206 protein-coding genes, 9 tRNA genes, 6 pseudogenes and 2 riboswitches (1 of these 223 only partly in view) are annotated in these 230,686 nt (G+C 27.1%); of the genes and pseudogenes, 201 read left to right on the top strand and 20 right to left on the bottom strand.

Annotated elements, in window-relative coordinates; all coding sequences use genetic code 11:
* Positions 1–194 precede the first annotated feature (194 nt).
* Together BGI42_RS02075 and BGI42_RS02080 are read left to right on the top strand one after the other, a co-directional pair.
* On the top strand, positions 195–602 hold the full coding sequence (locus BGI42_RS02075) for a carboxypeptidase-like regulatory domain-containing protein (RefSeq protein WP_069678728.1): 408 nt from the start codon (positions 195–197) through the stop codon (positions 600–602).
* A 218-nt stretch (positions 603–820) separates the two neighbouring features.
* Positions 821–1,957: an extracellular solute-binding protein gene (locus tag BGI42_RS02080; RefSeq protein WP_069678729.1), complete on the top strand. Its 1,137-nt coding sequence runs from the start codon at positions 821–823 to the stop codon at positions 1,955–1,957.
* Positions 1,958–1,959: 2 nt separating this feature from the next.
* Here the strand turns inward: BGI42_RS02080 and BGI42_RS02085 are convergent, their stop codons facing one another.
* A complete protein-coding gene (locus BGI42_RS02085) occupies positions 1,960–3,081 on the bottom strand; it encodes a glycosyltransferase family 4 protein (protein ID WP_069678730.1) in 1,122 nt (373 codons plus the stop codon).
* Between the two features lie 146 nt (positions 3,082–3,227).
* Here BGI42_RS02085 and BGI42_RS02090 point away from each other — a divergent pair, with 146 nt between their 5' ends.
* The 3 genes from BGI42_RS02090 (at position 3,228) to BGI42_RS02100 (ending at position 6,123) form a co-directional block, all read left to right on the top strand.
* Complete coding sequence (locus tag BGI42_RS02090) at positions 3,228–4,244, top strand: CotS family spore coat protein (RefSeq protein ID WP_069678731.1); 1,017 nt, start codon at positions 3,228–3,230, stop codon at positions 4,242–4,244.
* Complete coding sequence (locus BGI42_RS02095) at positions 4,219–4,989, top strand: spore coat protein (RefSeq protein WP_069678732.1); 771 nt, start codon at positions 4,219–4,221, stop codon at positions 4,987–4,989. The genes BGI42_RS02090 and BGI42_RS02095 overlap by 26 nt, the downstream gene beginning before the upstream one ends.
* A gap of 90 nt (positions 4,990–5,079) precedes the next feature.
* A complete protein-coding gene (locus tag BGI42_RS02100; protein ID WP_069678733.1) occupies positions 5,080–6,123 on the top strand; it encodes a CotS family spore coat protein in 1,044 nt (347 codons plus the stop codon).
* Positions 6,124–6,310: 187 nt separating this feature from the next.
* Here the strand turns inward: BGI42_RS02100 and BGI42_RS02105 are convergent, their stop codons facing one another.
* Entirely contained in the window at positions 6,311–7,453 is a 1,143-nt protein-coding gene (locus BGI42_RS02105) for a glycosyltransferase family 4 protein (RefSeq protein ID WP_069678734.1), read from the bottom strand.
* A gap of 109 nt (positions 7,454–7,562) precedes the next feature.
* Here BGI42_RS02105 and BGI42_RS02110 point away from each other — a divergent pair, with 109 nt between their 5' ends.
* The 13 genes from BGI42_RS02110 (at position 7,563) to rho (ending at position 23,052) form a co-directional block, all read left to right on the top strand.
* Positions 7,563–8,564 carry a CotS family spore coat protein gene (locus BGI42_RS02110; protein WP_069678735.1) on the top strand — a complete coding sequence of 334 codons (1,002 nt, stop codon included), beginning with the start codon at positions 7,563–7,565 and terminating at the stop codon, positions 8,562–8,564.
* Between the two features lie 417 nt (positions 8,565–8,981).
* Positions 8,982–9,845 (top strand): sporulation peptidase YabG, encoded by an 864-nt coding sequence (gene yabG, locus BGI42_RS02115; RefSeq protein ID WP_069678736.1) that lies wholly within the window; start codon positions 8,982–8,984, stop codon positions 9,843–9,845.
* 188 nt (positions 9,846–10,033) lie between these two features.
* Positions 10,034–10,276, top strand: coding sequence for a Veg family protein (locus tag BGI42_RS02120; RefSeq protein ID WP_069678737.1), 243 nt, complete (start codon positions 10,034–10,036; stop codon positions 10,274–10,276).
* Between the two features lie 411 nt (positions 10,277–10,687).
* Entirely contained in the window at positions 10,688–12,250 is a 1,563-nt protein-coding gene (locus tag BGI42_RS02125; protein ID WP_069678738.1) for a DUF3794 and LysM peptidoglycan-binding domain-containing protein, read from the top strand.
* A 127-nt stretch (positions 12,251–12,377) separates the two neighbouring features.
* Positions 12,378–13,223, top strand: a complete 846-nt coding sequence (locus BGI42_RS02130; protein WP_069678739.1) for a cyanophycinase — start codon at positions 12,378–12,380, stop codon at positions 13,221–13,223.
* Positions 13,195–15,813: a cyanophycin synthetase gene (cphA, locus tag BGI42_RS02135; protein ID WP_069678740.1), complete on the top strand. Its 2,619-nt coding sequence runs from the start codon at positions 13,195–13,197 to the stop codon at positions 15,811–15,813. Before BGI42_RS02130 ends, cphA begins: the two co-directional genes overlap by 29 nt.
* Positions 15,814–15,976: 163 nt before the next feature.
* Entirely contained in the window at positions 15,977–16,819 is an 843-nt protein-coding gene (gene ispE, locus BGI42_RS02140; RefSeq protein ID WP_069678741.1) for a 4-(cytidine 5'-diphospho)-2-C-methyl-D-erythritol kinase, read from the top strand.
* Between the two features lie 62 nt (positions 16,820–16,881).
* Positions 16,882–17,517, top strand: coding sequence for a stage II sporulation protein R (gene spoIIR / locus BGI42_RS02145; protein ID WP_069678742.1), 636 nt, complete (start codon positions 16,882–16,884; stop codon positions 17,515–17,517).
* Positions 17,518–17,552: 35 nt separating this feature from the next.
* Positions 17,553–18,545 (top strand): DUF814 domain-containing protein, encoded by a 993-nt coding sequence (locus BGI42_RS02150; protein WP_069678743.1) that lies wholly within the window; start codon positions 17,553–17,555, stop codon positions 18,543–18,545.
* Positions 18,546–18,605: 60 nt separating this feature from the next.
* Positions 18,606–19,025: a YwiB family protein gene (locus BGI42_RS02155; RefSeq protein ID WP_069678744.1), complete on the top strand. Its 420-nt coding sequence runs from the start codon at positions 18,606–18,608 to the stop codon at positions 19,023–19,025.
* Positions 19,026–19,132: 107 nt separating this feature from the next.
* On the top strand, positions 19,133–19,432 hold the full coding sequence (locus tag BGI42_RS02160) for a hypothetical protein (RefSeq protein WP_069678745.1): 300 nt from the start codon (positions 19,133–19,135) through the stop codon (positions 19,430–19,432).
* 190 nt (positions 19,433–19,622) lie between these two features.
* Positions 19,623–21,218, top strand: a complete 1,596-nt coding sequence (locus tag BGI42_RS02165; protein WP_069678746.1) for a CTP synthase — start codon at positions 19,623–19,625, stop codon at positions 21,216–21,218.
* Between the two features lie 370 nt (positions 21,219–21,588).
* Positions 21,589–23,052 carry a transcription termination factor Rho gene (gene rho, locus BGI42_RS02170; RefSeq protein WP_069678747.1) on the top strand — a complete coding sequence of 488 codons (1,464 nt, stop codon included), beginning with the start codon at positions 21,589–21,591 and terminating at the stop codon, positions 23,050–23,052.
* Positions 23,053–23,099: 47 nt separating this feature from the next.
* On the opposite strand, the gene BGI42_RS02175 is transcribed toward rho, so the two are convergent.
* Positions 23,100–24,203 (bottom strand): MGDG synthase family glycosyltransferase, encoded by a 1,104-nt coding sequence (locus BGI42_RS02175; RefSeq protein WP_069678748.1) that lies wholly within the window; start codon positions 24,201–24,203, stop codon positions 23,100–23,102.
* Positions 24,204–24,348: 145 nt separating this feature from the next.
* A complete protein-coding gene (rpmE, locus tag BGI42_RS02180; RefSeq protein ID WP_069678749.1) occupies positions 24,349–24,558 on the bottom strand; it encodes a 50S ribosomal protein L31 in 210 nt (69 codons plus the stop codon).
* A 212-nt stretch (positions 24,559–24,770) separates the two neighbouring features.
* On the opposite strand from rpmE, the gene BGI42_RS02185 reads away from it, so the two are divergent.
* The 25 genes and pseudogenes from BGI42_RS02185 to mreB all read left to right on the top strand — a co-directional run bounded on the left by BGI42_RS02185 (position 24,771) and on the right by mreB (position 48,000).
* Positions 24,771–25,358, top strand: a complete 588-nt coding sequence (locus BGI42_RS02185) for a thymidine kinase (RefSeq protein WP_069678750.1) — start codon at positions 24,771–24,773, stop codon at positions 25,356–25,358.
* A 29-nt stretch (positions 25,359–25,387) separates the two neighbouring features.
* Positions 25,388–27,149: pseudogene (gene prmC, locus BGI42_RS02190) on the top strand (peptide chain release factor N(5)-glutamine methyltransferase).
* A gap of 243 nt (positions 27,150–27,392) precedes the next feature.
* Positions 27,393–28,475, top strand: coding sequence for a peptide chain release factor 1 (gene prfA / locus BGI42_RS02195; RefSeq protein ID WP_069678753.1), 1,083 nt, complete (start codon positions 27,393–27,395; stop codon positions 28,473–28,475).
* 78 nt (positions 28,476–28,553) lie between these two features.
* Positions 28,554–29,141 (top strand): hypothetical protein, encoded by a 588-nt coding sequence (locus BGI42_RS02200; protein WP_069678754.1) that lies wholly within the window; start codon positions 28,554–28,556, stop codon positions 29,139–29,141.
* Between the two features lie 18 nt (positions 29,142–29,159).
* On the top strand, positions 29,160–30,209 hold the full coding sequence (locus BGI42_RS02205) for an L-threonylcarbamoyladenylate synthase (protein ID WP_069678755.1): 1,050 nt from the start codon (positions 29,160–29,162) through the stop codon (positions 30,207–30,209).
* A 121-nt stretch (positions 30,210–30,330) separates the two neighbouring features.
* On the top strand, positions 30,331–30,780 hold the full coding sequence (rpiB, locus tag BGI42_RS02210) for a ribose 5-phosphate isomerase B (protein WP_069678756.1): 450 nt from the start codon (positions 30,331–30,333) through the stop codon (positions 30,778–30,780).
* 45 nt (positions 30,781–30,825) lie between these two features.
* Complete coding sequence (gene upp, locus BGI42_RS02215) at positions 30,826–31,455, top strand: uracil phosphoribosyltransferase (RefSeq protein WP_069678757.1); 630 nt, start codon at positions 30,826–30,828, stop codon at positions 31,453–31,455.
* Positions 31,456–31,566: 111 nt separating this feature from the next.
* Entirely contained in the window at positions 31,567–32,061 is a 495-nt protein-coding gene (locus BGI42_RS02220; protein WP_069678758.1) for a deoxycytidylate deaminase, read from the top strand.
* 284 nt (positions 32,062–32,345) lie between these two features.
* Positions 32,346–33,494 carry a non-hydrolyzing UDP-N-acetylglucosamine 2-epimerase gene (gene wecB, locus BGI42_RS02225; RefSeq protein WP_069678759.1) on the top strand — a complete coding sequence of 383 codons (1,149 nt, stop codon included), beginning with the start codon at positions 32,346–32,348 and terminating at the stop codon, positions 33,492–33,494.
* A gap of 121 nt (positions 33,495–33,615) precedes the next feature.
* Entirely contained in the window at positions 33,616–34,797 is a 1,182-nt protein-coding gene (locus tag BGI42_RS02230) for an acetyl-CoA C-acetyltransferase (protein ID WP_069678760.1), read from the top strand.
* A gap of 848 nt (positions 34,798–35,645) precedes the next feature.
* On the top strand, positions 35,646–36,023 hold the full coding sequence (locus BGI42_RS02235; protein ID WP_069678761.1) for a hypothetical protein: 378 nt from the start codon (positions 35,646–35,648) through the stop codon (positions 36,021–36,023).
* A gap of 2 nt (positions 36,024–36,025) precedes the next feature.
* Positions 36,026–36,706: a F0F1 ATP synthase subunit A gene (locus BGI42_RS02240; RefSeq protein ID WP_069678762.1), complete on the top strand. Its 681-nt coding sequence runs from the start codon at positions 36,026–36,028 to the stop codon at positions 36,704–36,706.
* A gap of 28 nt (positions 36,707–36,734) precedes the next feature.
* The gene (gene atpE / locus BGI42_RS02245) at positions 36,735–36,950 is read left to right on the top strand and encodes an ATP synthase F0 subunit C (RefSeq protein ID WP_069678763.1); all 216 of its coding nucleotides are present in this window, start codon (positions 36,735–36,737) and stop codon (positions 36,948–36,950) included.
* Positions 36,951–37,002: 52 nt separating this feature from the next.
* Positions 37,003–37,482, top strand: a complete 480-nt coding sequence (locus tag BGI42_RS02250; RefSeq protein WP_069678764.1) for a F0F1 ATP synthase subunit B — start codon at positions 37,003–37,005, stop codon at positions 37,480–37,482.
* Positions 37,483–37,484: 2 nt separating this feature from the next.
* A pseudogene (locus BGI42_RS02255) lies at positions 37,485–38,023 on the top strand (F0F1 ATP synthase subunit delta).
* A gap of 10 nt (positions 38,024–38,033) precedes the next feature.
* A complete protein-coding gene (gene atpA / locus BGI42_RS02260) occupies positions 38,034–39,548 on the top strand; it encodes a F0F1 ATP synthase subunit alpha (RefSeq protein ID WP_069678766.1) in 1,515 nt (504 codons plus the stop codon).
* A gap of 40 nt (positions 39,549–39,588) precedes the next feature.
* Entirely contained in the window at positions 39,589–40,440 is an 852-nt protein-coding gene (gene atpG / locus BGI42_RS02265) for an ATP synthase F1 subunit gamma (protein ID WP_069678767.1), read from the top strand.
* A 14-nt stretch (positions 40,441–40,454) separates the two neighbouring features.
* Positions 40,455–41,846 carry a F0F1 ATP synthase subunit beta gene (gene atpD / locus BGI42_RS02270; protein ID WP_069678768.1) on the top strand — a complete coding sequence of 464 codons (1,392 nt, stop codon included), beginning with the start codon at positions 40,455–40,457 and terminating at the stop codon, positions 41,844–41,846.
* A 12-nt stretch (positions 41,847–41,858) separates the two neighbouring features.
* A complete protein-coding gene (gene atpC / locus BGI42_RS02275; protein WP_069678769.1) occupies positions 41,859–42,263 on the top strand; it encodes an ATP synthase F1 subunit epsilon in 405 nt (134 codons plus the stop codon).
* A gap of 156 nt (positions 42,264–42,419) precedes the next feature.
* Positions 42,420–43,058: a hypothetical protein gene (locus BGI42_RS02280; RefSeq protein WP_069678770.1), complete on the top strand. Its 639-nt coding sequence runs from the start codon at positions 42,420–42,422 to the stop codon at positions 43,056–43,058.
* A 58-nt stretch (positions 43,059–43,116) separates the two neighbouring features.
* Entirely contained in the window at positions 43,117–44,379 is a 1,263-nt protein-coding gene (gene murA, locus BGI42_RS02285) for a UDP-N-acetylglucosamine 1-carboxyvinyltransferase (RefSeq protein ID WP_069678771.1), read from the top strand.
* 235 nt (positions 44,380–44,614) lie between these two features.
* Complete coding sequence (spoIID, locus tag BGI42_RS02290) at positions 44,615–45,652, top strand: stage II sporulation protein D (protein WP_069678772.1); 1,038 nt, start codon at positions 44,615–44,617, stop codon at positions 45,650–45,652.
* 163 nt (positions 45,653–45,815) lie between these two features.
* Entirely contained in the window at positions 45,816–46,541 is a 726-nt protein-coding gene (locus BGI42_RS02295; RefSeq protein WP_069678773.1) for a M23 family metallopeptidase, read from the top strand.
* A 90-nt stretch (positions 46,542–46,631) separates the two neighbouring features.
* Entirely contained in the window at positions 46,632–46,886 is a 255-nt protein-coding gene (spoIIID, locus tag BGI42_RS02300; RefSeq protein ID WP_069678774.1) for a sporulation transcriptional regulator SpoIIID, read from the top strand.
* A 79-nt stretch (positions 46,887–46,965) separates the two neighbouring features.
* Entirely contained in the window at positions 46,966–48,000 is a 1,035-nt protein-coding gene (mreB, locus tag BGI42_RS02305) for a rod shape-determining protein (RefSeq protein ID WP_069678775.1), read from the top strand.
* Between the two features lie 47 nt (positions 48,001–48,047).
* Here the strand turns inward: mreB and yyaC are convergent, their stop codons facing one another.
* Positions 48,048–48,569: a spore protease YyaC gene (gene yyaC, locus BGI42_RS02310; RefSeq protein ID WP_069678776.1), complete on the bottom strand. Its 522-nt coding sequence runs from the start codon at positions 48,567–48,569 to the stop codon at positions 48,048–48,050.
* A 114-nt stretch (positions 48,570–48,683) separates the two neighbouring features.
* Here yyaC and BGI42_RS02315 point away from each other — a divergent pair, with 114 nt between their 5' ends.
* The 15 genes and pseudogenes from BGI42_RS02315 (at position 48,684) to prfB (ending at position 61,380) form a co-directional block, all read left to right on the top strand.
* Positions 48,684–49,091: a hypothetical protein gene (locus tag BGI42_RS02315; RefSeq protein ID WP_069678777.1), complete on the top strand. Its 408-nt coding sequence runs from the start codon at positions 48,684–48,686 to the stop codon at positions 49,089–49,091.
* Positions 49,092–49,255: 164 nt separating this feature from the next.
* A tRNA-Tyr gene (locus BGI42_RS02320) sits at positions 49,256–49,340 on the top strand.
* Between the two features lie 6 nt (positions 49,341–49,346).
* Positions 49,347–49,422: transfer RNA gene (locus BGI42_RS02325), tRNA-Val, on the top strand.
* A gap of 24 nt (positions 49,423–49,446) precedes the next feature.
* Positions 49,447–49,518, top strand: a tRNA-Thr gene (locus tag BGI42_RS02330).
* 10 nt (positions 49,519–49,528) lie between these two features.
* Positions 49,529–49,613: transfer RNA gene (locus tag BGI42_RS02335), tRNA-Tyr, on the top strand.
* A 6-nt stretch (positions 49,614–49,619) separates the two neighbouring features.
* Positions 49,620–49,695: transfer RNA gene (locus BGI42_RS02340), tRNA-Val, on the top strand.
* A 25-nt stretch (positions 49,696–49,720) separates the two neighbouring features.
* Positions 49,721–49,795 (top strand) — tRNA-Thr (locus BGI42_RS02345).
* A 5-nt stretch (positions 49,796–49,800) separates the two neighbouring features.
* Positions 49,801–49,885 (top strand) — tRNA-Tyr (locus tag BGI42_RS02350).
* 183 nt (positions 49,886–50,068) lie between these two features.
* Positions 50,069–50,175: riboswitch (SAM riboswitch) on the top strand.
* Positions 50,176–50,481: 306 nt separating this feature from the next.
* A complete protein-coding gene (gene metK, locus BGI42_RS02355; protein ID WP_069678778.1) occupies positions 50,482–51,657 on the top strand; it encodes a methionine adenosyltransferase in 1,176 nt (391 codons plus the stop codon).
* A 473-nt stretch (positions 51,658–52,130) separates the two neighbouring features.
* Positions 52,131–54,350 (top strand): SF1B family DNA helicase RecD2, encoded by a 2,220-nt coding sequence (gene recD2 / locus BGI42_RS02360; RefSeq protein WP_069678779.1) that lies wholly within the window; start codon positions 52,131–52,133, stop codon positions 54,348–54,350.
* 35 nt (positions 54,351–54,385) lie between these two features.
* Positions 54,386–55,399 (top strand): hypothetical protein, encoded by a 1,014-nt coding sequence (locus BGI42_RS02365; protein ID WP_105165894.1) that lies wholly within the window; start codon positions 54,386–54,388, stop codon positions 55,397–55,399.
* Positions 55,375–56,026: pseudogene (locus BGI42_RS02370) on the top strand (ComF family protein). Before BGI42_RS02365 ends, BGI42_RS02370 begins: the two are co-directional and overlap by 25 nt.
* 407 nt (positions 56,027–56,433) lie before the next feature.
* Positions 56,434–56,967, top strand: coding sequence for a ribosome hibernation-promoting factor, HPF/YfiA family (hpf, locus tag BGI42_RS02375; protein WP_069678781.1), 534 nt, complete (start codon positions 56,434–56,436; stop codon positions 56,965–56,967).
* A 439-nt stretch (positions 56,968–57,406) separates the two neighbouring features.
* Positions 57,407–59,917, top strand: a complete 2,511-nt coding sequence (gene secA / locus BGI42_RS02380; RefSeq protein WP_069678782.1) for a preprotein translocase subunit SecA — start codon at positions 57,407–57,409, stop codon at positions 59,915–59,917.
* Between the two features lie 361 nt (positions 59,918–60,278).
* Positions 60,279–61,380, top strand: a protein-coding gene (gene prfB, locus BGI42_RS02385; RefSeq protein ID WP_420825927.1) for a peptide chain release factor 2 whose coding sequence is annotated in 2 segments (ribosomal slippage) — positions 60,279–60,347 and positions 60,349–61,380 — 1,101 coding nt in all. Because the reading frame shifts where the segments join, the coding sequence is not laid out codon by codon here.
* A 197-nt stretch (positions 61,381–61,577) separates the two neighbouring features.
* On the opposite strand, the gene BGI42_RS02390 is transcribed toward prfB, so the two are convergent.
* The gene (locus BGI42_RS02390) at positions 61,578–62,945 is read right to left on the bottom strand and encodes a M28 family metallopeptidase (protein ID WP_069678784.1); all 1,368 of its coding nucleotides are present in this window, start codon (positions 62,943–62,945) and stop codon (positions 61,578–61,580) included.
* Positions 62,946–63,133: 188 nt separating this feature from the next.
* On the opposite strand from BGI42_RS02390, the gene BGI42_RS02395 reads away from it, so the two are divergent.
* From BGI42_RS02395 to BGI42_RS02430, 7 genes are all read left to right on the top strand, one after another.
* Entirely contained in the window at positions 63,134–63,478 is a 345-nt protein-coding gene (locus BGI42_RS02395) for a ribonuclease G (RefSeq protein WP_069678785.1), read from the top strand.
* Between the two features lie 620 nt (positions 63,479–64,098).
* Positions 64,099–65,301, top strand: coding sequence for an IS701 family transposase (locus tag BGI42_RS02405; protein WP_069678787.1), 1,203 nt, complete (start codon positions 64,099–64,101; stop codon positions 65,299–65,301).
* Between the two features lie 270 nt (positions 65,302–65,571).
* Positions 65,572–67,749 carry a Tex family protein gene (locus BGI42_RS02410; protein WP_069678788.1) on the top strand — a complete coding sequence of 726 codons (2,178 nt, stop codon included), beginning with the start codon at positions 65,572–65,574 and terminating at the stop codon, positions 67,747–67,749.
* 160 nt (positions 67,750–67,909) lie between these two features.
* A complete protein-coding gene (locus BGI42_RS02415) occupies positions 67,910–68,881 on the top strand; it encodes a DMT family transporter (RefSeq protein WP_069678789.1) in 972 nt (323 codons plus the stop codon).
* Positions 68,882–69,031: 150 nt separating this feature from the next.
* A complete protein-coding gene (locus tag BGI42_RS02420; RefSeq protein WP_069678790.1) occupies positions 69,032–69,715 on the top strand; it encodes an early set domain-containing protein in 684 nt (227 codons plus the stop codon).
* Positions 69,716–69,742: 27 nt separating this feature from the next.
* On the top strand, positions 69,743–70,816 hold the full coding sequence (locus tag BGI42_RS02425; RefSeq protein WP_069678791.1) for a hypothetical protein: 1,074 nt from the start codon (positions 69,743–69,745) through the stop codon (positions 70,814–70,816).
* Positions 70,817–71,105: 289 nt separating this feature from the next.
* A riboswitch (FMN riboswitch) is annotated at positions 71,106–71,223 on the top strand.
* 264 nt (positions 71,224–71,487) lie between these two features.
* Positions 71,488–72,078, top strand: a complete 591-nt coding sequence (locus BGI42_RS02430) for an ECF transporter S component (protein WP_069678792.1) — start codon at positions 71,488–71,490, stop codon at positions 72,076–72,078.
* 38 nt (positions 72,079–72,116) lie between these two features.
* Here BGI42_RS02430 and rimI read toward each other — a convergent pair whose 3' ends face one another.
* The 3 genes from rimI to tsaE are packed head-to-tail and all read right to left on the bottom strand — an operon-like array spanning position 72,117 to position 73,730.
* A complete protein-coding gene (rimI, locus tag BGI42_RS02435; RefSeq protein ID WP_069678793.1) occupies positions 72,117–72,572 on the bottom strand; it encodes a ribosomal protein S18-alanine N-acetyltransferase in 456 nt (151 codons plus the stop codon).
* Entirely contained in the window at positions 72,562–73,272 is a 711-nt protein-coding gene (tsaB, locus tag BGI42_RS02440; RefSeq protein ID WP_069678794.1) for a tRNA (adenosine(37)-N6)-threonylcarbamoyltransferase complex dimerization subunit type 1 TsaB, read from the bottom strand. The genes rimI and tsaB overlap by 11 nt, the downstream gene beginning before the upstream one ends.
* Positions 73,269–73,730, bottom strand: a complete 462-nt coding sequence (tsaE, locus tag BGI42_RS02445; RefSeq protein WP_069678795.1) for a tRNA (adenosine(37)-N6)-threonylcarbamoyltransferase complex ATPase subunit type 1 TsaE — start codon at positions 73,728–73,730, stop codon at positions 73,269–73,271. The genes tsaB and tsaE overlap by 4 nt, the downstream gene beginning before the upstream one ends.
* 483 nt (positions 73,731–74,213) lie before the next feature.
* Here tsaE and BGI42_RS02450 point away from each other — a divergent pair, with 483 nt between their 5' ends.
* Complete coding sequence (locus BGI42_RS02450; protein ID WP_069678796.1) at positions 74,214–75,080, top strand: metal ABC transporter substrate-binding protein; 867 nt, start codon at positions 74,214–74,216, stop codon at positions 75,078–75,080.
* A gap of 147 nt (positions 75,081–75,227) precedes the next feature.
* Here BGI42_RS02450 and BGI42_RS02455 read toward each other — a convergent pair whose 3' ends face one another.
* The gene (locus BGI42_RS02455) at positions 75,228–75,668 is read right to left on the bottom strand and encodes a hypothetical protein (protein ID WP_069678797.1); all 441 of its coding nucleotides are present in this window, start codon (positions 75,666–75,668) and stop codon (positions 75,228–75,230) included.
* Between the two features lie 201 nt (positions 75,669–75,869).
* Between BGI42_RS02455 and BGI42_RS02460 the strand changes: the two genes are divergently transcribed.
* The 7 genes from BGI42_RS02460 (at position 75,870) to BGI42_RS02490 (ending at position 82,622) form a co-directional block, all read left to right on the top strand.
* Positions 75,870–75,944, top strand: a tRNA-Trp gene (locus BGI42_RS02460).
* Positions 75,945–76,288: 344 nt separating this feature from the next.
* Complete coding sequence (locus tag BGI42_RS02465) at positions 76,289–76,759, top strand: DUF3990 domain-containing protein (RefSeq protein WP_069678798.1); 471 nt, start codon at positions 76,289–76,291, stop codon at positions 76,757–76,759.
* Complete coding sequence (locus tag BGI42_RS02470; RefSeq protein WP_069678799.1) at positions 76,752–77,198, top strand: hypothetical protein; 447 nt, start codon at positions 76,752–76,754, stop codon at positions 77,196–77,198. The genes BGI42_RS02465 and BGI42_RS02470 overlap by 8 nt, the downstream gene beginning before the upstream one ends.
* 187 nt (positions 77,199–77,385) lie before the next feature.
* Positions 77,386–78,609 (top strand): Y-family DNA polymerase, encoded by a 1,224-nt coding sequence (locus tag BGI42_RS02475; protein ID WP_069678800.1) that lies wholly within the window; start codon positions 77,386–77,388, stop codon positions 78,607–78,609.
* 430 nt (positions 78,610–79,039) lie between these two features.
* Positions 79,040–80,416, top strand: coding sequence for an NCS2 family permease (locus BGI42_RS02480; protein WP_420825928.1), 1,377 nt, complete (start codon positions 79,040–79,042; stop codon positions 80,414–80,416).
* A 200-nt stretch (positions 80,417–80,616) separates the two neighbouring features.
* Complete coding sequence (ade, locus tag BGI42_RS02485; protein WP_069678801.1) at positions 80,617–82,314, top strand: adenine deaminase; 1,698 nt, start codon at positions 80,617–80,619, stop codon at positions 82,312–82,314.
* Positions 82,315–82,547: 233 nt separating this feature from the next.
* Positions 82,548–82,622: transfer RNA gene (locus BGI42_RS02490), tRNA-Trp, on the top strand.
* 515 nt (positions 82,623–83,137) lie between these two features.
* Here the strand turns inward: BGI42_RS02490 and BGI42_RS02495 are convergent.
* The gene (locus BGI42_RS02495) at positions 83,138–84,205 is read right to left on the bottom strand and encodes an NAD(P)H-dependent flavin oxidoreductase (RefSeq protein WP_069678802.1); all 1,068 of its coding nucleotides are present in this window, start codon (positions 84,203–84,205) and stop codon (positions 83,138–83,140) included.
* A gap of 301 nt (positions 84,206–84,506) precedes the next feature.
* Between BGI42_RS02495 and BGI42_RS02500 the strand changes: the two genes are divergently transcribed.
* The 19 genes and pseudogenes from BGI42_RS02500 to BGI42_RS02565 all read left to right on the top strand — a co-directional run bounded on the left by BGI42_RS02500 (position 84,507) and on the right by BGI42_RS02565 (position 103,113).
* Positions 84,507–84,692: an alpha/beta-type small acid-soluble spore protein gene (locus tag BGI42_RS02500; RefSeq protein ID WP_069678803.1), complete on the top strand. Its 186-nt coding sequence runs from the start codon at positions 84,507–84,509 to the stop codon at positions 84,690–84,692.
* 229 nt (positions 84,693–84,921) lie between these two features.
* Positions 84,922–85,059, top strand: coding sequence for a hypothetical protein (locus BGI42_RS16015; protein WP_158523385.1), 138 nt, complete (start codon positions 84,922–84,924; stop codon positions 85,057–85,059).
* Positions 85,060–85,171: 112 nt separating this feature from the next.
* A complete protein-coding gene (locus BGI42_RS16020; protein WP_158523386.1) occupies positions 85,172–85,318 on the top strand; it encodes a hypothetical protein in 147 nt (48 codons plus the stop codon).
* Between the two features lie 674 nt (positions 85,319–85,992).
* Entirely contained in the window at positions 85,993–86,118 is a 126-nt protein-coding gene (locus BGI42_RS16500; RefSeq protein WP_275542697.1) for a hypothetical protein, read from the top strand.
* Positions 86,119–86,203: 85 nt separating this feature from the next.
* Positions 86,204–87,784 (top strand): B12-binding domain-containing radical SAM protein, encoded by a 1,581-nt coding sequence (locus BGI42_RS02505; RefSeq protein WP_069678804.1) that lies wholly within the window; start codon positions 86,204–86,206, stop codon positions 87,782–87,784.
* Between the two features lie 26 nt (positions 87,785–87,810).
* Positions 87,811–89,022, top strand: coding sequence for a radical SAM protein (locus tag BGI42_RS02510; protein ID WP_069678805.1), 1,212 nt, complete (start codon positions 87,811–87,813; stop codon positions 89,020–89,022).
* A gap of 57 nt (positions 89,023–89,079) precedes the next feature.
* Positions 89,080–90,294 (top strand): MFS transporter, encoded by a 1,215-nt coding sequence (locus tag BGI42_RS02515; RefSeq protein ID WP_158523387.1) that lies wholly within the window; start codon positions 89,080–89,082, stop codon positions 90,292–90,294.
* A gap of 1 nt (position 90,295) precedes the next feature.
* Positions 90,296–90,991, top strand: coding sequence for a hypothetical protein (locus BGI42_RS02520; RefSeq protein ID WP_069678807.1), 696 nt, complete (start codon positions 90,296–90,298; stop codon positions 90,989–90,991).
* Positions 90,992–91,026: 35 nt separating this feature from the next.
* Positions 91,027–92,151 (top strand): chorismate mutase, encoded by a 1,125-nt coding sequence (locus tag BGI42_RS02525; protein ID WP_069678808.1) that lies wholly within the window; start codon positions 91,027–91,029, stop codon positions 92,149–92,151.
* A 31-nt stretch (positions 92,152–92,182) separates the two neighbouring features.
* Positions 92,183–93,112 carry a hypothetical protein gene (locus tag BGI42_RS02530; protein WP_069678809.1) on the top strand — a complete coding sequence of 310 codons (930 nt, stop codon included), beginning with the start codon at positions 92,183–92,185 and terminating at the stop codon, positions 93,110–93,112.
* Positions 93,113–93,128: 16 nt separating this feature from the next.
* The gene (locus BGI42_RS02535; RefSeq protein WP_069678810.1) at positions 93,129–93,728 is read left to right on the top strand and encodes an anthranilate synthase component II; all 600 of its coding nucleotides are present in this window, start codon (positions 93,129–93,131) and stop codon (positions 93,726–93,728) included.
* The gene (gene pabB, locus BGI42_RS02540) at positions 93,722–95,092 is read left to right on the top strand and encodes an aminodeoxychorismate synthase component I (RefSeq protein ID WP_069678811.1); all 1,371 of its coding nucleotides are present in this window, start codon (positions 93,722–93,724) and stop codon (positions 95,090–95,092) included. The genes BGI42_RS02535 and pabB overlap by 7 nt, the downstream gene beginning before the upstream one ends.
* A gap of 1,041 nt (positions 95,093–96,133) precedes the next feature.
* A pseudogene (locus tag BGI42_RS02545) lies at positions 96,134–96,523 on the top strand (IS701 family transposase); the annotation flags it as partial.
* 3 nt (positions 96,524–96,526) lie between these two features.
* A pseudogene (locus BGI42_RS16595) lies at positions 96,527–96,664 on the top strand (IS701 family transposase); the annotation flags it as partial.
* Positions 96,665–96,870: 206 nt separating this feature from the next.
* Positions 96,871–98,004, top strand: coding sequence for a metallophosphoesterase family protein (locus BGI42_RS02550; RefSeq protein WP_069678813.1), 1,134 nt, complete (start codon positions 96,871–96,873; stop codon positions 98,002–98,004).
* A 43-nt stretch (positions 98,005–98,047) separates the two neighbouring features.
* A complete protein-coding gene (locus BGI42_RS16355; RefSeq protein ID WP_242984757.1) occupies positions 98,048–98,761 on the top strand; it encodes an AAA family ATPase in 714 nt (237 codons plus the stop codon).
* Positions 98,743–100,731 (top strand): ATP-binding protein, encoded by a 1,989-nt coding sequence (locus BGI42_RS02555; RefSeq protein ID WP_242984739.1) that lies wholly within the window; start codon positions 98,743–98,745, stop codon positions 100,729–100,731. The genes BGI42_RS16355 and BGI42_RS02555 overlap by 19 nt, the downstream gene beginning before the upstream one ends.
* Positions 100,732–101,131: 400 nt before the next feature.
* Positions 101,132–101,875: a LytR/AlgR family response regulator transcription factor gene (locus tag BGI42_RS02560; protein WP_084023830.1), complete on the top strand. Its 744-nt coding sequence runs from the start codon at positions 101,132–101,134 to the stop codon at positions 101,873–101,875.
* 80 nt (positions 101,876–101,955) lie between these two features.
* On the top strand, positions 101,956–103,113 hold the full coding sequence (locus BGI42_RS02565) for a GHKL domain-containing protein (RefSeq protein WP_338028395.1): 1,158 nt from the start codon (positions 101,956–101,958) through the stop codon (positions 103,111–103,113).
* Positions 103,114–103,507: 394 nt separating this feature from the next.
* Here BGI42_RS02565 and BGI42_RS02570 read toward each other — a convergent pair whose 3' ends face one another.
* Positions 103,508–104,242, bottom strand: coding sequence for a CPBP family intramembrane glutamic endopeptidase (locus tag BGI42_RS02570; protein ID WP_158523388.1), 735 nt, complete (start codon positions 104,240–104,242; stop codon positions 103,508–103,510).
* 1,042 nt (positions 104,243–105,284) lie between these two features.
* On the opposite strand from BGI42_RS02570, the gene BGI42_RS02575 reads away from it, so the two are divergent.
* The 4 genes from BGI42_RS02575 to BGI42_RS02590 all read left to right on the top strand — a co-directional run bounded on the left by BGI42_RS02575 (position 105,285) and on the right by BGI42_RS02590 (position 109,751).
* Positions 105,285–106,187 carry a metal ABC transporter solute-binding protein, Zn/Mn family gene (locus tag BGI42_RS02575; protein WP_069678817.1) on the top strand — a complete coding sequence of 301 codons (903 nt, stop codon included), beginning with the start codon at positions 105,285–105,287 and terminating at the stop codon, positions 106,185–106,187.
* A gap of 318 nt (positions 106,188–106,505) precedes the next feature.
* The gene (locus BGI42_RS02580; RefSeq protein ID WP_069678818.1) at positions 106,506–108,299 is read left to right on the top strand and encodes a MutS-related protein; all 1,794 of its coding nucleotides are present in this window, start codon (positions 106,506–106,508) and stop codon (positions 108,297–108,299) included.
* 15 nt (positions 108,300–108,314) lie between these two features.
* Positions 108,315–109,217, top strand: coding sequence for a 3'-5' exonuclease (locus BGI42_RS02585; RefSeq protein WP_069678819.1), 903 nt, complete (start codon positions 108,315–108,317; stop codon positions 109,215–109,217).
* A gap of 96 nt (positions 109,218–109,313) precedes the next feature.
* On the top strand, positions 109,314–109,751 hold the full coding sequence (locus BGI42_RS02590; RefSeq protein WP_069678820.1) for a CBS domain-containing protein: 438 nt from the start codon (positions 109,314–109,316) through the stop codon (positions 109,749–109,751).
* A gap of 48 nt (positions 109,752–109,799) precedes the next feature.
* Here the strand turns inward: BGI42_RS02590 and BGI42_RS02595 are convergent, their stop codons facing one another.
* Together BGI42_RS02595 and BGI42_RS02600 are read right to left on the bottom strand one after the other, a co-directional pair.
* Positions 109,800–110,456, bottom strand: a complete 657-nt coding sequence (locus BGI42_RS02595) for a DUF1292 domain-containing protein (RefSeq protein WP_069678821.1) — start codon at positions 110,454–110,456, stop codon at positions 109,800–109,802.
* 10 nt (positions 110,457–110,466) lie between these two features.
* Positions 110,467–111,120 (bottom strand): PspA/IM30 family protein, encoded by a 654-nt coding sequence (locus BGI42_RS02600; RefSeq protein ID WP_069678822.1) that lies wholly within the window; start codon positions 111,118–111,120, stop codon positions 110,467–110,469.
* Between the two features lie 375 nt (positions 111,121–111,495).
* On the opposite strand from BGI42_RS02600, the gene BGI42_RS16025 reads away from it, so the two are divergent.
* Positions 111,496–111,801, top strand: coding sequence for a hypothetical protein (locus tag BGI42_RS16025; protein ID WP_158523389.1), 306 nt, complete (start codon positions 111,496–111,498; stop codon positions 111,799–111,801).
* A 658-nt stretch (positions 111,802–112,459) separates the two neighbouring features.
* A complete protein-coding gene (gene rpsA / locus BGI42_RS02610) occupies positions 112,460–113,596 on the top strand; it encodes a 30S ribosomal protein S1 (RefSeq protein ID WP_069678825.1) in 1,137 nt (378 codons plus the stop codon).
* Between the two features lie 106 nt (positions 113,597–113,702).
* Here rpsA and pyk read toward each other — a convergent pair whose 3' ends face one another.
* On the bottom strand, positions 113,703–115,121 hold the full coding sequence (gene pyk, locus BGI42_RS02615) for a pyruvate kinase (protein WP_069678826.1): 1,419 nt from the start codon (positions 115,119–115,121) through the stop codon (positions 113,703–113,705).
* A gap of 197 nt (positions 115,122–115,318) precedes the next feature.
* Here pyk and BGI42_RS02620 point away from each other — a divergent pair, with 197 nt between their 5' ends.
* From BGI42_RS02620 to BGI42_RS02760, 29 genes and pseudogenes are all read left to right on the top strand, one after another.
* The gene (locus BGI42_RS02620; RefSeq protein ID WP_069678827.1) at positions 115,319–116,773 is read left to right on the top strand and encodes an aminoacyl-histidine dipeptidase; all 1,455 of its coding nucleotides are present in this window, start codon (positions 115,319–115,321) and stop codon (positions 116,771–116,773) included.
* 546 nt (positions 116,774–117,319) lie between these two features.
* Positions 117,320–117,832 (top strand): GNAT family N-acetyltransferase, encoded by a 513-nt coding sequence (locus BGI42_RS02625; RefSeq protein WP_069678828.1) that lies wholly within the window; start codon positions 117,320–117,322, stop codon positions 117,830–117,832.
* Between the two features lie 121 nt (positions 117,833–117,953).
* Positions 117,954–118,625 (top strand): SPOR domain-containing protein, encoded by a 672-nt coding sequence (locus tag BGI42_RS02630; protein ID WP_069678829.1) that lies wholly within the window; start codon positions 117,954–117,956, stop codon positions 118,623–118,625.
* Positions 118,626–118,855: 230 nt separating this feature from the next.
* The gene (locus BGI42_RS02635) at positions 118,856–119,422 is read left to right on the top strand and encodes a Maf-like protein (RefSeq protein ID WP_069678830.1); all 567 of its coding nucleotides are present in this window, start codon (positions 118,856–118,858) and stop codon (positions 119,420–119,422) included.
* 45 nt (positions 119,423–119,467) lie between these two features.
* Positions 119,468–120,157 carry a RadC family protein gene (gene radC, locus BGI42_RS02640; RefSeq protein ID WP_069678831.1) on the top strand — a complete coding sequence of 230 codons (690 nt, stop codon included), beginning with the start codon at positions 119,468–119,470 and terminating at the stop codon, positions 120,155–120,157.
* Positions 120,158–120,188: 31 nt separating this feature from the next.
* Positions 120,189–121,301, top strand: coding sequence for a rod shape-determining protein (locus tag BGI42_RS02645; protein ID WP_069678832.1), 1,113 nt, complete (start codon positions 120,189–120,191; stop codon positions 121,299–121,301).
* Positions 121,302–121,304: 3 nt separating this feature from the next.
* Positions 121,305–122,150, top strand: a complete 846-nt coding sequence (gene mreC, locus BGI42_RS02650) for a rod shape-determining protein MreC (RefSeq protein ID WP_069678833.1) — start codon at positions 121,305–121,307, stop codon at positions 122,148–122,150.
* 9 nt (positions 122,151–122,159) lie between these two features.
* Complete coding sequence (gene mreD / locus BGI42_RS02655) at positions 122,160–122,651, top strand: rod shape-determining protein MreD (RefSeq protein ID WP_069678834.1); 492 nt, start codon at positions 122,160–122,162, stop codon at positions 122,649–122,651.
* Positions 122,648–125,572, top strand: coding sequence for a penicillin-binding transpeptidase domain-containing protein (locus tag BGI42_RS02660; RefSeq protein ID WP_069678835.1), 2,925 nt, complete (start codon positions 122,648–122,650; stop codon positions 125,570–125,572). Before mreD ends, BGI42_RS02660 begins: the two co-directional genes overlap by 4 nt.
* Before the next feature lie 370 nt (positions 125,573–125,942).
* Positions 125,943–126,584 (top strand): septum site-determining protein MinC, encoded by a 642-nt coding sequence (minC, locus tag BGI42_RS02665; RefSeq protein WP_069678836.1) that lies wholly within the window; start codon positions 125,943–125,945, stop codon positions 126,582–126,584.
* Between the two features lie 18 nt (positions 126,585–126,602).
* Positions 126,603–127,400, top strand: a complete 798-nt coding sequence (gene minD / locus BGI42_RS02670; RefSeq protein WP_069678837.1) for a septum site-determining protein MinD — start codon at positions 126,603–126,605, stop codon at positions 127,398–127,400.
* Positions 127,401–127,412: 12 nt separating this feature from the next.
* Positions 127,413–127,679 carry a cell division topological specificity factor MinE gene (gene minE / locus BGI42_RS02675; RefSeq protein WP_069678838.1) on the top strand — a complete coding sequence of 89 codons (267 nt, stop codon included), beginning with the start codon at positions 127,413–127,415 and terminating at the stop codon, positions 127,677–127,679.
* A 115-nt stretch (positions 127,680–127,794) separates the two neighbouring features.
* Positions 127,795–128,928, top strand: a complete 1,134-nt coding sequence (gene rodA, locus BGI42_RS02680) for a rod shape-determining protein RodA (RefSeq protein ID WP_069678839.1) — start codon at positions 127,795–127,797, stop codon at positions 128,926–128,928.
* 36 nt (positions 128,929–128,964) lie between these two features.
* Positions 128,965–129,327: a methylglyoxal synthase gene (mgsA, locus tag BGI42_RS02685; RefSeq protein ID WP_069678840.1), complete on the top strand. Its 363-nt coding sequence runs from the start codon at positions 128,965–128,967 to the stop codon at positions 129,325–129,327.
* A 413-nt stretch (positions 129,328–129,740) separates the two neighbouring features.
* On the top strand, positions 129,741–130,538 hold the full coding sequence (locus BGI42_RS02690) for a M23 family metallopeptidase (protein ID WP_069678841.1): 798 nt from the start codon (positions 129,741–129,743) through the stop codon (positions 130,536–130,538).
* A gap of 28 nt (positions 130,539–130,566) precedes the next feature.
* Positions 130,567–131,424: a site-2 protease family protein gene (locus BGI42_RS02695; protein ID WP_069678842.1), complete on the top strand. Its 858-nt coding sequence runs from the start codon at positions 130,567–130,569 to the stop codon at positions 131,422–131,424.
* A 384-nt stretch (positions 131,425–131,808) separates the two neighbouring features.
* Positions 131,809–133,595 (top strand): annotated as a pseudogene (locus BGI42_RS02700) (HD domain-containing phosphohydrolase).
* Between the two features lie 296 nt (positions 133,596–133,891).
* Positions 133,892–135,745, top strand: a complete 1,854-nt coding sequence (locus BGI42_RS02705) for a TIGR03960 family B12-binding radical SAM protein (protein WP_069678843.1) — start codon at positions 133,892–133,894, stop codon at positions 135,743–135,745.
* Positions 135,729–136,442, top strand: a complete 714-nt coding sequence (locus BGI42_RS02710; protein ID WP_069678844.1) for a TIGR03936 family radical SAM-associated protein — start codon at positions 135,729–135,731, stop codon at positions 136,440–136,442. Before BGI42_RS02705 ends, BGI42_RS02710 begins: the two co-directional genes overlap by 17 nt.
* Positions 136,443–136,631: 189 nt before the next feature.
* The gene (locus BGI42_RS02715; RefSeq protein WP_069678845.1) at positions 136,632–138,080 is read left to right on the top strand and encodes an Rne/Rng family ribonuclease; all 1,449 of its coding nucleotides are present in this window, start codon (positions 136,632–136,634) and stop codon (positions 138,078–138,080) included.
* Between the two features lie 349 nt (positions 138,081–138,429).
* Complete coding sequence (rplU, locus tag BGI42_RS02720) at positions 138,430–138,741, top strand: 50S ribosomal protein L21 (protein ID WP_069678846.1); 312 nt, start codon at positions 138,430–138,432, stop codon at positions 138,739–138,741.
* A 4-nt stretch (positions 138,742–138,745) separates the two neighbouring features.
* Positions 138,746–139,132 (top strand): ribosomal-processing cysteine protease Prp, encoded by a 387-nt coding sequence (locus BGI42_RS02725; RefSeq protein ID WP_069678847.1) that lies wholly within the window; start codon positions 138,746–138,748, stop codon positions 139,130–139,132.
* Between the two features lie 4 nt (positions 139,133–139,136).
* On the top strand, positions 139,137–139,436 hold the full coding sequence (gene rpmA / locus BGI42_RS02730; protein WP_069678848.1) for a 50S ribosomal protein L27: 300 nt from the start codon (positions 139,137–139,139) through the stop codon (positions 139,434–139,436).
* 260 nt (positions 139,437–139,696) lie between these two features.
* Positions 139,697–140,983, top strand: coding sequence for a GTPase ObgE (gene obgE, locus BGI42_RS02735; protein ID WP_069678849.1), 1,287 nt, complete (start codon positions 139,697–139,699; stop codon positions 140,981–140,983).
* 20 nt (positions 140,984–141,003) lie between these two features.
* Entirely contained in the window at positions 141,004–141,300 is a 297-nt protein-coding gene (gene yhbY / locus BGI42_RS02740; protein WP_069678850.1) for a ribosome assembly RNA-binding protein YhbY, read from the top strand.
* A 362-nt stretch (positions 141,301–141,662) separates the two neighbouring features.
* Positions 141,663–142,265: a nicotinate-nucleotide adenylyltransferase gene (nadD, locus tag BGI42_RS02745; protein ID WP_069678851.1), complete on the top strand. Its 603-nt coding sequence runs from the start codon at positions 141,663–141,665 to the stop codon at positions 142,263–142,265.
* 4 nt (positions 142,266–142,269) lie between these two features.
* Entirely contained in the window at positions 142,270–142,836 is a 567-nt protein-coding gene (gene yqeK / locus BGI42_RS02750) for a bis(5'-nucleosyl)-tetraphosphatase (symmetrical) YqeK (RefSeq protein ID WP_069678852.1), read from the top strand.
* 234 nt (positions 142,837–143,070) lie between these two features.
* Complete coding sequence (locus BGI42_RS02755) at positions 143,071–144,345, top strand: LCP family protein (protein ID WP_069678853.1); 1,275 nt, start codon at positions 143,071–143,073, stop codon at positions 144,343–144,345.
* Positions 144,346–144,437: 92 nt separating this feature from the next.
* Positions 144,438–145,334 carry an RluA family pseudouridine synthase gene (locus BGI42_RS02760; RefSeq protein ID WP_069678854.1) on the top strand — a complete coding sequence of 299 codons (897 nt, stop codon included), beginning with the start codon at positions 144,438–144,440 and terminating at the stop codon, positions 145,332–145,334.
* Between the two features lie 13 nt (positions 145,335–145,347).
* Here the strand turns inward: BGI42_RS02760 and BGI42_RS02765 are convergent, their stop codons facing one another.
* Positions 145,348–146,670, bottom strand: a complete 1,323-nt coding sequence (locus BGI42_RS02765; protein WP_069678855.1) for a D-alanyl-D-alanine carboxypeptidase family protein — start codon at positions 146,668–146,670, stop codon at positions 145,348–145,350.
* A 227-nt stretch (positions 146,671–146,897) separates the two neighbouring features.
* Between BGI42_RS02765 and BGI42_RS02770 the strand changes: the two genes are divergently transcribed.
* From BGI42_RS02770 to BGI42_RS02800, 7 genes are all read left to right on the top strand, one after another.
* Positions 146,898–147,515: a helix-hairpin-helix domain-containing protein gene (locus tag BGI42_RS02770; RefSeq protein ID WP_069678856.1), complete on the top strand. Its 618-nt coding sequence runs from the start codon at positions 146,898–146,900 to the stop codon at positions 147,513–147,515.
* A 201-nt stretch (positions 147,516–147,716) separates the two neighbouring features.
* On the top strand, positions 147,717–148,418 hold the full coding sequence (locus BGI42_RS02775) for a hypothetical protein (RefSeq protein ID WP_069678857.1): 702 nt from the start codon (positions 147,717–147,719) through the stop codon (positions 148,416–148,418).
* Positions 148,419–148,435: 17 nt separating this feature from the next.
* Positions 148,436–148,816 (top strand): RDD family protein, encoded by a 381-nt coding sequence (locus tag BGI42_RS02780; protein ID WP_069678858.1) that lies wholly within the window; start codon positions 148,436–148,438, stop codon positions 148,814–148,816.
* A 16-nt stretch (positions 148,817–148,832) separates the two neighbouring features.
* Positions 148,833–150,188, top strand: a complete 1,356-nt coding sequence (gene rlmD / locus BGI42_RS02785; protein WP_069678859.1) for a 23S rRNA (uracil(1939)-C(5))-methyltransferase RlmD — start codon at positions 148,833–148,835, stop codon at positions 150,186–150,188.
* Positions 150,189–150,469: 281 nt separating this feature from the next.
* The gene (locus BGI42_RS02790; protein ID WP_069678860.1) at positions 150,470–152,464 is read left to right on the top strand and encodes a type I restriction-modification system subunit M; all 1,995 of its coding nucleotides are present in this window, start codon (positions 150,470–150,472) and stop codon (positions 152,462–152,464) included.
* A 44-nt stretch (positions 152,465–152,508) separates the two neighbouring features.
* Positions 152,509–153,900 carry a restriction endonuclease subunit S domain-containing protein gene (locus tag BGI42_RS02795; RefSeq protein ID WP_069678861.1) on the top strand — a complete coding sequence of 464 codons (1,392 nt, stop codon included), beginning with the start codon at positions 152,509–152,511 and terminating at the stop codon, positions 153,898–153,900.
* Positions 153,901–154,161: 261 nt separating this feature from the next.
* Positions 154,162–156,552, top strand: coding sequence for a hypothetical protein (locus BGI42_RS02800; protein ID WP_069678862.1), 2,391 nt, complete (start codon positions 154,162–154,164; stop codon positions 156,550–156,552).
* Positions 156,553–156,600: 48 nt separating this feature from the next.
* On the opposite strand, the gene BGI42_RS02805 is transcribed toward BGI42_RS02800, so the two are convergent.
* Positions 156,601–157,332 (bottom strand): hypothetical protein, encoded by a 732-nt coding sequence (locus BGI42_RS02805; RefSeq protein WP_069678863.1) that lies wholly within the window; start codon positions 157,330–157,332, stop codon positions 156,601–156,603.
* Positions 157,333–157,744: 412 nt separating this feature from the next.
* Between BGI42_RS02805 and BGI42_RS02810 the strand changes: the two genes are divergently transcribed.
* From BGI42_RS02810 to BGI42_RS02910, 21 genes are all read left to right on the top strand, one after another.
* Positions 157,745–157,945: a hypothetical protein gene (locus BGI42_RS02810; RefSeq protein ID WP_069678864.1), complete on the top strand. Its 201-nt coding sequence runs from the start codon at positions 157,745–157,747 to the stop codon at positions 157,943–157,945.
* 256 nt (positions 157,946–158,201) lie between these two features.
* On the top strand, positions 158,202–158,525 hold the full coding sequence (locus tag BGI42_RS02815; protein ID WP_069678865.1) for an HTH domain-containing protein: 324 nt from the start codon (positions 158,202–158,204) through the stop codon (positions 158,523–158,525).
* A 19-nt stretch (positions 158,526–158,544) separates the two neighbouring features.
* Complete coding sequence (locus BGI42_RS02820) at positions 158,545–158,796, top strand: hypothetical protein (protein WP_069678866.1); 252 nt, start codon at positions 158,545–158,547, stop codon at positions 158,794–158,796.
* A gap of 28 nt (positions 158,797–158,824) precedes the next feature.
* Positions 158,825–159,169 carry a hypothetical protein gene (locus BGI42_RS02825; RefSeq protein ID WP_069678867.1) on the top strand — a complete coding sequence of 115 codons (345 nt, stop codon included), beginning with the start codon at positions 158,825–158,827 and terminating at the stop codon, positions 159,167–159,169.
* Positions 159,166–160,302 (top strand): DUF2800 domain-containing protein, encoded by a 1,137-nt coding sequence (locus BGI42_RS02830; RefSeq protein WP_069678868.1) that lies wholly within the window; start codon positions 159,166–159,168, stop codon positions 160,300–160,302. The genes BGI42_RS02825 and BGI42_RS02830 overlap by 4 nt, the downstream gene beginning before the upstream one ends.
* Positions 160,303–160,349: 47 nt before the next feature.
* Positions 160,350–160,889 carry a DUF2815 family protein gene (locus BGI42_RS02835; RefSeq protein ID WP_069678869.1) on the top strand — a complete coding sequence of 180 codons (540 nt, stop codon included), beginning with the start codon at positions 160,350–160,352 and terminating at the stop codon, positions 160,887–160,889.
* 69 nt (positions 160,890–160,958) lie between these two features.
* On the top strand, positions 160,959–162,914 hold the full coding sequence (locus tag BGI42_RS02840; RefSeq protein WP_069678870.1) for a DNA polymerase: 1,956 nt from the start codon (positions 160,959–160,961) through the stop codon (positions 162,912–162,914).
* A 68-nt stretch (positions 162,915–162,982) separates the two neighbouring features.
* Positions 162,983–165,352 carry a virulence-associated E family protein gene (locus BGI42_RS02845; protein WP_069678871.1) on the top strand — a complete coding sequence of 790 codons (2,370 nt, stop codon included), beginning with the start codon at positions 162,983–162,985 and terminating at the stop codon, positions 165,350–165,352.
* Positions 165,353–165,648: 296 nt separating this feature from the next.
* A complete protein-coding gene (locus tag BGI42_RS02850; RefSeq protein WP_069678872.1) occupies positions 165,649–165,936 on the top strand; it encodes a VRR-NUC domain-containing protein in 288 nt (95 codons plus the stop codon).
* Positions 165,911–167,290 carry an SNF2-related protein gene (locus tag BGI42_RS02855; protein WP_069678873.1) on the top strand — a complete coding sequence of 460 codons (1,380 nt, stop codon included), beginning with the start codon at positions 165,911–165,913 and terminating at the stop codon, positions 167,288–167,290. Before BGI42_RS02850 ends, BGI42_RS02855 begins: the two co-directional genes overlap by 26 nt.
* A 1-nt stretch (position 167,291) precedes the next feature.
* Positions 167,292–167,714 carry a DUF1492 domain-containing protein gene (locus tag BGI42_RS02860; RefSeq protein WP_069678874.1) on the top strand — a complete coding sequence of 141 codons (423 nt, stop codon included), beginning with the start codon at positions 167,292–167,294 and terminating at the stop codon, positions 167,712–167,714.
* Between the two features lie 210 nt (positions 167,715–167,924).
* The gene (locus BGI42_RS02865) at positions 167,925–168,287 is read left to right on the top strand and encodes an HNH endonuclease (protein WP_069678875.1); all 363 of its coding nucleotides are present in this window, start codon (positions 167,925–167,927) and stop codon (positions 168,285–168,287) included.
* Positions 168,288–168,346: 59 nt separating this feature from the next.
* Positions 168,347–168,589: a type II toxin-antitoxin system Phd/YefM family antitoxin gene (locus tag BGI42_RS02870; RefSeq protein ID WP_035109252.1), complete on the top strand. Its 243-nt coding sequence runs from the start codon at positions 168,347–168,349 to the stop codon at positions 168,587–168,589.
* A complete protein-coding gene (locus tag BGI42_RS02875; RefSeq protein ID WP_069678876.1) occupies positions 168,586–168,966 on the top strand; it encodes a type II toxin-antitoxin system death-on-curing family toxin in 381 nt (126 codons plus the stop codon). The genes BGI42_RS02870 and BGI42_RS02875 overlap by 4 nt, the downstream gene beginning before the upstream one ends.
* 219 nt (positions 168,967–169,185) lie before the next feature.
* Entirely contained in the window at positions 169,186–169,626 is a 441-nt protein-coding gene (locus BGI42_RS02880; RefSeq protein ID WP_069678877.1) for an RNA polymerase subunit sigma-70, read from the top strand.
* On the top strand, positions 169,616–170,839 hold the full coding sequence (locus BGI42_RS02885) for a site-specific DNA-methyltransferase (protein WP_069678878.1): 1,224 nt from the start codon (positions 169,616–169,618) through the stop codon (positions 170,837–170,839). Before BGI42_RS02880 ends, BGI42_RS02885 begins: the two co-directional genes overlap by 11 nt.
* Positions 170,840–170,907: 68 nt before the next feature.
* The gene (locus BGI42_RS02890) at positions 170,908–171,219 is read left to right on the top strand and encodes a DUF6329 domain-containing protein (protein WP_069678879.1); all 312 of its coding nucleotides are present in this window, start codon (positions 170,908–170,910) and stop codon (positions 171,217–171,219) included.
* 178 nt (positions 171,220–171,397) lie between these two features.
* Complete coding sequence (locus tag BGI42_RS02895) at positions 171,398–172,303, top strand: amidoligase family protein (RefSeq protein WP_069678880.1); 906 nt, start codon at positions 171,398–171,400, stop codon at positions 172,301–172,303.
* A 68-nt stretch (positions 172,304–172,371) separates the two neighbouring features.
* Complete coding sequence (locus BGI42_RS02900) at positions 172,372–172,581, top strand: gamma-glutamylcyclotransferase (RefSeq protein WP_069678881.1); 210 nt, start codon at positions 172,372–172,374, stop codon at positions 172,579–172,581.
* Between the two features lie 81 nt (positions 172,582–172,662).
* Positions 172,663–173,145, top strand: a complete 483-nt coding sequence (locus tag BGI42_RS02905) for a phage terminase small subunit P27 family (RefSeq protein ID WP_069678882.1) — start codon at positions 172,663–172,665, stop codon at positions 173,143–173,145.
* Positions 173,138–174,685, top strand: a complete 1,548-nt coding sequence (locus BGI42_RS02910) for a terminase large subunit (RefSeq protein WP_069678883.1) — start codon at positions 173,138–173,140, stop codon at positions 174,683–174,685. Before BGI42_RS02905 ends, BGI42_RS02910 begins: the two co-directional genes overlap by 8 nt.
* Positions 174,686–174,690: 5 nt before the next feature.
* On the opposite strand, the gene BGI42_RS02915 is transcribed toward BGI42_RS02910, so the two are convergent.
* On the bottom strand, positions 174,691–175,329 hold the full coding sequence (locus tag BGI42_RS02915) for a hypothetical protein (protein ID WP_069678884.1): 639 nt from the start codon (positions 175,327–175,329) through the stop codon (positions 174,691–174,693).
* A 206-nt stretch (positions 175,330–175,535) separates the two neighbouring features.
* Here BGI42_RS02915 and BGI42_RS02920 point away from each other — a divergent pair, with 206 nt between their 5' ends.
* The 14 genes from BGI42_RS02920 (at position 175,536) to BGI42_RS02985 (ending at position 187,852) form a co-directional block, all read left to right on the top strand.
* Positions 175,536–175,985, top strand: coding sequence for a hypothetical protein (locus BGI42_RS02920; protein WP_069678885.1), 450 nt, complete (start codon positions 175,536–175,538; stop codon positions 175,983–175,985).
* Positions 175,986–176,122: 137 nt separating this feature from the next.
* On the top strand, positions 176,123–177,376 hold the full coding sequence (locus tag BGI42_RS02925) for a phage portal protein (protein ID WP_420825929.1): 1,254 nt from the start codon (positions 176,123–176,125) through the stop codon (positions 177,374–177,376).
* Entirely contained in the window at positions 177,373–178,059 is a 687-nt protein-coding gene (locus tag BGI42_RS02930) for a head maturation protease, ClpP-related (protein ID WP_069678886.1), read from the top strand. Before BGI42_RS02925 ends, BGI42_RS02930 begins: the two co-directional genes overlap by 4 nt.
* Positions 178,060–178,072: 13 nt before the next feature.
* The gene (locus tag BGI42_RS02935) at positions 178,073–179,275 is read left to right on the top strand and encodes a phage major capsid protein (protein ID WP_069678887.1); all 1,203 of its coding nucleotides are present in this window, start codon (positions 178,073–178,075) and stop codon (positions 179,273–179,275) included.
* Positions 179,276–179,298: 23 nt separating this feature from the next.
* A complete protein-coding gene (locus BGI42_RS02940) occupies positions 179,299–179,574 on the top strand; it encodes a head-tail connector protein (protein ID WP_069678888.1) in 276 nt (91 codons plus the stop codon).
* Positions 179,575–179,580: 6 nt separating this feature from the next.
* Positions 179,581–179,907 carry a phage head closure protein gene (locus tag BGI42_RS02945; protein WP_069678889.1) on the top strand — a complete coding sequence of 109 codons (327 nt, stop codon included), beginning with the start codon at positions 179,581–179,583 and terminating at the stop codon, positions 179,905–179,907.
* Between the two features lies 1 nt (position 179,908).
* Entirely contained in the window at positions 179,909–180,286 is a 378-nt protein-coding gene (locus BGI42_RS02950; RefSeq protein ID WP_420825937.1) for an HK97-gp10 family putative phage morphogenesis protein, read from the top strand.
* A complete protein-coding gene (locus BGI42_RS02955) occupies positions 180,283–180,615 on the top strand; it encodes a hypothetical protein (protein WP_069678891.1) in 333 nt (110 codons plus the stop codon). Before BGI42_RS02950 ends, BGI42_RS02955 begins: the two co-directional genes overlap by 4 nt.
* Before the next feature lie 3 nt (positions 180,616–180,618).
* Entirely contained in the window at positions 180,619–181,188 is a 570-nt protein-coding gene (locus BGI42_RS02960) for a major tail protein (RefSeq protein WP_069678892.1), read from the top strand.
* Positions 181,189–181,211: 23 nt separating this feature from the next.
* Positions 181,212–181,496, top strand: coding sequence for a phage tail assembly chaperone G (gene gpG, locus BGI42_RS02965; protein WP_069678893.1), 285 nt, complete (start codon positions 181,212–181,214; stop codon positions 181,494–181,496).
* A 217-nt stretch (positions 181,497–181,713) separates the two neighbouring features.
* The gene (locus BGI42_RS02970) at positions 181,714–184,158 is read left to right on the top strand and encodes a phage tail tape measure protein (RefSeq protein WP_069678894.1); all 2,445 of its coding nucleotides are present in this window, start codon (positions 181,714–181,716) and stop codon (positions 184,156–184,158) included.
* A 1-nt stretch (position 184,159) separates the two neighbouring features.
* Positions 184,160–184,867, top strand: a complete 708-nt coding sequence (locus BGI42_RS02975; protein WP_069678895.1) for a distal tail protein Dit — start codon at positions 184,160–184,162, stop codon at positions 184,865–184,867.
* On the top strand, positions 184,867–186,723 hold the full coding sequence (locus BGI42_RS02980; RefSeq protein ID WP_069678896.1) for a phage tail spike protein: 1,857 nt from the start codon (positions 184,867–184,869) through the stop codon (positions 186,721–186,723). Before BGI42_RS02975 ends, BGI42_RS02980 begins: the two co-directional genes overlap by 1 nt.
* A 1-nt stretch (position 186,724) precedes the next feature.
* Entirely contained in the window at positions 186,725–187,852 is a 1,128-nt protein-coding gene (locus tag BGI42_RS02985; protein ID WP_084023833.1) for a hypothetical protein, read from the top strand.
* Positions 187,853–187,887: 35 nt separating this feature from the next.
* Here BGI42_RS02985 and BGI42_RS02990 read toward each other — a convergent pair whose 3' ends face one another.
* Positions 187,888–188,100: a hypothetical protein gene (locus tag BGI42_RS02990; RefSeq protein ID WP_069678897.1), complete on the bottom strand. Its 213-nt coding sequence runs from the start codon at positions 188,098–188,100 to the stop codon at positions 187,888–187,890.
* 132 nt (positions 188,101–188,232) lie between these two features.
* On the opposite strand from BGI42_RS02990, the gene BGI42_RS02995 reads away from it, so the two are divergent.
* The 22 genes from BGI42_RS02995 (at position 188,233) to xdh (ending at position 218,805) form a co-directional block, all read left to right on the top strand.
* Complete coding sequence (locus BGI42_RS02995) at positions 188,233–189,585, top strand: hypothetical protein (protein ID WP_242984740.1); 1,353 nt, start codon at positions 188,233–188,235, stop codon at positions 189,583–189,585.
* A 40-nt stretch (positions 189,586–189,625) separates the two neighbouring features.
* Positions 189,626–190,033: a phage holin family protein gene (locus BGI42_RS03000; protein WP_069678899.1), complete on the top strand. Its 408-nt coding sequence runs from the start codon at positions 189,626–189,628 to the stop codon at positions 190,031–190,033.
* Positions 190,026–190,730 carry an N-acetylmuramoyl-L-alanine amidase gene (locus BGI42_RS03005; protein ID WP_069678900.1) on the top strand — a complete coding sequence of 235 codons (705 nt, stop codon included), beginning with the start codon at positions 190,026–190,028 and terminating at the stop codon, positions 190,728–190,730. The genes BGI42_RS03000 and BGI42_RS03005 overlap by 8 nt, the downstream gene beginning before the upstream one ends.
* A gap of 85 nt (positions 190,731–190,815) precedes the next feature.
* Positions 190,816–192,105, top strand: a complete 1,290-nt coding sequence (locus BGI42_RS03010) for a recombinase family protein (RefSeq protein WP_069678901.1) — start codon at positions 190,816–190,818, stop codon at positions 192,103–192,105.
* On the top strand, positions 192,050–193,099 hold the full coding sequence (locus BGI42_RS03015) for a recombinase family protein (RefSeq protein WP_420825930.1): 1,050 nt from the start codon (positions 192,050–192,052) through the stop codon (positions 193,097–193,099). Before BGI42_RS03010 ends, BGI42_RS03015 begins: the two co-directional genes overlap by 56 nt.
* A 44-nt stretch (positions 193,100–193,143) precedes the next feature.
* The gene (locus BGI42_RS16600; protein WP_420825931.1) at positions 193,144–193,380 is read left to right on the top strand and encodes a hypothetical protein; all 237 of its coding nucleotides are present in this window, start codon (positions 193,144–193,146) and stop codon (positions 193,378–193,380) included.
* A gap of 207 nt (positions 193,381–193,587) precedes the next feature.
* On the top strand, positions 193,588–194,829 hold the full coding sequence (locus BGI42_RS03020; protein WP_069678902.1) for a hypothetical protein: 1,242 nt from the start codon (positions 193,588–193,590) through the stop codon (positions 194,827–194,829).
* Positions 194,830–194,925: 96 nt separating this feature from the next.
* Entirely contained in the window at positions 194,926–195,258 is a 333-nt protein-coding gene (locus tag BGI42_RS03025; protein ID WP_069678903.1) for a hypothetical protein, read from the top strand.
* 406 nt (positions 195,259–195,664) lie between these two features.
* Positions 195,665–199,354 (top strand): NACHT domain-containing protein, encoded by a 3,690-nt coding sequence (locus BGI42_RS03030; RefSeq protein WP_069678904.1) that lies wholly within the window; start codon positions 195,665–195,667, stop codon positions 199,352–199,354.
* 83 nt (positions 199,355–199,437) lie between these two features.
* A complete protein-coding gene (locus BGI42_RS03035; protein WP_069678905.1) occupies positions 199,438–199,947 on the top strand; it encodes a terminase gpP N-terminus-related DNA-binding protein in 510 nt (169 codons plus the stop codon).
* A 949-nt stretch (positions 199,948–200,896) separates the two neighbouring features.
* Positions 200,897–202,930: a penicillin-binding transpeptidase domain-containing protein gene (locus BGI42_RS03040; protein ID WP_069678906.1), complete on the top strand. Its 2,034-nt coding sequence runs from the start codon at positions 200,897–200,899 to the stop codon at positions 202,928–202,930.
* Between the two features lie 308 nt (positions 202,931–203,238).
* A complete protein-coding gene (locus BGI42_RS03045; protein WP_069678907.1) occupies positions 203,239–204,981 on the top strand; it encodes a sigma-54-dependent Fis family transcriptional regulator in 1,743 nt (580 codons plus the stop codon).
* A 376-nt stretch (positions 204,982–205,357) separates the two neighbouring features.
* A complete protein-coding gene (locus tag BGI42_RS03050) occupies positions 205,358–206,557 on the top strand; it encodes a YgeY family selenium metabolism-linked hydrolase (RefSeq protein WP_069678908.1) in 1,200 nt (399 codons plus the stop codon).
* Positions 206,558–206,613: 56 nt separating this feature from the next.
* Positions 206,614–207,807, top strand: coding sequence for a knotted carbamoyltransferase YgeW (ygeW, locus tag BGI42_RS03055; protein ID WP_069678909.1), 1,194 nt, complete (start codon positions 206,614–206,616; stop codon positions 207,805–207,807).
* Positions 207,808–208,039: 232 nt separating this feature from the next.
* The gene (arcC, locus tag BGI42_RS03060; protein WP_069678910.1) at positions 208,040–208,972 is read left to right on the top strand and encodes a carbamate kinase; all 933 of its coding nucleotides are present in this window, start codon (positions 208,040–208,042) and stop codon (positions 208,970–208,972) included.
* A 102-nt stretch (positions 208,973–209,074) separates the two neighbouring features.
* Entirely contained in the window at positions 209,075–210,283 is a 1,209-nt protein-coding gene (gene dpaL / locus BGI42_RS03065) for a diaminopropionate ammonia-lyase (protein ID WP_069678911.1), read from the top strand.
* Between the two features lie 24 nt (positions 210,284–210,307).
* Positions 210,308–211,639 (top strand): putative aminohydrolase SsnA, encoded by a 1,332-nt coding sequence (ssnA, locus tag BGI42_RS03070; RefSeq protein ID WP_069678912.1) that lies wholly within the window; start codon positions 210,308–210,310, stop codon positions 211,637–211,639.
* A gap of 220 nt (positions 211,640–211,859) precedes the next feature.
* Positions 211,860–212,948: a 4Fe-4S binding protein gene (locus BGI42_RS03075; RefSeq protein ID WP_069678913.1), complete on the top strand. Its 1,089-nt coding sequence runs from the start codon at positions 211,860–211,862 to the stop codon at positions 212,946–212,948.
* Between the two features lie 60 nt (positions 212,949–213,008).
* On the top strand, positions 213,009–213,383 hold the full coding sequence (locus BGI42_RS03080; protein ID WP_069678914.1) for a RidA family protein: 375 nt from the start codon (positions 213,009–213,011) through the stop codon (positions 213,381–213,383).
* Between the two features lie 59 nt (positions 213,384–213,442).
* Positions 213,443–214,006, top strand: coding sequence for a nucleoside-triphosphatase (locus BGI42_RS03085; RefSeq protein WP_069678915.1), 564 nt, complete (start codon positions 213,443–213,445; stop codon positions 214,004–214,006).
* A gap of 53 nt (positions 214,007–214,059) precedes the next feature.
* Positions 214,060–215,451, top strand: a complete 1,392-nt coding sequence (hydA, locus tag BGI42_RS03090; RefSeq protein ID WP_069678916.1) for a dihydropyrimidinase — start codon at positions 214,060–214,062, stop codon at positions 215,449–215,451.
* A gap of 792 nt (positions 215,452–216,243) precedes the next feature.
* A complete protein-coding gene (gene xdh / locus BGI42_RS03095; protein WP_069678917.1) occupies positions 216,244–218,805 on the top strand; it encodes a selenium-dependent xanthine dehydrogenase in 2,562 nt (853 codons plus the stop codon).
* Between the two features lie 94 nt (positions 218,806–218,899).
* Here xdh and BGI42_RS03100 read toward each other — a convergent pair whose 3' ends face one another.
* On the bottom strand, positions 218,900–219,373 hold the full coding sequence (locus BGI42_RS03100) for a nucleoside deaminase (RefSeq protein WP_069678918.1): 474 nt from the start codon (positions 219,371–219,373) through the stop codon (positions 218,900–218,902).
* Between the two features lie 608 nt (positions 219,374–219,981).
* Here BGI42_RS03100 and xdhA point away from each other — a divergent pair.
* From xdhA to yedF, 10 genes are all read left to right on the top strand, one after another.
* Positions 219,982–222,282 (top strand): xanthine dehydrogenase molybdenum-binding subunit XdhA, encoded by a 2,301-nt coding sequence (gene xdhA / locus BGI42_RS03105; RefSeq protein ID WP_069678919.1) that lies wholly within the window; start codon positions 219,982–219,984, stop codon positions 222,280–222,282.
* A 17-nt stretch (positions 222,283–222,299) separates the two neighbouring features.
* Positions 222,300–223,178 (top strand): xanthine dehydrogenase FAD-binding subunit XdhB, encoded by an 879-nt coding sequence (gene xdhB / locus BGI42_RS03110; RefSeq protein ID WP_069678920.1) that lies wholly within the window; start codon positions 222,300–222,302, stop codon positions 223,176–223,178.
* Positions 223,171–223,647: a xanthine dehydrogenase subunit XdhC gene (gene xdhC / locus BGI42_RS03115; RefSeq protein ID WP_069678921.1), complete on the top strand. Its 477-nt coding sequence runs from the start codon at positions 223,171–223,173 to the stop codon at positions 223,645–223,647. Before xdhB ends, xdhC begins: the two co-directional genes overlap by 8 nt.
* A gap of 54 nt (positions 223,648–223,701) precedes the next feature.
* On the top strand, positions 223,702–225,051 hold the full coding sequence (locus tag BGI42_RS03120) for a nucleobase:cation symporter-2 family protein (protein ID WP_069678922.1): 1,350 nt from the start codon (positions 223,702–223,704) through the stop codon (positions 225,049–225,051).
* Positions 225,052–225,298: 247 nt separating this feature from the next.
* The gene (locus BGI42_RS03125; RefSeq protein ID WP_069678923.1) at positions 225,299–226,330 is read left to right on the top strand and encodes an ABC transporter substrate-binding protein; all 1,032 of its coding nucleotides are present in this window, start codon (positions 225,299–225,301) and stop codon (positions 226,328–226,330) included.
* The gene (locus BGI42_RS03130) at positions 226,327–227,316 is read left to right on the top strand and encodes a FecCD family ABC transporter permease (protein WP_069678924.1); all 990 of its coding nucleotides are present in this window, start codon (positions 226,327–226,329) and stop codon (positions 227,314–227,316) included. Before BGI42_RS03125 ends, BGI42_RS03130 begins: the two co-directional genes overlap by 4 nt.
* Entirely contained in the window at positions 227,313–227,897 is a 585-nt protein-coding gene (locus BGI42_RS03135) for an ABC transporter ATP-binding protein (RefSeq protein WP_242984741.1), read from the top strand. The genes BGI42_RS03130 and BGI42_RS03135 overlap by 4 nt, the downstream gene beginning before the upstream one ends.
* A gap of 278 nt (positions 227,898–228,175) precedes the next feature.
* Positions 228,176–228,991, top strand: a complete 816-nt coding sequence (yqeC, locus tag BGI42_RS03140) for a selenium cofactor biosynthesis protein YqeC (RefSeq protein WP_069678925.1) — start codon at positions 228,176–228,178, stop codon at positions 228,989–228,991.
* Between the two features lie 141 nt (positions 228,992–229,132).
* Positions 229,133–229,921 (top strand): selenium-dependent molybdenum cofactor biosynthesis protein YqeB, encoded by a 789-nt coding sequence (gene yqeB, locus BGI42_RS03145; protein ID WP_069678926.1) that lies wholly within the window; start codon positions 229,133–229,135, stop codon positions 229,919–229,921.
* 311 nt (positions 229,922–230,232) lie between these two features.
* Positions 230,233–230,686: the 5' portion of a sulfurtransferase-like selenium metabolism protein YedF gene (gene yedF, locus BGI42_RS03150; protein WP_069678927.1), read on the top strand. It continues 167 nt past the right edge of the window; 454 of the gene's 621 nt are visible here — the first part of the coding sequence; its start codon is at positions 230,233–230,235; its stop codon lies off the right edge, out of view.

The raw sequence follows: 230,686 nt of genomic DNA on the forward strand, positions 1-230,686 counted from the left end.
GAAAATATATTAGCTTGCTAGATTTTCCTCACATACGTTTAAAAAGGCAGATGTATAAAAAAATCTACGGTTCCACAGTTGCCTTAGATATTTTTTATGGATTTATTTAAGTAGTAAATCATTTATAAAAGATTCACAAAATAGAAGTTTAATTCATATTTTATATCATAAATAAACTTTTGGAGGTAAAAATAATGAGCGGAAGAATAAGTGTATGTTCTATTTGTCCTAGAGAAAATGAACAAATTGATGCGGTAATTAGATTGTCAAAAGACAGAAGAAGTTGCATTTATGGAACAGTAATAGATGAAAATGGAGCTGCTGTACCTGATGCAGTGGTTAAATTATTACAAATCACTGGTTGTAGAGGAAAAACTCCAGTTCCATTAACTCATACTTTCACTGATAAATATGGCCAATTTTTACTTGGACCTTTATGTCCGGGTAAAAGGTATATGTTAAAAGTATATAAAGATAATGTTTCAATTAGATATGCACCATTAGATGTTGATTGTTATGAGGGCAGTTGTATATCAGCAGATGAAACAAGTCCTGATTCAGATGAAGATCTAATTTATTGTGGAGGAAAGCCTCATAGATAAAAAATAATTATAACTCTAGAAAATAGAATTATATAGTTGAGTTTTGTTTATAAAAAGTCTCCTTTATAAAAAGGAGGCTTTTTATGTTATACTTATATTGAATGTATATATTTTTATAAAATTATTTTGTGGAATATTAGCAATAACTTTTGCATTAATTTATTTGGAATATGAAACTAAATACAAAAAAATAAAGTTAAATACTTGAGGTGTAGATAATGAAAAAGATACTTAAATATTGCTTAACTTTTCTTGTTACTATAGTAATTATAATATCGTGTATAATTTATATTCAAGATGATAATACACCAAAAGTTAAGGGAGATATAAATGTTTTTGTGAAAGAAGATTCTTATGAATATTTAAAATATTATAGTGAAAAATTTATGGAATACAATAATAAGGCACATATAAAAGTAAAGATTATTGATGATTATAATGAAGTAGTTAATAAAGATAAGAATGATGAATATAAAGCAAGTGATATATTATTATTAAATAGATTAGAATTTGATAATTTAAATAAAAATAATGATATTAAATATAAAGATATGAGAAAAATTTTAGATACATATTCTAAAAATTTCTCTAAATCAAGATTAAATCAAGTTAAGTTAGAAGATAAATCAATAGGTGTTCCATTAACTTCTAAACCAATAGCATTATATATAAGAAATGATATGTTAAGTCAATATGGATATAGTAGTGATGATATTAATACTTGGTCTGATTTCGTAAAATTAGGTATTGATATATATAATAAAAGTAATGGAACTGTACACATTTTAAATGCTACAGGTAGTGATTATGAAGACTTAGTAAGTTTACTTATTATGCAATATTTGGATGAAGATAGGACAGAAGAACAGATACAAAAACAAGTTAAAGAAAAAATAGATATGTTTAAGAGTAATAATATATTAAATTTAGATGAAGGTGAAAAATTTATAGCTAGAATTTCATCTATTGATGCAATGAGAGAACTTAAGGCACTAGATGTAAAATGTGAATGGACTGTAATAAATCCACCTAGTATAGGTTTAGGATCTAATAGATTTTATTGTGAAGAAGGAGATAATCTAATAGTATTAGGAGAAGGACAAGAAAATGATGAATTAACAGAAAGATTTGTAACATACTTAATAGCAAATACAAAAAATTCAATTGATTTTATTCAAAAAGGTAAGTTTTTTTCTAGTTTTCTTTATACTTATAAAAATGTAAAAATAGAAGAACAAATTAAAAATTTTAATGGAAAAAGCCCTCTCGTTGTAATGAGCAATATAGAAGAGAAGGCCCCAATTATAAAAGAATATAGTAAATATATTAATATAAAAAATAAATTTTTTAATTGATTTTAAGATTGTAAAATTTTCTTATAAGCATCTAGTGTTTTTTTAGCTGTTTGCCTCCAAGTAAATTGGAGGCTTCTGTTATATCCTCTCTTAGATAAATCAGCTTTTAAATTGTCATTGTTAAGAACTTTAATTAATGAATTTTTTAATGAATCTTCATCATAAGGATTTATAAGTACAGCATCAGTTGACGTTACTTCTGGGATAGATGAAATATTAGATGAAATCACAGGAGCACCACAACTCATAGCTTCTAATGGAGGTAAACCAAAACCTTCATAAAAGGAAGGATATACAAATACTTCACATGCATTATAGAATATAGGTAATAAATTATCACTTACATATCCGGGAAAAATAATATTATCTTCCAAATTATTGTTTTTCACAAAATTTAACAATTTTTCACCTTCATCTTTTAATCCACCTACTAAAACTAGTTTACATTGATTTTTTAAATCTTTATAAATTTCCATATAAGCTTTAATTAGTCCAAAAACATTTTTTCTTGAACTAAATCCACCTATATATAAAGCAAATTCGCTATTTATGTTAAATTTGGATTTAAGATAATTTTTACATCTTTTTTTATTTAAGATTTTAAATTTAGAGTTAGCAGCAAGTGGAGTAACAAATATTTTATCTTCAGGATAACCATTAAAAAATTTTAAAATATCTTTTTTTGAATACTCGGATACTGTAAGTATACCATCTGAGTTAAATATGATTCTAGGCATATCTCTAAGAAAACGTTCTAAATATCCCTTACCTACTGTTTCAGGCATTACATAAGGAATTAAATCATGTATAGTAACTACTTTTTTATAAGAATTAGAGTATTCTAGACCAATTCCGTTCTGTGGAATATGATAAAGATCAACTTTCTTTTCTTTTAATATATTTGGAATATAATATTTTTCATAAAAACCTGAATGCTTTCCAGAAGAATATATAATATTTGTATTATCATTAATGAAGTTCTTATTAAATTTTCCAGAGCAAAATAAAGTAAAGTTATCTTTAGAATTTAAAGATAACATATTAGATATAACATTGTTAGTATAAGTACCTATACCAGTACCTTGATGTAATGTAGAACTACGAGCATCTATAGCAATTTCCATAAAACACCTCTTAATATACATATATAACTAGCATATTAAATTGATTAGATTTTTGTGAATGTAAAATAATTTATTCTATATATCTAAAATCACAATAAATTATTAAATAACATAGAATAAAAAGAATAATATTTTTGGGGAATTTTATGAAAGACAATAATAGTATATTAAAAATAAAGAATTATATTGAAGAAAATTATGAAATAGAAGTTGATAGGTTAGAGAAAGTTAAAAATAGCTATAGAATAATAAGTAAAAATAAAGGTTATTCTATGAAATTAATAAGATATAATTTTAAACACTTCTATTTTATTATGTCTGCAATTAAACATCTACAAAGAAATAAATTTAGTAAGATTCCTGAATTTATTAAAACTATAAATGGTGAAGATTATATTAACTTAGATGGAGGTTATGCGTATTTAACGCCATGGGTTCCGTCAAGGGTAAGTAACTATGATAATCCATTAGAATTAGCTAGGGTATCTAATAAATTAGCAGAGTTACATGAATGTAGTAAAAATTTTATGATAAATGATAAAATGCAACCTAGAATAGGATGGTTTTCTTGGGAAAAAGTATTTGAAACAAGATCTAATGAAATATTAGATTTTAAGAATAGAATAAGCCAGAAAGCTCATAAATCAGAGTTTGATTTACTTTATTTAAACAACATAGAAAGGGAACTTAATAGAGCTAAAGAAAGCATTAATGGTTTAAAACACAATAATTATATTGAAATGATGGAGGCTGAAATTTTTAAATCAGGATTTTGTCATCATGATTATGCAAATCATAATATTTTAATTGATAATAATAATGAAATTAATATAATTGACTTTGATTATTGTATTTTAGATTCTCATTTACATGATTTAGCTTCATTACTTATACGAAGTATGAAATATGGAAAATGGGAAAATAAAAAGGCGGATTTAATATTAAAGAATTATGAAGATATTATGGAATTAAAAAAAGAAGAAATTCCATTAATAAGAGAATTTATTAGATTTCCTCAATGTTTTTGGCAATTAGGAATACAAGTATATTGGGAACAACAAGATTGGGGATTGGAGTTTTTTATAAATAAACTAAATAAGTACTTAGATGATTGTTATGAAAGAGAAGCTTTTATAGATGATTACTTTAAGGGAGGAGATTAAAATAGAAGAATTAGATATAATATCTTATTTAAATAATAAGGGAGTAGATATTGTAGGAAAGTATTTTGATTATGACAAAAAGATAACAACTAAGAAGGCTGCAGAACAAGTTAAAATAATGGTTAATCTCCACAAAATTTTATTAGGTTATAATAATGAATCCCTAGTTAGAATTAAAAGTACAATAGGAAAAGAAATAGAAAATTATAAAGTTCAAATAAGAAAATTGCAAAAGCAATATAATAATATGATGAATTTAGGAATAGAAAATGATTTTGAAAAATTAATTATTTCAGATGGTAAAATATTATTAGATCAAGCTAAACATGTAATAGATTATATATATTCTCATAATTATTTTGGAATTATAGAAAGAAGTATGAATAGAGAAGAATTATGTATTGGAAGATGTGATGGATCAAATTTGAAGCTTGATAAAAATATTCAAATAGGTACTTTAAAATATCTATCGTATAATCTTGTAGAAGAAGATTTATATAAATATATAAAGAAAATAAAAAGAAGAAATAATTATATAGATGAGGAAGAACTGATAAAAGTTTTTGCATATGAATCACATCTATCTAAGTATAGTATAAATTATTTAAAGGCTTTATGTAGTTTTCCAAAGGACACTTTAAAAGTATGGGAAAAATATAAAAATAATAAAAAATTAAAAACATATGAAGAATTTTCAAAACAGTTTAAAAATAGTATGAATTATGAAACTAAGATATTAATTTAATAATACTTTAGGAATATGAATTTTAGCATTTAAATAATAATGCTAGAAGATACAATAATTGCATTGTTTCTTTATGAGGGGAGGATGTAAATGAATAAAATTAGATATGCTGAGAGAAATTCTCTATGCGATTATGATTTAAGTTTAGAATTTTTTAATGAATTAGGAATTAACATAAACGATATAAGTCCAGTTAGAAATGTATTTATGATATATACAGATGATGGAAATAAAATTTTAAAAAAAGTAGACTGTGATGAAAAAAAACTAAAGCTAATTGATGAATCGTTGAATTATATAAAAGATAAGTACAATAATGTAATAAGCTATACTAAATTTAACAATAATTCAATATATAAGAAATGGAAAGGCAAAACTTATGTTGTAATGGATTTATTAGATGGTAGAGAAGCATGTTTTACAAATCCATTAGAAATAAAATTATGTGCTAAAAATATAGCATTAATGCACAAGGCATCTAAGGGAATTAGGGAAGAATTAATAAAAAAATTAAATAAAGATTTTTTAGATGAATCACTAGATAAAAAATTTAAAAAGGCATATGACCAGTTAGCTTTTCTAAAAGATTTAGTTAATGAATATAAATATAAAAATGAATTCGATGATTTATTTATTAGTAATGTGAATAAATATTTACAAGATATTACAAAAGTTCAAGATTTACTTTCAAAAAGTAAATATTTAGATTTAAGAAAAGATAGGGAAACTATATGCTTATGTCATAATGATTTAGCATATCATAATTTTTTAATAAAAAAAGAAAACGTAAGTATAATAGATTTTGATTTTTTGACTATAGATTTAAGAATAATAGATATAGCCAATTTTATATTAAAAGCTATAAAAAATTCTGCATTTGATATTGATAAGATGTTAATGGCATTAAATTCTTATGAAAAAGTTTTACCTCTAATGAAGGAAGAAAAAGAGTTGCTTTATATATTATTATATTTTCCAAGGGATTTTTATAGTATATCAAGAGATTATTATTATAAAAGGAAAAAATGGGATTATAATGTTTATTTAAATAGATTTAAATCTAAATTAAATAATGAACAATTTAGAAGAGACTTCATGCAAGAATATAAAAATTATATATTAACAGAGTGTTAATATACACAAGAATAATATTGGGATTATGGATAGCTAAAAGCTGCTTCAAAAGTGTTTGAAGCAGCTTTTTAGGCATTATGTTTAAAAATAACATTGATATTGTAAAAAAGTTTTTATGTAATATGAATTAAAAAATAAATATTACATTAGCTCAATTACAATATCAATATTTATTGGATATGCCAATTTATTTTACTAAAGTTTTATTTTCACTTAATATTGAGTTATAGGCATTTATAGTTCCATAAGCAGTTTTATTCCATGAGAATTTAGAACTTCGTTTTAAACTTTTATTAACCATAGTTAATTTTAAAACACTACTCTCTAATACTCGTTTAATATCATAGGATAGTTGATCAATATTGTAAGGATCTATTAGTAACGCAGATTCATAACATACTTCTGGAAGTGACGTAACATTAGATACTATTACAGGGGTACCACATGCCATACATTCTAATGGAGGGAGTCCAAATCCTTCATAGAATGATGGATAAACTAAAACTTCAGTTGCATTATAAAATATAGGCATATCTTCAAGAGGAATGAAACCAGTAAATATTACATTAGATGAAACTCCTAGTTTTTCGGCACGGTCTTTATAAATTTGATATGATTTACCTTTTTTACCTACAATAATAAGTTTTGTTTTTTCAATTGTACTATAAGGAAGTTTAGAATAAGCATCAATTAATCCTAATATGTTTTTTCTTGGACTAAATCCGCCTACATAAAGAATAAAATCATCATTAATTCCGTATTTTTCGTTAATAATTTTTTTACAATTACATTTACTTAATGGTTTATAAATTTCTTCTGCAGCAAGAGGAGTAACATATATATTTTCTTTAGGAAAATTAAATTCAGATGCTATATCGTTTTTCGAAAATTCGGAGACAGTAATTATACCTTCACAATTATCTAATATACTAGGTAATTCATCATTAAAAATTCTTAGATATCTATCACTTACAGTTTCAGGCATTCTTAATGGAATAATATCATGAAGTGTAATTACTTTTTTACAATTAATATTTTTAGAAATACCAATTCCATTTTGAGGTACATGATAAATTTCCATATCTGAATTATTTAAGATATTAGGAACCTTAATTTCATCCCAAAAATTATCATAATCATCACTAGATTCCACATTTTGTATGGAAAAGTTATTTTTAAAATTATTTAAAGAATCACATTTAGGCATAAAAATTAAATAATCATTGTTATTATCAATATTATTTAAGCTTCTAATTAATTCGTGGGTATATGTTCCAATACCAGTACCTCTATACCATTTTGCAGCTCTACCATCTATTCCTATTCGCATTATCTAGTCCTTTCAAACAATTTATATTAATTTATTATATTAAAAGAATATAAAAAATGTTAATAAAACAAGTAATGTGCACATATAAATTATAAAGGAGGTGAGCAATATGATGAGGGAATTTGAAATAGAAAGACAGTTTGATATTAAGATAGAAATAATAAAAGCTAATAAAGGTGTTTACTATCTTAAAACTAATAATGGAGAAAGATGTTTAAAGAGAATAAATTATGGACCCCAAAAATTATTATTTGTATATGGTGCAAAAGAGCATTTGATAAAGAATGGTTTTAGTACTTTAGATAGATATTATTTAAACACTAATGGTGAACCATATGCATTAGTAAATGAGGATTTATATACGTTGTCAGAATGGTTAGAAGGTAGAGAGTGTGATTTTAGGAATATTGATGAGGTGAAATTAGCTGCAAAGACTCTTGCATATATGCATGAAGCATCTAAAGGATATGACCCACCGGAAAATTCAAAATTAAAGAGTGATTTAGGAAGATGGCCTCATTTGATGGAAAAAAGAACAAAATCTTTTTACAAGATGAAAGACATTATAAGAAAGAAGAATATAAAAAATGATTTTGATATGATATATTTAAAATCAGTAGAATTTTATAGAGAATTAGGTAAACAAGCATTAGAAGTATTAAATGAATCAAACTATTATGAGTTATGTATGATTGCAGAACAAGAAAAGACATTCTGTCATCACGATTTTACTTATCACAATATTATTATAGACAAGAATGAAAAACCTCATGTAATAGATTTTGATTATTGTAAAAGAGAAGTTAGAACATTTGATATAAGTAACTTTATGACAAAGGTTCTAAAAAGAGTAGATTGGAATATGGATTTTGCTAAAGCAATTATTGAATCTTACAATTCAGTATCTAAGCTTAGAGATGATGAATACAAAGTTCTATATGCATATCTACAATTTCCACAAAGGTATTGGAGACTAGCTAATAGATATTATTATAATGAGGTTAATTGGGGTCAAAATACATTTACTAATAAGTTAAGCTCAATAATAGATGAAAAAGACAAATTTTTATCATTCTTAATTGAATTTAAAAAAGAATATAATATTGAGTAATGAATATGATTAGGAAGTGGTCCTATTAATATAATGTTTTTGTATTAATAGGACTTATTTTACTTTTTTAGAAAATTATATCGTTGGAAGATTTATGGATACATTATAAAATACTGTATTTTAAAGATATTATAAGTACTCTTAAAGAATAAAAAATAATAATATGCCACACCATGATTCTAAATATTAGTTGAGAATTGAAAATGGACAGTTTATAGTTAATATTAAAATTATAATATAGAATTTTAAAATATATATTTTAAGAAGGTATTAAGACTTTCAACCCAAACTTTTAATTTTTAATTATCAACTCTAAACTAAAAAAGCGTTGGTTGGTCACTTTGTTATTTGTATATTAAGAAACTTTTAATTTTAATATCATAATATGAAGTATACTAATATATTTAGGAGAAAAAAATGGATATAGGAGATATAGTAGTAAGAAAGTCTTATGATAAAGATGTTACATTTAAAATAATTGATATTAAGAACGAGAATGGTAAAAATGTTTATATTTTAAAAGGAATTAGCATAAGAATTATAGCTGATTCTTTAGAAGAAGATTTAGAAGAAGTTAATGATAAATTTGTGGCTTCAAAGGATAAGATTTTAAATACTAGAGTAAATGATGCAATAAAAAAAGCTCTATCCGTAAGACAAGACTTTAGAAAAAAAACTAGCAGAGCACCGAAAATAAAACATGATAATGAATTAATGTTTGGAAGACCAGGAAAGATACTTCATGTAGATGGAGACAGTGAGTATATGGAAACATGCTTAAAAGTTTACAAGCAATTATCATTAGATGCAATTGGAAAATGTATTTCAGAGAGTAAGCAACCAGAACGTATAGTTGATTTAGTAAAAGAAATAAAGCCAGATATAGTAGTTTTAACAGGTCATGACGGTGTTTTGAAAGATTCAAGAAATTATTTAGATTTAGACAATTATAGAAATTCTAAGTATTATTTAGAATCTATAAGAGCATTAAGAAATTATAATTCTAGCTATGATGAATTAGTTATATTTGCTGGTGCATGTCAAAGTTGTTATGAGTGTATGCTTGATGCAGGGGCTAATTTTGCATCATCCCCTAGTAGAGTTTTAATTCATTGTTTGGATCCAGTTTTTGTTTGCGAAAAAATAGCATATACGAGAATAGATGAAATAGTATCAATAAAAGATGTTATAGAAAATACAATAACAGGAATAAAGGGGGTTGGAGGATTACAAACAAGAGGAAAATATAGAGAAGGATATCCTAAATCGCCATTTATTTAGAAATAATTTATAAGAAATGAATAAAATAAGACTTAATCTTAAATAATAAGACTAAGAGGAGAAAATTTTAAGGTAGAATTCGATATATTTATATTGACAAAACCTATATTTAAGTGATAAAATATAAATTTCACTTGACAAAAACCTCTTTTAAGTGTATAATTTTGAATTAGAAAGAGGGTGTTTAAATGGAAAAAATAAAAACAATTTCCTCAATAAAAAAAGACATAGAAAAGCACGTAGGTGATAAAGTAACCTTAAGAGCTAATGGAGGAAGAAAAAAGATTCTAGTTAATGATGGAGTAATTGACAGTGTATATGATAGCATATTTGTAATAAAATTAAAAACTGACACCCCAAGAACCGTGACATATAGTTACTCTGATGTATTAACAAAGACTGTACAATTGGTATTTCCGCAATCAATATAAACTTCGATTAAATCGAAGTTTTTTTTGATTCTAAAATTACAGAATCTATAAAAAGTGAAATTATATATAAAAATAAAATTTACATATAATTGCATGTGAAATTAATAAAAATATTTCTTAATATAAAAAAAGAAAGATGGTGGGTTTCCATCTTTCAACTATGGTATAAAAGGGTATTGAGAATTTATGAGAGGTTATATGGTCAATAACCACTTACAATATTACGACAAAATATAATATATGTCAACATATTTATCGATAAAAAACATAAAAAAATTTTTTACGACAAATAAATTAATTAATCTGAAATTAATTGGAAAATATAATTTGATAAAAAATAAAACATTTATTCATAAAACCTACAGAATAATTATATAAATAGTAATAGAAATTCTATAGGAGGGATATGTTATGTCACAAATAGATGCAATAAAAGAAAGTATAGGCTTTGAGCAATTAATAAAAGAAAGTAATACAGATTGTGTTCTAAAAGAAGAATATTTAATTCCAGATACTCATCCAGATGTTGAAAAAATATTAACAGTTGAAGCTAGACCAGTAATAATTAGTAAGGAATTTGTTGGTGATAAAATTGTTGTAGAAGGAAAAGTTGAATATACAGTATTATATTTAGCTAGAGAAGAAGGGATGGTTGTAAATTCTGTTAATTATATGGAAAAATTCAGTAGCAATATTGATTTGAACCAAGAAGAACATAGAATAGTTTGTGAAATAGAATGTAAAGTGGAACATATTGAAGCTGCTATAATGAATGAAAGAAAAATATCTATTCAGGGTGCATTTGAATTATATTGGGAGATGTATAAAAGTAGCGAAGTTGAATTTGTTAAGGATATAGAAGGAACAGATGATATAGAAGTTTTGAAAAAAACTGAAAAAATTAACAGAATTAGTGCAAACGAAGAAATTGAGTTAGTTGGAAAATCTAATATTAGAGTCGGAATGGACAAACCTCAAATAAGTAAAATTTTAAATTGTTCTTTATGGCTTCACAAGAAAGAGATAAAAATATTAGAAGATAAGATTTATTTAAGCTGTTATTGTAAATTAAATATACTGTACAAAGGTGATGAATCTAAAGAAATAATATGTATTGAAGATGATGTCTATTTATCAAAAGAAGAAGAAGTAAAAGGTGTTAATCCAGATATGATGTATTCTGTATCTTATAATATTCAAAATAATGATTTAATGTTAGAAGAAGATGATCTGGGAGAAGTTAGAATAATAAATAATGAATTTATAGTAAAAGCAAATGTGAAAGTATTTTCAAGAGAAAATGTAGACGTAATAAAAGACGCATATTGTCCTAATTTTCCAATAGAATTAAAAAAAGAAGAATATGAGTTAGGAGCTATTCAAGGAACTGGTAATACAGAAATAGTTATCAAAGATAATATACCACTAAATGAAAATAATTTAATACCAGAAGAAATAATATCTTGTACTGGAACATTATTAATATCTGATAAACAGGTTGAAAATGATAAAATTATTATAGAAGGTGTATTAAAAGTAGATGTATTGTATAAGACAAATGATTCTGATAAGTACTTAGCAAATGTAAAATCAGATATTCCATTTAATACAATAATGGATATGCAAGGTGCTGAAAATGGTATGAAGGCAATAATAAAATGTAATATTGAAAATTTAGAAGCAACAATAGAGGCTAATACTATAGCAATAAAATGTTCTGCAATATTATGTGCTAAAGTATGTTATGAAGTTAAAAAACAGTTTATATGTGATGTTGCAGAACAAGAAGGTGAAATGCCGGAGAAGAAATCTAGTGTAACTATATATGTTGTAGGGGAAGAGGATACATTATGGGATCTTGCTAAAAAGTACAATACTACAGTAAATGATTTAATAAAAATAAATAATATAGAAGATCAAGATGATATAGAATGTGGTAGAAAATTAATAATACCTGGAAGAGCCATATTTTAAAAAATAATATTATTCAATATAAAAAAGCTTCATTATCAAGCATAATGAAGCTTTTTTATATTATTTTTGAATAATTATTTTTTTCATGGAAACAATATCTAATGCACATGATACGAGGTGATAGAGCTTGAATGAAAATTTAAATGGAAATTTAATAATAATTGGAGGAGGAGAAGACAAAGAAGGGAAGAAAGAAATTTTAAAAAGAGTATGTGCCTCAATAGATAAAAACAGTGATATGTTATTAATTGCAACTATTGCAACTGAATATCCTAAAGAGGCAGCTAATAAATATAAGAAAGCTTTTGGAGAATTAAAAGTTAAAAATATAAGAGTATTAGATATCAACGAAAGGATAGATTCTTTTGATGAAGAAAATGTAGAACTTATAAAAAATGCTTCTTTAATATTTTTTACAGGTGGGGACCAATTAAGAATAACAAGTCTGATTGGGGGAAGTCCTATATATTCAGCTTTAAAAGAAGCATGTGCAAAAGGAATATTTATTGTGGGAACATCAGCTGGAGCATCAGTTATGAGTGACACAATGATAGTTGATGGATCTGATGAACAATCTCCGAGAAAATGTACTCTAAAAATGGCTCCCGGTTTAGGTCTTATAAAAGATGTTATAATTGATCAACATTTTGCTCAAAGAGGAAGAATTGGAAGACTATTAACTGGTATTGCAGAGAATCCTGAAGTATTAGGTATAGGAATAGATGAAAATACAGCAATAATAGTTAATCAAGAAGGGAAAGTCGAAGTTATAGGTGAAGGTGCTGTATATTTTATAGATGGAAGTGAAATTACATATACAAATGTATCGGAACTTTATGGTGAAGATATTTTAAGCATGTATAATGTTAAATTACATATTTTGACTAGTAGTAAAAAATTTGATCTTAGAAAAAAGATACCTTTTGAGGAGGATAAATTAAGTAATGAAAGTAGTACAGGAAAGGATATATGAAGGTAAAAATATATATTCGCATAAAAAATGTATAAGAATAGATGTGGACTTAGAAGGATATTGTGAAACTCCAAGTAAAGATATACCTAATTTTAATTTTAATTTATTAAAAATTTTACCAGAATTATACATACATAGGTGTGGAATAGATGAAGAGGGTGGATTTGTTACAAGATTAAAAGAAGGAACATATCTAGCACACATATGTGAACATATAACAATTGCTTTACAAAATAAATTAGGTATAGATGTAGCTTATGGAAAAGCAAGAGAAATACAAGGAGATAGGTATTATATAATATTTCAATATGAATATGCTAAAACTGCTATGGAGTGCTTTAGATTAGCCATTGATTTAATAAATTCTCTTATATCACAATCTCCAATAAATTTTGTGGATAGAATAAATGCAATAAATGAAGTACTAAATTTAGAAGAGATAGGACCTAGTACGAATGCTATTTGTAAAGCTGCAAGAGAATATAATATGCCTATAACTAAGCTCGGAGATAGTGGCTTTTATCAAATTGGTTATGGAAAACAAGGGAAAATAATAGAGGCTACAATATCTGAAAAAACAAGTTGTGTTGCGGTAGATATTTCCTGTGATAAGTTTTTGACAAAACAATTATTAGAAAATCAAAATATTCCTGTGGCATTAGGTGGGAAAGTCTATAATATAATTAATTTATTAAGATTAGCTGAGAATATTGGATATCCAGTAGTTCTAAAACCTCAATATGGTAGTAAAGGAAAAGGAATATATTTAAACATTAAAAATGAAAATGAATTAATTAAATCATACGATAAATTAAAAGATAAATTTAAAGATATATTAATTGAAGAGTATATTGAAGGTAATGACTATAGGGTTTGCATAGTTGATTATAAAGTTGTAGCAGTTTCATTAAGGATTCCTCCTTTTGTAGTTGGAAATGGAAAAGAAACTTTAAAAGAATTAATAGAAGATATAAATACTGATCCTTTGAGAGGAGATGACCATGAAAAACCTTTGACTAAAATAAAAATAGATGAACAATTAATCTCATATATAAATAAAAATAAACTTAAGCTTAGTTATGTTCCTAAAAGTGGAGAGAAAGTATTTTTGAGAGAGAATGCTAATATTTCTACAGGGGGTATAGCTATTGATTATACTGATAAGATTTGTGAAGAAAATATAGATTATTGTGTAAATGCAGCTAAAGCGTTAGGTCTTGATATATGTGGCATAGATTTATGCACAAAGGATATATCAGAAGATATGAAAAAAACAAATGGAGTTGTTATGGAAGTTAATGCAGCTCCAGGAATAAGGATGCATCATTTTCCATCTAAAGGAATAGAAAGAAATGTTGGTAAGTCTATATTAAAGATGATGTATGGAGAAAAGCCTAAAAATATACCTATAATTTCTGTAACTGGTACTAATGGAAAAACAACAACTACTAGATTAATAAATCATGTATTAAGTCAAATGGGCTATAGTGTAGGAATGACATCCACAGATGGAATATATGTTAATAATAAATGTATTCATAAAGGAGATGACTCTGGCTTTAATAGTGCTAAAACTATACTTTTAAATAGAGATGTAGATGTAGCTGTTTTAGAAACAGCTAGAGGCGGGTTAATTAGAAAAGGATTAGCTTATGATATAGCAGATGTAGCTGTGATAACAAATATAACCAATGATCATTTGGGGTTAGATGGAATTAATTCTATGGAAGAATTGAGTTTTGTTAAATCATTAGTAGGAGAAGCTGTAAAAGAAAATGGATTTACTATATTAAATGCTGATGATAAATGGAGTAAATCAATAGTTAATAGAATTAAGGTTAACAAAATATTTTTTTCTAAGTATGCTAATAATGAATTAATACAAAAAAATATAAATGAAGGTGGAATATCTGTATTTATTGAAGATGACAATATTATTGTTGAAAATAATCATAAAAGATATTCAATATGCTCTATAAAAGATGTACCTCTTTCTTATAATGGTTTATTAAAATATAACTTAGAAAATATAATGGCTGCATGTGGTGCGTTAGTAGGCTTAAATGTAGACTATTGTATGATTTCAAAAGGGATAATGAGCTTTAATTTAGATAGAAATAAAGGAAGATTTAATATTTATGAAGTAGATGGTAGAAAAATAATATTAGACTATGGACATAATATAGAAGGATATAATGCAGTGTTATCATCATTATCTAAAATTAATGGTGAAAATGATTTGATTGGTGTAGTAGGAATACCAGGTGATAGATGTGATGATATAGCAATAAAAATAGGAGAAATATGTTCTAATATATTGGATAAAATAATAATAAAAGAAGATAAGGATAGAAGAGGAAGGAACAAGGGAGAAATTGCATCATTAATAAAAGATGGAATATTAAGAAAAAATAAAAATGCTAAATTAAATATTTGTTTAGATGAAATAAAGGCTTTAGAAAAAGCATTAAGCTTGAGTAAAAAAGGAGATACTATTATTGTATTTTTTGAAGATTTAGAATCAATAGTAGAATTTATTAATAATAAAAAAACAAGTAACTCTTTAAATTTAAGGTTGTCTAATTTGTAAAAAATATTTTATCTTAGTTAGACAGGATTTTTCCCCTATGATAGAATGTTATTTAGGCATTTATAAAGAAGATTTATGTTTAAAATTTTAAATCATAATAAAACAGTTAAATGTAAATTATTTTCTTTAAAATGCCTAAAGTACTTAGAAAGGGCAAGGAAAAATGAATATTAAGGCTTATGCAAAAATAAATATTTCCTTAGATGTAATTGGGAAAAGAGAAGATGGATATCATTTATTAAAAATGATAATGCAAAGTATAGATTTATATGATATAGTTCAAGTTGAAAAAATTCCTAGTGGAATAAGCCTAAAATGCAATAAATCTTATGTTCCTACAGATGAAAGAAATATAGCATATAAAGCAGCTGAATTATTTAAAGAAACTTATAATATAGAAAGTGGAATTTACATAAATATAGAAAAAAATATACCTGTTTCAGCAGGTTTAGCAGGTGGAAGTACAGATGCAGCAGCAGTACTAAAGGTAATGAACAAGATTTTTAATATAAATGCATCTCAACAAGAATTAATGAATTTAGGTTTAAAATTAGGAGCGGATGTACCTTATTGTATTTGTGGGGGAACTGCTTTATGCGAAGGAATAGGTGAAAAGGTTACAAAACTAAAACCGTTTAGAAATAAAATTTTAGTTGTGGTAAAACCACCATTTGGAGTATCTACTAAGGATGTTTACAAAGCTTTTGATTTATCAAAAGTTATTTTTCATCCTAAGACAGATGATTTAATCTTAAATATTAAGAAAAATAATCTTGATTTTATAGCAAATAATATGAAAAATTTACTTGAAAATATTACTTTAGGAAGATATAAAGTAATATCTGCAATAAAAGAAGAAATTAATGTATGTGGTGCATTAGGTAGCATGATGAGTGGAAGTGGTCCAACAGTATTTGGTTTCTTTGATGATATGTTAAAAGCTCAAAGATGTTATGAAAAAATGAAAGAAAAATATATAGATGTATTTATAACAAGAACAATTTAAAAAGAAAATGAATAAAACTCTCTATATTTGGAAAAGATTTCAGGTATAGGAGGGTGAAAACAATGAAGAAAGTTTTTAAGTTTTTAATAGTTATATTTATTTTTTCTACAGTAATTATTGGGTGTACAAGTTATAGTATGGTTAAGCTAGATAATAATTCAGAAATATTAAATTATGAGGAAGTAAAAAATTCATTAATAAGATTTCATGTTATAGCTAATAGTGATACTGATGAGGATCAAAATTTAAAATTAAAAGTTAGAGATGAAGTTATAAATTATTTATATCCTTATTTAAACAAATCAGAATCTCTTGAAGAGTCTAGAACAATAATAAAAAATAATATGGATAAAGTGAAATCTATTGCTAAAAAGGTTATAAGAGAAAATAATTATGATTATGATGTAAATATCCAATTATCTAGAGAAAATTTTCCAGTGAAATCTTATGGTGATATAGTGTTACCACAAGGTAATTATGAAGCTTTTAGAATAATAATAGGAAGTGGCCAAGGACGAAATTGGTGGTGTGTTATGTTCCCACCTTTATGTTTTGTAGATGAATCAAAAGCTAAAATAGAGTATGAAAAGACTGAGAATAGAATAAATAAAGAAGTAAATAAAAAAGATTCAAATTCTAATAATGATATAAAAATTAAATTTAAAATAGTAGAAGTAATAGATAATTTATTTAAATAGAAAATATTTTGATTTATAAGTAGGAGGATTAATGTATGGCAAAAGCATTAGCTATGATATCAGGAGGTCTTGATAGCATATTAGCAGCAAAATTAATAAAAGATCAAGGAATAGAAGTAATTGGTATATGTTTTAAATCGTATTTTTTTAATGAAGAAAATGCAAAAAGAATGACCAAGCAAATAGGAATAAAATTAGAAGTTATAGATTTTTCAGAAGAACATTTTGAATTAGTTAGAAATCCTAAACATGGATGGGGGAAAAACATGAATCCATGTATTGATTGTCATTCAATGATGATGAACTACTCTGGGAAATTACTGGAACAATTTAATGCTGATTTTATAATTACTGGTGAAGTTTTAAATCAACGTCCAATGTCACAAAATAGACAAGCTCTTAATATAGTAAAGAAAGAATCAGGATACTCAGATAAAATATTACGTCCTTTATGTGCTAAAAACTTAAATCCTACTCAGATGGAAATTGATGGATTAGTAGATAGAGAAAAATTATTAAAAATATCAGGTAGAAGCAGAACTGTTCAAATGGAATTGGCTGAGACGTGGGGAATAAAAGATTATCCATCACCAGCTGGTGGTTGTAAATTAACAGAACCTAATTATTCAATTAGACTTAGAGAATTAGTTAATAGAAAATCTAATGTTACTCAAAGAGATATTGATTTTCTTAAGTATGGGAGACATTTCATTACTCCAAATAATGTTAAAATAATAGTATCTAGGACAGCAGAAGAAGGAGAAGAATTAAAGAAGATATTAACAAAAGAAGATTTGGTATTTTTAACCTCTAAATTTAATGGGGCTATGGTTATAATTCCATCTGGAAATAATTCAGGAGAAGAAGATATAATTTTAGCATGTAGATTTGCTGTTAGATATAGTAAAGGAAAAGATAAAGAATCAGTAGAAGTTAAGTTTGGAAATTCAGGGACTGAATTTAAAAATTTTAGAAATGTAGATTCTGTAACTCAAAAAGAAATGGAAGAGTATAATTTAAATAAATAAGTATATATAAATTTTTACATAATAGTATAATAAATATTATAACTAATATGGGAGGAAAATATGAAAAAAAAAGCTATAATAACGGTTAAAAGTAATGCTTCTATGGAAGAGGGTAATTTAATAGAAGTTGTATCACCGGGTGAGTTTTACATAAATGAGGATGGCTTTAGAGTTGAGTATGATGAGACAGAAATATCTGGAATGGAAGGTACAAGAACAAAGCTTATTATTAGAGATAGTTCATTTACTTTAGAGAGAGAAGGATCTACTACAACTAAAATGGATTTTAAAAAGAGAATGCGAACAACATCTTTATATCAAACTCCTTATGGAATTCTTAAGTTAAACGTAGATACAAAAAACTTAGATATAAATATGAATGAGGATGGTGGAATTATAGACGTAAGGTATTCTATGGGAATAGAAGGACATGAGTCTATGAACACTAGTTTATCAGTTAAGGTAAAAGTTAATAATTAAATAAATATGTAAAGAAGATAATCTTATGGGTTATCTTTTTTATTTTAGATTATAAAATGAATTTATTATAAAATTATGGAAATAATGTAAATAAAGAGGTGGTATACGTGATAAATAATATTAAATATATAAAAATATTAGAAGGTATTTGTAAATATTATGGTATTGGACAACATGAATTAATAGAACTATTAAAACAAAGAGAAAATAAATATTTATTATTATTGCTTTTAAAAAATTACAGTTGTTTTGAAAAAGAAAATGTTAAAGAAATATTAAGAGTAAAATCTTCTAAAAGTGTTAATAGCAATTTAAAATCAGCTCAAGAAAAGTTATTAATTAACAGAGAATTTAGAAAAAAGTATTTTGAAATACAAGATAGTATAGATAGGATAGAAAAAGTATAAAATAAATAAAAAAAGTCTAGTCATAAAATTAATTATGTGTTATTATAATATCTATGTTGTTACAGAAAAAATCATTACAGCACTAATAACCCCATTATATAATTAGTGGGGTAATTTCAATTATATCATTAATAGTATATATAATCAATATAAAAAATCAAAAATTAAATTTCTCACAGGGAGGATAAATATGAGCACTAAATACGTTTTTGTCACAGGTGGAGTTGTATCGGCATTAGGTAAAGGAATAACAGCTGCATCATTAGGTAGATTATTAAAAAATAGAGGTCTAAATATATCGATTCAAAAATTTGATCCATATTTAAATGTAGACCCAGGAACAATGAGTCCTTACCAACATGGAGAAGTTTTCGTAACAGATGATGGAGCAGAAACAGACTTAGATTTAGGTCATTATGAAAGATTTGTTGATGAGAGTTTAACTCAAAATTCTAATGTCACAACTGGTAAGATATATAGTTCTGTTATAGAAAAAGAAAGAAGAGGAGAATACTTAGGTGGAACAGTTCAAGTTATTCCTCATATAACCAATGCTATAAAAGATAAAGTATATCAAGTGGCAAAAGAAAGAGATGTAGATGTAGTAATTACAGAAATTGGTGGAACAGTTGGAGATATCGAATCTCAACCATTTTTAGAATCTATTAGACAAATAAAAAATGAAGTAGGATCAGAAAATGTTTGTTATATACATGTTACATTAATCCCATACTTAGGTAAAGCAGGAGAATTAAAAACAAAACCTACGCAACATTCAGTAAAGGAATTAAGAACTATAGGTATACAGCCAGATATCATAGTTTGTAGAACAGAAAAAGAACTTAGTGATGATGTAAAAGCTAAGATAGGTTTATTTTGTAATATAGATGGAAAATCAGTAATTCAAAATTTAGATGCGGATAATCTTTATGAAGTACCTTTAATGTTACATGAAGAAGGATTAGATAATTTAGTTTGTGAAAAACTTCATTTAGGTTGCAAAGATATAGATAATTATGAATGGACTAAAATGGTTCAAAAAATTAAGAGAATTAAAAATAAAGTAGAGATTGCTTTAGTAGGTAAATATGTAGAATTACATGATGCATACATATCAGTAGTTGAAGCATTAAACCATGGTGGATATGCTAATGATACAAAAGTAGAAATTAGATGGGTTAATGCAGAGGAATTAGAACAAAAAGATGTAAATGAAGTTTTAGCAGGAGTTGATGGAATATTAGTTCCAGGTGGATTTGGTGATAGAGGAATAGAAGGAAAAATATTAGCTATAAAATATGCTAGAGAAAATAATATACCATTCCTTGGAATATGCTTAGGAATGCAATGCTCTGTAATAGAATATGCTAGAAACGTATTAGGATTTGATGGAGCAAATAGTTCAGAAATAAATCCAAGCACTAAATATCCAGTTATAGATATTATGAATGATCAAAAAGATATTGAAAATCTTGGGGGAACTATGAGATTAGGTCAATATCCATGTAAATTAGATGTAGAGAGCAATTCATATGAAGTTTATAATTCTGAACTTATAAGTGAAAGACATAGACATAGATATGAATTTAATAATAAATTTAAACAACAAATCGAGGATGCAGGAATGAAAATAGCAGGAACTAGTCCAGATGGAAGATTAGTTGAGATTGTTGAAGTTGTAGATCATCCATGGTATGTAGCTGTACAATTCCATCCAGAATTAAAATCTAGACCTAATAGACCACACCCATTATTTGTAGGATTTATAGAAGCTAGTAAAAAATAAAAATAATACATATGAAAAGAGTTTTCTTTTGAGGTTAAGAGAACTCTTTTCATTTATTAAAGTAATTACATATTTACTAATATATTAAAAATGATTATAATATTAACTAACAGTTATAAATATATAAAAACATATGCTGTTATGTTTAATTAAGTATTTATTTGGATAAAATAAGTTATAAGAGAATTTAAAAGTTTTATTATACATACCTTAATTTAGAATCTTAAAAAATTCCCTAAGCTAATTATACAATATGATTAATAAAATTTTAACTATATATTTTTGTAAGAGATTAAAATTAGTTTTAATAAAGTAACAAATAGAGTTGTTATAATAACCTATTTGTCAATTCAAAATTGGAGGTGCTGGCTTGACCAAGCAAGTATATGAAAGCATGACTTTAGTTGAATTAAAGGATATTGCAAAAAAATTAGAAATAAAAAATATATCAAAATATAAAAAAAATGAATTAATAGATGAAATTTTAAAAAAATCTCCTAATACAATACAAAAAGAAGGTGTTGTATTAAGAGAAAAGATATCTTCAAAAGTAAGATCTAATGGTAGCTTTAATAATAATTCTAATGGTAGTTTTAATAATAGTTCTAATAATAGTTCTAATAATAAAGGTAATTTTAGAAATAATGAAGAAAAGTTAAAACAAGAAAAATTAAATAACATGATAAATGAGTCTAATACAGCTAAAGGGATTTTAGAAATACTAGAAAATAATAATTTTGGATTTTTGAGATGTAAAAATTATTTAACTAGCAGTGAAGATATTTATGTTTCACCTTCTCAAATTAGAAGATTTAATTTAAGAACAGGTGATGAGGTACAAGGAAAAGTAAGGGAAGCAAAAGAAGGAGAAAAATTCAAGGCTCTTTTATTTGTTGAAGGAGTAAATGGTGAACAACCTGAAAAAGCTATAGGTAGGAAATATTTTGAAACATTAACGCCTATATATCCAAAAGAAAGGCTAAGATTAGAGACTTCTGATGAAAAGGATTTATCATCAAGGCTTATGGATATAGTTTGTCCTATTGGTAAAGGACAAAGGGGAATTATAGTTGCTCCACCTAAAGCTGGTAAAACTACATTATTAAAAAAAGTTGCTCAAAATATATCAAAAAACTATCCAGATATAAAATTAATAGTACTTCTTATTGATGAAAGACCAGAAGAAGTTACTGATATGAAAAGATCAATAAATGGGGAAGTGATATATTCTACATTTGATGAAGAACCTCAAAATCATGCAAAAGTATCTAGAATAGTTTTAGAAAGAGCTAAAAGAATGGTTGAACAAGGAAAAGATGTTGTGATTCTTATGGATAGTTTAACTAGATTATCAAGAGCTTATAATTTAACAATAACACCAACAGGAAGAACTTTATCAGGTGGATTAGACCCAGGTGCTTTAATAATGCCTAAGAAATTTTTTGGAGCAGCAAGAAATGTTGAAGAAGGTGGAAGTTTAACTATTTTAGCCACAGCACTTGTAGAAACAGGATCAAGAATGGATGATATGATATTTGAAGAATTTAAAGGAACAGGAAATATGGAAGTTCATCTTGATAGAAAACTACAAGAAAGAAGAATATTCCCAGCTATTGATATATATAAATCAGGAACTAGGAAAGAAGATTTAATATTCTCTAAAGAAGAACAAGAAGTAGCATATACAATAAGAAGAGTTATGTACAGGGATGGAAATGTAGAAGATGTAACAGAAAATCTTATAGGAATGTTATCTAAAACTTCAAGTAATGAAGAATTTATAAATGTATTTAAAAAAGCTGAATTTGAAAAAAGAAAACGCAACAATAAGTAAAAATATAGTAATTTAACAAATAAAAAATAAGTAGAATAATCTTCTACTTATTTTTTATTTGTTAAATTCTCAGCTACATTTACAATTTCATCAAGATTGTATTTAGAAGCTTGCAACACTAACTTATCCTTTAAACTTTTTAACTTATGAGGATTATTTATTAAGTAATCTACAGTACTATTTATTTTAGTTAAGTCTTTAACATATATAGAATAACCTGATTGAACTAAAAAATCTGTATTTTCCATTTCTTGTCCAGGAATTGCAAATGGTATTATTAAAGGAATGTTTTTTATAATAGATTCCGTTACTGTTAATCCACCAGGTTTTGAAATTATCACATCGCAATAATCCATTAATGTAGGAATATCATTTGTAAAGCCTAAAATATGTAATTTTTTATTTTTATAAGAGTGATTATTACAATAATCACTTAATGATTTTTCTAATTTTTTATTCTTTCCACAAACTACTGTTATTCTCAATTTATTACGATTTTTTAATAATTCTTTTAGAACTAATGAAATTGTATTTAATCCAAGACTTCCACTCATTAATAATAAATTAAAATATTCATCATTTAAATTTTTAACAGAATTATTTTTATTATAAAAAATTTCTTTAACAGGGATACCAATAGGATATATTATATCTGGATTTATACCTTTATCTATCAATGATTTTTTTGTATAATCACTTCCTGTAATATAAGCATCTACATATTTATTTATATAGGTGTAGTGTGCTTTAAAATCTGTAACAATCAGAATATATGGTATATTTAAACCTTGTTTTTTAAATGATGTTACTATATTAATAGATAAAGCATGAGTAGCAACTATTATATCTGGTTTAGTATCATTTATTAATTTAAATAACTTCTTTTTAGTAAAGAAAAAAATAATTTTTAAAAAACTGTTAGTAAACTTGTTGTTTGTTATTTTATAAAATAATCCATAAAAATATGGAAATTTAGACGCTAGAATTTCATAACTTGTTACAATTAAATCATTTAAAAATTTACTACCTTTATATAAGAAGTCATATTTAACTGCTTCATATCCAGAATTTTTAAAAGAATCAGATATTGAATCTGCAGCTTGATTATGACCTTGCCCTGTAGAAGTTGTTAAGATTAAAACTTTTTTCATTAAATTCCACTCATTTCTACTAAAATACATACAAGTAGTTTATCATGTTTAAGATAATTTTTAAATATAATAATTTATTTATAGAACTTTTAATGAGATATGTATAAAAAGAAAAAGGGAAAGACTTAGTCTTTCCCTTAATTTTCTATTTAGTATTAAGATTGAATCTTTTATTGAATTTTTCAACTCTACCGCCAACGTCAATGATCTTTTGCTTACCAGTGAAGAATGGGTGGCATTTAGAGCATATTTCAACTTTAAGTTCTTCTTTAACAGAACCAGTTGTAAAAGTGTTTCCACATGCACACTTAACCACTGCGTCTGTGTGGTATTCTGGATGTATGCCTTGTTTCATATTTTTCACCTCTTCCAATAAGTTAACTTATTATTACTATTTAAATAGCTCTTAAATTATATCATAGCGAAATATTGTCGTCAATGCAAAGTTACGACAGAAAAATGACCTTTTTTACATAGATATTTATGGAAGCAAAAATACCTTTTTTACATAGATATTAAATGTTATAATCGATTAAGATATTATTTAAAGAAGAGGAGTATTTGATAATGAGCAAGTTATATTTTAGATATGGGGCAATGAATTCAGGTAAATCTACACATTTAATGCAAGTGGCTCATAATTATGAGGAGAGAGGAATGAATGTGGTTATTATAAAACCATCTATTGATAAAAAAGGTGGAGATAAGGTAGTATCAAGACTTGGAGTTGAAAAAAAAGTAGATATTATGATTTCAGAAAATGATAATATTTTTGAGTTGCTTTCAGAATATTCAGAAGAAAAATTTAAAATTGACTGTGTATTAGTCGATGAGGTTCAATTTATGAAGTCTAATCAAATAGATGAACTTTTTAAAATTGCTGTAACTTTAGATATTCCTATAATATGTTATGGCTTAAGAACGGATTTTAAAATGAATGGTTTTGAAGGAAGCAATAGATTATTATTATTAGCACATAGTATAGAAGAAATGAAAACAATATGTGCTTGTGGAAAAAAAGCTATATTAAATGGAAGAAAAATTAATGGGAAATTTGTTTTTGAAGGTAAGCAAGTAGCAATTGATGAACAAGATGACATTCGTTATGAATCATTGTGCGGAGAATGCTATTATAAATATAAAAAACTTAACTAAAAATATAAGGTAATTAGGGAGAAGAAATTATGAAAAGATGTGATGTTGGGGGTCAAGCAGTTATTGAGGGTGTTATGATGAGAGGTAGCAAGGGATTAGCTACGGCTGTTAGAACTTCACAAGGGAATATAGAAATAAAAATGGATGCTGGAGAATCAATAATAAAAAAATATAAATTTTTAAATATACCTTTTTTAAGAGGTTTTTTTATATTAATTGATTCATTAAAAGTTGGAATGAATTCATTAAATTATTCTGCTTCATTTTTTGATGAAGATGAAGAACCTTCAAAATTTGAAAAATGGTTTAATGAAAAATTAGGGGATAAAGCTAATGATTTAATTATGGGAATAACTCTTCTGTTTTCATTTATTATATCAATAGCTCTTTTTATATTATTACCTACTACAGTAGCTTCACTATTTAAAAATTTAGTAAAATCGGATATATTATTAAATCTTATAGAAGCATTTATAAGAATAATTATATTGATAGGATATATGTTTATTATAAGTAAATTAGATGATATTTATAGAGTTTTAGAATATCATGGAGCTGAACATAAAACTATATTTTGTTATGAAAAAATGGATGAGTTAACAGTAGAAAATGTTAAAAAATATAGTAGATTTCATCCAAGGTGTGGAACAAATTTTCTGTTTTTAGTAATGTTTGTTAGTATAATTGTATTTTCTTTTACAGGATGGGGAAGCATTATTGAAAGATTAGTATTAAGAATTATATTAATACCATTAATTACAGGAATTACTTATGAGTTAATAAAATGGTTAGGAAAGAATAACAATTTTTTAGCAAAAGCAATTGCATGGCCAGGTTTAAAGCTTCAATATTTAACTACAAAAGAGCCAGATGATTTACAAATTGAAGTTGCAATTGCATCACTTAAAGCAGCGGAAGGTATTAAAGATGATGAATAAAAATATAGGTGATCTATTAAACATAGGAACTACTATTTTAAAAGAAAACAAAATTAGTACTTCAAGGTTAGATGCACAATTATTATTAGGAAAAGTTTTAAATAAAGATAAGATGTATTTACTAACTCATAGAGAAGAATTAATTGATGAAATAAATGAGAATATATATATGGAACTTATAAATAAAAGAAAAGAAAAAATGCCAGTAAAATATATATTGAATGAATGTGAATTTATGAATATGAATTTTTATGTAGAGCCAGGAGTATTAATTCCAAGGGCAGATACAGAAATTCTAGTTGAAGAAGTATTAAATAATATAAAAGAAGATGAAATTAAAAATATATGTGATGTATGTTGTGGATCAGGAGCAATAGGAATAGCATTAGCTAATTTTAAAAAAAATATCAAAGTAGATTTAATAGATTATTATGAAATTCCAGAAAAAGTTACATTAATTAATATAGAAAAGTTTAATGTTTCAGATAGAGTTAATTTCATTAAAAGTGATTTATTAGATAAGTGTATTAAACAAAGAAAAAATTATGATATTATAGTATCCAATCCACCATATATAGAAGAAATGGAAATTAATGAACTTATGGCTGACGTTAAAAATTACGAACCTCATACAGCTTTAAATGGAGGAAAAGATGGTTTGGATTTTTATAAAAGAATAATAAAGGAAAGTATAAGTGTTTTAAGTAAATCAGGAATATTAGCATTTGAAATAGGATATAATCAAGGTACAGATGTGAAAGCATTAATGGAAAAAGAAAATTTCACAGAAATAAATATATTAAAAGATTTAGCAGGATTAGATAGAGTTGTTATAGGGAGATTAAAAAAATAGTATTATAAATTTATTTTATTTAAGAGGATATGATGATAAATGAAGTATAGTATAGTCTATAAAAAAGGTGATTATTGATTAAAAGTTTTAAAATATGCTATAATACTAAGTGGTCTTTGACCTAATAAAATATTATTTATTTTAATAAGACCATATTTAATATGAATTTTGAATTAAATCTTAAAATATATTATTTTAAATATTATATATGATATGTGTAAAAATGAATTACGGAGTGATTAGATGTTATTAGATAAATTAGCCTTTATAGAAAATAAGTATGACGAATTATCAATTAAAATTAGTGACCCATCGATTATGCAAAATCAAAAAGAGTGGAGAAAGTTATGCAAAGAACAAGCTGACTTAGAAGTTATAGTTAATGCATATAAAGAATATAAACAAGTAATTGAAGATTTAGAAGTTAATAAAGAAATGTTAAGTGAAGAAAGTGATAAAGAAATGAGAGAAATGCTAAATGAAGAAATAGCATCTTTATCTCAAAGACAAGTAGAATTAGAAAATGAAATTCAAATATTATTATTACCTAAAGATCCAAATGATGATAAGAACGTTTTTGTTGAAATAAGAGGAGGAGCTGGCGGGGAAGAAGCTGCTTTATTTGCATATAATTTATTTAGAATGTATACAAGATATGCTGAAAGACAAAGATGGTCTATAGAAATAATGAGTTTAAATGAAACTGATATTGGTGGATTTAAAGAAGTTGTTTTTATGATTAAAGGAAATGGAGCATATTCAAAATTAAAGTATGAAAGTGGAGTACATAGAGTTCAAAGAGTTCCAGATACAGAATCTAGTGGAAGAATACATACATCAACTGTAACAGTAGCTGTATTACCAGAAGTTGATGATGTTGAAATAGAAATTGCAGATAAAGATATTAGAATAGATGTATTTAGAGCTTCTGGTCATGGTGGACAATGCGTTAATACTACAGATTCAGCTGTAAGAATAACACATTTACCTAGTGGGCTTGTTGTATCATGTCAGGATGAAAAATCTCAATTAAAAAATAAAGAAAAAGCTATGAAAGTTCTTAGATCAAGATTATTTGAAAAAGCTGAACAAGAAAGAGCAGAAGGAATAGCTGCAGATAGAAAGAGCCAAGTTGGAACAGGGGATAGAAGTGAAAGAATAAGAACTTATAATTATCCACAAGGAAGAATTACTGACCATAGAATTGGATTAACATTATATAAATTAGACTCATTTTTAGATGGTGATATTGAAGAAATGATAAATTCATTAATAACTGCTGATCAAGCAGAAAAAATGCAAGAAATGGGAAATACTGAAATGTAAGACAGAATTTATGTCATACATTATTTAATAGCCTTACATTTTATAATGTGAGGCTTTTAAATAATAGGGGGTGATGTTATAGATATTTATACTGCTATAAAGAAAGAAAAATCATCTTTAAAAAGATTGATAATACTTATGATAATATTATCAATTACATTACCAGCAGTTTTATTAATAACTAATCTTTTTAATTTATTTTATTTGATGTATTTAGCTTTAATTGAATTTTTAATAGCAATTTCTATACTTGTAAAATTAAATTCATACAAAGTAGAGTATAAATGTAATAATAATCGTTTGATTTTTAAAACAGGAATATTATCAAGTACATCACTAATATTGTGTGATAAAGTTGTTTTAGTACATACTAATAGATCTGATTATGATATGGAAATAATAATTATTACAAGTGTGGCATTTAAAAATAACTTATTAAAACCTATAAATCATGACTTATTCAAAAGAAATTCTAGATTAAAAAAAGAATATGAAAAAATACAAGAGAAAAATCCTGATAAAACTTATTATGTTCAAATAGTAAAAAAAGGCGGACTAAAAAAATATTTATTATTAGATTGCATATATAGAAATTGTGTTAAAGCTATATATACTGATTATAGTATACAAAATATAAAAATTGCACGAGGACAAACAATAGTTTAAAGAAAGAAGGCACACATTTTGAATACAGATATTATAAAAATAAATAATATTGTGGATGATAAAGAAAAGATAAATGAAGCAGCAAAAAAAATAAAAAATGGTGGTATAGTTGCATTTCCAACTGAGACTGTATATGGATTAGGAGCAGATGCTTTAAACGAGGAAGCTGTTAAGAAAATTTTTATAGCTAAAGGAAGACCACAAGATAATCCACTAATTGTTCATGTTGCATCAAAAAATATAGATGGATTAGTTGAAGATACGTCTAATATAGCAAAAAATCTAATAGACAAATTTTGGCCAGGTCCACTTACATTAATATTAAAGAAGAAACCTATAATCCCTAATATAACTAGTGCAAATTTAGATACTATAGGAATTAGAATGCCTGATAATGAAATAGCATTAAAATTAATAGAAATGTCAGGTACAGTTATTGCAGCACCATCTGCAAATATAAGTGGAAGACCTAGTCCAACAGATGTTGAAAGATGTATAGAAGATTTATCAGGTAGAGTGGATTGTATATTAGGTGGACATAAAAGTGATATAGGATTAGAATCTACAATATTAGATTGTACAGTTAATCCACCTTTAGTATTAAGACCAGGTGGAGTGACTTTAGAGATGTTAAGAGAAGTTGATAATAGAATAGATATAGATCCAGCCGTAATGAAAAAAAGTACTAATGATTTAAAACCAAAAGCACCAGGAATGAAGTATAGACATTATGCTCCTAAAGCAAAAGTTAAGATTATTTTAGGAGAAAGAAAAAAAACTATTGAAAAAATGAAAGAAATGGTAGATTATTATATAGATAATAATAAAAAGGTATGTATACTTACAGTACAAGAAAATGAAAAAGAATATGAAAAAGGAATTAAAGTAGTATTAGGCAGTAGAGAAAATTTATTTATGGTTGCACAGAATTTATTTGAATCATTGAGAAAATGTGATGATTTAGGTGCAGATATAATACTTGCAGAAGCTTATGAGCAAAAAGGTGTAGGAATAGCCATAATGAATAGATTAAACAAGGCAGCAGGATTTGATATTATCGAAGTATAATTTTTAAATAATGCATAAATAACATTTTGATTATTGCTTAAAATAAGAGGAAGATAAAGTTTAATAATCTACTTTTTCTTCTTTTTTTATGAATAGATATATATGTATGGAGGTTTTTATTATGAAATTAGCAATCGGATGTGATCATGGTGGATTTGAATTAAAACAAGAAATTATAAAATTTTTAGAAAATGAAGGTCATGAAGTTAAAGATTTTGGAACATATTCAACAGAATCTTGTGACTATCCTGATATATCATTACCAGTGGCAGAAGCTGTTGTAGCTAAAGAGTTTGAACTTGGAATATTAATTTGTGGTACAGGAATAGGAATAGGAATTGCAGCTAATAAGGTTCCAGGAATAAGAGCAGCATTGTGCTCAGATACTTTTAGTGCACACGCAACAAGACAACATAATAATGCAAATATTTTAACATTAGGTCAAAGAGTTGTTGGACCAGGTCTTGCATTGGATATAGTAAAAACTTTTATTTCATCTGAATTTGAAGGTGATAGACATCAAAAGAGAATAGATAAGATTAGTGAAATAGAAGCTAAATATAGTAAATAATATTAATTTTAATATATTTAAACATTTAATTTTGGAGGGATAAATATGAGTAAAGTAATTGAAGTTAATCATCCATTAGTGCTACATAAGCTTTCGATGGTAAGAAGCAAGAAAACAGGAACAAAGGATTTTAAGGAATTGGTAAAAGAAATATCAATGTTGCTAACTTATGAAGCAACAAGAGATATAAACATGGACGAGGTAGAAATTGAAACTCCTGTTTGTAAAACAAAATGCAAAGTTGTTTCTGGAAAGAAAATGGCTATAGTGCCTATCTTAAGAGCAGGTCTTGGAATGGTTGATGGTGTTCTTAGCTTAATACCAGCTGCAAAAATTGGTCATATAGGATTATATAGAGATGAAGAAACATTACAACCAGTAGAATATTTTTGCAAGCTTCCAAAAGATATAGAAGAAAGAGATGTTATAGTTGTAGATCCAATGCTTGCCACAGGTGGTTCAGCAGCTGATGCATTAACTATGTTAAAGAAAAAAGGAGCTAAAAATTTAAAATTAATGTGCTTAATATCAGCTCCAGAAGGAATTGAATTGGTACAAGAAAGACATCCAGATGTAGATATATATGTAGCTTCTGTAGATGAAAAATTAAATGAAAAAGGTTATATAGTTCCTGGTTTAGGCGATGCCGGAGATAGATTATTTGGAACTAAATAGTATTTTATAGTATTGAAAAAGGAGTATCTTAATAAAAACTTTTTAGGATACTCCTTTTTAATTTATCTGTTATAATTAACATAAATAATGTTATTTTTAGGAGAATTAGATATGGAAAGAATAATCAAGGAGAATTATTATTTAGACATTGCTGAAACTGTATTGGAAAGAGGGACATGTTTAAGAAGGAATTATGGCTCTATAATAGTTAAGAATGATGAAATAATATCAACAGGATACACTGGAGCTCCAAGAGGAAGAAAAAATTGTATAGATATTAATAGTTGCATAAGAGAAGAATTACAAATACCAAGAGGAACACATTATGAACTTTGTAGAAGTGTACATAGTGAGGCTAATGCAATAATTAGTGCTTCACGAAGAGATATGATTGGAGCAACATTATATTTAGTAGGTAGAGATGTTAAAACAAAAAAATATGTTGAAAATGCTAATTCTTGTTCTATGTGCAAGAGACTTATAATTAATGCTGGTATCTCTTATGTAGTTATAAGAAAAGACAAAGAGAAGTATATAAAAATAGATGTAGAAGATTGGATAAAAAATGATGATTCTTTAAAGATAGATAATAATTTTGGATATTAGGCACATTTAAATAAATAACTAGTCATTATGCTAGTTTATTTTGTGAACTACTTCTTCCTTGGAGTCTATTAATAGTACAACTATTAGTAGAACACAAGCTATTGTATTTCACAAAATACCTGTCACATTTTGATTTGTTATTTATTTTCATATGCCTTAAATATTTTTAAATATTAAATTAGAATATATACGAGTATAATGTAAAAAATATTAACAATGATAAATGAGAACTTATATTAATGATTAATACATAGGACTCATTATGCCAGATTGGAGGAAATATTATGAGCAAAAAGAAAGTGATAACTATATTTGGAACTAGACCAGAAGCAATAAAAATGGCTCCATTAGTTCAAGAATTAAAGAAAAGAGAAGAAATAGAATCTAAGGTGTGTGTTACAGCTCAACATAGAGAAATGCTAGATCAAGTTTTGGATTTATTTGATATAAAGCCAGATTTTGATTTGAATATAATGAAAACAAGACAAACTTTAACAGGAATAACAAACAAAGTTTTAGAAGGATTAGAAGAAATATTTGAACAAGAAAAACCAGATATGATATTAGTACATGGTGATACAACAACAACTTTTGCAGGAGCATTAGCAGCATTTTATAAACAAATAAAAGTTGGTCATGTAGAAGCTGGATTAAGAACTTTTAATAAATACTTCCCATTTCCAGAAGAAATGAATAGAAGATTAACAGGGAATTTATCTGATTTACATTTTGCGCCAACACAAAGTTCTAAAGATAACTTACTAAAAGAAGGTATATCAGAAGATATAATTTATATAACAGGAAATACTGTTATAGATGCAATGGAACATACTGTAGAAGAAAAATATGAATTTGAAAATGAAGAGTTAAAAAATATAGATTTTAATAAAAAAGTTATAATGGTTACAGCTCATAGAAGGGAAAATTGGGGAGAAGGAATAAATAATATTTGTGATGCATTAAAAGAAATAGTTTTAAATAATAAAGATGTAGAATTAGTTTATTTAGTTCACTTAAATCCAATTGTTAAGGATGTTGTAGAAGAAAAGTTAGGAAATTTAGAAAGAGTTCATTTATTACCACCATTAGACACTAAAGAAACTCATAATTTAATGAATAAATCATATTTAGTTATGACTGATTCAGGTGGATTACAAGAAGAAGCACCACATTTAGGCAAACCAGTATTGGTTTTAAGAGATGTTACAGAAAGACCAGAAGCTGTGAAATATGGAACTGTTAAATTAGTAGGAACTAACATAGAAAAAATAGTGAAAGAAGCAAATAAATTATTAAATAATATTGAAGAATATAATAATATGAGTAAATCAGTAAATCCTTATGGTGATGGTATTGCTTCAATTAGAATAGCAGATGCTATATTAAAATATTTCGAATTGAGTGAAAAAGAGGTAAAAGAGTTTAAAATATAAACTTTGTTTAAAATTTAACAATAAACTCTTGATTAATAAAAAAAATAAATGTATAATTATGTTATGTTAATAATTTAACGATAAGGATATTAAACATATATAATTTTTAGGAGGATTTAACATGAAAGAAGTAGTTATTGTAAGTGCAGTAAGAACAGCTCTTGGAAGCTTTAGTGGATCATTAAAAGGTGTTCCAGCAGTAGAATTAGGAGCAACTGTAATTAAAGAAGCTGTAAACAGAGCTGGTATAAAGCCAGAAGTTGTTGAAGAAGTTTTAATGGGTAATGTTATCCAAGCTGGTTTAGGACAAAATCCAGCTAGACAATCAGCTGTTAAAGCTGGATTACCAGTAGAAGTTCCAGCAATGACAATAAATAAAGTTTGTGGTTCAGGATTAAGAACAGTTAGTTTAGCAGCTCAAATGATAAAAGCAGGAGATGCTGATGTTATAGTTGCTGGTGGTATGGAAAATATGTCAGCAGCACCATACGTATTACCAGGTGCTAGATGGGGTCAAAGAATGGGTGACGCTAAAATGGTAGATACTATGATAAAAGATGGATTATGGGATGCATTTAACAACTATCATATGGGTGTTACTGCTGAAAATATAGCAAAACAATGGGGATTAACTAGAGAAGAACAAGATGCTTTCTCAGCTTCATCTCAACAAAAAGCTCAAAAAGCTATTGAAACTGGAAGATTTAAAGATGAAATAGTTCCAGTTATGATTCCACAAAGAAAGGGAGAACCAAAAGTATTTGATACTGATGAATTCCCAAGATTCGGAACAACTCCAGAAACTTTAGCCAAATTAAGACCAGCTTTCCTTAAAGAAGGAACAGTAACAGCAGGTAATGCTTCAGGAATAAATGATGGAGCAGCAGCATTTGTTGTTATGAGCGCTGAAAAAGCAGCTGAATTAGGAGTTAAACCATTAGCTAAAATAGTTTCTTATGGATCAAAAGGATTAGACCCATCTATAATGGGATACGGACCATTCCATGCAACTAAGAAAGCTTTAGAAGAAGCTGACTTAACAATTGACGATATGGACTTAATTGAAGCTAATGAAGCCTTTGCAGCTCAAAGTTTAGCAGTTGCTAAAGACTTAAAATTCGATATGGAAAAAGTTAATGTTAATGGAGGAGCTATTGCATTAGGACATCCGGTTGGAGCATCTGGTGCTAGAATTCTTGTTACATTACTTTATGAAATGGAAAAGAGAGATGCTAAAAAAGGTTTAGCAACACTTTGCATAGGTGGAGGAATGGGAACTGCTGTTATAGTTGAAAGACTATAATTAGTAGTACTAATTACTCTTATAAAAATTGCTATGATTATTAATAATCATAGCAATTTTTTGTTTTATAGAAAATTATTATAAGTTTTAAAGGTTTATATATCTTAGATTTATTAGCAATTATAATTAAGAAAAATTATATTATATCTTTAACATAGCATTATATTAAAGGTATAAATAATAGTAGTTAATTCTTAAAACAAAAGGATATATAAATATATATTTAAAAAGTAATAAAAAATAAATTATTTAAATAAAAAATAATAAAATTACATAATATAAATATAATGGTGATTATGAATTAATTCCTACAAAATTTTAAAATTTATCTATTTATGTATGTATGTAATAAGAATATATGCAAGATGTGAAGAAGAATATTGAATTATACAATTATAAATACTACTTAATGGAGTGATTATAAGCCTGTATCTAGCTTTACAGGTAAATTTTAAAAAAAATATTGAATAAAACCAATTTTTTATATTCATTGGTATAAAAATAAAAACGACAATATTTTACACAATAATAAAAAAAATCTAAAAATTATCACAATAAAATTTAATATAACTTATAAATGGGTACAAAACAATTTTAGAAAACGATATCTTAAAAAAAAAGAAAATATTCAAAAAAATGAATATTCTGAAAAATGCAAGAAAAGTAGATTGTTAATTTATTTTTTTAGATAAATAGAATAAACAAGAATTTTACCTGCATATACGAAAGCAAATACAAGATAAATACATATCTTGAGATTAAAAAGCAATTTTTTAGCATAAATAGTATTTTATTAAACACTCATATGGTTATATAATATCTCGTATTGAAGCCAAGAGGAGAAAATTATGAATGAAGAACCAATTAAACTTCTTAAAGAAATGATAAAACTAGATTTAAGAGGTGGACTTTTAGTAGCTTTAACTATAAGCATTCTTTTTTCTTTTAAAGATGCAAGTATATATTTTATAGGTATTATAGTATCCTTAATTAATTTTATGGCAAATGTATATATAACCATAAGTTTTTTAGGGAATGGTAATAAAAATAAAAAAACAAATAAATACATAAAAATGAGTATGCCATTAAAAATAGGTATTGTAATTTTAATAGCACTACCTTTTATGAGAAATATAAGATACATTTCTTATTTTATGTGTGGATTTATCTCGCATTATGTATTTTTTATATTTAACTGTATAAAAAGAGAGAAAGGAAGTGTTTAAAGTTGGAACCCAGTAAAGTTGTATTTTCTTTTAATATTGGAAATTTTCCAGTAGATATTATTCCAGAAATAATAATTCAGTGGGTAATAATCTTGGCATTAGCCGTGACAGCTTATTTACTAACAAGAAATTTAAAGCAAAAGCCTGATAAGAAACAAGCTGCATTAGAAAAATTTTATGAAACAGTTAAATCACTTGTTAGTAATACAATGGGAGAAAGTTATTTAGTTTTTGTACCATATGTAGGTACATTGATAATTTACTTACTGCTGTTAAACTTTACAGGATTAGTTGGTATAAAGCCACCAACACAAAATTTAAGTGTAACTGTTGGTATGGCGATTACTACATTTGTGGTTATTAACTTTACTGCAATTAAGAGAAATGGATTAGGAAAATATTTCAAAGGATTAACACATCCGTTTATAGGCATGTTACCTATAAACATTATGGAAAGAGTTATGTTACCTGTATCTTTAGCACTAAGACTTTTTGGTAACATGTTAGCAGCAACAATTTTAGTTGATTTAGTATATCAAGGATTGGGAAGTATTGCCACAGTAGCTCAAATAGGATTGCCGATAGCAGTTCATGTATATTTTGATCTATTTGATGGAACAATCCAAATGTTGGTATTTACTATGTTAACTATAATTAATATTAAAACAACAACAGAACATTAGAAAAAATTTATTTTAAGGAGGAATTATAATGAATTTAGCACTTATCGGAGCAGGTATTGCTGTATTAACAGGATTAGGAGCAGGTATTGGTATTGGTATTGCTACAGGAGGAGCTACTCAAGGAATAGCAAGACAACCAGAAGCAGCAGGTAAAATACAAACTGCATTACTTATAGGAGCTGGACTTGCAGAAGCAACAGCTATTTACGGTTTTATAATTGCATTTATGCTATTAACTAAATAATATTTATATGAGTTAATTATATTGACTCCGAAGGGAGGATATAGATAGATATATGGAGACTAATTATTCAGTAATTTTAATAACAATAATTAACTTTTGTATTTTAGTTTTTATTTTAAGACATTTTTTCTGGGATAAAATCAAAGGCATAATTAGTGAAAGACAAAATTTTATTGAAGAACAATTACTAAAAGTCGATGAAGACTCAGAAAAAGCTAGAATGTATCTACTAGAAAATCAAAGAATACTTCAATCAGCTAAAGAAGAAGGTAAGAAAATTACCGAAAATCAAAAATCAAAAGCTAATAAAGTATATGAAGAAATAGTACAAGATGCTAGTGAAGAAGCAAAAGCTTTATTAGACAGAGCTAAAGTAGATATACAACGTGAAAAAGAAAAAGCAGAATACGAAATAAAGAAGCAAGTAGTTGATTTAGCACTAGAGCTTTCTATCAAAGCTTTAGAAGAAAATATCGATGAAAGCAAACATAGAGAACTTATAAGCGATTTTATTACTAAGGTAGGTATGTAGCTATGTATGAATACTTAGATAGGCGATATGCATTAGCACTTTACCAAGTTGCTGAAAAAAAAGGAAAAGTGGATGAATACTTACAAGATTTAAGAGAAATTTGTGATTTGATTGAAAATAATCAAGAATTTCATGAAGTAATAAAACATCCTCAAATAAGTACAAAGAAAAAAAGAAAACATTTATTAACATATTTAAAAACAAGATTGATGAAGATCTGCTTTCTTTTCTTCTTATATTAATTGAAAAAGATAGAATACTTTATCTTAAAGAAAAATTAAATGAGATGGAAAAGATAGATCTTGAAAGAAAAAATACATTAAAAGGTATCATAAAAACAGCAGTCCCACTTTTATCGGATGAATTTAATGAATTAAAAGATATTTTTGAAAAAAAATATGATAAAAACATCTTATTTGAAACTGAAGTAGAGAAGAATTTACTTGGTGGAGTTTATGTAAGAGTTGGGAATGATGTAATAGATAATACTATCAAATCTAAGCTAGAAGAAATGAAAGATTTAATGCTTAAACAGAAATAGAGGTGAATCCATGAATATTAAACCAGAAGAAATAACTTCTATTATCAAAAAAGAAATAGAAAAATATGAAAAACAAATAAAAACAGTAGATTCTGGTACTATAATTCAAGTCGGAGATGGTGTCTCAAGAGTTTATGGATTAGATGACTGTATGGAAGGTGAATTATTAGAATTCCCAAATGATGTATATGGAATGGCTTTAAATCTAGAACAAGACAATGTTGGATGCGTTCTTTTAGGAAATGAAGAAGGTATAAAAGAAGGAGATATTGTTAAAGGTTCTGGTAAAATAGTTGAAGTTCCAGTAGGTGAAGCATTAATAGGTAGAGTTGTTAATTCATTAGGTGAAGAACTTGATGGAAAAGGACCAATAAACACAAATCAAACTAGACCTATTGAAGTAAAAGCACCTAGCATCATAGATAGAAGTTCTGTTAATGAACCGTTACAAACAGGAATTAAAGCTATCGACTCAATGATACCAATAGGTAAAGGACAAAGAGAACTTATAATAGGCGATAGACAAACAGGAAAGACAGCACTTGTTATAGATACTATATTAAATCAAAAAGGAAAAGATGTAATATGTATTTATGTAGCTATTGGACAAAAACAATCTACAGTTGCACATATATTTAATACATTAACTGAAATGGGTGCTATGGATTATAGTATAATAGTAAGTTCAACAGCAGCTGACTCTGCTCCATTACAATACCTTGCTCCATATGCAGGATGTAGTATTGGTGAATACTTCATGAATCAAGGAAAAGATGTATTGATAGTTTATGATGATTTATCTAAGCACGCAGTAGCTTATAGAACAATGTCATTACTTCTTAAAAGACCACCAGGCAGAGAAGCATATCCAGGAGACGTTTTCTATATCCATTCAAGATTGCTTGAAAGAGCAGCTAAGTTATCAGAAGAAAATGGTGGAGGATCATTAACAGCTCTTCCAATAATAGAAACACTAGCTGGAGACATAACAGCATACATACCAACAAATGTTATATCAATTACAGATGGTCAAATATTCTTAGAATCAGAATTATTTAATTCAGGACAAAGACCAGCTGTTAATGCAGGTATATCAGTATCAAGAGTTGGTGGTAATGCACAAATTAAAGCAATGAAGCAAGTGACAGGTACTTTAAGATTAGAACTTGCACAATATAGAGAATTAGCAGCATTTGCTCAGTTTGGATCAGATTTAGATAAAGATTCAAAGAAGAGACTTGAAAAAGGTAAGAGACTTGTTGAAGTATTAAAACAAGATCAATATAAACCTTTAGATGTTACAAAACAAATTATTATATTATATACAGCAGTTAATGATTTCTTATCTGATATAAAAGTAGAAGATATAAAGAAATTTGAAAAAGAATTCTTAGAATATTTAGATACTCATAATAGAGAATTAGAAAGACAACTTGCTGAAGAAAAAGTTCTAACAGATGAAATAAAAGCTAAATTAGAAGTAGCGATAGTTGAGTTTAAAAAGATATTTTTACAAGAAGCATAGCTTAGTTTTAAGCTATGCCCTTCTTTAGGAGGTAGAAAGTATGGGTTCAGCTGGACTTATAGAAATTAAACGAAGAATAAAGTCAGTAGAAAGTACAAGAAAAATAACTAATGCTATGGGACTTGTTGCCACTTCTAAGTTAAGAAAAACTAGAAAAGAGTTATTAACAAATCAAAAGTTTGTTGAAGAAACTGAAAAAATTATAGGAAAGCTTGCATCAATTATTTCAGGAGATGATAGTAATATTTACTTTAAACCTAGTAAGAGTAAGTCTAAACTATATATTTTAATATCATCAGATACAGGCTTATGTGGTAGTTATAATAATACTGTAGTATCTTACTTAGATTCTTTAGTAAAAGATGAAAAAGAAAATGTAAAGATAATTACAGTTGGAAGCAAAGGGTTAAGTTATGTAAAAAGAATTGATCTTGATTCAATAGCTGAATATGTTGATATATCAGATATACCAACATTAAAAGAAGTGAAAGTTGTTTTTGAAGAAGCTCTTAAAATGTATAAAGATGGAGAGGTTTCAGAAATTAATGTTACATACTTAGATTTTGTTTCTCCAGTAAAACAAGAACCAAAAGCAGAAAAACTTTTACCAATAGAAAAAGTTACTAATATATCTGAGGAATTTTTAATTGAACCTAGTAATGAAGAAGTTTTTGAAAATGCTATAAATATATATTTAAAAGGAAAACTTAGAAATATATTATTAAGTGCTAAGTGCAGTGAGCAAAGTTCAAGAATGACAGCCATGGATGGAGCTACTCAAAATGCAAATGATATATTAGATAATTTAAATCTAAAGTTTAATAGAATAAGACAACAAATTATTACTCAAGAAATATCAGAAATAGTTGGAGGAGCAGAAGCTCAAAAATAGTAAGGAGGTATTTTATGCCTGGTAAAATTGGAAAAGTAGTTCAAATAATTGGACCAGTAGTTGATATAAAGTTTGATTCAGATTCTCTTCCAAATTTATATAATGCGATTAGTATTGATATGGGAGAAAGAACACTAATTGCTGAGGTTGAGCAACATGTTGGTGATGATATAGTAAGAACAATTGCTATGGAAGCAACTGAAGGATTAAAAAGAGGTATGGATGCAGTTGATACAGAAAAAGCTATTTCTGTACCGGTAGGAAATGCTGTATTAGGAAGACTTTTCAATGTTTTAGGAAAACCTATAGACAATGAAGGAAATATAAATGCTAAGGAAATTTATCCTATTCATAGACCAGCACCAAGCTTTAAAGATCAATCTGTTGAACCTGAAATGTTTGAAACAGGTATTAAGGTTATAGATTTACTTGCACCGTATCAAAGAGGTGGAAAAATAGGTCTTTTTGGTGGAGCAGGTGTTGGAAAAACAGTATTAATTCAAGAATTAATAAATAATATAGCTAAAGAGCATGGTGGATTATCAGTATTCACAGGTGTTGGAGAAAGATCTAGAGAAGGTAATGATCTTTATCATGAAATGAAAGATTCAGGAGTTATAGATAAGACTGCACTAGTATTTGGTCAAATGAATGAACCACCTGGTGCGAGAATGAGAGTTGCCTTAACTGGCTTAACTATGGCAGAATACTTTAGAGATAAAGGTCAAGATGTGTTATTATTTATAGATAATATATTCAGATTTACACAAGCTGGATCAGAAGTTTCAGCATTACTTGGAAGAATACCATCAGCAGTTGGTTACCAACCAACATTAGCAACTGAAATGGGAGCTCTTCAAGAAAGAATTACATCAACTAAGAGTGGTTCTATAACATCTGTTCAAGCAGTATATGTTCCTGCAGATGACTTAACAGATCCAGCTCCAGCAACAACATTCTCACATTTAGATGCAACAACAGTTCTATCAAGAAGTATAGTTGAATTAGGAATATATCCAGCTGTAGATCCATTAGAATCTTCATCTAGAATATTGGATCCTAGAATAGTTGGAGAAGAACACTATAATGTAGCTACAAAAGTTAAAAATATACTTGAAAGATATAAAGAACTACAAGATATAATAGCAATATTAGGTGTAGATGAATTATCTGATGAAGATAAGGCTGTAGTTTCTAGAGCTAGAAAAGTTCAAAGATTTTTATCACAACCATTTACAGTAGGTGAACAATTTACAGGAATGCCTGGAAAATATGTCCCAGTAAAAGAAACAGTAAGAGGATTTAAAGAAATATTAGAAGGTAAATATGATGATTTACCAGAATCAGTATTCTTATTTATTGGTTCAATTGACGAGGCTGTACAAAAAGCTAAAGAATTAGCATAGGGAGTGATTAGTATGGCTGATATGTTTTTATTAAAAATTGTTACTCCGGACAAAAATGTGTTTGAGGGTAATATAAAGAAAATATTTCTTAAAAATACTGTTGGTAGATTAGAAATATTAGCAAATCATGCTGATATAGTAACAAGTACAACACCATCTATTGTAGAATTTATAGACTCTGAAGGAAATAATAAAAAATTATTTGTTTCTAGAGGAATTGCTAGCATGTTTAATAATGAAATGACAATCTTTAGTGATTCAGCTGAGTTTTCTGAAGATATTGATTTAGAAAGAGCAGAAAAAGCTAAGGAAAGAGCAGAAAAAAGATTACATGAAGGCGATAAATATGACAAAGATAGAGCAAAATTAGCATTAATAAGATCTATTACAAGAATAAAATTAAAAAAAATGAATTAAAAAGCTTGAGAGGACTACCTCTTAAGCTTTTTTTTGGTTTTTATTTGACACAAATTAGCGAAAAACTTATATATTATATTATAGGTTGCACTAAATAGATGGAATAAAAAATAAAAGACCTGTTCATAATTATAAAAGTGAACAGGGGGTATAAGTATGAAGTTTAAATACTGTTTATTTTTTCTTATATTATTTTTAATTTTTAATATCTCATCTATTTCAGCTAAAGAAATTAGTAATGATTATTTTTATAATTTAGAAAAGAACATTACTAATGAAAGTAAATTTGAAGAAAATGGAATTAAATTGCAATTTAAAACTAAAAAAAGTATTGAAAAAGAACATTTATTTTTAAAACAATATTTAATTAGTAGATTAAATGGGAAATATACTAATGTTGATGATAAGAGTTTTAAAATTTCTAATGAAAAAATTAATGCTTGGGTTAATCTATGGAATATAAAAGATTACACATATGTTGAAATTACTTTAATAAATATAAATTCTGAATATAATACAAAACATTTGGAAGAATTAGTAGAGAACATAAAAAAAACAGATATAAAAGATATACAGATATTTCTATATTATAAGGGAATGATAGATAATAGTAAATCTTTAGAAGATTTTAGAGAATTAAAATCTTTAGAGGATTTAAATGTATTGAATATTAATAATGGTTATACAGGAACTGGTAATTCAAAATTAGGTAGGAAAATGAATTTTGCACTAGTTAGATATAACGATAAATCTCATATAATTATTGGAACACCTATAATATTTACAACATACTAGTACAGTTAAAATAAATTAATTTACTTTAACTGTTTAACAATTAATTATGGAGGATAATATGGAAAAAATAATAGTTAAAGGTGTAAAAAAGCTAGATGGTGAAGTTAATATAAGCTGTGCTAAGAATTCAGTTTTACCTATAATTGCAGCAACTATATTATGTCCACAAGATATTACTATAACTAATACTCCAATATTAGAAGATGTAGAAGTTATTTGCACATTATTATCTCAATTAAATTGTAATGTTAATTTTTCTAAGGTAAATAATGATTTGACAATTAATACCAGTAATTTGAATCCTGTTGATGCTAGCACAGATCTTATTAGAAAAATGAGAGCATCTTTTTTGATAATGGGTCCTATGTTATCAAGATTTGGATATTGTAAATTATCATTGCCTGGTGGTTGTAATATTGGAAGCAGACCTATAGATTTACATTTAAAAGGTTTTAAGGCACTTGGTGCTGATGTTAATATAGGTCATGGTTTTGTAGAAGTTAAAGCTAACAAATTAACAGGAAACAGGATATATTTAGACTTTCCATCAGTTGGTGCAACAGAAAATATTTTAACAGCCTCAGTATTAGCAAATGGAACCACAATAATAGAAAATGCTGCAGAAGAACCTGAAATAGAAGATTTGGCAAAGTTTTTAAATAGTATGGGAGCTAATATAGAAGGAGCAGGAAGAGGAAAAATAACAATACATGGAGTCAAAGAGCTAAAAGGTATAAAATATACTCCTATATATGATAGAATTGAAGCAGGAACTTTTATGATAGCGGCAGCAATAACAAATAGTATTATAAAAATTAACGGTATAAATGAAGAGCATTTAAGGCCGGTTATAGAAAAATTAAAAGAATGTGGACTTAAATTTGAAAAAGTAGGAAATCAATCTATTATAGTAGATGGAAGAGAAAAAAAGAAGGCAGTTGATATAAAGACATTACCTTATCCGGGATTTCCAACGGATATGCAATCTCAAATAATGAGTTTACTATGTTTGACTAATGGAATTAGCATTATAACTGAAACTATATTTGAAAATAGATTTATGCATGTTACAGAATTAGTAAGAATGGGTGCAAATATAAAAATTGATGGTAGGACTGCTATAATTGAGGGAGTATCTAAATTAACAGGTGCTAAGGTAAAAGCTACTGATTTAAGAGCGGGTGCTGCAATGATTTTAGCGGGATTAGCTGCAGAAGGAGAAACTGAAATAAGTGATATATATCATATAGATAGAGGTTATGTTAATATAGAAGAAAAATTTAGAAATCTTGGTGCTGAAATTTATAGAATTAATGTATAAATAAAGGGTGAGATTGAAATCTTACCCTTTATTTATGTGTAAGAAATTATAGAATCTTCAAAAATTGAAAGACTGATAAAATTTAAGTTAAAGCAAATCAATCAAAACTCTTAAATCTCAATTATCTACTCTTAACTGAAAAGCGTGGCGTATCTACTTTTTTAATATATTTAATTATTCAACATAATTTATGAATTAAAGCATATATTTAGATGTAAGGGGGATGAGATATAATATGAAAAGAAGTAAAATTAATAAGGATATAAGATTAACTATATTAGTAACAATAATAATATTTGTAATATTATTATTATCCCCAGTATTTTTTTTAAATCATAATTTTAATATATTTAAACCTTTTAATATTGGCAAAAGTATGGTAAATAAAACATTTAAAATAGAACTACCTAAAGATAAAAAGGTTAAGTTATATAGAAAAGATAAAAATAGAGTTGATGAGATAGATATAGAAGAATATATTATTGGAGTTGTGGCTAGTGAGATGCCAGCAAATTTTGATGAAGAAGCATTAAAAGCTCAAGCTGTTGCAGCCAGAACTTATTATATTAACAAGGTTAATAATCCTTGCAAACAAGCTGAAAATAATGGAGGAGAAATATGTGATACAACCCATTGTCAAGTATATATGGACAAGAGTGAAAGAATGGATAAATGGAGCAAAAAAGATAGAAATAATAATTGGGAAAAAATAAAAAAAGCAGTTAAGGATACAGAAGGACAAGTACTTACATACGATGGTAAAGTATTAGAATATCCTCAATTTTTTGCTATTAGTTCAGGAAAAACTGAAAGTGCTAAAGACGTATTTTCAAATGATGTACCATATTTAAAATCAACAGATAGTAGAGGGGAAGAGGAAGCACCTAAATACAAAAGTACTGTAGAATTTAAGATGAGTGAATTTATAAAAAAATTAAAACAAAAATATCCTAAAATAGATTTATCAAAAAATAATATAAATTCATCTATGAATATAGAATCATATACAGATAGTGGAGCAGTAAAGGCATTAAAAATTTGTGATAAAACGATAAAAGGAACTGAATTTAGAACTTTATTTAATCTTAATTCTACAAATTTTAATTGGATGATAAAAGATGGGAAAATAAAAATAAACTGTACTGGATATGGTCATGGTGTTGGAATGAGCCAATGGGGAGCTAATGCTATGGCTAAAGAAGGAAAAAAATATGATGAAATATTAAGACATTATTATACTGGAGTTGATATAAGAAATATAGAATATAAATAGTATCAAATTAATTATAAAATACTAAGAAATTAATTATAAAAACAAGCCATGTTGTTAAACATAAACAATATGGCTTGTTTTTATATAAAAAATTATATATAAAAAATTTTATTTATGTATTAATTTCTACAAAAGGGAAATAATGAAAAAAGGAGGTGTTAATATGGACAAAAAAATTAGACAAAAGTTTAGAAACTTATTAAGAAAGGAGAGCTTTTATATTGCTTTGTTTCTATGCCTATGTATAGTAGCAGCTATAGGAACTGTTTCTTATAAGCGAATAAACAATAAACATGAAGTTGCAAAGGTTCAACAACCAGAAAAAGAACTAACTTTGAACATTAATGATAAAAGTGTTACAAATGAAATTCCAAATGCGGAGAGAGTGGAGAATACTGTAAAAGAAAAGAAGAAAGGAAATAATGCAACAACTTCTAAAGAAACTACTAAAAGTGTTGCATCAACAACTATTAGTTTATTAAATCCAATAGATGGAACTATAAGTAGAAAGTATACCTATCCTGCTCCAGTAAAAGTAGAAGAAAATTTATACAGAACTATAAGAGGAATTAATATAAGCTCTAAAATTGGAACAGATGTTAAGGCAGCAGCTGACGGTGTTGTTGATCTTGTAGAAAATTTAGGTGTTGAAGAAGGAACTGTTGTAGAAATTAAACATGCAAATGGATTAAAGACAAGGTATGGAAATCTTGATAAAAATGTTTCTGTAAAAGTTGGAGATAAAGTTAAAGCTAATCAAGTAATTGCTAAGGTTGGAAATACGGCTAAATTATATGATAAAGAAGCATTTGGTGAATATTTAAATTTACAAGTGATTAATGCAAATGGAGAACAAGTTAATCCAGAAAAATATTTTAAGCTTAAATAAAAGTTTAATTGATGAATTTTACTATAAGGATAATTCAATAATTAGATATTGAGTTATCCTAAAAATATTATTTTAAGGAGGTTGAATACGTTGAAAGATTATATAGAAGAAAGAGTATTAGAGGTCGCAAAATATATTATAGATTCAAAAGCCACAATAAGAAAAACTGCAAAAGTTTTTGGAGTCAGTAAGAGTACTATTCATAAAGATATGACAGAAAGACTTCCAAAGATAAATCCTATGATAGCAGAACAAACACATACAATATTGGAATTAAATAAAGCTGAACGTCATATTAGAGGTGGAAAAGCTACAAAAATGAAATATAAAGCTATTGAACGATAAACATAATGGGGTTATAATATAGAATTAGTAGAAATATGTTATTAATGGTAATAAAATGTGATTTAGGAGTGAATGATTAATGTGGTTTTGGAGAACTGGGACAGACCTTGGAATTGATTTAGGTACAGCTACTGTGCTAGTTTATGTAAAGGGTAAGGGTGTAATATTAAAAGAGCCATCTGTAGTAGCCATAAATAAGAATAACAATAAGTTGTTGGCTGTTGGTGAAGAAGCAAGGAAAATGATAGGTCGTACGCCTGGAAATATAGTTGCTGTCCGTCCTTTAAGAGATGGAGTAATTTCAAATTATGATGTAACAGAAAGAATGTTAAAAGAATTTATAAGGAAAGCGTGCGGAAAGAGAAATATTACAGCACCTAAAGTTATGGTCTGTGTACCTTCTCAAGCTACAGAAGTTGAAAAGAGAGCTGTTATTGATGCTGCAAGAAATTCTGGAGCAAAAACAGTTCATTTAATTGAAGAACCTTTAGCAGCAGCAATTGGTGCTGGAATTGACATAACAAAACCTAATGGAAATATGGTTATAGATATAGGTGGAGGAACTTGTGATATAGCTGTTATTTCATTAGGAGGTATAGTTGAGAGATCTTCAATTAAAATTGCAGGAGATAAATTTACGGAAGCAATTATAAAATATGTAAGAAATAAATATAAGATAATGATTGGAGAAAAAACAGCTGAAGATTTAAAAATAGAAATAGGATCAGCATTCAAAGGTGCTAGAAGCTTAACTGCTATGATGAAAGGTAGAAACCTAGTAACAGGATTACCTGATGAATTAGAAATAAGTACAGAGGAAATTAGAGAAGCATTAGAGGAATCTGTAGAGTCAATAGTTGAGGTAGTTAAAACTGTTTTAGAAAGAACTCCACCTGAATTAGCAGCAGATATTATAGAAAAGGGTATATTAATGACTGGTGGTGGAGCACTGTTATACGGACTTAACAAGCTTATAGAGTTTAGAACAGGTGTAGAAGTAACTGTAGCAGAAAATGCTATTGAATGTGTAGCAGAAGGAACAGGTGCTGTTTTAGGACAATTAGATAAATTAGATAATCAATTAAATTCCCAGGAGATAGTTCTTATTGAATAAGAGAATTAAAAATCATCCCAAAACTTAGAAAAGTTTTTGGGATGATTTTATTTTACCAAATTATACGCATTAATTAAGGCATTTGATATCAATTTAGCCATATCCATAACTAAGGAAAGCCTTATATTATAGGATGAAAATACTTCGGAATTATCAACAGTATCAACTATCCCTATGATTGAAGCTATACCTACCTCAGGCAATTCTTTACCAACTCCTTTTCCGGGATGTATAGCATAATTTCTAGTGTGAATTTCTCCAATAGCATCTTTACTACCAAGGCATGCATCTATCCCTATAATAGGGCAATTAGGGTGCTTTTTGTATATTTCATTTAGTTTATCATCTATATTTAAAGCATGTATAGGACTTGAAAGTGTACCATACACAGGTAATTGAAATGATTTATCTTTTAAAAGTGATCCTACTAAAGGACCTAAACAATCTCCAATACATTTATCAGTACCGATACAGACTATTATTGTTTCATTGTTAAGATAATCTTTAATTGATTCAGATATTTTAAAACAAGCATTTAAAGACTTATAATTTACTTTATGTTTTGTCAAAAGCAGAGCCCTCCCTTCTTAACATATATATATGATGCGATTTAATAAAAAATGTGATTTAAAGTATAAAAAAAATAATTGTGGAAAATATTACAATAAGGGAGGCGTTTATTAATGAAAAAAATTATAACTATTATATTTATGATTTTTGCATTGTTAATGAATATTTACTTAATATTTTATTGGAAACCTAACGATACAAAATTAGTAAATATTAAAAATAATGATAGTGTAGAAGCAGTATCATACTCTAAATCTATATATAAAGTTAATAAAAATATAATAATGGATGTTATATCTGATGAGGATAAAAAACAATTAAATATAATAATGGATAAATTATCAACAAGCGACATGGGAAAAATAGAAGAGGCATTTAATTTAGATGATGAGAATAAGGGGATAATACAAGCTTTTAAAATTTTTAAAACTAGATTATCAATTCAGGATTATTTAGATTTAAGAAATATTTTTTCTAAAATTATAGATATTAATTACTTAGATTCATATTTAAATAAATAATATAAATTATATAGTATACAAAAGTATTTTAAAGTAATATAAAGAAATATAAATATAATTACTAAAAATGGGTATATAAAAGACTTGAAATATGATTGAATTGAATATATACTAGTCATTGTTGATTGGCAACAGCTCAACAAAATAAAAAAATAAAAGTATTTGGAGGAATTCCCGAGTGGCCAAAGGGGGCAGACTGTAAATCTGTTACGTTTCGTTTCGATGGTTCGAATCCATCTTCCTCCACCAATTAATGGGCGCATAGCTCAGCTGGGAGAGCATCTGCCTTACAAGCAGAGGGTCACAGGTTCGAGCCCTGTTGTGCCCACCATTAATTTAAAAAATAAATACTTATGCTGGCATGGCTCAACGGTAGAGCAGCTGACTTGTAATCAGCAGGTTGTAGGTTCGATTCCTATTGCCAGCTTCAAAAATCTGGAGGAATTCCCGAGTGGCCAAAGGGGGCAGACTGTAAATCTGTTACGTTTCGTTTCGATGGTTCGAATCCATCTTCCTCCACCAATTAATGGGCGCATAGCTCAGCTGGGAGAGCATCTGCCTTACAAGCAGAGGGTCACAGGTTCGAGCCCTGTTGTGCCCACCATTAATTTAAAAAAATAAATATTTATGCTGGCATGGCTCAACGGTAGAGCAGCTGACTTGTAATCAGCAGGTTGTAGGTTCGATTCCTATTGCCAGCTCCAAATCTGGAGGAATTCCCGAGTGGCCAAAGGGGGCAGACTGTAAATCTGTTACGTTTCGTTTCGATGGTTCGAATCCATCTTCCTCCACCAAAAAAGAATAAACTTTAGTTTATTCTTTTTTTATTTACATTAGATTTTTAATTAATAGAAATTAGAATAATTATAATTAATTATCTTCTTCTAAATACAAATTAAAATATTTTAGTAATAAAAATTATTGTTGACTAAGTATATATGATATGCTAGAATACCTATGAAAATTAAATTAATATACTCTTATCGAGAGAGGTGGAGGGAAAGGGCCCTATGAAACCCGGCAACCTGTTTACACAAGGTGCCAATTCCTGTAGATTTATTAATCATAATCTACAAGATAAGAAAAGGATTATTGAATTAGTACTCTTCTTATCGAAGAGTTTTTTTGTTATTTAGGAATTCATATTTCTAAATAATATGTGGATAATTTAGATTATATTTTGTTTGAAGATTAAGAAATAAATCAAAAAAATAATCATATGTCGCATCATTAGTTTTGAATTGGATTTGGAAATGATGAATGACTAAAAAATCAATGATTAACAGTCGTTTGCGATTTTGTTATTTTTCAATAATTTTATATTATTTATAGTTTTGTGTATGAATTTAAGAAAATATTACGATAAAGAGTAGAATGAAGGGAGAAAGAAATGAGAAGATTATTTACATCAGAATCAGTTACAGAAGGGCATCCAGATAAAATGTGTGACCAAATTTCCGATGCTATTTTAGATTCTATCTTAGAAAAAGATCCAAATGCAAGAGTTGCTTGTGAAACATGTACTACTACAGGATTAGTTATGGTAATGGGAGAAATATCAACTAATTGTTATGTTGACATTCCAAAAGTTGTTAGAGAAACAGTTAGAGAAATAGGATATGATAGAGCTAAATATGGTTTTGACTGTGATACTTGTGCAGTTATGACTACAATAGATGAACAATCATCAGATATAGCTATGGGAGTTGATGAAGCTCTTGAATCTAGAAAAGGTGAAAAAGATGATGTAGAAGCAGTAGGTGCAGGGGACCAAGGTATGATGTTTGGTTTTGCTACTAATGAAACAGAAGCATATATGCCATTACCTATCCACATGGCTCATAAATTATCTAGAAGACTTACAGAGGTAAGAAAGAATGGTACTTTAGGTTATTTAAGACCAGATGGAAAAACACAAGTTACTGTTGAATATGAAAATAATAAACCAAAAAGAATAGATACGATAGTTATTTCAACTCAACATGGCGAAGAAGTGTCATTAGAAACAATAGAAAAAGATATAAAAGAACATGTAATAAATGCAGTAGTTCCAGCTGAATTATTAGATTCAGAAACTAGATATTTTATAAATCCAACTGGAAGATTCGTTGTAGGTGGACCACAAGGAGATTCAGGATTAACAGGAAGAAAAATAATAGTTGATACGTACGGTGGATATGGAAGACACGGTGGTGGAGCATTCTCTGGAAAAGATTCAACTAAGGTTGATAGATCAGCAGCTTATGCAGCAAGATGGGTAGCTAAAAACTTAGTTGCAGCAGGTGTTGCAGATAAATTAGAAATACAATTAGCTTATGCTATAGGAGTTGCAAAACCAGTTTCTATTGAAATTGATACTTTTGGAACAGGAAAAATGCCAGAAAATAAGGTTGTTGAAATTGTAGAAAAAGTATTTGATTTAAGACCAGGTGCTATAATAAGAGATTTAGATTTAAGAAAACCTATATTTAAGCAAACAGCTGCTTATGGTCATTTTGGAAGAACTGATCTTGATTTACCATGGGAAAGATTAAATAAAGTAGAAGAAATAAAAAAATACATCTAAAAGTTAATATAATTTTAGATAATTAATAAAAACTTATTTTGCTCCTAATATATTAGATAGCAGAATAAGTTTTTTGTTCTTTAGTTAAAACATATATAATATTATTTTTAAAATATTATGTCCATACTATAAATAATATATATTTAAATTTTTATAAATATATTATTCATAGTATAATATTAATTAAAAAATATTTGTATATGTATAGTGATATTTTTAATATTTATAAGTTATAGTTATTAGCTTACTTTATTTTAGGCACATTCAAATAAATAACTAATCAATATGCTAGTTTATTTTGTGAACTATTTCTTCCTTGAAACATACTAATAGTACAGCTATTAGCAGAACTTAAGTCATTGTATTTCATAGAATATTCATTACATATTTGACTTTTTATTTATTTTAATATGCCACATGTATATATAAATATATTTTAAAATAAATTTATTTTGATGATTTGGAGAGATTATATGGAGGTCATAGATGGCTTTGTTGAAAATATTGTATTTAAAAGTGAAGAAACTGGTTATGTAGTTTGTAAAATTAGAATTGATAAAGGACTTATTAATGCTGTTGGAATAATTCCTTTTATAAAAGAAGGACAGAGTGCAAGGATAAAAGGAAATTGGATTGTACATAAGCAATTTGGCCGACAGTTTGAAATATCTGAATTTGAGGAAGTTTTACCAGATTCATTAGATGGAATAGAAAAATATTTAAGTGCAGGAATAATACATGGAATAGGACCTGTTACAGCTAAAAAAATAATAAACAAGTTTGGCGAGCAAACTTTAGATATACTTGAAAATCATATAGAAAGATTAATGGAAATAGAAGGTATAGGAAAAAAGAAATTTATGATAATCTATGAATCCTATATGGAGCAAAATGGATTAAAAGAAGTTATATTACATCTTCATAAGTATGGATTAAGTAATAATCAATGTATGAAAATATATAAAAAATTTGGACCATCATCTAATCAAGTAGTTTCGGAAAATCCATACGTATTATCAGAAGAAATAACTGGAATTGGATTTAAAACAGCAGATAGAATTGCAATGAATCTTGGGATAAGTGATAATTCTGAATTTAGAATAAAAAGTGGTATAAAACATGTAATAAATCAATTTTGTTCGTTAGGAAATACATATATGCCTAAAGAAAAATTGCTAGAGGAATGTGAAAAACTTTTATCAATTGAAAGAATATTAATTGAAGAATGTTTGTATTCAATAGCAGCTACTAAAAATATAATAATAGAAAAAATTGATAAAGATGAAGTTGTTTATTTATTACCATATTATTATTGTGAATTAGGAGTTACAAATAAGATAATAACATTAGGAATGCAAACAATACAAACTATTAATTCAGATTTAGATTTTGAGATAAATATATTAGAAAAAGAATATGATATAAAGTTTGCTGAATCCCAAAGAGAAGCAATACTTGGTGCCTTTAATAATGGTATTGAAATAATAACAGGGGGACCAGGTACAGGTAAAACTACCATAATTAAATGTATAATTGATATATACGAGAAGAACGGAATGGAAGTAATACTAGGTGCACCAACAGGGAGAGCTGCAAAGAGAATGACAGAATCAACTGGACGTGAAGCAAAAACTATACACAGATTGTTAGAAATAGGTGTATCAGAAGAGGATTCTGCATTTGGAAAGAGTGAATCATCTCCATTGGATGCAGATGTAATAATTATAGATGAAGCTTCAATGATAGATATAATGCTTATGAATAACTTATTGAAAGCAATAAATCTTGGTACTAGATTAATTATAGTAGGAGATGTGGATCAGTTACCATCAGTAGGTGCAGGAAATGTATTGAGAGATTTAATAGAGAGTGAATATATTAAAGTTGTAAGATTAAAGGAGATATTCAGACAAGGAAATGAAAGTTTAATAACAACTAATGCTCATAGAATAAATCAAGGTGAATTACCTATTTTAAATAAAAAAGATAAAGATTTTTTCTTTATAAGTGAAGAAAATTTAAACAAAACAGTAAGTGTTATCATAGATTTAATAAATAGGAGACTTCCTAATTTTAATAAGCAGTGGGATAAGCTTAGAGACATGCAAGTTTTAACTCCTATGAGAAAAGGTATACTGGGCGTTAATAACTTAAATACAAATCTTCAAAATGTATTCAATCCTTCATCAAAGGATAAAAAAGAAAAAAATATGAAAGAAATTGTTTTTAGAGAAGGCGATAAAGTAATGCAAACTAAAAATAACTATTCTCTAAAATGGATTAGAATTAAAGGTGATGGAGAATATGAAGGAATTGGAGTATTTAATGGAGATTTAGGCTTTATACAAAGTATAGATGAAGAAAATAAAAGTCTAACTATAATATTTGATGATGAAAGAAAAGTTATATATGATTTTATGTATCTAGATGAATTAGATTTAGCATATTCTACTACAATACATAAAAGTCAGGGAAGTGAATTTAAAGTAGTAATAATACCTGTGTTTATGGGAAGTCCTTTTTTGATGAATAGAAATTTATTATATACAGGTATAACTAGAGCAAAAGAACTAGTTGTTGTTGTTGGTGTAAAAAAAGCTTTAATTTATATGACAGGAAATACGAATATAATGGAGAGATATTCAGGGTTAAAATATAGAATTAAAGATATAATGATTAATGCCATAGAATAGCATAATATTATAATTTATAAAAAGGAGATTTAAAAATGAGCAAAAATAATCAATTTGATTATGAAGAATTAAATTATGCAATAGATAAAATAGCTCATTGGTATAAAAAAAATATAAAAATTTTAAATATAATTACAGTGCCATTTAATACTTCATATATATTCTCAGATATAATAAATGAAATCTCTATGCAAGGTGGAAAAGTGTTGTATGTTTGGGGAAATAATAGAGAAAATAGAGAGCTTTTAACTTTACTTAGAGAAATTAATCAGGATATAACTTATTCTTATATTGAATGTGGTAAAGGAATTACTAATTTAACATTTGCAAATGAAAGAAATTTAGGTCTTATTAGGGGAAATTATGATCTTATTATATTTGACGATATAGGGTATTTTTCCAATATTGATAACTTAAACATAAGAAATAAAATTGATATTTGTTCTGTTTTAAGTAATAAAATAATATTTTATGGAATTGAAAAAACAACTTTAAATGGAGAATTAATTGAAATATTACCATATAATTGTGAAAAGCCTTTTGTTGAACCTAGAATACTTACTACTAGAATAAATTTAAGTTTAGATATACCATATAATTTATATGAATACCTTAAGTGGTTTGTAAATATGAAGAAAAAGGTAGCTATTTATACACCAGATAAAGAAAAATTAAATTTAGTTTATGAATATTTTGAAAATCAACTAGTGATGAAAGACGTAAAAGCAATAAAGGTATCAAAAGTAGAAGAATTTAAAAGGTGTAGCAGAGTATTAAAGTATAAGGATAAGGCAATATTTATAATAACAGATAAAGTTAAGGAGTTGAGTGAATATTGTTTTGTTAATGATGCAGTTGTATTATTTGCTGATGATATTAGGTACACTTATAAAAAAATAATGTATTTATGTGGGAAAATAGGACAAATAAACAAAGAATTACCTGAAGTTTTGTTAGTATCTAATAGTATTTCAGAAGATATTGATAAAGCGAAAAGTGTATTAAGGGAATATAATAAAAAAGTATGGGAAAAAAATTTAAAAATATAATAAGAATTATATATGAAAGCATAATTTCAATAATATACCCAACTGAAAATTATTGTATTTTATGTAATAAAGTTGACTATAATGGAATATGCGATATTTGTAAGTCAAAAATTACACGTATTAAAAGTTGTGATGATGAAATAATAAGTTATGGGTATTATGGTGGTGCAATAAAAGAATTAATACTTAAATTTAAGTATAAGCATAATTTTACCGCTGGAAATATTTTAGCAGAGTTTTTAGAAGAATATATTACAGAAAATATAGAGTATAAAGATTTTATTATTACTTACATACCTATGACTGTTAAGGATGAAAGAAAAAGAGGGTTTAATCAGTGTGAGTATATTGCAAAGAGAATTGCATATTCTTTAAACATAAAATGTGAAAAGATTCTTATAAAAATTAAAAATACTAAAGAACAAAAATTATTAAATAAAGATGAAAGAGAAAAAAATATAAATGGTTCATTTGATATTGTAAAAAATATTAATTTAAAAATAAAAAATAATACTTATTGATGATGTTACAACCACGGGATTTACAATAAGAGAGGGTTATAATGTGTTAAAAAAATATGGCGCAAAAGAAATAAAACTATTGACCTTAGCGAAAAGTCATATATAATAGTAATGTAAAGCTAGGTTTGTGGTTGAAAGTCGATGCTAGTCGCAGGCAAAACGATCCACTTAAGTTAGACAAAATGTCTAATGAGCATGGTGCGGTATAGAAGTGAGTCCTGCCACTTATGAAGAGTGAGAGGGTTAGTAGTGAGGAATTAATTTTTAGTAGCAAAACCTCCAGCAGGCGGGTGTGGGGGCAAAAACCAGGTCAACTAGCTTTACTTTTTTTATAGGGTTTAAAGTAATATTTTACAATAAAATAAAAAATATAGAAAATAATAGTTCTCTGTAAATTCTGAATGTTCTTCTTGTTAAGTAATTAAAAAAGTAGTAAAATATAATTATAAAATTAGTTTAATTAATTTTTTCTTTTTTTGAAAAGGTTTTATACAGAGAGGGGCTGAATTTTTTATGAAAGTAACAGTTATAGCAAAAAATATTGAGTTAACTAATGCATTAAGAGAGATGGTCGAAAAAAAGGTTTCAAAGCTAGGAAAATATTTTAATTCTGATATAGAGGCTAAAGCTACTTTAAGCGTACAAAGAAATAGACAAATAGTAGAAGTCATGATACCGTTTAATGGAGTGGTTTTAAGAGGCGAAGAGGCTAATGAGGATATGTATAAAGCTATAGATTTAGTTGAGGAAAAGCTAGAAAGGCAAATTAGAAAGCAAAAAACTAAATTGTCTAGAAGAAAGAATGGTTCAATGAAATTTGGAGAAATGTTTAATTTACCTTCAGTTGAAGAGGATGATGAAGAGTCCAAGCTAGTTAAAAGAAAAAGATTTGGTGTTAAACCTATGGATGTAGATGAGGCTATACTTCAAATGGAATTGGTAGGACATAACTTCTTTGTTTATCAAGATGCAGATAGTAATAAAATAAACGTAGTATATAAAAGAAAAGACGGAGATTATGGATTATTAGATCCAGAGTATAAATAACGTATAAAATGTAATCCTCTAGTAATTTGCTAGAGGATTTTATTATGTGTAAAATTAACTTTAGAATAAAAAGTAAAATAATATAAATTAAGAATATTTTAAATTAGATATATTTAGATAATCTACTTTATACTTATGATGGAAAATTGATATTAAACAAAAAAATGTAAATTTTATTGAAAATAATTGATATAGAATGTTATAATTATAAAATGTACGATTTGCAAGAAAGTAAATTACTTTTAGGCATATGAAAATAAATATCAAGTCAAGGACAAAACGGATATTTTGTGAAATACAATGACTTGGGTTCTGCTAATAGTTTTGCTATTAGTAGGTTCCAATGAAGAAGTAGTTCACAAAATAAACCAGTATATTGACTAGCTATTTATTTGAATGTGCCTTATTAGCAAAATATGTAGTTTGAAAGGATGACATTATGGGATTATTAAGTGCCGTATTTGGAACATATAGTGAAAGAGAAGTAAAAAGAATTAGACCTATTGTCAGTAAAATAAATGAATTAGACGAAGCTATGCAAAAACTTTCAGATGATGAATTAAAGGCAAAGACTGTAGAGTTTAAAGAAAGACTTAATAATGGCGAAACATTAGATGATATTTTAATAGAATCATTTGCTGTAGTTAGAGAAGCATCTAAGAGAGTATTAAATATGAAACATTATGATGAACAACTTATAGGGGGTATTGTTTTACATCAAGGTAGAATAGCAGAAATGAAAACTGGAGAAGGTAAAACATTAGTAGCCACTTTACCAGCATATTTAAATGGATTATCAGGCAAAGGTGTTCATATAATAACAGTTAATGATTATCTTGCAAAAAGAGATGCTGAGCAAATGGGAGAATTATATGGATTTTTAGGTCTAACAACAGGGGTAATTGTTCATGAACTAACTAATGAGCAAAGAAGAGAAGCCTATAATTCAGATATAACATATGGAACAAATAATGAATTCGGTTTTGACTACTTAAGAGATAACATGGTTATATATAAAGAAGAAAGAGTTCAAAGAAAGTTAAACTTTACTATAGTAGATGAAGTTGACTCTATATTAATTGATGAAGCTAGAACTCCACTTATAATTTCTGGGCAAGGAGAAAAATCTACAGAATTTTATAAAGTAGCAGATTATTTTGTTAAAACATTAGTTCAAGAAAAAGATTATACAATAGATGAAAAAGCTAATGCAGTAATGTTAACTGATGAAGGTGTTGAAAAAGCTGAAAAAACTTTTAAAGTAGAAAATTATGCAGATGCAGAAAATGTAGAATTACAACATTATGTTACTCAAGCATTAAAAGCTAACTATGCAATGAAAAGAGATAAAGATTACATGGTTAAAGATGGCGAAGTAATAATTGTTGATGAATTTACAGGAAGACTTATGGAAGGTAGAAGATATTCAGATGGTCTTCATCAAGCCATAGAAGCTAAAGAAAATGTTAAGATTGCAAGAGAATCTAAGACATTAGCTACTATAACATTCCAAAATTATTTTAGAATGTATGAAAAATTATCAGGTATGACAGGTACAGCTTTAACAGAAGAAGGTGAATTTAGAGAAATTTATGGATTAGATGTTATTGTTGTTCCAACTCATAAACCAATAGCTAGAATTGATAATCCTGACTTAGTATTTAAAACTGAAAATGGAAAAATAAAGGCTGTTGTTGATGAAATAGCAAAGGCAAATAAGGTAGGTCAGCCAGTTTTAGTTGGTACTGTAAGTATTGAAAAATCAGAATTAATTTCAAGTATGCTTAAGAAAAAAGGAGTTCCACATCAAGTATTAAATGCGAAATTCCATGAAAAAGAAGCAGAAATAATAAGCCATGCTGGAGAAAAAGGTATGGTAACTATAGCTACTAATATGGCTGGTAGAGGTACTGATATCAAGCTTGGAGATGGTGTTCTTGAAATTGGTGGACTTAAGATAATAGGTACTGAAAGACATGAATCAAGAAGAATAGATAACCAATTAAGAGGACGTTCTGGTAGACAAGGAGATAAAGGTGAATCAACATTCTTTATTTCATTAGAAGATGATTTAATGAGAATATTCGGATCAGAAAGAATTCAAGGTGTTGTTGAAAAACTTGGTCTTGAAGAAGATGAAGCTATTGAAAGTAAGCTTGTTTCTAAATCTATAGAAAATGCTCAAAAGAAGGTTGAAGGTAATAACTTTGATATAAGAAAAACATTATTAGGTTATGATGATGTTATGAATAAACAAAGAGAAGTTATTTATAAACAAAGAACAGAAGTTCTTGAAGGTGAAGATGTAAAAGAAGAAATATTACATATGTTAAAAGATGTAATAGCAGATGCAGTTAATATTCATATAAAAGATGATTCAGAAGATTATAGAGAAAGCTTTTTATATTTACTATCACACTTAGATGAAGTAGGTATACCTACAATGGAAATTAATTTACCTGCACTTTCAGATATGTCAAAAGAAGAAATAATTGAGAACATATATGATATTGCAGTTAAAGCATATGAAGAAAAAGAAGAAGAATTTACACCTGAAAGATTAAGAGAAATTGAAAGAGTTGTTCTTTTAAGATCTGTTGATACAAAATGGATGGATCATATAAATAATATGGATAACTTAAAGCAAGGTATTGGACTTAGAGCATTTAAACAAGTAGATCCTGTTCAAGCATATCAAATGGAAGGTAGTGCTATGTTTGAAGAAATGATAGATTCTATTAAAAATGAGACTATAAAAATGCTATTCCATGTTAAGGTTGAGAAAGCTCCTGAAAGAGTAAGGGTTGCACAAGAAACAAACGCTGTTCATGGAGATAAGCAATCAACACCAGCAGGTCCTGTTAGAAATCTTAATAAATTTGGTAGAAATGATCCATGTCCATGTGGAAGTGGAAAGAAATTTAAAAATTGTTGCGGTAGAGAAGCTTAAAAAATATTGAAAATAAATAAAAGTAAAAGATGAGACAAATATTTTGTGAAATACAATGACTTGGGTTTTGCTAATAGTTGTTATATTAGTAGGTTTTAAGGAAGAAGTAGTTCACAAAATAAACTATCATACTGACTGGTTATTTATTTGAATGTGCTTTAATCCGTATGTAATAGTATAATAAATTCCGTAGAAGTTTCATAATAGAATAGAGTTATGAAATTTGCTACGGAGTTTTTTAAATAATAGCATTATTTTTTATCAACTGTTACAATAAAAAATGTGTGGATAACTCAAATAAATTGTTTATAAATATAATTAATTTATAAAATAAAAAAATGAATTTAAAGAGGTGAATATATTGATTATTGAATTAGAAAAAGAATTATTAAAGCTTTCTAATCTTAAAAAATCTATATTTGAAATGAGTGAATCTCTTTGACAAAGAACACTTAGAAAAACAATTAAGTGAATTAGAATTTCAAATGCAAGAAGATGGCTTTTGGAATGATATTAAAAGAGCTGAAGAGGTAACTAAAGAAAGCAAAAGAATAAAGGACAAAATTCAAAGAATTGAAAATTTACAATCTAAACTTGATGATATTGAAATTTTAAAAGAAATAATGGATGATGATGATGAAGAGTCTGCCACTGAAATTATTAATAATATAAAAGAAATTGAAGAAGAAATTGATAATTATAATATGGAAATTTTATTGTCAGGTGAATATGATAAAAACAATGCAATACTTACATTACATGTAGGTGTTGGTGGAACAGATGCAAATGATTGGACTGAGATGCTTCTTAGAATGTACACAAGATGGTGTGAAAAGAAAGATTATAAAGTAGAAGTATTAGATTTACTTGAAGGTGATGAAGCTGGTATAAAGAGTGTTACTTTAAAAGTAATAGGGGAATATGCTTATGGATATCTTAAAGCGGAAAAAGGAATTCATAGATTAGTTAGAATATCTCCATTTAATGCTAATGGAAAAAGACAAACTTCTTTTGCATCGGTGGAAGTATTACCAGAACTTACAAAAGAACAAGACATTGAAATAAAGTCAGAGGATATTAAAATTGACACGTATAGAGCATCTGGAGCTGGCGGTCAGCATATAAATAAAACAGACTCGGCAGTTAGGATAACACATATTCCTACAGGAATAGTAGTACAATGTCAAAATGAAAGAAGCCAATTTTCTAATAAAGATACTGCTATGGGAATGCTTAAAGCAAAGTTGATAGAGTTGAAAGAAAGAGCTCACAAAGAAAAGATTGAAGATTTAACTGGTGAATTAAAGGATATGGGATGGGGAAGCCAAATACGTTCATATGTATTCCATCCATATAATATGGTTAAAGACCATAGAACTAATGTAGAGGTTTCAAATGTCACATCAGTTATGGATGGAGACCTAGATTTATTTATAAATGCATATTTAAAGAGTCAAGATTAAGGAAAAAAGCTATCTCAAAATATATTTTTATATGAGATAGCTTTTTTATTATTCAGAGAAAATTATAGAATTTTAAAATATATATTTTTAAAAAGTCTTAAGATTTTTAACCAAAACTTTCAATTCTAAATGATTGACTCTCAACTAAAAAGAGTGGTGTAACCACTTTGTTATTTTATAATTAAATAATAAGAATTTTATTTTTTGTTTATATACTGTTTAATTTTTTTACTTAAATTAGGTAAGAAAAATATAAATAAAAATAATATAAATAAAAATAATATAAAATTATAGTTATAAAAAATTAGTCTAAAATCATTGTAAGCATAATCAAAAATTTCATCATAAGCTACAGAATAAACTTCATCAATTGCTTTTGTATCAATGAAATTTACTTTATCATTTGGAGTATGAATTTTTGATACATCAGAATGACATAGTGTAACAGCATCCATGCCCATATTAGTAAAACTTGCATGATCACTGCAATCTTCGAATTGAATTTTATAATTTATATGTTTTTTCTCACAAATTAATTTTAATGAGTTTAATAGATTAGTATCATCGCTTTTATTATTTTTACATACTGATCCACCCATTATAGAAATAGGAGTATTATAGGCTCCTATCATATCAAAATTAATTATTTTACTATCTTTTATAATGTTTTTATGATTTTTAGCAAACTCTGAAGAGCCAAGTAATCCAAATTCTTCTCCAGTTAATGCAACAAATATAATATCTCGTTTTGGTTTTATAAAACTTGATAAATTTTTTGATAGCTCCATTAAAAAAGCTGTACCAGAAGCATTATCTAATGCTCCACTATAGCAATTATTTAAATAATCTTGTCCAACATGATCGAAATGAGCAGTAATAACAAGTGGCGGTAAATTTTTAGAAGTGCCTTTTATTACACCAACTATGTTGGAAGTTTCTTTTTTATGCTTTGAATAAGGTAAAGTAATACTAATTAAATTAGTGCCTCTTAATGAATCTAATATATCATTATACAATTCTGTAGTTATAGCAATTGAAAATTGATAATCAGATTTATCGTTAAATGAACTTCTAAAAGAAAAGTTTTTACATAAAGGGGTATAAAATAAATATTTTTTTCCGTCATGATTTATTGTTAAAGAAGTACGGTATATATTAATTGTATCATCTTTGTTAAAGGTAACTGAGCTTTCGTTAAAATTAAGTAAGTCTTCTTTATAATCAATACCATATTTATATTCATGTAATATTTTACCTTTATTTAATATTTTAAATGATGGTTTATTTCCATTAGTAAAAGGTGTGTTAACATAGAAGCTTTCCTTATAATTTTCATTCAATGGAGTTAAATCAATATTTTTAAACCAATCTTCTATAAAATCAGCAGCTTTTTCATTGCCAGTGGAGCCAGTTAATCTACCTTCATATTCATCTGATGAAATTATTTTTATATTATCTTTAACATTTGAAGAATTAAAATGATAATATGTAGTTTGAAGGAATATTGAAAAAATTATGGCTATGAATACTAATAATAAACTGCTATAATAAATAAACTTTTTCATTGTTAACCTCTCTTAAATTATTTCTCATATTAGAGTTTATTAATATTTAATTAACAATATGAAATATATTTTTTTATAAATATAGGAAAAATATATACTGTAAATAGTTACATGAAAAGAAATAATTGAAAACAATAGTTAAATAAGTTAGAATATGATGGATATAATTTATAATGGGGGTATTATTTATGGAAAATATTTCGAATAATCAACAACTTCCACCAGAAGTAAAGAAGTGGAATTGGGGAGCATTTATGCTAAATATATTTTGGGGTATAGGTAATAATAGCTATCTTCCTCTTTTATGTTTAATTCCGTTTTTTAATATAATATGGATGTTTGTATGTGGAGCAAAGGGAAATCAATGGGCATGGAATAAAGGGAATTATTCAAGTGCTGAAGAATTTTTATTAGTTCAAAAAACTTGGAATAAAGCTGGATTAGCATATTTTATATTTACAGTTGTTATAATTTTATTATACATATTCATTTTCAGTACATTAATAGCTAGAATGCTTACAATGAACTACTAAAAATAACATAAAAAATATAAGCTACTCATAAAATGAGTAGCTTATATTTTTTATTTATGCTTTTTTATAAAACATGTCAATAATGCAATAAATAGATGTAAAAGCTAAGCAAATATAAATATACATATTTAAGCCTGACTCTAATATAGATATTATTCCACCAATAATTAGATTTAACATGATAACTATATTAATAAACTTAAAAAAATTGGAGTCATTAGTTAAGATCACATTTATAGATGAAAATATAGTTAATATAAGAGTTAAGAAATAAAATATGTTTCTTAAATCTTGAGAGTAGTCTATAACTTTTAATTTATTTAAAGATAGTACTAGTATAAAAAACAATAATAAAAATGAAGTAATTTTATTAACAACTTTAATCATCTATATCACCTCTTATTACAAATATTTCCAATTATAATTATACAATTAGGTTTACATAAGAGCAATAAAAATAAAAAAATATATTCCATAATATGTAAAATAAATATATTATCTATAATAGTGCAAAAATGCTTGAATAATTTTACAACTGAATAAAATAAAAAAACATTTATGATAAATCCTTGTTATAATTGAGTTCCCACACAACAACGACAGCAAGGAGCTATACATAAATGTTTCAGAACACAATTATATCAGATGAACTATCAATACACAATTTTTTTAAACAACTAAATTTTGATTTATATCTAACTAAGCCACAATTAAATCATCTAGAAAGTATCATGAATGCAATGATTTCAAGAGGTTACAATGGTAAAGTGTCTGATATAGCGGAGCTTGCTTCGCATACGCATCGAACAAGTATCACAAGATTTTTATCAAAGAGTACTTGGAATGAAACACTTTTAAGCAAATCATTGAAGTCCCTAGTTTTACAACTAATATGGAATAAATCAAAAGAAACTAAAAAACCTATATATTTTATTATTGATGACACTATTTCAGAGAAAACTAAGCCCTCGTCAAAGGCTAAAAATATTATTGAAAAGTGTTCATTTCATAATTCTCATTTAAAAGGTAAAACAGTATATGGTCATCAAATTTTAGTTTCATTGCTTTCTTGTGATGGGTTAGTACTTCCTTACTCAATAGATATCTATGATAAAGATTCTATGAGTAAAATAGAATTAACTCAAAATTTAGTTGAATCACTACCTAAACCTGAAAATAAAGGTTATGTTTTGTGCGATAGCTGGTATAGTTGTAAAGCTATTTTTAATAGTTCCATAAAAGCTGGTTACAGCTATATAGGAGCTTTAAAAACTAATAGAGTTATTTATCCCGAAGGACATAAAAGATTAGGAATCAAACTTCACAAATTTGCAACAACTTTAAATATAGATGATTTTAACCTTGTCACCGTTAAAGATAAACAATACTATATTTACAACTATGTTGGTGATTTAAAAGATAGAAAAAATGTTTCAATTGTTCTTAGCTACCCTAAAGATTCATTTCAAAAAGAAGGAGCATTAAAAACATTTATTTCTTTAGATACATCACTAAATCCTTTAGATATCTTAACTCAATATACTGACCGATGGGCGATTGAGCCATTTTTTAGAGATTGTAAATCTTATTTAGGTCTTAATGGATATCAAGTAAGAAGTGAAAAGAGCATCAACAGATATCTTACAATAATGATAATAAATTATACCTATTGTAAATTGTATTCTAATAGCTCATACCACTTTAATACTGGATATAACTGTGCTAAGAAAGATTTAGAAAAATCTAAAATTATATATATCTATAAGGCTGCCGCTAACGGAAAGCCGTTAGACGAAATTTTTAAAACATTAAAAATAGCTTAGAAATCTATTTGGTTATTCAACTGTAAAATTATTCAAGTAAAAATGCACTATCATAGTATTATAAGTAAATATCAATTGTTGCTTTAGTAAAGGGTTAGTTCTATATTATTGTTAAAATATGCATATAATATTGCTATTAATTTAAATAAGTTTATAATAGTAGTAGTCATTTAAAATTTTATAAATTTAGTCTGTTTAAAAATATTAGAATATAAGCAGTGAATTATAAAATAAATTTGATAATTTTTATGTAGTCATTAGGAGGATAGCATGAGATCTATAGAAGAAAGATTAGCATCAGAATTAAATTTAGGATTAACTCAAATTAATAATGTAATAAGTCTTTTAGATGATGGAAATACAGTTCCTTTTATATCAAGATATAGAAAAGAAGCAACAGGAGGTCTTTCTGATGAAGTATTGAGAAAGTTATCAGAAAGACTTACTTATTTAAGAAATTTAGATGAAAGAAAAAATGATATTAAGAGATTAATTAATGAACAAGGAAAATTAAATTCAGATATTGAAAGTGCATTAGAAAAGGCAACAACATTAACTGAAGTTGAAGATATATATAGACCATATAAACCTAAAAAGAAAACAAAAGCTACAATAGCTCAAGCAAAAGGATTAAAGCCATTAGCTGAGTTAATACAAGGTGGAATTTTTAAAGGGGATTTAAATGAAGAAGCATCAAAATATATTAATGAAGAAAAAGGTGTATTAAAAGCAGAAGAAGCTATTCAGGGATCACTAGATATAATCGCTGAAAACATATCAGATGAAGCTAAATTTAGAAAACATATAAGAGAATTAATTATAAAAGAAGGTTTTATTGAATCTAAAGGTAGCTCAGATGATACAACTCCATATGAGATGTATTATGAATATAAGGAAGAGGTTAATAAGATACCTCCACATAGAATATTAGCTATTAATAGAGGAGAAAAAGAAAAGATATTAAGTGTAAAAATTACAGTTAATGAAGAGAAGATAATAAGATATTTAGAAAACAATATTTTAACTGGAAATGAAGTATTAGATGATAAATTAAAATTAGCAATAAAGGATTCATTAAAAAGATTAATATATCCATCAATAGAGAGAGAAATAAGAAATGAATTAACTAATATTGGTGAAGAGGGAGCTATAAAAATATTTAAAGAGAATTTAAAAGCTTTATTATTACAAGCTCCTATAAAAGGTAAAGTTGTAATGGGTTTTGACCCTGGTTTTAGAACAGGGTGTAAAATTGCTATATTAGATGAAACAGGTAAATTTTTAGAGAATATAGCAGTATATCCAACACTTCCTAGGAAAGATGTTTCAGGAACTAAGAAGAAATTAAAAGAATTAATTTATAAATATGATGTTGATGTTATATCACTTGGAAATGGTACAGCTTCTAGAGAATCAGAAGAAGTAATAGCTGAAATGATAAAGGAAATAAAAGATGAAACAGGTAAAGAGATATCATATGTAATTGTATCAGAAGCTGGAGCATCAGTTTATTCTGCGTCAGAACTTGCTACTAAAGAATATCCTAATTTAGATGTTACTGTAAGAGGGGCAATATCTATAGGAAGAAGACTTCAAGATCCACTTGCAGAATTAGTTAAGATTGACCCTAAAGCTATAGGAGTAGGACAATATCAACATGATGTTACTCCTAAAAAATTAGAGGAATCATTAGCGGGAGTTGTTGAAGATTCTGTTAATACTGTTGGAGTGGATTTAAATATAGCAACACCATCTTTATTAACATATATATCAGGAATAAATGCTACTATTGCAAAAAATATTGTGGATTATAGAGAAGAGGTTGGACATTTTACTTCAAGAAAAGAACTTTTAAAAGTAAAAAGGCTTGGTAAAAAAGCATATGAACAATGTGCAGGATTTTTAAAGGTTGCTGAAAGTAAAGAAGCTCTTGATAATACTTCTGTACATCCGGAATCATATAGTGTTACTGAAAAGTTAATTGAAATTTTAGGGTATGGCAAAGAAGATTTAAAAAATAACAACTTAAATGATATAGATAAAAAGGCAGAATTAATAGGTATAACTAAACTAAGCAAGGATTTAGAAGTAGGAGAACTTACATTAAAAGATATAATAAAAGAATTAAAAAAGCCAGGAAGAGATCCTAGAGATGAAATGCCTAAGCCTATATTAAAAACAGGAATAATAGAACTTAAAGATTTAAAGCCAGGAATGGTTTTAAATGGAACAGTAAGAAATGTATCTGATTTTGGTGCTTTTGTAGATATAGGAGTTCATCAAGATGGTTTAGTTCATAAAAGTCAAATGGCAAATAGATTTGTAAAACATCCATTAGATATAGTTAAAGTAGGAGATATAGTTAAAGTTAGTATATTAGAAGTTGATGAAAAAAGACATAGAATTTCATTAAGCATGAAAAATGTAGATGAAAAATTAGATGCTTAGTAGAGATAAAAATAAGTATTATAAAGATTTATAAATACAATTTAAAATAAAAAATAGACTGTTTCAAAATAATCTTAGATAATATTATTTATGAAACAGTCTTTTATAGATTAATCATTTGCATTAAAAATATAATATAAATTAAATAGGGGAGTTAAATATGGATAAGGAAAGAATTTATACTAGCAGAAAAAATATAGTTATATTAGCAATTATATGCTGCATCTTATGGGGAAGTGCATATCCTGCTATAAAAGTTGGTTATAGTTTATTTAATATAAGTTCAAATGATATAGCTTCAAAATTAATATTTGCAGGATATCGATTTGCTATTGCTGGGATTTTAGTATTGTTATTAGAAATAATTAATAAAAAGAATATATTTAATTATTCCTTAAAAGAGTTTGGGGAAATTGCATTATTAGGTTCTACACAAACAGCTTTTCAGTACATATTTTTTTATATTGGATTATCTTATACAACAGGAGTTAGGGGATCTATAATAAATGGAACAGGAACATTTGTAAGTATAATATTAGCACATATAATATATAAAAATGATAAATTGAATTTTAATAAAGTTATAGGGTGTATAATAGGGTTTACTGGAGTAGTAATTGTAAATTTAAATGGACAATCAATTACGGGACAATCATTTTCTATAAATGGCGAAGGTTCATTAATGTTAGCAGCTATAATTTTTGCATCATCAGCAATATATGGTAAGAAAATAACTCAAGATAAAGATGCTTCAATAGTTACTGGATATCAATTGCTTATAGGTGGGATTATATTAGTCATATTAGGATTTATATTTGGAGGAACTTTAGAAGGATTTACTTTAAATTCAACACTACTTCTAATGTATATGGCTTTATTGTCATCAGCAGCTTTTGCTATTTGGACACAACTTTTAAAATTTAATAAAGTCGGGGTAATATCAGTATTTAATTTTTTAGTACCTATATTTGGAACGTTATTATCAGCTATATTTCTTAAGGAGAATATATTTGATATAAAAATTTTAATATCGCTAATATTAGTGTGTTCAGGTATATTTTTAGTTTATAACCAAAAGGAAATATTGTTAATTAATAAATCTAAAAGAATAAACAATAATAAATGTATTTAATAAATGTTAACATATTAATTTAAAGATAGAATAAGTTATACATTGCTAAAAATATTTCTTATATTTTTGGATTCCATAAATCATCATTTAATTACGAAAAATAGTAAATTTATAGAAAATAAATACGAAAATATTGGTAAGGAGGTATTTATGGAAATAATTTTTGAATACGAAGAAAAAGGAAATTTAGAAATTAATAGTGTAGCTGTGATAGGAAGCTTTAATAATTATGATCCTGCTCAAGGAAGTATGATTAAGGAAGGGAGTAAGTGGATTTTTAAATGTGATCTTTTAGAAGGAGAGCATTATTACAAATTCCTTATAAACAATGAATTAAAACTTAATGATCCGTCAGCAAATGTATATTTACCAGATGATAATGAAGAACTTTGGTCTGTAATTATAATAAATAATAACAATCAAAGATTATATAATAATAATCAATATACTGTTCATGTTGATTCATATAATGTAACTTGTAACATTAATGAAGAACAAAAAGCTGTAAATAAAAAGATTTTTAATGTGTTACTAGATAAAAAAATTGTTACAAGATTTGGATTTACAAATGTAAGTGGATTGCATAGTGTTACAACAGCATGGTTTACTCCTAAGGGAGAATTATATCAAGTAGTAGAAAATAATTTATTTGCTACTAAAGAAAATGAAAAAGATCCAATATTAATGTGGTTTTGGATGGATTTAAATAATTCTCATAGAAGTAATTGTGGACTTTGGACAGTTAAATTATTTATTGATGGTGAATTTGTGTTAGAAGATCAGGTTAGATTATTAGAAAACACTTCTTATACAGCTCAAGGTAAAATGAATTAAAATATACTGAAAGTGAAGTGATAAACTATGATAAAAGCTATAAATGTTAATACAAATATTAATAACAGTATAAATAATATAAATCAAAAAAATAATAAAATTAAAAGTAAGAAAACTATATCTAATAATGAAAACAATATAAATATAGATAAATATAAAGCATCAATATTAAAAAATGCTTCTACAGAAAATCAAGTATCTAAAACAAAGGATACTACAAAAAGTTCAATAGGGAACTTTTTTGAAGGCTTAGCTTCTACTGCAAGTGCAGTAAAAAATGCTGTGACTTCAGTAGGCAATAATGTTAGTAAGACAATCGTATCTGTAAGTGAAAGCGTAAAAAATACTGTAACTTCAGTTTCAAAAAGTGTCGTAGATGCTTCAAATAAAATAAGTAAAACTATAATGGATGTTTCTAAATCAGTAACTAATACTATAAATAAAACATCAGCACAAATAGCAAGTACAGTTAAACAAGTAACAACTACAGCATCCCAATTAAAAGAATCTGCATTAAATCTAAAAAATGCTGTTACTGATATGATTAGTATTGGAAGTAAGACAGCAGTTTCTGTTGGGGCTGACGTTTTAGAAGTAGGGGTTAAAGTTGGAAGTGCTATAACAGAAATAGGAATGGTTACAAACAATCCTAATAACGGAATAATAAAGAAGGCAGTAGCTACATTTACTATTGCTAAAGATGGAATATATTCAATAAAAGATCCTGTAGTTAGAATTAAAAATACTCTAGTTAAGGGATATGAAGATATGTCTAAGAGTTATAATGAAGCAGTAAAGAATTTTAATGATTTAAGAAATTCTATGGAAGTTACTAAAGAAATACCTAATGCAATAATTTCTACAGGAAAAGAAGTTATATCAAATGTAAAACTTATTGCAAATGATGTAAAAGAAGCAAGCGTTAATGTATTTAACACAGTAAAGACTACTACAACTGATGTTAAAAATACTGTATATAACGGTATTGAAGAAGTAACTAATACTGTTAAAGAAAATTATGAAAATTGTAGAAATGATGTTACAAAAGCTATGAATACCATTGAAAATAATAAAGGAATGTTTTCTCCACAGTTAGCATAATAATATTAAGCCAGTAAAATACTTTTATAGTATTTTACTGGCTTTTTCAATAGTGTAGAGGAATGTATAGAATTTTTTAAATATATATTTTTACAAAATCTTTAGTATTTTCAACTATAACTCTAAGTTTTTCAATTATTAATTCTCAACTAAAAAGTGTGGGGTAGCAACTTTGTTCTTTAAAAAGTTATGAAGAAATTTAATAAATAATATGTATATATGTAAAAAATTTATTGTAAAAATTATTTTAAGAATATATAATGAAGATATAGTAAAAATAATTTAATATTTATATCTTCAGGGCAGGGTGTAAATCCCTACTGGCGGTAAAGCCCGCGAGCTAAAATTATAGCAGATTCGGTGTAACTCCGAAGCCAACAGTATAGTCTGGATGAAAGAAGGTAACCTATTAGGAATTAGGAACGTTTTATTCTTAATAATTTGGTATATGCCCTGATGTATTTATGCATCAGTTTTTTTGTTTTTTAAAATAAATGTTTATATCTTAATTAGTTAATGTAATTGTAATTCATAAGAATATTTATTTAAAAAAATAAAATATTAAATCTAGGGACAACTTAGATTGTTTACAAATTTTAAAGGATAATATTAAAACGTTACCTTAAATCTAATAAGCTACACCAGGGAGATAATCTTTTGGGAGGCATAAAATGAACAAAAAGACAAACAAAACAATTAAAATTTCCTTATTATCAGCATTAGCATTGATACTTATGTATTTTGAATTTCCTGTTATACCTATATTTCCATGGCTTAAAATTGATTTAAGTGATATACCTGCATTATTAGGAACATTTGGATTTGGACCTTTAGCAGGTGTAACAATAGAATTAATTAAAAATATATTAATACTTTTGATCAAGGGAAGTCAAAGTGGATTTGTTGGAGAGCTTGCTAACTTTTTAGTTGGAGTATCTTTAATACTACCAGCAGGAATTGTTTATAAAAGAAACAAATCTAAAGAATCAGCTATTTTAGGCATGATTTTAGGTGGGATTTCTATTGAAATTGTAGGAATTATAGCAAATGTATATATACTTTTACCAGCGTATGGTATGCAAATGAGTAGTGCAGAATTATTAAAATATATTACTGTGGGTTTATTACCTTTCAATGGTATTAAAGCAATAATAGTATCTTTATTAACATATGTTTTATATAAAAAGATATCTGTATCTATATTTAAAGCAGAGCCTAATTTTGGAAGTCCGGAAAAAAATTCAAAGACTATAACTGAGTAATTAAAATATAAAAAATAATTCTTAAGCTAAAATTTAGCTTAAGAATTATTTTTTTCATCTATACGCCACATAATCACAGCATCTTCTTTATTATCTTGATAATAATTTTTTCTTACTCCTTGTTCTACAAAACCATATTTTTTGTATAATTTTTGAGCAGGAATATTACTAGCTCTTACTTCTAAAGTGTAGGCATTGCAATTAACATCTTTAGTTAATTTGATTAATGCATCTAATAAAGTTGAGCCAACATTTTTTTGTCTAAAATCAGGATGTACTGCTATATTAGTTATATGAGCTTCATCCATTACTATCCAAGTACCAACAAATCCAATAACTTTATTATCTAATTTAGCAACAATATAATTTGCAAGGGGATTTGCCAACTCTTGAATATATGATTCTTTACTCCAAGAGATAGGAAAACTTAATAAACTAATTTCTAAAACTTCATTAATATCAGCTTCAGTCATTAAACTAGTTTTAATTTTCACTTTTTAACTTCATCCTTTTTTCATATTCTCTCTCAGCTTGAGGTTTTTTCAAATAAAATGGAGCAGAGTTAGAATCATCACATTCACTATTTTTTAGTTTTAACATTCCTAATTCTCCTAAAGAAGAAGCTCTAATTAAGTTAAGGTGATTTGGAGGGAAGAAGCAATTATTGCAGTTTTCTAATATGTATTCTTTAGTGTTATTAAGTCCATCTCCAATGAACATAACATTTTCTCCTTTTTCATTAAGAATATCAACTAGTTCAGTTATATCAAGAGCAGAGTAATCCATTATTTGTTCTAATTTTCCATTACAAGATTTATATAAAGCAGTATAAACATTATTTCTTAATGCATCCATAACTGGACATATTATTCCATTAAAAGGAGCAATGCTATAAGCAAGTGCATCAAGACTAGAAACACTTACATATGGTTTATTTGATCCAAAACTTAAACCTTTGATTGTAGCCATTCCAATTCTTAAGCCTGTAAAAGAACCAGGTCCTTTTGAAACAACAAATCCATCAACTGAATCTATATCTAAATTACAACCATCTAATAAATTTTCAACTAAAGTCATTAATATTGTAGAATGTTCTTTTTTATTATTTAAAGTTACTTCTCCAAGCAATAAATCATCTTTAAGTAAAGCAGCAGTTGCAACTTTAGAAGATGAATCTATACTTAATACGATCATATTTTCAACTCCTTTATGTAATCATATCTTTTTCCATAAGGTGTTAATGTTATTTTTCTATAATTATCACCTTTTTCTAAATTTTTTTCTATATTTATATGAAGAAATTCATCAGGAATAATATCTTCAATATAATTTGCCCATTCTATTATAGATACACTATCTGAAAAAATGTAATCATCAAAACCGATAGCATATATTTCATCGGGATCATTTACTCTGTAAACATCAAAATGATTTAATTTTAATCTACCATCATCATATTCATTTACAATTGTAAATGTCGGACTTGTAATATCCTCTTTTATATCTAAACCAAGAGCAATTCCTTTTGTTATATGAGTTTTACCAGTGCCTAAATCTCCTGTTAGACAAATTATATCTCCTGAATTAAGCAATTTTCCAATTTTCATACCTAAATTAGTAGTTTCATTTATGCTATAAACATTAAATTCCATAAAAAGAACTCCTTTCCCTAGCATTTAAAGTAAAAATACTTTATTAATAATTGTTGCCATCTTTTTATTTTATCTAATTTTATTTATAAAATCAAAGTTTATAATTTTATAAGTAAAAATTAATTTATAAGAATAATACAATTAAATTTGCAATAATAGAGTAAATAAATTAATATAAGGCATATGAAAATAAATAAAGAGTGAAAGATGCGATGGATATTTTGTGAAATACAATGACTTGGAACCGGCTAATAGTTGTGCTATTAGTAGATTCCAAGGAAGAAGTAGTTCATAAAATAAACTAGCATACTGACTAGTTATTTATTTGAATGTGCCTAAGTTAAAAAATATAATAAAATACACGATAAATTAAATGTAAATAAATTTTATTATAAAAATATATACACATAATGTATTTAGTTGATATAATATTACTAGAGTTTTATTAGGAGATAATTTTATATATTTTCGGAGGAGATCAAATTGAAAAAGATTACCTTTATTATGATTATAATAACTCTTACATTTTCTATAGGCATAGGAGTATTTTCAAATCCTTTATTAGCTAATACTGAAAATACACAAAAAGAAAGTAGAGAGAGATATTTAAATATAATGGCTATTAATAAACCACAGTATAAAATGGTGAAAAAAATTGTTAATGATAAACACAATGTTCAATATATGATGACAGAAGAAAATGATATTAATAAATTTAAGTATAATAAAGAGATTATAGACAATGTTTCTAATATGGATATTTTTATTTATTCTGGAACCAGTTTTGAACCTTGGGCTAATAGTTTTATAGATGAACTAAAAAAAGGAAGCCTAGGTATAGTTAATTTATCAAGGGGTGTAAGGCTTTTAAATTATGATGGTAATGAATCATCAAAGGAAAACCCATATTACTTTGAAGGAATAGATTCATATAAGATAGCTCTATATAATATAAAAGCTGCTATTCAAGATAAAGATCCTAAAAATAGAGATTATTATGAAGAAAATTATCAAAAATCAATAAAAGAATTAAATGATAAAATAGAGCCATACAATAAAAAAGTAAATGCATTAAAAGATTATACATTTTTAGCTTTAAACGATAATTTTGATTATTTAACTAAAGATTTGGGATTACATGTGGTGAAACTAAATAACTATGAAATATCAGAGTTTATAAAAGTTAATAATTTAGATGAAAAGAAATTAATAGTATTAAAAGATGGTACAGAACAAACTAATATGAATTTATCTAAATATAAAGTGGTTAATCTTTGGAAATATTACGGGAATATGTCTTTTGATGAGTTAATATTATACAACATAAAAGTATTAACGGATTTATTGTAGAAAATAGTTGATTTTTTAAATAGTAATACTATAAAGAATATTAATAAATTTAGTGGTTATATAATATTTTATTGAAAATTTACTGATTATTAATAAAAGGTTACAGCATATGGTGTTGTAACCTTTTATTTTTAGTGCATATATTTATTATTTGCAATCATATTGAATAAGCTTTTCTTTATATAAATCACAAAAATCTAAAAATTCATCCGTAAGAGGCATTCCTCCTACATGATGATAATTTGGATCAGTCATTAAATTTTTAGCATACTCTTTCATTTTATCTATGAATGGAAGAAAAGCTTTTGTATTGTTTGGAGTAAAGTCTGGTACATCTATTCCATCATCTTTCATCATATCTTTTATTATAGCATATAAACAGGAGTTATCACCAACTTCTCCTTGATTAGCTTCTTTAAAAGCATCATAAGCTTTTTTAGTATTAATTACATTTTGATTTTTTTCATTTATTTCAATTGAATCAGTAGCATTATTAACAGTACTTTTATTATCTGAAGCAGATAAATTATTTTTATAAAAATCAGAATTAATTATATTTTTGTAGTTTAAATTATTATATATTTCCATAAGAATCTCCTTTAAAAGTAATTTATAAATATTATAATCGAAAAGTAAATAAAAAACTTAATAGTAAAAAATAAACATAAAAAACTAATGATTAAATTTGTATTAGAAAATAGCTATTTTTAATAAAAGAGTATTAACAGATTTATTGTAGAAAATAGTTGATTTTTTGATAATTGTGTTATATAATTAATATCGTTGTGAAGGGGTATGGCTCAACGGTAGAGTAGTGGTCTCCAAAACCATTGGTTCTGGGTTCAAATCCTAGTGCCCCTGCCAGAAAAGGTCGTAGCACGTTGTGCTACGGCTTTTTATTTTTGCGTAAAAAAGAAATATAGATATGAATAATTATACTATTTAGTCAACAGTGTTATTAAAGCTGTTGATTTTTTTGTTATTTATAAAACATATTAAGAACATTTAAAATATAAATAATAGCGAATTTTAATTGAATAATGTAGAATGTAATACTATATTAATTTTGAGAATTTGTTTATAATATTTAGTATATATTGGGGAAAATAAGTATAAAAGAAGTATGGCGGATAACTTTAATTCATTAATGCAGAGTGCATTTAAAGGAGAATTATTTAATTAAAATGTAATATATTGGGGTAGAATGTATTTATAAAGGAGGGAGAGTATATCATGCTTCAGGAGAAAAAGTAGAGTTCTCTGAAATCAGAAAAAGTAAGTACACTAAAGATTTTTCATGGGGATTTTATTGCACAAATAATTATGAACAAGCTGAGAAGTGGTCAAAAAGAAATAGAAAAACGCCAACAATAAATTACTACACTTATGTAGAAAAAAGTAATTTAAGAATATTAAAATTTGAAGAAATGAATGATAAATGGTTAGATTTTATTGCAAAGTGTAGAGCGGGATTTATACATGAATATGATATTGTGGAAGGTCCTATGGCTGACGATACAGTATGGGATTTTGTAAATGATTATTTATCAGGTGATATTTCAAAAGAGATTTTTTGGCAGTTAGCAAAATTTAAGCATCCAACACATCAAATAAGTTTTCATACATTAAAAGCTCTTGATTGTCTTAAGTTTGAAAGAGGTGAGATTATTAATGAATGATACTCAAAAAAATGATTTGTTTTATGTATGCTGTCTTATAGAATTTATAAGTAGGAAAAGTAAAAATAGAAGATCAACAATTGTTGAAATATTAGGCAAGAAAGAGTTAGCTAGACAATTAGATATTGCTCAGGTTAATCATTGTCTATCATTTGAGCAAGTTTCAGATGAAATAATAGAGTATTTTAATATACAAGAAGGTAACTTTGATACAGTCGGATTATGTAAATACAATGTTCCAAGTGTTCAATCTATAGGAAAAGTATATCAAAGATTAGTATTAAGTATAATTTCAGAAAAAGATAATTTAGTAGATATTTTATTTGAAGTATTTAATTCATTTATAAGTGACGAAATTTCAGATTTTAATTCATCAGTTTATTATAGTAATCCGGATTATTTAAAATGGTCATATTTAGAAGGAAGATTATTAGAGTAAAAGAATAAATTAATAAAAGTAGTTTTTAAAATTAATCGTTCGTTTAATCAATTGATTGACCGGTCGATTGTCATATAAAAAAATAATTTTGTATAAACCTTATAAAGAAGAATTTTTTTTACTTTACAACAGAACTAATGTTCGTATAAAATTAAGATAAGAACAAATTTAGGGAGTTGTGAACACTTTGAGTAGAAATGATAAATTAATTTTTCATATAGATGTTAATTCAGCATATCTTTCTTGGACAGCAATTAAACTTTTAAATGAAGGTAGCAATATAGATATAAGAAAAATTCATTCTGTAATAGGTGGAAATGAAGAAAAACGTCATGGTGTAGTTTTAGCAGCTTCAATACCTGTTAAGAAATTAGGTGTAAAAACAGGTGAAAGTTTATATGAAGCTAAAAAGAAATGTCCTAATTTAGTTATATATCCTCCAAATCATAATTGGTATTTTAAGATAAGTAATGAAATGATAAAAATATTAAAGGAGTATTCTCCTAAGATAGAAAGATACAGTATTGATGAATGTTTTATGGATTGTACTCATTATAAAGACAATTATCAGCAGATGGCTATAAATATAAAAACAAGAATAAGTACAGAACTCGGATTTAATTGTAATATAGGAATATCCACCAATAAATTATTAGCTAAAATGGCAAGTGATTTTAAACCTAAAAATTCAGTACACACTTTATTTAAAAATGAAATTAAAAAGAAAATGTGGCCACTTCCAGTTGGAGAATTATTTATGGTTGGTAAATCAACTAAATTAAAATTAGCTAAATTAAATATTAAGACAATAGGAGAACTAGCTAATTTGGATGTTGATTTTTTAATTGAAAAAATGCATTCACATGGAAAAGTTATATATGAATATGCTAATGGCATAGATAATTCTGAATTAATTGAATCAGAATCTTTAAAAATAAAAGGGATAGGAAATTCTATAACCCTTTCAAAAGACATTGATAATATAGAAGAAGCTTTAAAGATATTACTTTCCCTTACTGAAAATGTTTCTAGAAGGCTTAGAGAAAGCAAAAATTTATGTTCTATTGTTACTGTAATTATAAAAACTAATAATTTTGTTCAATATTCTCATCAAAAAGTTTTAAGTAATTGTACAGATAATACTATGGAAATTTTTAAGGGGATAAAAAAGGCTTTTTGTGAATGTTATAGAGGAGAAAAAATACGTCTATTAGGAGTTAGGCTTACTAAATTGTGTGATAATAAATATTATCAGCCAAGTCTTTTTGATTTTGAAAACGATAAAAAACAAAAGAATTTAGATATTGTAATGGATAGGATAAGAAAAAAATATGGTAAGGAGTCTATAATTAGATCTGAATTATTAAATTCATCTAAAATAAATTTAAAAGATGATATAATTAAATACTAATTAAATTATTAAATCAACAGTTTTATTAAATCTGTTGATTTTTTCAGTTTATAACCAGAATATTATTAAAAAATATTACTGGTCAATTTAGGTGGAAAAGTTACTTTCTATTTTAAATTTAGAAAAAATATAAAATATTTATAACAATAATACTTAGTAAATAAAGAATTGTGTTGATTAAATAAAAATTTTTGAACAAATATTTACTCAAAATTAGAATTTATAAGTATATATTAAAAAAATAATAATATATTTTAATAATTAACTATACAAAAATAATATGAATATTTATGTTTATGTTTTTAAAATAAAATATAAAGTATTTTATAGATTAATCTTAATTATTAGAAAATATGTAAATAGTTATTCTAATATAATTTGACATTATTTTTGTTTATAATATTTAAAAATATATAAGAGGTGAATTTTAGTGAAAAAAAGTAATAGAGCTATTAATGCAAATGATGGTTTTCTTGAAAGAACTTTTAAACTAAGTGAAAGTAATACAACGATTAAAACGGAAATTATTGCAGGTATTACTACCTTTTTAACTATGGCTTATATTATTGCAGTAAATCCGGATTTTTTATCACAGACAGGAATGGATAAAGGTGCTGTTTTAACAGCAACATGTTTAACAGCAGGTTTAACAACAATTTTTATGGGGATTTATGCAAATTTACCTTTTTCATTAGCTTCAGGTATGGGGCTTAATGCTTTTTTTGCATTTACAGTATGTGGAGCAATGAAAATTCCATGGCAAGTAGCTTTAACAGCAGTATTTTTAGAAGGTATTATATTTATTATTCTTTCACTAACAAAAATAAGAGAAATTGTAGTAAATTCTATACCTACATCATTAAAAATAGCTGTAAGTGCAGGTATTGGATTATTCATAGCATTTATAGGCTTTCAAAATGCAGGTATAGTTATAAATGATAATGCAACATTAGTTACTTTAGGAACTTTCAAAGATCCAAGAGCAGTAATTTCTATTATTGGAATTATAATTATTGGTATATTGATACACAAAAAAGTAAAAGGAGCAATGCTTTGTGGAATTTTAAGTTGTACCATAATATCATGGATTTATGCTCTTATAATAGGACCAGCAAAAGCAGCAGAAACATATAAAATTTTTTTACCTACAGGATTATTTGGAGTACACAGTATAGCACCAATAGCAGGTAAATTAGATTTTTCAGTATTTACAACTATAAAAGGTGTAGCTATGATTATTTCAGTATTACTTACTTTTTTATTTGTTGATTTTTTTGATACAGTAGGAACACTAGTTGGGGTGGCATCAAAAGCAAATATGGTAGATGAAAATGGAAATGTATTAAGAGCTCGACAAGCATTATTAGTAGATTCTATAGGAACAACTATGGGAGCCTTAATAGGAGTTTCAACTGTTACAACATATGTTGAAAGTTCAGCTGGTGTTGCAGAAGGTGGAAGAACAGGACTTACATCAATAATGTCAGGAATATTATTTTTGTTTGCAGCCTTATTTGCACCAATATTTATGGCAATTCCTAGTTGTGCAACTGCACCAGCACTTATTATAGTTGGATTACTTATGATGCAAAATATAACTAAAATTGATTTCTATAATTATACTGAAGCAATTCCAGTTTTTTTAACAATAATATTAATGCCACTAACTTATAGTATAGCAACAGGATTAATGTTTGGAGTTGTAAGTTATGTATTATTTAATTTATTCTGTAGAAAAAAAGAAAACGTTTCAATGACTTTAATTATATTGGCTTTAATCTTTATACTGAGATTTATTAGTATATAAAAATATATAATTATATTGGCTTTAGGTATAAATTAATCCTAAGGCCAATGTTTTATAATTAAATATTTATTTGTATTTTAACCAGTCATTGATATTTTAACATAAAGTTTATGTAGAACAATTCACTGCATATGCAATATAAATAATATTTTAGAATATGGTTTAAATATAGTTAAACTATATAGAGAGGAGAGAAGAGTATGGATAAGTTAAAAAATAATATTGATAGTGCTTTAAGAAATAAACAAGCAGATTTTGTTTTAAAGAATGCTTCTATTATAAATGTATTCACTCAAACCATAGAAAAAGGTGATATAGCTATAAATGAAGATACAATTGTTGGAATAGGAAATTACAGTGGAAAAAAGGAATTAGATTGCTCAGGATATTTTATTTCACCAGGATTTATAGATTCACATGTACATGTTGAGTCATCAAAAGTAATACCACAAATATTTTCTGATATTTTATTAAAGAATGGAGTTACTACATGTATAGCAGACCCTCATGAGATTGCTAATGTATTAGGTAAAGAGGGAATAAAATTTATGCTTGATGATAGTGAAAAAAGTAAAATAAGTATGTTTTTTATGATGCCATCATGTGTGCCAGCATTAACAATTGAAGATAATGGAGCAGTATTAAAGGCAGAAGATTTAAGTGAATTTATTAATAATAATAAGGTTTTGGGTTTAGGGGAAGTTATGGATGTTTTGTCTGTAATTAAATATAAAAATGATATTATAGATAAACTGAAACTTTTTAATAATAAAATAATAGATGGACATTGCCCTATTATAGATAGATACTCATTAAATGCATATATGAACTGTAATGTTAAAACAGATCATGAAAGTACAACCTCAGAAGAAGCACTTGAAAAAGTTAGAAATGGTATGTATATAATGCTTAGACAAGGATCAGCAGCAAGAAATTTAGTAAAATTATTGCCAGCAGTAAATTTAAAAAACTTTCATAGATTTCTTTTTTGCACAGATGATAAAGACATAGTTGATTTAATTGAAAAAGGATCTATTGATGATAGCATAAGAATTGCTATTGAGAATGGTATGGATCCAATAATGGCAATTACTATTGCAACTTTAAATGCAGCTGAATGCTATGGGCTTAAAAAAATTGGGGCTATTGCACCTGGATATAAAGCAGATTTAGTTATTTTAGAAAATCTAGAAAATATTAAAGTTAATACTGTTATTAAAAATGGGAATATATATATAGAAAATGAAGAGATAAAATTCAATGATAATATTAAATCTTCAATGAATATAGAATTAATTAAGGAAGAGATTTTTAAAATAAAAGCACCATCAAATAAGGTTAATGTAATAAAAGTTATCCCAAAATCTATTGAAACTAAGAAAGTAATAAGGGAAATAGAAATAGAAAATGGATATGTTAATAGTGATAATTTAGGAGACATTCAAAAGATTGGTGTTTTTGAGAGACATAAAAATACAGGTAAATATTCTATTGGATTTATAGAAGGGTTAGGAATAAAAGGATGTTCTATAGCTCAAACAATTGCACATGATTCACACAATATTATAGTAATTGGAAATAATGATAAAGACATGGAGATAGCTATAAATACTGTTATAAAAATGGGTGGAGGAATGGCAATAGTATCAAAAGGTAAAATTATAGAAAAATTAAGTTTACCTATTGGAGGACTTATGACTTATGAAAATCCTAAATTTGTATCACAAAAAATAAAGGGTCTGAATTTACAATGTAAAGAATATGGAGCTAAAAAAGATATGGATATATTTTTAACTTTAGGATTTATGTCTCTTCCTGTAATACCAGAAATAAGAATTACAGCAAGAGGAATATTTGATTTTAAAGAAAATAAATTTATAGATTTATTTTGTATTTAAGGCTTTAAGGTGTATTAAATAAAATTTATGTGTAATAATATAAAAGTAAGGTGGTGATTTTAAATTTTAATTAGTTACTACCTTATTATGTAATAGTTATCTGTAAATTAATAAAATTATATATTATACGTATTATTTTATAGCTTTAATTCATAATATAATTTCTGCAAATATTTATTAAAAAAATGTTATTGACATAAATTTGATTTTTATGTTATAATAAAAAACGTCTTAGGGGTATGGCTCAACGGTAGAGTAGTGGTCTCCAAAACCATTGGTTCTGGGTTCAAATCCTAGTGCCCCTGCCATAATAAAAAGCTAGAATATTAATTCTAGCTTTTTTATTTTTAGAAAATTATAGTGTTGAAAGGTCTGTGAATAATTTATAAGATACTATATTGTAAAGATATTCTGAGTATCCATAAAAAATAATTATATGCCTTACCATTATTCCTGCACTACATTTGGAAAGGGTGCATGGCTAAAAAAATTTACGCTCTATAATTTCTTAGAGATTTTGTTTTGTTTAAATTTTAGTTAAATATAAATAAGGTATTGATATATGTAATTTTACATATATCAATACCTTTTTAAATAGATAATTTATTATCTATTATATATATATAATAAGTAAAGTTGTGTTTTAATTTAAACTTTAGGATTGTCAAATAAAACTAATAATAAGGGTAATTACTAAAAATTTTATATATTTAGGTTAAAATGAGAATATATTTTATTTTGGTATTAATAAGTTTAATTAATTTATACAACTTTACTTATGCATATATCAATAAAATATTAAAATACAACTAAATTATTTATATTAAGCTTTTTTTAAATCTTCTTCTAATTCAGTCATAAGTTCTTTAACAGACATCATTTTATCAATTCTACTTGCATTTTCACCACAAAATATAAGTCCGTCATTAATGTTTCCATTAACTGCATTCATAAGCGCTTTACTTATACAGTAAGGAGTTACCTTTGGATCACAAGGAGTTAAGCAATTATAACATTTAGTTATTTTTTCTCTTCCTAATTGTGTCTTTTTTATAAAATCATTTTTAATTGCTCTACCAGGCATGCCAACTGGACTTTTTACAATACTTATATCTTCCTTTGAACAATTAATGTATGCATCTTTAAATTCCTGAGAAGCATCACATTCATAAGTAGCTACAAATCTTGTTGCCATTTGTACGCCATTTGCACCTAGTTTAAGATATTTAGCAATATCATAACCATCATAAACACCACCTGCTACTACAACAGGAATTTCTTTATTATATTTTTCACTATATTTTTTTGTTTCTTCAATTATTTGAATAACAGTATCATCAAAATTTAAATTTTCATTTTTTAAATCTTCTTCTTTAAATCCTAAATGTCCACCTGCTTTAGGACCTTCTATAATTACTAAATCAGGAGCTACATTATCATGTCTATCCCATAATTTTAATATTACTTTTGCTGATTTTAATGATGAAACTATAGGTGCAAGTTTGACTTTTGAACCTTTTGCTATCTTAGGAAGCATTGTTGGAAGTCCGGCACCTGATATTATTAAATCAATACCTGAATTAATAGCAGTTTTCACATATTCAGCATAATTACTGCTTGCAACCATTATATTAACACCTATTATTCCATTAGGAGCATTTTTCTTAGCTATTGTTATATGTTCTTTTAAAGCATTTAAATTTGCAGTTAAGGCATCTTTATTAAATTTAGGATCTTTATAGCCTAATTGCGCAGAAGATATAATTCCAATTCCTCCAGCATTAGCTACAGCAGAAGCAAGCTTTGAAGCAGATACTCCTATTCCCATTCCACCTTGTATTATTGGAAGGTGTGATATTAAATTTCCTATCTTAAGTGAACTAAATTTCATATTTATTTATCCTTTCAAACAAATTTGACTATTAAATATTTTGATTATCAAAGTATTTATTTTATTATATTATAATTTAAATTTTCGATATTAACAACCCTTAAATATTATATTAATAAATTATAAAGCAATATATTTATGTTATAAGGTAATATATTTATGAATATAAAATGTAGAATAATGGATTAAATTACTAAGGATATATAAATTTATAATGGGCAATATAATAATGTAGCCAGGAGGAATTAAAAAATTAAATCTTCCTGATTATATAAATACCAAATAGCCGGGAGGGATTGTTATGTCAAACAGCGTATTAGTTCCAGAAGCAAAACAAGGATTAGCTAGATTCAAGAACGAAGTAGCTAATGAACTAGGAGTACCATTTAGTGAATATAATGGTGATCTAAGTTCAAGACAATGTGGTTCCGTAGGTGGCGAAATGGTTAAAAGAATGGTACAACAATACGAAAACTCAATTCAGTAAAAATTGGAGAGAGCATAAATATAATTAATTAAAGTTATATAGTATTGTAAAGCCAGGAGAGTACACTATTTAAAAGGTAGTGTACTCTTTCTTTTTTTATTTATAGGAAAGTATTGGTGTTAGTGTAAAAGTGTAGACGCGGACAGATAGTTTTTATAATTATATAATAAAAAGAAATAAAGGAAGTGTATACAAATGGAAAGAAAAGTTAGAAGTTATACACGAGAATATGGAGTACAAAAAAACAACTATAAGACAATGGATTAGTAAAGCAAGCCCAAATACCACTGCTACACAAAAAGATGCTGTTGATATAAAAGCTATAATAAAAAGGAATGCTAAATTAGAGCAAGAGAATGAAATATAAAAAAAGCACTCTTAATATTCGAAATAAGAAAAGAGAGAAAATCTATAAATTTATTGACAATTATAAAGATTATTATTGTTAAAAGATAAAGAAAAATTTTTAAGTAAAAATAATGTGTTATGTACTTGTAATAATCAGATCTGCTAATTACAAGCATCCTAATAAAAAGTCGTCCAGATATGAAAAAGAAAATAAAATTGAACAAAAAGAGAATTTAATCAAAAGAGATTTTTTAGCAACTGCCACAAATAAAAAATAGCTTATATGTAATAAAATTTCACCAGAAGGATAAGTTCAAAACTATAATAAGGAAATTAATCAATTATTATAATTTCATTTAAATTCATTATAAATAATTCTTTGTAAGTCAGATTTAGTAACAGTTTGTTGATTTAATTCAGATATATGTTTATGATTTACATTTCTTTTAATAAATCATTCTGTTTCAAAACTTTATAAATAGCAATCTATTGATAAGTAACTACAAGCATACGCATCGCATCTATAAGACCAATTCTATTATTTAATGTGTATACCATAATGAGAGCATATTACACCATTAATGTCAAAGTAATCTTATTATTTATCTAGTATTTTTTACTATATTTGTATACTAAAATTATACTTTAACGAATAAAACATGGGAAAAAATCAAAATTTACTTTTAATTCCTTATTTTGTACGTTTTATGCGGTGAATATTTACAAAAACTAAATATTATGAGAATATGTGGTTGAAAATGAGTATTCGCTATTAAATAAATAGAGATAGCTGATACTTACAAATTGTCAATTGAATATAGACAGCAACTTTATAGTTTACAGAACTTTGTACTATTATTTCTTCATTTATATTAATGCATTATATAGAACTATTGATTAAATGAAGCATTTGAAATAAAAGTAAGTTTAAAATATTGGAGGAGGTGAGAACATGGAGAAAGAAATGAAAGAATTAATTGAAGCAAATGAAACTGAAATGAACTTTGAAGAATTACAAGCTATTCTTCAAAGTGAAGAAGATTGTGAACTTTCAATGAATTCTTGGGGAGATCACTAATCTAAAATAATAGGCTAAGGTGAATTTTCACCTTAGCTTATTTAAGTATGATTAATTTTATGTAGAATAAGGAGGTAAATATGATTTGACAAAAAAAATAAAAGTTGCACTAGTATCACCGTCAAGTGAAAAAGTTCAAATATCTAGTATGGAAAATTTGGCACTAGCATATTTAGCAGCTTCATTAAGAAGTAAAAATTTTGAGGTTGATATTATAGATGCAGGCATGTATCTATATAATAATGATTATATAGTGGATCGTATTTTAAATAATAATATTAAGCTTTTAGCAATTTCTTTATCCAGTGCTTATTTTATAAAAAGTGCGAAGGAACTTATTAATAAAATAAGAGATGCTGAAATAGATTGTCATATAACTATAGGAGGGTATTTGCCTACTTCGTATCCAGAAATTTTACTAGAATTAAATGTAGATAGCTTACTATATGGAGAAGGAGATTTTTCAATTAGTGAATTAGCTGAAAGAATAGAAAATGGATATAAATGGAATAATATGAAATCTCTAATCTACAAAGAAAATAATAAGTTAATAATAAATGAATCATATGATAGAATTGACAATCTTGATGTACTTCCATTCCCAGAAAGGGATAATTTAAAGTATATTTTGAATAGAGGTGGAGTAGCTGCAGTATCAACAAGTAGAGGGTGTTATGGAAATTGTTCATTTTGTCTAATACAATCTAATTTTGCTAAACAACATGGTCAAAAAGAATGGACTGGGAGAAGTGGGGAAAATATAATAGATGAAATAGAAAGTTTATTTATTAAGTATGGAACAAATGAAATATGGTTTATGGATCCTAATTTTATAGGACCGATTGGAAAGGGATCTGAGCGAGCACTTGAGATGTGCAAGGAAATAAAAGAAAGGGATATTAAATTTACATTTACTATAGAATGTAGAACAGATGATGTTATAAAAAATAAGGAATTATTAAAAAAATTAGTAGAGGTAGGGTTAAGAAGAGTATTTCTAGGAATAGAATCTGGTGTTCAAGAATGTTTGGATTTATATAACAAAGGAGTTACAGTCAAAGAAAACAAAGAGGCTGTAGAAATATTAAGAGATTTAGGGGTGTCTATGCATGCAGGGTTTATATACTATGATCCAACAACAACCTTGGAGGAAATAAGAGAAAATATTGATTTTATTAGAGAAATAGGAACAAAAGACATATCTTTTCCTGGAATAGGAAGAAATTTACTGGGATTATTACATGGAACACCAATTACAAATTTAATGAAATCTAATGGAATAACCCCAAATTTGTTGGGTACGAACTATAAGTTAAATCCAAAGGTAAGAGAAATTTACTTATTAATGAATAAATGTTTAGATAGATATGCTGAAATTAGATTAGCAGAAAGAATTACCTGGAGAGATATATATATTATGAATAATGATTATGAAGGTAATGAAATTGTTACAAGAATAAAAGAGAATATAAATACATTTGTATTAAATGTAATGGAAAAGATAGCAAAGTACTTTATTATAAATGAAAATTATGAGGTTAAAGATTTATTAGTATATTATGAGAAAGTTATTAAAGAATCTGATGAAAAAATAAAAGTATTAAAAGAATTAATTAACATTGAAAATGATTACAGAAAAAGTAAAGGCTATTTTTATGATATTTAAATTAATATAAGTGAGGAGGAGTAATTTTGCTTAAAGAAACACTTTACGAGTTGTTGGAAAAGTTTCCTGAGACGCATAAATCTATAATTATAAAGGCAGATGTAGCAAATAGAGGATTAAAGCTTAATAAGGATATTGTTGAATTAAAAGATCATTATAGAAATTTTTTTTCACTAGATGATGGGACAAGTATAATTGCTAATTATCAAGAAGAAAGTCCTTATAAAATAATTAAAAAGGATCAAAAGTATGTATTGGTATATAATAATGAAAATTTAGGAAATGTTAATTTCACTAAATTACCTATGTATATAAAAGAAAATAAAGATAGTTATTTAAATACTCAATACCTAGTTAGAGGTGAAACATGTGTATATATATATCCAATAAGTGCATGTTCATACTTTTTTAAAAATGATGAATGTAGGTATTGTGGATTTAATAACGTTTGGGATAAACATTTAAAAGGAAAAATTGATATGATAACTAACATTGACGAATGTGTAAAACTAATAAACATGGGCATAAAAGAATGTGGACTTCACCATGTAAAACTTACTGGGGGTTCATTATATGATTTAAAAAAAGAGGCAGATGTATATATTAACTTTGTAAAAGCTATTCGAGAGAAAACTCAAATTGAAGAAATTTATGCATATCCTCAAGCACTAAAGAAAGAAGATAGTAAAAGGCTTTATGAAGCTGGAGTACGTCAAGTTTGTTATGATATGGAGATATGGGATGAAAATCTATGGCCAATAATTTTGCCAGGTAAAACTAAAACTGTTGGTAGAACTGAATGGTTAAAAAGATTAACTGATGCAGTTGAGATTTTTGGAAGAGGTAATGTTGTAACTAGTTTTGTAGCAGGATATGAACTAGCACATCCAGATGGATTTAAAGATGTTAATGAGGCAATTCAATCGAATATTGAAGGTTTCGATTGGCTCATAAGAAATGGAATTGAACCTACATTCTTTCCATGGAGTCCAGAAATGCCAAGTTCAAAAACTTCACATGGAAGAAATATTTTAAATTTAAGAATTACAGAAGTACCAACAAGTTATTATTTAAAATTAGGAATGGAATTACATAATCTTTTTATTAAGTATGATATGTATAAGGATTTAGGATATGATGAATTAGGAAGAAATTCAAAGCGAGATAGGTTAGTTTGTTATAAATGTGGATATCATAGTATATCTCAAGATTATCCTAGATTAATTCAAAATAAATAAATATTATTATTGAAATGTGAATCAAAATTATAAAGTCGAAGAGGGATGAAATTAATAATGAAGAATTTATTTAGAACGCGGGAGTTATTCTATTTTACTTTGTATTCAATTCTTAGCTGTTTAACGTTTGAATCGCCGATATTTGTTGTATTTTTAGTTGGTAAGGGGATAACTTATTCACAAGTAACATATTTATTTGCTTTATATTCTTTTTTAGTATTCGCATTTGAATATGTGACTGGTATTATTGCAGATAAATACTCAAGAAAAAGTACATTGATGTTTAGTACTGCCTTCTTAATACTAGGGGAAATGTTTTTTGTTATGGGAAGTAATATTTATTACTTTATGGTAGGTATGGTTTTTATGTCAGTAAGTGTTGCTTCAAAAAGTGGAGCTGATATGGCTTATATTTATGATAAGTTTATTGAATTAAAACAACAGGATAGTTTTGATGACTTTATAAGTAATTTAGGAAGTGCCATGTTTATTGCTTCAGCTTTTGTATTCATAAGCGGATCTTTTTTAACTAAGTTTGGAAGTTCTTTGCCTTTCATTGGAACAATTATAGCATATTTATTTTGTTTATTGATTTTATTTAAATTTAAAGAACCATTAAGAGAGTCTAAAGAAGTATCAGCAAAGAATATAATTAAAAAGAATGTTATTACTATTTTATATAATAAAGTTTTATTGGGTGTTATTTTAGTTTCATTGCTTGTAGTACCAAGTTATCATTTATTAGATTCTCTTTTACAGCCGTATTTAGAATCTAATAATATAGGTGTAGAGTTCTTTGGACTATTTTACTTTTTATTCACAATAGCTGAATCGACTGGAGCAAAAATTAGTGGTAACTTAAATAAAAAGTTTAATTTTAATGAGATATTAGTTATAACAGCATTTATAGTATCATTTGGATTTTTAATAATGTCATTGACAAACAGTTTAGTGGTATATATAACGCCAATTATTTTAGGTATATCTTTTGGTATTTATTGTACAATTAATAGTATTGCTGTAAATAAGTTAATAGAATCAGATATAAGAGCTTCATTATATTCATTGCAACATGCATTAACTAAAGTAGTACAAGGAGTATTTCTTTTATTAATTGGTTTATCAATAGATAGGTTTTCTTTAAGAACAAGTTTTTTATATATTGGGTTAATTTTGATTATAGGTATAGCAACAATTTTTTTAGTATGTAACAATAAGGTTAAATTTAACTATAATAAAAAAAATGAAAACAATAAAGTAGGAGCAGAGTAAAATGACATCAATAAAAATAATGTTTTTCATTGAAAAACATTATTTTAATATAGAGAACTCTAGATTAGATCCATTTGAAAGAATTAAGAATGAAATTTGTATATGTAATAAAATATATGAAAAAGCAGATATAAAATTTTGTTATGATATAAAGATTATTTCAACAAAATATATCAGAGATAAAGGAGAATTCTTTTTTTTTAATAAGAAATTACCAGAAAAATTCTTTTTCCCTATCGTAAAAGAATATCAATTAAGTGAAGCTGCTTATAATCTGTTTTTTTGTAGGGATAATGAATTGTACAGAAATTATATGATAAGAGTTTATTGTTTCTATAAATATCATAACAAGGAAGGCGATAAAATGGATCAAAGAGGAGGATGTATACCCAGTAAGTTAACAAAATTAACTCAATTAAAGAATTTAATTTTACTTGGAAATAATAGAAGTGATTATACTTTGGCACATGAATTAAGTCATATTCTGCTGAATGATGTGCACGATGAAAGGTATTTTGTTCCTGAAAACAATATATTTAAATCACCAGTGAACTGCAATACAACTCATATTTTTGGAGAAGACTATGAAAAATATGTGAAACAATATTCAGCATTACAATTACATAGAGCATGTAAGATAAATCAAATAAAAATTATGAAGGAAAATGCAGCTAAACTTATTAGTGGTCTATTATAATAAAAAACTAATTTTATATTTGGAGGGTCATATGTATGAATTATTATGAATTGGAATATGAGACGAATAATGTGAGTGACTTATATAATATTGTTAAAGAAAATTTTGAAAATACGTCATTATCATATTTTAATATAGAAAAGAAAAATCTAATAGCAATTGTAGGGATTAATTTAAAAAACGCTGTAAATAATGAATATACAATTGATAATTTTGATAAATATGTAGGAAATGTTTTTTATGAATTAAAGATTACTAATGAAAGTTTAGAAGTAGAAATTAAAGATAACCAGATGCTAAAGCTTAATGATTATATAATATCATTTTACTTAAATAATTTTTCAACGGTATATATATATGATGTTAAAAACAATAGGAGATATTGGATTTACGATGAAATAAGAGAAGTAAATAGTATAAAAAGTTTAGAAAAGTCATTAATTAGAAGAAATTGTAATTATAAAAGTGAATTTTATATATTAGGAGATAGTATAAGCATATTAGATGAAAAATCTACAGCAGTATATAATGAATGCTTAAATTCTCAGACTAAAGTCTTAAAGAGTAAATTTTTAGCGTCATATATAGGAGAAGATTGTAGGTTTATGAATATAGCAAAAGTTAAAAATGATTTTGATGTATATATGTATTTTAATTTTAAAACTTCTTATATTATACAACTTACTGAAAAAGCGTATCAGGCTGAAAATCAAATAGAATTTAGGAGCAAAGTTAAGAGTATTAATATTATAAAGTTCCTAGAAAATAAATTAGAGTCTAAGCTGCTTTTTTTTATAGATAATAATATTGCTCATAAAGAAGAATATGCTAATTTTATGAATTTGATTGAATCAATTAAAGAAATATTTAATTATTTTAATATTTTGAAAGAGTATAGACAGAAAATTGATTTTCTAGATTCTGAAATCATTTCTTTATTAGACCAAAGGTTTCGAGTAATACAATATGTTTCAGAAATAAAGAAGAAACATGATATTTCTATAATGCAAAATGAGCGAGTAAACACAATGATTAAGAAAAGGCAGTTGATGGTAAAAAATAACAACAATATTACTTCAGAGTTTATTAAAGAGCTGTATAAATTAATTATAAAACATTCTATGGTTATGGAAAGTAAACATATTACAGATATGCTTTAATATTAAAAATTATTTTATAGGGGGATTTATAATGGAAAAAGTAAGAGAAAATTGGAATATTGGGGGTGCGTTTATATCACCTAAATATATTTTAGCTTTGAAAGAATTCTTAAATCAAATGGAAATGAATGATGTTAAGCTTACAATATTTGATAGTCATCATAATTTATTATGGAATGGAGGAAACCCACAGATAGGTAATTTTAGAAATAAAGAGTTATTTCTAAAAATAGTTAAAAAGTATAATTCGAAAAATATAAATTTTAATTTAGTATTTACTAATTTATTTATAGAAGAAAAACATTTAAGTGACGCTAGATGTAACTATATTCTTGAAAAATGCCACAGAAAGGGAAATGGTGTGATTGTTGCTAGTCATACTTTAGCAAGGTATATAAAAGAAAAATTTCCTAATTATAAGTTAATACATTCTTTAACTCATATGAATTTAGACGTGGAGTATTATGTAGATTTAAAAGATTTATATGATGTATTTGTTTTGCCACCTGATATGAACTATGAAAAAAATAAGCTTGAAAGATTATTGAAAGAATTTAGTGGAGAAAGAATTGAGATTCTTGTAAATGAAACCTGCTATAGAGGATGTCCGTATCAAAGAGAACATTATAATGTAAGTAGTAAGGCAATAATCGAAAATAATGCTGATTTATTGGAACAACTTCATGATTCTTTCTGTAGCAGACTTCACCATAAGCAAATACTTAATACTGGTGGTAGCAAGGATCTTCTTAATATTAAAAGTTATGAATTAAACTGCAATGAAGTAAATGAATTAATTAATATGGGATTTTGCAATTTTAAACTTTCAACTAGGGATATGCAGCCAGCAGGATTTGTAGGTGAAATACAAAAATATTTCTTAGAAAGACATAATATTAAGAAGTCATTTTTGGCATTTAAAAAATATTTTTATAATAATCATAATATAATTAATTCATAAAAGAGGAGAGTTAAATATGATACTTATGATTGATAACTATGATTCATTTACGTATAATTTAGTCCAATATTTAGAGGTTTTAAATGAAGAAGTATTAGTCTTTAGAAATAATAGGATTACATTAGAAGAAATAGAAAAATTAAATCCATTTATAATAGTGTTATCACCAGGACCATGCACTCCAAAGGAAGCTGGTATTTGTTTAGATATAGTAAATACTTTTAAAGGTAGAATACCAATTCTAGGAATATGTTTAGGTCATCAAGTTATAGGTGAAGCATTTGGAGGAAATATTATATGTGCCTCAGCTCCAGTTCATGGAAAAGTTCATAATATTACTCATGTAAATAAAAGTGTATTCAAAAGCTTAAAAAATCCATTAAAAGCTACAAGATATCATTCTTTGGCTATAGAAAGAGAAACATTACCAAGATGTCTGGAAGTTATCGCTGAAACAGAAGATGGAGTGATTATGGGAATTAGACATAAAGAGTTCTTAATAGTGGGAATACAATATCATCCTGAAGCTGTTTTAACAGAAATGGGTAACGAGCTTTTAAGTAATTTCTTGGCTATGGCAAAAAATATGAGAGATAAGGGGCAGGCAAAATGTTAATAAAAGAAATAGTAACTTCATTAGCTAGTCATGAAATATTCTCCATTTTTAAAAAAGAAAAATATAGTTTCTTTCTAGATAGTGGTATAGATCACAAGAAGTTAGGGCAATATTCCTTCATAGGATTTAACCCATATCTAACATTTAAAAGTAAGAATAAGGAAATAGAAATTATAATAAATGGAAAAAGAGAAGTTTTTTATGGAGATGTATTTGATCATTTAGAGAATTTAGTAAATACATATAAATTTGATTATAAAATTGATATACCATTTATCTCAGGATTTGTAGGTTATTTTTCTTACGATTTGGGTAATTCTATAGAAGAACTACCTAGAACCGCTTTTGATGATATAAATATACCAGATTGTTATTTGGGATTATATGATGGGATTATTATTTTTGATCATATTAATAATAAGACATTTGTTTCAGCGATTGGAATTAAAGAGAATTGTGAAGAAATTATAGAGCGGATAATTAATAAAATTAAAGAAAATGAACGAAATCATATAGAACATAATTTGAGTGTAAGCAAAAAAAATACAGAATTTGAATGCAATTTTACTAAGGAAGAATATATACAAGCTATTGAAAAAATAAGAAGTTATATTAAAGCTGGGGATGTTTACGAAGTAAATTTAAGTCAAAGATTTAGTTGTGATTTAGACCATACTCCATATGAATTATATGTGAAACTAAGGAATATAAATCCAGCACCTTTTGCTAACTTTATTGATTTTGGTGATGGTTGCATCGTTGGTAGTTCACCAGAAAGGTTTCTAAAAGTTAGAAAAGGAATAATTGAAACAAGGCCCATAAAAGGTACAATAGGAAGAGGAAAAACCCAAGAAGAGGATAATAAAAACAAGGAAAAGTTATTAAATAGTGAAAAGGATAAATCAGAGCTATTAATGATTGTTGATTTAGAAAGAAATGACCTTGGGAAAATTTCAAAAACAGGAACAGTAAAAGTGTCGCAGATTCTTGGAATAGAAGAATACGCTACTGTTTATCATTTGGTTTCAACAGTGGTAGGAGAGATAAAGGATAATTACAGTACAGTTGAGTGTATTAAAGCAATGTTTCCAGGTGGCTCAATAACTGGTGCTCCTAAAATTAGATCAATGGAAATAATTGATGAGTTGGAACCGACTCGAAGGAGCGCTTATACAGGTTCAGTGGGATATATTGGACTTAACGGAAATGTAGATTTGAATATAGTAATTCGAAGTATTATTTGCAAAAATAAAAAAGCATATTTTCAAGCTGGTGGTGCAATTGTATGGGACTCTAACCCAGAGCTTGAATATGAAGAAACATTATGCAAAGTAAAAGCTTTAATGGATGCTATAAGAGCATAGATATTTAAAATATAATTCTTGTTTTAGATAAAATAGTTTAAAAAAGCTATAGTACAGGCGTATGATTATAAAGTTAGTATTTATCCAAAAGAATGAAACTTATATTAATTATAAAGAATGAAGAAATTGTGGGGGAAATAAATTATTAAAATGTAAAAATAAATTAAATTTAAACGATAAATTTTTATCGCCTATCAAAGATTTTAGCATGGGAAGATATGAAATTACCTAGAATTATTATATTGGATTTATAAAAGAAATAGACTTATATGTTAAATAAAAGTGTTGAAATTTGACTACTAGAACAATAGTATTAAAATTTACTGATTCTTAAAAAATATTAAGAACATCTGGTAGTGTTTTTTATTATAGATTGCTTATAACAAATTTATTGATAGATTTTGCAATAGATAAAGGTAATTAAGTAGTAGAACTAAGTAATACTTTAGGTGGAATTGATTACTTAAAAGATAATTTTATATTCAAATTTATAAGCTGTATAAAGAACTTATAAAAAAAGTAATGGCAACATAATAATGGGTGAATTAAAAAGGTGATTTTATAGTCAGTAAAATTTTTTTGATAGGATTACAGTGTACGGCAATCTCGTCAACTTAGTCAATTTTAATATATTTTTTGCTATTTTATTTAAATTGTTCTTAAAAAATAGTACACTAAATAAATCCACTGGTTAAATTGAATTTTAAATCTTACATTTACTTTTATAATTAAATGTAAGATTTAATATTATGATGGTGCTTTTTTCTTGAATGTTTGTTTTTTCGTTCACAAGATGGATTTCGGCGTGCTTGTGAGCGAATTTTTATAGTTTTTTTTAATATTAAGTTTAATAATTTATTTCTTAATTTAGATGTAACTAATAAAACAGTGATTTTTTTAAATACTTGTCCAAATATAAAATTTCTATTTGCTTGGTATTCTGATTTTAAATTCTTATTATAATTTAGCTTACACACAACAATGACAGCAAGGAGATATACATAAATGTTTCAGAACACAATTATATGAGATGAACTATCAATACACAAATTTTTTAAACAACTAAATTTTAATTTATATTTAACTAAACTACAATTAAAGCATCTAGAAAGTATTATAAATGTAATGATTTCAAAAGGTTACAATTGTAAAGTATCCGATATAGAGGAGCTTACTTCGCATACGCATGGAACAAGTATCACAAGATTTTTATTAAAAAGTAATTTGAATGAAACATTTTTAAGCAAATCATTGAAATCACTAGTTTTAGGACTGATATGGAATAAATTAAAAGAAACTAAGAAACCAATATATTTTATTATTGATGACACTATTTCACAGAAAACCAAGCTCTCGTCAGAGGCTAAAAATATTATTGAAAAGTGTTCATTTCATAATTTTCATTTAAAAGGTAAAACAGTATATGGTCATCTAGAATTAGCTCAAAATTTAGTTGAATCACTACCTAAACTTGAAAATAAAGGTTATCTTTTGTGTGATAGTTGGTATAGTTCCAAAGCTATTTTCAATAGTTCCGTAAAAGCTGGTTATAGATATATAGGAGCATTAAAAATAGTTTAGAAATCTATTCAGTTATTTAACTGTAAAATTATTCGAGTAAAAATGCACTATTATAGAGAGTAATATGAAAATAGTAGAAATTTCAATTAATAGTATAAATTTGGATAAAAAAACGTTATAAATGGGATATTTATTTTGGACGATTATTAACTTTAATGATAAAATGAGAACTAAAGTTCGATAAAAAAGGTGATATTATGAAAAAAATAAAAATTTTGCATACATCTGATTTACATTTTGATACTCCATTTAGTGGAATGAAAAATAATGAATCCATTAAATGTAGAGAAGAACTTAAAGAAGTTTTTGAAAGAATAATAAAAATTTCACTAGAAAATCATATTGACATATTATTAATTGCAGGAGATATGTTCGATAATTTATTGGTAAATAAGAGTACATTGTATTTTTTAAAAAAATGCTTTGAAAGTATAAATAAAGTGAGAGTATTTATAAGTCCAGGAAATCACGATCCCTATAATGAAAAATCTTTTTATAGTATGATTGAGTGGCCTGAAAATGTTTATATATTTAAGGGAAACATTGAAAAAATAGTTTTAGAGGATTTACAAACTATTGTATGGGGAGCTGCTTTTACTAAAACTTATATTAATGAATCATTAATAAAAGGTGCAAATGGAATTGAAGGATATAACAATATAATGGTTATTCATGGTGAATTATGTTCATCAAAAGAAAAAAATGAATATAACCCAATTACAGAAGATGATATTGCTAGAAGTGATATGGATTATATAGCTTTAGGTCATAGACATAAGTATGTTGGTGTTAATAAAGCTTTAAATACTTATTATGCTTATAGTGGATGTCCACAAGGTAGAGGATTTGATGAATTAGGTGATAAAGGAGTTCTATTATTAGAGTTATGTAATGGGTATTGTGATTATAAATTTATAAAAACTTCAATTAGAAATTATTATGAAAAAGAAATAAATATAGAAGAGTATTTTGGATATAATCAAGTTAAAAATAAAATTTTAAGTTTTATAGATAAAGAAGATATAAAATTTAATTCGTATAAAGTAATATTAACTGGTGAAATAAGTGAAGAGTTTAATTTAAGAGAAGATATATTAGAAGAACTTATAAGAAAAGATAGCTATGATATAAAATTAGTAGATAAAACAGAAATAAAAATAGATATTGATGAGCTGTTAAATGGGTATTCAATAAAAAGTTTATTTGCAAGAAAAATATATGAAGAGATAGAAAAATCAGAAACTGAAGAAGAAAAAGAAATATTAAAATTAGCATTAAAAAAGGGGCTTCAAAGTTTAACTGGTGAAGAGGTGAGAGATTATATTAATTAAGCAAGTTAATATAGAAAATTTTGCAGGAATAAAAGGAAAAATTATAAATTTTAATAATAAATTTAATTTGATATACGGTGAAAATGAAAAAGGTAAGAGTACAATAGAAAATTTTATAAAAATATGGCTTTATGGTTTTGAAAAAAATCGTGGTAAAAATAGTGGAAGAAAAAAGTTCACACCATTAACAGGAGAAAAAATATCTGGAGAATTAGTGGTTGAACATAATAAGGCAATATATGTTATAAGAAGAAGTTTTGGACTAACTAAAAAAGAAGATACATGTGAAATTTTTGATGAAGTAACAGGAGAAAAAATAAATATATTAAATAATAATGAGCCAGGAAAATATTTTTTTAATATAAATTCTTCAACGTTTTTAAAAACTTTATTTATAAAACAATTAGGGGTAGTTGTAAATAAAGATAAAGAAGAAGATATAATGGAAAGAATAACTAATACTTATAATTTAGGTGAAGAAAATATATCTTTTAAAAAAGCTATAGAAGTATTAGAAAAAGAAAAGAAAAGAATAAAAACAGTTAGAAAATCTGGTGAGTTAGATTTACTTATGGAAAAGAGAGATAAACTTAAAGAAGAATTATGGGAGGGTTATAATCTTTCAAAAGAAAATATAGAAAATGAGGAAAAGCTATTAAGGAGGAAAGATGATAAGGAAGACATAATAAAAAAATTAGATAGTTTAGAATTATATAAAAAGTATTTAAAAAAAATAATTTGCAAAAAGATTATTTAGAAATTGCCCAATATTTAAAAAGAAGTGAAGAGCTTAAGAAAAAAGAAGAAAGTATAATTGAAGAGTTAAAAAATAGTTATTTTAATATAAATAGTGAATTTTTAGAAGAATTAAATAATGAGTATAATAGGTATTTAAATTTAAATGATATAAGACAAGAAAAGGTTCATGAATTAAATATCTTGCAAAATAAATTAAATGAAAAGAATAATGAGTTTAAAGAATATATGGTCTTAGATTCTATTAGTGAAGAAAATATAAAAGATAAATTATATCTATTAAAATTAGAGCAAGAAAATTTAGAAGAAAAATTAATTAAAATTAAATCAATAGAAAACTCTATAGATATATTAAAAAATGAATTGAATTCTAGAGCTAATAAAATTAGTAATTTAGAATATATAGATAATAATAGGGATGAAATAGAAAAAAATATAAGTTTATATAAAGATAAATTGAAGGAATTAAAATATAGATTAGAGTCTTATACATTTGATAATAAAATATATTCAATAAATAGTATAAAGAAAAAAATAATTTCTAGTTATATAATAGTTGGTTTGTTTTTAATACTTTTATTTATAGGTATATATAGAAGAATATTTATATTTGATATTATTTCAGTACCGATATTAGCATTTTCTATAAAATTTTATTTGAAGTATTCAATAATACTTAAGGAAATTTCATATGAGGAAAAAAGTAAATTTAATATAGAAAATTTAAAAAAGGAAATAGAAGAATTTGAAAAAAAATTAAATTTATATATGATAGAGATTAAGTGTAAAGGTTATGAAGAATTAATTAATCAGTTATCTAAGTATGATTATTATAAAAATTATAGAGATAATATATATGTATCAATAGATTCTAAAACACAAGAAATTAATCAATTTAAAGTAGAAGAATTAAGAAATAAGTTCAATAAAAATAAAAGGGTACTAGAATCTTTATATAAATTATTAGATTGTAATTCTATAGAAGAATCAATGGAGAAAGTTAATATATATAATAAATTAAAAAAAGAATTATTACCAATAGAATATAAAATTAATTCATTAATATTGGAACTAAAAGAGGTAAATGTTCAATTAATTGATAATGAAGAACATTTACGTACTAAGACAAAAGGTACGGAATTTGATAATGTTGATATATTAGATTTTCATATAAAAATTAAGGAATACAGAGATAAGATAAATAAAATAAAAGAAATAAAAAATAATTTAATTAATGTAGAAGAAACATATAAAGTACTTTTAAAAGATAGAGATATAGAAGAAATAAAAAAAGAAATAAAAAATATATTACCTAATGATTTAAATTATTCTTATGAATCTGAAGAAGAAATAGAAAAAGAGATACGAAATGAATCTAATAAATTATTAAAAGTAGAAAAAGAAATTAAGGATTTAGAGCATGTTATAGAAAAAAGGTACTTAGGTAAAAGAACAATATCAGAAATAGAAGAAGAGTTATATAGTGCTCAGGAAAAAATTTCAAAATATGAAAAAGAATTTAAGGCTTTAGAATTAGCTTCTTTAAAGTTACAGGAATCATTTAAAGAATTAAGAACTAATGTTGGACCTAAACTAAATAAAGAAGTTTTAAATAAGTTTAATTTTTTAACAAATAAGGTTTATAAAGATGTTAAAATTTCAGAAGATTATCAGTTAAAAATAAGGGATAATAATTTATTATTTAATTCAGAAATTTTAAGTAATGGTGCTAAAGATCAATTATATTTAGCACTTAGATTAGCATTTATAAATTTACTATTTGAAAATAAAAAAGTTCCTATATTTTTAGATGATGCGTTTGTTCAATATGATGATAAGAGAAGAGAGCATGCATTAGAATTATTAATAAAAGAAGAATTTGGACAAATAATATTTTTTACATGTCAGTGTATAGAAAAAAATGTATTGGATAATATGAAAGTTGATTACAATTTAATTCAATTAAGTTAATAATTAAATTATAATAGAGTAATTTTACTTAAATAATTTTATATTAATAACTAAGCAGATTTTTAATATTAAAAAATTTTATATAATTACTTTATGTTAGTGGTAGTTTTATAGATATATCATTTAAGACTTTTTGATATATACGTATAAGATAAAATTAAGAATCATTAAATAGCTTTACTTAAATTTTAAGTAGAGTTATTTTTATTTTATTAATATTATATTTTTACTAAAAACATAATGTTAAATTTAGCAATACAAACATGTAAATGTTTAGTTGAATTAAAAAGATATTTACCTATAATATAAAAAATTGCATTATATGTAATAATATTGTATTATAAGTAAGGAAAATATTTCAAAAATAATACAAAAGCAATATCTAGATTGGGGGGATTTTTTGTACTCAATTATTTTAGTGGAAGATGATTTGATGCAGAGAAATATTTTAAGGAAGATGCTAACTTCTAAATATGATTTTGTTAAAATTTATGAAGCTGATAATGAAAAAGGGGCTCTAGACATAATAGAAAATAATGATATTAATATGTTTATATTAGATATTAATTTAAAGGACTCATCGGGATTAGATCTTGCAAAAAAAATTAGAAATATTCCTAAATATGAATTTAACCAGATAATTTTTTTAACAACTTATATTGAATACATAACTCAGGCATTTAAACAAATACATTGTTATGATTATATATTAAAACCATATGATAAAGATGATGTATATAATATTATAAATAAAATCATACTTAATGAGAATAAAGAAGCTTTATATGAAAATAAAGAAGTTATTATAACATTAAAAGGTGGAATACATATTGGAATAAAAATAAAAGAAATTATTTTTATAGAAGTTAGAGGAAAAAATTGTGAGATACATACTACAAATAGAATTTATTCCATTAATAATATAAGTTTAAAAAAAATAATAAAACTAATTAATTCAGAAAATATAATACAAAGTCATAGAAGTTTTGCTATAAATATAAATTATGTATATAGAATAGAAAAAATAGATAATAAATTAAATACTATATATTTTAATAAAATTTCTAAAAAGGCATTTCTAGGATATAAGTTTAAAAATTATATTATATCTAAATTTAAAAAAGACAAAGTGGTATTATGTTAAACAATTTTATTATAAATAGTATAGACACGTTTAATATACTATATTTGTATACAACTTTAACTAAAAGGAACAACAATATATTGAAATTATTATTAGGAGTATTATTTATTTCTATTTTGGTTACAATTACTGAAGAATTAGGATTTGATTTTATTGTTATATATATAATAAACATTATAATGATTAAGTTTATATATAAAGAAAATTTAAAGGAAATAACATTAAACTTCTTTTTAGTAGCTCTCATAGATATTACTTTACAATTAATGTTATCATTAGCTATTAATAGATTTATTTATAATTATGCACTTGAATCAATTATAGTAGAAGTTATAATATTGATTTTAATATTAATACTTTCAAAATTAAATTTATTAAATATAGATATAAATTTTAAAATTATAAACAATAGTATATTAATTTGTTTAATATTAATATTTAGTGTATATTCTATAGTTTTTAAATTTATTTGGAGTTATAAAAAAATAATAATTTTAAACAATTTATTCTTTGATTTTTTAATAATTGATGTGTTAGTTATTTCTCAAATTTTAATATATATGTATCTTATTAAACTAATAAAAGAAAAAGAAAAGTTTAAAATTTCCAGTGAGTATAATACAGTTATTAATGAAATAATTGAAGAAATAAAAAGAAGGCAACATGACTTTTCTAATTATAAAAATACAATAAAAGGTATAGTAGAAGTTTTGGATGAAAAAGAAATAAAACCAGCAATTATTAATTATATGAAAGATGAAGATATGTCTGATAATAATATAAATAATCTTATATATATTGATAATATTGTTATTAAATCTATAATATATAGAAATATATGCAGATCTAAACAATATAATATTAATTTTAAATATGAAATTGAAAATAATGTTTTAGAAAATATTTTAAGTTATTATGAAATTTCTAATTTGTTAAGTAATTTATTAAATAATGCTTTTGATGAAATTATAAAAAATAAGTGTAACAAAAAGAATATAGACATTAAAATTTTCTCTGAGATTAATCAATCACATTTGATTATTAAAAATCAAATTGTTAACCATAATAATATTGATTTAAATAAAATATTTAAAAAAGGGTATTCAACTAAGGGGAATGATAAAAGGGGATATGGATTATATAATGTCCAGGAAATAGTTAACTCACACAAAGGACATATAAAAATAAATATAGAATCTGAAGAGATAATATTTGATATTTGTTTCAATAATAGTTAAGATAATTGAATTAATTATACATATTTACATAATAATATTAAATTAATAGTTTATCTAGGTATATAGAATAAATTTTTAAAATTAATTTATAAGAATGTAGGGAGAAAGACATTATGACATTAAAAAAATAACTATTTTAATTAAAATTTTAATGATTGTTATCATAATACAGTTTGTTATGGCATGTTATTTACTATATTTAGGAGAGTATTTTCAAGCACTTTTTCTTGCTAGTAGTTTATGTTTTCCTATTTATAGTTGTTTTGAATTTGATTCTAAAAAAGATAAGTAGTTACTTGAAAAAGACATTAGATTAAAAATGATAAAAACCACCAATTACAGTATAAAATTGATTTGCAACAGTCAATTTATATAGAAAGGTGGTTTCTTTATATTAGATTTTCACTTCACTCAAAGGCACTTTATATAATATAAATAAAGTTACACTAAAAATTACTATACTAGTTATGTTTATTATAGCATTAAAGTGAAAGCACCCATTACCTAACTGAACAAAGTTGCTATACCTACGAATAATACCAAATATCATAGTTAAAGAATTAAAAATAATATGTCCTATAATGGTATAAAAAATATTATTTGTTTTAAGTGCTATTATTCCAAAGAATAATCCAGTAATAAATGCCCTGATTTGTTGAGCATATCCGTAAGGATGAAGAATACCAAAAAGAAATGCTGAAAGAATAAGTGCAACAATTGTATTAGAATTATCTTTTAATTTTAATAGAAATATTCCTCTGAAGAAAAATTCTTCTATTGTTGGTCCTATTATTGTTAGACATATTAAAAAACACATACCGGCAATATCACTAACTTCACCTATTTCATCATTATTATCAGGTAATGTTTTTGCAATGTGTGCAATGCTAGTAATAGTATGAGTAAGTAAATTTATCACTATGTAACTACAAAAAAGCATTAGTAGCATTAAAATTAATTCTTTAGGATTAATTTTTTTTGGAATTAACAATGATTTTAAATTTAAGTTAAATTTTTTATATAAATATATTATGGTAAAAAATACAGTTATGATTTCACCAATGTAAAAGCATAAAAAAACTAAATCATTTAATTTAAAAAGTTCTCCTATAAAACCGAATCCAAACATAAGTGTTTGGGTAGAAATTATTAGTAAGACGAAGATTTTTAAACAATTTAGTAAAGTAAATTTATTAGTATTCATATAGTATCCTTTCTAAATAAGATTAATTATTAATAGCTTAAATAATTTTACAAATGATTAAAAACACAATATTAAAATTTATGAAGTTTATAGTGAAAAAGCAACTTTAGACATAATAGAAAATAATGATATTAAAGAGAATGTAGAATAATTCTTTAGTAAAAATACTTTAAAAAGGCTATTGGATAATTTCCAATAGCTTAATTCCAAATAAATTATATATTAAATAAACTTAAATAATACCATACATTCAGTAATTACAATAATAAAAACTAATCCAAATCCAATTAAAGTGATTTTTTTATCTTTTTCTTTTATGTTTTTCTCAATATTGATATAACAAGTGATGCTATAGCCATAATAGTATTACTTGTTTTGGATATTGAAAACGGAATAATATTAAAGAAAACTAAGAGATTTATGACTATGAAAACTATAAATAATACAATACCTAAATAGCTTAACTTATCTTTATTCATTTATTATCACCTCAAATTTTTTCAATATTAAGTTATATTATAAGTTTAGAATATAAAAATCAGTTCTATAATAAACTTAAGAATAAAATACATTAAATTATAATTGAATTTTTTTACTTCAATTAATAGTATCCTTTCTAAATTACTAATCTAACAGCAGTTTATTATTAATTACTGTTATGGTTAGTTTCATTTTTTTATTCCTTATCATAATAATTATAATATTCACATGTTAATAATATTAAGTAAATAGAAAATCCTTCAAACGTATAAATTTAGGAATAAAAAGAAAATTGATAGTATTTTTATGAAGTTTTTACAAAAGATAAATAACACAAAGTCCTTAGCTTAATCAAGTTTTATATTAATGAGATTTGATTATAATTTAATCCAATTAAGTTAATAATTAAATTATAATTTGACAATTATAAGAAAATAACTTAAAATTATATTTGCAAATGCAAATCATATGCAAATAGGAGGGTTTAATGAGAAAAAGATTTTTTTTAACACTATCATGTATTTTGATGAGTTTATTTATTATTGGATGTTCTAATTCAAATTCATCAAGTAAATCTAGTAAGGAAAATGATGAGAATAAAAAATTACAGGTTATGGTTTCAATTTATCCATTAAAAGAATTTACAGAGACAATAGGCGGAGATAAGGTTGAAGTTACTTGTTTAGTTCCAGAAAATATGGAACCTCATGATTATGAACCAAAAACCAAAGATTTTGAAAAACTTATAAATAGTGATATGTTTATATATAATGGATTAGGAATGGAACATTGGATTGATTCTGTTAATAATGTAGTTTCTGATGATAAAGTATTAAAAGTAAACTCAAGTGATGGAATTGATGTTAGAAAAGAGGGCGATTTATTAGATCCTCATTCATGGCTAAGTTTAATACAAGCTCAAAAGCAATGTGAAAATATAAAAAATGCACTTATAAGTTTAGATGAATCTAATAAAGATACATACGAAAAAAATTATAATAATTTTAAAAACCAGTTACAAAATTTATATGATAAATATTCAGCTAAATTTAATGGAATAAATCAAAAAGATTTTATAACAGGTCATGCAGCTTTTGGTTATTTATGTAGAGATTTTGGATTATCTCAAAAGTCAGTTGAAAATTTATATGGAGAAGGTGAACCAACTCCAAAGGAATTAGAAGGTTTAGTTAATTTTTGTAAATCTAATAATATAAAAGTAATTTTTTCTGAATCTCTAGCAAGTCCCAAAGTTTCAGAAACTTTAGCATCAGAGGTTGGAGCTGAAGTAGTTCCTATATATACTTTAGAATCAAGTGAAGATAATATGAGCTATTTAGAGGCTATGAGAAATAATTTAGATAAGATATATAACTCTTTAAGTAAATAGATAAAAAGTGAACCATATAGGTTCACTTTTTTATTCTTTGGAAATTTATATATTTTAAAATATGTGGATAATTTTTAGAATATCTTGTTTTATATGTATTATAAGTACCACCTAAAGAATAAAAAATAATCGTATGCCCAACCATTATTCCTGCACTACCTTTGGAAAGGGTGCATGGATAAAAAAATCGACGGCTCCACAGTCGCCTTGGAGATTTTTTATTTAATACAAATTTTGTAATATGTTTTAAAAAATCACAATAAATATGTTAAAATTATTATATTATTACTAAAAATTAAAAGGAGATAAACAGAAGATATGAGTAAAGCAAATGAATATTACAATAGTGTATTACAAGAAAATATTAAAATAAAAGAATCATTAATAAAAAAACTAAATATTATAAGTATTATCAGATTAATAATAATTATTCTTATGTTAATAGTGGATTATTTATTATATAAGGCTGATAATTATACAGCAATAATAGTATCAACTATAACTTTTTTAATTGTGTTTATATTTACAGCATTAAATCATTCAAATAAATTAAGAGATAAAAAAATTTCAGAAATACTAATAGATATAAATCAAAAAGGAATTGATAGGATAAATGATGATTTTAAAAAATTTAAAGATACTGGTTCAGAGTATTTAAATTATAAACATAGATTTATAAATGATTTAAATATATTTGGATCTAATTCTATTTTTCAACTTATAAATTCCACAGTTACTATTGGGGGAAGAAATAGATTAGCTGAAATATTAAGTAATGAACAAAGTGTAAGTAAAAAAGATATATTAAAAAGACAAGAAGCTATAAAGGAATTATCTTCAAAAGTTCAATGGAGACAAAAATTTATTATTAGTGGTTTACTTAATAAATCGTCAAACTCAGATTTAAATGATTTATTAGTTTGGGGTGAAGGAGAAAGTAAAATAAATATTTTAAATGTAATTATTAGTTATATTTTTATATTTATTAATGTAGTATCAGTATTTTTAGCTTTAAGTGAGGTGTTACCTTGGTCATTTGTTGTATTGGTGTTTATGATAGATTTTATTGTGCTAAAAATATTGACAAAATCTATAAGCAAAGATATAAAATTATTTAATGATATAAAAAAAGAAATTAATGGATATAGTGAAATATTAGAATTAATAGAAAATGAAGAGTTTAATTCAGAATATTTAAAGGAATTAAAAAATAAAATATCTTATAAAGAAATTAGTTGCAAAAAAGAAATGAAGAAATTATCTAATTTAGCTGAATGGGTAGGAGATAGTTCTTATAATGCATATTACTTTATAATAAATATATTATTTTTCTCAGATGTATTTATAATGAATGGATTAGAAAAATGGAAAAAAAATAATGGATCAAAATTAAGAGAATGGCTTAATGTAATGAATGAAATAGATTCATTAAATAGCATTTCAAATATAGCTTTTGATCATGAAGATTGGAGTTATCCAAATATATTAAATAGAAGTGAAGTTTATGGAGAAGAAATAGGCCATCCTTTAATAGGTAATAAGGCTGTAAAAAATAATTTTTCATTAAGTGGAGTTCAAAAGGTTGCTTTAATTACAGGTTCAAATATGTCTGGAAAAAGTACATTTTTAAGAAGTGTAGGATGCAATTTAGCATTAAGCTATATAGGTGCACCAGTTTATGCAAAGAACTTTAATTGCGGCATAATGAGTTTATATACTTGCATTACAACAAGAGATAGTTTAGAAGAAAGCATTTCTTCATTTTATGCAGAAATTTTAAGAATAAAAATTCTTATAGAGGCTTGTAAAAAGGGAGAAAAAGTATTTTTCCTTTTAGATGAAATATTTAAAGGAACTAATTCTAGGGATAGACACACGGGAGCAACTGTACTTATAAATCAATTAATAAAACATGGTGGAATAGGTCTTGTTTCTACTCATGATTTAGAATTATGTGATTTGGAAAAGGAAGATAATCAAATAATAAACTACAATTTTAGAGAGTTTTATGAGAATGATAAAATAAAGTTTGATTATATACTTAGAAGAGGAAAAAGTGAAACTCAAAATGCTATTAATTTAATGAAATTAGCAGGTATTGATTTTATTTAGGAGAGGAATTAGATAATGGGGTATGTGATAATTGATTTGGAGTTTAATAATTTAAGAAATATAACTAAATATAAAGAAGATTTTTTTAAAAAATATAATGAATTAGAAGATGTAGACATTGAAAATGAAATTATAGAGATTGGTGCTATAAAAGTAGATAATTATATGAAACAGATCTCTAAAATGAGGGTATATATAAAACCAACGATATTTCCAATAATGAATCCAATAGTAACAAACATAACTAAAATTACAATGGATACTTTAAATAAAGAAGGAGTAACATTTAAGGAAGCTATGGATAAGCTTAAATTAATGATTGATGACGGTGATGTTATATGTTCTTGGGCAAAGGATGATATTGCTGAAATAATAATTAATTCACATTATCATAATTATACAGATTTAAGTTGGATAAATGAGTATTTAGATTTACAAGAATATTCAACCAAGATTTTAGGTCATAAGAAAGCAATGGGATTGAAAAGTGCATTGGATGAATTAAAAGTTAAAGTTGATAGTACAAAACTTCATGATGCATTGAATGATGCTGAATATACACTACTTGTGTTTAAGCACATATATAATTCTAGGATAGTTAAAAATTATTTAGTAAAAGATATATATAATATGCCAGCAATACATGTTAAAAATTTAGAAAATATAAATATAGATGAAGAAAACTTAGATATAAGATGTCCTAAGTGTAATAGAAGAATAGAATTAAAAGAACATTTTAAGTTAATGAATTGGAGATTTGTATCAATTGGAGTTTGTCCTAAATGTAATAATAAGATATTAAGTGAAATTATAGTTAAGAAAACCCTTGAAGGTAATAATGCTTATAATGAAATAAACACTATTGTTAAAGAAGAAGTTTATTTAAATTATTATTATAAGTTAGAGAAGTTAAATTAGTATTAAAATGTTTTCAATAGAGATTTTTCTATAAAAATATGTTAAAATAGAAGTATACTAAGAATAAATAATATTATTACAAGAGAGGATTTTGTTATGAATATAGCATTTTTTCTTACTCCCAAAAATGAGGTTGTATATGAAAGTGAAGATGCAACCATGAGACAAGTTATGGAGAAGATGGAGCGATACGGATACACAGCTATTCCACTTATTGATAAAGAGGGGAAGTATGTTGGGACATTAACAGAAGGTGATTTATTATGGAAATTAAAGAATACACCTGATTTGAATTTTAAGAATACTGAATGTGTAAACGTAAGTGATATAAGCAGAAGAATAACGCATAAATCTGTTTCAATTAATGCTGACATAGAAAGTTTAATATCATTAGCTATAAGTCAGAATTTTGTCTCAGTAGTTGATGATAATGGAATATTTATAGGAATAATAAAGAGAAGTGATATAATAAATTATTGTTTTAATGAAATAAGAAAAAACGATAAAATAAAAAATAAAAAAGAAATAGTATAAAAAAGGATGTAGTAGATTTGATTTTACACAAATCTCACTACATCCATTTTAGTAATCAGAGTTTTGATAACTTTCAACTATAGAATCAAATTCATCTACATCTGTAATTTCACCATAAGAATCTCCTCTTATTTCTGGATAATAGTATAATACTAATTTATCACTAGGTGAAGATAGATTTTCTAGTATTATATATTGTTTATCATCTATGCAATTTTCAAGTGTAGCTAAAACTTTATATTTAGAAGAAGCACCAGTATCATTATTAGTTAAATCTACAATAAAGTTATCATGTTTTCTAACATTTATTTTTTCTTTATCACATGATTTAATATAAGATCCAAATCTGCAACTTGCACAAGATTTAAATTTACAATCAAAGGTGCAATTTAAGCAAGCACATTTACTACAATTATCCAATTCTCTTAAAGATTGATTATTCTTATTTTTAAATGATTCTAAATCATTTAAAGCACTATTGGATTTAAAGAATTTAAGAAATCCACCTTTTTTACAATCCAATTCAGCAGAATCTAAAAGTTTAATATAATCTTTTAGTACAGATGATTTTACGTAATATTTTCTATTTTTCAATTTTTCTTCAGAAATAAATGGTGAATTTTCACTTATAGAATAAGCTATATCAGTATAAATTTTTCCCCAATAATTTTTTTCATCATTAATAAAATTTAAATCTTTACTCATAAGAAGCCACCTAGTTATTATTTTTATATTTTTCTAATTCAAGATCTAAATCAACTTCATTTAGCTTTTCAAATTCGCTATCAAAATCATCTAAATCTCTTAATTCATTTAATCCTTTTGCGCGAGATTCAGTTCTTTGGATTTTTCTTTCTATATTATCAATTTGTATTGAATTATTTTTAGTTTGTACATTAGCTAATACTTCATTTATTTTTTCAGAAGCTTGAGCATTAGAGTATCTGGCAGCAGCTTCATCTCTGTAATTTCTAGTTTTAGTTATTTCATCTTCTAATTCTTTTAAACTTTTCTTTAATGCATCAGCTTGAACTTTTGCATTATCATAGCTTAATTTTAAAGAATCATATTTTTTATCAATTTCCACTTTTCTAGATAAAGCTTTTTTAGCTAATTCTTCTTCACCTTTAGATAATGCTAATTTTATTTTTGATTCAAAATCTTCAGATTGCTTCTTTGTATCATTCATCTTTTTTTCTATATCATGAACATTTCCTAAAATTTGTGCAGAATCTAACTTAGCTTTGCTAAGTTGTTTTTCCATATCTCTTAATTTTTGATCTAATAATTCTATTGGATTTTCCATTTCATCTAAAGCGTTGTTAACCTTTGCCTTAAACATATTCGATATTCTTGAAAAAACTCCCATAAAAATGCCTCCTAAATATTTATTATTGTTTTTTATTCTTTAAAAATTATATTTTTTTATTTTCTTTTTATTTTTAAGTAAAGTTTTATTAGCATTAAAATTACAATGAATATTACTGCTAAAATTAAAGCATTAATTATTAAGCTTGAAGGTGAACCAAAATACATAGGTCTATAAAATCCAGATCCACCATACCATCCAATTCCCCTTGAGCTTGATGATGGTATATATGTTTTTGAGTCATTCTGATTAGTACTACTATTTTCCTTTGATGTATTTGAACTATTTTGATTTTTAGTAGAAGAATAGGATCCACTACTAAATCCTTTTGAAGCTCCATCACTAGTATTACTTGAATGATCAGACTCATTACTTATGTTTGAAGAATTTTTGTTATTATCTTTTGTATTAGAAAAACTTCCAGATTTAAATCCCTCAGCACTTTTATCTGTAGTATTTTTTTTAGTAGAAGTACTTATACTAGAAGATTTAGTTGAAGAAGAACTTTTAAAGTTTCCAGATTTAAATCCACTAGAGCTTTTACTACTACTAGATCTTGAGCTACTAGAACTCCTACTAGATCTTGAGCTACTAGAACTTCTACTAGATCTGCTGGATTTAACCAGTAAATTATTGGTTGTTAATTTTAATATACTATTATCTATATTACTATCTGCGTAAGCAGTTAAATTATTGTTAGCATTATGATTTACAGTAGATATAAGTTCTAATGGTAAATTGGAAATACTAAATAAAAATACTAATAATATAGTAAATATATGTTTCTTATTAATCTTAAAAATAGTGAGCCCCCCTTAAAAGATTATAGATTTATTATAGAGAAAATCCTTACACTACACAATATGGAAAAACAACTAAAAAAATTAAAGAAGAATAAATAAAGTGAATTAACTTGTAATATCTTTAAATATCTTACATTTAAAGATAAATTAAAACTTTTAAAGAGTTATATTATAACTCTTTAAAAGTTAAGCTAAATAATATAGAAAGAAAATTTATGATTTTATTTAATATAATAGCTAGATTTGTGAAGTTGTTTAGGAATATATAGTAAATGGTTAATATTTAATGAACTTTGATTTTAAACTATAGGGTAAAACTATATAATTTAATGTACGATTCAAGTATAATAATTTAAATTCAGATATAAAAATTTATTTATAAGAGAATTAAATCAAGCATTCTTGTATAAATCAAATTAATAGATTAAAATTATATTAATTGAACTTTAGTTTATTAGATATTTTAAGCAGCTATATAAGTATTAAATTTTTATAATTTAAATGAAATAGCTAAATAAAATTAAGGAAGTGATTAAATGTCAGATAATACTATGAAAAGTTTTTTAGAAGAATATGATGTAAAAAGAATAAATAAAGGTGAAATACTAAGGGGAAAAGTTTTAGAAGTTAATGAGAAGGAAGCTATAATAAATATAAATTATGCATTTGACGGATTAATAACTAAAGAAGAGATATCAATAGATGATAAAAATCCTATGGATGTACTTAAAGTAGATGATGAAATAGATGTATACGTTGTATCACCAAATGATGGTGAAGGTTATGTTCAGTTATCTTTAATAAAGGCTTTGGCAATTAAAGAAAAAGAAGAATTAAAAAAAGCTTTTAAAGAAGAAAAGAATATTAAAGTCTATGTAAAAGGTGAAATTAAAGGTGGACTTATTTCTTACTATGGAAATATAAGAGTATTTATTCCAGCTTCTCTTGCATCAAGAAATATGATTGATTTAAGTACATTAATAAATACAGAATTAGAAGTTAGAATGATAGAATTAGATTTTAGAAATAATAAAATAGTAGCATCAAGAAAAATTATAGAAAATGAAGAGTATGAAAAAAATAAAAAAGTTATCTGGGATTCACTAAAAGAAGGTGAAAAGAGAACTGGTGTAGTTAAGAAATTAGTTAGATATGGAGCTTTTGTTGATATAGGTGGAGTAGAAGGATTAATTCATATTTCAGATTTATCTTGGAATAGAGTAAATAGACCAGAAGAAGTAGTAAAAGAAAATGATAAAGTTGAAGTATATATAGGTTCAGTAGATAGAGAAAAACAAAAATTATCTTTAATATTAAAAGATATAAATAAAGAGCCTTGGACTTTACATACAAATGAAATTAAACCAGGGATGATATTTGAAGGAAAGGTTGTAAAGTTTACTTCATTTGGAGCTTTTGTTGAAATTTTTGATGGCATAGAAGGATTAGTTCATATTTCAGAAATAACTGATGAAAATATTGCTAAACCATCTGATATATTAGAATTAAATCAAAAAGTAAAAGTTAAAGTATTAGACTTTGATAAAGAAAATAAAAGATTATCTTTAAGCATAAAAGATGCAGTTGAAACTAATAAAGAATATTTACAATATATAGATGATGAAGATGGAGTATCATTAGGAGAATTATTTAAGAATTTTAAATTTGAATAGTTTTTAATTCTTTAGAAAATTATAAAAAGCCGTTTCAAATATAAAATTACTTGTATTTGAAACAGCTTTTTTTATTTTTAAGATATTTTAATTTCTAAAATAGATATTATAATTTTTCTATTTTTAACATATTTGTACCATGAGTTTGAGCTGTAGGCATTCCAGCAGCAACTACTATATCATCACCTGGTAAAGCAAAGTTTAATTCAAATACTGATCTTCTAGCTTCTACTAAAATTTCATCAGTAGTATTATACATTTCACAAAGTCTTGGTAATACTCCAAAAGTTAAAGCTAAACTTCTTCTTACTTCTTCATAAGGAGTTATTGCGATAATAGGAGACTTTGGTCTATATCTTGAAATTGTAGTAGCAGTAGCACCACTTTTAGTAGCTACTACTATTGCAGATGCATTTAATAAATTTGAAGTTCTACAAGCTGTATAACTTATTGCACCAGAATAATCATTAAGAGATGGTTCTCTTAATCTTGCAGTTAAATGAGAATAGTCTAAATGAGCTTCTGCTTCTTTTGCAATTTCAGACATTGTAGTAGCAGCTTCAATTGGGAAATTTCCAGAAGCACTTTCACCACTAAGCATTATGGCATCAGTTCCATCAAAAATAGCATTACAAATATCACTTGCTTCTGCTCTAGTTGGTAGAGAATTTCTTATCATTGAATCAAGCATTTGAGTTGCTGTTACAACAAATTTTCCAACTTCATTACATTTTTTGATTATCATTTTTTGAATTATAGGAACTTTTTGAATAGGGATTTCAACCCCCATATCTCCTCTAGCAACCATTACAGCATCAGTTTCTTTTATTATAGAATCAATATTATCTACGCCTTCTTGATTTTCAATTTTAGCTATTACTTTAATATGTTTACCATTATTTTCAGCAAGTATCTTCTTTACATCAGCAATATCACTTGCTTTTCTGATAAAAGATGCAGCTATGAAATCAACTCCCATTTCACAACCAAATTTAATATCAGCTATGTCTTTTTCAGTTACTGAAGGTAGTCTTATTATTACATTAGGAACATTAACTCCTTTATGATTCTTAATCATTCCACCAACAGTCACAATACATTTAATAGTCTTACCTTCAACTCCAGTAACTTTGAATCTTAAAAGACCATCATCAACAAGGATTTCTCCTCCTACTTTTATGTCTTTGTAAAGTTCCTCATAAGTTATAGAACACTTTTTTTCATCACCAAGAATTTCTTCTCCACATATAAAACAGAATTCTTGGTTAGTTTTTAATTCGACACCATCATTTATGAAATTATGTGTTCTTATTTTAGGTCCTTTTATATCTAATACAATTGCAGTAGCAGTTCCCATTTCTTCTCTTAATCTTTTAATTAAGTCTATTTTTTCTTTGTGTGATTCGTAAGTACCATGAGAAAAATTTAATCTTGCTGCATTCATGCCAATTTCTATAAATTTTCTTATAGTTTCTTCATTATCACTTGCAGGTCCAATAGTAAAAATCATTTTAGTTTTTTGCATACAGACACCTCTCTCCTATAAATTAAAACATTTTTGTATTTATGTAATATTAATGCCTAATAATAAAATTACCCAATTTTATAATATTAATTTATGTTTTATGATAAAATTAATAAATAATGTAAATTATTTTAATATTAAGTATTAATTAATGCATATGTTAATTTTATCACATATTTAGGAAGGAAAGAATAATTATGAGAAAATTTAAACAAATTAATTGTGAAAGAGTTTTTTATTACTTTAACGAAATATCTAAGATACCTAGAGGATCAGGAAATGAGAAGGGAATAAGCAATTACTTACTTAGTTTTGCGAAAAAATTAGGATTAGAAGTAATTCAAGATGATGCTTTAAATATAATTATTAAAAAGCCAGCATCACCAGGATATGAAAAATCTCCTATTGTAATAATACAAGGTCATATGGATATGGTATGTGAAAAAAATAACGACAAAGTTCATGATTTCACTAAAGATCCTATTGAGTTAGTTAAAAAAGATGATTTTATTTATGCTAATGGCACTACATTAGGAGCTGATGATGGTATTGCAGTGGCATATGCAATGGCAATATTAGAAGATAATACTTTAGAACATCCTGCAATTGAAGTTTTACTTACAAGTGATGAAGAAGCAGGTATGAGTGGAGCAATGGCTTTAAAACCAGAAGGCTTAGATGGAAAAATAGTAGTAAACTTAGATTCAGAAGAAGAAGGTAAATTATTAGTAAGTTGTGCTGGTGGTATAAGAACTAAATCTATTTTAAATATACAATGGGAAAATATTAAAGATAATAAAAAAGTTTTTAAACTTGATATGAAAGGTTTAAGTGGAGGTCATTCAGGTTCTGATATACATTTAGGAAGAGGAAATTCTAATAAACTAATAGGAAGAGTATTAAAAAATTTAATTAATACTATGGAAATAAACTTAATATCTTTAAATGGTGGATCTAAAAATAATGCTATACCAAGAGAAGCCATAGCAGAACTTGCAATAGATTCTAACAAAGAACAGGAATTTTTAAATGTAATTTCTAAATTAAGAGAAGAGATTAAAAATGAATTTAGAGTTAAAGATCCAAATGTTGAAGTGGTAGTTGAAGAATTAAAAGGGAATATAGACAAGGTATTTTCAAATAAAAGTACAGAAGATGTAATTAATCTTTTATACTTATATCCTAATGGAATTAATACAGTAAGTTCTGATATAGATGGTTTAACAGAAAGTTCAACTAATATAGGAGTAATTACAACAAAAGATGATCATGTAGAGTATGATAGTGCAGTTAGAAGTTCAGTATTCTCTCTAAGAGAAGAAATAGTTTTAAGAATAAAATGTTTAACTGAAATTTTAGGCGGTACTATTACTAATACTGCAGGATATCCAGAATGGCAATATAAAGAAGAATCTAGAGTAAGAGAAATATGCAAATCTGTTTATAAAGATATGTTTGATAAAGAACCAGAAATTGTAGCAATTCATGCAGGAGTAGAATGTGGATTATTTAAAGAAAAATTAGGTGACTTAGATATGATAAGTTTTGGACCAGATATATTTGATGCACATACACCAAATGAACATATGAGTATTTCTTCTGTAGAAAGAGTTTGGGCTTATTTACTAGAAGTATTGAAGGAATTAAAATAAAAATAGTTAAATGTAGATTATAGCTTAAGGTATATGAAAATAAATAACAAGTTAAAGATGTGATTGATATTTTGTGAAATACAATTACTTTGGTTCTGTTAGTATTTGTTATATTAGTAGATTCTAAGGAGGAAGTAGTTCATAAATAAACTATTATACTGATTAGTTATTTATCTGAATGTGCCTAAAGTTTAGGGATAATGATTTTATATCATTATCCCTATTTTTAATATATAAAAAAATTATAGAAATCTTTTAATTTTAAATACTTATAAAAATTAGATTGGTTTAAAGTTAGAGGAAAAAAATCTATTATATAGCTAAAAATATATGTTTTTAAAAAATCTTTAGGATTATCAACTAAAACTCTTAATTTTCAATTGTTCACTCTCAACTAAAAAAGCATGGCGCAAACACTTTTTTGATTATTCTTATAGAATTACATAATAAATATTTAATTTTATAAAGGAAAAATAACCATATATAAAGAATATTAGTTCATAACGAATTTTCTTTAAAGTAAATTGAAAGAGGGGATATAGGTCATTGATAGATATTGAATTTTATTATGGGAATTTTAAGATAACTAGTGTAAAGAAGTGTGATATAGACAGGTTAAATGAATGGATAATTTTGAATGATAAATTTAATGTAGATTTATTTTCTTTAGATAAGCAATTATTTTATAGAAGGTTTTTAGAATATTATATGACTAAAGAAGAGTTATTTTTAAAAATAGAAAAAGATAATGAAATTTATGCTGTATTTAAAGGCAGATTACAATTGGATAATAAATCAGAATTATTTATATGGTTATATTTAATAGATTCAAAATTTAGAAATAAGGGACTGGGGAAAAATATATTAATAGAAATATTAAAGTATTTTAAAGATAAATATAGTATAAAATCTTTCCAAGTGGGAGTTAATTCTAAAAATGAACAAGCTATTAATTTTTGGAACAATGCAGGCTTTAATAAATTAAGAATAGCTGAAAATTTTTTTGAAGATACCAAATATGAAACATCAGATTTACTTATTTTAAACAAAATATCATAAATTTTAATAATTATATGAATAAAATACCTAACATAATTCATACAAATGTAAAGTTAATAATAAATATAATATAGTAAATGAAATATGTTATTTTACATAATTTAATTTTGGGAGGTATCTTATGAAGTATACTAGATATGAGTATAAAAAACATGGAAAGATGAAATTTATATTTGTTGTATTAATAATAGGGTTATTATCAATTGGAGCAGGCACTTATTTTAGTAAATTCATATTTAATGGACATACAGTAATAAAGACATTTAATGAACAAGAATCAACCAAAAAAGAAACCTTATTAGATCAAGAATTTATAGCATTACAATTTGGATATTATTCAAAGAAAGAAAATGCAGATACTGCTATTAAGACAATACCTTCTAAGTATAATTCTTATATTGTTGAAGAAAATGAACATTATAGGGTTATTATAGGATTATATTCTAAAGATGACGGAGAGAAGGAACTAGAAAGTTTAGTTTCTCAAGAAATAAATGCAGTAAAAATTAATTTTAGTATATCAAAAGAAAATTTAGAACAAAATAAAATAGCAGAAATTATAAGTGCATTTTTGAAGATAAGTAATACTTTAGAGGATGAAAATGTAAAAAGTGTAAAAACAGCTGATTATAAAGCTTGGTGTTCAAATACTATAGATAAAGAAAACTTAAATGAAAAAAGTAACTTAAAAGAAGTTTATGATTATATAAATGATCTACCAGATGAATTAGATAAAAATAATATAGATAAATATTTAAAGTACTTTTATGAAAGATTAAAAAATATACAATAGAATAATTATTACAATAAAATTAAATTTTTATAAAAGTGCTACAAGTTGCTTTAACGCACTTGTTTAAGAACTGGTTAAATGATAAACTATATTGGTGTAGTAAGTAACTATAATAAGTTGTTACAATTACTACACCTTAATATTTTGTTTAATAAAAATATTATTATGTCTATAATTATTATAAATAGGAGTAATTTATTTGATGATAATTATAAAAGGGATGTGATTATATGAAAGTAATTTTGGCATCTGCATCAGAAAGAAGACAGGAATTACTAGTTAGATTATGTAAAAATTTTGATATAATGGTTAGTGATTTTGATGAAGAAAAAGTGATTTTTCAGAATTCAATTGATGAATATGTTCAGAATATAGCATTAGGAAAAGCTATTAATATTAAAGAAAAAGTAAAAGATAATGCTATAATAATAGCAGCAGATACTATAGTTACATTAGATGATAAGATACTTGGAAAACCTAAAAATGAAGAAGATGCATTTAATATGATAAAATTACTTCAAGGAAGAAGCCATAAGGTTTATTCAGGAGTCGTAGTTATTAATACTAAAAAAGATTTAATTTTAAAAGATAGTGTAGCTACAGAAGTGGTTTTTTCACAGATGAATGATGATGAAATTAGAGAATACATAAAAACCAGAGAACCTTTAGATAAGGCAGGAGCTTATGGAATACAAGGCATAGGTGGAATTTTTGTTAAAGAAATTAGAGGTTGTTACTATAATGTTGTAGGACTGCCTTTAAATAAGTTAAAGATTATGCTTGAAAAAGTTATATAGTATGTAGGGGATGGGGTATTCAAAATATTAAGAGGAGAGTAATCTATGAAATATAGTCTTAAAATTAAGGATATACCTAAAAATGAAAGACCTAAAGAAAAATTATTATCCTATGGAGCAGATACTTTAAATAATTCTGAATTATTAGCAATAATACTTAGAACTGGTACTAAAGGTGAAAATGTTCTTCAGCTTAGTAATAGGTTATTATCAGAATTTCAAGGATTGGATGGAATTCTTGAAGCAAGTTTAGATGATATAACATCAATTAAAGGAATAAAAGAAGGAAAAGCTTCACAAATATTAGCTTTAGCTGAACTTTTTAAAAGATTTAGGACATTTAAATCAGCAGATAAAGATGTGAAAATTACGTCTCCTAATGATTTAGTATTATTAATTAATGGAGAGATGAGTTCGCTAAAACAAGAAGTATTAAAGGTAATATTTCTTAACACTAAAAATATTGTTACTGGAACAAAAGATGTTTTTAAAGGTAGTCTTAATACATCCATCGTACATCCTAGAGAAATCTTTAAGGAAGCAATAAAGAAAAGTAGTGCTAAGATAATAATATCACATAATCATCCGTCTGGAGATCCTACACCAAGCAAAGAAGATATAAATATAACTTTTAGAATAAAAGAATGTGGTAAAATCATGGGAATTGAACTGCTTGATCATATAATAATTGGTAAAAATAAATTTATAAGCTTAAAAGAAAAAGGATTTATATAATTGAAGTTGAAATTTGAAAGGGGAAAAAGCAATGGCATTTTTTGGATCTGGAAAAGATATGGGAATAGATTTAGGAACAGCAAATACATTAGTATTTGCAAAGGGAAAAGGAATAGTTTTAAGAGAACCTTCAGTTGTTGCAATGAATAATATAACTAGGAAACCATTAGCAGTTGGTTCAGAAGCTAAACTTATGATAGGAAGAACACCAGGAAATATAGTAGCAATAAGACCTTTAAGAGATGGAGTAATTGCAGATTTTGATGTTGCTCAAACAATGCTAAAAAAATTAATAGAAAAAGTTTCTACTAAAAATGCATTTAAGAGTCCAAGAATAATAGTTTGTTATCCATCAGGAATTACTGAAGTTGAAAAGAGAGCAATAGAAGAAGCTACAAAATTAGCTGGTGCAAGAGATGTTATCTTAATGGAAGAACCAATGGCAGCAGCAATTGGAGCAGGCTTACCAGTAAGTGAACCGACAGGTAGTATGATAGTAGACATCGGTGGAGGAACAACTGAAGTAGCTATTATATCTTTAGGGGGTATAGTAACTAGTAGATCATTAAGAGTTGCTGGAGATGAATTAGATCAAGCAATAATTTCTTACATTAAAAAAGAATTTAACTTAATGATTGGTGAGAGAACAGCAGAACAAGTTAAGATGGAAATAGGTTCAGCTCATGTTACTCCAAATAAATTTAATAATTCTCCAAGTGCTGAAATAGCAAGTGAAGCTGATGAATTAGATGAACAAGAAAAAACAAAAGAAGTAGTTAAGTTTAATGAAAATAATGATAGAACTATGGAGATAAAAGGTAGAGATATGATAACAGGTCTACCTAAAGTAATAGAAATTACAGAATCTCAAATAAGAGAAGCTTTAAAAGAACCAGTATGTGCTATTATTGAAGCTATTAAAACAACATTAGAAAAAACACCACCAGAATTAGCAGCGGATATTATGGAAAAAGGAATAATGTTAGCTGGTGGAGGAGCTTTATTAAAAGGCTTAGATATTTTAATAAATGAAGAAACTAATATGCCTGTACATATAGCAGAGGCACCTCTTGACTGTGTAGTTTTAGGAGCAGGGAAGGCTTTAGAAGATTTTGATAAAATAAGCAGGGATCAAAGAGGTTAGTAAATGAGATTTTTTAAAAATAAACTGGCAGTAACTGTTATAGTACTGTCAGTTACCTTTTTATCACTTATAGTTTATACAGTTAAGAGAGATGATAAAACTATTGTTGAAAATGGAACAAGTAGTGCAATAAAGCCAGCTCAGTCCATTGTTTATAAAGCAACAAGTAGATTAAAAGAAACATTAGATTTCTTTTTGAATTTTTCAGAAGTTAAAGATGAAAATAAAAAGCTAACAGTAGAAAATGAAGAACTTAAAAGTAAACTTATACAATATTCAGATTTAGAAGAAGAAAATGAGAGATTAAGATCAGTAGTGAATTTTGCAAATCAAAATGATAATTATAATTACATAGGTTGTGATATTATTGGTTATAGTGGTGGGAATTTTTTAGATGGTTATATAGTTAATAAAGGTGAAAATGAAGGAATAAAAAAAGGTATGGTAGTTATTGCAGCAAAAGGGCTTGTAGGTAAAGTAACTACTGTAGGAAGCAATTGGAGTATAGTTCAGTCATTAATAAATGAAAATATAGCTGTAAGTGTTATGGTTGAGAGTACTAGGGAATCAACTGGATATTTAAAAGGATATAAGGATAATAAAAATAGGAATTTAGCTAAGGTATATAATTTACCAATTGATTCACAAGTCAAAGAGGGAGATGTAATAATTACATCTGGTGTTGGAATGATTTATCCTAAGGAAATAAAGATAGGAGAAGTTGTTTCTGTTGAGGAAGACAAAATAAAAGTTATGAAAAACGCCGTTGTAAAACCTTATGTAGATTTTAATAAGTTAGAAGAATTATTTATTGTATCTCCTAAAGACACAAGAGAAATAAAATATTAGGAGTTTATTATGGAAAAGTTGATAATTATTTTAATATCCATAGGATTAACTATATTAGATAATTCTTTAATTCCATTCTTTTCTGTACATGGAGTATACCCAAGCATATTATTTACTTTTGCTATTGCTTACTCTATTATATATGGAAGAGAAAAAGCAGTTTTTATTGGAACAGTAAGTGGAATATTACAGGATTTATTTTTCTTTAATGTTTTTGGAATAAATTCTATATTAAATTTATTACTATGTCTTTTTGCAAGCATAATTGGTGAAAATATATTTAAAACTAAAAAGTTAGTTCCAGTACTTTCTATGTTTTTTATTACTATATTAAAATATATAGGAATAGTTATAATATGTTATTTTTTAAGAATAGGTATGCCTATATTAAAAAGTGTGGGAATGGCATTATATAATTCTGTAGTTATGTTTTTTATATATAAGCTAATTATGAAAATTCCAGATGAGGAATATAGAAAGAGACCATGGAGGTTTAAATGATAGTAAATAAGCCAGTAAAGAAAAAGAAAATTTCAAGATATACTATTTTGAGTATAATCATGTTTATTATCTTTGGAGTTATTGCTATGAAGCTTATATATCTCCAAGTATTAAATTATGATAATTATAAAGAAAGAGCAAATGCTAATTCAACAAGATTTATATCAGAAAAAGCACCTAGAGGTAAGATATATGATCAAAATGGTAATATATTAGCTACAAATATACAAACATATACTCTTACATATACAACCACTGAAGATGCAGAAAAAGCCTTTTATTCAACAATTTCAGAACTATTTAAAGTATTAGAGGAAAATGGTGAGACTTTTCAAGACAATTTAAGTTTAAAATTAAATAATAATAATGAATTTTATTTTGAATATAAAACATCAGACCCTAAGTATCAAAAGTATGAGGAAATCAGATTTAAAAGAGACAGAGGATTAAATGATGATATTAAAAATAAATTATTTAAAGATGTAAAAGAGCTTAATGACAAACAAAATGAAAAGATAAATGATGAGCTAATGAAAATAACACCAGAAGAAACTTTTTATTACTTAGTTAAAGCATATAATATAATTGGCTGTATTAATCCTAATCCAACTAAAGATCAAAGTGAAGCATATAAAAAAATGAGTGGTAAAGAAATTACTGATATTTTATTGCAAAATGGATATTCGTTAAATGATATTAGAAAATTCGTTGTAATAAAAGATGCTATAAAGATACAAAGTATCAAAGGATATAGGGCAGTAACAATAGCAAGCAATATAAAGAAAGATACAGCATTTATAGTTTATCAAAAGCTTAATTCATTACCAGGAATAGATGTAAGCTTAGAACCTATTAGATATTATCCAAATAAGGAATTAGCATCTTCAGTTTTAGGATATGTGTCATCTATTAATAGTTCACAAAGTGAAAAGTATAAATTAAGAGGATATGATGTATCTTCAGATTTAATAGGTAAATCAGGTATAGAATCAGCCTTTGAAGAACAATTAAAAGGTGTAAAAGGTGGAACAACAGTAAAGGTAAACTCTCAAGGAAGAGTTACAGAAGAACTATTTAAACTTCAATCATATCCAGGAAATGATGTTCATCTTACAATAGATAGTGAAATTCAATATGCAGCAGAACATGCATTAGCAGATAGAATTAAGTATATAAGAGAAAATGATTATGACAGTAATGGATTAAAATACTCTAATGCAACAAGGGGTGCTTTAATTGCAGTAGAAGTTAATACTGGAAGAATTTTATCTTTAGTTAGTTATCCTAATTATAATCCTAATGTATTTACAATACCTGGAGAAGTAACAGAAGAAGAAAGTAAAGAGTATTTTTCACCTGATTATGAAGCTTTTGCAAATCAATTAATACAAAGCAGAGGATTAAATAAAACTGTGAATAATTTATTCCCTAAAGATGAAAATGGATATAGAGAGGATACATATGATTTATATCCAAAACCATTTTATAATTATGCTACAATGGGAAGAATTCCTCCAGGTTCAACATTTAAACCTTTGTCAGCCGTTGCAGGGTTAGAGTCAGGAGTAGTTGATCCAAGTACGATTATAGTAGACAAAGGAATATTTAAAGAACATCCTGATACATTTGGACCTTCTTTTGGTCCAAGATGCTTGATTTATGAAACTAGAGGAACTACACATGGACCCACAGATGTAGCTAAAGCTATACAAGTGTCTTGTAACTATTATTTTTATGAAGTTGCTTATAGATTATATAAATTAAATGGTGAAGGAATTGATGGTTTAAATTCTATTGCTAAATTTGCCTGGAAATTTGGATTAGGAATTGATCCTGATTCTAAAGCTAAGCGTACTACAGGAATAGAAATAGAAGAGAATTTTGGTCAAACATATAATTTTGAATCATTTAAAAACCAAAAAGTATATTATGCTAAGTATGCATTAGTAGATTATTTGGAATCTGGAGACTATAAAGGAATTGAAAGAAATTTCGTTCCTTTTGATATAAGACTTTCAGAAGATGATAATGAAAAGGTAAAAGAAGCTAAAAAATCAATAAAAGATAAAGTAGAAGAAAGATTAAAAAAAGTTGAGCCAGGAAAAGCTATTGAACAATCAGAAGATGAATTTTCTAAGAGTATAAAAACAGATGTAAAAACGATAGTAGATAATTCAGATGAATATAAAAGAAGAATAGCTAAATGGGAAAGTGAAGGCAAAAAAGTCAATTTAGATGAGCAAGTTGCTGCAGTTACTAGAATTGTAACTAGATTTGCAGTAAATGATATGCCAGCTGAAATTAGTTCACCAGGTGAATTAGTATATGCTTCTATTGGGCAAGGGATGAATTTATATACACCTATGCAATTAATGTCATATGTTTCAACACTTGCAAATGGTGGAACTAGATATAAGCTTCATTTAGTGGATAAAATTACTGATAATGATGGGAAATTAATAAAAGATTTTAATCCAGAAGTTTTAGAGAAGGTAGAAATGAAAGAAAGTACAATAAATGCGGTAAGAGATGGTATGTCAAGGGTTAATACTGAAGAAGGTGGTACTGCTGCATCTACATTTAGTAATTTTCCTATATTAACAGCTGGTAAAACAGGTACTGCAGATTTTAGAGAAGATCAAGAACAAATAGGTAGATCACCTTATGCAACTTATATAAGTTTTGCTCCAGCAAATGATCCTAAAATAGCAGTAGTTGCAGTTGTATTTGATGGAGGTCACGGAGGAGAAATAGCTCCAGCAGTTAGAGCTGTCTATGAAGCATATTTTAAAAATCAATTACTTCAAATGGATCCTAATTATCCTTCAAAATCAGAATCATTCAAAAAATATGTTACAGAAAATCCTTTTAATAAACCAAATCAATCTAATAGTGAAACAAATACTGCTGAAAATCAATAAATTTAGTATAAGAAAGAGTTATTTTAAACAAATTTAAGTTTAAGATAACTCTTTTATTTACGAATAAAAAAATTATAAGTAGTTTTTAACTTGATTTTAATTTTTAGATTTTTAATATGCCTTAGGAAAGTGTTAAAGCCAAATTAATATGTACAAAAATAATATAATAATGTTATAATTTAAACTAGGTTGTAATACAAAAATGAGTACTAAATTTTATATTTAAATGTATATAATTTATCCTAATATATCATTGCTAATATTATTTTATGTGATAATATTCTAGGTAATGCTATGTTTAAAAAGTGATGAACCAAATAATTGAATTTTTATTACTTTTACATAAATAATCACTTGATTGGAGGTAGCAATGCATAAGGATGGTGTTTTAATAAAAGGGAATAAAGAAGGTATAAGTGCAACAATTGACATAGAGAAATTTGATACTTTTCAGGACATGTTAAATATTTTAGTAAAGAAATTATCAAAAGGTAAGCACTTTTATAAAGGTACAACCTTAATTCTTGATGTGAATTTAAGTTTAATAAACAGAAAAGATATTGAAAAACTTAAAGAAACCCTTTTAAATGAAATAGAATTAAAAGAAATTATTTTTGAACAACTAGAACAAGAAAGTAATAAACAAACGAAAATATTTAATGGAGTATACGAAGGAAAAACTAAATTTATAAGACGTACAGTAAGAAGTGGGCAATGTTTGAATTACCCAGGCAATATTGTAATAATAGGTGATGTTAACAGCGGTGCAGAGGTTAATGCAGGTGGAAATATAATCGTTTTAGGATCACTAAAAGGAAGTGTAAATGCAGGAAATACAGGAAATAGAAAATCTATTATTGCTGCTTTTTTATTAGAGCCAGAAATATTAAAAATAGCAGATGTAATAACTATTTCACCAGAAGGATTAGAAAAACCTAAATATCCAGAAATAGCGAAAGTTAAAGACGGAATTATTATAGTTGAACCATATTTAGCAAATAAATATATATAATATCGGAGGAGAATGTAAATGGGAGAATCTATTGTAGTAACTTCAGGTAAAGGTGGAGTTGGGAAAACAACTACAACAGCAAATATAGGAACTGCTTTAGCTGCACTAGGAAAAAAAGTTGTAGTTATTGATGGAGATACAGGCCTTAGAAATTTAGATGTATTACTAGGTCTAGAAAATAGAATTGTATATACATTAATGGATGTAATAGAAGGAAGATGTAGATTAAAACAAGCACTTATAAAAGATAAAAGATTTCAAAATATGTGTTTACTTCCAACAGCTCAAACTAAGGATAAGGATGATATAAGTCCACAAGATATGCTTAGAATAGTAAACGAATTAAAAGAAGAGTTTGATTATGTTATTATAGACTCACCAGCAGGAATAGAACAAGGATTTGAAAATGCTGTTATTGGTGCAGATAGTGCTGTTGTTGTTGTAAATCCAGAAATAACATCAGTAAGAGATGCTGATAGAGTTATTGGTAAATTAGATGCTAAGGGATTAGAAGATCATAAACTAATTATAAATAGATTAAACTATCAAATGACTAAAAATGGAGATATGCTTGACATAAGTGATATTATAGAAACTTTATCAGTTGAACTATTGGGTGTTGTTCCTGATGATAGAAACATAACTGTTTCTACTAATAAGGGAGAGCCTATAGTATTAGAAGATCAATCTTATTCAGGACAAGCTTTTAGAAATATAGCTAGAAGAATTACTGGAGAAAAAGTTGAAATAATGAATTTACAACAAGAATCAACTGGTTTCTTTACATCACTAAAAAGATTATTTAAACGCAAGTAAGGAGGGGCTGAAATGGGATTTTTTAAGGGGTTAGGTAGCAGGCCAACACCTAAGCAGGTTGCAAAGGACAGATTAAAGCTTATACTTATACACGATAGAGGAGAAATTCCTACTGATACTTTAGAAAAGATAAGAAAAGAAATACTTGGAGTTATATCTAAATATATAGAAATTCAAGTGGATGATGTTGAAATATCTGTAAATAAAAGTGAGGATATGGAAGGTGAAAACACTTCTGCATTAATAGCAAGTATTCCAATTAAAGGTGTAAGAAGATAAAATTATAATAAAATATTAAAATTTTATTATAATTTTTTGAATCAATAGCTTTTTGTAGAGAAAAATAAGATAATATATATGATATTATAAATCTCTATATATTCGAGGTGAGGAATTGCTTAAAAATTTCAAAATTGACTTAAGATTAATAAAAGAAATTGATAAAACTGTATTGATTTCTACAGTACTTTTAGTGCTATATGGTATTTTGAACATATATATGTGTACTAAAGGAGAACATGGATTTTATTTTGCAAAACAACAATTTTTTTGGCTTGTTTTATCTATAATTGCATTATATTTTTTTGTTGCTATAGATTATACGATAATACTTAATTATGTTCCAATATTTTATTGGGGTTCAGTAATATTACTTTTAGCAGCTAAGATTCCAGGAATCGGAGTGGTAGTTAATGGCGCTAGAGGGTGGATCAGAGTTGGAGGATTTCAATTGCAACCAGCTGAGCTTGCTAAAATAGGAATTATACTTATGTTAGCAAAAAAAATAGATGAGATGGATGGAGAAATAAATAATATTAAAAATTTCTTTATTCTTACATTTTATGCATTGATACCAGTTGCATTTATTGTAACTCAACCTGATATGGGAATGACAATGGTTTGTTTCTTTATTGTATTTGGTATATTTTATATAGCAGGACTTGATATGAAAGTAATAGGTGGAGGGTTATTAAGCTTAGTATTATTAATAGTTATAGTTTGGAATTCAGGGCTTATTCAATCATATCAAAAACAAAGATTTACAGCTTTTTTAAATCCAGAGGCTGCCGATGCAACATCAGGATATCATTTAACACAATCCTTAATAGGTATAGGATCTGGAGGTATACTTGGAAGTAGACCGTCTTTAAAAGTTGATGGTACAACAGGATATGCAGCACAAAATGTACCAGAAGTTCAAACTGATTTCATATTTTCAGCTATAGCTGAACAGTGGGGGCTTATAGGCGCTATATTATTACTAGTGTTATATGGATTTTTAATATATAAGATGATTTCTATTGCAAGAACAGCAAAAGATATTTTTGGATCAATTATATGTGTTGGAATAATTTCTTACTTTTTATTTGCTATACTTCAAAATATAGGCATGACAGTAGGTTTGTTACCTATAACAGGTATAACATTACCTCTTATAAGTTATGGTGGAAGTTCCCTTTTAACAACGATAATGTCTATTGCGTTAGTATTGAATATTGGGATGAGAAGAAAGAAGATACATTTTTAAGTAAATCAAAGATTGGTTTATAAAGGAGATGATGGCATGAGAATAGCATTAATAGCCCATGACAAGAAAAAACAAGAAATAATAGAGTTTTCAAAGAGAAATAAAGAAACTTTGGAAAAATACGAATTATTAGCAACTGGAACAACAGGTAAAATGATATCTGAGGCTACTGGACTTAAAGTAAAGAGATATTTGTCAGGTCCATATGGTGGGGATCAACAGATAGGAGGACGTATAGCAGAAGGAACAGTAGGATTAGTTATATTTTTTAGAGATCCTCTTACAGCTCAACCTCATGAACCAGATGTATCAGCTCTACTTAGAGTATGTGATGTACATAATGTGCCAGTTGTAACTAATGTAGCAACTGCAGATATAATAATAAGGCATATTCAATAATATAAAATATATCTTAAGTAAATATAATAGACAAAATACTTCTATTTATAGTATGTAGGAAAATAATAACATACTATAAAAGAAGTATTTTTTATTTTTTTAGGAAATTTATAGTGCAATCTTTGTAGACAACTTGTAAAATACTGTATTTCAAAGATATTAGAAGTACCTCTAAAGAATAAAAAATAATCATAAACTCTTAAATTTCAGTTACCCACTCTCAACTAAAAAGTGTGTGGTAGCCACTTTTTTATTATTAATGATTAAATATTTCATAATATGAGACTTCTGTAAATATAATTTAATAAGACGTTACATTGTATCTGATGTGAAAATAATAACTAGGATTAAATAGTTTAATTCTAGTTATTTCTGCAATGAAAATAATAATATTATTAATAGGAGAGGGAAATATGAGTAACTATAGAAGTCAATATGAAAGATACTACAAGAATATATTGGAACAAAAGAGAGGGATTAATCCTATAAGAAATATTAATACTTATAATAGTAAAATAAGTTATGGAAATTCTTATAATTCATCAAAGAATAAAAAGAAATTTGTTAATAAATTTATATATCAATGTGTAGTTTCTGTAATATTATTTACTATAATATTCTCTTTTAAAATTATGCCTGTTCAAAAAACTAAAGATATTTATACTTTGTCAAAGCAATATTTAACACAAGATTTTAGTAAGAAGATTAGTTATCCCTATGTTATTAGTGTGATTAACAAAATAAAAACTACTGATTTTAAAAATAAAGCAGTAGATTGTATGAATTTACTTAAAGAAAAAACAGCAAAATTTGAAAAAACAAATATTAAAACAAAAATAAAAAACAATTATTGTTTGCCGGTACTTGCCTCTTATATGAAGTTACAAGGAGATATTCAAGGCGTTTTACTTGAAGGTAAAGAAGGACAGCAAGTTATTTGTAGCATGGATGGAACTGTTGTAAAAGCAACTAGTGATAAAGATGGACAAAGTATATTAATAAATCATGGTGATGGAATACAAACATATTATGGAATGATTAAAAATTCAATTATTAAAGAGGGTGATGAGGTAAAAAAAGGAGAATATTTAGGAGACTGTAATAAGATATCTAATACTAAAAAAACTGGTGTGATATTTAAATTTATTTATATGGGAAAAGAACAAGATCCAACAGAATATTTGGATTTTTCAAATTTAAGCAATGTATAAGGCGATATCAATGACATAGGAGCTGAACATGAAGAAATGGTTTAGTATTTTTATTATAGAAATTTTAATAATATTTGCTATATTGGATTTTAAGAGTACATTAGTTATAAGTTTTATTTGGATTATAGCTCATGAATGTATTCACGTAATTGTTGCTAAAAAATTTGGCTGTAAATTTTACAATATAAAGTTAAATTTATCGGGAACATATGCACAACTAGGTGATATTGATGAATTATCAGAAAAAAAGAAGCTTATTTTATATTTATCTGGTCCTGCATTTAATATTTTTATGGTAGTATTTTTGTTTTTTATTCAGAAATATTTAGATTCTAATTTTATAAAAAATAGTATAGATATTAATTTAAGTTTAGGTGTATTTAATCTATTACCAGCATATCCTTTAGATGGATCAAGAATATATGAGATATTACTAGCAAAAAAATTTTTATATAAAGAATCTAAAAAAATAACGGGTACTCTTAGTTTTATTGTTTCTATTATATTTTTTATATTGTTTATTATAATGATATTCTTACATAAAATAAATATAAGTTTATTTTTAGCTAGTATACTGATGACATATGCTACAATTATAGAAAAGGAAAAGACAATGTATATAATTATGGGAGATATGATCAAAAAATCTAGGAAATTAGAAAAATGTGATTATATAGAAAATAAAAGCATATCAGTATATTATAAAAAAGGTTTAGTAAATATACTAACATTAGTGGATAAAAATAAATTTAATACATTTTATGTTATTGATGATGATATGCAATTAATTAAAATAATTCATGAGGATGAATTAATAAGAGCTTTAAAAGAATATGGAAATATAACTTTAGAAGAGTATGTTAAAAAATACGATAAAAATTTATGAGAAAGCAATGAAAATTAATTAATAGGACAGTTTACAGATTTGATTGATATTAAATAATAATGATGAATATGTAAAGTCGAATTTTGTAGAAAAAAATATTGAAAATCATAATAATAAATAGTATTATAAAAATATGAAATTTAATTGTATATAAGTAACTTTTTGCAATATATTAAATTAGTTGCTAGATAATTTAAAATAGTGAAATTTTTCACTATTTTATTTTTTACACAGATAAAATATAACTAGAAGATAGTAAATTTAAGTTAATAATTTATGCAATTTTTATTTAAGTATAAATGCTAGAAAAAATGTAAAATTTAAAATAATTAAAATTTATAAAAATAAATATCTATTAAAATACAATGGTGAGAGGAGTGTGTTATGTTTATATCAATTTTAGAAAAAATTAACTTAATTTTAAAAAACAATATTGTAGAAAAAATTAGTTTGATTTTAAAAAATAATAGAGAAAAATTAAAGTATGAATGCATTAAAATATGTATACTATATCTAATAAGTGGATTTATTTGGATTTATTTTTCAGATAGAGCTATAGATTTACTTTTTAGTAATAAAAATGCTTTATTAATCATTAATACATATAAAGGTTGGCTATATGTTATTGTAACTGACTACATTCTTTATTTGTTAATAGATAATTTCCTTAAAAAAATTTATTATACAAAAGAAAGACTTAAAGAGAATAATAAATATCTTAAAAAATATGTTCAGGAATTAACTAGCGCTAAGGAAGAATTAAAAGCTCAATATAATGAAATTCATGAAAATCAAAAAAAATTAAATGAACTAGAAGAAAAGAGGAAGGCACTTATTAAAGCAATACCTGATTTGTTATTTACAATTAGTATTAAAGGGGTTGTTATAAGTTGTGAAATTAGTGATGAAGAAAAATTATTAATATTAAAAGAAAGATTTATTGGTAAGAGTATAGATGAAATTATGCCTATAGAAATAGCAGAAACAGTTTATAAAAAGTTGGAGATAGTTTCAAATAGTAATACTTTACAAAGTTTCGACTATAAAAATAAGGGTATATATTATGAAGTAAGAATGGTTAAAAAATCAAAAAATGAAATTTTAGCTATAGTAAGGGATGTTACAGTTAATAAGAAACTTGAGAATAAGTTAAAATATTTAAGTTATCGTGATAAATTAACAGATTTGTATAATAGAAGGTTTTTTGAAGAACAATTAAAAATATTAGATGTAGAAGAAAATTTACCATTAACTGTTTTGCTAGGTGATGTAAATGGATTGAAGTTAATTAATGATTCGTTTGGGCATGTTATAGGAGATGAGCTTATTAGTAAAGTAGGAAAAATAATAAAAAAAGCATGTAGAGACGAAGATATTATTGCCAGAATAGGTGGAGATGAATTTGTTATTTTAATGCCTAAAACAGACTCTGATAAAGCAAAACAAATCATTAAAGATATTAATGAATTGACGTTAAAAGAAAAACAAAAAATTTAGACATATCAATATCTTTCGGATATGATACTAAAAATAATAAAGAAGAAGATATTAAAAAAGTATTCAATAATGCAGAAAAGTATATGTATAATAAAAAACTTTTGGAGAGTTCAAGTATAAGAGAGAAAACTATTAATGATATAGTTAATACTTTTAATGAAAAGAATAAAAGTGAAGAGCACCATTCAATTAGAGTTTCATTATTATGTGAAAAAATGGGACAAGAACTTGGTTTACCTGAAGAGAAAATTAATGATCTTAGTACAGCTGGGTCATTACATGATATAGGTAAAATAGCTATAAAAGAATATATTTTAAATAAACCTGGAAAGTATACAAGTGATGAAAAGAAAGAAATTAATAGACATTCAGAAATAGGATATAGAATATTAAATGCAATCAATGGTATGTCAAAAATAGCGCAATATGTACTTTTACATCATGAAAGATGGGATGGGAAAGGATATCCTAAAGGCATAAAAGGAGAAGATATACCAATTGAATCAAGAATTATAGCTATAGCAGATGCATATGATGCTATAATTAGTGATAGGTGTTATCGTAAGGCTTTATCAAAAGAATTTGCAATAAAAGAATTGAAAAAAAATGCTGGTACACAATTTGATAGAGAATTGGTAAGTATTTTTTTAGATAAAGTTTTAAAAAAGATTTAAAATATAATACATAATATTCAGTGGTGTAAACTGTTTTTTAAGTTTTTATTTTATAATAGATGAATTGTATTTTTAGCTAGTGTTTTTCATGATTTTGTAGTAATATATTCTTGATTATAGATTATAACGAAACTGCCTTTCTATATAAATTGAATTTTGTAAATCAATTTTACACTATAAAAGGTGGTTTTTTATTATTTTGAAATTAAATTTTTAAAACTTAATTTAGTAATTATACAGCTATTAACTATTAAATAAGTTATATGCTAAATTATTCGAGGAGGAAATTTTTTATAATGAACAAAATTTCAGATGATATTTTATTTAAAGTTGAAAAACCTAGTAGATATACTGGTGGAGAACTAAATCAAGTTATTAAAGACATTAAGGAAGTTGACATAAGATTTGCATTTTGCTTTCCAGATGTTTATGAAGTAGGAATGTCTCATTTAGGAAGTAGAATTCTTTATCATACAATAAATGAAAGAAAAGATACATATTGCGAAAGAGCTTTTGCACCATGGCCAGATATGGAAGAACAATTAAGAAAAAATAATATTCCTTTATTTACATTAGAAACACAAGATTCATTGAATGAATTTGATATATTAGGTTTTACATTACAATATGAAATGAGTTATACAAATATATTAAATATGCTTGATATGTGTGGAATAACTATTAGAGCATCTGAAAGAGGGGAAGATGAACCAATAGTTATGGCTGGTGGACCTTGTGCATATAATCCAGAACCTTTATATGATATAGTAGATTTCTTTGAGATTGGTGAAGGCGAAGAAATGATGAATGATGTTTTAGAGGTATATAAAAAATATAAAGGTAAGGGGAAGAAAAAAGAATTTTTAAGAGAAATATCAAAAATTCAAGGAGTATATGTTCCATCATTATATGACGTTACTTATAATGAAGATGGAACTATAAAGGAATTTAAACCTAAATATGATGATGTACCTAAAGTTATTACAAAAAGAATAATAAATAATTATACAAGTGTTGATTTCCCAGAAAAAATTATAGTTCCTTATACAGAAGTAGTACATGATAGAGTAGTTTTAGAAACATTTAGAGGATGTACTAATGGATGTAGATTTTGCCAAGCAGGTATGATTTATAGACCAGTGAGAGAAAAGAAGAGGGAAGATCTTGTAAAACAAGCTAGAAAGTTAGTTAAAAATACAGGATATCAAGAGATTTCTTTGTCATCACTAAGTACTTGTGATTATTCAGAAATAGAAAAGTTAATAAAAGATTTAATGGAAGAACATGAACCAAATAAAGTTGCTATTGCATTACCATCAATAAGAGTTGATGCTTTTTCAGTTGATTTAATAAAAGAAATTCAAAAAGTTAGAAAAACAGGTTTAACATTTGCACCAGAAGCAGGATCTCAAAGAATGAGAGATATAATAAATAAAGGGTTAACAGAAGAAAGAATTTTAGAAGCTGCTAAAAGTGCTTTTGAAGCAGGATGGAGTAAATTAAAGCTTTATTTTATAATTGGTTTACCATATGAAAATATAGAAGATTGCGCTGCTATTGGAGAGTTAGCTGAAAAAATAGTTGGAAAATATTACGAGATTCCAAAAGGTGTTAGAAATAAAGGGCTTAGAGTTACAGTAAGTACTTCTATACTAGTACCAAAGCCATTTACACCATTTCAATGGAGCCCTATGGAAAGAATGAATATAGTAAATGATAAGATAAATGCTGTAAAAGGATCAATAAAATCTAGAGCTATAAATTATAATTATCATGAGCAAAAAACATCATTTATGGAAGCATTGTTTGCTAGAGGAGATAGAAAATTATGCAATGTTTTAATAAAAGCCTTTGAAAAAGGTGCAAAGTTTGATGGTTGGTCAGAATATTTTAAATATGATGCTTGGATGGAAGCATTAGAAGAATGTAATATAGATGGAGAATTTTATGTTTATAGACAAAGAGAATATTCTGAAATATTACCTTGGGATTTCATTAATATCGGAGTAAATAGAAAATATTTAGAGATAGAAAATGAAAAAGCAAAAAGAGCTGAATTAACTCAAAACTGTAGAAAAGGATGTACAGGATGTGGTGTTAATGTGAACTTTAAGGAAGGGGAATGTTTCGAAGGTGCGATACTTAATTAAATATACTAAAGAAGCAAATGTAAAATTCATTTCTCATTTAGATTTAATGAGAACTATTCAAAAAAACATTAGAAGAGCTGAGTTACCTATAGAATATTCAAAAGGATTTAATCCACATATGACTATGTCTATAGCCCAACCATTAGCAGTTGGCGTATATTCAGATGGAGAATATATGGATATTGTCCTTGTTAATGAAATGGATGAAAAAGAGATTGTAGATAGATTAAATGCAGTATCATCAAGTGGAATAAAATTTAAAGAAGCAACTAAGATTCCATATGTAGAAGGAGAAAAGAAAGTTCCTCAAGGTATGGCATTAATTGATGCTGCTAGATATACAGCAAAGGCTCCTTATGAAAATATAGAAAAGCTCGAATATGAAATAAATGAACTTTTAAAAAGTAAAGAATGGAAAACAATAAAGAAAAGCAAAAAAGGTGAAAAAGAAGTAGACTTAAAAACAATGATTAGAGAATTTAAATTTTGGATTAAAGATAATTATTTAATTATAAATATGGTTATTAATTCAGGAAGTAGAGAACATTTAGCACCAGATTTAGTAGTGAAATATATTCAAGAAAGAACTTCTGATGTTAAAATAGATTCTTTTGTAGATATAAAAAGAGAGGAAATGTATTTCTTAAAAGGCAAAAAATTATTACCACTATATAAGGCATTAGAATTTAATAAGTAAGAATTAAGGCATATGAAAATAAATAACAAGTTAAAGATGCGATGGATATTTTGTGAAATATAATGAATTGAGCTTTGCTAATAGTTGTGTTATTAGTAGATTACAAGGAAGAAGTAGTTCACAAAATAAACGGGAATACTGACTAGTTATTTATTTGAATGTGCCTAAGTTATTTAGGATGTGAGGAATTTGAAAGAGATTTTTATTGAAAGAAGAGAATCTTTATTAAGAATTGGTATAAGAGAAAATGGAAAGCTTGTAGAAAGCATAGTAGAAGAAAAGAAAAATGAACCAATAATAGGTGAAATATATAAGGCAAGGGTAAAAAAAATAATTCCTGCTATTAATTCAATTTTTGTTGATCTAGGTTTGAATAAAGAGGGTTATTTGTATTATAGTGGAGAATTAAAAAATAAAGGAATAAAAAAAGGTGATGATATACTTGTTGAAGTTGTAAAAGAGCCTATTAATGATAAAGGTGCAAAACTTACTACTAAAGTTAGTATTCCAGGTAAGTATATAGTATTGAATTGCTATGAAACAGGTATTAAATTTTCTAAAAGGATAAATAATGAAGAAAAGAAAAAAGAAATACTAGAAAATTTAGAAGAGTTAAGTGATGTTTCAATAACAGTTAGAACAGAAGCGATTAATGTAGATATTAAAACTTTAAAAAGTGAAATTTCTAAGCTATACAGTGAATTTATAGAGATAGATAACAGTTTAAAATATTCTACTGAAGTCAAAAAAGTTTATGGTGAAGATTTAAGTTTATTTAGAATTTTAAGAAATACAATTGGACAGGATCCAGTAAAAATATATACTGATGCTCAATGTGATTTTAATAAAATTAAGAATTTTATTTCTAATGAAGAAAATGTAACACTAGAATTATATTCTGAAATGAGAAATATTTTTGATTTTTATGGAATTGAAAAAGAACTTTTAAAATTAAGACATAATAAAGTTAATCTTCCTTGTGGAGGTTCTATTATTATTGATAAAACTGAAGCTATGTATGTTATTGATGTTAATAGTGGAAAAAATATAAAGGGAAGAAGCTTTGATAAAACTATTTTAGAAACAAATTTAGAAGCAGCTAAAGAGATTGGTAATCAAGTAAAAGTTAGAAATTTAAGTGGTATAATTGTTATTGATTTTATTGATATGAGAGATAAATCTCAAAGAAATATTGTAATGAAAGCAATAGAAGAAAGCTTTGCATCAGATAAGGGAAATACTAAGATATTTCCTTTTACAGAATTAGATTTAGTTCAAATATCAAGAAGAAGACAAGGAAAAAGCATTTATGAATATATGGAAGAAAAATGTATGACATGTAAGGGGCAAGGAATGATATTAAAACTATCATATATTCAAGATCTTATAAGAAATGAAATCTTAAGAATAAAAGAAGAAAATAATATAAATTCTTTTTATATAGAAGTTGATAATGTATATAGAGAAAGAATAAAAGGTGATTTATTTAATTTTATGAAAGAAATAGATGGCATTGATAAAGAAATATATTTAAATTATGTTGAAAATATAGAAGGTTTTAAAGTAGAACCATTAATATTTCAAAGCCAAAAAGTTAATTTAGAAAAATATAAGATAACAGAATTTGACACAATTTAAGATAAAAAATGGATTATAATTATAAGACATATTTAAATGAATAATCGGTATGTTAGTTTATTTTGAGAACTACTCATTACTTAAAACTTATTAATATCACAACTATGAGAAAAGCCCAACTCATTGTATTTCACAAAATATCTGTGACATCTTTGACTTGTTATCGATTTTCATATGTCTAAAAACAAAAAGTATAATAAATTTATGCAATAAAATAGTGAATTTTAATTTACAAAAAAATAATAATGTGGTAAAATTGCTTTTGTAAACCGCACACGTAAGGTTTTAATAAACAAAGTTAAATCTTTGTACCAAAAGTGGCGAGTCCGTTAAATGAGGAGGTGTTTTAATGTACGCAGTATTAGCAACAGGAGGAAAGCAATACAGAGTTCAAGAAGGAGACGTTATATACGTTGAAAAACTTAACGCTGAAGTTGACTCTACAGTTGAATTAACAGAAGTTTTAGCAGTAGCTAACGATGAAGGAATGAAAGTTGGCGCACCAGTAGTTGAAGGTGCTAAGGTTACAGCTAAGGTTTTAGCTCAAGGAAAACAAAAGAAGGTTATAGTTTTCAAATATAAGGCTAAAAAAGACTATAGAAGAAAAAATGGTCACAGACAACCTTATACTAAGTTAGTAATCGAAAAGATAGAAGCTTAATATTATGATTAAAGTAAGAATTGATTATAAAGACAGTAATATTATTGGATTTGTAATAAACAATCATGCATTATGTGGAGATAGAGACTTTAGAAATGATATTTCTTTAGTTGGTGAAACATTTGATATGATATGTAATTCTGTTTCAGTCTTATCACAAAGCGTTATTATAGGTTTAGATGAAGTTTTAAAATTTAACTCGACTTATGAAATAAGTGATGGATATTTAAAGTTAGATCTTATCGGTTTTAATGAAAAAGAGATAGAACAAGCACAGGTTTTACTAGAGACTTTTGAAAAAAGCTTAGAAAGTGTTATTTTAGGTTTAGATCAAATGTTTGGAAGTAAAAAACGTAAAGAATATATAACTTTATTGAAAGAGGAGGTGTAACCTTATGTTAATTATGAACCTTCAATTATTCGCTCACAAAAAGGGAGTTGGTAGTTCTAAGAATGGTAGAGACTCTGAATCTAAGAGATTAGGAGTTAAATCTTCAGACGGAGAATTTGTTCTTGCTGGAAACATAATAGTAAGACAAAGAGGAACTAAGATCCACCCAGGAAACAACGTTGGAAGAGGTAAAGATGATACTTTATTCGCAAAAATCGACGGAGTAGTTAGATTTGAAAGAATGGGTAAAGATAAGAAAAAAGCTAGTGTTTACCCAGTAGATGTTGAAGCAATAGCTGAATAATTATTTTTGAAATAAAGCACCCAAGTAAGGGTGCTTTTTAAGTTATATTTAATTATTATAACTTTGGTAATTAAACATCATTTTAGATCATTTATGATTAAATTATTATATATTAGTTAAATTAATTATAATAGATTTTTAATGTGTTATAATAAAGTGTGATTTTTGAAGAATAATAATTAATAACATAAGAGTTTAATCGTAATTGAGTTTAAAGATATTCTAGTTATACAAAGAATTTAATTAAGAAGGGTGATAGCATGTTTATAGATAAAGCCAAAGTATTTATAAAGTCAGGAAAAGGTGGAGATGGAGCCATCTCATTTAGAAGAGAAAAATATGTACCGCTTGGTGGACCAAATGGTGGAGATGGTGGACGTGGTGGTAGTATCATATTTAAAGTTGATACTGGAATGACTACACTATTAGACTTTAAATACAAAAAAAAGTTTGTTGCAGAACCTGGTGAAAATGGTGGGGGTTCTAAATGCTATGGTAAAGATGGAGAAGATCTTGTTATAAAAGTACCAATGGGTACAATAATAAGAGAAGAAAAGAGTAATAAGATAATAGTAGATTTATCTCAAAAAGACCAGGACTTTGTAATTTTAAAAGGTGGTAAGGGTGGTAAAGGTAATGCTAAATTTGCTACTCCAACAAGGCAAGCACCACATTATGCTGAACCAGGAATGCCAGGAGAAGAGATATCAATAATTTTAGAGTTAAAATTATTAGCTGATGTTGGATTATTAGGATTCCCTAATGTAGGTAAATCAACATTATTATCAATGACAACAAAAGCTACTCCAAAGATAGCGAATTATCATTTCACTACTTTAAAGCCTAATTTAGGTGTTGTAGCAGTAGATGGAATTGAACCATTTGTTATGGCTGATATTCCAGGTATAATAGAAGGTGCAGCAGAAGGTGTAGGATTAGGAATTCAATTCTTAAAACACATAGAAAGAACAAGATTATTAATTCACATAGTTGATATTTCAGGTTTAGAAGGAAGAGAACCATTTGAAGACTTTGTTAAGATTAATGAAGAATTAAAGAAATATTCCGTTAAACTATGGGATAGACCACAAATTGTAGTAGCAAATAAAACAGATCTGCTTTATGATGATGAAGCTTTTGAAGAATTTGAAAGAAAAGTTAAGGAACTTGGATTTGAAAAAGTTTATAAGATGTCTGCAGCTACAAGAGATGGTATTGATGAAGTAATGAAAGAAGCAGCAAGAATGCTTAAGGAAATTCCGATTAAAGAATTAGAAATATCAGAAGATGAAATGTATGTACCAGAAGAAAAGAGATTTACATATACTATAACTGTTGATGAAGGTGAAGAATATGATACTTATGTTGTTTTAGGAACTTTTGTAGATAGATTATTAAATGCTGTAAATATACACGATGCTGATTCATTAAGATATTTCCATAAAGTATTAAGAAATAAAGGAATCATGAACGAACTAAGAGAAATGGGAATTAAAGACGGCGATGTAGTTAGATTAAATGATTTCGAATTTGAATACTTATTATAATAGATTTTGGAGGAAAAAGAATGTTAACTGGAAAACAAAGAGCATATTTAAGAGGATTAGCTAATGATATAGTTCCAATATTTCAAGTGGGAAAAAATGGTGTGGAAGAAAACTTTTTAACTCAAGTTGCGCAAGCTTTAGAAAAAAGAGAACTTATTAAAATCAAGGTTTTAGAAAATAGTGGTTTAGATACTAGAGAAGCTTCTGATTTTATATGTAAGGCTCTAAAATGTGAAGGGGTTCAAGCAATAGGTAGTAAAATGGTTTTATATAAGAAATCTAAAAATAAATCTAAAATAGAATTACCAAATAAATAATTAGATAAAATAAAACTCTTATTGTGAGAGTTTTATTTTTTTTGTTTTTATATACTCAAAAACATATTTAGATTTAAGATTTTGTTTTAGTAAAATGTTTGTATAGATATCACATATATTGAAAATAGAAACAAATTTAAATAAAAGTTAATATGTGTATTTTGTTTAGTGATTTTTAAGATTCATGTTAGTTTGAATTTTATAATATATATTATCTTCATGATATAATAATAAGTAACGAAAAATTAAAACTTATTAATTTAATTAATGTAATATATTTTTAGATTTGAAAAATAATAAATTAAGAGATTAATAAAAGTTATAATAATATTATTGCAAGTGAATACTGGGAGGAATTTTTAATGAAGCGATATGGTATAATAGGAGGTACATTTGATCCTATCCATTATGGTCATTTATATATAGCTTATGAGGCTATGAAACAATTAAATTTAGACAATGTGATTTTTATGCCAACAGGAAATCCACCTCATAAAGAAGGAAAAAAAGTAACTGATGCGTTAATAAGATATGAAATGGTAAATAAAGCTATAAAAGATTTTCCTAAATTTTCTATATCAAATTATGAAATTGAAAAAAAAGGATTCAGCTATACATATGAGACTTTAGAATATTTTAAGAATGATGATATTGAGTTGTTTTTTATTACTGGTGCAGATTGTTTAATGGATATAGAAACATGGGAAAAAACTGATGAAATATTATCTTTATGTAATTTAGTTACATTTTCTAGAGGTGGATTTAGTAATAAAAAATTAATTAAGCAAAAAGAATATATAGAAAAAAAATATAATGTAAATATAACTGTATTAGCATTAAAGAAATTAGAAATATCCTCAACAGATATAAGAGAAAGAATTAGGAGTGATAAAAGGATAGATTTTTTTGTTCCTAAATCTATAATAGAGTTAATAAAAAATAATAATTTATATAAGGAGGAATAAGATTTTGCTAAATATAGAGGAAATAAAATTATATCTTAAAGAAAATTTAAAATCTAGTAGATATAAACATACACTAGGTGTGGTAGAAACTGCAAAAAAATTAGCAGAAATTAATAATATATCAGTAGAAAAAGCTGAAATAGCAGCTCTTGCTCATGATGTAGCTAAAAATTTATCTTTAGAAAAGATGAAATCATTAATAGATAAGAATAATATTGAATTAACTGATACAGAAAGACAAAATTCTAATTTATGGCATAGTATAATTGCTCCAATAGAAGCTAAAGACAAGCTGAAAATTCATGATGAAGAAATATTAGATGCAGTGAGATGGCATACAACAGGAAAAGAAAATATGTCAGTTTTAACTAAGATTATATACATAGCTGATATGATTGAGCCAGGAAGAAGCTTTCCAGGTGTAGAAAAAATAAGACAAACTACATTTCAAAATTTAAATGAAGGTGTTTTATTAGGTTTAACAGAAAGCATGAAGGACTTATTAAATAGAAATTTAATAATTGATTTGAATACTATAAAAGCAAGAAATTATTTTTTATTAGGTATATAAAAATAGATAACAAGTCAAAGCTGTGCCGGATATTTTTTAAAATACCATGACTTGGATTCTGTTAATAGCCGTGTTATTAGTAGGTTTCAAGGAATAAGTATTTCCAAAAATAAACTAGCATGCGGACTAGTTATTTATTTGAATTTTACTTAAAAGAAACTATAGTTTAATGTATTTATAAATAATATAGGACTAAGTAATTAAAAACTTGCTGTTAGGGGTGAGAAGTAAGACATGGGGAAAAAAAGAACTAAAAGACATTATAAATCTAAGAAACCAAAGAAAAATATTAGATTTCAAAGAGTTTTGGAAGAATGTGGATTATTAATATCAGCTTTTATAATAACATTTATTATAGTTATTATAGGATCTGGAATTTTATTTTTAGGTAAAATAAATAAAAATAATATGATTGAGCCAACGAAGGTTTCAATGAATAAACCTGTTAATATTTTATTATTAGGAACTGATATAGGAGATCCTAATCAACCTAATAAGAAGTCAATAAAAAGAACTGATACAATTATGGTTTTGAATTATAACCCAGAAGATAAAAGATTACAAGTAGTTTCAATTCCAAGAGACACATTAATAGATGTTAATGGTAATAGTTATAAAATAAATGCAGCATATGCAATAGGTGGAGAAAAAAGAATAAAGTCAGAAGTTGAAAAGTTATTAAATATAACTATAAATTATATTACTGAGATTGACTATAAAGCATTTAGAGAATGCATTGATGCTATTGGTGGTATAAAAATGCCTATAGAAAGAAATATGATATACGATGATGAAGGACAAAATCTTCATATTAATTTTAGAAAAGGCGAAGTAGTTAAATTAGATGGAAAAAAAGCTGAAGAATTTTTCAGATGGAGAAAAAATAATGACGGTTCGGGATTTGCAAATGGAGATTTAGATAGAATTGAAAATCAACAAAAATTTATATCAAAGGTTATAGATAAATGTACAAGCCCTATGATTATATTTAGAGCTCCAAGTATAATAAAAGCTTTAGGAGATAATATAGACACTAATATGTCTTCATTTAAAATTTTATCTTATGGATTAAAATTTATTAAAATAGATTCAGATAAGATTACTATGAAAATTGCTCAAGGAATACCTAAAAATATACATGGACAATCATTTCTTGTTTTTGATAAAAATTTAAATAAGGATATAATAACGTCTTTAGCATCTTCAGGAAAAAGTACAGAGGGTGTAGCTAAATCTGATATTACAATAAAGGTATTAAATGCCACTAAAATTACTGGATTAGCAGCAACATTAAGAGATGAATTAATTAAGCTTGGTTATTCAAGAATTGACGTTGGAAATACTCAAGAAAGAAGTAAAAGCTCAATTTTAGCTAATAATGAAAATATTTTAAACAAGATTAAATCAAGTATAGGAATAGGTAAACTTGAAGAAAAACCTGATAAGCCGGAATATAAAGATTATGATGTAGTTATAATATTAGGTAAAGATTTTAAAAAATTTGAATAGTATTATATAATATTGAATTTATGATATTGAGTATTATAAAAAAACTATAGGCTTAACTAAAAATTAGAAAAACTAAGGGAGATTTTTAATAGATGAGCGTTTTAAAAGATAAAGTTAGTAATGTTGAAGGTAAGATAAAAATAAGAGAGTATTTAAAAGAAAAATTAGATTTATCAACTAGATTAATAAGAAGTGCATCAAAAGATCAAAGAATATATGTAAATAATTCTGTAGTTAGAATGAATTACATGGTTAAAAATGGAGATATTATAAAAATTGATTTAGATAAAAATGAAAGTCAAAATATAAATCCTGAAAAGATAGATTTAGATATAGTATATGAAGATGAAGATATTTTAGTTATAAATAAAAAACCATTTATAATAGTTCACCCAACTAAAAATTACCAAAATGGTACGTTGGCTAATGGGATACTATATTATTTTCAAGAAACAAATCAAAAATGTATTGTAAGATTAGTTTCTAGATTAGATATGAATACATCAGGACTTATTATAATAGCTAAGAATCAATTTTCTCATAGTAAGTTATCAAAAGATATGAAAGAAAAATTACAAAAAAGGTATTTAGCTATTATACATGGCAACTTAAAAGAAAAAGAAGGTACAATTGATTTACCTATTTATAAACCAGAAGGTATAGAATATGGAACTATGAGGGTAGTAGATGAAAGAGGTCAAAGGAGTATAACACACTATAAAGTAGTAGAAAGTTTTAAAGGCGGAGACTTAGTTGAATGTCTTTTAGAAACAGGTAGAACACACCAAATAAGAGTACATTTAAGTCATTTAGGTCATCCTATATATGGAGATGAATTATATGGAATGGGAAATGAAGAAGATTTAATAAAACGTCAGGCACTTCATGCTTATGGATTAGATTTTGAATCTCCAAGATCTTTAAAACCACTTTCATTAAGAGCTGATTTACCAGATGATATGAAAGAACTATTAGAAAAAATAAAATAGAAGAAGAAAGGATTTAATCCTTTCTTCTTCTTCTTCGTTTCTTTAATTTATTATCTTCTACTTTTGGTATAGATGTTGTAATTTCTAATAATCTTTTTTTTCTTTTCTTTTTCTTTCTAGTTTCTATTACTAATGTTAATGCAATAAGTAATACAACGCCACCTATACTAGCTCCTATAATTAAATTCTTTTCATTGTCTTTGAAAAAATAATCAATATCTTCTTTTATCGTGTAATGTCTAGAAGTACCAGCACATAAGTCTAATTTGCATAATTCTTTATCATTTAAGTATACAGTTCCCTTTAATATAACATCACCTTTATCAAAGGAAGCTCTTTTTAGATTTTTATGTTCAAGTTCAATACGAGTATTAACATTATTTTTATCTTCATTAGGAATTACATAATCTACATCTTTTGAAGCTATAAGAGGTATTGTTAAATCATGTCCTACTTTTATAGAATCTACTTCTTGTCCTTTTTTATACATACTAGAAAAGTAAAAGTTATTAAATCCATAATCAAAAACTGTTTTCATATCTTTAAAGTTTTGATTCTTATCTAATGCATTAAGATAAGCTGCTATTAAAATATGTCCATTATTTTCTGCTGCTATTGTATATGTATGATTAGCTTTAGTTGTATATCCATTTTTACCAGCAATGGTATATTTGTAATAATATTTTGAATTTTTATTTATCATATGATTCTTATTATTAACCCATATAGTTCTAGATGAATCATTTTTTATTTTTATTTCATGAAGCATAACTTTAGAGAGTTCTAAATAAGTTTTATTTTTAATAGCTTCATTCATAATAAGAGCTAAATCATGAGCAGTAGTTAAATGTTTAGGATTAGGTAATCCACTTGGATTTTTAAAATTAGAATTAACTGCTCCAATTTCTTTTGCTTTTTTATTCATAAGTACTGCGAATTTATCAGTAGAAGATGAGATATGACAAGCTAAAGCATTAGCAGCATCATTCCCGGATTCTAACAAAAGTCCAAGTAACAAGTCTCTTACAGTAACAATATCGCCTTTTAAAAGACCAATAGTAGTACCATCAATTTTTGTAAAATCTTCTTTAACTGCAACTTCTTCATTTAAATCACAATTTTCTAAAGTTATTATGGCAGTCAGTACCTTTGTAGTTGATGCAGGCTCCAAAACTTTATTAGGATTTTTACTAAATAATATTTCTCCAGTTGATGCATCCATTAAAACTGAACCTTCTGCATTAATTTCAGGAGGTGTTGCTACTGCCATTACATTAACAGATGAAACAAGAAATATAAGTAGGAAAAAAATAAGTGTTTTAAAATGTGATTTCATAACGTTCTCCATAATATTAAAATTTTTTATTACAATAGTTTTATTTTACCAAAGAAAAATGTATTGTGCTATAAAAATATTAATTTTCATAATAAAAATATATATTAATGTATATAATTTAAATAATTAATGATATTTATTGATAATCTTTCAATTAAATTTATTATTAGACTAAAATATAAATATTATATTGAAATAATTTTATTCATTAAAGGAGGTATGTTTTTTTGAATAATCCTAATAAAAAAATCGGAATAATTTCAATTTTAGTTATAGTGTTAGTGATATGTTTATGTATGTATGTTAAAAGTGGAAAGAATGAACTGGTGAAAAATGATAATAGCTCAATTTTTGTTGAAGATGAAAATTGTAATAGTGATGAAGAGGAAAAAATAGAGGAATTGAAGGATAAAAAAATAGTAGTTGAAATAAAGGGAGAAGTAAAAAATCCAGATGTATATAAGTTAAGTGATGAAAGTATAGTTAAAGATGTTATTGAAATTGCTGGAGGATTAACAGAAGAAGCAGATATATCTAATATAAATAGAGCACAAAAACTTAAAAATCATGAATTAATATATATACATAATAAGAATGAAGTAAAAGATTCTATAAGTTATGCACAAAATAATTTAAATATATTAAATAACAGTGGAAAAATAAATATAAACTGTGCACAAGTTGAAGAATTGAAAAATCTTAATGGAATAGGAGAAGCAAAGGCTAAAAGAATAATAGAATATAGAGAAAAAGTAGGTTCTTTTAATTCTATAGAAGATATTAAAAATATTGATGGAATTGGTGAAAAAAGTTTTGAAAAACTAAAAGACCAAATAGAAGTTTAAAATATTAAATAAATTTTCAAATATACATTTATGACTATATAATAAATAATTTGTATATTTTTGATATTGTCACATATTTGAAATATAATAATGATACAATAATTTATTGGATTATGGTATTCTAATAAGTAGTATTAATTTAAAAATATAATGTAAATTTATATAAATATAATTAAAATAAAAAAATTAGGGGGATTTTTAATGTCCAAAAGAATTTGCACGATACTAATGAGTTTAATAATTACAACATCATTAATTGGATGCAGTAGTACAAAAGATAATAATACTGAGGAAAATACTAATTCTAAAACTGTAACTGAAGTAAAAAAAGTAGATAATTCACAGGGGTCATGGGCTAAAGATTATAGTTTAGATAAAACAAAAGGATATTTTAAAGACTATTTGACTAAAATGGAAAAGGTTACAGAAGAACTTGGAATGGAATATTCTAAAGAAGAAGTAGTAAAAGAAGATGATGGAAAGCCTGTAACTGTTAATTCAATATATTTTGATAATGAAAAGCCAGATCCAAACAAAATGGAAAGTATGTTTTTTGGAATGAAAATATTTGGCGAAGATTTATCATCAGGAGTAATAGAATTAAAGCTAAGTTTAAATTTTGATAGTGCAGAAGCAATAAAAACTGGAAACTTTGATTTAGGAAATACATCATTTAATAAATACATAGATGAATTTACAGGACAAAGTAGTAGAGATTATTCAGAAATAAATAAAAAAATAATTGAAGGCTTAAAGAGCGAAAAAGGTGAAGGCTTAATAGAAAATTCAATAGATGGATTAAATGAAGAAATAAGATTTAATAAAGATTATATAGTATATAAATTAAGCACAAAAACTTATGATTTTAAAAATCCAGATCCAACTATAGAAAATAATAATTAATAAGGGAGAAAAATACATTGAGTAATGAAGAAAATAATATTAATGAAAAAGAAGAGACTATATTAAATGACACAAAATCAAATGATGAAACAAATAATAAAAGTGAAGAATTATTAACTGAAGAAAAAAAAGAGGACAATAGTAATGTTGAAAAGAACAAGCCATCATTACTAAAAAGAATATTTGCAGGTGTTATAGATCAAGTAGTTACACTTGCTATTTCAGGATTATTATTAATTGTATTTGATTTTATAATAAAGTTTATAGGATATATGGTAGCTATGCCATTAGGAATTCTAATTATATTTTATTTTATAATAAATGTAATATATATATCTTTAATGGATAGCACTAAATCAGGGCAAAGCATAGGAAAAAGAATTTTTAATATAAAGTAACTATAGGAGATAATATATGAAAAGAGGAAGCGAAGTAAAAGTTAAAATCGAAAAAACAAAATTCCCATCGACAGGTATAGGGCATTTAGAAGATAAACCAGTGTATGTAAAAAATACATACCCAGGTCAAGTGATAACAGGAAGAGTTAAAAAGAATAGAAAAGAGTATACAGAATTAAAATTAACAGGTGTAGAAGAAAGAGCAGATTATGAAATAGATCCACTATGTCCTCATTTTGGATTTTGCGGAGGATGCTCATCTCAAACTTTATCTTATGATAAGCAACTAGAAGTTTTAGAAGATGAAGTAAAAGATTTGTTTAAAGAAGATGAGGTAACTACAGGAAAATTTTTAGGTGTATTAGGAAGCTCAGAGCAATGGGAATATAGAAATAAGATGGAATTCACATTTGGTGATGAAGAAAAAGGTGGAGATCTTTCTATTGGAATGCATATGAGAGGTAAAGCTTTTGGAATAATGACAGTAGATCAATGTAAAATAGTTGATGAAGACTATAGAAAAATAATAAGATTAACTGCAGATTATTTTGGAAAACAAGACTTACCATATTATAGAGTTATGAAAAGAGAGGGATATTTAAGACATCTTGTAGTAAGAAAAGCTCAAAATACAGGGGAAATATTAGTAAATCTTGTTACAACTACACAAATAGATTTTGATTTAAGTGAATATGTTGAATTATTAAAATCTCAAGAATATAAGGGTACTTTAGTATCGGTTCTTCATACTGAAAATAATTCGTTTTCAGATGCAGTAATACCAGAAAAGGTAAATGTATTATATGGAAGAGACTATATACAAGAAAAATTATTAGGTCTTAATTTTAAAATTTCACCATTTTCATTCTTCCAAACAAATACAAAGGGAGCTGAAAGTCTTTATTCATTAGTTAGAGAATTTATGGGAAGTTCAGAAAATAAAGTTGTATTTGATCTTTATTGTGGGACAGGAACAATAGGTCAAATAGTTGCTCCTAATGCAAAAAAAGTTGTAGGAATAGAACTTATAGAAGAAGCAGTTGAAGCAGCAAAAGAAAATGCTAAATTAAATGGATTGGATAATTGTGAGTTCTTGGCAGGAGATGTAGCGGAAATAATAAAAACGGTAAAAGATAAACCAGATATAATAATATTAGATCCGCCAAGAAGTGGGGTTCATCCTAAAGCTTTAGATTACGTAATTAAATTTAATGCACCAGAAATAATATATGTTTCATGTAATCCAAAGACTTTAGTAACAGACCTTAAAGTGTTGGTAGAGAAGGGTTATAAAATAATACAAACACAAGTGAAAGATATGTTCCCGAACACACCTCACGTGGAGACAGTCGTGAAGCTATTAAAGAAATAGCCTGATATCAAAGGCTTTGAAGGATTTTAAGTGAATATTAAAGTGTGTTTTATGTTCCCTCAGACTACGGTTTGAGGGAATTTTTGGGTTAGGGGGTTGAACAAATACGCAAAAGTAGAGGGTTTTGCGTTAAGATTTAAGTTTTGAGTAATTGTGTAGCTTAAATATTTTCATAACAAAGATGTCTATATAATTATAATAAACTTAATTTCTATCGAAAAATGACATAATTATGATATAATTAGTTTTGAATTTCATAAAATTTTAAAGGAGTATTATAAATGAGCGAAATACTTAATTCAATTATAAAAGAATCAAATTATAGATTAACACAGTTTTCAGATAAAGCAATTGACATTGTAGAAAAAAATGTAGTAATGCGTAAAGACAAAAAAGGAAAAGAAGTTGTTTATGTAAATTGCTTAGTTAGAAATAAAGAAATAAAGTTAACACCAGAAGAATTAGTAAGACAATTATATATTTATAAATTAATTACTGAATATAAATATCCAGTAGAAAGAATGGAATTAGAGTATAATGTTACTTTTGGTAGAGAGAAAAAGAGAGCTGATATTGTTATATTCGATAAAGATTATCCAACATCACCCCAAATAATTGTAGAATTAAAGAAGCCAAAGTTAAAAGATGGTAAAGAGCAATTAAGATCATATTGTAATGCAACAGGAGCAATTATTGGTGTATGGACTAATGGTGAACAGATTTCTTTTTATCATAGAAAAGACCCTAATTATTTTGAAGATATACCCAATATACCCAAAGCTACAGAGAAATTAACAGATATTTTAAAAGAGAGATGGACTATTGATGACTTAATAGCAAAAGATAAATTAGTTAACGAAAGAAAGTCATTAAAGAGTCTCATCGAAGAAATGGAAGATGAAGTTCTTGCAAATGCAGGTGTTGATGTATTTGAAGAAGTATTTAAATTAATATTCACAAAATTATATGATGAAATGGAAAGTGGCAGAAATAAAAAGAGATTTCTTGAATTTCGAAACTATGGAGATACAGAAAGTGATTTAAAAATTAAAATACAAACTTTATTTGATAAGTCAAAAGAAAAATGGGTAGGTGTGTTTAATCCTGATGAGCAAATTAATCTAACAAGTTCTCATTTATCAGTATGTGTTGCTAGTTTACAAGATGTAAAATTATTCAATTCAAATCTTGATGTTGTAGATGATGCTTTTGAATATTTGATGAGTAAGTCAAGTAAAGGTGAAAAGGGACAGTTTTTTACGCCAAGGTATGTTATTGATATGTGCGTAAAGATGTTAAACCCTAAAGAAAATGAAAAAATGATAGATACAGCAGCAGGAAGTTGTGGATTCCCTGTACATACAATATTTCATGTATGGAAACAAATGCTTGCTGAACGAGGCATTCCTCAAAGTCATTTATTTACTACAGAAAAAAAACCACCAGAGTGCGAGGATTATGTAAGAGATAATGTTTTTGCAATAGATTTTGATGTTAAAGCAGTAAGAGTAGCTAGAACATTAAATCTTATTGCAGGAGATGGTAGAACTAATGTTATGCACTTCAATACTTTAGATTATGAGCGCTGGGATGATTTCACTAAGGATGAAAAATGGACAGATATTTATAATGATGGTTGGAGAGGACTAAGAAAATTAAGAAAAACACCCAATCAAAATCGAGATTTTAAATTCGATATTTTGATGGCAAATCCACCTTTTGCAGGAGACATAAAGGAAAGTAGAATTATTGCAAAATATGAGTTAGGTAAAAATGCTAAAGGAAAGTATCAAACAAAAGTAGGTAGAGATATTCTTTTTATAGAACGTAATTTATCATTTTTAAAAGATGGTGGAAGGATGGCTATCGTATTACCTCAAGGTAGATTTAATAACTCAAGTGATAAATATATTAGAGATTATATTGCTGAGAGATGTAGAATATTAGCGGTAGTAGGATTACACGTAAATGTATTTAAACCACATACTGGAACAAAAACTTCTGTACTATTTGTTCAAAAATGGGATGATGAACTATGTCCAAAGAAAAATGATTATCCGATTTTCTTTGCAACTATGCGAGAACCTAGTAAAGATAACTCAGGTGAAAAAATATATAGAATAGTAGAGGGGGATGAGGGTGCATATATGCTTGATGACCATCATCATTTAGTAGTCAAACATGATTTATATAATCATGATGGTTTAACAGAAGATGGTATTGCAGAGGCATTTGAAGAATTTGCTAAGAGAGAAGGGTTAAGTTTTTTTCAGTAAGCCCATCTATTAGTCCATTTAATAAGATACGATACCAAAAATTAATGGATGGGTTAGAAGCAAAAGAAATAAAAGTACATGATTTATTAAAACAAAACCCAGAGTTTAGAGTAGATAGCGAATATGTTTTAAAGAAATATTTAATATATGATAAGATAATTTCAGATATACCATTTGATTATATAGATAACATTGCATTTGTAACAGATGGTATTCATGAGTCAATTGATTTTGATGAGAACTCAAGTATTAATTTAATATCAGCTAAAGCACCAAAGGAAAATGTATTTGATTTATCATCAACAGGATATATATCTGAAGTACAGAACAAATTAAATCCACGTACTCAGCTTCAAGAAGATGATGTTATTATTTCAACGGTGGGAACAATTGGAAATTGTGCGGTAGTGGATAAATCTGTATTGCCTGCAAATAGCGATAGACATGTAGGTATCATTAGATTAAATAAGAATTATAAACCAAGATATGTTTCAACATTTCTGCTTTCCAAGTATGGCAGATTTCAATCAGAGAGATATACAACAGGAAATGTACAACCCAATTTGTTTATATACAAGATAAAAGCAATTAAGATACCATTTATAAGTGATGTTTTTCAAGATACAATTGAAAATAAAGTGATAGAGGCTCATCAAAAATTAAAAAAGTCTAAAGATTTATACTTAAAAGCAGAAGAAGTTTTACTTAATGAAATTGGTATGAGAGATTTTCAAGAAAGCCAAGACAAAGTAGCTATAAAGACTTTATCTCAATCATGGGCGATAACAGGTAGATTAGACGCAGAGTATTATCAAGAAAAATACGATGACATTAGTAATGAAATATATAACTATAGTAATGGTTATGCCTTATTAGGTTCTGTTTGTAACGTAAAGGATAGCAATTATATTCCGAAAGATAAAATAACTTATAACTATATAGAATTATCAAATATTGGTAGCAAAGGTGAAATTAATGCGTGTACAACTGACTTAGGAGCTAAGTTACCTACTAGAGCAAGAAGATTAATTAACAAGGGTGATGTAATTGTATCATCTATTGAAGGTTCATTAACTAGTTGTGCGTTGATAACAAATGAGTATGATAATGCAATATGTTCAAATGGTTTTTATATAGTCAACTCAACTCAAATTAATTCAGAAACATTACTGCTACTTTTTAAAAGCGAGCCTATACAAAATTTATTAAAAAAAGGTTGTTCTGGTACTATTCTTACAGCAATCAGTAAAGATGAATTTAAGAGAATACCTATTCCTTTAATTAGAGAAGAAATACAAAATAGTCTAAAAGAAATGATTAAAGAATGCTCAAAGCTAAGAGAGGAAAGTAGATTGTTACTTGAAAAAGCAAAGAAAACAGTAGAGATAGCAATTGAAAAAGGAGAAGAAGAGGCTTTCAAGTATCTAAGCATTTAATTAGAAATATTATATAAAAAATATAATAATTAAAATGGTGAATTTAATAAGAAAAAGTCATTATCTTTGCAAACTTATAGAGGTGGGAGATAATGATTTTTTTGCATTTTAGGTGGTGGAATATAATATAAAATGAGATATATTAAATGAAAGTATACTCATAAAAATAAAAAAATGGTAATAATAGAGAGGGATTTTAAAAGAAATGTAGAATATATACCTTAATATTTATATTTTAATTTATAATGGGGTGTGACAGTTTTGAGGTATGAAGAAATTGATGATGAAACCAAGGAATTATTAAGGATAAATGAGATTGTATGGGATGAACATAGGGGATATGTATCTAATCTACATAAGGAACTATATTTAAAGGAATCTGAGGCGAAATCAGAAAAATATTTGATAGAATATTGTAATTTAGTTCAATACTTAAAAGAACATTTAGAATTTGGTGTTAATAAAGAGTGGTCTGATTCTGAACTCAATAAGTATGTTTATATGCTAAATAAAGACATGCTAAAGAAGAAATTTAAATTAGTGATAGATTCTCTTTCTAGATTTTATGACGACAGTGATATTATTGCATTTTATAAAAGTCATGGTGCTAAAGAACCTACTATAATAGACTTAATAGGTACAACAGGTGCCGGAAAGACCACATTTTGTCAGCAATTTGTGGATAATATAAGTAAAGAATTACTAAAGTTAACAATTACAGATTCATCTGAGAGTACAGTTATACAAACTGATATTCTTATATTAGATAATACTGATAAAAAGCTATTTTTGAAAGTTAGGAATAAATCAGAAATCATCAGTGACTTGTTAACGGTGGCATTAGAATATGATTTAAACTCAAATGGTGGAAGTATTAGAGATAATATAAATAAAAATTCAGAAATAACAGATAAAGATACTATCGATAAAGTAGACAATTTTTTTGCTACATATGAACTCTTTAATAAATTTAAATATTTTGCAGATAATGTACAGGAAGAGTTTAAAGAATCTACCGACGGTGACAAATTTGAATGGATTCAGAAAATATCAGATACAGATGAATTTGACTACTTTCTTTTTGAAATAATAGGAGAAGAGACTAACAATCCGTACTTTTATGGTTATAGAAAGGAATATGATTTAGAAGCAGAAGATGCAGAGGATACTATTATTACAACATTAGCAAATACAGAATTTAAATATAGAAAAGAAGATATTGAATGTTATCCTGAATATGAAGATGCCATATCTTATAGATTGTTATATGACCATGCTATATTAATTCTTCCTTGTAGTGATAAAGCAAAAAAATGTCTTGATTATGACTTTGAACAAGGTCTTGTATTCAGAGATTCACAAGGACATAAATTAGATGATCAAAATGGTATGGCTTCTGATTTTGAAGTGAAAAATAAAATATTCTTAATCCCTATAGATACAGGTGGATATTTGATTGATGATAGATATAGTAATATATTTGAAAAAATATTAATTTCAGAGCCTAAGAATAATTTATTTGTACTTACTAAAATTGATACAAATAATACTTATAGAGCATATAAGAAAGGCAATTATGCGGATGATAAAAAATTTAGTAGGGATTTTTCGGAGAAAATTGCTAAAACACACAATAAACTTTTAAGTAATTTTAAGGGGAAAACTTTTGATGAAAAAGAGAATACTGAATTTTTAAGGGATGAAACAATACATTTTGAAAATTTTATGGCTTCTTTTGATAACGCATACTTGTCAGAAGTTGAAGATGATACCTATGAATCTGAGGCACATAAAATTACATATACGGGTTATGCATTAAATGATTTTGACAAATCTAAATTATCAATACAATATTTGGAATCATGGTTTGATATAGTTGGTAATGTATTAAAGCAAAATAGGCTTACTTACCATGAAAATATACAGAGGTTACAAAATGTAGATAATAATGATTTAAAACAAAATGTAAATACAATATTATCAAGCGCAAATACTTTGGTTAAATTCTATATAAAAAATATGAATTGGTCAAATGAACTAGAAAAGCAGTTAGAGATACTTGATAAAGGCTTTGACTTTAGAACTATATATCAGAATGGAGCATCTTGGTATTTATATAATTTTATAAGGGATGGAGCAACTTCGAATACAAATCAATATTTTAAAGACTATACATCTAGTATGCTTAGAGAAATTAAATCTTATCTAGTTAAGAGTTCCAATGAAAATTATGTGAAAAGCATATTGCAAAAGAACCTTACAAATTATTTGTCTGGAATATATTCAATTAAGAGCGGAAACAGTGTACAAGTTTTAGATAGTCTTTCAAATACAATTATTTCAAATTCATTTGAAAAGGCAATAAAGATATCATATAAGTTATATGATAGAGATTTAAAGAAAAATGGACTTTTACTCAATATGATAAAAATTTATAATGACACAGGAAATATGTATGTTAAGCCAGCAGTAAAAACATATAATGATATCCTATTGAATAAAAGAAAGTATAGCACGAAGACTGAGCAGTATGAAGGAATATATGCAAATTTACTTTCAAAATTTAAGTATAATTTACAAAAATATTTCTCAGATTTATTTAGGACAGTACTTGAAAGTGAATTAAATAAACTTGATGAAATAGTTAAATAGTAAAAAAGGTCATTGCCAGCAGGAATGTCTGATGGTAATGACCTTTTTTTATTTATACTTACACAACAGTTCTTCTCTTATAACTTCACCTTTATCTATATCAATAAGCATCACGTAAAGATTTACCCTTAAGGATATAGGTGGTCTTCTGAAGAAATAATGATAAGCTTTTTCATTATTAACAGCAATAGTATATTTATCTGTTGGATACAGTTCGATTGTTGAAATTCTACCCAAAATATTAAATATATTCATTTGGGATATGAAATTTCTACCATCAGGAGTAGGTCTAAAGTCTATAAACCATCTCTTATATCCATCTTGATCTATATTTAAGAGCATGTCTGGAGAAATAATTTTACTATCAAATTGTGCGGGACTCCACATGCAGGATTTTTTGTATAAATCTCCTAAAATGATTTGCATGAATTTTTTTTCTAAAAGCTTCATCTCATTTCTTAAATTTATAGGGGAATCGGTGACTAATGAAGCCTGTCTTATATGGTAAATATTAAGTTCACTATCATTATTAGCTTGTTCTAGTAAATAACCAGCAGCAATCATCATATCTTTATATGTAACTCCATTATTGGCTTTTAAAACTAATTTAGAAATAGTTTCTGGTGTAGGAGGTGCTTCAATTAATTCCCTTAAAAATCTTGATATATGAGCAGCACTTACTCCTGTCTCATTAGCATATTGGTTTATAGATCTATTTCCTTTTGCTTTTTCAAGAAGTTGTGCAAATTCTGTTTTATTAAAAGTTTTGTTACTATCCATCATTATCACCTCACAATCACTAGTATACTTATATTATACAGTTTTTGTTGTTTATAGTCAATGAAAATATTAAATGAACTTTAAAAAAGTATTGTAATTAACATAATTTTGTGATATATTAGTTTTAACATATATAAGAAATTTTATACAACTAAGGAAAAATAAATTAAAATATATTTTAATAGTTGTTAAGTATGAACGTTATAAGATTATATAGGGCGGTGTTGGGTAGATGTGTAAAACATAAAAATTAATAGGGATAGATTCGTCATTTTTTTTACAATAACCGTTTAGTGTAAACAATAGAAAAATCACAATTAAATTAATAGTATAAATAAACAACTTGTAATGTTTAATGTTAAATGTAATTATGCTAATGAAGTAAAATAATTAAACTAAGGGGGTTAAATTTATGGAAGGAAAAAATTTATTACAATTTAAAAGAGAAAGAAATGTTAAACCAAAGAAGGTTCACTGTCCATGTTGTAATAATGGAAGATTAATGGATATGGTATTCGCAGAAAAAGCTGAATTAGAAATAAAATGTCCAATATGTAAAAGGACAATTCATATAAGTCTTGAACATAATGAAATATTTGCAACTGCAATATAGTTTATACCGAGCAAAGGGACCAATAGTGAGTCACCAAATCGCCGGATAGCTACTTTTATTTAAAGTAGTTATCCGGCGATTTTTTTATTTTTTTAAAAGAAGTAAATATGAGAGTTTTCAGCAACGGAGTTAATATGAGCCATATGATTTAGAAAATTTAAATATTTTGCAAGAAAAATTTTTAAATAGGAAATGAATTTGCCTATTTAACTTTTAATATTAAGTCACAGAGCAAGGGAAAGGAGGTGAGAAAGCGATGGGGCCAAACGAAAGACGCATAGAAATAATGGAAGTTCTATGCCACAGAAGGCAGGATACAATGCAAAATTTGGCTACTGAGTTTGGTGTCAGTATCAGAACTATTAGAAATGATATTGATGTTCTGTCGCTTTCTTATCCTCTGGAGACCATACGTGGTCGTTATGCTGGTGGTGTTAAGGTAATGGATGGATTCTATATGAATCACAAATATCTAAAACCTGAACAGGAGGAATTGCTGAAACGCCTTAGTACAAGCCTTACAGGTAGCGACCTTACCGTAATGAACAGTATTTTAAAGGATTTTGCTCTAAGTAATTAAAAGGGAAGGAGGGATATTGGTGAGTGAACTACATTTAGCACTAGCAGAAGAATTAGAAAAACTAGCTGCAGGATATCGTGCTATAGCTAAGAGAAAAACAAATCTGGAAAATATAAACATTCAAGATATTAGCATTATACTAAATGAAAAAATAAACAAGGGGCAGATATCGGAAATAAAAGCACTGCTAAAAAAGTATGGCGCAGAAAAATTAGCTGAAGTTCAGATAGAAGATTATGAGGCAATTTTTAAAGAGGCAAAGAAGCTTTAGATTTTAAAAGAGAAAGGAGAAGTAAGGCATGAACAAAATTAAAATAATTCAAGACATTATAGACAATCTAAAGGGTATTACTGGTAGTTTAGAAACTTTAATAAAAGTATTAAATGAGTCAGTAAATTCAGAAGAAGTAGTACAAAAAGAAAATGCAGTAAAAGAGTCTAAGGCTAAAGCAAATAAAGAAGATTCACAAGAGCAAAAACAACCAACATTAGAAGAAGTAAGAGCAGCTATGGCTGAGAAAAATCGTGAAGGACATAGAGAAGAAGTTAAAGCAATTATAGTAAAACATGGAGCAAATAAGTTAACTGCACTTGATTCAAAGTGTTATTCAGAGGTACTTAAGGAAGTAGGTGAAATAAAGTGAGTGGTTCTTATAATGAGCATTCTAAATTTTCACCATCAGCAGCTCATAGAATTTTAGCTTGCACACCTTCAATGCTTTTAGAACAGCAGTTTCCAAATGAGACAAGCACTTATGCAGAAGAAGGAACTGCGGCACATGATCTCGCTGAACATAAGTTAAAGAAAGCTTTAAAAATGAGGTCAAGAAAACCAGTTAGTAAGTATGATTCAGATGAAATGGATGAGTATACAGATATTTATGTAGAGTACAACTTAGGAATTATAGAAAAGGCTAAGGAAAATTGCAGAGACCTCCAGATTTTAATTGAGCAAAAGTTAGATTTTAGTGACTATGTTGAAGGTAGCTTTGGAACTGGAGACCTTGTGATAGTTGGAACAGGTACACTTCATGTTATAGATTTTAAATATGGTAGAGGAGTTATAGTATCTGCAGAAAAAAATCCACAGATGATGCTTTATGCATTAGGTGCTTTATCCTTATTTGATATGCTTTATGACATCGAAAAAGTTACTATGACTATAGTTCAGCCAAGAGTAGATAACTTTTCTACTTATGAAATAACCGTAGAAGAACTTCTCAAGTGGGCAGAAGAGGAACTAAAACCAAAAGCAGAATTAGCATTAAAAGGCGAAGGGAAATTTTGTCCAGGAGAACATTGTAGGTTTTGCAAAGCTAAAAATCAGTGTAGAGCTAGAGCAGTTAAAAATTTAGAACTTTTAAAATATGAATTTTCTGACCCAGCATTACTTTCAGATGATGAAATAGCTGAAATTATGGGAGTTGCAGAAGAACTTTCTAAGTGGGCAAGTGATATTTATACCTATGCTACAGCACTTGCTATTAATGAAGGCAAAACTTGGGATGGATTTAAACTTGTAGAAGGAAGGACTAGAAGAAAATATACAGATGAACAATCTGTAGCTGAAGCTGCAAAGGGTGCTGGATATAGTGATATTTATAAGAAGAACTTAATTTCCATAACTGAGATGGAAAAGTTAATGGGAAAGAAAAAGTTTAAGGATATCTTAGGTTCTTTTGTAGAAAAGCCAAAGGGTAAATTAACATTAGTTTTAGATACAGATAAAAGAAATGCAGTAGATGTGGTAGCTGCAGAGTTTCAAGTTGAAGAATAATATACAGCTTAAAATAGCTAAATTTAAAATATTAGGAGGATTTTGTTATGAGTAAAAATTCAAAAGTAGTAATACCAGGGAGATTAAGTTATACAAATTTATTTGAGCCAAAAAGTATTAATGGAAGTGAACCTAAGTATAGTGTTTCTATAATTATACCTAAAGGTGATAAGAAAACTTTAACTATGATTCAAAAGGCTGTTGAAGATGCTAAAAAAGAAGGTATAGGTAAGTTTGGAGGAAAGATTCCTAAAAACTTAAAAATTCCACTAAGAGATGGAGATATTGACAGACCAGATGATCCAGCATATGAAAACAGCTATTTTATAAATACAAATTCAAAAGATGCACCTCAGATTGTAGATAAAAAAATACAACCAATTCTTGATAGAAGTGAAGTTTATAGTGGATGTTATGGAAAGGTAAGTGTTAACTTTTATGCTTTCAATGTAAATGGAAATCGTGGAATTGCAGCAGGTCTTGGTAATGTTCAAAAGCTTAGAGATGGGGAATCTTTAGGTGGTCATAGTAGAGCTGAGGATGACTTTGAAATTGAAGAAGATGATGATGACGATTTTATGTCATAAAAATAAAATAACTTTTATGCAGGTAGAGCCTTATTGGCTCTTTGCCTTGCATAAGGAGGTAGTGAAAAATTGAAAATATTGTCTATAGATATAGAAACTTTTTCTGATGTTGATATTGGTAAATGTGGTGTATATCGTTATGCGGATAGTCCAAATTTTGATATTTTGTTATTTGGATACAGTATAGATGGTGGCCCAGTAGAAGTAATAGATATGGCTAGTGGAGAGATATTACCACAGTTTATTATAGATGCAATAATTGATGATAATGTTATAAAAACAGCTTTTAATGCTCAGTTTGAAAGGGTTTGTTTAATGAGATACCTTTCAAGATTATTAAATAAAAATATATACCTTCATCCATCTTCATGGAGTTGTACAGAGGTACAGGCTTCAATGCTAGGATTACCACTTAGTTTAGCAGGAGTAGGCAAAGTGTTAAAACTTGATGAGCAGAAAATGGATGAAGGTAAAGCATTAATTAAATATTTTTGTACACCTTGTAGAGCTACTGCAGCTAATGGAGGAAGAACAAGGAACACGCCAAAGGATGCTCCAGAAAAATGGGAGTTATTTAAAAAATATAATGTTAGGGATGTCCAAGTGGAACTTGCCATTCGTGAGAAGTTAAAGAAGTATCCTATACCAGAAAAAGATCAAGAATTTTATGTACTAGATCAGAAAATAAACGATTTAGGATTATTAGTAGATAGAAAATTAGTAGAAGAAGCTATTTCTTGTGATAGGCAGTTTACAGTTGCTGCTACAGAAAAAGCATATGAGTTAACAGGACTTGAAAATCCAAACTCTGTAGCACAGCTGAAAGGATGGTTAAAAGATAGGGGAGTTGAAGTAGAGAGCCTTTCAAAGAAAGCAGTAACAGATTTAGTGGAAGAAACAGAAGGAGAAGTTGCTGAAGCTTTAAAGTTAAGACTTTTAATGGCTAAAACTAGTGTGAAAAAATATGAAGCTATTGAGAGAGCAGTTTGCTCCGATGGTAGGGTTCATGGATTATTTCAGTTTTATGGTGCAAATAGAACTGGTAGGTGGAGTGGGCGTTTAGTGCAGTTCCAAAACCTACCTCAAAATCATCTTAAAGATTTAACTCTTTCAAGAGATTTAATAAAAGAAGGTAGATTTGATGATGTAGAACTTTTATTTGGAAATACACCTAATGTTTTATCTGAACTTATAAGAACTAATTTTATCCCTAAAAAAAAGCATCGTTTTATAGTAGCGGATTTTTCAGCAATAGAAGCAAGAGTAATTTCATGGCTTGCTGGTGAAAAATGGAGACTTGATGTCTTTGCATCCCATGGAAAAATATATGAAGCAGCTGCATCTATGATGTTTCATGTACCTATTGAAAGCATTACTAAAGGAAGTCCATTAAGGCAGAAAGGGAAAATATCAGAATTGGCTTGTGGATATGGCGGAGGTGTTGGTGCTTTAAAATCTATGGGAGCTTTAGAGATGGGAGTTGAAGAATCTGAACTTAAAGGACTTATTGATAATTGGAGAACTGCAAATCCTCATATTGGGAAGTTTTGGTGGGATGTTGATAGGATGGCTATTAAAGCAGTAAAGGAAAGAGGAATAGCATCTACCCATGGAATTATTTTTACTTATAAAAGTGGAATGTTATTTGTTACTTTGCCATCTGGAAGAAATCTTGTTTATGTAAAACCAAGGATTAGATTAAACAAATTTGGTAGAGAAGGACTTACTTATGAAGGCATTGGAGCAACAAAAAAGTGGGAGAAAATAGAAACTTATGGACCTAAAATTGTAGAAAATATTGTGCAAGCAACTTCAAGAGATTTATTAGCAGAAGCCATGCTTAGATTAGATAAAACAGGGTATAAAATAGTTGCGCACGTACATGATGAAGCCATATGTGAAGTACCTATAGGAAAAGGTTCTGTAGAAGAAATGTGTGCAATTATGGCAGAATCACCTAAATGGGTAAAGGGATTACCCTTAAAAGCAGATGGCTATGAATGCAATTTTTATATGAAAGATTAAGTATGTACTTAAAAAAAGGAAAGTACATCATAGATAAAATATAGGAAGAAAGAGGAGGTAACAATACCATGAATTTTGTTATTTCAACTGGCAATAGCCGTAAAGATAAATTGTGGAAAAAAGAATCAGTAACTTGGGAGGATTTTACAGAAAAACTTTCTCATACAACTGTTACAAGTGAAACCCAAGCAGAGTATAGAAAAATGAAAAAATTTCAGCAGGATAATGTAAAAGATGTAGGTGGTTTTGTAGCAGGAGAACTTAAAGATGGTAGACGTAAGAAGGAAAATGTTTTATCACGTTCCATGTTAACTTTAGATATGGATTATGCAGATGATGCAGAAGTAATAACTTCAGATATTGAAATGTTATATGATTATGCTTGTTGTATTTATTCTACTCATAAGCATACCAAAGATAAGCCAAGACTTAGAATTATTATTCCTTTATCAAAAACTGTAAATGCAGATGAGTATCAAGCTATATCACGAATGGTAGCAAAGCAAATTGGTATTGAATTATTTGATGATACTACTTATGAACCAAATAGGTTAATGTACTTTCCTAGTACCTCATGTGATGGAGAGTACTTTTTTAAAGTTATTGATGGAGAATTTTTAAATCCTGATAGTATTCTTTCTTTATATAAAGATTGGAAGGATACATCTTCATGGCCTGTATCTTCAAGGCAAACAGCTATTATTGAAAAGACTATGAAAAAGCAGGAAGATCCTTTAAAGAAACAAGGTATGGTAGGAGCATTTTGTAGAAGTTATACCATTATAGAAGCTATAGAAACTTTTTTATCAGATATTTACGCACCTAGTATTATTCCAGATAGGTATGATTATATTCCTGCTGATTCTGCAGCTGGAGTTATTATTTATGATAATAAATATGCATATTCACATCATGCTACAGATCCAGCCTGCAACAAACTTTTAAATGCATTTGACCTTGTAAGAATTCACCTTTATGGAGATATGGATGAAGATGCAGATGAAAAAAAACAATTACCATCTTATAAAGCAATGGTGGAATTTTGCAGAGAAGATGAAAAGGTGAAAAGGCAACTTTCAAAAGAACGTGAAGAAGAGGCTTTGGAAGAATTTAAAAGTGATAATGAGTGGGAGCTTAATTTAGAACTTAATAAAAATGGAACTGTTAAAGATACTCTTATTAACATAACAGAAATATTTCGTCATGACAGTATGTTTGAATCTATAGCTTATAATGAGTTATCTCATACCATAGATGTTAATGGAGAACTTCCATGGAAACAAGTAAAAAAGGGATGGAATGATTCAGACCTTTCTTATGCTAAAGTGTATTTAGATAAGAAGTATGGTATTTGGTCTCCTGGAAAGTTTAAAGATGCACTACTTGCAGGAGCATCAGAAAGAGCATTTCATCCAATTAAAGATTATTTTAATTCACTACCTAATTGGGATGAAAAGGAAAGATTAGATACACTTCTTATTGATTATTTTGATGCTGAAGATAACCCTTATACAAAAGAAGTTATGAGAAAAACTTTAGTTGCAGCAGTAGCTAGAATATATGAACCAGGTACAAAATTTGATTATGTCTTAATTTTAAATGGCGATCAAGGTATTGGAAAATCTACTTTCTTTTCTAAGCTTGCAGGAAAATGGTTTTCAGACAGTTTAACTATATCAGATATGAGAGATAAAGCTGCCGCAGAAAAACTTCAAGGATACTGGATTTTAGAACTTGGAGAGCTTGCAGGTCTTAGAAAAATGGATGTTGAAACAGTTAAATCCTTTATAACTAGAACAGATGATAAGTTTAGACAAAGCTATGGAGTAACTGTTGAAAACCATCCAAGACAGTGCATTATAGTTGGAACTACTAATGCAGAAAAAGGCTTTTTAAGAGATGTTACAGGTAACAGAAGATTTTGGCCTGTTCAAGTTAAATTAGGGAAAAAGAGTGTTTGGGAAGATATTACACAAAATGAGGTTGATCAAATTTGGGCAGAAGCAATTGTAAAGTATAAAGCAGGTGAAGAACTAACCTTAAAAGGAGAATCAGCAGTAATGGCTTATCAGCATCAGCAAGAGGCTATGGAAGAAGATGATCGTGAAGGTCTTGTTAGAGATTATTTAAATACACTTTTACCAGATAATTGGGATGAGATGGACTTATTTCAAAGACGTAATTTTTTAGTAGGTGACAGTGAATTTGGAACTGAAACTTTAGTAGGTACTGTAAAAAGAGAGAGGGTATGCATTCAAGAGATTTGGTGTGAATGTTTTGGTAAAAAGAAAGAAGATATAAAAAGAAGTGATTCTTTTGAAATACAAGGTATTTTAGTAAAAATAGGAGGATGGAAGCGTTATAGGGGTAATAAATTTGGTAAAATGAGAATTCCTATTTATGGTCCACAGTTAACATATATAAGAGATGAAAACTAAAGCAGAGTTACAAGAACTAAATAATTGTTTCTAAGATACTTAAGATTAAAACAGGTACATTTTAAAAACTTGTACCGAAGACAGATAAAACAAGGGTTTATACTATATTAGTTCTTATGTTCTTATCTCTATTATAGAGTATGTATTTATATTATATATAGAGTATATAGGGTACGCACGTATATATACGCACGCGTAAGAGTTTAAAACCCTAAGAAACAGCCTTTAAGAACTAAAGATGGAAGGTAAAAATCATAATCTCAGCTATAGAAAAAAGCATGGGAGGTAAAAAAGTTATGAGAGAAAAAGATATAGAGCAGATCTTAATTAGAAAAGTGAAAACAAGAGGTGGACTAGCATTAAAGTTTATTTCTCCGAGTGTCAATGGAGTGCCAGATCGTTTGGTGCTCCTACCTAAAGGTAAAATAGCATTTGTAGAATTAAAAGCACCTGGAAAGAAAATGAGACCTCTTCAGATAAAAAGAAAAACACAATTAGAATCATTAGGATTTTTAGTTTATTGCATAGATAGGAAAGAAGAGATAGAAGGTGTTATAGATGAAATTGAAAAAAGTAGATTATAAGCCACATGGATATCAAGCTTTTTCAACAGAATTTATATTAAAACATAAATCAGCAGGACTTTTCTTAGAATGTGGTCTTGGCAAAAGTGTAATTACTTTAACTGCAATTGTAGAACTTATGTATAATATGTTTGATGTTTCAAAAGTTTTAGTAATTGCACCACTTAGAGTAGCTGACACTACATGGCAAGATGAAATAGAAAAGTGGGAGCATCTAAAATATTTAAAGCTTTCAAAGATATTAGGAAGTAAGAAAAATAGGATAATGGCACTTTATAAAAAGGCAGATATTTATACCATCAACAGAGAGAATGTTCCATGGCTTGTGGATTTTTATAAAAATGATTGGCCCTTTGATATGGTAGTTATTGATGAACTTTCAAGTTTTAAATCTCCATCAGCTAAAAGGTTTAAAGCATTAAAGAAAGTAAGACATAAAATTAAAAGAATTGTAGGTCTTACTGGAACACCTGCACCAAATGGTTTATTAAATATTTGGAGTCAGATTTATCTTTTAGATGGTGGAGAGAGACTGGGAAGAACTTTTACTGGCTACCGCAACAGATATTTTCATCCACAAAAATATATAAATGGTGGCATACCTACTGACTATACTATTAATGAAGATGCAGAAGAAAAGATATATGAGAAAATTTCAGATATATGCATTAGCATGAAGGCTCTTGATTATTTAAAAATGCCAGAGTGTATTTTTAATAAAGTTATGGTGGAACTATCAGAAAAAGATATGAAACTATATCGTAAGCTTGAAAGAGATTTATTATTACCTTTTGAGGATAGTGATGTTGATGCAAAAAATGCAGCAGTACTTTCTAATAAACTTCTGCAAATGGCAAGTGGTGCTGTTTATGATGAGTTTGGTGATGTTAAACTTATTCATAATAAAAAATTAGATGCACTAGAAGATTTAATAGAAGCAGCTAATGGTAAACCAGTTCTAGTGTATTACGGATTCAAACATGATGAAGATAGAATTAAAGAACGCTTTGAGGTAGAAGAAATTAATACTTCAGAAGATATTGCAAAGTGGAATGATGGAAAAATACAAATTGCTTTATGTCATCCAGCATCTACAGGACATGGACTTAATCTTCAAGAAGGAGGATGTACAATTATTTGGTTTAGTCTTACTTGGAGCTTAGAACTTTATCAGCAAGCTAATGCAAGATTATATAGACAAGGGCAAAAGCATACTGTGGTGATTCACCATATCATAGCAAAAGATACAGTAGATGAAAAAGTTATACAAGCTTTAGAAAATAAAGATACAAGTCAAACTGCTTTAATTAATGCAGTTAAAGCAAGAATTAAAAAGCAGGAAGGGAGAGCCTAATATGAATGCAAAAGAATATTTATCACAAGCTGTTTGGCTTGATAAAAGAATAGATAGCAAACTTGAGCAGCTAGAATCCTTAAAGAGTTTAGCTATGAAAGTAAATACAGATATTACACAAGAAAGAGTATCAGGCGGACCTAATAGTAAAAGTCCAATGGAAAATGTAATGGTAAAGGTTATAGATTTAGAGTATGAGATTAATAAAGATATTGATAACTTGGTGGATCTTAAGAAAGAAATTATGGAAACTATAAATAAACTTAGTGATTTGAATTACCAGTTGCTTTTAGAAATGAGATATATTAATGGCAAGTGCTGGGACGATATAGCAACTTCTATGGGATATGATAGAAGTTCAATATTTAGGATTCATGGAAAAGCATTAAAAGAAATAGATAGATTAAAAGTTGCGACTAAATGAGACTAAATGAGACTGAATGCCACCCAGTATAAGTGATATAATATAAAGTGTAAAAGCATAGAAAAATTAAGAGCACCATATGCTGTAGTATATGCCGATGCTATATCGATTCGATTCTTAGGAAACGCAGCATTCTTGATAACAAAGCCCTTGGAGGTAAAACTCTGGAGGGTTTTTTCTATGCATAAAAATAAAGGATGGTGAAATAAAGTGCCAATGAAACCATTAAAACCTTGTAGGCATCTAGGATGTCCTGAACTTACAAAGAATAAATATTGTGAAAAGCATATGAATTTACATAGAAATAAAAGAGAAAGTGCTGGAAGACGAGGCTACGATAGCAGATGGAATAAGATGAGAAAAATATTTCTAAAAAATAATCCTATATGTGTTGAGTGTAAAAAACAAGGCAGGATAACAAATGCTACAGTAGTTGATCATATTATTCCTCATAGAGGAGATTATAAATTGTTTTGGGATGAGAGCAACTGGCAACCTCTTTGTAAGAGATGCCATGATAAAAAGACAATGACAGAAGATAGGTATCAAGAATTTAAATATAATAAAAAATAATTTTAGGTTTAATTTATCCTAAAATTGTGTATAATATAACTATAGAGGAGGTGTTTTTTATGCAAGTAAATATTAATAATTTAGTATCTATATCAGAGGCTAATCAAAATTTTTCTAGAGTTGCAAGAATGGTAGATGAAAACGGTGCAGCTATTATATTAAAGAATAATGCACCAAGATATGTATTAATAGACTATAGTAAGTTTCAGCAAGATACTATTGCAGATGATGCTACAGTAGAAGAAGCTGCAAATAATATTTTAAATAAACATCTAAAAGCATTTGAGGAGTTGGCTAAATGAAGCACCTAAGTAAGGAACAAATGATGTACCTACATTCTATGGCTGTTAAAAAGACCGGCGGATTAGATGGAATAAGAGATGAAGGGTTATTAGATTCAGCTTTAAATTCTCCATTTCAATCATTTGCAGGTGAAGAATTATATCCATCTATACAAGCTAAAGCAGCAAGATTAGGATTTAGTATTATTAAGAACCATCCTTTCTTAGATGGAAACAAAAGAATAGGAATGCTGGCAATGATGGTGTTTTTAGAAATTAATGGAATTGAATTGGAATGTAGTGATGAAGACATCGTAGATATTGGATTAGGTATAGCATCAGGTAAGTATGAAGATGATCATATTATAGAGTGGATTATTAGTTGCAGTAATAAATAGTTAAAGAAATTGTTTAATAGAATTTTTACAGGAGGGTAGGGGGGTCAAGCCTCTAAAGAGGACATGCCAAGGACCGCCGCCCCCTCTCGTGTGAATTTTCGCAGAATTAAACAAGGGGGATAGGCAAAAATCGCGTAATATAAAGTTTAAATTAAGTAGCTACAAGTGTTGTGGTTACTTTTTTTATTGCGTAAAAGTTAAAGGAAAGGAGCAACTCATATGACAAGTGATGAAAAAGAAAAAATAAGAGAACTAAGATTAAAAGGCATGGGATATAAAAAAATTGCTAACTTTTTAAATTTAACTAGAGATAGCGTGAGAGGGTTTTGTAAGCGTAATGGACTAGAAGGAAATTCATGTGTTGTTGCTCTAAATTTTGAAGAAAAGATGAAAAGAAATTTACTTTGTGCCTATTGTGATAAACCTATAAAGCAAAACGGTAAAGGCAGAATTAGAAGATTTTGCTCTGATGATTGTAGAAGAAAATGGTGGAATGAAAATCAAGATAAAAGAAATAGAAAAGAAACAGCATTTTATAAATATACCTGTGCTTACTGTGGAAAAGAATTTAGTGCTTATGGAAATAAAAATAGAAAATACTGTAGCCACAACTGCTACATTAAAGATAGATTTTGGAGGGATGAGGAAAATGAAATTTAAAAAATTAAAAATTTCAGATTTAGTTCCTGCTGCATATAATCCTAGAAAAAAGTTAAAACCAGGGGATAAAGAATTTGAGAAGATAAAAAGTAGCATAAATGAATTTGGATATGTTGAGCCTATTATTGTAAATTTCGATATGACAATTATAGGAGGACATCAAAGGGTTTCAGTTTTAAAAACATTAGGTTATGAAGATATAGATTGCATTGTAATAGATATTGATAAAACTAAAGAAAAAGCATTAAATATTGCTCTTAATAAAATTACTGGTGAATGGAACAAAGAATTACTTGCTGACTTAATAAAGGATCTACAGGAAATTGATTATGATGTAGAGTTTACAGGCTTTGAGCCACCAGAAATTGATGAACTTTTTAATGAACTTCATCCTAAAGGTGTAAAAGAGGATGATTTTGATGAAGCACCGCCAGAAGTTCCAATCACAAAAAATGGTGATGTTTGGTTACTTGGAAGACATCGTTTGATATGTGGTGATAGCACAAAACTTGAAACATATGAAAAACTTATGGAAGGAAAGAAAGCAAATTTAGTTGTAACGGACCCTCCGTATAATGTTTCCTATGAAGGAACAGCAGGAAAAATTCAAAATGATAACATGGAAGATAAAAAGTTTTATGAATTTCTTCTTAATGCTTATAAAGGTATGTATGAAAGTTTAGCAGATGGTGGTTCTATTTATGTATTTCATGCTGATAGGGAAACTGTTAATTTTAGAATAGCTTTTAAAGAAGCAGGGTTCTTTTGTCATCAAACTTGTATATGGATAAAGAATTCACCAGTACTAGGACGTTGTGATTATCAATATAATCATGAGCCTATACTTGTAGGATGGAAACCTACTGCAGGACATAAATTTTACGGAGATAGAAAGCAAAGGACCACTTGGAATTTTGATAGGCCTACAAAATCAAAATATCATCCAACAATGAAGCCAATAGCTTTAGTTGCTTACCCAATTACAAATTCAAGTTTAACAAATTCTATTGTTCTAGATCCTTTTGGAGGAAGTGGTTCAACTCTTATAGCTTGTGAGCAAACAGATAGAATTTGCTATACTATAGAACTTGATGAAAAATATGCTGATGTTATTGTTAAGAGATATATAGAACAAGTAGATAGTGATGAAGCCGTATTTCTTATAAGAAATGGTGAAAAAATTTCTTATAAAGATATTGAAAAAAGTGAATAAAACCCTTGATATATGTGTGCTTTAGAGTGATATATGTATGTAACGAAAACACACATGGAGGTTTAAAAATGAGAGCATTATTTGGAAGAAAGGTTTTAAATTTAAAGGAACTTAACTACCTTACAAAAGAAGCTAAGAAAGATGGAATGAAAGGAGAACCTTACGAAGTTACAAAAGAAATAAAATTAAGTGATGAGGAATTTAAAGAATTTGCAAAAGACTTTTGCAAGGATCAATCTTGGATAATAAAAGAAGACGGGGGACGCAATTCAAGAGGAGAATTAAGATGCATAAGAGTTAAAAATACAAAAACAAATAAAAGCATCTTAGTAGATTCAGAAGGTTATGATTATCCAAGATATACAGCAATAGAAAAGTAGAAATTAAGCCACCTAAAGGGTGGTTTTTCTTATGCTGTAATTATAGAAATTAATCTATAAAAAATATATATTTTATTTGATAGAATCTTGCATATATAACTGGATATACACACCTTTCAGAGGTAATATGTACACTACCAAAAGGTAATAAACACACTTTGAAAGGAGTAGAAAAGAATTGAAGAACCAAACAATTGGTGTAGAAATTGAAATGACAGGAATTACAAGAGAAAAAACTTCAAAAGTTATTTCAAAATTTCTAAATGGAGAAATCAAAAGAAACTATGATAGTTATGACACCTATAAGGTAACAGCACCAGATAAAAGAATCTGGAAAATAATGAGTGATGCGAGTATTCAAACAATGAAAAAAGAAAAAGGTACACTTATTTCAGCAGATAAAAGTTATAGTGTAGAACTTGTAACGCCTATTCTAAAGTATGAAGATATTGAAATCTTGCAAGAACTTATAAGAAAGCTTAGACATGCAGGAGCAGTTAGCGAAAGTAAGCTGAAATGTGGAATTCATATTCATATAGGTGCAAAGGGACATACTCCCAATACTTTAAAGAATCTAGTTAACCTTATAGCAGCAAAGGAAGATTTAATTTATAAAAGCCTTGAAATTGATCCAGCTAGGGTTAAATATTGCAAAAAGGTTAATAATCATTTGATAGAAACTATAAATAAAAAGAAACCTAAAAATTTAAAGGAGCTTGCAGATATTTGGTATAGCGATTATGGCGTTGAGAATAGAAGTAGACACTACCATACAAGCAGATATCATGGACTAAATTTACACAGTACTTTTACAAAAGGAACTATTGAATTTAGACTTTTCAATGGAACTATGCACGCAGGAAAAATTAGAAGTTACATAGTTTTTTGCTTAGCCATTAGCCATCAAGCATTAAAACAAAAAAGTGCAAGTGCAAAACGTACCTATACTGATAATGAAAAATATACATTTAGGTGTTGGCTTCTTAGACTTGGACTTATAGGAGATGAATTTAAAAATTGCAGAATGCATCTTATGAAATCTCTTGATGGGGATTCAGCTTTTAGAACACCAAGGATTGCTTGAAGCTAGAAATCACTTGAAAGTTTTATAGATTCCAAATTAAAAATAAACTAAAGTAGCGGAGGTTATTTATGGATAAATTTTTTACACAAAAAACTTGTGATAGATGTGGTGGTTCTTTAGGAAATGGAAGGATTATGTCAATGTTTAATACCGAGTGCATTTGCATGGATTGCTATAAAAAAGAAAAACAAGATAAGGACTATGAAAAGGCAGTTAAGGCTGACCATGAAGAAATTAAAAAAGGTAACTATAATTACAAAGGCATAAGAGGTAAATAAATTAGAAAATTATATGAAGAACTTACTAAATTACAGTAGGTTCTTTTTTGTTATAGATTTTAAAGATTGGAGGTGAAAACTATGGCACAAAGAGGAAGAAAACCAAAGCCAACTGCAATTAAAATAATTGAAGGAAATCCAGGTAAAAGACCACTAAATAAAAATGAACCTAAACCTGAAAAGAAAGCGCCAAGATGCCCAAGTTGGTTAGAAGATGATGCAAAAAAGGAATGGAGAAGAATGGCAAAGCAGATGGAGCATCTAGGTACTTTAACGGAAATAGATATGGCAGCATTTGCAGGATATTGCCAGGCTTATGCAAGATGGAAGGAAGCAGAGGAGTTTGTTACAAAACATGGTGCTATAGTAAAAACTCCATCTGGTTATTGGCAGCAAGTACCACAGGTTTCAATAGCACAAACTTATTTGAAAATAATGAATAAGTTTTGTGAACAGTTTGGTCTTACTCCATCTTCAAGAAGCAGAATAATTACCGATTCAAATGAAAATGAAGATGACAAGATGGAATTATTGCTATTTAAGGGTGGTGGCAAAAATGTATGATGAAGTAAAGGCACAATATGTTGTTGATTTTATAAATTGTTTAAAACACACAAAAGGCAGATGGAAAGGACAAAACTTTGACCTTCTTTCATGGCAGGACAAAATTATAAGAGATATTTTTGGAAATATAAAGCCTAATGGATATAGGCAATATAATACGGCCTATGTTGAAATACCAAAAAAGAATGGTAAATCAGAACTTGCAGCAGCAGTTGCTCTATATATGACTTGCGGAGATAATGAGTGGGGAGCAGAAGTTTATGGATGTGCTTCAGATAGGCAACAAGCATCTATAGTTTTTGATGTAGCTGTTGATATGGTAGAGCAGTGTCCGGCTTTAAAAAGAAGAATAAAACCTATAATGTCAGTTAAAAGATTAGTTTTTAAACCCACAAATAGTTATTATCAAGTCTTATCAGCAGAAGCTTACACAAAGCATGGCTTAAATGTTCATGCAGTTATATTTGATGAACTTCATAGTCAGCCAAACAGAGGTCTCTTCGATGTTATGACTAAAGGTTCAGGAGATGCTAGAACTCAACCTTTATTCTTTTTAATAACTACAGCAGGAACAGATAGAAATTCCATATGTTTTGAGCAACACCAAAAGGCTATGGATATTATAGAAGGCAGAAAAATAGATCCTACTTTTTACCCTGTTATATATGGAATTAAAGATGAGGATGATTGGGAATTAGAAGAAAATTGGTATAAAGCTAATCCATCACTTGGACATACTATTGATATAGAAAAAGTTAGAAATGCTTATAATAGTGCAAGAGAAAATCCAGCAGAAGAAAATATATTTAGACAGTTAAGATTAAATCAATGGGTAAAACAATCCACTCGCTGGATGCCAATGGATAAATGGGATGAGTGTGATTTTAATATAGATATAGACTTATTAAAAGGCAGAGAATGTTATGGAGGACTTGACCTTTCAAGTACTACAGATATTACTGCTTTTGTTTTAGTTTTTCCACCAAGAAATGATACTGAAAAATATATAGTTTTACCTTTCTTTTGGATACCAGAAGATAACTTAAAACTAAGAGTAAGAAGGGATCATGTACCTTATGATGTGTGGGAAAAACAAGGATTTATAAAAACAACAGAAGGTAATGTTGTTCATTATGGATTCATAGAAACTTTTATTGAAGAATTAGGAACTAAATATAACATAAAAGAAATAGCTTTTGACCGCTGGGGAGCTATTCAAATGGTGCAAAATCTTGATGGTATGGGTTTTACAGTAGTACCATTCGGACAAGGATACAAAGATATGTCTCCACCATCAAAAGAATTAATGAAACTAACTCTAGAAGAAAGAATAGCACATGGAGGAAATCCAGTGATTAGATGGATGATGGATAATATATTTATAAAGCAAGACCCAGCAGGAAATATTAAACCAGATAAGGAAAAGAGTACAGAGAAAATAGATGGAGCTGTAGCTTTAATAATGGCATTGGATAGAGCAATTAGGAATCAAGGTAATAGTAGTAGTGTCTACGATAATCGGGGAATATTAGTGTTGTAATTGTATTAAAACCGATACATTTCATCCATAAATTTATTATAGTCGATCTCACCACAAGCATAGTTTCCAAGTACATTTAGATTATGAGCAAACATATATAAAGCATAATCAAGAGTACTACACATTGCTAGCATATGACCTTGAGGGGATAATATATATGCATCAATTGTTTTTTTATTTTCTTTTAAGCGAGCATAGGCTCTATGATTACCATCAATAGGAATATACTGTTGTGTAGGTTCATAAAATGCTACAATAATTGGTTTGTTATTATGTTTAGCAAAATTTAAGTGGCTAAGTGTTATATCCTTTTCAAATATAGATTGTGAGATTTTTTTTAGTTCAAGCTTAACCACAGGAGCATTACTTTCAGCTATTATTTGTTCCGCTTTATCAATATTCCAAGATATTTTATAGTATTGATTATCATCAAAGAAAAATTCACTTGTATATATTTGATTTGTTTTGAAATCGAGGTGTTCTCCAGATGTTTTTTGTTTATGAATTTGTTCTTTATAGTGTGATAAAAATTCTTGAATGTTACTGAGCTTAAGAATTGGTGGCTTAGGTAAACTTGAGTAGAAGTATTCTTCTGTAAATATTTTGTCTAGTTTATAAATCTGATTGATATTAAGTGTACTCATTTTTATTCCTCCCATAATAAGTAATATTTTAATATATGAACAAAAGTATGTTGATAGAACAAGCGTTATTAATAATATAAAGCTAATAAAATGATTTTTATGAAGGAAGATAAATGGTCCATTTTAGAAATAAACGGATTTTTTTCATATTTGTATATCTAATTAATATATATTATATGAGGTTATTACAAGGAGGAATGTATTAAATGGTATCAATTCAAACTAATAAAATTCTGGAGAAATATGGAATGGGAATTATTAAAAAGGAAAATGGTAAATTTATTTTAAAAAAAGAGTCTAGTCTTTCAGAAAAGATCCCAGAGTGGGATAATACAACTTCAACATGCGAAATTTATTTTATGAAAAGAACCGATTTGCAAAAAATTTCTGAGTCTGAAGATTATATTCTAGAAAGCAGACATAATGATAGTCCAACAATAAAAGAATTTATAGATATAAAAGAACAGATATTTTTTGATGGAAGAGTAGAAATAAATAATGGAAAATTTAATATTGATATTGATGCAGCTTATATTCCACTTGAATACGATAATAAGAAATTTAATAATATATTAAATAAGATTGGATATTGTGTTGATAATATAGAGAAAAGGAATGAAAACTATAGTGATTATTTATATTTATGGTGGGATTAATGACAATGGATTTTATAAAATAAAAAAATAATACTTTTATATAATTATATTAAAAGTATTACTTTATAATAATATACTAATAAAAAAGGCTTGAACTATCAAGTCTTTTTTATGCTCATTTTTAGGAGGTAAACACAATGAAAATACCAATACTATCAAAGCTAAAAGAATCAAGAGCGGGTCCACAAAATAGTTTGTGGGGGAACACTTATAGTTTTTTCTTTGGTGGAACATCTAGTGGTAAAATTGTTAATGAAAGAACGGCAATGCAAACTACTGCAGTTTATGCTTGTGTTAGAATACTTGCAGAATCTATTGCTTCACTTCCACTTCATATTTATAAATACAGTGAAGATGGTGGGAAGAATAAAGATATAAATCATTCTTTATATTATTTATTACATGATGAGCCAAACCCGGAGATGACTTCTTTTGTGTTTAGAGAAACACTTATGAGTCATCTTTTATTATGGGGAAATGCTTATGCACAAATTATAAGAGATGGTAGAAATAAAATTTTAGCTATGTATCCGCTACTTCCTAATAAGATTACTGTAAATAGAGCGGATAACGGTGAGATTTATTATATTTATACAAAGAATAATGATGATGGAAAAGGATATGGTCAAGTTATTTTGAGAGATTATGAGGTGCTTCACATTCCAGGACTTGGATTTGATGGATTAATAGGATATTCACCAATTGCTATGGCTAAAAATGCAGTTGGAATGTGCATAGCTTGTGAGGAATATGGTGCAAGCTTCTTTGCAAACGGAGCAAATCCAGGAGGTGTGCTTGAACATCCAGGAGTAGTTAAAGATCCTAAAAGAGTAAGGAATAGTTGGAATGAAGTATATAAAGGCACAGAAAATGCACATAAAATTGCTGTACTTGAGGAAGGGATGAAGTTTCAAAGTATAGGAATTCCACCAGATCAAGCACAGTTTTTAGAGACGAGGAAGTTTCAGTTAGATGAAATTGCTCGTCTTTTTCGTATTCCACCACATATGATTGGGGATTTAGATAAATCTAGTTTTTCAAATATAGAGCAGCAAAGTCTTGAGTTTGTAAAATATACTTTAAATCCTTGGGTAATTAGATGGGAACAGGCTATACAAAAATCATTATTAAATCCACAAGAAAAAGGAAAATACTTTGTAAAGTTTAATGTAGATGGATTACTTCGTGGGGATTATGAAAGCAGAATGAGGGGTTATGCAGTTGGCAGACAAAACGGATGGCTATCTTCAAACGACATAAGAGAACTTGAAGATATGAATCCAATCTTAGGTGATGAAGGTGGAGATTTATATCTTGTAAATGGTAATATGACAAAGTTAAAAGAAGCAGGTGCATTTGCAAAGAAAAAGAATGGAGGGGATAAATTATGAAAAAAAAATTCTGGAATTGGGTTAAGAATGAAGGAAATAGAACTCTATATTTAGATGGTGCTATTGCAGAGGAAAGTTGGTATGGAGATGAAGTAACTCCTAAAGAATTTAAAGCAGAATTAATAAGTGATGATGGGGATATAACAGTTTGGATTAATTCACCGGGTGGAGATGTATTTGCAGCATCACAAATTTATAATATGCTAATGGACTATAGTGGAAATGTAACTGTTAAAATTGATGGACTTGCAGCAAGTGCAGCTTCAGTAATTGCAATGGCAGGAAGTGAAGTTGAAATATCTCCTGTGGCAATGTTTATGATTCACAACCCCATGACAATTGTAAGTGGAGATACAAAAGAAATGAATAAAGCTATAGATATGTTAAATGAAGTAAAAGAGAGCATTATCAATGCTTATGAATTAAAAACAGGACTTAAAAGAAATAAAATAGCAAGTCTTATGGATGCTGAAAGTTGGTTCAATGCAAAGAAAGCTGTAGAACTTGGATTTGCAGATAAAATAATGTTTGAAGATAAAGAAGATATTAAAGATTTAAAAGGTGAAGTATTTAGTAAAAATACTACTAATAAAGCACTTTTAAATAAACTTTCTACCAATAGTAATGAATCAAAAATATCAATTAAAAATCTAGATAAAAGACTAGAACTTTTAAAATATTAAGGAGGCCTACAGAATGAATAAGATATTAGAATTAAGAGAAAAAAGAGCAAAGATATGGGAAGATGCTAAAAAGTTTTTAGACAGTAAAAGAAATGAAAGTGGACTTATTTCAGCGGAAGATACTGAAACTTATGAAAAGATGGAAGTTGATGTTGTTAATTTAGGAAAAGAAATAGACAGACTAGAAAGGCAAGCTGCACTTGATTTGGAACTTTCAAAGGCAACTTCAACTGCTATTAGAAATATTCCTAATGGAAATTTAAGTGGTGAAACAAAAACAGGCAGGGCAACAGATGAATATAAAAAAGCCTTCTGGAAAGCTATGAAAAATAAAAATAGCTTAGATATTCAAAACTCACTTCAAGTAGGTACAGATAGTGAAGGTGGATATCTTGTGCCAGATGAATTTGAAAAAACATTAATTGAAAGTTTAGAAGAGCAAAATATATTTAGACAGCTTGCAAATGTAATAACTACATCTTCAGGAGATAAAAAAATACCAGTAGTTGCATCTAAAGGAACAGCATCTTGGGTAGATGAAGAAGGTGCAATTCCAGAATCAGATGATGCATTTAGTCAGGTATCAATAGGAGCATATAAATTAGCCACTATGATTAAGGTTTCAGAAGAACTTCTTAATGATAGTGTTTTTAATTTAGAAAGTTATATAGCAAAGGAATTTGCAAGAAGAATTGGAGCAAAAGAAGAAGAAGCATTTTTTATAGGAGATGGTACTGGAAAGCCTACAGGAATATTTAATGCTACTGGTGGAGCAAGTCTTGGAGTTATAGCAGCAAGTGCAACAGCAATTACTCTTGATGAGATTATGGATTTATTCTATTCCTTAAAATCGCCTTATAGAAAAAATGCTGTATTTACTATGAATGATGCAACAGTAAAGGCTATAAGAAAGCTTAAAGATTCTAATGGTCAATATTTATGGCAGCCATCTGTTACAGCAGGTGAGCCAGATACTGTTTTAAATAGACCAGTAAAAACTTCTGCTTATGTACCAACATTAGGAGCAGGAGCAAAACCTATAGCTTTTGGAGATTTTAGTTACTATTGGGTAGCAGATAGACAAGGTAGATCATTCCAAAGATTAAATGAACTATATGCAGCAACAGGACAAGTTGGATTTAAGGCAACTCAAAGAGTTGATGGTAAGTTAATACTTCCCGAGGCTATTAAAGTTCTACAAATGAAAGACAAATAGAAATCTAAAGAGGTGAGTGTATTTTGGTAGTAACTTTAGAAGAAATAAAACTTTATTTAAGGGTAGATGGTGATGAGGAAAATACACTCATCACTAAATTTATTTTAACAGCTGAAGAATTGTGTGAAGATATTTTGAGATATAAGTTAACAGAATTTGAAACAATACCTGAAGCAGTAAGACAAGCAATTTTATATGCTGTAGCAAATATGTATGAGATGCGTGAAACTTTTGACGTGAAATCGGTAATTGAAAGCATGACAAGACTTTTATTTTGTTATAGAAGAGAGAGTTGGTGATGCTCTATGGATATAGGAGATTTAAAACATAGAGTTATATTTCAAAGATTTACTACAGTAGCTAATGATAATGGTTTTGAGGAAGAAGCATGGGTAGATTTTAAAACAGTATGGGCGGCAATAACAAATCTTCATGGTAGAGAATACTTTGAAGCTGCAGCTGTTAAGGCAGAGAAAACTGTGAAATTTACTATTAGATTTATTAAGGATATAGATGAAAGCATGAGAATTTTGTTTAAAGGAAAACAGTACAACATAACTTCTATAGATAATATCAAATACGCAAACAAATTTATAGAAATTAAGGCTATGGAGGTTGATAGTAGTGGCTAGTATGGAACTTCAAGGTGTTGATGAAATATTAAACAAGCTTCAAAGCATGGGCACGAATGTATCAAGACTTGAAAATAAAGCACTAAGAAATGCAGCTGAACCTGTTCTTGAGGATGCAAAGGCAACAAATGCATTTAACGATAGAAGTGGTAAACTGCGAAAAGGTCTTAAAATAACCAATGTAAAAAAGAAAGAAGGGGTTAAATACATTCTTATAGGTATAGATAAATCAGATAACTCAAAGATATATTATGGGAAATTTCTAGAGTTTGGGACTTCTAAAATGCCTGCCAAACCTTTTTTACAGCCAGCTTATGAGAAAAATAAGGATAATATAAAAAGAACTATAGCTGAAACTTTGAAGGAGGGGTTGAAGTGATAAATAAATTAGTAATGAAAGCTTTAAAACATCTTCATATTCCAGTTTCCTTTCAAAAATATAGTGGAAAAGAGCACACCTATATAACCTTTTTCAGTTATTTAGAAAAAGGTGAGCAGTATGCAGATAACGAAGAAAAGGTTACAGGACATTATATTCAAGTGGATATTTGGAGCAAAAAAGATTATACAAACCTTTATAAAAGGGTAGAAAATGCAATGAAAGCCGCAGGTTTTATAAGAACTTCTGCGGCTGATTTATTTGAAAAAGATACAAAAATATATCACAAAGCAATGAGATTTTTCATTCAGATAGAACGGAGGGAGTAAATTATGGCAGGAATAGTTAGTAGTGCTCCAGTAGGAGTAGAAAATTTAGTATATGCTATTTTAAATGAAGGAGAAACTTCAACTTATGGGACACCAGCATTAGTTTCACCAGCAATAAATGTAAAAATAAATCCTAAGAGCAATTCAGAGACTTTATATGCTGATAATAGAGCTGTAGAAACAGTATCAAATTTAGGTGAAGTGGATGTAGAAATTGAAACTCAAGATTTACCTTTAGAAGTTCAGGCAGCACTTCTAGGACATAAATTGGATACAACAACTAAAGTTATGAGTTATGAAGCAGATGATATGGCTCCTTATGTAGCTATAGGATTTAAGGTGAAAAAAGGCAATGGTAAATACAGATATGTTTGGCTACTTAAAGGAAAATTTAGTGAACCAGAAGAAGAGCATTCAACTCAAGAAAATAAAACAAAATTCCAAACACCAAAACTTAAAGGTACTTTTCTAACAAGAGAAGATGGTAAATGGAAGTACACTGCTGATGAAGATAGTGGATTTAAAGAAGGGGCTAGTTGGTTTAATAAAGTATATGCACCAGTTGTAGCGTAATAAAATTATTGGAGGAATAAATGATGGAAATATCTTTAAATAACAAAACCTATGTTATGCCTAAGGTAAAAACAAGAATGCTAAGAAAAGCTATTGAAATAAATGAACATATAAATTTCAATAATTTAAAAACAAAAGATTTAGATGGACTTGTTGATTTTGTAGTAGAGCTTTACGGTAATAAATTTAGCAGAGATGATTTTTATGATGGACTTGATGCAGATAAACTTATAGAAACTTTAAATAATAGTATAAACGGAATAGTAGGAACAATGAGCAATAAATTACATGAGTTCCCAAACAATTAAGCGGAGAAGCACAAGAAAAGCTATCTCCGCTTGATTTTATTAAGGAGATTTATTCAGGACTTTTAGAGCAAGGTTGGACTTTAAATGATGTTGATGAAATGGATATATTTTATTATTTTGATATTTTAATTTATAGATCAATTAAGGAATATAAGCAGAATTTAAATAATGTTTTAAAGATATTATAAGAAATTTAGGATATATAGGTGGTGAGAGAGTGGCAGAAGAATTAGGAAGCTTAGCAGTCAAAATAGGATTAGATTCAAGTGGTTTTCAAAATGGAATAAGTAGTATTAATAGAAATCTTAGAGTTTTAGATAGTGAGTTTAAAGCTAACACAGCAGCACTTGGAGAAAATGCAAAAGGCCTTGAAGGACTAAAGTTAAAATCAGAAAGTCTAACTAAACAATTGGAACTTCAAAAGCAAAAAGTAAGTGCTTTGCAAGAAGCTTACACTAAAAGTGCTCAAACAAAAGGTAATGATAGTGAAGCTACCCAAGCACTTGAGATAAAACTTAATAAAGCAAAACAAACTCTCTCACAAATGGAAACAGAACTTTCTAAAGCAAATAAAGAAATTGAAACTCAAAGCAGTAAATGGACTTCTTTAGGTAAAAGTCTTGATGGTATAGGAAGTAAGATGAAAAGCGTTGGAGAAGGGTTTAGTAATGCTGGATCTAAGCTTTCAATAGGATTAACTGCCCCATTGGCTACACTCGGAGTTGCAAGTGTAAAGTTAGCATCTGATATGAATGAGAGTATGAACAAAGTTGAGGTTGCGTTTGGTGGTGTTAATCAAAAAGTAAAAGATTGGTCAGATACTACTCTTAAAAGTTATGGTATAGCCAAAGGAACAGCTTTAGATATGTCTGCTCTTTATGGTGATATGGCAACAAGCATGGGATTAAATCAAGAAGAAGCTGCAAAAATGTCTATGTCTTTAGTGGGATTAGCAGGTGATTTATCGAGTTTTAAAAACATTGGTATTGAAGAAGCAGAAACTGCTTTGAATGGAATATTTACAGGTGAAACTGAAAGCCTAAAAATGTTAGGTGTAGTTATGACTGATACGAATCTGCAACAATATGCTTATTCTAAAGGAATCGAAAAGAAAACTAAAGATATGACTGAATCAGAAAAGGTTCAACTTAGATATAACTTTATTTTAGAGAAAACAAAAAATGCACAGGGAGATTTTGAACGTACAGGTGCTGGAACGGCTAATCAGATGAGAGTATTTCAAGAAAGTTTAAAAGAACTTGGTGCTACAATGGGACAAAATATATTGCCAGTAATAACGCCTATAATTACTAAATTAAATGAATGGGTGCAAGCTTTTGGAAAGTTAGATCCAAGTATACAGAAAATTATTATAGTATTTGCTGCATTACTTGCAGCTCTAGGACCAGTACTTTCAGTAATAGGTAGTGTGATTACTGTAGGTAGCAGTTTAGTAACTTTGTTTGGAAGCATAAGTACTGCAGTTGCTGGAGCAGGAGGTGCAATGGCACTTTTAACTGGACCAGTAGGAATAGCTATAGCTGCAATTACTGCAATAATTGCTGTAGGAGTTCTTTTATATAATAATTGGGACACAATTAAAGCTAAAGCATCAGAGCTTTGGAGTAGCATAGCGTTGACCTTTGAAAATATAAAAACATCAATATCAAACGCATGGGAAAATGTAAAAACTGCAACATTGACTGCTTGGGAAAATTTAAAAAGTACCATAAGTAATGGACTGGAGAATATAAAGAATTTTCTAGAACCAGCATTAAATTTTTATGAAACCGTATTTCAAAATGTATGGGATGCAATAAAGAATATTGTTTTAGGTGCGGTACTTATAATTCTTGATATAGTTACAGGAAACTTTACACAGTTAAAATCAGATATAGAAAACATATGGAATAATATAAAAACTGCTTTAACAAATATATGGGAAGCCATAAAAAACACTGCTATAAATGCTTGGACTAAGTTAAAGGAAAGTGTGACAAATCTTTGCAACAATATTAAAGAAACAGTACTTAATATATGGAATGGAATTTTAACTTGGTTTTCTGAATTGCCAGGAAAGCTTTATAATTATGGATCGTCTATGTTTACAAGTATGAAAGAAGGAATAAGTAGCACCATAGGAAATGTAAAAAGTGCTATAGAAAGTGGAATAAATAGCGCATTGACATTTTTAGCAAGTTTACCAAGTAAGGCTTGGAATTATGGAGCAGATTTTGTGGAGGGTATTGTAAAAGGAATTAAATCTGCTATGGGTAAAGTTGAAGATGCAGTTAGTGGACTTGCAGCTAAAATAAGAAGTTATTTACATTTTTCAGTTCCAGATGAAGGGCCACTTACTGATTATGAAAGTTGGATGCCGGATTTTATGTCAGGGCTTGCAGAAGGAATAAATAAAAGTAAAAATGTTGTTTCAGAGGCTATAAATAAATTATCTTTAGACATGAATATAAGCACTAAGTTAGAGCCTATAACAGTTCCAGCTTATGATAAAACAAGTTTAAATAAAAATTCAAATGGAGGTAAAGGACTTACACTTCATATAGAAAACTTTATTAACAATACTGAGAAAGATATAGAACAATTAGCTTATGAATTAGAATTCTATAGACAGAAAATCTCTATGGGTAAAGGAGGAGTTTAGGATGCTTAGTTTTAATTTTGGTGGTAAAAACAGTTATGATGATCTTGGAATTCTAATATCTAAAAGACCAAGCATACCTTCTCCCAAACGTAGAGTAAATACAATAAATATTCCAGGAAGAGATTCCAATTTAATATTTGATGAGAAAACTTATGATGATATAACTCTAACTGTGGAGTGCTCAGTAAAAGATAAGGAGAACCTTGCAAATAAAATTGATGATATAAAAGCATGGCTATTTGAAACAGGACAAAGTGATCTGATATTTAGTTTTCAAGACGATAGAAAATATATTGCTCAAGTAGTAAATGCTATTGATTTTAAGCAGATTTATAATTATTTCAGTGAGTTCCCCATAATATTTAATTGTAGACCTTTTAAATATGCAGTAGAAAATAGCATAATAAATATAATTAAAACGGGAACTAAGATAAGTAATATTGGGAGTATTGAAAGCGAGCCTATAATAAACATTTATGGATCTGGTGATATAGTTTTTAAAGTAAATGATCAGGAAGTAAGTATTAAAGGCATGACAGAAAAAGTAATATTAAATTCAGTGATACAGGATTGCTATGATGATAAAGGAAACAATTTAAATGGTAAAATGTCAGGTGAATTTTTAAAATTGAAGCCAGGAGAAAATATTATAGAGTGGAGTGGAAATGTTACTAAGCTTGAGTTGTTACCAAACTGGCGGTGGTTATAGTGATTTGTGTTTATGATAAGAAGACTACTAAAGGAAATTTTAATAATAATGGTTTTGGAATATTAAATGAGCCTATAAGCTGTTACATTACAGAAGAATTAAATGGTGAGTATTCCTTAGAACTAGAATATGCAACTAATTCTAAAAAAGCAAAGTATCTAGAAGAATGGAATATTATAAAAGCAGATGGACAGCTTTTTAGAATATATAAGGTAGAGAAAAACAGTGAAGGCAAAAACATAATCAAGGTATGGGCTAAACATATATTTTATGATTTAGCTTATTATTTTATTGAGGAAATGAAAGCTGAAAACTGTAGTGTAAAAACAGCTCTGCAGAAATGTTTGGTAGGAGATTTAATTGTAATATACACAGCAGATAGTGATATTATAACTTCAAATTCAATTAATGTAGTAGAAAAAAATCCTGTTGAAGCTATATTTTCAATAATAAATATATGGGGATTAGGTGAATTAAAGAGAGATAACTTTGATGTTAAGATCTTAAAGAGTATAGGAAGAGATGCAGGAGTTTTAATAGCTCAAGGCAAGAATATATCTGGGTTAAAATTCAATTCAGATACTACAAGTGTTGTAACAAAATTATATCCAGTAGGAAAAAACGGTGTTAAACTTACTGAAAAATATATAAGTGTACCTAATTGGAATAGTGAAAAGTATCCACCATTTCCTATTATAAAAAAGGTAGAATTTAAAGAAGCAGAAGATGAGGTTACTTTAAGAGCATTAGCTAAAGAATCAGCAAATGTAATAGGCTTAAGTAAGGTAAGTATTGATATAGATTTTATTGAACTTAGTAAAACAAAAGAATATGAGAATTATAAGCATCTCCAAACAGTTAAGGTTGGAGATTTTGTTATAGTAAGGCATAAAGATTTTGATATAGATGTTAAAGTTCCAGTACTCAAAATTAAGAAGGACATTTTAACTTGTGTAAATTCTAAAGTTGAGCTTGGACAGCCAAAGAACAGCATATTAAGTCAATTAGATATGGTAGATATAAAAACCTCAATAGATGAACTTGGAAATAAGGTTGCTGAGTCATTAACGTCAATGTTATATTATGCAAATCCAATTGTATTAACTATTGGAACAACAGCTATTGAGCCAATGTATCTTGGGGTTACAGCTGTAGCAGCTACTAATTTATCGATGAACTTTTCTATGTATTGTATAGCAAGTGCAGCTTGTACTGCAACAATTCAAATTCAACTAGATAATAAAGATATATCATTTACTCCAAAACAAAAACTTCAACAAGGGGATAATGTTATAGGCATACCTATTGGAATACCACAAGTTTCAAGTGGACCACATTATATTGGAGTCTTCTTAAAAGTTGATACTGGAACATTAAATATACCAATGTACAATCTTCAATGTATGGTTGATGGAAGAAATCTTCAAGGAGGATTAAGTGCAGAGCCAGCTCATGCAGAATGCTTTGAAGAGTTGAAGTATATAGATATTAGTAAATTATATTTAGATAAAGTTAAAGCCAATTATACTAGTTATGAATTACAAAAGCCTGTTAGTTCAATATTAAATACTTATAAAGCAGCAGATATAGCAGCAATTACTGATGGAAAGCAAATGAGTATAAACTATGCAGTTTCAATAAAAAAGTATGGTGAAATTTTATATGTTAATCCACAGTATAAGCATAAATATTTGATAGATGGTAGTGCTTTAATAATAGATAATGATGGGTTGTACTTTAAAACCATTTATGAAGGCACAGCAGTTATTGAACCAATAGATATAGGTAAAATGTATAGTTTTGAACTTTTAGATAGTAGTAATTTTGCAGGTATTGAAAAACTGGAGGTGAAGTGATGTGGGAATATACAGCACTAATATAATTGCTTCAAAAGGAAATAGTGGCATGACGTTATTAAGTTCTCACAATGATGATACTACAGTTAAATTTCCAGACATAGGTTTTGATTTCTTCTATAACGGAGTTAATTGTAGAACTTCAATTAATGTTAGCGGTAATTCATGGATTGGATTCACAGGTGAAAATGAACAACTTAAGATAAACAGAAGAGATGCTGGAGCAGATACTATTTACTATGCAAATGAAACAATAAATGATAAACCAACTTTTAGAATTAGGTGGGAAGGGCATCAAAGCTATAGTAATTGGGGAACTATTGATTTAGTATGGGAGCTTATAATATTTAACGATAGTGCTATGGTACTTGTTATTGAAAAGATACCTAATACAGGAACAAATTCTTTTGAAAATCCTATAATAGGAACTACTACTTTAACTATTGCAGATAATAAATCTTATGCATTTATTCCTAGTCAGGATCAAGGAAAATCCTACAATGTTAACGAAGGCTCATATGTACAAGCTAATATAAAATATCTCATTGTAGATGGAAATGAGATTAAACACTGGGATATAGCGTCCTCAAGTTATGTTAAAGTTTCAGAATTGCCATTAACAGCTGATAAATTTCAAACTTATGGTGATGATACATACCATAAAGAAAGAACAGGGATAATATCTACATCTCCAAGTTTAAAAATATGGTCACCTTTAATTGATATGATTCCACCAAAGGTAATTCAAACAATTAAACCAAACCCTGTAATAGTAACAATGAAGGATGACATTTCATTTAGTGAAGCATATATAAAAGATATTATAAATGCAGTAGTAATTTTAGATAATACAGGTAGCGGAATTATAAATTTTATAGTAAGTGTAGATAGTGGAGTTTCATGGAAAGCATGGAATAGTAGCTCATGGGGATTAGTAGATATGACAAATATGCAGGATGTAAAAAGTAAAGGGATGTCCATTTCAGTTCTTCAAGGAATTACTGAAGCACAATGGACATCCCTTGATCTTTCAAATAAAAAGATAAGATTCGCATGGTATATGGAAATTACATCAAGTACAGATGTTTTGAAATTAAAACAAATAAGAATTAATTATAATACAACATAAGTGATTGAAAGGTAATAGTTTTCTTTAATGAATCTTTAATTTTTATGTTTAATAAAAGTTCTATAGATAATCCAGATGTATGAAATAATGAAAATTATCCAAAGTAAGGAAGTATAATTTGAAAAAAAGTTTGAAAAATAGGTTCCAACAAGTATTCCTAAAGAAATAAGGGTTATTTTTAAAAAGCCATAATCTAACACAGTATACTTTTTAGCAGCACCTAATAATTTATTTACTAATTTTTTCATATACACTAACCTCCTCTAAGTAAAATAAAATCTATTATATTTATATTATAATACAAGCTTTAGCATAATAGTATTTGTAAAAAAATCCAAAAAAGAGATGATTTTTTATATTTAAAAATCAATAGAAAGGAGATGCCAAATGTGCCTTACAAAGAAAGTTTAGCTTACAGTAAAGATTTAATAAAAGGAACTCAAATAGAAGTCTTAAAGAAAAAATTAATAATGCCGTATACGGGAACAGCCACAGTAAAATTATATGATTCACTTACAGGAAAACAAACTTATGAAGCTAAAAGTGAAAATAGAATATCAGCTGTATTTGGTAATATAGCGTATCTTCAAGGATTTTACTATCCTATATTAGATAATACACAAAATTCTTTACTATATGATATATATACATCACTACCATTCAGAATGATGGTACTTACAACAGGAGATATTCCAGAAGATTCTTATGATTATTTCACTTGGGGTAGGCTTGTAGGTTATGCAGATGGTATAACACCTTATAGCGGAAGTGATAATTTAAGAGGCAGTGTAAATCAGTCAGAAACTACAAGAACTTCAGGAAAAAAACATTATGTAATTGACTTCCCAACCAATGCAGCAAATGGAACATTTAGAAGTATCTATTGGTCAGGTGGAGTTCCAGTTAATACACCTACAAATCCAAAATTGAATTATACCTACCCTAAACAAATATTAGAAAAAGGAGATTACAGTATTTCTTTACCCGATTACAATTTATGTACTGATGAAACTAATCTTTATGTTTTAAAAGTTAACTCAACCAATATATATGTGTATGATAAAGTAACTTATAAGAAGAAAAGTAATATAACATTAGTGGATTCATCAATAGCAATTGCATATGATGGAGTGAATTTTTGGAGTTTGTTAGGTAATGGTTCTTTTAAAAAGCTTGATAAAGATTTTAGTGTTATAAGTACAAATTCTAAAAGCACAGTAATATCAACAGATATACCAAGATCATTGCAATTTTTTGATATAGAAGTTAATGAAGCTAATGTTTATATATCTTATGGCGGATATAAAGAGTCTTCTGGGAATTTACAAAAAGGTTGCATAGCAAAATATAATAAGGACGGTACTTTCAGTGAAAAGTCAGATTTATATTTAGATTATGTTTACAGCATTACTACAACTAAAATAACTAATGAAAAGTTATTCGTTGTAGTAAATAGTTCTTTATGCTTACAATTAAATAATAATCTAAATGTTTATGGAAGTATAAATTCTAATTTGACAAACTATAAAAGTATAAAGTGGGATAATGACACATCAACTATATTCACATATACAAGTAACTCAAATGGAGAATTAAAACACGAATATATCATTCCAGCTTCAGCACATACCTTGCTTCCAGAAGCAATAACCAAAACACCAACTAATACTATGAAAATACAATATGATTTTACTTGTGATTATGTAAATCCTTTGGATATGCCTGCTCATTGATTTGAGAAGGCTTTAATTATATAAGAAGGAGGTCTTAAGAATGAAAAATATTATTGAAACACTACAAATGATATTTGCATCTATTGGTGGATGTATTGGGTGGATTTTAGGAGGGACAGATGGATTTTTATATGCACTTATAGCTTTTGTAGTTATTGATTATTTGACAGGATTTATGGTAGCAGTGCTAGAGAGAAAGCTATCAAGTGAGATAGGTTTTAGAGGAATATTTAAAAAAGTACTTATCTTTGTTTTGGTGGGGGTAGCGCATATTGTTGATTGTTATTTGTTAGGAGGCAGTAGTGCAATTCGCACCGCTGTTATTTTTTTCTATATTTCTAATGAAGGAATTAGTATATTAGAAAACACAGCAAAGATAGGGTTACCAATACCTGAAAAGCTAAAAAATATCTTAGAGCAGTTAAAGGAGGATAAGAAAAATGGCTAGATTATGTTTTGATTATGGACATGGTGGAGAAGATCCAGGAGCAACTTATAATGGGAGAAAAGAAAGTAATGATGTATTAAGCATTGGTAGAGCTGTAGCAGTAGAAGTTAGAAGGCATGGGATTACAGTTGATGAAACTAGAACTTCAGATGCTACAGTAAGTCTTAATGATAGAAGCAGCTTTGAAAGTAGAAATTCATACGATTATTTTATATCATTTCATAGAAATGCTTTTAAGCCAGAACAGGCTAGAGGTGCTGAAACTTATATTTATTTAAGTGCAAGTACAAAAGCTAAAGCATTAGCTGAAAAAATACAATCTGGACTTGTAAGTGTTGGTTTTGTTGATAGGAAAGTAAAGAATGCTAATTATCATGTACTAAGAGAAACTAGATGCTCGGCAGTCTTAATTGAAATTGGGTTTATTGATAATAGTGGTGATAACGATATTTTTGATAGCAAAAGGAATGAAATTATTAGAGAAATAGTTAAAGCTATATTGGTTCAGCTAGGTATAAATTATAGAGAAAATGTAGTTAACGAATCAACAACTTATCAAAAGCAGCAAGCCACAAGTGGACAAACTCTTTATAGGGTTATGGCAGGATCATATGCTGTTAGGGACAATGCAGAAAAGCAAGTGCAAAAGTTAAAGTCATCAGGATTTGATGCTTGCATTATGATTTTCAATAAGTAATCTTTTATAACCCCATAAACCTTGACTTCTATCACCTTTAGAGTGATATATAGTAGTACAAATTTGATAGAAAGGAGGAGTTACAGTGCGTGTAAGAATTATTGAGCCTACTTTAAAAGTGCAAAATCAAAAGAAAAGAGTATGTGCTTATGCAAGGGTTTCAACAGATAGTGAAAAGCAAGAAGAATCTCTAGAAAATCAAATACAATATTATGAAAATCTTATATCATCAAATCCAGAATATGAATTTGTAGGAGTGTTTGCGGATAGAGGAATAACAGGAACTACTGAGAATAGACCAGAATTTCAAAAGATGCTTCAGCTTGCAAAAGGTGGGGAGCTGGATTTAATCATAACAAAATCTATATCAAGGTTTGCAAGGAATACTACTATAGTTTTAGAAACTGTAAGAGAACTAAAAGATATAGGTGTAGAAGTTAGATTTGAAAAAGAAAATATAGATACTTTATCAGGGGATGGTGAGTTAATGCTCACTGTCCTTTCTTCTTTTTCTCAAGAGGAAAGCAAAAATGTAAGTGATAACATCAAATGGAGAATGAGAAAGAAGTTTCAGCAAGGAGAAATGATTATAAATACTAAAAGATTTTTGGGGTATGACAAGGATGAGTATGGAGATTTAGTTATAAATCCTAAAGAGGCTGAGGTAGTAAAAAGAATTTTTAATGAATACTTAAATGGAAAAGGATGTTTTACAATTGCAAAAGGACTTAGAGAAGAAGGAGTTCCTACAGTTGCCGGTGGAACATGGAGAGACAGTACTATTTTAAGGATATTAAAAAATGAGAAATACAAAGGGGATGCATTACTTCAAAAATATTATACATCAGATCATTTAAGAAAAAAGAAAGTTAAGAATAACGGAGAAGTTGAGAGCTATTATATTGAAGATGATCATGTGCCAATAGTTTCAAGAGAAGAATGGGAAACTGTTCAAGAAGAAATTAAAAAGAGAGCAAAGAAAAAGGGGATTATTTTAGGAGATACAAAAAAGTATAAGAGAAGATATCCACTAACAGGAATGCTTTACTGCAGTAAATGTGGTTCTACCTTAAGAAGAAGAACCTGGAATACTAAACATTCTTGCAAAAAGATAGTATGGCAGTGTAGCAACTACGTTAAAAATGGAAAGAATGCTTGCATGGGAACTTCAATAGATGATGAAGTTATAAGCAAGCTTAATATAAAGGAAGAAACTGTAGTAAAGGAGGAAATTAGAAATGGCAAGAAGTATTACAGTTATACCTGCAAGAGCCAACAGAACCAATATAGTACAATCGGCAAAGTCACAGAAAAAGAGAATGGCTGCATATTGCAGGGTATCAACAGACCAAGCAGAACAGTTATCAAGCTATGAAGCACAGGTAAATTACTATACTAATTTTATAAATAATAGTTCAGAATATCAAATGGCAAAAGTTTATGCGGATGAAGGAATTTCAGGGACTAACACAAAAAAGAGAGAACAATTTAATGAAATGATTAGAGATTGCAAGGCAGGAAAAATAGATGTAATTATAACAAAATCCATATCAAGATTTGCTCGTAATACCTTGGATTGCTTAAATTATGTAAGAACCCTTAAAGAACTTGGCATTGGAGTCATTTTTGAAAAGGAAAATATAAATACATTAGATGCTAAAGGAGAGGTATTAATTTCCATTTTAGCAAGCTTGGCTCAAGATGAAAGTCGCTCAATTTCTGAAAATTCAACATGGGGAATAAGAAGGAGATTTGAACAAGGAAAGCTTCATATAAACCATAAAAAGTTTTTAGGATATACTAAAGATGAGGAAGGTAATCTTATAATAGATGAAAAACAATCCAAGATTGTAAGAAGAATTTATAAGGATTATCTTGATGGAAAAGGTACAAATAGAATAGCAAAAGAATTTGAAGAAGAAGGAATTAAAGGTTGGAATGGAAAAGCTAAATGGTATGAAAGCACTATAAGAGGAATATTAACAAATGAAAAATACAAGGGAGATGCACTACTGCAAAAAACTTACACAGTAGATTTTCTTACCAAGAAAAGGGCAGAAAACAATGGAGAAGTCCCACAGTATTATGTTGAGGAAAGCCACCCCGCAATTATAGATAAAGAAATGCATGCCGCAGTACAACTCGAGATGGAGAGAAGAAGAATTTTTGCTAAAGAACATGATATTGTAAAAGTAGATTATGCTACAATAACTAATCCTTTTGCAGGAAAAATTATTTGCGGACACTGCGGCAGTGTTTTTGGAAGAAAAGTTTGGAACTCCACAAATGAATTACGCAGGAGAATTGTTTGGAGATGCAATAGAAGATATATTAAAAAGGGAAAAAAGGCTGTAATAATAAACATATAGATGATAAGGTTTTATATCAAGCTTTCATAGATACCTTCAATGCCATGATTGAAAATAAGGATTACTTCATGGAAAAGTGGAAGGAGCATTTAAAGAGTGATAATGTTTTAGTAAGATATAAGGCAAAGCAGTTCATTGGTATTTTAAAAAATGCAAAACCAATAAAACAATTTGATGAGGAATTATTTTTTAAGATAGTGGAGAAGATGACAGTATTTGATGGGGAGAAGATTATTGTAAGATTGCTTGATGGGACTGAGATTGAGGTTGTAATTGAATAATGTTTGTAAAAATAGCTGACCAAAGTGTTAATTTCACTATGGTTGGTTATTTTTTTGTTTTGGTAAACAATATTTAGAAATGTGATAATAGAATATTTTATATTAGAAGAATAAGAGATATAATATTATTTATTGCTTAAGCATATTACAAAAAAATTTACATATTAAAAATAATTTGTATTAATTATGATATTGGGGGAGATAACTATGGCAAAGAAGCAGAAAGAAAGGCACGTTGATTTTAGTCAAGATGAAATGGTAAAAAAGTCTAGAATGGAGAGCAGAACTAAATTTACAGATACATTTAAAAGAATATGTGAAATGTATGATATTAATCCATTAGATTTTAAGGTGGATGAAACAAAAGAAAAAAGCGGATTTTTTTTCACACCTGAATGTTCTGAACTATTAGCATTATTAATAAGACATCATGCAGATAGTCCATTAGCTAGGAAAAACCCAGATAAAAGCAAAATAACTGCTACAGCAGTTGGAATGTATAACAACTTGATGATTAAAGACATTGATACCGAACTGAATGATGTATTCCGTAAGTTAGTATATACAATGCCAGCGCATATGGTTTCACAAGAGATAGCTGATTGGAGCAAACCTTTAGTAAGGCAGCTTACCTATTTTTTGATTAATATTACTACATTGGGAAATGAAAATGTAGGGGCAGCATTAAGAGTATTTACTAAAAAACTTGATGAAATGAATTATAATTTATTTAGAGGCAATTATGCTGTTCAAATGGCTAGAGATATAAATTTAGAGCAATTTCAAGAAGATGATGATGATCGTCTTGAAATTAATAAACTTTTGGAGAAACAAAATTTAAGTATAGATAAACTGATTGCAAATATGATTAAATGGTTTGATGTGGATGCAAAAGATATTAGAGACAAAGGTTTTCCGGATTTAATAGATTTTCTTAAAGAGCAAAATAGAATGTATAGACTCATCGGAATAGAGAAGACATTAGCAAATGCAGATGGAAAAGAATTATTTAAAGATATAAAAAATCCATCAGATGAAGAGCTAAGAGCAGCTTATTATTCATTGATGATTGAACCTTGTCTAGATAAGGGGAGATTGAAAAATAATGAATTTGTGATGAAGCATTATAGAGAAAAAGTGGTAGAATGGAAATCAATAACTGATAAAATATTAGCTGGTGAGTTTAGAGAGCCAAGTGAACTGACAATTGAAAAAAAGAAAGAGGTTCTCAAGCAAAATATACAAATAATTAAAAGTGATCTTGCAGCACATGAAGAAGAATTAGAAAGGTTAGAACTATTGGATGAGGATGAGCCTAAAAATGATTTTTTAGAAAAACTTCAGAAAGATTATATTGAATATTGCAAAGAATCAGATAAGGAATATAAAGATTTATATAATATTGTAGATATCTTTGTTGGGCAGGCATTAAATGAGTTTATAAAATAATAATGCAAGATATTTAAATAATTCCTACATTATAAATAGAGAGTCATTCTCTTGCTAAAATATAACTATACCAAACAGTAAAAGGAGGACTTTTAAATGGAAAAATCAACAATTTTATCCACAATGTACGAACCATCAGATTCTATTGAGATGCAAGGAAAAAGAAAAGATATTGAGAAATATCTTAATGCCGGATATTATATCAAAGAAGATAGAAATGGATATTGGGTTCTAGTAAAAGCTGCACAGTTAAATGTAACCCTTAATAATTCTTCTTGTACAAGGACGTATAATATGAAGGCAGATGTATGCGACTATTATGGGAAGAAACGTATTTCTCAATCATTAACTGATAGATTTACGCAAGATATTGAGGATGGAAAAATAAGTATATATATGAATTCGGAAGGCAATTATTCATTAAAGTAAAAATGTACCCAATAATAAAATAGAAAACTTTCATTTTATCTTTTATTATAAAGTTGAATATATAACCAGTAAAAGCTATATATACTTTTAATTGAATAAGTAAAGTTAAAGATAGAGCCAGTTGACGCAATTCTGATATATGAATTACGTCAACGGGCTCTATTAGTTTTGTTGAAATTCAAGGGATTTTAACGATATTAACTAATGTAAAACAATATAAATTAGGGGTATAATTAAAATATTAATAATGTTAGATAAATGTATTGAGTTTATTTGAACACCACACTATATAAAAGAAAAAATCTTAAAGTTTTAATATTAAAATAACAAAACGCAAGATATTAGAATTTAAATTTTTAGCTTGTATCAATAGAAATTTAAGTGTAAATAAAAGGGGATGGTGACATTGAGGTTTAATATAAATTGGGATATATTTAAAGTTAAAAATCCTAGATATGAAGATAGTTTTGAGGAGATGTGTAGACACTTATTCTGTAGGATATTTGGAATAACAGGATATGATTTTCAAAGTAATTATAATCAAACGGGTCTTGAAATGGAGCCAATTGAATTTGAAGGGAAATATTATGGATTTCAAAGCAAATTTGTAAAAAATAGTCCATATGAACAAATAGAAGAGTCATTATGTAAAAAAGATAAAGCTTTTGATATATATAAAGGGAATTTAGATTGTGTGTATATCTATACTAATGCCGATATTAAGCCTATACCTACCGAAGATGAACTGCAAAAATTTGACAAAGGCTTAATTAAAAACTCCCCAAGAATTAGAATATATAAAAAGGCTAAAGAAAATAATATTGATTTAATATATATTACAAGAGAAAACTTTTCACATATTTTAAATGAAGAGCGTAATTTAGATATTGCAGAATTCTATTTCGGTATAGGAAACGAAATTGATTTTATTAATAGTTGTATTAGTGATGAGGACGCAAAGTTTCTTGCATCTCCCAAATATCTAGAAATTAAATTGTGCAACAATAGAAAAGAACAATTGGATACTAATGCACTTATATGTAAAAATACAATATCGTTATTAAAAGGTGATCCTGGTACTGGAAAAAGTGAAATATTGAAAAGTATATTTACAAGCTATGGAAGTGCGCATGCTGAAAATAGGGATATGGTTTATAAAGTATTAGAAAATAAGGTATTGCCGGTGTTTATTCGATTAAAAGAGATTATTAACGGAAATTTAGAAGAGTTTATAAGAGTTCGAATGGCAGATTATTCTTTAAAGATCTATGATAAAAACAATTTATCTTATTTATATGTTCTTGATGGTATAGATGAGATATCATTTGATTATGCTAACAAGATATCATTATTTTTAATGAGGTTAAATAAACAGGCTACTACATATGCGATTGTACTATCTTCTAGAACAAATAGTCCTAATATAGCAATATTGAAAGGGATATTAAATGAAATAGAAGAGTTCCAAATAGAAAAGTTAAATGATACATACATTGAAAAATATTTTGAGATGCAGGAAGATGAAAATAAAAAGTTAAGATATCTATCTTTAAAAAGCAATAGATTAAAGTTGATAGAAGATTTAGATGATATTTTTTCTATTAAGTTGTTGTGGGATAATATTGAAAAAGTTAATAGTAATACAACTAAAATAGCATTAATTGAAGAATCTACAAAAAAGCTTTTAATTAATGATAGAGTATATTCGTTAAATATTTTAGAGAGTAAACAGGAAAAGCTACGAAGTATATGTAGAGAAATATCTGGTTATATGCAAGAAAATAATAGATTATCAATTGATCTTAGAAGGCTTCAGCAATTGATTTACAATGAATTTACTAACATAAATAATAACGATGTTAATGATATAATAAAGTGTTTAAGAGAAATATTTTTTTCGACACCAGATAATTCTTCGGAAGAGAGTATCTTTACATTTAAACATAGGAGATATGAAGAATATTTTTTATATGAAAAGGTTAAACAAGAATTTTTAGATAATCCTAGAATTCTGAGAGAGCTAAATCTTTTATCAAATAATGAATTTATGATGGAAGTATTTATTCCACAAATGGTATATGATTATAAAAAAAATAAAAATATGCTTGGGGTATTGTCTATAAGTTTTATATTAGATTATTTAGGTAGTGCCTACTGGCGTAAAGAAAATAATGTTGTATTACCTAAAAGAAATGATTGGGGAAGTTCTGAACCAGAGTATCAGCTATCAGATGAACTATTATTTGCAATAGCAGCTCAAACACCTCCTTCGCTAGAATTATTGCTAAATGATCATAGTCTACCAATAGTGGATTACTTAGAAGACAAGAACCGTTGGTTAAAAGTTGTAGAAGTATTTCATCGCAATGGTCACATGAAACAAACTCAATACTTTATTTCATTAATATCAAAAATAGATAAAGAAGAACAAGGAAATAAAATATGGGATAATTGCCCATCGTTTTTGTATTACCGTTATAAAATTTTGGGAACATCTTTATTAGATATGATAAAAAGCTTACCAGATATATCTGATGACAATTCTATTGAAGGGTATGAGAATTTGGAATCACCACTTAAAAGTATGGTTAGAGCTTTTTATAGGATAGTTTTAGAATTTGAACCAATGTTCATTGTTAATAATTTTAATAGTATTCCTAGTTATCATCTCAATATTTTATGTGATGAGCTATGTAAGATTAAAAATCTTACAATGATTTTAAGTAATGAGAAATTTAAACATAGCTTAAAAAAGATGTTATTAAAAGTTGATAATAATACTTATGATATTTCTGTGGAAGTTATACGTAAACTTATCAACAAAGATATGGTTATCAATGATCAAGTAGAGAAATATTTTGGTAGTATCAATAATGGCAATATCCCAACATGGGACACAAGACAGCAAGTAAATGTATTGTTAGCAGCTGTTTTTGATAAGCAAGATAAAGTTCTTTATTCTAATGCTAAAAATCAGATAAACATTGTACAGGAATTAATAAGAAATTTCTATAATAATCAAACTCTACTTATGGATAATATAATAATGCTATTACAAGATTTCGATAAAGTTAATGATTTCGAGATTTCAAAAATTATAGGCATTATTATAGCTAATTTAAAATTGCCAATAAGGCAAATTAAAAGGATTTTAAACTCTATTAATGAATACTTGAAGTGTGTTGATTTGACAAGTGTTTTTTATTATATTAATGAAAATAACCAGGAGATGTACACTCAATTAAGCAATCCTGGTATGATTATGCGTATGTATAATGAAACAAAGGAAAAAGGGATAACTTCTTATTATGGAAGTTATACAGAAACCTTATTACGTTTTGCTAAAATGATTGCCATATATAATTTCGAAGAAAGTTATTCGATAATAAAGGAATGTATTAATGCTGGGATACTTAGACCTTGTTTCAGAAAAGAGATTATTGTAAATGATGTTTTAAGTGAATGTTTAAGAATAGCTAAGGAAAACTACTGGTATTCTGAAAAAGAACTAATATCTTTTGTTTCAAGAGTTAGAAAAATGATTGAATTTATGCAAGATAGTACAGATGGTGGTGGTAGGAGTAGTTATTTTAATTATGTTCTTAAAAAGTATTATCCTTCTTTATTTGAAGATTATTCTCTTGATGAAGGGTATACAGATTATTCAGAAAAAATAGCATATGGCAATAATTCAAACAAAAGTATTAAAGACTTATTAACCTTAGAAAATTTAAAAGAATACTATAAGGGAAATATTGAAGATATTGATTATTCTTCAAAAGAACTGTGGAAAACTTTAATAACTTATGAAAAAGAAGCAACAGGAAAACTTGATATATTGTTTGGGTATTTTAAAGAAAGTCACTATCCATATATATGTGGATTTTCTAATTGTGAATATCATTATATTCCTACTTCAATATTGTGGGAGAATTCAAATTGGTCAGATAAAATCCAAGATTTTATAATGGAACAAGGAGGACATGCTTCGCTATATAATATAATTAAAATGTGTACTGTTATAGGAGAAGATTCTTTAGGAAAGAAATATTTTGAACAATTTATTAGATTGTGTGAACTATTAGTATTTGAGTAAAATAAATTTTAGTTAATACCCCTTGACAAATAGTTAATTCAGAGTCATTACTGGATTACTATTTGCCAAGGAGTGATATAAAAATGACAGAGGATCAAAAGAAACAAATTAGGTTATTACGTTATAAAGGATGGGGTTATAAGAAAATATCAAATGCTGTTGGCGTATCAAGAGATTCAGTTAGAGGTTATTGTAAAAGAAATAGACTAGATGGTTATGCTTCAGAGGCTAATTCAAATCATAAACAATCAATTGTAGATGAACTTGTTTATGATTTTTGTTTGCAATGTGGAGCAAAGCTAGAACAAAGTAATAAAGGGCGGAAGAAAAAATTTTGCACTCCAAAATGTAAAAGTGAGTGGGAAAAAACTAATCGCAAAATTTATATTTTTCAATGTGAGCATTGTGGAAAAGAGTATAAGTCATTAGGTAATAAAAATCGTAAGTACTGTAGTCATGAGTGCTATGTAAGGGATAGGTTCTGGAGAAAAGAAGATGCAGCTCAAATTGTTGAAAAGATTTTGAAAATGGAAAAAGTTGACCATATACCAAAATGGTTGAAGGAGTTACTGCTTTCTAATCTACAAGAATAGAGAAGTTTTTGTGGGAGTATGAAAAATTTTAAAACGCATTAGGGTTTACTTTTGCATAAGAATATAAAGGAGAAAACTGGATATAAATGCCTAAAAGTTAAAATAGAAATCTTGATAAATAGCGGTTTACAGCTATGATGATAATATGGTGCATATCTAACTAGAAATGATTCTGACTTCATGCGAAATAGACCCTGGGGTGTTTTTAGTATTCACGCGAAAATGTATCGAAGGCTTGTCTACACACACGCTGAAACTATAGTTAAGCTAACCAAGTAATAGAGCCATTTATTAAAATAAAATAAGATGAAAAACGCTTAATTTCCACCATTCTTCCACCCTAAAAATTAATAGGGTGGAAGTTTTTTTATTGATTCTTCAAATAATCTAACACTGTCTTGAGACATTTTTTTGGTTACATGAGAATATGTATCCATAGTAGTGGCTAGTTTATTAGGATAGATATAAAGATTAGGTTTTAAATAATAATGATATGATTGGAGAGCTTTCAATGTTTAGGTTTAATAATATATTATGATTTTTTAATGAGAATGTTAGAGTTAGGATTAATGTGATTTAGATATAGAGATATAAAGAGAAATAAAATTACTTTTATTTGAATTATGTCTATTAATTAATTATCTATGGCGAGCAAAGATGGAGATAAAATATATAATGATATTGTAGAGAAAATAAAATCGGGAATAGAGATTACAAAACAAGATATAATATCTTTTTAGATACAAGCACAGTTTGACTCTTCTACCCATTTATATATAGATAAGAATAAATTCAATATTTTTAGTATAGTACTAAAAATATTATAGAGTTTGTTTTTAAAATTTATGCATTTATTATATAATATTATTAATTTGTTATACATAATATTAAAATTTTGTTTGATTTAAAAATTTAAAACCAAATATATTAAAAAAGGGAGTGGTTTTTATTGGAGAATAAAATAAAGAAACTATTTATTTTTTCATTAATAGGTATAGGTATTTTAGTAGTATCTGCATTTATATTTGTATCAATGAAAGCAAAAAGTATAAATGTTAAACAGAGTGAAAATTTAATAAATGATTATTTTACATTATTAAACGAAAAAAAGTATGATTTAATGTACGATAAATTATCAGATGAAAGTAAGAATGAAATATCTAAAGAGGATTTTGTAACAAGAAATAAAAATATTTATGAAGGAATAGGTACTGATAATATTACAATAAATGGAATACAAGTAGATGTAAATGGTAATGATATTGTAGCTACATTTCAATGTAATATGAATACTATTGCAGGAATTTTAAGTTTTAATAATAAAATGTACATAAGTAGGACATATGATGATTTTAAAATAAAATGGTCTTCAAATTTAATTTTTCCTGAACTTAATAATGACTATAAAGTAAAAGTTAAAATAACAAAAGCTAGCAGAGGAGATATTTTAGATAGAAATGATGTTAAGCTTGCTACAGATTCAGATGTAGCGAACATAGGCATTGTTATAGAAGAACTGGGGGAAAATCAAAAAGAGTCATTAAATGAAATAGCAAAAGCATTAGAAGTATCTAGTGAGTACATAGATAAAAAATTAAGTGAGCCATATGTTAAACCTTATATGTTTATACCAATTAAAGTAGTTTCTTATAGTGGTGATATTGTTAATAAGGTATCAAGTCTTCCAGGAGTAGTTATAAAGGATAAGCTTTCAAGAGTCTATCCTTTAGAAGAAAAGGCAGCACATTTAATTGGTTATGTTCAAAATGTTACAGCAGAAGATTTAGAGAAGAATAGTGATAAAAATTATTCAGTTTCTTCAGTTATAGGAAAAGCTGGTATAGAATCAATATATGAGGAAAGGTTAAGAGGTATTGATGGAATAAAAATAAATATAGTTGATAAAAATTCAGATGAAGTTAAAGTGATTTATAATAGAGAAGTTAAAAATGGAGAAGATATAAAATTAACTATAGATAGCAAATTACAAGAAAGGGCTTATGATTCATTAGGAAATAATAAAGGAGCTTCAGTAAGTATAGATCCTAATACAGGAGAAGTTTTAGCCCTTGTAAGTTCACCATCATATAATCCAAATGATTTTGTTCTTGGAATGTCAACAGATAAATGGAATGAATTAAATACAAATGAAAATAAGCCGTTATATAATAGGTTCCAAAGTAATATAACTCCAGGATCTGCATTTAAGCCTATTACAGCTGCTATTGGAATAGAAGAAAATGTTCTTGATCCTAATGCCGACAAAGAAATAGTAGGACTAAAATGGCAGAAGGACGATTCATGGGGAGGATATAAGGTAACAAGGGTACATGATTATGGATTACCTTCTAATCTAGAAAATGCTTTAATATTTTCTGATAATATATATTTTGCAAGGGTTGCTTTAGATATAGGTGCAGAAAATTTTGAGAAAAAACTTAAAGAATTTGGAGTTGGTGAAAAAATTCCATTTGAGTATGGAGTTTCAGTTTCTCAATTTTCATCTAAAGATGCAATTGATAATGAGATATTACTAGCTGATAGTGGGTACGGACAAGGTGATATTTTAATGAATCCATTACAACTTTCTATGATGTATACTATGTTTATTAATGATGGCAATATATTAAAACCATCATTAGAGTATAAAGAAAACTTTGAAAAAAGTATTTGGAAAGATAGTGTTATATCAAGGCAAACTGCTGAAATTATATTAAATGATTTAAAAAGTGTAGTAAGTAAGCCAAATGGAACTGCCCATGGTTTATCAGGATTAGATTTTAATGTTGCAGCGAAAACAGGAACTGCAGAAGTAAAATCATCTCAAGATGATGAAGCAGGTACAGAGATAGGTTGGGTAGTAGCAACAACAACTGATAAAGACAAAAACATTTTAGTAACTACATTTGTAGAAGATGTAAAGGGTAAAGGTGGAAGTGGTTATGTAATTCCAATAGTAAAAAATATACTAGCTACTCAATAGAGAAGGTATTTAAATCTATGGAAGTTAAAATAAAAGTTATAAATTAATAGGGATTTAGAAATAAAAAATAGTAAAAAGCTAATGTTATCTATATAATATTTAGATGCATTAGCTTTTTATGTATATATAATTAGTATTTTATAGAGGTCTTAATAATAAGCATTTTAATTAAATTACTTTAAAAACATTATATATGATAAATATAAAGATAGTATGTATATACATAGAATTAAAGTAATTATATGGTATAATATTCATTGTAAAAGTTAACAAAAGTAAATATTATGAGATAATGGGTGGGTTATAAAATGATGATAAATTTAGGAGATATAAAAGATATAATAAACAAGTATTCGATATTATTATCAAATTTATTAACAATTGATGTTGAAATTGTTGATGATAAATTAGTTAGAGTAGCTGCTACAGGAATATATCAAGAAAAAATTGGAGAAAACATAAGGGATCAAGGTTATGTGTATAAAAAAGCTTTAGATACAGGAAAAACCTTAGTTATAGAAAATCCAGGAAAAGATAAATTATGTGATGAATGTAAGAAAAAAGATCATTGTAATGAATTTATGGAAATATGCGTACCTATTAAATATGAAAAAACTACATTTGGAGTAATAGGATTAGTGTGCTTTAATGAGGAACAAAAGGAAAAGCTAAAAGAAAATTTAGTTATCATGATTAAATTTTTAGAGCAGATAGCTGAATTTATATCAATTAAAGTAATAGAACAAAATCAAATACTAGAAAATGAAAACAATATCAGATTTTTTAAAAAAATAATAAATTCTGTAGATGATGGAATTATAACTGTAGATATAAAAAATGAAATAATAACAGCTAATAATAAGGCATTAAAATTATTAAAAGTTAAACCAAATATTATAGGTAAAAAAATAAGAATAGAAGAAACTGATGAGTACACACCTAAAGGTAGTATTTATAATTTTAATATTGAAAATGATAAATTTAAAATTATAGGTAAGGTAGTTGAAAATTATATTAATAATAAAGATTGTAATAAAATAATTATCTTTAAGGAATTAATCACAGTAGAAGAAGAGTTAAAAAATAATAATATAAATTGTAATTCTATAATTGGTGAAGCAGATAATATAACAGAACTTAAAAAGAAGATAAAAAAAGTTTCATATACTGATGCTACAATTTTAATTACTGGAGAAAGTGGAACTGGAAAAGAATTGGTAGCTAGAGCAATACATTCTGAAGGAAATAGGAGAAATATGCCATTTATAGCTATAAATTGTGGGGCTATCCCAGAAAATTTATTAGAAAGTGAACTTTTTGGATATGTTAAAGGTGCATTTTCAGGGGCAAGCTCAGGTGGAAGAATAGGAAAATTTGAACTTGCTAATAATGGAACTATATTTTTAGATGAAATAGGTGATATGCCATTATATTTACAAGTAAAGATTTTAAGAGTACTACAAGAAAAAACTATTGTAAAAATAGGTTCTAATAAATTAATAAAATTAAATATAAGGGTAATAGCAGCTACAAATAAAAACTTAAAGAAATTAGTTGCTGAAGGAAAATTTAGAGCTGATTTATATTATAGATTAAATATAATTCCTATGGAGGTACCAAGCTTAAGAGATAGAGGAGACGATGTTCTATTAATAACTAAAATGTTAATAGATAAATATAATGCAAGATGTAATAAATATATTCATACCATAGATAAAGAATTAATAAAAATATTTAAAGATTATAGTTGGCCTGGAAACATAAGAGAATTAGAAAATATAGTAGAATTTATGGTTAGTTTATCTGGTGAAGATGGAATACTTGATAAGTCCATGCTACCAACATCTTTTGTGCAAAGTTATAATGATGAACTTAAAAATAGAAACAATGAAATATGCGTTGATGATGACTTAATGAAGCTGAAGGATGTTGAAAAAATATATATCAGAAAAGCTTTAGAAAAATATGGTAATTCAACTAAAAGTAAGATGAAAGTAGCAAAAAAATTAGGTATAGGAATTGCTACTCTTTATAGAAAAATAGAAGAATAAATTATAATTTATCATTATGATAAATTATAATTTATTATGTTAATTTTAAGTGATAAAAATAGAATTTTAATTAGTTATATTTGGGAATTTAACAGATACAGTATAGAAGTATATTGATCTGTTATTTTTTTGCTTCTTATTATTTTGATAAAAATAATTATCATTTTGATAATCAACCAATTTATAAGTAATAAAATACTTAAAATAATGTCTCTAACTAAGGATTTTAGGGGCTTTTTTAGAAAAAAATAATAAAAATATTTTTTATTTTGGCAAGGTAATTGCTAATGTATATAGTTAGTTATGATGTGCAATTAAAAACATCATAAAGCTAAGGATATAAATAATATTTTCATAAAAAGGCGGGGGAATAAATATGGATTTTGAAAACATTAAGCTAAAAGCAAGAGATTACGAAGCAGATATGACAAAGTTTTTAAGGGATTTAATTGCTATACCAGGGGAAAGTGCTAATGAAGAATTAGTAATAAAAAGAATATCACAAGAAATGAATAAACTTGGATTTGATAAAGTTGAAATTGATAAAATGGGAAATGTTTTAGGATATATGGGAACTGGTAAAACTTTAATTGCCTATGATGCACATATAGATACAGTTGGAATAGGCGAGATGAGTAACTGGAAATTTGATCCTTATAAAGGATATGAAACAGATGAAGAAATAGGAGGACGTGGAGCGTCTGACCAACTAGGTGGAATAGTTTCTGCAACTTATGGAGCTAAGATAATGAAAGATTTAAATCTTTTATCTGATAAATATACAGTTTTAGTAACTGGTACAGTACAAGAAGAAGATTGTGATGGTTTATGTTGGCAATATATTCATAATGAAGATAAAGTAAAACCAGAATTTGTTGTAATAACAGAACCAACTAATGGAAATATTTATAGAGGTCAACGTGGTCGTATGGAGATAAGAGTTGAAGTTAAGGGTGTATCTTGTCATGGTTCTGCACCAGAACGTGGAGATAATGCAATTTATAAAATGGCTGATATATTACAAGAAGTTAGAGTATTAAATGATAATTTACATTATGATGAATTTTTGGGAAAAGGAACTGTAACAGTTTCAGAAATATTCTATAATTCACCATCACGTTGTGCAGTAGCAGATATGTGTGCTATTTCTTTAGATCGTAGATTAACTAATGGAGAGACATTTGAATCAGCTTTAGAAGAAGTAAGAAATCTTCCATTTGTTAAGAAATATAATGCAGAAGTAACTATGTATAAATATGAAAGACCAAGTTGGACAAACTTAGTATATCCAACTGAATGTTATTTTCCAAGCTGGGTAATACCAGAAGATGCACCAGCTACTAATGCAATGGTTGAAGCTTATGAAGGAATGTATGGAAAACCATTAGTTGATAAATGGACATTCTCTACTAATGGAGTATCAATAATGGGTAGATATGGAATACCATGTATAGGATTTGGACCAGGAAAAGAAGAAGAAGCACATGCTCCAAATGAAAAGACTTGGAAAGCTGATTTAGTAAGATGTGCTGCTGTATATGCTGCAGTACCAACAATTTATTGTAGAGATAGATAGTACTAATTTAATTGATGAATAAAAATAGATAAAAGAGATATATTGGAGGAATTATAATGAGCATAATGGATAAATATATTAATAAGTTAAATACGTTAAATTTTGAAAACATGTACAATAATGATTTTATGTTAACTTGGGAAAAAACTAATGATGAACTTGAAGCTGTTTTTACAATAGCAGAAGCTTTGAGAAATTTAAGAGAAAATAATGTATCTCCAAAGATATTTGATAGTGGACTTGGAATTTCATTATTTAGAGATAATTCAACAAGAACAAGATTTAGTTTTGCATCGGCATGTAATCTTTTAGGTCTTGAAGTGCAAGATTTAGATGAAGGTAAATCACAAGTAGCACATGGAGAAACAGTAAAAGAAACTGCTAATATGATATCATTCATGGCTGATGTTATTGGTATTCGTGATGATATGTTCATAGGAAAAGGACATACTTATATGAAAAATGTTTCAGAATATGTTCAAGAAGGAAATGAAAATGGAACATTAGAACAAAGACCAACACTTGTTAATTTACAATGCGATATAGATCATCCAACACAAGTTATGGCAGATACACTTCACTTAATTAATGAACTTGGTGGTATTGAAAATTTAAAAGGTAAAAAAGTTGCTATGACTTGGGCTTATTCTCCATCTTATGGTAAGCCACTTTCAGTTCCACAAGGTGTTATTGGACTATTAACTAGATTTGGAATGGACGTAGTATTAGCTCACCCTGAAGGATATGAAATAATGAGTGATGTTGAAGAAGTTGCAAAGAAAAATGCAAAAGAATCAGGTGGATCATTTACAAAAACAAATTCTATGGAAGATGCATTTAAAGATGCTGATATAGTATATCCAAAGAGTTGGGCTCCTTATAGTGCAATGGAAAAGAGAACTGATTTATATGCAAAAGGAGATCAAGCTGGTATTGATGAATTAGAAAAAGAACTATTAAAACAAAATGCTAACCATATGGATTGGCAATGTACTGAAGAATTAATGAAGCTTACTAAGGATGGTAAAGCTATTTATATGCATTGTTTGCCAGCAGATATCACAGGAGTAAGTTGTGAAGTCGGTGAAGTTGATGCAAATGTATTTGATAGATATAGAAAATCATTATATAAAGAAGCAAGCTTTAAACCATATATAATAGCATCTATGATTTTCTTAAGTAAAGTAAAAAATCCACAAGAAACTTTAACAAAATTAGCTCAAAAAAGTAAACCACGTCATTATGAATAGAAATATATTTAGTTTAGAGTGCATAAGATAGGTGAGTTGAGAGGGGAACATGAAAAGTTGAGAGTTAATCAAAAAAATTATTTAGAGAATTTTTAAATAGATATTTAAAATATATATTTTTAGAAAATCTTTAGGATTTTAGACTAAAACTCTAAGCTTTTCAATTATCCACTTTCAACTAAAAAGTATGGCGTAGCCACTTTTTTATAAAACATATATTGAGGTGAGAAATATGAAAAAGAAAATTGTAATTGCACTAGGTGGAAATGCATTAGGTAATACGTTAGAAGAACAAATGACAGCTGTAAGAGCTACTGTTAAAGCTATAGTGGATTTAATTGAAGATGGAAATGAAGTAGTTATTTCTCATGGAAATGGTCCTCAAGTAGGAATGATAAATATAGCTATGAGTGAACTTCATAAATTAGATCCAAAGTATTCTATTTGTCCAATGTCAGTTTGTGTGGCTATGAGCCAAGGATATATAGGATATGATTTACAGAATCAAATAAAAGAAGAGTTATTAAATAGAAATATAAATAAAAATGTAGCCACTATCATTACACAAGTTGAAGTAGATCAAAAGGATGAGGCTTTTAAAAATCCAACTAAACCTATTGGCTGTTTTATGACAAAAGAAGAGGCTGAAAGTGCTATTAAAAAAGGAGAAAAAGTAATTGAAGATTCTGGTAGAGGATATAGAAGAGTAGTAGCATCCCCAAGACCAGTTAGTATAGTTGAAATAGGAACAATAAAGAGTTTACTTGAAGATGGACAAGTTGTAATTGCTTGTGGTGGTGGGGGAATTCCTGTTATAAGGGAAGGAAATCATTTAAAAGGCGTAGGAGCAGTAATTGATAAGGATTTTGCAAGCTGTACTCTTGCTAAAGAACTCGATGCAGATTGTTTAATTATTTTAACTGCTGTTGAAAAGGTTGCTATAAATTTTGGTAAGGAAAATGAGCAATGGCTAAATGATGTTAATGTAGAAGATATGAAAAAGTATTTAGAAGAAGGTCATTTTGCACCAGGTTCAATGAAGCCAAAAGTAGAAGCAGGAGTAGATTTTGCTTCATCAAAAGAAGGTAGATATTCATTAATTACTCTTCTTGAAAAAGCTAAGGATGCTATAACAGGAAAGACTGGTACTAGAATAAAGTACTAGTAAACTTAAAATAATTTATTTTTTTGTTATATAATGTAGTTCTATATTTTAGCACAGTGTTTATATATCAGAATATGGCTAAATATAATTGGAGGCGAAGTCGTGGAAAATATATTTTGGAAAAAAAATACACTACCTAAAACTAATAATAAAAATTTATTGGATTTTTTAAGTAAAGAAGAGATATCTAAGTCTAGGGAGTTTCATAAGAGTTTCCCTCAATATAAAGAAACTCCTTTAGTTAATTTAAAGAATTTAAGTAAAGATATTGGTTTAGGTGGCATTTATATAAAAGATGAATCATATAGATTTGGATTAAATGCATTTAAAGTTTTAGGTGGATCTTTTGCTATGGCAAAATACATGGCACAAAAATTAAATAAAGATATATCAGATTTACCATATGAAAAGTTAATTTCTCCAGAATTAAGAACTAAGCTTGGAGAAATTACATTTGTAACAGCTACAGATGGGAATCATGGAAGAGGTGTGGCATGGACTGCAAATAGATTAAAACAAAAATCAGTAGTTTATATGCCAAAAGGTTCATCAAAAACAAGATTAGAAAATATAAGAAAAGAAGGCGCAGAGGCTTCTATAACTGATATGAATTATGATGATGCAGTAAGACTTGCAGCAAAATATGCAAGTGAGAATAACGGAGTAGTTATACAAGATACTGCGTGGGAAGGTTATGAAGAAATTCCAGCATGGATAATGCAAGGATATGGAACTATGGGACTTGAAGCATTAAATCAATTAATTGAATATGGAGTTGAGAGACCAACTCATATATTTATACAAGCTGGTGTAGGTTCTCTAGCAGGTGCAATACAAGGATTTTTTGCTTCTGTATTCAGTAAAGATTGTCCAAAGACTGTAATAGTAGAATCGAATTTAGCAGATTGTTTATACAAATCAGCAGTAGCTAATGACGGAAAATTAAAATCAGTTGGTGGAGATATGCAAACAATAATGGCTGGATTAGCTTGTGGAGAAGCTAACACAATTGGTTGGGAAGTTTTAAAGGAATATTCTGATACATTTGTTTCAGCTCCAGATTATATTTCAGCAAATGGTATGAGAATACTTGGAAATCCATTAAGAGGAGATAATAAGGTTATTTCTGGAGAATCAGGTGCTGTTACTTTAGGATTACTTTATGAAATAATGAAGAATGATAAATATAATGATTTAAAAGAATCATTAGAATTAGATGAAAATTCAAGAGTATTATTGTTCAGTACAGAAGGGGATACAGATCCTGATAAGTATAAAGAAATAGTTTGGAAAGGTGAATATAACAAATAAAATATAATTAAAGAGGGTGGCGTAATGCTATTAGTAGGGAACGGAAGAGTAATAACTCAAGATAATGAAAAACCATATTTAGAAAATGGTTGTATTGCAATGAAAGACAATATGATTATAGAAGTTGGTAATACTGATGAGTTAAAAACAAAGTATAAAGATTATGAGTTTATAGATGCAAAAGATAAAGTTATAATGCCTGGATTAATAAATACTCATCATCATATATATAGTGCTTTTGCAAGAGGGCTAATATTAAATAATCCACCTGCTAAAGATCTTATAGATATTCTTAAGAATGTTTGGTGGAAAATAGATAAGAAATTAAATTTAGAAGATGTTAAATATAGTGCTTATACAACCTTAATTGATTGTATTAAAAATGGAGTTACAACAGTATTTGATCATCATGCTAGTCCGATGTCAGCTGGTAGAAGTTTATTTACTATAGCAGATGCAGCTACTCATTTAGGTATTAGAGGAGTTTATGCCTATGAAGTTTCTGATAGAGATGGCGAAAAGATTCTAAATGAAGGTATACAGGAAAACGTTAACTTTATTAAAGATTCAATTAAAAGAAATGATGATATGGTAAAAGGTATGTTTGGGATGCATGCATCATTTACTCTTAGCGATGAAAGTTTAAAAAAGTGCGTAGATAGTATGAAAGGTCTTGAGGCTGGATATCATATTCATGCAGCAGAAGGAATTGAAGATTTAAATCATTGCTTGAAAAATAACGGTAAGAGAGTAATTGAAAGGTTATATGATGTTGGAATATTAGGAAATAAGACAATAGCAGCTCATTGTGTTCATATAAACAAAAGAGAGATTAAAATTTTAAAAGAAACTAATACTAATGTAGTTAATAATCCAGAATCTAATATGGGTAATGCTGTTGGATGTGCTCCAGTAATAGAAATGATTAAAAATAAAGTAGTAGTTGGTCTTGGAACTGATGGATACACATCAGATATGTTTGAATCAATGAAAGTTGAAAATATAATTCATAAACATAATTTATGTGATTCAAATATAGGGTTTGTAGAAACTAATAAAATGATATTTGAAAATAATAGAAACATAGCAGCTAAATATTTTAACAAACCACTTGGTATATTAAAAGAAGGAGCATATGCTGATTTAATAATTGTTGATTATAATCCATTAACACCTATGAATGAACAAAACTTTAATGGTCACATAATGTTTGGAATTAGTGGAAGATGTGTAGATACAACAATTGTTAATGGAAAAGTTATAATGGAAAATAGAAAAATTGTAACATTAGATGAAAATGAAATATTTAAGAAGTCTAGAGAAGTTTCTGAAAGATTATGGAAAAATATTAATTAGAAGGAATTTTTATGAGATCAAAAATATTACATTATAATTTCAATGTAATGTAGTTATTATACTTTATTAGGCATGTGAAGTAGTATTTTTTAAATAGAAACAAAGTATTATAGGTAAATATGTATAGCAATAAAAATGAAATGATATTTATGAGATTAATATAAGAAAGGTACAATAGACAAGATTAGTTTATATGAGGGTTTATAGGGGGAATAGTATTATGGCAAATTTAAAAGTCAATATATTGGGAATGGAATTTAATAATCCAATATTTACAGCAGCAGGTCCAGGTGCAAGAGATGGAGAATTATGTGTTCTTGCAGCAAAGGGAGGTGCAGGTGGATTAGTTACAAAAACTATATCTGAAAAACCAGCAGATGTTCCAAGACCTTGTATGGCAAAAACAAATTCTGGTTTTCTAAATACAGAGCTTTGGTCAGAACTTCCAAAAGAGCAATGGATAGAAAAAGAATATAAAAAAGCAAAAGAAGCAGGAGTTCCAATGATAGTAAGCATGGGATATACTGCAGATCAAATAAAAAAAGTTGCACCTTTAGTAAAACCATATGCAGATGCTGTTGAATTATCAACTCATTATGTTGGAACTGATATTGCTCCAATAGTTGATGCAATGAAGGCAGCTAAATCAGCACTTGATTGTCCTGTATTTATGAAAATGAGTCCTCATACAGATATTCAAAAAATAGCTAAGGCATTAGAAGACGCAGGTGCAGATGGACTTGTAATGATAAATTCATTAGGACCTTGCATGTCAATAGATGTAGAAACAGGATATCCAATTATGGGTAGTCAAACTGGATATGGATGGTTATCAGGATCATCAGTAAAACCGGTAGCTATTAGAAATATTTATGATGCATCAAGGGCAATAAAGATTCCGATAATAGGCGTGGGAGGTATTACTTCTGGTAAAGATGCAGCAGAAATGTTAATGGCAGGTGCACAAGCTGTACAAGTATGTACAGAAGCTATTTTAAAAGGTCCAAGTGTTTATGGAAAAATAGCTAAAGAATTAAGTGAATTCTTAGACAATCATGGATACAAAGATGTTAATGAAATAATAGGACTTGCTCATAAAAAAGCTGATGAAAGAAATTTTAGAACAGAAGCAATAGCACCTACTGTAAATCAAGATGCTTGCATAAAATGTGGAGTTTGTAAAACAAGTTGTGTGTATGATGCAATAGAAGTTTCAAATGAATTAATTATTGATAGTAAAAAATGTTTTGGGTGTGGATTATGCGTAACCAGATGTCCAAAGAATGCATTATCAATGCAATATAAATAATTTTAAAATAGATTATGTAAACAAAGTAATAAAAATATATAGAAAAAAGGAGAAGTTATTATGAAGAAAATAATTAGTACACAAAATGCACCAGAAGCGATTGGTCCATATTCACAAGGGATAATTATAGATAAATTAGTATTTACATCTGGACAATTGCCTATAAATCCGAAAACAAAAGTATTAGAGACAGAAATAAGACAAGCAACTAAGCAAAGTATAGAAAATTGTAAAGCTATTTTAGAAAATGCAGGTTCAAAACTTGAAAATGTAGTAAAAACTACAGTTTTTGTAAGAGATTTAAATGATTTTTCCGCTGTAAATGAAGTGTATTCAAAATATTTTACACAAAATTTCCCCGCAAGAAGTTGTGTGCAAGTAGCTAAATTACCAATGGATGCTCCAGTAGAAATAGAGGTAATTGCTACATTATAACTAATATGATGAGGTAGAATATCTACCTCATCATATTAATTATAAAAGTAATTTTAGTTATGTATAAAAATATATTTATTACAGGTAAAATACAATGCGGAAAAAGTACACTAGTTAATAAAATACTAAATGAATTAACAATTTCATATTCAGGATATAGAACTTTACCTTATTATGAAAATGAGAAAAAAAGTGGTTACTATATAGAAGGGGTTAATTTAAGAAGTAAATTAAAAGATAAGATTTCAAGAAATACATCATTAGAAAAATGTATAGTTCTTGCTAAAGGGTTTGATATTACTGGTGTAAATATATTAAAGAGAAGTATAGAAGATGAGATGTCTAAAATAATATTATTAGATGAGGTTGGAATTTTAGAAAAATGTTGTCCAAAATTTATAGAATTAATAAATAAGTGTTTGGATAGTAAAAAAATAGTAATAGGAGTGTTGAAAAAAAAGGACGATGAATTCTTAAAGAGAATAAGTGAAAGAAAGGATACTTTTATTATAGATATAGAAAAAAGTACGGATGAAGAAAGAGAAATTATGAAAAAACGAATTGTTGAATACATAGAATATATAAAGAATGTATTTAGAGGTATTGAAATTTTGGATAACTAGCTTAATTTAAAGATAGTTTTTTAAAAAGCATTTTATAAAACGAGGTGGTAAGAATGTCTTTATTAATAAAAAATGGAACTGTAATAACTGCCAGTGATATTTATAATGGAGATATTTATATTGAAGACGGTATTATAAGGGAAATTGGTATTAATCTTGAAAAAAAATCTGATGAAATAGTAGATGCTAAAGGTAAATATGTTATTCCAGGAGGAGTAGATGTTCATACTCATTTAAACTTGGATGTAGGAATATCTGTTGCAAATGATGATTTTTATACAGGAACAGTTGCAGCAGCTTGTGGTGGAACAACTACTGTTGTAGATCATATGGGGTTTGGACCTAAGGGATGTAATTTAAAGCATCAAGTAGATGTTTATCATGGATATGCTGATGATAAATGTGTAATAGATTATAGTTTTCATGGTGTTGTTCAACATGTAAATGATAGCATAATTGATGAAATGAAGAGAATAGTTGAAGAAGAAGGAATACCAAGTTTTAAAGTCTATTTAACCTATGATTATATGATTGATGATAAAGGGGTACTTAAAGTTTTAAATAAACTAAAAGAATTAAAAGGTATTATGACTGTTCATTGTGAGAATGATGGTAGTATAAAATTATTAAAGGAAAATTATATAAAAAAAGGACTCACTGGACCATTATATCATTATCTAAGTAGACCTGTTGAAAGTGAAGCAGAAGCTGTGAATAGAATGATAAATATGGCATCAATAGTAAGAGATGCACCACTTTATATAGTTCATTTATCATCAGAGTTAGGATTAGATTATGTAAAAATGTCAAAAGAAAGAGGGCAAAGAGTATTTGCAGAAACATGTCCACAATATTTAGTATTAGATGAAAGTAAATATAATTTACCAAATAATGAATCATTAAAATATATAATTAGTCCTCCATTAAGATCAAAAAGAGATATAGAAAAATTATGGAAAGGAATTAATGATGGCTATATACAAACTATAGCATCAGATCATTGTCCATTTTCTTTTAAAGAAGATAAACAAAAAGGAAAAGATGACTTTACTAAATGTCCAAATGGAGCTCCTGGAATTGAGGAAAGAATTCCACTTATATTTTCTGAAGGAGTTATGAAAGGTAGAATTAATTTAAATAAGTTTGTAGATTTATGTTGTACAAAGCCAGCTAAAATATTTGGATTATATCCAAAGAAAGGTAGTATACAAGTTGGTTCAGATGGAGATATAGTAATAATTGATCCAGAAAAAGAAATTACTATATCAAATTCTAATTTACATTCTAATGTTGATTATTCTGCTTATGAAGGAATAAAGGTAAAAGGTTATCCAATAATGACTATTTCACGTGGAGAAATAATAGTTAAAGATAATAAGTTTATAGGAAAAAAAGGATATGGTAAATTTATTAAAAGATCAAAGGTTGATTTAAATAATATATAAAATATTTTTAAGTACATTATAGTCATATATAATAATTATGTTTATAAATATTTATAAGCACATTAGAGAAAACAACAAGTTAGAGTATATTATTTTACAAGAGCTTGTTTTATCTTTGATGTGCATTTTTTAATATATAGGAAAATATAAAAGTTTTAAAGATTGATAAAATCTAGGCTAAACCAAGTATTAGTTGAGATAGGAGAGTGGAAAGTTTAGAGTTAATAACTGTGAAATAAAAGCGTGGCACAGTCATTTTTGTTATCTATAAATATTGAAATTTAAATTTGTCAAGGGCAGTTTTAGTTGTTAGATATTTTTATAGAATTTGCTATAAAATAATAAGACGAAGTTATCAAAATGATAAAGAATTTATCTTTTTGATAATTTCAATAAATATTTTTGATTAATAATATGTAATCTAATAATTATTAATTACCAGAATGATAAAAAATAATTATATTAAAAAATTTAACCTGTAATTAATTATTAAATTTATAAAAAATATTATTATTTAAGAAAAATATACGTATATTTATTTATAATTAATAAAAAATTAGAACAAAAACTTTAAAAGAACTATGATTTGATTTTGGCATGAAATATGCTATTACTAGTAATAAAATGGAATATTATATTTGTATAATATTAGATAAAATTTGTTTAAGAATATTGAAAATTATTGGTTATAATATGGCTATTACATTAGGTGAATATATTATAATTTATAGATTAAAAATAAACTATGGAATATTAAAAAGGGAAATTTGAAGTTATGAGGAGTGATAAGATTTGTTTAAATTCATTCTTAATGGTCAAGAAAAATGTGTAGATGAAAATAAGAAACTTTTAAAATATTTGAGAGATGATTGTAATATAACATCTGTAAAAAATGGATGTTCAGAAGGGGCTTGTGGAACATGCATGGTTATAGTGGATGGAAAAGCTATGAAGTCTTGTATTCTTACTATTGAAAAAGTGAATGGAAAAAGAATAACAACAATAGAAGGATTTAGTGAGCGAGAAAGAGATGTATTTGCTTATGCTTTTACTCAAGCTGGTGCAGTACAATGTGGATTTTGTATACCAGGAATGGTTATTAGTGCAAAAGCTTTGTTTAATAGGACTTTACAACCAACAAGAGAAGAAATTAAGAAGGCATTAATAGGGAATATATGCAGATGTACAGGCTATGTAAAAATAGAAAAAGCAATTATGATGGCAGCAGAAATATTTAGAGAAAATAAAGAAGTTCCTAAAGTTAAATGTAAAGGTTTAATAGGAGAACCTATGGCAAGAGTTGATGCAAAAGATAAAATTTTAGGTGCAGGTGAATATACAGATGATATAAGAATTAATGAAATGATTTATGGTGTTGCTTTAAGAAGTAAGTATCCTAGAGCTTTAGTAAAGAGTATGGATATAACAGAAGCAGAAAAAATTAAAGGAGTAATTAAAATTGTAACTGCAGAAGATATTCCAGGAAAAAGATATTTAGGTCATCTTAAAAAAGATACTCCAGCATTAATAAAAGTAGGAGAAGAAACAAGGTATCTTGGAGATACTGTTGCTTTAGTTGCTGCAGAAACAGAAGAAATTGCTAGAGAAGCCTTAAAACACATAAAAATAGAGTTTCAGGAGTTAGAACCAATATCATCTCCAGAAGACGCTTTAAAGGACAGTGCTCCAAAGATACATGAAGGTGGAAATATTCTAGTACATGAGCATTTAGTAAGAGGAAATGCTGATGAAGCAATAAGGAATTCTAAATATGTTGTTACAAATAAGTATAGTGTACCATTTACTGAACATGCTTTTTTAGAACCAGAAGCAGCGGTGGCAGTTCCAGATGGAAAAGATGGATTAATAGTTTATACAGGAACTCAAAGTATATATGATGATTTTAGAGAGATAAGTTCACTATTAAACTTAGAAGAAGATAAATTAAGAATTATTTCAAAATATGTAGGAGGAGGATTTGGTGGCAAAGAAGATATGAGTTGTCAACATCATACAGCACTACTTGCATATCTTACTAAAAGACCAGTAAAAATGTGCCTTACAAGACAAGAAAGTATAATAGTTGATACTAAAAGACATGCTATGGAGATGGAATTTACAACAGCGTGTGATGAAAATGGAAAATTAACCGGAATGAAAGCAAAAATAATAGCTGATACAGGAGCATATGCATCTCTTGGAGGACCAGTTCTTCAAAGAGCATGTACTCATGCAGCAGGTCCATACAATTATCAAAATATGATTGTTGATGGAACAGCAGTTTATACAAATAATACTCCAGGAGGAGCTTTTAGAGGATTTGGAGTAACACAATCAGCATTTGCAACAGAATGTAATTTAAATCAATTAGCAGAAATGGTTGGTATAGATCCTTTTGAAATAAGAATGTTAAATGCAATAAAACCAGGACAAGTTCTTCCAAATGGTCAAATAGCTGATGAAGGAACTGCTTTAGTTGAAACATTAGAAGCTGTTAAAGATATTTATTATAGCAATAAATATGTTGGAATAGCCTGTGCATTTAAAAATTCAGGTATTGGTGTTGGTCTGCCAGATACAGGAAGGTGTAAGGTTGGAGTAATGGATGGAAAAGTTCATATAAGGACTTCAGCGGCTTGTATGGGTCAAGGTGTAGGAACTGTGGTTGTACAAGTTGTTGGTGAAGTTTTAGGAATACCTGCATCTAAAATAATTTATGAAACTCCTGATACTCAAATAACTCCAGATTCAGGAACATCAACAGCTTCAAGACAAACAGTATTCACAGGGGAGGCTACAAGGATTGCAGCATTAAAATTAAAAGATGCATTAAAAGGAAAAACATTAGAACAATTAGAAGGTATAGAATTCTTTGGAGAATATACAGGAGTTACAGATAAAATGGGTAGTCCTAAAGAAAATCCAGTAAGTCATGTTGCCTATGGATATGCAACTCAAGTTGTTGTTATTGATGAACAAGGAAAGCTAAAAAAAGTAGTTGCAGCTCATGATGTTGGAAAAGCAATAAATCCTAAGAATGTAGAAGGACAAATTGAAGGTGGAGTTGTTATGGGACTAGGTTATGCATTAACAGAAGATTATAGAATAGAAAAGTCAGTTCCTAAAGTAAAATTTGGAACACTAGGACTTTTAAGAGCAACACAAATACCTGAAATTACACCTATTATAATAGAAAAAAATACTCAAGAACTATCTTTTGGAGCAAAAGGAATTGGAGAAATTACATGTATACCAACAGCACCAGCAGTCCAAGGAGCTTATTATAAGTTAGATGGAATATTTAGAAAGGAATTACCATTAAAAAATACATTTTATAAAAAAGCTAAAAAATAATATATAAAGTATTTTATAGAAATAAAAGGGGTTGTCTTTAAAAAAATTTAAAGACAACCTCTAATTATATTTATTTAATTAATTTTAGGAGATATCAATAATTAGTTTTATTTTGACTATTTGTCCACATCTCAAATGCAGTCATGCAATTAGATTTATCTATTTGCTCTAAATCTAATATATTTTTGTTATTACAATCATTTTTTAAAAAGCTTAATATATGTTCATCTCTAAATCCTATATTAGCAGCATCTTTAACTGTACAACCATAATAAACTTTTGATATGTTAGCCCATATTATTGCTGACATACACATTGGACATGGTTCAGATGTTGTATATAATTCACATCCACTTAAGTCAAATGTAGATAATTTATTGCAAGCTTGCCTTATTGCATTTATTTCACCATGTGCTGTAGGATCATTAGTACTAACTACGGTATTATTTGCAATAGCTATAATTTTTCCATCTTTTACAATTGCAGCACCAAAAGGTCCACCTTCTGAATTTAACATACCTTCCTTACACTTATTTACACATAAATCCATTATATCTTTTTTTTGCATTTGAATATCCTCCATAATTATGATAAAGCTCTAATAGAACTCTCTAAATATACATTGAATTAATTAACAATTATAGCAATTATTATGCCATTATAATTTAAGTTTAATATATTTAAATTTAATGTATTTATGCCATTTAAACATTAAACATCAAAAGTTTAATTTTTCATTAAAATAGATTTATTAAATTAAAATTATCAAAATGATAATATAAGTTATCGTTTTGATAATTTCAACAAATGCAATATTACTGAGAATATGTATCTTTATGATTTTAAATTACCAAAATGATAAAAATATATATTTTAAAAATGGAAAATTCCAATAATCATGTAAACAATTACTTATGCTTGTTAAAAATTTTTTATTATATGAAAAGAGAGGTTCTTAAAATTAATTAATAAAGTAATAGAAAATTAGTACATAAGCACGAAAAAGCTTATAAGTATGGCTTTGGCATGAAATATGCTATGTACTTAGTAATATAAAGGGGTATTTTTTTATATGTTAGGATATTGAAGTACTTAACATATAAGTACATTTTAATGAAAATATGTTAAAATATAGTAAATACAATTTATGTAAGATGAATTTTATGGAGGTGTAATATGACTAAGAATATAGTAGGGAGTAGTGTAATTCGATGTGATGCTGTGGCCAAAGTTACTGGGAAAGCAAAGTATGTGGATGATTTTTTTGTAAGTGATATGTTGATAGGTAAAGTTTTAAGGAGCCCTTATGCTCATGCTATAGTTAAAAATATAGATACTAGTAAGGCAAAAGCGTTAGAAGGTGTAGAAGCAGTTATTACTTATGAAGATTTACCCAAAATTAAATTTGGTACTGCTGGTCATCCCTGGTCCTTAGATCCTAATCATAGAGATATAGAGGATAGGTTAATTCTTACTAATAAAGCTAGATTTGTTGGAGATGCAATCGCAGCAGTAGTAGCAGTAGATGAAATAATAGCAACAAAAGCTTTAGAACTTATAGATGTTAATTATGATGTTCTTGAACCAATAATAAATAGTGAGGATGCTTTAAAAGAAAATGCACCAATAATTCATGAGGAAAGACCAGATAATATTTTAAGTTCTTTTGGATCAGAAATTGGAAATGTAGAAGAAGATTTTAAAAAAGCAGATAGAATATTTGAAGGAAATTTTGAAACTAGTATAGTTCAACATTGTCATATGGAAAATCATAGTGCTTATGCCTATGTAGATAGTGAGGATCGTATAGTTATAGTTTCTTCAACTCAAATTCCTCATATTGTAAGAAGAGTTGCAGGACAAGCTCTTGGAATACCTTGGGGAAAAATAAAAGTTATTAAGCCTTACGTTGGTGGTGGATTTGGAAATAAACAAGATATAGTTCTTGAACCATTAACTGCAGCTATGTCTCTTGCCGTTGATGGAAGACCAGTTAAGTATACATTAGATAGAGAAGAATGTTTTATTGATACAAGAACAAGGCATTCTATGAAAATTAAATTTAAAACCGCAGTATCAAAGGAGGGAAAATTATTATCATTAGATATAAAGAATCTTGTAAATAATGGAGCTTATGCATCACATGGTCATTCTGTTGCTTTAAGTGCTGGTGGAAAATTTAGAGGTGTATATGATTTTAAATCAATAAAATATAGCCCAATAACAGTATATACAAACTTACCAGCAGCAGGTGCAATGAGAGGATATGGAGCACCACAAATGTGTTATGCATTAGAAAGTCATATAGAAGATATATGTAAAGCCCTTAATGTTGACCCAATAGAATTTAGGATTAAAAATTTTGTTAATGAAGGTTATGTTGAACCACTTAGTAAAAATTCAGTTCGTTCTTTTGCATTACCACAATGTATGGAAAAAGGTAAAGAATTAATTAAATGGAATGAAAAAAAGAAAGAATATAAAGAGTATAATGCTGAAAATAAGGATAAAAAAAGAGGCGTAGGTATGGCGTGCTTTAGTTATTTTACTGGAACACATCCTGTATCGTTAGAACCAGCTGGAGCAAGAATTGTAATGAATCAAGATGGATCAGTTCAATTACAGATAGGAGCAACCGAAATAGGTCAAGGAAGTGATACAGTTTTTGGTCAAATGGTGGCTGAAATTCTTGGATTAAAAATAGATATGGTACATGTTATTTCTATGCAAGATACAGATATAACTCCTTTTGATACAGGCTCATATGCATCAAGACAAACATTTGTAAGTGGAGCAGCAGTTAAGAAGTGTGCATTAGAAGTTAGAGGTAAAGTGTTAGAATTTGCAAGTAGTAAATGTGGATTACAACCTAGTGAACTAGATATTGTAGATTGTAAAATCATAGAAAAAAAATTAGGTAGGATAATATGTCCACTTGAGGAAATTGCTATGGAATCATATTATGATAGAATTAAATGCTGCCCTATAACTAGTGACACATCGGTTAATGTTAGAATTAATGCAATAGCATATGGAGCTACTTTTGTAGCAGTAGAAGTTGATATCAAGACAGGTAAGATAGATGTTTTAGAAATATATAATATACATGATTCAGGTATGATTATGAATCCTATGTTGGCTGAAGGACAAGTACATGGGGGAGTAAGTATGGGACTTGGATATGCTTTATCAGAACAAATGTTATTTGACGAGAAAACTGGTAAGCCATTAAATAATAATCTTTTAGATTATAAATTACAAACAATAATGGATACTCCTACTATTGGATCAGCATTTATTCAAAAATATGAACCAGCAGGTGGATTTGGTCAAAAATCTATTGGAGAAAATACTACAGTTTCACCAGCACCAGCTGTTCGTAACGCTGTTTTAGATGCTACTGGTGTTGCATTTAATAAAATACCAATGAATCCACAATCTGTTTTTGAAAAATTCAATCAAGTTGGATTAGTGTAGTATTAGGAGGGGTTAAAATGTTTGATATTAAGGATATATTAGAACCGGAAACTTTAGAAGAAGCATTAGAGTTATTAGATGAAAATAAGCAACTTAAAATAATAGCTGGAGGTACAGATGTTTTAATAAAATTGCATCATCATAGAATGAAAGATGCAGAATTATTAAGTATTAGAAAGATAAAAGGTATTGATGATATTAATATGTTAGATGATGGATCAATAGAAATTGGAGCTATGGCATCATTTTCTAAAATATTTAGAAATGATATTATACAAAAGTATATAAAAGTATTAGCAGAAGGAGCAGTTTCCATGGGAGGACCACAAATTAGAAACATGGCTACCATAGGTGGAAACGTTTGTAACGGAGCTGTTTCTGCAGATAGTGCACCGTCATTATTTGCTCTTAATGCTAAATTAAAAATTAAGAATAAGAATAGTGAGAGAATTGTTCCTATAGAGGAGTTTTATTTAGGACCAGGGAAAGTGGATATTAAAAGTAATGAGATATTAACTAATTTAATAATTAAAAAAGAAGATTATGAGAATTTAAAAGGTAACTATATAAAGTTTAGTAATAGAAAAGCTATGGATATAGCTATGGTTAGTGTAGCTGTTTTATCTTCAATTGAAGATGGTAAATTTAATGATTTAAGGATTGCATTAGGTGTATCAGCACCAACGCCTATAAGATGTAACGAAGCAGAGAATTATGCAAAAGGAATTGAGGCAACAGAAGAAAATATCAAAAAAATTTCTGAACTTGCAGTTAAATCATCAAAATCAAGAAATTCATGGCGTGCATCTAAGGATTTTAGAGAGCATTTAATTAAAGAATTAACTAAAAGAGGAATAAAAAAGACTATGGAAGTAGAAGGTGAAGAAAATGAGTAATGTAGAAATGAAGAAAATATCAATGAACGTAAATGATAAATCTTATATTTTAGAAGTTGATATAAGGGAATCTTTACTTGATGTTTTAAGAAATAGATTACATTGTACAGGTGTAAAATGTGGATGTCATGTTGGAGAGTGTGGAGCTTGTACTGTATTAATTGATGGAGTTCCTACTGATTCATGTATATATATGGCAGTTTGGGCAGATGGTAAAAGCATTGTAACTATTGAAGGTGTTAAGAAGGATGGAAATTTATCTAAAGTTCAGCAAGCTTTTATTGATGAAGGAGCAGTTCAATGTGGTTTTTGTACACCAGGATTAGTATTAACATCTACAGCACTTGTTAATAGTGGAAAAAAATATACTGATGCAGAAATAAAAAGAGAAATTTCAGGTCATTTATGTCGTTGTACAGGCTATCAAAAGATATTTAATGCTACTAAGAAATCTTTAGAACGAAAATAAGGTTAGATAAAAAGTTGAAAATATGATAGTGATGGTTTAGGGGGAAATAAAAATATGAAGTCAAATAAGGAATCAAAAAAAGATTCTGAATTTAATGTTAAAGCTGATCAGGTTTCAAACATTAAATTAATGTATGGAGTTAATGATAAACCAAGTATTCTAACTCAAATTTTATTAGGTGTACAACATATATTTGCAGCTTTTGGTGGAATTATAGTTGTACCATTAGTAATTTCAAGTAGTTTAGGTTTTGATGTTAAAACATCAACAACTTTAATTAGTACTTCAATTTTAGCCGCTGGTATTGTAACCATTATTCAAGCAAGAGGAATTGGACCTATTGGAGCAAGAGTTGCATGTATAATGGGAACTGATTTTACATTTGTAACACCATCAATAGCTGTTGGATCAGTAGCAGGACTTCCAGGAATAATAGGAGCTACTATTTTAGGCTCATTTGTAGAAATTATTTCTAGTTTTTTTATTAAACCACTTATGAAGCTTTTTCCACCACTAGTAACTGGTACAGTAATTTGTTTAATAGGATTAACATTACTTCCAGTATCAATAGATTGGGCAGCAGGAGGTGTAGGATCACCCACATATGGCAGCTTACAAAATATTTTAATTGCTATATGTATAATGAGTATTACATTATTATTAAATCATTATGGTAAAGGTATGTTAAGTACAGCATCTATTTTAATAGGAATGATAGTTGGATATATTATTTGTATACCATTTGGAATGGTTGATTTTTCTGTAGTTCGTGAAGCAAATTGGTTATCTTTGCCTAAGATATTTCAATATGGAGTAGATTTTAATATTAAAAATGTTATATCATTTGTACCTGCGTACTTTGTTACTACCATTGAAACAGTAGGATGTTTAAAAGCTATTGTACAAGTATCAGGAATAAAGGATGATAATAATAGAATTGGACAAGGAATTTTAGCAGATGGTGTAGGTAGTATATTAGCAGGATCATTAGGTACATTTCCTAATACTTCTTTTAGCCAAAATGTAGGATTAATACCATTAACTAAAGTAGCTAGTAGATATGTAGTAATTATGGCTGGAATACTATTAGTTATATTGGGATTATTTCCTAAATTTGCGGCATTAATTAATATCATGCCACAACCTGTATTAGGAGGTGTTGGAATTGTTATGTTTGGTACAGTTGCTGCATCTGGGATTCAAACATTAAGTAGAGTTAAGCTAACCAATCGTAATTTATTAATAATAGCAGTATCTATAGCATTAGGTCTTGGAGTAACTTTTAGACCAGATTTTGTAGCACAATTACCACAAGGTGCAAAAATGATATTTACTTCAGGAATTTCAACAGGAACAATTACTGCATTAATTTTAAATCTAATATTAAAAGAAAGGGATGTATAGTTAGTATAAAACAATTATGAATCTTATAGATAAATTTAAAAAAATATATAGTTTGATTAATTATTAGTAGATTAAAGTTAAAGATTTTATATCAAACCTAGTATTTTATTTATACTAGGTTTGATTTTAATTAAAATAAAAGTAAAAATAAATAACATCTTAAACAAAAATGTAAAATATATACTGGGAATAAAACTATATATATGTAATAATATAACTGGTATACAAAATAAGGAAGGGGTACAGTATGAGAAAGTTAAAAAGAGTTTCATCCATGTTGTTAGCATTTGTATTAATAACAACTTTTTTTATTGGATGTGGAAAAAGTAAAGAAACAATAAGTAAAGTGGACAAAACTATTACTGTTGAGGATCAATTAGGAAGGAAAGTAAAGATAAAGGCAGATGTAGATAAGATAATTTCAAGTTATCCTATTACAACATCACTTTTGGTAGCCTTAGGTCTTAAGGATAAACTTGCAGGTATTGAAATGAAGCCTAAAGATAGAGAACTTTATAGAAGAGTTGCACCGGAGTTTTTAGATAAACCACAAGTTGGTTCTGCTAAAAGTGTAAATGTAGAAGAATGTGCAAAAATAAATCCAGATTTAGTTATAATGCCAACTAGAACTAAAGAAATGATCCCTAAATTTGAAGAACTTAATATACCAGTTATAGCGGTAGAACCAGAATCATTAGATTCATTTCTAGATTGTGTAAAGCTTTTAGGGAAATCTACAAATACAGAGGAAAGAGCAAATGAAATAGTAAAATATTATAAAGATAATTTAGAAAAAGTAAAGAAAATAAATGAAAATAGTAGTAATAAACCTAAGGTTTATTTATCAGGAAGTTCAAGTGTTTTAAGAACATGTACATCAAAAATGTATCAAAATTATATGATAGAAGCTTCTGGTGGAAATAATGTAACTTCATCTCTTCAAGATGGTTATTGGGTAGATATATCAGCAGAACAATTATTAGCTTATAATCCAGATATTATTTATATAGTTCAATATGCTAAATATGGTGTAGATGATGTTCTTAATGATGAAAGATTAAAAGATATAAATGCTGTAAAGAATAAGAAAGTTTTTGTTATTCCATCAGTAATAGAACCTTGGGATTATCCAACTCCATCATCAATTTTAGGTATTCTTTGGATGACAAATAATATTAATCCAGATAAATATTCAAAAGAAGAATTTGAAAAGACAGCCAAAGATTTTTATAAAAAATTCTTCAATTTAGAAGTGGACAATAAGGATATCGGAATATGAAGTTAAGGTGTTCTAAAATTATAAGTAGCATTGTTCTACTACTATTAATAATTACATCTCTATTAATAGGAAGATATTATATTAAACCAATAGATATAATAAATACTATGTTACATGGAAAATCTAATTCATTAGAATTTAATTTAATATGGAACATAAGATTTTCAAGAGTAGTATTAGTTTTAATAAGTGGAGCTGCATTATCATTATCAGGAATTGTTTTTCAAAGTATATTTCAAAATCCTATAGTATCTGCTGACGTACTTGGTGTAAGTTCGGGAGCTTCGTTAGGTGCAGCAATTGCCATAATTTTTTTACCTTTTTCTCCAATAATAATTCAAGTTATGGCTTTCTCTTTTGGAATAGGAGCAGTGATTTTTTCATTGCTCTTATCTAGGCAAATGAGAAGTAATAGAATATTAGCTCTTATTATAGCAGGGATTGTAACAGGAGCAATATCATCATCATTTTTAATGATTATAAAGTACTTGGCAGATCCATATAAGGAATTACCATCAATAGATTTTTGGTTAATGGGAGGATTTTATAATAGTACATGGAGCAAGGTATTCTATGTACTTATGTTAACTACCATATCATCAATAATATTATTTTTATTTAGATGGAGATTAAAAGTACTTACTATGGGAGATGATCAAGCAAAATTATTAGGAGTAAACGTTAAAGTTATTAGAGTAATTGCTATATTTTGTGCAACTCTTTTAGTATCAACTGTAGTATCTGTAGCTGGGATTATAAGTTGGATAGGTTTACTAGCACCTCATATAGTAAAGTTTTATGCTAAAGATGATATATCAGAGGTTATGGGGTTAACAATGATTGTTGGAGCTATAATACTTATAATAGCTGATACTATTGCAAGAAGTTTAACTTCAGTAGAAATTCCTGTTAGTATATTAACTTCACTAGTTGGTGCACCTTTTTTAGTTTATATTCTTAATCGAAAGGAAAATATTATTAGATGAAAAACGATTTAGAAATAAATAATTTAACTGTAAATTATTCAAATAAAATAGTTTTAAAGAACATAAATTTAGTACTTAATAAAGGAGAAGTTACAATTCTTTTAGGATTAAATGGAGCTGGAAAAACAACTTTATTAAAATCTATGATTGGGCTTATAGAAAGTATTACTGGTGAAGTAATCTATGATAATAAGGATTTATTAAAACTTTCGAATAAAGATAGAGGAAAATTAATATCTTATATTCCTCAAAATTTGCATACAAATCAGAATTATAGTGTAAAAGATGTTGTACTTATGGGCATTACACCATATTTGGGAGTGTTTGATATGCCGAGTAAAGAACATTATAAGTTAGTTGATGATATTTTGAAAAAATTAAATATAGAATATTTAAAAGATAAGTATATAAGTGAAATTAGTGGAGGAGAAAGAAGACTTGTTTATTTAGCAAGGATATTTATTCAAAATGCTAGTATCATACTTTTGGATGAACCGAATACTTTTTTAGATTATGTAAAACAACATGAATTTTTTAAATTTATTAGTAACTTAATAAAAAAAACAATCTTATTAATTTAATAACAGTTCATGATATTAATTTAGCATTAAGATATGCTGATAAGATAGTAATACTAAGTTCAAACGAAATCGTTGATATTATTGATTGCAGAATTCAAGGATATGAAAAAAAATTCATAAATTTAATGGAAGAAATTTATAATAAAAAACTTGAAATTGCTTATACAAAGTTTGGACCAGTTATAGTCTGTTAATTAAAAAAATATGATTTTTGTTAAGGGTTTAATTAATAAAGTTTAACTTTTTAAAAGTGCATAAAGGAGATAGGTTAACATAATATGAAAATTTTTAAGTGTAAAGACAGAAAAATAAATCAAATGAAATCATTGATAGAAGCATTAAATATAGATGTTAATAAAAAAATGATAATCTCATTTGTTGGGGGTGGAGGCAAGACAACCTCAATATATGAATTAGGGAATGAGTTAAGTAAATTGGGAAAGAAGGTTATTATAACTACTACAACACATATGCAAATGCCTGAAAGAAATTTTGTTTTAACAGATAAAAAAGATGATATTTTAAATTTATTAAATAGTGAAAATATGATTACTGTAGGGCAAAAGTGTATTAATAAGTCTAATGATTGTAAAGATAAAAATTTAGTAAATAAAGAGAAGGTTATAGCTAATAAGAAAATAAATAGAGAGAAGATACAAGGATTTTCAATTGAATTTACTAGAAATTTAATAAAATATTGTGATTTTTTATTAATAGAAGCAGATGGTGCTAAAAGATTACCATTAAAAATTCCTGCAGAGCATGAACCAGTAATATTAGATAATAGTAATTTGGTTGTGGGAGTATGTGGAATTGATTCAGTTGGTAAAAGTATTAGAGAAACTTGTCACAGGAAAGAATTAGTTGCAAAATTTTTAGGCTTAGATGAGAATCATAAAATTAATGAAGAAGATATAGCTAAAATTTTATCAAGTGAAAAAGGTCAAAAGAAAAATGTTAAATGTGATTATAAAATAATTGTGAATAAAGTAGATGATGAGAAGAGATTAGATATAGGTAAGAATATTTTTAAAGAACTTTTAAAATTAGGAGTTAATGAATTAGTATTAACAAGTTTTAAAGATAATATTTAAAATATAATTTTATCTTAGTTATTTTTTATGAGATGTTAATATATAAGGTTAAATAAAATTAGAATTTTAATATAAAATTATTAAAATAATTTGCAGAAATTTAGAATAGATATTTTATAAATTAAAAAGGAGTCTAAAACTATGATAGTAATAAAGGGTGCTGGAGATTTGGCAACTGGTGTTGCCACTAGACTAAAAAAATGTGGATTTGATATAGTTATGACGGAAATTTCACAGCCGACTACAGTAAGAAGAACAGTAGCCTTTTCACAAGCTGTTTTTGATAAAAAAGTAGTAGTTGAGGGAATAACATCTGTACTTGCTTCTGATAAAAGGGAAATAAATAAAATTATTGAAAATGGAAATATAGCAGTCGTAATTGATGAAAAAGCAAAAATCATAGATGAAATTAAACCTAAGATAATAATTGATGCTATTATAGCTAAAAAGAACTTAGGGACAAAGATTAATGATGCTAAAATTGTAATCGCTTTAGGTCCGGGTTTTACAGCTGGTGTTGATTGTCATTGTGTTATTGAAACTAAAAGAGGACATTATTTAGGGAAGCCAATATATAAAGGAAGTGCTATTGCTAATACAGGAGTCCCAGGAGAAATAGGAGGATTCAGTAAAGAAAGAATAATAAGAGCTACAGCTGATGGGAAAATAGATCCAGTATCAAAAATAGGAGATTATGTTAAAAAAGGAGATATTGTAGCTTATGTCAATGAAACTCCAATTTTTGCACAGATAGATGGAATAGTAAGAGGCATGCTTCAAAAAAATATCAATGTTTTTAAGGGTATGAAGAGTGGAGACATTGATCCAAGATGTGAGAGAAACCATTGTTTTACAATTTCAGATAAAGCAAGATCAATAGGAGGAGGGGTTTTAGAAGCAATTTTACATTTGAGTAATTTTAAGTTTTAGTAATATGTTGATATATACTTACATGAAACAAAATAAGTAATTATATTTATGAATACTAAGAATGGGTATAGTTCAATTTTAAATTATTTCTAAGATAGAATTTAGACAAGCAATAAATTTGAAGTATCTATTAAAAATTTTTGAAATCTAATTGCAATGTTCATTTACACACTGCATATATCAATATAAATAAAAATAATCTAAATTAAGCAATCTTAAAATTTGAATGTAAAAAAATATATTGTAATTTCTTTGAAATATAAAATTGGTAAAAATAGTAACTTTAATAGAGTATGGTTGGGAGGATTATTATGAATAAAATAATTGATGCAAAAGGAAAGAACTGTCCAATACCTGTAATAATGGCAAAAAAGGAGATAGATAATGGAAATATTAATTTTATAGTTGAGGTTGATAATAAAGTAGCTAATGAAAATTTAAAAAAATTAGGTAATAGTATGAATTTTGAAACAAAATCAGAAGAAATTAATGGGATATTTAAAGTATATTTTTTAAATGATAAAGCAGATAGCAATGAAGAAGAAACATGCCAGGAATGCAATAAATTAATAGAAGAAATTAATAACAATAAATTAGGTACATGGTCAATATTTGTTGGAAAAGAAATTATAGGTTCTGGAAGTGAGGAACTTGGAAAATCACTTATTAAAATGTATTTTTATACAATGACAGAATCTGATGATTTACCAAAATCAATTTTATTTATGAATGCAGGTGTTAAAGTACCTACTTTAAATGAGCAAG

Origin of the sequence: Clostridium taeniosporum (assembly GCF_001735765.2) — a bacterium.
GTDB classification, from domain to species: Bacteria; Bacillota; Clostridia; order Clostridiales; family Clostridiaceae; genus Clostridium; species Clostridium taeniosporum.

Excerpts from the sequence above, each read along its gene's own strand:
- BGI42_RS02945 (WP_069678889.1), top strand. The coding sequence starts at position 179,581 with ATGGATATAGGAGATTTAAAACATAGAGTTATATTTCAAAGATTTACT.
- BGI42_RS16600 (WP_420825931.1), top strand. The coding sequence starts at position 193,144 with ATGATTGAAAATAAGGATTACTTCATGGAAAAGTGGAAGGAGCATTTA.
- yabG (WP_069678736.1), top strand. The coding sequence starts at position 8,982 with ATGGATATAGGAGATATAGTAGTAAGAAAGTCTTATGATAAAGATGTT.
- ygeW (WP_069678909.1), top strand. The coding sequence starts at position 206,614 with ATGAGCATAATGGATAAATATATTAATAAGTTAAATACGTTAAATTTT.
- BGI42_RS03005 (WP_069678900.1), top strand. The coding sequence starts at position 190,026 with ATGGCTAGATTATGTTTTGATTATGGACATGGTGGAGAAGATCCAGGA.
- BGI42_RS02790 (WP_069678860.1), top strand. The coding sequence starts at position 150,470 with ATGAGCGAAATACTTAATTCAATTATAAAAGAATCAAATTATAGATTA.
- BGI42_RS02760 (WP_069678854.1), top strand. The coding sequence starts at position 144,438 with ATGAGCGTTTTAAAAGATAAAGTTAGTAATGTTGAAGGTAAGATAAAA.
- pyk (WP_069678826.1), bottom strand. The coding sequence starts at position 115,121 with ATGCAAAAAACTAAAATGATTTTTACTATTGGACCTGCAAGTGATAAT.
- BGI42_RS02075 (WP_069678728.1), top strand. The coding sequence starts at position 195 with ATGAGCGGAAGAATAAGTGTATGTTCTATTTGTCCTAGAGAAAATGAA.
- BGI42_RS03020 (WP_069678902.1), top strand. The coding sequence starts at position 193,588 with ATGGCAAAGAAGCAGAAAGAAAGGCACGTTGATTTTAGTCAAGATGAA.
- BGI42_RS02495 (WP_069678802.1), bottom strand. The coding sequence starts at position 84,205 with ATGAAATTTAGTTCACTTAAGATAGGAAATTTAATATCACACCTTCCA.
- BGI42_RS02235 (WP_069678761.1), top strand. The coding sequence starts at position 35,646 with ATGAATGAAGAACCAATTAAACTTCTTAAAGAAATGATAAAACTAGAT.
- xdhC (WP_069678921.1), top strand. The coding sequence starts at position 223,171 with ATGAGTAATGTAGAAATGAAGAAAATATCAATGAACGTAAATGATAAA.
- BGI42_RS02905 (WP_069678882.1), top strand. The coding sequence starts at position 172,663 with ATGGCACAAAGAGGAAGAAAACCAAAGCCAACTGCAATTAAAATAATT.
- BGI42_RS02120 (WP_069678737.1), top strand. The coding sequence starts at position 10,034 with ATGGAAAAAATAAAAACAATTTCCTCAATAAAAAAAGACATAGAAAAG.
- BGI42_RS02930 (WP_069678886.1), top strand. The coding sequence starts at position 177,373 with ATGAAAAAAAAATTCTGGAATTGGGTTAAGAATGAAGGAAATAGAACT.
- minD (WP_069678837.1), top strand. The coding sequence starts at position 126,603 with ATGGGAGAATCTATTGTAGTAACTTCAGGTAAAGGTGGAGTTGGGAAA.
- atpG (WP_069678767.1), top strand. The coding sequence starts at position 39,589 with ATGGGTTCAGCTGGACTTATAGAAATTAAACGAAGAATAAAGTCAGTA.
- BGI42_RS03085 (WP_069678915.1), top strand. The coding sequence starts at position 213,443 with ATGTATAAAAATATATTTATTACAGGTAAAATACAATGCGGAAAAAGT.
- BGI42_RS02795 (WP_069678861.1), top strand. The coding sequence starts at position 152,509 with ATGGATGGGTTAGAAGCAAAAGAAATAAAAGTACATGATTTATTAAAA.
- BGI42_RS02515 (WP_158523387.1), top strand. The coding sequence starts at position 89,080 with ATGAAGAATTTATTTAGAACGCGGGAGTTATTCTATTTTACTTTGTAT.
- BGI42_RS02880 (WP_069678877.1), top strand. The coding sequence starts at position 169,186 with ATGACAAGTGATGAAAAAGAAAAAATAAGAGAACTAAGATTAAAAGGC.
- BGI42_RS02155 (WP_069678744.1), top strand. The coding sequence starts at position 18,606 with ATGAAAAAAAAAGCTATAATAACGGTTAAAAGTAATGCTTCTATGGAA.
- gpG (WP_069678893.1), top strand. The coding sequence starts at position 181,212 with ATGGAAATATCTTTAAATAACAAAACCTATGTTATGCCTAAGGTAAAA.
- BGI42_RS02705 (WP_069678843.1), top strand. The coding sequence starts at position 133,892 with ATGAACAAAATTTCAGATGATATTTTATTTAAAGTTGAAAAACCTAGT.
- BGI42_RS03135 (WP_242984741.1), top strand. The coding sequence starts at position 227,313 with ATGAAAAACGATTTAGAAATAAATAATTTAACTGTAAATTATTCAAAT.
- BGI42_RS02550 (WP_069678813.1), top strand. The coding sequence starts at position 96,871 with ATGAAAAAAATAAAAATTTTGCATACATCTGATTTACATTTTGATACT.
- yqeC (WP_069678925.1), top strand. The coding sequence starts at position 228,176 with ATGAAAATTTTTAAGTGTAAAGACAGAAAAATAAATCAAATGAAATCA.
- BGI42_RS02500 (WP_069678803.1), top strand. The coding sequence starts at position 84,507 with ATGTCAAACAGCGTATTAGTTCCAGAAGCAAAACAAGGATTAGCTAGA.
- BGI42_RS02105 (WP_069678734.1), bottom strand. The coding sequence starts at position 7,453 with ATGCGAATAGGAATAGATGGTAGAGCTGCAAAATGGTATAGAGGTACT.
- BGI42_RS02645 (WP_069678832.1), top strand. The coding sequence starts at position 120,189 with ATGGCATTTTTTGGATCTGGAAAAGATATGGGAATAGATTTAGGAACA.
- hpf (WP_069678781.1), top strand. The coding sequence starts at position 56,434 with ATGAAAGTAACAGTTATAGCAAAAAATATTGAGTTAACTAATGCATTA.
- cphA (WP_069678740.1), top strand. The coding sequence starts at position 13,195 with ATGAAAGTAGTACAGGAAAGGATATATGAAGGTAAAAATATATATTCG.
- BGI42_RS03025 (WP_069678903.1), top strand. The coding sequence starts at position 194,926 with ATGGAAAAATCAACAATTTTATCCACAATGTACGAACCATCAGATTCT.
- BGI42_RS02100 (WP_069678733.1), top strand. The coding sequence starts at position 5,080 with ATGAATAAAATTAGATATGCTGAGAGAAATTCTCTATGCGATTATGAT.
- BGI42_RS02585 (WP_069678819.1), top strand. The coding sequence starts at position 108,315 with ATGGGGTATGTGATAATTGATTTGGAGTTTAATAATTTAAGAAATATA.
- BGI42_RS02230 (WP_069678760.1), top strand. The coding sequence starts at position 33,616 with ATGAAAGAAGTAGTTATTGTAAGTGCAGTAAGAACAGCTCTTGGAAGC.
- BGI42_RS02925 (WP_420825929.1), top strand. The coding sequence starts at position 176,123 with ATGAAAATACCAATACTATCAAAGCTAAAAGAATCAAGAGCGGGTCCA.
- atpD (WP_069678768.1), top strand. The coding sequence starts at position 40,455 with ATGCCTGGTAAAATTGGAAAAGTAGTTCAAATAATTGGACCAGTAGTT.
- ispE (WP_069678741.1), top strand. The coding sequence starts at position 15,977 with ATGAATATTAAGGCTTATGCAAAAATAAATATTTCCTTAGATGTAATT.
- BGI42_RS02390 (WP_069678784.1), bottom strand. The coding sequence starts at position 62,945 with ATGAAAAAGTTTATTTATTATAGCAGTTTATTATTAGTATTCATAGCC.
- BGI42_RS02835 (WP_069678869.1), top strand. The coding sequence starts at position 160,350 with ATGAGTAAAAATTCAAAAGTAGTAATACCAGGGAGATTAAGTTATACA.
- rpmA (WP_069678848.1), top strand. The coding sequence starts at position 139,137 with ATGTTAATTATGAACCTTCAATTATTCGCTCACAAAAAGGGAGTTGGT.
- BGI42_RS02420 (WP_069678790.1), top strand. The coding sequence starts at position 69,032 with ATGGAAATAATTTTTGAATACGAAGAAAAAGGAAATTTAGAAATTAAT.
- BGI42_RS02425 (WP_069678791.1), top strand. The coding sequence starts at position 69,743 with ATGATAAAAGCTATAAATGTTAATACAAATATTAATAACAGTATAAAT.
- BGI42_RS02725 (WP_069678847.1), top strand. The coding sequence starts at position 138,746 with ATGATTAAAGTAAGAATTGATTATAAAGACAGTAATATTATTGGATTT.
- mreD (WP_069678834.1), top strand. The coding sequence starts at position 122,160 with ATGGAAAAGTTGATAATTATTTTAATATCCATAGGATTAACTATATTA.
- metK (WP_069678778.1), top strand. The coding sequence starts at position 50,482 with ATGAGAAGATTATTTACATCAGAATCAGTTACAGAAGGGCATCCAGAT.
- BGI42_RS02470 (WP_069678799.1), top strand. The coding sequence starts at position 76,752 with ATGAATGATACTCAAAAAAATGATTTGTTTTATGTATGCTGTCTTATA.
- atpE (WP_069678763.1), top strand. The coding sequence starts at position 36,735 with ATGAATTTAGCACTTATCGGAGCAGGTATTGCTGTATTAACAGGATTA.
- mreC (WP_069678833.1), top strand. The coding sequence starts at position 121,305 with ATGAGATTTTTTAAAAATAAACTGGCAGTAACTGTTATAGTACTGTCA.
- BGI42_RS02520 (WP_069678807.1), top strand. The coding sequence starts at position 90,296 with ATGACATCAATAAAAATAATGTTTTTCATTGAAAAACATTATTTTAAT.
- recD2 (WP_069678779.1), top strand. The coding sequence starts at position 52,131 with ATGGAGGTCATAGATGGCTTTGTTGAAAATATTGTATTTAAAAGTGAA.
- atpA (WP_069678766.1), top strand. The coding sequence starts at position 38,034 with ATGAATATTAAACCAGAAGAAATAACTTCTATTATCAAAAAAGAAATA.
- BGI42_RS02875 (WP_069678876.1), top strand. The coding sequence starts at position 168,586 with ATGAAGCACCTAAGTAAGGAACAAATGATGTACCTACATTCTATGGCT.
- tsaE (WP_069678795.1), bottom strand. The coding sequence starts at position 73,730 with ATGGAATTTAATGTTTATAGCATAAATGAAACTACTAATTTAGGTATG.
- BGI42_RS02410 (WP_069678788.1), top strand. The coding sequence starts at position 65,572 with ATGAGATCTATAGAAGAAAGATTAGCATCAGAATTAAATTTAGGATTA.
- BGI42_RS02885 (WP_069678878.1), top strand. The coding sequence starts at position 169,616 with ATGAAATTTAAAAAATTAAAAATTTCAGATTTAGTTCCTGCTGCATAT.
- BGI42_RS02430 (WP_069678792.1), top strand. The coding sequence starts at position 71,488 with ATGAACAAAAAGACAAACAAAACAATTAAAATTTCCTTATTATCAGCA.
- BGI42_RS02405 (WP_069678787.1), top strand. The coding sequence starts at position 64,099 with ATGTTTCAGAACACAATTATATCAGATGAACTATCAATACACAATTTT.
- BGI42_RS02220 (WP_069678758.1), top strand. The coding sequence starts at position 31,567 with ATGGAAAGAATAATCAAGGAGAATTATTATTTAGACATTGCTGAAACT.
- BGI42_RS02365 (WP_105165894.1), top strand. The coding sequence starts at position 54,386 with ATGAGCAAAAATAATCAATTTGATTATGAAGAATTAAATTATGCAATA.
- BGI42_RS16020 (WP_158523386.1), top strand. The coding sequence starts at position 85,172 with ATGTGTTATGTACTTGTAATAATCAGATCTGCTAATTACAAGCATCCT.
- BGI42_RS02085 (WP_069678730.1), bottom strand. The coding sequence starts at position 3,081 with ATGGAAATTGCTATAGATGCTCGTAGTTCTACATTACATCAAGGTACT.
- BGI42_RS02315 (WP_069678777.1), top strand. The coding sequence starts at position 48,684 with ATGAAAAAAATTATAACTATTATATTTATGATTTTTGCATTGTTAATG.
- secA (WP_069678782.1), top strand. The coding sequence starts at position 57,407 with ATGGGATTATTAAGTGCCGTATTTGGAACATATAGTGAAAGAGAAGTA.
- BGI42_RS02570 (WP_158523388.1), bottom strand. The coding sequence starts at position 104,242 with ATGTTTGGATTCGGTTTTATAGGAGAACTTTTTAAATTAAATGATTTA.
- BGI42_RS02775 (WP_069678857.1), top strand. The coding sequence starts at position 147,717 with ATGTCCAAAAGAATTTGCACGATACTAATGAGTTTAATAATTACAACA.
- BGI42_RS02090 (WP_069678731.1), top strand. The coding sequence starts at position 3,228 with ATGAAAGACAATAATAGTATATTAAAAATAAAGAATTATATTGAAGAA.
- mgsA (WP_069678840.1), top strand. The coding sequence starts at position 128,965 with ATGAGAATAGCATTAATAGCCCATGACAAGAAAAAACAAGAAATAATA.
- BGI42_RS02630 (WP_069678829.1), top strand. The coding sequence starts at position 117,954 with ATGAAGTATACTAGATATGAGTATAAAAAACATGGAAAGATGAAATTT.
- BGI42_RS03075 (WP_069678913.1), top strand. The coding sequence starts at position 211,860 with ATGGCAAATTTAAAAGTCAATATATTGGGAATGGAATTTAATAATCCA.
- BGI42_RS03125 (WP_069678923.1), top strand. The coding sequence starts at position 225,299 with ATGAGAAAGTTAAAAAGAGTTTCATCCATGTTGTTAGCATTTGTATTA.
- BGI42_RS03080 (WP_069678914.1), top strand. The coding sequence starts at position 213,009 with ATGAAGAAAATAATTAGTACACAAAATGCACCAGAAGCGATTGGTCCA.
- rplU (WP_069678846.1), top strand. The coding sequence starts at position 138,430 with ATGTACGCAGTATTAGCAACAGGAGGAAAGCAATACAGAGTTCAAGAA.
- BGI42_RS02845 (WP_069678871.1), top strand. The coding sequence starts at position 162,983 with ATGAATTTTGTTATTTCAACTGGCAATAGCCGTAAAGATAAATTGTGG.
- BGI42_RS02635 (WP_069678830.1), top strand. The coding sequence starts at position 118,856 with ATGAAAGTAATTTTGGCATCTGCATCAGAAAGAAGACAGGAATTACTA.
- BGI42_RS02590 (WP_069678820.1), top strand. The coding sequence starts at position 109,314 with ATGAATATAGCATTTTTTCTTACTCCCAAAAATGAGGTTGTATATGAA.
- BGI42_RS02915 (WP_069678884.1), bottom strand. The coding sequence starts at position 175,329 with ATGAGTACACTTAATATCAATCAGATTTATAAACTAGACAAAATATTT.
- BGI42_RS02815 (WP_069678865.1), top strand. The coding sequence starts at position 158,202 with ATGGGGCCAAACGAAAGACGCATAGAAATAATGGAAGTTCTATGCCAC.
- BGI42_RS02825 (WP_069678867.1), top strand. The coding sequence starts at position 158,825 with ATGAACAAAATTAAAATAATTCAAGACATTATAGACAATCTAAAGGGT.
- BGI42_RS02850 (WP_069678872.1), top strand. The coding sequence starts at position 165,649 with ATGAGAGAAAAAGATATAGAGCAGATCTTAATTAGAAAAGTGAAAACA.
- obgE (WP_069678849.1), top strand. The coding sequence starts at position 139,697 with ATGTTTATAGATAAAGCCAAAGTATTTATAAAGTCAGGAAAAGGTGGA.
- BGI42_RS02165 (WP_069678746.1), top strand. The coding sequence starts at position 19,623 with ATGAGCACTAAATACGTTTTTGTCACAGGTGGAGTTGTATCGGCATTA.
- BGI42_RS02600 (WP_069678822.1), bottom strand. The coding sequence starts at position 111,120 with ATGGGAGTTTTTTCAAGAATATCGAATATGTTTAAGGCAAAGGTTAAC.
- xdhA (WP_069678919.1), top strand. The coding sequence starts at position 219,982 with ATGACTAAGAATATAGTAGGGAGTAGTGTAATTCGATGTGATGCTGTG.
- BGI42_RS02695 (WP_069678842.1), top strand. The coding sequence starts at position 130,567 with ATGAAGAAATGGTTTAGTATTTTTATTATAGAAATTTTAATAATATTT.
- BGI42_RS03100 (WP_069678918.1), bottom strand. The coding sequence starts at position 219,373 with ATGCAAAAAAAAGATATAATGGATTTATGTGTAAATAAGTGTAAGGAA.
- BGI42_RS02860 (WP_069678874.1), top strand. The coding sequence starts at position 167,292 with ATGAATGCAAAAGAATATTTATCACAAGCTGTTTGGCTTGATAAAAGA.
- BGI42_RS02095 (WP_069678732.1), top strand. The coding sequence starts at position 4,219 with ATGATTACTTTAAGGGAGGAGATTAAAATAGAAGAATTAGATATAATA.
- BGI42_RS02455 (WP_069678797.1), bottom strand. The coding sequence starts at position 75,668 with ATGGAAATATATAATAATTTAAACTACAAAAATATAATTAATTCTGAT.
- BGI42_RS02150 (WP_069678743.1), top strand. The coding sequence starts at position 17,553 with ATGGCAAAAGCATTAGCTATGATATCAGGAGGTCTTGATAGCATATTA.
- BGI42_RS02595 (WP_069678821.1), bottom strand. The coding sequence starts at position 110,456 with ATGAGTAAAGATTTAAATTTTATTAATGATGAAAAAAATTATTGGGGA.
- BGI42_RS16500 (WP_275542697.1), top strand. The coding sequence starts at position 85,993 with ATGGAGAAAGAAATGAAAGAATTAATTGAAGCAAATGAAACTGAAATG.
- BGI42_RS02690 (WP_069678841.1), top strand. The coding sequence starts at position 129,741 with ATGAGTAACTATAGAAGTCAATATGAAAGATACTACAAGAATATATTG.
- BGI42_RS02525 (WP_069678808.1), top strand. The coding sequence starts at position 91,027 with ATGAATTATTATGAATTGGAATATGAGACGAATAATGTGAGTGACTTA.
- BGI42_RS02415 (WP_069678789.1), top strand. The coding sequence starts at position 67,910 with ATGGATAAGGAAAGAATTTATACTAGCAGAAAAAATATAGTTATATTA.
- nadD (WP_069678851.1), top strand. The coding sequence starts at position 141,663 with ATGAAGCGATATGGTATAATAGGAGGTACATTTGATCCTATCCATTAT.
- minE (WP_069678838.1), top strand. The coding sequence starts at position 127,413 with ATGGGATTTTTTAAGGGGTTAGGTAGCAGGCCAACACCTAAGCAGGTT.
- BGI42_RS02950 (WP_420825937.1), top strand. The coding sequence starts at position 179,909 with ATGGAACTTCAAGGTGTTGATGAAATATTAAACAAGCTTCAAAGCATG.
- ssnA (WP_069678912.1), top strand. The coding sequence starts at position 210,308 with ATGCTATTAGTAGGGAACGGAAGAGTAATAACTCAAGATAATGAAAAA.
- BGI42_RS02870 (WP_035109252.1), top strand. The coding sequence starts at position 168,347 with ATGCAAGTAAATATTAATAATTTAGTATCTATATCAGAGGCTAATCAA.
- rlmD (WP_069678859.1), top strand. The coding sequence starts at position 148,833 with ATGAAAAGAGGAAGCGAAGTAAAAGTTAAAATCGAAAAAACAAAATTC.
- prfA (WP_069678753.1), top strand. The coding sequence starts at position 27,393 with ATGTTATTAGATAAATTAGCCTTTATAGAAAATAAGTATGACGAATTA.
- BGI42_RS02855 (WP_069678873.1), top strand. The coding sequence starts at position 165,911 with ATGAAATTGAAAAAAGTAGATTATAAGCCACATGGATATCAAGCTTTT.
- BGI42_RS02765 (WP_069678855.1), bottom strand. The coding sequence starts at position 146,670 with ATGAAATCACATTTTAAAACACTTATTTTTTTCCTACTTATATTTCTT.
- BGI42_RS16015 (WP_158523385.1), top strand. The coding sequence starts at position 84,922 with ATGGAGTACAAAAAAACAACTATAAGACAATGGATTAGTAAAGCAAGC.
- rpiB (WP_069678756.1), top strand. The coding sequence starts at position 30,331 with ATGAAATTAGCAATCGGATGTGATCATGGTGGATTTGAATTAAAACAA.
- BGI42_RS02810 (WP_069678864.1), top strand. The coding sequence starts at position 157,745 with ATGGAAGGAAAAAATTTATTACAATTTAAAAGAGAAAGAAATGTTAAA.
- murA (WP_069678771.1), top strand. The coding sequence starts at position 43,117 with ATGGAAAAAATAATAGTTAAAGGTGTAAAAAAGCTAGATGGTGAAGTT.
- BGI42_RS02935 (WP_069678887.1), top strand. The coding sequence starts at position 178,073 with ATGAATAAGATATTAGAATTAAGAGAAAAAAGAGCAAAGATATGGGAA.
- BGI42_RS02660 (WP_069678835.1), top strand. The coding sequence starts at position 122,648 with ATGATAGTAAATAAGCCAGTAAAGAAAAAGAAAATTTCAAGATATACT.
- BGI42_RS02755 (WP_069678853.1), top strand. The coding sequence starts at position 143,071 with ATGGGGAAAAAAAGAACTAAAAGACATTATAAATCTAAGAAACCAAAG.
- BGI42_RS03050 (WP_069678908.1), top strand. The coding sequence starts at position 205,358 with ATGGATTTTGAAAACATTAAGCTAAAAGCAAGAGATTACGAAGCAGAT.
- BGI42_RS02910 (WP_069678883.1), top strand. The coding sequence starts at position 173,138 with ATGTATGATGAAGTAAAGGCACAATATGTTGTTGATTTTATAAATTGT.
- BGI42_RS02395 (WP_069678785.1), top strand. The coding sequence starts at position 63,134 with ATGGAAAATATTTCGAATAATCAACAACTTCCACCAGAAGTAAAGAAG.
- BGI42_RS02530 (WP_069678809.1), top strand. The coding sequence starts at position 92,183 with ATGGAAAAAGTAAGAGAAAATTGGAATATTGGGGGTGCGTTTATATCA.
- BGI42_RS02580 (WP_069678818.1), top strand. The coding sequence starts at position 106,506 with ATGAGTAAAGCAAATGAATATTACAATAGTGTATTACAAGAAAATATT.
- BGI42_RS03035 (WP_069678905.1), top strand. The coding sequence starts at position 199,438 with ATGACAGAGGATCAAAAGAAACAAATTAGGTTATTACGTTATAAAGGA.
- BGI42_RS03130 (WP_069678924.1), top strand. The coding sequence starts at position 226,327 with ATGAAGTTAAGGTGTTCTAAAATTATAAGTAGCATTGTTCTACTACTA.
- BGI42_RS02295 (WP_069678773.1), top strand. The coding sequence starts at position 45,816 with ATGGACAAAAAAATTAGACAAAAGTTTAGAAACTTATTAAGAAAGGAG.
- BGI42_RS02620 (WP_069678827.1), top strand. The coding sequence starts at position 115,319 with ATGAGAAAATTTAAACAAATTAATTGTGAAAGAGTTTTTTATTACTTT.
- tsaB (WP_069678794.1), bottom strand. The coding sequence starts at position 73,272 with ATGATCGTATTAAGTATAGATTCATCTTCTAAAGTTGCAACTGCTGCT.
- pabB (WP_069678811.1), top strand. The coding sequence starts at position 93,722 with ATGTTAATAAAAGAAATAGTAACTTCATTAGCTAGTCATGAAATATTC.
- BGI42_RS02280 (WP_069678770.1), top strand. The coding sequence starts at position 42,420 with ATGAAGTTTAAATACTGTTTATTTTTTCTTATATTATTTTTAATTTTT.
- BGI42_RS02960 (WP_069678892.1), top strand. The coding sequence starts at position 180,619 with ATGGCAGGAATAGTTAGTAGTGCTCCAGTAGGAGTAGAAAATTTAGTA.
- BGI42_RS02575 (WP_069678817.1), top strand. The coding sequence starts at position 105,285 with ATGAGAAAAAGATTTTTTTTAACACTATCATGTATTTTGATGAGTTTA.
- BGI42_RS03045 (WP_069678907.1), top strand. The coding sequence starts at position 203,239 with ATGATGATAAATTTAGGAGATATAAAAGATATAATAAACAAGTATTCG.
- BGI42_RS02920 (WP_069678885.1), top strand. The coding sequence starts at position 175,536 with ATGGTATCAATTCAAACTAATAAAATTCTGGAGAAATATGGAATGGGA.
- BGI42_RS03000 (WP_069678899.1), top strand. The coding sequence starts at position 189,626 with ATGAAAAATATTATTGAAACACTACAAATGATATTTGCATCTATTGGT.
- hydA (WP_069678916.1), top strand. The coding sequence starts at position 214,060 with ATGTCTTTATTAATAAAAAATGGAACTGTAATAACTGCCAGTGATATT.
- rpsA (WP_069678825.1), top strand. The coding sequence starts at position 112,460 with ATGTCAGATAATACTATGAAAAGTTTTTTAGAAGAATATGATGTAAAA.
- yhbY (WP_069678850.1), top strand. The coding sequence starts at position 141,004 with ATGTTAACTGGAAAACAAAGAGCATATTTAAGAGGATTAGCTAATGAT.
- xdhB (WP_069678920.1), top strand. The coding sequence starts at position 222,300 with ATGTTTGATATTAAGGATATATTAGAACCGGAAACTTTAGAAGAAGCA.
- BGI42_RS02535 (WP_069678810.1), top strand. The coding sequence starts at position 93,129 with ATGATACTTATGATTGATAACTATGATTCATTTACGTATAATTTAGTC.
- arcC (WP_069678910.1), top strand. The coding sequence starts at position 208,040 with ATGAAAAAGAAAATTGTAATTGCACTAGGTGGAAATGCATTAGGTAAT.
- rpmE (WP_069678749.1), bottom strand. The coding sequence starts at position 24,558 with ATGAAACAAGGCATACATCCAGAATACCACACAGACGCAGTGGTTAAG.
- ade (WP_069678801.1), top strand. The coding sequence starts at position 80,617 with ATGGATAAGTTAAAAAATAATATTGATAGTGCTTTAAGAAATAAACAA.
- BGI42_RS02110 (WP_069678735.1), top strand. The coding sequence starts at position 7,563 with ATGATGAGGGAATTTGAAATAGAAAGACAGTTTGATATTAAGATAGAA.
- spoIIR (WP_069678742.1), top strand. The coding sequence starts at position 16,882 with ATGAAGAAAGTTTTTAAGTTTTTAATAGTTATATTTATTTTTTCTACA.
- minC (WP_069678836.1), top strand. The coding sequence starts at position 125,943 with ATGCATAAGGATGGTGTTTTAATAAAAGGGAATAAAGAAGGTATAAGT.
- wecB (WP_069678759.1), top strand. The coding sequence starts at position 32,346 with ATGAGCAAAAAGAAAGTGATAACTATATTTGGAACTAGACCAGAAGCA.
- BGI42_RS03120 (WP_069678922.1), top strand. The coding sequence starts at position 223,702 with ATGAAGTCAAATAAGGAATCAAAAAAAGATTCTGAATTTAATGTTAAA.
- yqeB (WP_069678926.1), top strand. The coding sequence starts at position 229,133 with ATGATAGTAATAAAGGGTGCTGGAGATTTGGCAACTGGTGTTGCCACT.
- BGI42_RS02975 (WP_069678895.1), top strand. The coding sequence starts at position 184,160 with ATGCTTAGTTTTAATTTTGGTGGTAAAAACAGTTATGATGATCTTGGA.
- BGI42_RS02805 (WP_069678863.1), bottom strand. The coding sequence starts at position 157,332 with ATGGATAGTAACAAAACTTTTAATAAAACAGAATTTGCACAACTTCTT.
- mreB (WP_069678775.1), top strand. The coding sequence starts at position 46,966 with ATGTGGTTTTGGAGAACTGGGACAGACCTTGGAATTGATTTAGGTACA.
- radC (WP_069678831.1), top strand. The coding sequence starts at position 119,468 with ATGAAATATAGTCTTAAAATTAAGGATATACCTAAAAATGAAAGACCT.
- BGI42_RS02175 (WP_069678748.1), bottom strand. The coding sequence starts at position 24,203 with ATGAAAAAAGTTTTAATCTTAACAACTTCTACAGGGCAAGGTCATAAT.
- BGI42_RS02900 (WP_069678881.1), top strand. The coding sequence starts at position 172,372 with ATGGATAAATTTTTTACACAAAAAACTTGTGATAGATGTGGTGGTTCT.
- BGI42_RS02995 (WP_242984740.1), top strand. The coding sequence starts at position 188,233 with ATGCCAAATGTGCCTTACAAAGAAAGTTTAGCTTACAGTAAAGATTTA.
- BGI42_RS02890 (WP_069678879.1), top strand. The coding sequence starts at position 170,908 with ATGAGAGCATTATTTGGAAGAAAGGTTTTAAATTTAAAGGAACTTAAC.
- BGI42_RS02990 (WP_069678897.1), bottom strand. The coding sequence starts at position 188,100 with ATGAAAAAATTAGTAAATAAATTATTAGGTGCTGCTAAAAAGTATACT.
- atpC (WP_069678769.1), top strand. The coding sequence starts at position 41,859 with ATGGCTGATATGTTTTTATTAAAAATTGTTACTCCGGACAAAAATGTG.
- BGI42_RS02125 (WP_069678738.1), top strand. The coding sequence starts at position 10,688 with ATGTCACAAATAGATGCAATAAAAGAAAGTATAGGCTTTGAGCAATTA.
- BGI42_RS02185 (WP_069678750.1), top strand. The coding sequence starts at position 24,771 with ATGAGCAAGTTATATTTTAGATATGGGGCAATGAATTCAGGTAAATCT.
- upp (WP_069678757.1), top strand. The coding sequence starts at position 30,826 with ATGAGTAAAGTAATTGAAGTTAATCATCCATTAGTGCTACATAAGCTT.
- BGI42_RS02250 (WP_069678764.1), top strand. The coding sequence starts at position 37,003 with ATGGAGACTAATTATTCAGTAATTTTAATAACAATAATTAACTTTTGT.
- BGI42_RS03015 (WP_420825930.1), top strand. The coding sequence starts at position 192,050 with ATGGCTGCATATTGCAGGGTATCAACAGACCAAGCAGAACAGTTATCA.
- BGI42_RS02080 (WP_069678729.1), top strand. The coding sequence starts at position 821 with ATGAAAAAGATACTTAAATATTGCTTAACTTTTCTTGTTACTATAGTA.
- BGI42_RS16025 (WP_158523389.1), top strand. The coding sequence starts at position 111,496 with ATGTTTGAAGAATTTTTGTTATTATCTTTTGTATTAGAAAAACTTCCA.
- spoIID (WP_069678772.1), top strand. The coding sequence starts at position 44,615 with ATGAAAAGAAGTAAAATTAATAAGGATATAAGATTAACTATATTAGTA.